This is a genomic window from Methylobacterium aquaticum, assembly GCF_016804325.1.
In the GTDB taxonomy this organism is placed as follows: Bacteria; Pseudomonadota; Alphaproteobacteria; order Rhizobiales; family Beijerinckiaceae; genus Methylobacterium; species Methylobacterium aquaticum_C.
In genome coordinates this window covers 2363767-2586982 of sequence record NZ_CP043627.1, presented here as the reverse complement: position 1 = coordinate 2586982, position 223216 = coordinate 2363767, and the positions used below count along the sequence as shown (strand labels likewise).

The following is a 223216-nucleotide window of genomic DNA, read 5'->3' as shown; positions in this document are numbered from 1 at the left end:
GATCGCCCGGCGATCGGGCGCTGCCATGGAAGGGATTCCTGCCGGCTGAAATGATGCCGGAGCTTGCCGAGAGCGGCCTTTGCTGCCGTTCTCGGGATTTCGCCAGGCGCAGGGTTTCGGATTGTTGGGCTTGGCATCGACAAGTCGAGATGGGGCAATCACGCGAGCGATCTCGTTCAAGCCCGAGATCGCATCGATGCATCGGCATCTCGGGTCGATGCCGCGACCCCGGCCGATGGGCCTGCCTCCGCCAGCCGGAAGGCTCGGGGCGCCGTTCACGCGGTCAGCGGCTGCGCTTCCTCTGTCGTCACATGAAAGTCCACTAGGGTGTTCGGCCCGAACGTGAGCGTCAGGGGGGCGTCGGCCGCATCCCGTCCGTAGGCGATCAGGATCCTGCCGATGCGCGGGCTGTTGTTGCGCGGATCGAACGTATGCCAGCGGCCGCCGAGGAAGACCTCCATCCACGCCGCGAAATCACCCGGGGCGTGCGGGAGATGCAGGCCGATATCGCTGATGTATCCGGTGCAGTAGCGGGCCGGGATGTTGAGGCAGCGGCACAGGGTGATCGCGAGATGCGCGTAATCGCGACACACGCCGCGACGCTCGTCGAACGCCTCCAGCGCCGTCCGCGTGGGTCGCGAATGCGCGTAGCCGAAGGTGATGCGATCGTGCACGTAATCGCAGACCGCCTGTACCCGCGCCCAACCCGGCGCCATGGTCCCGAACAGGTCCCAGGCGGTCTGAGAGAGGCGGTCGGTCTCGCAGTACCGGCTGCCGAGGAGGTAGAGCAGCGTCTCCACGGGCAGGGCATGCACCGCCTCCTGCTGTGCGCGCGGATCGGCCACGTCCCAGTTGCCGTGGTCGCGCACGATCGTATCGGTCCTGAGCGTGAAGCGCCCCGCTGGGGCGACGAAGCGGTTGCACCAGTTCCCGAACGTGTCGCGATACCCTTCCAGCGGGACGGCCGGCACCGTCTGCAGGTAGTCGGGCCTCTCGAGATCGGAGAACCGCGAGGCGTGGACGTTCAGCATCGCGACGACCGGTGTGTCGTGCGCGAAGTCGTAGGTCATTTCACAGCCGACCTGGATGCGCATGGATTGTCCCCGCGGAGCCGGTCGGGAGCACGCCCTCCCCGCGGATTCGGGCCGGGTCGCGCCGCCGGATCGCGAGGCCGCATCGAAACGATGTATGACAGAAGACGCGTGTCTTTGCAGCCTGACCGGTCCGTATCGTCGAGGGAGCGATTCTCGGGCCACACTCTGCGACGGTGCGGGAGCGAACGGTGCTGGCGCACCGGTATCCGAGCTGCCAAGTCGTGGCTACGACGTCGTCGCCGCCAAGTCGTCGCCGCCAAGTCGTCGCCGCCTACGCGCCGCGGAAGCGCGAGGCTTCCACGGCACCCCCCCATCAATACCCCAACGCACTCCCGGTATTCCGCCGCGGATCGTTCGCCCCATAGTACCGAAACGCCCCCACCGGCTTGCCGCCCAGGACCGGCGCGCCGATCAGGATCGCCGCCAGGTGGTTCGCCGGCTGGGCCGGGCCGAATTTATGCCCCATGCCCTCCAGGATCCGGCGGGTGTCCGGCGACAGGGCGAAGCGCTCGACATTGGTCACGTCGGGCATCCACTGGTTGTGGAGGCGCGGCGCATCCACGGCTTCCTGCACGTTCATCCCGTAATCGATCACGTTGAGGATGCTGTGCAGCACCACCGTGATGATCCGGCTGCCGCCGGGGGTCCCCGTCACGAAGACCGGCTTGCCGTCCTTGGCGACGATGGTCGGGCTCATCGAGCTCAACGGGGTCTTGCCGGGCGCGACGGCGTTGGCCTCGCCCTGGAGCAGGCCGTAGATGTTCGGCACGCCGACCTTGGCGGTGAAGTCGTCCATCTCGTTGTTGAGGAGGACGCCGGTCCCCGGCGCGGTGATCCGCACGCCGAACCAGTCGTTGAGGGTGTAGGTCACCGAGACCGCGTTGCCCTGCGAGTCGACGATCGAGTAATGGGTGGTGTTGCTGCCCTCGTGCGGGGCTACGCCGGGCTTCAGTTCGGCCGAGACCCCGGCCTTCTGCGGGTCGATGACGGCGCGGATCTTGCCCGCATAGGCCTTGTCGGTCAGCCGGGCGACCGGGTTCTTCACGAAATCCGGGTCGCCGAGATAGCTGTTGCGGTCGAGATAGGCGTGGCGCATCGCCTCGATCTCGTAATGGACCGCCTGCGCCGAGCCCCAGCCGAGCTTGGCGAGGTCGTAGCCTTCGAGGATGTTCAGCATCTCGCAGATCACCACCCCGCCGGAGCTGGGCGGCGGGGCCGAGATCACCCGGTAGCCGCGATAGTCGCACTCGATCGGCGGCAATTCGCGGGTGGCGTAGCGGTCGAGGTCGGCCTGGACGATGAGCCCGCCTTGCGCCTTGCTCGCCCCGGTCAGCGCCTCGGCGACCGCGCCCTTGTAGAACCCGTCCTTGCCGTGCGCGCCGATCGCCCGCAGCGTCCCGGCGAGGTCCGTCTGCACCAGCGTGTCGCCGACGCGATAGGGCCGCCCCTGGTTCAGGAAGATTTTCGCCGAGGCCGGATCCTTGCCGAGATCCTCGGTGGCGGTTCCCAGCATGTCGACGTCGCCCTGGTCGAGGGAAAAACCCTCTTCCGCCAGCTTGATCGCCGGCGCGATCAGCTCGGCGCGGGGCTTCGTGCCGTATTTCGCCAGCGCCTCCTCGAGGCCGGACACGGTGCCGGGCACGCCGACCGCCAGGAAGGTCTTGGTGCTCGCGCCCTTGACGACGTTCCCCTCCTTGTCGAGGAACATGTCGCGGGTGGCGGCGAGCGGCGCCTTCTCGCGGAAATCCAGGAAGGTCCGGCTGCCGTCGGCGCGCTGGATCGTCATGAAGCCGCCGCCGCCGAGATTGCCGGCGGCCGGATAGACCACCGCCAGCGCGTAGCCGACCGCGACCGCCGCATCGATCGCGTTGCCGCCCTGCTTCAGCACATCGACGCCGACCCGCGTCGCGAGATGCTGGGCCGTCACGACCATGCCGTGCTCGGCGGCGACCGGCGCCCGCGAGGCGGCGTACGCGGCCTCCCGCGGGACCGTCACGACGAGGAACGCCGAGAAAAGACCGATGCCGAATGCGGCGATCCTGGTGCCCATGAGCGTCCTGCCCTGCTGGTGATTCGCCGCCACGGTACACGACGGCGGCGCGCGGCTGTATCGCGCGCGTGACGGATCCGTGCGGCACCCATCCCCTTCCGCGGCCCGCGCTCTAGCTGCGGGAGGAACAGTCTGCCGGGAGGCCTCCATGTCGATGAACCGTCGCACCCTCATGGCGGGGGCATCATCGCCGGCCCGGTGCTTGCCAGCGCCCCCGGCCTCGCCGGCGGCGCCGCGGCGCCGGCCGCCGACCTGCCGGGGGTCTACCGCTATCGCCTCGGCGAGGCCTCGGTGACCGCCCTGCACGAGGGCGGGGTGAAGCGTCCCCTCGATGCGGGCTTCGTGCGCAACGCCCCCCTCCCCGAGGTCCAGTCGGCTCTGGCCCAGGCCTTCCTGCCGACCGACACCCTGCCGATCACCTTCACGCCGCTCCTCCTCACCCTCGGCGGCAAGCGGGTGCTGGTCGATGCGGGCTTCGCCGATAACGGTCCGCCCGGCACCGGCGGCGTGTTGCGCGGGCTGGCGCTCGCCGGGATCGAGCCGGGCACGATCGACGCGGTGGTGATCAGCCACTTCCACCCCGACCACATCCTCGGCCTCAAGCGCAAGGACGGCTCGCCGACCTTCCCGAACGCGCAAGTTCTGGTGCCGGAGGCCGAGTGGCGCTTCTGGATGGATGACGGCCGGATGGCGAACCCGCCCGAGGCGCTGAAGGCCAATCTCGGCGCCGTGCAGAAGATTTTCGGCAGCGGCCTCACTATCGAGCGCTATTCCTGGGACAAGGAGGTGCTGCCGGGCCTCACGGCCCTCGGCACCCCCGGCCACACCCCTGGCCACACCTCGTTCCGGCTCGAATCCGGCGGGCGGCGTTTGCTGATCGCCTCCGACATCACCAACCACCCGGCCCTGTTCGTGCGCCATCCCGATTGGTCGGCGCTGTTCGACATGGATGCCGATCAGGCCCGCGCCACCCGCCACCGGATGCTGGCGCTTGCCGCCGACGAGCGGCTGCCGGTCGCCTTCTACCACGCCCCCTTCCCGGCCGCCGGCCACATCGCGAAGGCCGGCGCGGCCTACGAGTTCGTGCCGCTGCAATGGGGGTGGGCCTCGGCTGAGCGCTGGACGACACGCCGCCCCCGCGTGCTATGCCTCGTGCCGCCGCGGCCGGCGACGGCCCGGCGGCCGTCGGCGTCGAGGGAGGCGCGGCGGGCCTGTACGATTTCGGCGGTCGGGACACCCCACATGGCGCGGCGCTTCAACCAGATCGCCTTCATCGCGAGCCCGACGCCCGACGCCCGCCAGGCGGCCGAGCTCCTGATGCAGCGCTACGACCACGTGCCGCCCGAGGAGGCGGACGTGGTGGTGGGCTTAGGCGGCGACGGGCTGATGCTCCAGGCGCTGCACCGCTTCATGGGCACGGGCAAGCCGATCTACGGCATGAACCGCGGCACCGTCGGCTTCCTGATGAACGAGTTCCACCTCGACGACCTGATCGAGCGGCTCGAGGTGGCGCAGCGCAGCGTGGTCCATCCGCTCCTGATGGTGGTCACCGACGTGCTCGGCCTCACCCACACGGCGCGGGCGGTCAACGAGGTCTACATGCTGCGCCAGACCCACCAAACCGCCAAGCTGAAGATCTCGATCGACGGCCAGGTCCGCCTGCCCGAGCTGATCGCCGACGGGGTGCTGGCGGCGACCCCCGTGGGCTCCACCGCCTACAACCATTCGGTCGGCGGGCCGATCCTGCCGATCTCGTCCCAGCTCATCGCGCTGACCCCGATCTCGGCCTTCCGGCCCCGGCGCCAGGGCAGCGTGCTGCTTCCCAACCACGCCCGCATCCGCATCGAGGTGAAGGACCCGGAATACCGCCCCGTCGCGGCGGTGGCCGACCATACCGAGTTCCGCCGCGTCGCCCGGGTCGAGACCCAGCTCGACCGCTCGACCGACCTCGTGATGCTGCACGATCCCGGCCAGGGCATGGACGAGCGCATCCTGCGCGAGCAATTCGGCTGATCGTCCCGGCCTCCGGTGCTCCTACGGCATCCGGGCGCACTGGAAGCCGGCGCGGCCCCGCATAGATCCGTGCCCGGGCCCGGTATCGGGGCCTCGCCACGGAGCCGCCCGGATGTCTGAGACCCTGCCCCCGTCCGCCCGCCGGGGATGCATCCGATGAGCGACGCACACCTGCGGGAGGACGATTACCGCAACCTCGCCGAGTCGCTGCCGCAGCTCGCCTGGATCGCCGAGGCCGACGGCAATATCGTCTGGTACAATCAGCGCTGGTACGACTACACCGGCACCACCCTCGAATCGATGCAGGGCTGGGGCTGGCGCAGCGTCCACCACCCGGACCACCTCGAGCGGGTCGAGGCGCGCTTCCGCCGCGCCTTCGAGACCGGCGAGCCGTGGGAGGACACGTTTCCGCTGAAAGGGGCCGACGGGGTCTACCGCTGGTTCCTGTCCCGGGCCCGGCCGTTCCGCGATGCCTCCGGGCAGATCGTGCGCTGGTACGGCACCAACACCGACATCACCCGCAGGCGTGCCGCCGAGGAGCGCCTGCGCCACGCCCAGGACCGCTTCCGCGCCCTCGTCGACAGCGCCGCGGCGATGATCTGGTCGGCGGATGCCTCTGGCGAGCTCTCGATCGGGCAGTGGCGCTGGACCGCCTATACCGGCCAGAGCGACGAGGAGGCGCAGGGCTGGGGCTGGGTCGATGCGGTGCATCCGGACGACCGGGCCCGGGCCGCCGATGCCTGGGCGCGGGCGGTCGAGACGCGCATGCCCTTCGAGATCGAGTACCGGATGCGCCGGCGCGACGGCGCCTGGCGCCACATGGAGGTGCGCGCCGCCCCCGTCACCGCCGAGGACGGGAGCTTGCGCGAGTGGGTCGGCATGCATGTCGACATCAGTGACCGCAAGGAGGCCGAGGCCGAGATCGAGCGCGCCCGCCACGCCGCCGAGGCCGCCAACCGCGCCAAGAGCCAGTTCATCGCCAACATGAGCCACGAGCTGCGCACCCCGCTCTCGGCGGTGATCGGCTATTCGGAGATGCTGGCCGAGGAGCTGGAGGATCTCGGCCAGGCCGAGCTGCTGCCGGATCTGCGCAAGATCGAATCGTCGGCGCGCCACCTGCTCGGCCTCATCAACGACGTCCTCGACATCTCGAAGATCGAGGCCGGCCGCATGACGGTGGCGGCCGAGGACTTCGCCGTCACGGCGATGATCGACGACGTGGTGGCGGCGACCGACTCGCTGATCGCCAAGAAGCGCAACCGCCTCGTCCTCGACATTGCCGACGAGGCCGGCACCATGCGCCAGGACCAGGGCAAGGTGCGCCAGTGCCTCGTCAATCTCCTCGGCAACGCGGCGAAGTTCACGGAAGGCGGCACCATCACCCTCTCGGCCCGGCGCGAGGCGGTCGACGGGGCCGACTGGCTGACCTTCGCGGTCACGGATACCGGCATCGGCCTCACGCCCGAGCAATGCGGGCGGCTGTTCGAGCGCTTCGCCCAGGCCGACGAATCGACCACCCGGCAATTCGGCGGCACCGGGCTGGGGCTCGCCATCACCCGCGCCTTCTGCCGGCGCATGGGCGGCGACATCGCCGTGACCTCGACCTACGGCGAGGGCGCGACCTTCACCATCCGGCTGCCGGCCCTGCTGACGGCGCAGGACGACGAGCACAGCCCGGAGGAGGTGCGGGCCATCGCCGAGGCCAAGGCGGAGGCCGCACGCCACGACACGGTGCTCCTCGTCGACGACGACCCGGCGGCGCGGGAGCTGCTGTCGCGTTTCCTCGAGCGCGAGGGGTTCCGGGTGCGCACCGCCAATGACGGCAAGGCCGGCCTGGCGCTGGCCCGGGCGCTGAAACCCCGGGCGATCCTCCTCGACGTCGAGATGCCCAGGATGGACGGCTGGTCGGTGCTGCACGCCATCCGCACCGACCCGGACCTCGCCGCGACCCCGGTGATCATGACCTCGGTGGTCAACGAGCAGGGCCTCGGCCGGGCGCTGGGGGCCACCGACTACCTCGTCAAGCCGATCGACTGGGACCATCTCAAGGGATTGATGGAGCGCTACCGCCCCAGTGATGCCCCCGGCACGGTGCTGCTCGTCGACGACGACGACGATGCCCGCGAGCGCCTGCGCCGCAGCCTGTCCCGGGACGGCTGGACCGTGCGCGAGGCGGAGAACGGCGCCGCCGGCCTCCAGCGCCTCGACGAGGGCCGGCCCTCCCTGATCCTCCTCGACCTGATGATGCCGGTGATGGACGGTTTCGCCTTCCTGACCCAGCTCCGCGCCCGGCCCGACGGCGCCGACGTGCCGGTGGTGGTGCTGACCGCCAAGGACATCACCCCCGCCGAGAAGGAGCGCCTCGGCCGCGACACCGAGCGGGTGATCGTCAAGGGCAGCGTGTCGCTCGGCGAGATCGGCAACCTGTTGCGGACCATGTATGCCGGGCAGGTGCCGGATGCGGTCCCGGCCTCGATGCAAGGGCTGATCGACGAGTTGGCGGCGAGGACGGGGCCGGAGGGGGATGAGGGCGCCTATCCCCGCGAGCGTCCCGGCCCGGTGCCCTCGTCCCACACGCTCCAGCGGAACACCTCGGTGCCGGCGCCATCCACGATGCGCACGGCCTCCGCCGCGGGGCCTGAGCGCTGCGGCACCCGGGCGCGGCGGAACAGGCGCAGGGCCCGCTCGCGGGCGGCGTCGAGGCCGGTACTGCGGATCGAGGCGCGCTGGACCGGCGCGTCCTCGGGGCCGATGATCTCGATGTGGTAGGTTTCGCGCAGCAAGGTTTTGGGGGCTCCCGGTCGGCCCCCTCAATAGGGGAGCCGGGCCGGCCGGCGCCAGGGGGAGTGCCGTCGCATTCCGGGGATCGTGCCCCGCGCGCGGCGCCCGCTGTCAGGTCTTCAGCACCGGCTCGTTGACGTCGCCGCCGCCGCGCCGGGACAGGTAGGCCGGCTGGAACATGCACATCCGCACCGCGTCGCGATACTTGCCGTTGACGAAGAACTCGTCGCGCAGGATGCCCTCGGTCTCGAAGCCGCAGGCCTCGTAGATGCCGATGGCGCGCCGGTTGTCCTTGTCCACGTGCAGGTAGAGCTTGTGGATGTTGAGCACCTTGAAGGCGTAGTCCATGGCGATCTGCGTCGCCCGCAGGGCGTAGCCGCGGCCCTGGAAGGACGGGTGGATCGCGATCTGGAACTCGCAGGAGCGGTGCAGGTGGTTGATCTCCACCAGCTCGACCAGGCCGGCGCGCTCGTTCTCCGGGGTGGCGATGATGAAGCGCCGCTCGGTCTGGTTGTGGATGTTGCGCTCGTAGAGCTGCGCCAGCTCGGCGAAGGATTCGTAGGCCTCCTCGAACCAGTAGCGCATGATGCTGTCGTTGTTGTTCAACTGGTGCACGAAGAGCAGGTCTTCGCGTTCCAGCGGTCGCAGCTTGGGATTCGGGGCCATGGTCGTTCGAACGGTGTCGGCGGAAGGCCCCGATCCTACTCCTCCGGCGGCGCCCCGTCACTCGCCGACAGGGCCGCGACCGCCGCCGCGAGGCGATCCCAGCCTTCCGCGAGCCGCGTGACCTCGACGACCAGCCGGTCGAGGGCGGCCGCGGCCTCGGCGTCCTCCGGGTTCGCCCGCGCCACGGCCGAGACCGGCGCATCCCGCAGGGCCGCGAGCTGGTTGCGCAACTGGCCCCGCAGGGCGGCGAGGCGCCGGATTCCGGCCTCTCCCGGCAGCGGTCCGTCCGCCTCCGGCGCGTCCCCCTCCACCAGCCGCAGCCAGCGTCGTCCGGTCTCGGGCATCGCAGCCTCCGTCATCCGGTGTCCCCGCGAGGGACGAGGCCGCCCATGCTGACGGCCAGGAACGAACAAGACGTTAACGAAACCTTGCGAATGTCAGCCGCGCTCCGTCTCGAACAGACTGTCCCTGCGCGCAGGACAAAGCTTTGCCGTTCAGCCTCTCGACAGTGTTCGATGGCAGGCTGCCGCGCGAAAACCGCCACATTGCCGTGCCATGCCCGGCGCGGGCGAGGAAGGGAGCGACGGGGAATGGCCTTGCGGGGACGGACGATCCTGTGCCTGACGGCCGTCTCGGCGGCCCTTATGGCGGTCCCCCTCCCCGTCCAGGCGGCGCCCAAGCATCTCGCCCCGGTGCCGCCGGCCACCCTCGCCCTGATGGCGGCGCGCACCATGGCGCCATCGGCGCCGGTGCTGCTGCGGGCCTACAAGCAGGAATCCGAGATCGAGGTGTGGAAGCGGGCGGCGGATGGCCGCTTCGTCCACCTCAAGACCTTCCCGATCTGCCGCTGGTCGGGCCAGCTCGGTCCCAAGACCCGGAACGGCGACCGCCAGGCGCCGGAGGGCTTCTATTCGGTGGCTTCTCGCCAGCTGAACCCGAACTCGGCCTATTACCTCTCCTTCGACGTCGGCTATCCCAACGCCTACGACCGGGCCCATGGCGGCACCGGCTCGGCGCTCATGGTGCATGGCACCTGCTCCTCGGCCGGCTGCTTTGCCATGACCGACCGGCAGGTCGGCGAGATCTACGCGCTCGTGCGCGACGCCCTCGCCGGCGGACAGGCGGCGTTCCAGTTCCAGGCCTTTCCGTTCCGGATGACCGCCCGCGCGATGGCGCGCCACCGCACCGACCGGCACATCGCCTTCTGGCGCCAACTCAAGGAGGGTTCGGACCGGTTCGAGGCGACGGGCCGCGAGCCGCTGGTCGGCGTCGAGGGCGGACGCTACACCTTTTCCCCCTATCCCGACCCGGCGGTCGAGGCCCTGGCGGTGGCGCGGCGCGGCGAGGAGGAGGCCCGCATCCAGGCCCTGGTCGAGGGCGGGGTGGAGGCGGTGCGCACCACCTACGCCGATGGCGGCCAGCATCCGAGCTTCACCGCGATCCTGAAACGCGCCCAAGTTCTTGGGGCTACGATGAGTGCTGCCGCCGTCGCCAGCACGGCGACGGTCACCGGCGCCACCGCCTACGCGCCCGTCGGCGCCGCGGCGGCGAGCCCGTTTGCATCCTTCATCGTGCCGGCGGGCTTCGGCGACGTCAGCCGGCCCGAGGCCCTGCCGCTGGCCGGCCGCGAGGTGGTGGTGATCCCGGCCCGCCGCCGCCCGCCCCCGCCGATCCACCCGATCCAGGTCGCGGCCGCCTTCGTGCCCCTGCCGATGATCGAGACCGAGCCGTCGCCGTTCTCGCGCCTGCGCCTGGCGGAGGAACCGTCCCGCCTCACGCTTGCGGCCTCGCCCGAGCCGGCCCGGCCGCGGTTTCTGACGGCGAAGTTCGCGGTGGTGCGTTAAAGCCCGGTTGAGGTGCAAAAGCGGCATCGCAAGGGGATTTTCTATTCCATCAGCGACCTCATCCTGAGGTGCGACTGAAAGGAGCCTCGAAGGAGGGCTCCAGAAGTCTTCGCGATCCCTGGAGTCCTCCTTCGAGGTCAGTCGATTGTCAATCGACTGACACCTCAGGATGAGGTCGTGTGTGGGAGTAAGTGCTTAAGTCGATCAAACAGGCTCTGATACCCTCCGCGTCATTCCGGGCTCCGCTGCGCGGCCCCGGCACGATGCAGAGGATGTGATGGTGGTCGATCGGCTTGCGAAGGAGGTCGTCGTTTCTACCAGAACAACTGCGCCCGCCCGATGAACGCATCCGCGTCGATCGTCCGGCGGTTGAAGTTCAGGCTCGCCGGCGAGGGCGAGGTGTGGGAGCGGACGTAGTCGAACACGAAGCGGATGTTGCGGTCCGGGTACCAGTTCACGCCGGCGGTGAAATCATGCTCGATGCCGCCGCGGATGGAGCGGTCCTCGAGGTCGATGGCGCTGTAGCGCAGCCCCAGCTCGAACACCCCGGTGCCGCCGCGGCTGACGCGCTGCGCCTCCTCGACCTGCACGCCCCCGAACACTCCATATTCCGTCGCGTAGTTCGGGGCGATCTGGTAGCGCCGGCCCTTGCCGTTGAGGATCAGGCCGGCCTGGACGTAGCCGCCCTGGAAGCTCAGGGACGGCGCACCACCGAAGCGGCCGATCTCGGTCAGGATGTACTCGGCCTGGAGCCGGAACGGCCCGGCCTGCCACGCCGCCTCGAGCCCGACGCGGCCGATATTCGCCGCGTCGCGGATGCCGCCGGTATTCACGAATTGCCGCGCGAACAGGAAGGCCTCGGAGCGGCTCGACAGGGTGAGCGCGCTGCCGTCGTTCGGCAGCGAGCGGAAGCTGCCCGCGGCACCGAAATGCAGGACGTCGATTCCGTTCTCGCCGAGATACGGGGCGTAGGTGACGCGGGTGGTCGAGGCGATGCCCTGGTCGCCGATGGCGGCGTTGTTGATGTTGCCGCCGAACACGCTCGTCACCGCGGTCCAGTTCCGGCCGTAGGTCCCGACGGCGAAGCCGACATTGCGCGCCGGCGCGAAGGCGTCGGCGAGCGAGCGCTCGGTGAACAGGGTGTTGTTGTCGGAGATCAGCTGGTCGAGGCTGAACGGCTCCTTCATGTTGCCGAGCGCGACGATGACGTTCTTGAAGCCCTTGTAGGCGACGACCGCGTCGTTGATCGGCCGGTTCGGCTCGGCGAAATCGTACTGGAAGGCGAGTTCCAGCTGCTTGCCGAGGGTGAGGTAGCTCTCGATCCAAGAGCGGCGCACGGCGATCGGCGTGTCGAACACCGTGCCGAAGCCGCGCTGCTGCACCCGCCCGGTGCCGAAATCCAGCTGCAGGCGCCCGCCGATGCGCAGGGTCGCGGCATCGTCGGGGAACTTCAGGGTGATGCCGCGCTCGTCGATGGTCAGCTTTTCGCCGAACGGACCCGGCGGTCCCTCGATGGCGGCGGCGGGCAGGCCGAGCGATGCGAGCAGGAGGGCGGCGAGAGGCCAGGAACGGGGATGCGACATGGGCCGGGTCCTCACGACGGATACCGGATACCTGCCCGTTCTCGCGTAACGGCGATGCGACCTTCTGCCGGTTCCTCGACGATCGCCGGGCGGTGTGGCGGGCGCGACACGCTCGTGCGCGGGGCGAACCGCCGCGTCACCTCCGGGTTGTGTCGGGGACGATCGAGGAACCCGCATGCCCCCCGCCATCGACCGCCGCACCTGCCTGACCGGCCTCGCCGCCCTCGCCCTGACGCAGGGCTCCGCCCGGGCCCAGGCCGGCCCGACCCGGACCGGCGAAGCCGGCCGCTCCGACACCCTCCTGGTGATGGAGAAGGGCGACCGCGCCCTGGGCTTCTACGAGCTCGCCACCGGCCGGCGCACGGGCCGGGTCGAGTTGCCGGGGGAATACCCGCACGAATTCGTCGTCGATCGGGCCGGGGCCCGCGCCTACGTCGCCCAATACGGCGCCAAGTCCTCGACCACGCCGGGCCCGGGGGGAGACGCCGTCTACGTCGTCGATCTCGCCGCGCGGAGCCTCGCCCGCACGATCGATTGCGCGCCGTTCCGGCGCCTGCACGGCATCCGGCTCGATGCCGGGGACCGCCTGTTCGTGCTGAGCGAGGATCGCGACGTGCTCCTCGGCTTCGACGCGCCGGCGCGGGCCGAGCGCCCGGACCGGGCGGTGGCGACCGGCGGCATCAAGGGCCACCTCTTCTCCCTGTCGCGGGACGGCGAGACGGCCTACGTCGTCAGCATCCTGTCGAACACCGTGAGCCGGGTCAGGCCCTTCGCGCCGGCGGAGGGCCCGCGCATCGTCGCGACCGGGCTGGGGCCGGAGGGCAGCGCGCTCTCCCCCGACGAGGCGACGCTCTACGTCGCCAACCGCCGCAGCGCGACCCTGACCGCGCTCGCCACCGAGGCGATGACCATCACCCGCACGGTGACGACGCGGGGGGACGTGGTGCGGGTCGATTGCGGGACGGAGGGCGACCTGATCCTGGCGAACTACGCCGAGAAGAGCCTGTCGCTCCTCGATCCTGCGCTGAAGGAGATGGCGGTGGTGCCGCTCGGGGCCGCGCCGGTGGCGCTCGCCCGCCATCCGTCGAGCCCGCTGGCCTTCGCGGCCCTGGAGGACGACCGGATCGCGGTCGTCGGTCTCGACGGGCGGCGCGTCCAGGGCACCCTGGCCACCGGGCGCGAGCCGGACGTGATGGTGGTGCTGCCGGGATGACGGATCCGGGCCCCGGTCGGGGCCCGGATCGACATCAGGCCGCCCGCATCGGCCGCTTCGGCGGCTCGAACACGGTGGCGTAGTGGGTGCGGCACCAGCGCTTGCCGGTGAGCACCCGGCAGCCGCAGACGCGCTTCGACTCGATCGCCGTGCCGTCGCCGTCGGCCCAGAGCGGGAAGGTGCAGTCGAGCAGGCCGGCCTTGAGGAACAGCACGCCGTCGCCGCCATCGGCCGCGGCCGCCGGCACTCGGCGGGACATCGGCAGCGCGACGAGGCTGCCGCCCTCGGTCGTCTCGGCCGGGACGGGAGCGGTCATCATGGGCGCGGGCGCCGCGACGGGGGCCGCCTGGACGACGGGGGCGACCGGACGGGCGGGAGCCTCGACAGGGCGCGGCGGGGCCTGGACCCGCGGGGCCTCGGCCCTGGCTGCGGGGGCCGGGGCGGCCTTCGGGGCGGGCGCCGCCTTGCGGGACGGCGCCATGTTGGCGGCCAGGAACGCCCGGGTGGCCTCCTCGAGGGCGCGCGCGCTCATCACCGGCGCCTCGACCCGGGGGGCCGGCGGGGCGACGACCGGCTTGGCGGCCGGCTTCTCGGCGACCGGTGCCGCGGGCTTCGCGACGGGCGCCGCCGCGGGCTTCGTGGTCGCCGCCGCGGGCTTGGCGACCGGAGGCTTGGCGACCGGAGGCTTGGCCGGAGCCGCCTTGGTCACGACCTTGGCGGGGGCGGCATCCGCGGTGAGGATCCGGGAAGGGAGGATCCGGGGGGCCGGCTTGGCGGGCTCGGCCTTGGCTTCGGCCTTGATGGGCTCCGCCTTGGCGGCCGGCGGCACCGGCTCGGCCCGCGCGGGCTCGACCCGGGCGACCGGCTCCACTCTGGGGACCGCAGGGAGTGCCGCGACCTTGGCCGCCGCAGCCTTCTCCGCCGCCTTGGCCTGCTGCCGCGCCAGTGCGGCCTGCGCCACGCGGCCGATCACATCGGCGACCGTCGTGCCGATCACGCCGGCGATCTCCGCCGGGTCATGTCCATCGATCCACAGCGCGACCGCCTTCTCGGTCGCCTCAGCCGTCCACACCGCGTCGTTCATTTCCAAGGGGGCTCTGTTCCAGTTCGAATCGGAAAGGCGGGATATACGGTGAGTCTGGTCACCAAGTCCCTTCTCTTGACGCAAGGGTGGGCTGCGACCGATCGCCTGCCCGCCCGGTTCCGCAGCCACGCTCTCGCCTCAAACCGGCCTCCGGGCCGATTCGGTGCCCGGATCCGCGCCAGCCGCGCGGGTTGCGGACCCTGGCTGCCCATCCGCGCGGCGCGCGGCCTCCTTCGCCTTCAGCGCCTGCGCCGCCCGCGCGTAGCCGCCATCCTCGCCGTCGACGAAGTGGACGTGGTCGCGCAACGCCGCGACCGGGGTGATGCAGGTGGTGAGCGCCGCGGCCTGGCGGTGCAGGCCGAACCGCACCAGCCCCGCCGCCTCGGCGGCCTCCAGCCGCGCCTCGATCCGCGCCGCGAGGTCGGGCCCGCAATCGAGGGTCATGCGCAGGCCGTCGTCGTATTTCCGGAAATCGGCGTTCGCCACCAGTTCGTCGAGGTAGCGCGGCGCGGAGAACCCGCCGACGCGCAGGCCGAAGCGGAAGATCAGGTGGGCGACGACCGTCGCGCCGAGAAGGTGGAGGCGCCGCAGCAGCAGGGAGCCCCACAGGGGGCCGCGGGCCCGCACCTCGTGGGAGAATCCCGGCGGCGGCCAGTGCAAGGCGGGCCCGCCCGGCGGCAGGGGATGGCCGCGGGACGGCGCCTCGGCGGCCAGCCGCACCACGTCGGCGATCGCCGCCCGGGCGGCGTCCCGGTCGGCACCCTCGGCGGCCACCACCAGGATCGACAGGATCAGGCCGTGGCGGGCCCGCGCCGGCTCGAACCGGCAGGTCAGCCCGGTGAGGTCCGGCTGCGTGCCCGCTTGCGCCGGCGCGACCGCGTAGAGACCCTGCTTGAGGGCACGCTCGGCGAAGGCGAGGCCTCCGCCCATGAACATGGCGTAGGCGACATCCGGCGACGGCGCGTAGCGCGCCACCTCGACCGCGTGGCCGGCCGCGCGGATCGCCGCCACCGGCACCAGGGCGGCGCGCAGGGACAGCCCCATCGCGTCGCGGGCCCAGGTCACGGTCGCGGCGAGCGCCTCTCGCGCCGCCGCGTCCTCGCCGGGCGCGACCAGCACGCTCGCCCCGTCGCCCCCGAACACGAAGGCAAGGTCCTGCTGCATCTCGCGCCGCCCGAGGGCGTTGCGCAGGGCCGCGATCACCGCCGCCCCGACGAAGTTCACCGCCCGGTAGCGCCCCGCCGCGATGGCGCCGCTCGAATCGACCACGTCGGTGACCGCCACCCACCAGCCCTCCGGGACGGCGCGGTAGAGCGCGTCGTCGAGGATGGTGAGGAAGTCGGTCGCCGGGGTGAGGTCGGCGTAGCGAAAGCCTCCGGGCTCCGCTTGCGTCGGTGTCTCCATCGGTCCCAAACGCTCGAAGAGGCGGCGCCGGTTCCGCCCGGGACGGCTACGCCATGCCCAGCGCCTGCATGTACAGCTCCAGGATCGCCTCTTCCTCCTGGCGCTCGGAATGGTCCTTCTTGCGCAGGCGCAGGATGGTACGGACCGCCTTCACGTCGAAGCCGCGGCCCTTGAGCTCGAGCATCACGTCCTTGATGTCGCCCTGGAGGCCGGCCTTCTCCTCCTCCAGGCGCTCGATGCGCTCGATGAACTGCTTGAGCTCCTCGGCGGCGACGCCCGACGAGGCGACGTCGGCGTCCGGCATGCTGTGCGCGTTCATTCACGGTCTCCTTGCCGATGGGTCTGTCGTGCCGCCGGGGCGGACGCGGCCATCAGGCACCCCAACCCACTGACGGATGGCGGCCTTCGGCTCGCCCTCCCGGATCTTGATAGATGCGCAACCTTACCGAGTTCTTGCGCTGCCGGATTCGGGGTGGTGTGATCCCGTGGGGATTCAGTCGCCTGCCGCCCTTGCTGCTGTGCGGTGAGAAGAGTGGCGTGGGAAATCCCCTCTCCCCGCGGGCGGGGAGAGGCTTTCGCCCCCCTTGCCGGGGGCGAAAGAAGCGCAGGCGAAAGCCGGAGCGAGGGTGAGGGGGAGGTGCCGGAGGAGCCTCATCCGGGAACACCCCCTCACCCTCGCCCTTCGGGCTACCTTCGCACCCGGCAAGGGGTGCGAAGGCCTCTCCCCGCCCGCGGGAGAGGGTGGAACCCGCGCCCTTCTCGTCTCGAAAGTGTTCTCGGACAGCCCCGCCCCGGCGCGGCCGCGCCCTCAATGCGTCTCCGCCCGCGCCGCGAAGGCCGCCGCCTGCTCGGGGGTCGCCTCGTTCTGGTGGCGCGCCTTCCACTCGTCGTAGGGCATGCCGTAGACGTGCTCGCGGCTCTGGTCCTTGGTGAGCGGGAGACCGCGGGTATCCGCCGCGTCCTTGAGCCAGTTCGACAGGCAGTTCCGGCAGAACCCGGCGAGGTTCATCAGGTCGATGTTCTGCACGTCGGTGCGCCCCTGGAGGTGCGACACCAGGCGGCGGAAGACCGCGGCCTCGAGCTCGGTGCGGGTTTTCTCGTCGATGCCGTCCATCGTGGGATTCCCTCGAAAAATCGTAGACGCGTGAGGTGGGGCGCGGTTGCCCGCCCGGTCAAGCGCGGGCGACCAACGGCCCCAGCAGGGCGGCAAACCGCGCGGCCCAGTCCTCGGCCCCGGCCTCGTCGCCGATCAGGTCCTGGCGGATCTCGATGAGCGCGTTGGGCAACCCCCGCGCCAGGGCGTGCCGGTCGATCGTGTCGCCCGGCAGGCCGCCGCCATAGGGCTGGTTGTCGCCCACCGTGAACCCGGCCGGATCCGCTCTCAGGCCCGCGATCAGCGGGCCGGCGAGGCGCTCGTCCCGGTCCCACAGGATGCCGACCTGCCAGGGCCGCGCCACCCCGCGCCAGGCCGGGGTGAAGCTGTGCACGGTGACGATGGCCGGCGGCGCGCCGGCGGCCAGGGCGGCGGCGACCGCGGCATCGATCGCCCGGTCGTAGGGATCGTAGAAGCGGGCGAGCCGCTCGGCCACGCCCTCGGGGCCGATCCTGGCATTGCCCGGCACGATCGCCCCGTCCGAGAGGCGCATCACCAGGGTCGGGTCGGTGCGGCCGCGATTGGGATCGATGATCAGCCGCGAGAAGGTGGTGAGGAGCGCCGGCGCCCCGAGCCGCCGGGCGAGCGAGCGCGTCACCGCCGCCGCCCCGATGTCGTAGGCGATGTGCCGCTCGAAATGCGGAGCGGCGACGCCGAGATGGTCGAGGTCCGGCGGCACCGCGTTCGAGGCGTGGTCGCACAGGAGCAGGAGGCCGCAGGCCGGATCGCCGGGGATCGTCTCGACGGGGTGGGGCTGGGGCGGGTGGCGGGAGGCGGGAGCGGCGTTCATCGGGCGATCGGTCTTTTGGGGGGAGTGGCGGCGGCGGCGCGGCGGAGTCCCAGGGCGACGGCGGGATCCGCCCGCCCTCCATACCCAAATGGCGGGGCGGTCTCCATCGGCGCGAACCGGTGACGCCGGGCGCGACATGCCATAGTGACGGACACGACCGACCGATTCCGCACCGGGAGCGCCCCGCGCAAGGCCCGCCGATGTCCCCCACCCTTAAGCCCGACCTCGCCGCCGGCCCGTCCGTCGGCGCCTCGGCCGACGACTCCGCGGGTCTCGGTCCGGCGCTCGCCGCCCTCGTCGTCGGCGCGCTGGCGATGGGCCTGTCGCCGGTCCTGGTGCGGTTCGTCAGCCCCGAGGTCGGGCCCTTCGCCAGCGCGTTCTGGCGCGTCGCCCTGGCGCTGCCGGCGCTCTACGGCTGGATGTGCTGGGAGGAGGCGCGGGCGCCGCGCCTGCGCCGCGCCGTCACGCCCTCGGTGCTGCTCGCCGGCCTCGCCTTCTCGGGCGACCTGCTGTTCTGGCACCTCGCGATCCTCGGCACGACGGTCGCCAACGCCACCTTCTTCGCAACGACCGCGCCGGTCTTCGTGGTGGTGCTCGCCTGGATCGGCCTCAGCCGCCGGCCCGCCGGGCGCACGCTCATCGGCCTCCTCGTCTGCCTTCTCGGCGGCGCCACCCTGGTCGGGCAATCGGTGCAGGTCGATCCGGCGCGCCTCGCCGGCGACCGGGACGGGGTGATCACCGCGTTCTTTTTCGCCCTCTACTTCCTCACCGTGGAGCGCGCCCGGGCCCGGGGCCTGGGCGCCGCCCGCGTCACCTTCGTGGCCTCCTGCGTCACCGCCCTGGTGCTGCTCGGCGCGGTGGCCGTGATCGAGACCCGCCCGGTGCTGCCGCAATCCTGGAGCGCCGCCGCCGGGCTCCTGGCACTCGCCCTCGTCAGCCATGCCGGCGGCCAGGGCCTGCTCGCGGTCGCGCTCGGGCGCCTGCCCGCGGCCTTCTCCTCCCTGGTGATCTTCCTGGAGGCGGTGGCCGCCGCGATCCTCGCCTGGATCCTCCTCGGCGAGGCCCTGGGTCCCCTCCAGGTGCTCGGCGGCGGCCTGATCCTGGCCGGCATCGCCGTCGCCCGCCCCCGGCGGGCCGCGCCTGCCATCTAAGCTCTAACAAACCGGAACGAGACCGGCACGAAGCCGGCCCGAAGCGTGACCGTAACCTTCAGAGGAGCCGCCTCGTGACCGATGCCCCCGCCCGGGAACCCTCTCCCTCGGAGACCCGCGCCCTGCTGCTGCGCCTGCTCGATGCCGGCGTCACGGCCGCCCATCCGCGCGGCTGCCTGGTGCCGCACCTGCCCCCGGTGCCGGCCGGGCGGCTGGTGATCCTCGGTGCCGGCAAGGCCGGGGCCAGCATGGCGGCTTTGGCCGAGCGGCATTACCGGGAACAAGGGGTCGATCCGTCCCGCATCGAAGGCCTGGCGGTGGCCCGCCACGGCTACGGCGAGCCGGCCGGGGTGATCGAGGTGGTGGAGGCCGGCCACCCGGTGCCGGACCAGGCCGGCATCGCGGCGACCCAGCGCGCCCTCGATCTCGCGGCCTCGGCCGGCCCCGACGACCTCGTGCTGGTGCTCCTCTCCGGCGGCGGCTCGGCCAACTGGATCGCCCCGGCCGGCGCCCTGACGCTGCCTGAGAAGCAGGGCATCACCCGGGCGCTCCTGCGCTCGGGCGCCGCGATCGACGAGATCAACTGCGTGCGCAAGCACCTCTCGCGCATCAAGGGCGGGCGGCTCGCGGGCGCCGCCCGCAACGCCGGCCGGATCCTGACGCTGGCGATCTCCGACGTGCCCCGGGACGATCCCGCGGTGATCGCCTCGGGCCCGACGGTGCCGGACCCGACCACGCTGGCCGACGCCCGGGCGATCTGCGCCCGCCGCTCCATCCCCCTGCCGGCTTCCGCCGAGGCGCTGCTGAACGATCCCGCCAACGAGAGCCCGAAGCCCGGCGACCCGGCCTTCGCCCGCAGCGAGTTCCGCATCATCGCCCGGCCGGTCGACGCCATCGAGGCCGCTGCGGCGGCGGCGCACGAAGCCGGCTACGAGCCGGTGCTGCTCGGGGCCGATCTCGAGGGCGAGGCCCGCGAGGTCGCGGCGGCCCATGCCGCGCTCGCCCGCGAGATGCAGGCCGCCGGACGCAAGGTGGCGCTGATCTCCGGCGGCGAGTTGACCGTGACGATCCGCGGCGAGGGCCAGGGCGGGCCGAACCAGGAATACGCGCTGGCGCTGGCGCTGGCGCTCGACGGCGCCCCCGGCATCGCGGCGCTCTCGGCCGATACCGACGGCACCGATGGCGGCCGCGGCGAGGCCACCGACCCGGCCGGCGCGATGATCGACCCCACGACGCTCACCCGTGCGGCGGCGGCGGGGCTCGACGCGGGGGCGAGCTTGGGAGAGAACGACTCGACTCCGTTCTTCGACCGGATCGGCGACCTCGTCCGGCCCGGGCCCACCCGCACCAACGTCAATGACCTCCGCATCATCCTGGTTGGCTGACTTCCTCGCCCCCCGCCGCGCCGCCCTGCTCTCGCTCCCGCTCCTCGCCCTGCTCGGGGCCGGGCCGGCGCGGGCGGACCTGCGGATGTGCAACATGACCGGCAGCCGCATCGGCATCGCGCTCGGCTACCGGGATTCCGGCGGCTGGGTGACGGAGGGCTGGTGGAACCTCTCGGCCAAGGGCTGCGAGACCCTCCTCAAGGGGGCGCTCGCCGCCCGGTTCTACTACGTCTTCGCGGTCGATTACGACCGCGGCGGCGAGTGGAGCGGCCGCTCCCTGATGTGTACCCGCGACCGCGAGTTCACCATCCGGGGCGTCGAGGATTGCCTGGCCCGCGGCTACGACCGCAACGGCTTCTTCGAGGTCGATACGGGGGAGCAAAAGAGCTGGACGATCCAGCTGACGGATCCGGGAAGGGCGGGGCCGTGAGGCTGAGGCGGTTCAAGGGCTTCGCGGCCTGAGGAGCAACTGAACCGCGAAGGCGATGCGATCCTTGTTCGATGTCGCCCGCAGGTTCGCGATCCCGTTCTCGGCCGCGGCGATGGCGGCGAGAGCATCGGCCCGCGTCACCCGATGGTCGGGGTCGTAATCGGCGAGATGGCGCTGCTCCTGCAGCGTACGGAAGGCATCTCCAGTCTGAACCAGGGTGGCCGGAAAGCCGAGCGCCCGCAATTGTGCACAGGCCCGCTTCCCGTCACCGTGATTGAGTGCGCGATAGGTCTGACGCCACGCCTTGTCCGGCCGGTTCGGCCCTTGGCCGACGAGACGGTCGGCGCAGTCCTGCGCCACGATGTGGAACAGCGCGTAATAGGCCGTGCTGATCGCACGCCGTAGATCGGATTGCCGCGGCTTGCTTCCGCCGGCTTTCGCCAGGCGGCGCGCCGTCGCGAGCAACGTCCGACTCACCGACGCGGCTGCGCACGACGCCGGGGCGCGGTTCCCCGGTGGGGGCCGGCAGCCGGTGGGAAATGTGAGCGAACCGGGGTTCGTTCAGCTCGAACAGCTTGTCGTTGACCTTGGTGATTGTGGCGGCCGCGGTCTTCGGATCCGGCGCCGCGCCGGCACGGTAATGGGCTAGAACCAGGATCGATGGCGTTCCGTCCGACTCCTCGCTCTCCACAACTTCCACCCGCTCTACGCCGAACCGGCCGAGCTCCGCCCGCACGACACCTTCGATCTCGGCTTCGACCGACTGTGACAGATGAGTATCGCCCATGGTGATGCCATTCTCACTGCCCTGCACCGCTCACGATGCGGTGTCGTCTAGCCCATGTGAACCGTCGTCGTGAATCGTCGTCGGGCGCGATATCGCTGCGCCGTGTTTCCGGCCTGCGCAGCGGCCGATGTCAGGCCACCCGCAACTTGCGCGCCGCCTCCGCCAGCACCTCGTTCATCCGGGTCTGCCAGCCCGGCCCCGTCGCCTTGAAGGTCTCGATCACGTCCGGGTCGAGGCGCAGGCTCACGAGCTGCTTGGGCCGCTCGGATCGCGGCCGGCCGCCGCGGCTCGGGAGGGCCGCGTAGACCTCCGGAGGAAGGACGTCGCGGGCGGGTCGCAGCTGGGCCAGTTCCTCGGCGGTCAGAGGCGGGATCTCGCCAGCGAGGTCCCAATCGTCCTCGGACGTCACGAGTGAAGGCCGCTCAGGTTTCGAGGTGCCGGTCATAGACTGCCCTTTCCTGTTCGTCCGCGCGGCGAAGACTGACGAGAGACAAAGCCTCACTGCCGAGAGGCGACACGACCGCGAGTACGACGATGTCCCCGTTTCAGCGACCGACGAAGAGATAACGAGCGCGGCCCGTGCGGCTGGGGCGGGTCGGTAGCGCCAAGGCCGTATCACGGTCGAAGCAGCGCTCGAAATCGGCGAAATCGTAGCCGTGCTTCGCTCGGTTTTGCTGCCGCTTCGACTCGTCGAACACGATCTCCATGGTTTCTGTATCTACGAAAACAGGGATGGGCAAGAGAGGGTTCGAGGTCGCCTGCCCGACCTTAGCCCATCGCCCGCGCTTCACCCCGGCCCCAAATCGCCAATTGACCCGGGCCCGCCGACCGGCTTTGCGTAGCGCGATCTCTCCCACCCGGACGACACCCCATGAAGCGCGCCCGCCGCACCAAGATCGTCGCGACCCTCGGCCCGGCCTCCGAGGATCCGGCGGTGATCGAGGCGCTGTTCTCGGCCGGCGCCGACGTGTTCCGCATCAACATGAGCCACCTGCCCCGCGAACGGCTGAGCGAGCGGGTGGCGACGATCCGGGGCATCGAGCAGAAGCTGAAGCGGCCGATCGCCGTGCTGGTCGATCTCCAGGGCCCCAAGCTCCGGGTCGGCCGCTTTTCCGGCGACGCGGCGATGATCGAGAACGGCCAAAGCTTCGTCCTCGACGACGATCCGACCCCGGGCGACGCGACCCGGGTCCACCTGCCCCACCCCGAAATCCTGTCGGCGCTGGAGCCCGGCCACGCGGTGATCGTCGACGACGGCAAGCTGCGCCTCGTCGTCACCGAGGTCGCGCCCGGCCGGGCGGTGACCCGGGTGGTGACCGGCGGCCGGATCTCGAACCGCAAGGGCGTGTCGCTGCCCGACACCACGATCCCGGTCGCGGCGATGACCGAGAAGGACCGTCTCGACCTGGAGGCCGGCCTCGCCGCGGGCGCCGACTGGATCGCGGTGTCGTTCGTGCAGCGCCCGGAGGACGTGGTCGAGGTCAAGGCGGTGGCGCAGGGGCGTGCCCTGGTGATGGCCAAGATCGAGAAGCCGCAGGCCGTGGCGGCGCTCGACGCGATCATGGAAGTGGCCGACGGGCTGATGGTCGCCCGCGGCGATCTCGGGGTCGAGATGCCGCTGGAGCAGGTGCCGGGCGTGCAGAAGCGCATCACCCGCGGGGCGCGCCGCCTCGGCAAGCCGGTGGTGGTGGCCACGCAAATGCTCGAATCGATGATTGCCGCTCCCGTCCCGACCCGGGCCGAGGTCTCGGACGTGGCGACCGCGGTCTATGAAGGGGCGGACGCCGTGATGCTCTCGGCCGAGAGCGCGTCCGGGGACTTCCCGGTCGAGGCGGTCTCTACCATGAACCGCATCGCCGAGCAGGTCGAGCAGGACGGAATCTACTGGTCGATCATCGCGGCCCAGCGCAACCAGCCGGAATCGACCGCCTCCGACGCCATTGCGGCGGCGGCCCACCAGATCGCCGACACGCTCGGGCTCAAGGCCGTGATGGCCTGGACCGCCTCCGGCTCGACGGCGCTCAGGCTCGCCCGCGCCCGGCCCGACGCCACGGTGATCGCGCTCACCCCGAAGCGCGAGACGGCGCGGCGCCTCGCGCTCGCCTGGGGCACCCACCCGATCGTCACCAACGACGCCAGCGACATCGACGACATGTCGTTCCGCGCCTGCAAGTTCGCGGTGCGGGAGAATTTCGCCGGGATCGGGGACCGGGTGATCGTGGTGGCGGGCCTGCCCTTCGGCACGCCAGGCGCGACCAACCTCGTGCGGATCGCCACCGTGACGCCGGAGCATGCGGCGAAGGCCTGAGCCAGCTGCAAGCGCGACCATGGATGTGCGGCAATGCGCCGCATGTCTTAACTCGATGTTCTGGTTAATGAAAATCCGTCATGGCTTGACTCGTGAATTATTAACTGGATGCGGGAGAATGAGGGCGCTAGCTTGAAGGCATGTTCATGAGCCGAATAGCGCCTAACGATCACAGCCGACGGTTCTTCAAGGTGGTCGTCTGCTTCGAGCGGCGACCGGATGGTGGATTGCGGGCCTGGAGCGAGGACGTTCCGGAGTTCATGTTATCTCACAAGAACGTCGATGCGTTGCTGGCCGACATCAAGCCTGCGCTCGAGGTCATCCTGTCGGCCAAATTCGGCGAAGACATTCTGACGGAACCGCTCGTCGATTTGCGGGAAGCGCTCGAGGATCGTGGAATCATCGAGAGGCGAGCGGGGTTTCCCTTGAGTTGGGAATATGTGGCGCATTATGCTCAGGCATGATCCGCTCGCCCTGGCTCGAACGCTCCGAATGGGAAGCCAAACTTCGGAGGAACGGCTGCGAGCCTCTTCCCGGTAAGGGGCGGCTCAACACTGCGGAATGGTGGCATCGACCCGGCAAGGGGCCGCCTTTCACGGTTCCGGTCGAGGAGGATGGGCACAGCGATTTCTGGGCGATCCAGCGGATCTGCGACGGGTTTCGCGACGTGCCGCGCCTGCCGCTGGATGATTGAGATCCATCGCATTCAACCCGAATCAGCGGGAAAGCTTCCAACCCTGTTGCAATCCCTCATGCCTCGCGCATGGTCCAGGCTGGTTTGCCGATGCTATGGGATGCGAATGCTCCGTATAACGGCCAGCCAGGACTCCTCCTGTCTTTCATCTGCGTCGCTGACGCTGAAGACGCCGTCGGCCCGATGGGTCAGGACGCGTTCGTCCGGGAGGTAAAGCGACCATTGCTCGTCGTCGTCCGCTTCGTAAGGCCACGTCGTCAAGGTTGCGCCGAGGTCGAACGAGAAGACGGCGTGCCGGGAGGCGGTATCAAGTGCGAATGCCGTCAGCCTCTGTCCATCCATCGCCTGCGCGGCGGCCTCGATCTGTGAGTGGGGTCGATCGTCGTCGGCCAGGACTTCTCCTCGGTTGACGATGCGCCAGTGGCAGCAGAACACGAAGAGATTCCATTCTCCGACCGGTTTGACGATCCGCCGCGCTGCTGCCTCTCGCAGCTTGGCGAAGGACGAGGTCGAGGCGTACGGTTCGCGAACGAAGAGACGTGGTGATCCGAACTCGAAGGACAGGATGCTGCCTTGTCCGCGCTCAACGCCCCAGCAGGGCAAGCCAATCAACGGCGCGAAGGCAGTGGTGATGGCGTCGGCCATGCGGCCGATCATGACGGACCGCTCGCGGTTCGCCAATCGCGCAGGTTCAAACTCCCTACTCCGCCCCCACCCGCTCCCGCGCCGCCAGTGCCTCGATCTCCGCCACGACCGTATCGGCGGCGACGTACTGAAGCATGTGGCCGACGCCCGGCAGGACCACGAGCCTGGCGCCAGGGACCTCACGGGCGAGCGCCCGCGCATGCACGTCGGTCTTCACCACCGGGTCGCTATCGCCGGCGATGATGACGGTCGGGGCGGTGATCTCCGGGTAGCGCGGGCTCTGCCGCTCCAGGAAGGCGTAGAGCCCGTCGAGGTCGCGCAGGTTCGCCCCGAAGGTCGCGGGGCGCAGGACCAGCGGCACCCGCGCGCCGTCGAGATAGCCCTTCGGCAGGCCTTGCGGGCGAAACACCACCTCGGCGAAGCGGTCGAGAGCGGTGTAACCGAGCGGCGCCGCGATCGTGTAGGTGGCGAGGTTCAGCAGCATCCGCCCGGGGAGCGAGCGGTACCAGCCGGCATAGCCGCCGACCGAGCCGCCCGGCCAGGGGTGGCTCACCGGCGCCAGCAGCGCCAGGCCGGCGACCTGCTCCGGGTGATCGAGGGCGAGTGCCGTGGCGAGCGCCCCGGACCAGGAATGGCCGACGATCAGGGCCGGGCCGACCTTCATCGCCGTCAGGGCCTCGCCGATCAGCCGCGCCTGCACCGCCGGCGAGGCGGCGTCCGGGGCGATGCGGTCGCTGTAGCCGAAGCCGGGCCGGTCGAAGGAGAGCACCCGGAAGCCGTCGCCGGCGAGCCGCTTTCCGATCGCCAGCATCGGGTCCATGGCGTTGGCCGAGGCTCCGTGCAGGAGCACTACCGTGCCGCGGCTGGGCGCGCCGTCGCCGGGGCCAGCCTCGATCACCGCGAGGTGCCCGCCCTCCACCGCCACGCGCCGGCCCGCCGGGGGATAGCGCGCCTCGACCACGAGCGTGATGATCCAGGTCGCCAGCAATCCTGCGGCGACGAGCGCCAGAACGAGACCGGCCGCGAGGCCGGCGATCAGGGTGAGCACGCGAAAGATCCGTTGTCGAAGCCGGCGCACAGGCCGGCCGGTCACAGGTCGCGGCCGTCGACGTCGGGGCTGAGGCGCTCGATCGCCTCGTGGACCTTGCCCATCCGGGGATAGATCGCCTCGGCGCGGCGGAAGGCGGCGAGCGCCCGGCTCTTGTCGTCGCTCGCCATGTAGATATGGGCGAGCGCCGCCCAGGCCTCGAAATGGCGCGGCTCGAGAGTCAGGGTCTTGTGCAGGTCGGCGAGCGCGCTCGCCTGGTCCTCGAGCAGGTAGAAGGCGGTGGCGCGCCGGCTCCAGCCCTCGGCCCAAGCAGGCTCCAGCACGGTCACCCGGTCGAGGAGTTCGACGGCGAGGGGATAGTCCTTGGCCTGCATCGCCTCCGCGGCGCGGCTCGCCAGCAGGTCGACGGTGTCGCTGCCGGAGCGGTCCAGGCGGCGCTCGATCAGCTGGGCGACGCCGCGGGCCTCGGCATCGTCCTTGGCCGCCTTCAGCCGCGCATAGAGGTCGTCGAGGGTGGCGGGTGCGCGTGGGGCTTCCTTGGAGGCTTCCCTGGGAGCGTCCTTCGGGGCCGCGGCCACCGGCACGGTCGCCAGAACGACGAAAGCCGGCGCTCCGAGGAGGCCGGCCATCATGCAGATCGGAAGGGAGAGACGGCGCATGCCGGCACTGTCCGGCGCCGGCGCGATCCCGTCAACGCGATGGCTTGCCGCGGTCGCGAGGACCGGCAAGCCCCGCGCCCCTCAGCCCTGGCGGGCCTTGTAGCGCTTCTGGGTCTTGTTGATGACGTAGACCCGGCCCTTGCGGCGCACGAGCTGGTTGTCACGATGCCGGCCGCGGAGCGACTTCAGCGAGTTACGGATCTTCATCGGTCTGGTCTCACGTCGGTGCGCCGGAACGCCCGGGCGCGGATGGGGAAACGGGCTCGCGGCGCACGTCCTTACGACAAACGATGTCCTGGGACGAACGCCGACGCCGGGCGATGCGGAGCACCGCCCGTGCGGAGGCGCGTGACTTACCCGGCGGGGGCCTGAAAAGTCAACCGGACCGGGGCGAAAACGTCGCGGCTTACGGCCGGGCGAAGGGCGCGTTCGGGGTCGCGGCCGGCGAGCCGGGAGCCAGCGGTTCGTCGTCGCCGATCACGCTGGTGGTGCCGCCGGGCGGTCCGTCCCAGCCGACCACGCCCATCGGATTGCTCGGGGTGACGTTCGGGTTCGGTCGTAGCGGCCGGACGCTGCCGGTCACCAGCGGGTCGACCTGTGTCGCGCGCGGGGTCACGGTGATGTCGAGCGCCTGCTGGGCGAAGGCCGGGCCGGCGAGGCCGAGGCTGAGGAGGCCGACGAGGGCGAGGGTCGTCTTCATGGGGCTGTCTCCCGGTTGAGTCTCCGAAGTGTCCGTGTTCCGGCTTGGCGGCATCTCGGCGGAATCTTGGCGGCGACGTCGTGTCCTGTAGAAATCCAAGCCCGGGAGACGGGACCGGGTTCCTGACCTGGAGGCATGCCTGCGGCGCGGCAACATGGACCGGGTCCGGCGCGTTGACCGATCCGACCTTGAGCCTAGCTTGTCCGGAACGGGCGCGTGAGCCCGCTCGGGAGAGGCGTGATGGCGGGGAACTCGGTCGCGGTGGTCGGCGGCGGGCTGGGCGGTCTGGCGGCAGCCTGCGTGGCCGCGTCGCGGGGGCACGACGTCACCCTCTACGACAAGAATGCGTGGATCGGCGGCAAGGCCGCGGTGCTGCACGAGGGCGGCTTCCGCTTCGACATGGGGCCGACCATCCTGACGGTGCCCCGCGTCCTCGAGCGGATCTTCGCCGAGTCCGGCCGCTCGGTGCACGATTACATGGACCTGCGCCGCCTCGATCCGCAGTGGCGCTGCTTCTTCGACGACGGCAGCCGCATCGACCTGATGGAGAACGTCTCGGCGATGGCCGCCGAGATGGACCGCTTCGCCCCCGGCCAGAAGGCCGGCGAGGGCTACAAGCGCTTCCTGGCACTCTCCGAGCACCTGCACGGCGTGTCCGAAAAATTCTTCTTCTGGAAGCCGGTGCAGGACCTGTTCGACACGATCGACATCCGCGCCAACCTCAATCCCGGTACCCTGCGCGACGTGCTCTCGCTGCGCATGCACGCCTCGGTCGCCGGGACCATCCGGGGCAAGGTGCGGGATGCCCGCCTCGCCCAGATGCTCGACCACTTCGTGCAATATGTCGGCTCCTCGCCCTACGGCGCGCCGGCGGTGCTCTGCGCCATCGCCCACATGCAGACCGCCGACGGGGTCTGGTACCCGATGGGTGGAACCCGGGCGGTGGCAGAGGGGCTGATGAAGCTCGCCGGCGATCTCGGCGCCAAACTCAAGGCCGGCAGCGAGGTCGAGGGCGTCGCGATCGAGAACGGCGCCGTGAAGGGGGTGCGGGTCGGGGGCGCGGTCGTGCCCTATGACAAGGTCATCTCCAACATGGACGCGGTGCGCACCTACCGCGAGCTGGTCGGCGGCGAGGTCGGGCGGAGTTACGAGAAGCGCAGCTTCGAGCCGGCCTGCTCCGGCGTCGTGCTCTATCTCGGCCTCAACAAGCGCTACGACCACCTCGCCCACCACGACTTCGTGTTCTCGCGCGACCCCGAGGAGGAGTTCGACGCGATCTACCGCAAGGGCGAGCCGGCGCCGGACCCGACCGCCTATCTCGCGGCACCCAGCGTCACCGACCCGTCGGTGGCGCCCGAGGGCGGCGAGGCACTCTACGTGCTGGTCCATACGCCGTATCTTCGCCCGCATCACGACTGGTCGCAGATGCTGCCGGCCTACCGGCAGAAGATCCTCGACAAGCTGAAGCGCACCGCCGGCATGCCGGACATCGAGGACCGCATCGTCGTCGAGCGCCACCTGACCCCGGCCGACATCCATGCGCGCTACAAGGTGCTCAACGGCGCGATCTATGGGCTGGCCTCCCACGGCCGGATCATGGGGGCGTTCAAGCCCGGCAACCGCTCGCGGGAAGTGCAGGGCCTGTACCTCGCCGGTGGCGCCGCCCATCCGGGACCCGGGATGCCGATGGTGATGATGTCGGGCTGGATCGCCGCCGATGCCCTCGACCAGGATGCCCGCGGCGGCACCGAGGCCCTGAAGGCCGCCTCGTGACCGGGCGGGCCTCACCCAGCGGACGGGCCTTGCCGTCCGATCCGGTCGCGGCCCGCTCCCCCGCCATCTGGCGCTTCATGGGCGTCTATTTCGCCCGCTACGTGAGGCGCCACCTCAACGCGCTCCGGCTGGCGCAGTGGGGCCAGCCCCCGGCCGCGCCGGAGGCCGGCCCGGTGGTGGTCTATTGCAACCATCCGGCCTGGTGGGATGCGGCCGTCATCATCCTGCTGGCGCAGCGCTTCTTCCCCGCGGCCGAGAGCTATGCGCCGTTCGACGCCGCGATGCTCGCCCGGTATCGCATCTTCTCCCGCATGGGCGCCTTCGGGGTCGATCTCGATTCGCCGCGCGGCGCCGCCTCCTTCATGGCCGCCTCGCGCAAGATCCTCGACCGGCCGGGCCGCGTCCTGTGGATCACCGCGCAGGGGCGCTTCAGCGACGTGCGCGAGCGGCCACTGGCTTTACGCCCCGGCGTCGCGCGGCTGGCCGAACTCGCCCCCGACGCCCTGTTCGTGCCGCTCGCCCTCGATTACGCCTTCTGGGAGGAGCGTGGCGCGGAGGCCTGCGCCGCCTTCGGGCGCGCGATTCAGGCCCGCGACCTCCTCGCCCTGCCCCGTCCGGACCGTCTCGCCCGCCTGGAGGCCGACCTGACCGCCACCCTCGACCGCCTGGCTGCCGACGTGCGCAGCCGCGATGCCACCCGCTTCGCCTCCCTGCTCGACGGGCAGCGCGGAATCGGCGGCGTCTACGATGCGTGGCACCGGCTGGTCGCGGCGCTGACCGGGCGCCGCTTCGTCGCCGGCCACCGCGAGGGCCGGGCGCCGTGACCGCGCTGGCCTTCCTCGCGCTCGCCCTGGCGCTGCTGCCGGCCGGGCTCGCCCTCGCCAACCTGCTCGCCCTGCGCAGGAAGCCCGGGGTTCCGGCCCCCGATGGTCTCGTGTCGATCCTGATCCCGGCCCGCAACGAGGCCGGCAATATCGGCCCGACCCTGGCGGCGGCGCTCGCCAGCACCGGCGTGCCGATCGAGGTGATCGTCGCCGACGACCACTCGACCGACGGGACGGCGGCGATCGTCGCCGGGATCGCCGCCCGCGATCCCCGCCTGCGCCTGATCCCGGTGCCGCCCCTGCCGCCGGGCTGGACCGGCAAGAACCACGCCTGCCACGTCCTCGGGCAGGCCGCGACCGGGCGCCATCTTTTGTTCATCGATGCCGACGTGCGGTTGCCCCCCACGGCGCCGCATCCCTGGCGGGCGCGGCCGAGGCGACCGGCGCGGCCCTCGTCAGCGGCGTGCCCCGGCAGGTCACGGACACGTGGGGCGAGCGCCTCACCGTGCCGATGATCAACTTCCTGCTGCTCGGCTACCTGCCGATCCCGCTGATGCGTCGCTTGCGCGATCCTGCCCTCGGCGCGGCCTGCGGCCAGCTGGTGCTGGTGGAGGTCGACGCCTATCGCCGGGTCGGTGGCCACGGGGCGATCCGCGCGAGCCTGCATGACGGCGTGCGCCTGCCCCGGATCGTCCGCCAGGCGGGCCTGACCACCGACCTCGTGGCGGCCGCCGACCTCGCCACCTGCCGGATGTACACGGATTTCCGCCAATGCTGGGCCGGCTTCTCGAAGAACGCCCATGAGGGCCTGGCGACGCCCCGAGCCCTGCCGGTCTGGACGCTGCTGCTCGGGGGCGGCCACGTCCTGCCCCTGCTCCTCGTTGTCGCCGCGCTCCTGGGCGCCGGCAGCCTGCCCGTCGCCGGGGCAGCCTTCGCCCTCTCCCTGATCACGCGCGCGGCGATCACGCTTTCCACCCGCGAAGACCCCTGGACGATCCCGCTTCATCCCCTCACCGTGGCGTTGGCGCTGGCCTTGCAATGGAACGCGCTGCTGCGCCCGCGTCGGGCGGGGGTCGCGACCTGGAAGGGGCGCACCTACCCGGCCGGGTGAGTTCGAGAGGGAGAGAGCATGACCGAGATCCGCGACCTCGACGGCGCCGCGACGCTGGCCGCCTACCGCGACCGCACCCTCTCGCCCCGCGAGGCGGTGTCGGACGCGCTGGCCCGCATCGACCGGTTCGGCCCGGATCTCGACGCCTTCGTGCTGGTCGACCGCGATCGCGCGATGGAAGCGGCCGCGGCTGCCGAGGCGCGCTGGGCGAAGGGCGAGCCCCGCGGGCCCCTCGACGGCCTCACCTTCACGGTCAAGGACAACATCGCCTGGGCCGGCTACCCGATGCGCCGCGGCTCGCTCACCACCGCCGACACGCCCGCCACCGAGAACGCCCCGATCGTCGACCGGCTGCTGGAAGCCGGCGCGATCCCGCTCGCCAAGACCACGATGCCGGAATTCGGCTGGAAGGGCCTCGGCGATTCGAGCCATACCGGCTCGACCCGCAATCCCTGGGACACGCGGACCACCACCGGCGGCTCCTCGGCCGGGGCCGCGGCGGCGGCGGCGCTCAATCTCGGGCTCCTCCATATCGGCACCGACGGGGCGGGCTCGATCCGCATCCCGGCCGCCTTCTGCGGGATCTACGGGCTCAAGCCCAGCTTCGGCCGGGTGCCGGCCTTCCCGCCCTCGCCCTTCGGGCCGGTGGCGCATCTCGGCCCGATGACCCGGGGCGTGCGCGATTCCGCCCTGATGATGCAGGCCATCGCCCGGCCCGATCCCCGCGACATGGCGGCCTCGCTTGCCGAGCCGCCGGATTATTGCGCCGGCCTGGAGGACGGGGTGCGTGGCCTGCGCGTCGCCTGGAGCCCGCGCCTGGGGTTTGCCACCACCGTCGATCCCGAGGTGGCCCGCCTGACCGAGGCGGCGGCGAGGCGCTTCGCCGAGCTCGGCGCGATCGTCGAGGAAGCCGATCCGGGTTTGTCCGATCCGGTCGAGACCCTGAACGGGATCTGGCTCGTCGGCGCCTGGTGCGTGCTGCGGGCGATCCCCGAGGAGAAGCGCGGCCTCGTCGAGCCGGCCCTGCGGGCGGCGGCCGAGCGCGGGCGGCAGATCGCGGCGCCCGACTTCGTCGCCGCCCTCAACGCCCGCGGCGCGCTGTTCACCGCCATGGCGCGGTTCCACCGGACCTACGACCTGCTCCTGACGCCCGCGCTCGCCACCCCCGCCTTCGCGGCCGGCAACCTCACCCCGCCCGACGGGCGCTTCGGCGACGACTGGCTGAACTGGACGCCATTCTCCTACCCCTTCAACCTCACCGGGCAGCCCGCCGCGACCGTGCCCTGCGGCCTGACGGAGGCCGGCCTGCCGGTCGGCCTGCAGATCGTCGGCCCGATGGGGGCCGATGCCCGGGTGCTCGCGGCCTCGCGCGCCTACGAGGCGGCCTATCCGTGGGCCGTGCTGGCGGAGCCGCGGGTGACGCATCGAGGGTGAGGCCGAGCGCGCTCGGCCGTTCGCGGGGTGTCGCGGTCAGTCGAGCGGTTCGCCCCAGCGGTTGAGCGCCGGATCGTCCGCGGATTGCAGCGGGCAGCTCTCGGTCGGGAGCATCGCCTTCTTCTCGATGGCGCAGCTGCACAGGCCGCAGACGCCGCTGCCGGCCGCGCCGGCGAGTCGATGGATCGGATGTCCGCTGGGAGCCCGCAGCTCCGGGCAGGACCGGCACGCCCGCCGCCGTGCCTCGGCGGTCGCCGGGCTCACTTCGCGGAAGCCCGCCGCCGCCCAGCGCGCCAGGGCTTGCGCGGCCTTGGCCACCAGCACCGGCGTGGGACGCGGCGCCCATTTCGGCAGGCTCGTCCCACGGGATTGCGCGATCAGCCCGGACATGGCGTCCGGGATGTCCCTCCCGGTGATCAGCCCGTGCAGGTAGAGCGGATCGACCGCCGCGCGCTCGACCGTCTCGCGGGGCAGTCCCGCGGGAAGCCCGAGCGCCTCGGCCAGCCGGTGGGAGAAGGCACCGAGCGCCTCCTCCCGAGCCGCCGCGCCGTCGTTCTGCCCTCCTTCGGACGCGACGTTCATCGCGGGGCCCCCGCCTTCAGATCATTGCCGCCAGAGCCACGTTGTTCTGGCTCAGGCATTTTTGCACCGTGCTGTCGATGAAGTTGTTGATGAGCGAGCAGGGCACGATGAAGGGGCTGTCGGTGCATTGCAGCGAGACGGTCTGCCCCGACGGATTATAGTTCCAGGCGATGGTGAAGCCCGACACCGTCGCGCTGCCCTGATTCGATGTGATCTGCACGCCATGGTCCGCTGCGAACTGGACACCGCATTGCCAGGCGGCCGGAGTAACGTTGTTGTAGGTAAGCATGGCACAGGCTGACATCGACGTCTCCACGATATTATTATCGATCGATAAGTATATTCAACCGCGAATCATCTGGCGCGGTCGGTAATTCACTACGACGTTGGATTTTGTTTTGAAATGCTATTTTTTGGAAAGGTATATTCTGCTGCGGGGTTGGGTCCTGAAGCGCCGCGTCCTGGGTTGCCGCCGCGCATGGCACGTCGCCCACTTGTGCATCCGAGCGCGGATGCCACGTCGGATGCGGAGCTCGAACTGCCCTTGTTTTCCGGTGGTGGCCGGCCCTGAGGAAGCCCTTCCCCGGCAGTCAGGAGAGGGTGCCGTGAGGCATCTCGTTCTCGCATCCGCGCTCGCCGCCGGGGCCCTCGCCCTGTCCACCGCCGGGGCCGATGCCTGCGGCTTCGGTTGGGGCGGCCTCCATGGCAGCGGCCTCGGCGCCAGCTGGCGCGGGGTCGGTCTCGGGGGATGCCGGGGCGGTGACGGCGGGTGCCATGGCGCCGCCTGCGGCGGCGTTCGGGCGCGGTACGGCTTGTCCAATGTCGGGTACGACGGCGGCTGCGGCCCCTACGCCGCTTGCGGCGAGGTCTACGGGGCCTGCGTCTCGTACGGCTGAGGCTGCTGACGCGAGGCGCAGTCTCTCCGCGACGTGAGGAGGCCGGGCAGACGCCCCCGGGCCCGCGCCGGATCAGCGGGAGAATGCCCTGGTCCGAGGGCGGTTCGGGCCGGGATCGGCCACGCCTCGCGGCATCGGCTTGTCCGTTCCGCGGCTGGTCAGGGCGCCAGGATGATCTCCGCGAGCGCGAGCGCCTTGGCCAGGGCAGCCTCGGTCTTCGGCGTCGGCGGGGCCGGGACCTGGGCTTCGCGCCGCAATGCTTCCAGCACCGCCTCCCGCGCGGACGGATCGCGATTCACCCGCTCGCGCAGGAGGGCGGTGACGATCAGTTCGAGGGCACCCAGGCGCGCCTCGATGTCGTCCTCGAAGGTCAGCGGTGCGCTCATCGGCGATTCTCCCGGCGATGTTCCCGCTCGCCCGCGGCGTCAGTCGTGCAACTCGTCGATCCGCGCCGCGAGGAGCCGGATCTTGCACGACGACGCGAGCTGCCCCGCCGCCGAGCCGCCATGGTAGTCGAAGTCGTAGAGACTGTCGCAGTGGCGCCGGAAATACTCCTCCCAGGCGCCTTGCGCGGCCAGGAAGGCCTTGCGCCAGTTCTCCGCATCCTCGCGGCCGGCGAGGCTGCCGGGGCTCGGCGCCCGCGTTGCGACCGCCGCGATCGTGGCGAGCTTGCGCTCGACCAGGGTGCCGAGCCGTTCGCGCAGCGTCTTGACGGCGTCGTCCAGGCACGCCCCCTTCCGGTATTCCGGCAGGTCCTTGCCGGTGCAGGCCCGGATGGCCGCCGCCGGGGAGGCCGGCCTGTCCGAAGAGGCGGCCTTCGGAGCGGCGGCGGCGGGGGCGGCCGCGAGGGCGAGCGCGAGGCCCGCCGCGCACAAACCGGGCCTCATCCGATCCACGGCCCCAGCCAGTCGCCGCCGGCCAGGGCGATGCCGATCGTTCCGATGGCGGCTCCGGTCAGGAGGAGCAGCGTCTGCTCGCGGGACGGCATGCGGCGCTCGCGCCCCTGACGCCAGGGATTGGCCAGCTCCATCCTACTCGGCCGCGGCTTTGCGCGAGCGACGGCGCGGGGCGGTCTTCTCCTCCGCGACCTCCGGGGCTGCCGGAGCCGGCTCCTCGACCGCGTCCCGCGCCGCCGCCGCCTCGCGCCGGCGCTGCCCGAGGCCGAGGCTCTTGGCCAGCGCCGAGCGCTGGGCGGCGTAGCTCGCCGCGACCATCGGGTAATCGGGCGGAAGGCCGAATTTCTGCCGGTACTCGGCGGGCGTCAGGCCCTGCGAGGTGAGGTGGCGCTTGAGCGAGCGGTAGGGCTTGCCGTCCAGGAAGCTGATCAGGTGGTCGGGCGTGACCGACTTGCGGATCTGCGCCGGGGTCGCCCGGGTTTCCTCGACCACCGCCGGCGCCGGCTGGCCGAGCGCGGCCAGCGAAGCATGCACCGACGCGATCAAGCCCGGCAATTCCGCTGCCTGAAGATTGTTGTTCGCGACATAGGACGAGACGATATCGGCCGCGAGGCCGACGAACTCAGACTGCTGCTCCAAGTTGACGTCCGACACGAGGTTCCATCCCGATCTGAGCAACCCGGTTCGTTCCGAGTCGTCCAGGCATATCGGGCACGGTGCGCCTTCATCAAGTGCAACCATGCGCTGTTCAAGGAAAACTTGTGTATCGTGGGTAGGGTGTGGTTGCGCCCGACCGGTCATTGCCCGGGCGTCGGCGGTTCCACCGGACGGCACGCGTCGCACGGTCGGTCCGTTGCACCGCCCTGCCCCGTCTCACCCTTCCTGTTCGGTCGAGGAGACCGGGACGGCCGGATGCCGGCCCGCCGAAACCTTTCGGGGACCGGACCCGGCCGGGTTCGACCCGGTCGGCTGCCGGCATCCGGACCTGCTCCCGCCCTTTCGCACCCGTCCCGCAAGAAGGCCTTGACCGGTTCGGCGAACGAGCCTATCAGCACCGCACCGAGGCGGTGACGCGCCACCCCGGACGGGCGGAAAATTCCTCCGGTCCACAGCGCGAAACACCTCGTTGGGGATAGTTTAACGGTAGAACAGCGGACTCTGACTCCGTTAGTCGTGGTTCGAATCCACGTCCCCCAGCCAAAAGTTTCGCCCGTCAAGTCTTCGACTTGGCGGGCTTTTTCTTGCCGCTTCGCTGTGCCCCGGCGGCCCTGCGATGATGGCGGCTGATTGGTGTCGTGCGGTCGCCGCCGCATGCTGGTCGGACGCGGCGGCTTGGCACCTGATCTGTTTTGCCATGCGGAACGGCACTGCGGCGGAGCTTGGCCCGGCGTCGCTGCGCGTGGGGTTCGTCCATGGACCCCCGTTGTCGTCCTGCGCCCATGCGGCGGACGAGACCGTCGCGCTGCCGTCAGGGGCGCTGATGCCAGATGGGGGCTTGCCGCCGAGGCGGACGGATGCGCGATGGCGCGGGGCTCTTCCCTGGCCGCCCGAAGGTCCCGCCCGGCGGAACCCGCGGGGTCAGCCCTCGGCCGCCCGCAGCGAGCGGGCGCAGGCCGAGAGGATCGCCCGGGCCGTGTCCGGATAATCGTCCTGCAGCACGGCCTCGAGGGTGCCGACGGTCTCGGCCAGCAGGGCCTCGCCATCGGCGACGCCCTGCTTGTGCAGCGCGACCGCGAGCGCGGTGGCCAGGGTGGCGAAGGCCACGCCCACATCCTGATCGGTCATGGGGACGTCCGAGGCTTGCGACGGAGAAAGAGGTGATGGTGGGCGCGACAGGGATCGAACCTGTGACCCCTACGATGTCAACGTAGTGCTCTCCCGCTGAGCTACGCGCCCATCAACCGGCTCGGCGACGCATGGTGCGATCGCCTCGGGATCCATTCCGGCACCCTCGATACCGAGGAGCCGTCTGACCTTATATCTGCTCCGGACCATTCGATCCGGCACCGCTCCGAGGGAAGACCCTGACATCCGGAGTGGCGATGGTGGGCGCGACAGGGATCGAACCTGTGACCCCTACGATGTCAACGTAGTGCTCTCCCGCTGAGCTACGCGCCCTCGGTGCCGTTTGTCGCGGCCCCGGTGTGAGAGGGCGTATAGAGGCAGTTGCGGCGGGTGACAAGCGGCTTCCTGCGGCGACGCGGATTTCCATTGCCGGCTCGCGACGGCGCGGCCCCGGGCCCTTAAGGGCCGCAGGTTCGGGAGTCCTGCTTCTCGGGACCGGGTGTCCGCTCCGCCCCTCGCCAAGACCGATGACCCGCTCGCGATCCCGCGCCGCCCTCGCGTTCATCCGCGTGCCGAGCAGGGGCCGCGTTTCCCGCAGGCGTCGCGATGGACCTTGCCAGCCTCGCCGCCTCCCTGCTACACGGGCGCCCGTGATGATCGATCTAACCAATTGATTTCATTGGTGATGCCGCCGTTCGGGTGGCCGCCGGAGCCGCGAGGACAGGTGACAGCCCCGACCCCTTCCGTGTCCCCTCACCCCTTGCGCGCCGCTCTCCGCCTCGGGCGCGGGCGCCGGGTCGTGCGGGACTTTTCCCGGCTGAAGCTCGATTTCGGCACCGAGGGCCTGCGCCTCGACGTGGCGGATCTCGGACTCGGCGGGCGCTGGGTGTCGATCGCCTTCAAGGACGAGAATCACGGCGCCTTCAGCCGGGTCGAGCTGAATGCCATCGTCGACGGGCCGGAGGGGCCGGAAGCCACCGGCCTGTCCGAGCGCGCCTTCGGCCATGGCCGCTTCACCTGGCTCGGGCGGCTGCCCGCCGGCACCACCGCCCTGACGCTGACGCCGATGCTCGGCGAGCAGGGTTTGAGCATCGCCGAATTCACCGTCACGGTGAGGAGCCGCCTCGCGCTCGTCGGCCGGGCGGCCCTGCGCCGGCCGGTCATCACCGGCCAGGCGCTGTTCTGGCGCGCGGTCGGCAAGAGGGTGCGCTCGCAGCACCGACTCGCCCGCGCCCTCGTGCCGTCGGGGCTTACCGCTTACGACACCTGGGTCCGCCATTTCGACACGTTGAGCGAGGCCGATCGCGCCCGCATCGCGGCCGAGGTGGCGCAGTGGCGCGACGCACCCCTGATCTCGGTGGTGATGCCGGTCTACAACCCGGGCCCCAAGGTGCTGGAAGAGGCCCTGCGCTCGGTCCGCGGGCAGCTCTACCCGCATTGGGAATTGTGCATCGCCGACGACGCCTCGACCGATCCGGCGGTGCCGCGCCTGCTCGCCCGGGCGGCGGCGGAGGATCCCCGCATCCGGGTCGAGCGACGGCCCGAGAACGGCCACATCGCGGCGGCCACCAACACGGCGCTCGGGCTGGCGCGGGGCGCCTACGTCGCCTTCATGGACCACGACGACGTCTTGCCGGCCCACGCGCTCTACGAGGTGGCCAAGGCGATCCGGCGCGAGCCGGAGCTCGACCTGATCTACAGCGACGAGGACAAGATCGATGCCGAGGGGCGGCGCTTCGAGCCGCACTTCAAGGGCGACTGGAACCCCGAGCTCCTCTACGGCCAGAACTACCTCAACCACCTGACGGTGGTGCGCCGCAGCCTGGTCGAGGCGGTGGGGCGCTTGCGCCCGGGCTTCGAGGGCAGCCAGGACCACGACCTGCTCCTGCGCCTGAGCGACCGGCTCGATCCCGGTCGGGTGCGCCACCTGCCGGTGATCCTCTACCATTGGCGCACCGCGATCGGCTCCGGCACCTTCTCGGACGCATTTCTCGCCCGGGCCGAGGCGGCGCGGCTCAAGGCGCTGGAGGAACTGGTGGCGCGGCGCGGCTGGCCGCACCGGGTCGAGCGCGGCCCGCTCGGCTTTAACCGGCTGGTGCGGGCGCTCCCCGATCCGGCCCCGCGCGTCTCGGTGATCATCCCGACGAAGGACCGGGCCGAGCTGCTGCGCGTCGTCCTCGACGGGCTGCTGACGAGGACCGACTATCCCGACATCGAGATCGTGGTGGTCGACAACGGCAGCACCGAGCCCTCGGCCAAGGCGCTGCTGGAGGAGTCGGCGACGGATCCGCGGGTGCGGGTGCTGGCGCGCCCCGGCCCGTTCAACTTCTCGGGCCTCTCGAACGACGGCGCGGCCGCCGCGAGCGGGCCGCTCCTCCTGTTCCTCAACAACGACATCGAGGTCGTGGAGCCGGGCTGGATGACCGAGATGGCCGCGATCGCGGTCGAGCCCGAGGTCGGCGCGGTCGGCGCCAAGCTGTCCTATCCGGACGGCACGCTCCAGCATGGCGGCGTGGTCCTGGGCGTCGGCGGGGTCGCCGGCCACAGCCATCCGGATATCGGGCCGGACGATCCGGGCTATTTCGGCCGCATGGTGATCTCGCAGGAGGTCTCGGCGGTGACCGGCGCCTGCCTGATGATGCGGCGGGAGGTGTTCGAGGCGGTCGGCCGCTTCGATGCCGAGCGCCTCGCGGTGGCCTTCAACGACATCGATCTCTGCCTGCGGGTGCGCAAGGCCGGCTACCGCGTGATCTGGACGCCGCACGCCGCCCTGACGCACCACGAATCGAAGAGCCGCGGCAAGGAGGACACGCCGGAGAAGCGCGCCCGCTTCGAGGCCGAGGTCGCCACCATGACCGAGCGCTGGGGGCCGGAACTGCGCAACGACCCCTATTATAACCCCAACCTCGCCCGGGCGAAGGCGCTGTTCCGGCTCTGGTGACCGCCCGGCCGTTGCTCGTTTTGCACTGCAACGCTACAGCGGTGCCCGCGGGCGCCGGGCCGCGCGGCTGCCGGGAGGACGTGAGATGCGCGTTGCGATGGTGGGAGCGGGCTATGTCGGCCTGGTCTCGGGGGCGTGCTTCGCGGATTTCGGCCATACGGTCGTGTGCGTCGACACCGCGCCGGAAAAGATCGCAGCCCTCAAGGACGGCCGCATCCCGATCTACGAGCCCGGCCTCGACGCGCTCGTCGCCGAGAACGTGCGCCAGGAGCGCCTGACCTTCACCACGAACCTCGCCCAGGCCGTGGCCGGCGCCGACGCGGTGTTCATCGCCGTCGGCACGCCGTCGCGCCGCGGCGACGGCTTCGCCGACCTGACTTACGTCTACCAGGCCGCCCGCGACATCGCGGCCGCCGTGACCGGGCCGACCGTCGTCGTCACCAAGTCCACCGTGCCGGTCGGCACCGGCGACGAGGTCGAGCGCATCGTCCGCGAGGCGCGGCCGGACGTCGCCATCGCGGTCGCCTCGAACCCGGAATTCCTGCGCGAGGGCGCGGCGATCTCCGATTTCAAGCGGCCCGACCGCGTCGTCATCGGCGCCGACGACCCGGACGCCGCGGCGATCGTGAGCGAGCTCTACCGCCCGCTCTACCTCAACCACGCCCCGATCCTGGTGACGAGCCGGCGCACCGCCGAGCTGACCAAGTACGCGGCCAACGCCTTCCTCGCCACCAAGATCACCTTCATCAACGAGATCGCGGATCTCTGCGAGCAGGTCGGCGCCGACGTGCAGGAGGTCGCCCGCGGCATCGGGCTCGACAACCGCATCGGCCGCAAGTTCCTGCATGCCGGCCCCGGCTATGGCGGCTCGTGCTTTCCCAAGGATACCCTGGCGCTGGTCAAGACCGCGCAGGATGCGGGGAGCCCGGTGCGCCTCGTCGAGACGGTGGTGGCGGTCAACGACAGCCGCAAGCGCGCCATGGCCCGCAAGGTCGCTGCGGCCTGCGGCGGATCGGTGCGGGGCAGGCGGATCGCGGTGCTCGGGCTGACCTTCAAACCGAACACCGACGACATGCGCGAGGCGCCCTCGCTCTCGATCATCACCGGGCTGCAGGATGCCGGCGCGCGGATCGTGGCCTACGATCCGGAGGGCGTCGAGCAGGCCCGCCCGCTCCTGGCCGAGGTCGAATACGCCGCCGATCCCTATTCCTGCGCCGCCGGCGCGCATGCTCTCGTGATCGTGACCGAATGGGACGCGTTCCGGGCCCTCGATCTCAAGCGCCTGCACGGCGCGATGGCCGAGCCGGTGCTGGTCGACCTGCGCAACGTCTACCGGCCCGAGGATGCCCGCCGGCACGGCTTCACCTATGCCAGCGTCGGGCGGCCCTGACCGGTATGAGAGCCCGGATTGACGCAGCGTTGCCGTTGCGGGGGCGAGACGGTGCGCAGCACACTCCAGAATGATTCCGATTCCAGTTCCACCGATTGCCGGGAGCCAGCCGATGCAGACCTTCTTCGTCGAAATCAAGTGCCGCCTGGGCAAAACCTACACCGTGGCGAGCGCCCTGGCAGATCGCGAGATCGCTTCCGAGATCTACTCCACGGCCGGTCATTACGACGTGCTCGCGAAGTTCCACGTCGATGACGGGGTGGATATCGGGCATTTCGTGGCCGAGCACGTGCAGACCATCGCGGATATCCAGGATACCCGCACCATCATCACCTTCAAGGCATTCTGACGCAACCGCGGGAGCATTTTCCGACGGAATGGATGCCGGTTCGTCGCGGAAAATGCGGCAAAGACAAAAACTTGGAGCACGTCACGGTTGCAGCGCGATCGTGGCCTGCTCCAGCACGGGTGATTCCCGCCCCGGCCTGCCCCATTGCGACCCGATTCGTCGGGTCTAACGGATCCGGCGCGCCCCGGTCCGGCCCGGGTCGCGTCAAGCTCGATCGGACGGTGTGCGAGGTCTGGCAAATCTTCTCGATGACAGTGTTGTGTCGCATGTCAGGGCTTTGTCCCTGGTCGAGCGGCAGGACTTTGACTGATGAAGGTATGCCACACTTGGACCAAGTCTTGCGTCTTCGGGATGGTTCGCGCCGTCCCGGGGTTGGCGCGGCGCGGGCGTCATACTATGGGTTGGGTTGAATGCCCGGATGCGGCGCCGTCGCGTCCGGTCCTCCGTAAATGAGCGTGTAGCGAATCGAACGTGATACAGCGTCCTGACATCGCGATCATCGGTCGGGCCTGCCGGCTTCCGGGCGCCTCCGGCGTCGACAGCCTCTGGCAGATGCTCATCGAGGGACGGTGCGCCGTCTCGCGCATCCCGGAGGACCGGTGGTCCCTGGAGCGCATGGGCCATCCCCGGGCGCAGGAGCGCGGCAAGAGCTACACCTGGGCCGCCGGCGTCATCGACGATCCGTGGTCGTTCGACCCGTCCGTGTTCGGCATCTCGCCCCGCGAGGCCGAGCAGATGGACCCGCAGCAGCGCCTGCTGCTGGAACTGACCTGGGAAGCGCTCGAGAGCGCGGGGATGCGGCCGTCGGCGGTGGCCGGCAGCCCGATCGGCGTGTTCGTGGGCGCCTCCTCGCTCGATTACGGCAACCTGCGGGTGCTCGACACCGCCTCCGGCGACGCCTACGCGGCGACCGGCAACACGCTGTCGATCCTGTCGAACCGCATCTCCTACATCTTCGACCTGAAGGGGCCGAGCTTCACCCTCGACACCGCCTGCTCGTCGTCCCTCGTCGCGCTGGACGCCGCGGTGGCGGCGATCGCCTCGGGGCGGATCGACACGGCGGTGGTGGCGGGCGTCAACCTGCTGGTCAGCCCGTTTAACTTCGTGTCGTTCTCCAACGCCTCGATGCTGTCGCGGACCGGCCTGTGCCAGGCCTTCTCGGCGACCGCCGACGGCTACGTGCGCGCCGAGGGCGGCGTCGTCCTGGTGCTGCAATCGGCGGCGGCCGCCGCCCGCAACGGGTCGACCGTGCGCGGCGTGATCGCCGCCTCGAAGGTCAATTCGGACGGCCGCACCACCGGCATCTCGCTGCCCTCCGGCTACGCCCAGGGCGCGCTGCTGGAGGAGATCTACCGCGAGGCCGGCGTCGCCCTCGATTCGATCGCCTTCATGGAGGCGCACGGCACCGGCACGCCCGTCGGCGACCCGATCGAGGCCGGCGCCATCGGCGGCAAGCTCGGCCGCGGCCGCGCGACGCCCCTGCCGATCGGCTCGATCAAGACCAATATCGGCCATACCGAGCCGGTCTCCGGCCTCGCCGGCCTGCTCAAGGCCAGCCTCGCGCTCGAGCACGACCTGCTGCCGCCCTCGCTGCACAGCGCCGAGCTCAACCCGGCGATCCCGTTCGACGAGCTGAACCTCGCGGTCAACCGCGAGCTGCGCCCCCTGCCCCGCACCGGTGCGGAGCGCTTCGCCGGCGTCAACTCGTTCGGCTTCGGCGGCACCAACGCCCACGTCATCCTGACCGATCCGGCGCCGGTCGCGGCTGCCGCGGCGTCGGCGCAGCCGGCCCCGGAAGTGCTGCTGGTCTCGGCCCAGACCAAGGCGGCCCTGGCCGACCTCGCCCAGGATTACTCCACCCGCCTCGACGGGGCCGACGCGGCCGAGATCGCCCGCGTCGCCGCGGCGGCGGCCCATCGCCGCGAGCGCCTGCCGGTCCGCGCCGCGATCCCGCTCTCCGACCTGAAGCCCGGGGACGTGGCCGAGGCCCTGCGGGCCATCGCCGAGGGCGAGGAGACCCCGGCGGCGGTCGTCGCCACCGCGGTCGAGCGCGCCGGCGGCGTCGCCTTCGTGTATTCGGGCAACGGCAGCCAATGGGCCGGGATGGGCCGGGACGCCTATGCCCTCAACCCGGTCTTCCGCGCCCGCTTCGACGAGGCCGACGCGCTGTTCAAGCCGCTCGCCGGCTGGTCGCTGAAGGACGCCCTCTTCGCCGACGACCTGGAGAAGCGCCTCGCGCTGACCAGCGTGTCGCAGCCGCTGATCTTCGCCATCGAGGCCGCCTCCACCGCGGCGCTCAAGGCCGTGGGTCTCACGCCGACCGCGATCGTCGGCCACTCGGTCGGCGAGATCGGCGCGGCGGAAGCCGCCGGCATCCTGACGCTCGAACAGGCGGTGAAGGTCATCTTCTACCGCTCGAAGCACCAGGAGGCGACCCGCGGGCTCGGCACCATGGCGGTGCTGCTCGCCCCGGTCGAGGAGGTCGAGGCCTTCCTCGTCGATTACCCCGAACTCGACATCGCCGCCTATAACAGCCCGAAGGCCGTGACGGTGGCGGGTCCCGTGGCGGCGATCGACGCCGCCATGAAGGCGCTCGCCCGCAAGCGCCGCCGCGGCCGCAAGCTCGACCTCGACTACGCCTTCCACGGCCGGCTGATGAACCCGATCGAGGCGCCCCTGCGGCGCGACCTCGCCGGGCTCGCGCCCTCCGCCGGCACCGTGCCGCTCGCCTCGACGGTGACCGGCGACGTGCTCGACGGCGCCGCCTTCGACGCCGGCTACTGGTGGCGCAACATCCGCGAGCCGGTGCGCTTCAGCGCGGCGGTCCAGGCCGCGGCGCAAGCCGGCGCCCGGATCTTCGTCGAGGTCGGCCCGCGCCCGACCCTGCTGCCGCATATCGGCGACTGCCTCGAGCCGCTCGGCTTTGATGGCGCCACCGTCGGCGTGCTGCCGAAGAAGACCCTGGAGGCCGACCCCTTCCGCCGCGCGCTGGCGGCGGCGCTCGCCGCCGGTGCGGCGATCGACGAGGTGGTCGCCTTCGGCGCCGATCCGGCGGGCAGCGTGGCGCTGCCGCACTACCCCTGGCAGCGCAAGGTCTTCCGTCTCCCTGAGACCACCGAGGCGGTGAACCCGGCGAGCGCCCGGCCCTACCACCCGCTGATCGGGGCCCGCCAGGGCTCGGACGGGCTGGAATGGCTGGCCCATCTCGACGTCGCGACGGTGCCGGAACTCGACGACCACCGCATCGACGGCCAGGCGATCCTACCCGGCGCGGGCTTTGCCGAGATGGCACTGGCGGTCGGCCGCGAGATCGTGCGCTCGGAGAGCGTGACGCTCGCCGATCTCGAGATCCAGCAGCCGATGGTCTTCGCCGAGGACGCGGTGCGCGAGGTATTGTGCCGGTTCTCGCCGGGCGCCAACCTGGTGCAGATCCTGTCCCGGCCGCGCCTGAGCCAGGCGCCCTGGCAGCTCCACGCCGTCGCCAAGCTGGTCGAGGGCGAGACGCCGCTGCCGCCGCGCCTGACCGGCCGCGACATGGCCGCCCTGCCCTCCGAGACCACGGTCGAGGGTGAGGCGCTCTACGCCCGCGCCAAGGCCTCCGGCCTCGGCTTCGGCCCGTCCTTCCGCCAGGTCGCCCGCTCGGCCCGGCTCGACGACGTCACCATCGTCTCCGATCTGGTGCCCGCCGAGGCCCATGCCCGCTACGGCGTGGCGCCGGCGCGCCTCGACTCGTGCTTCCACGGCCTGATCCTGCTCTTCGCCGATCTCCTCGGCGAGGCGGCGAGCCGGGCCTACGTGCCGATCCGCTTCGGCGAGATCCGGCTCGTGCGCCCCGGCGCGGCCATCGCCCGGGCGGTGATCCGCACCCGGCGCTGCAACGAGCGCAGCATCCTGGCCGACTTCACCCTGGTGGACGAGGCCGGCGAGGTGATCGCCACCTTGCGCGAGGGCCGGTTCCAGGCCCTGCGGATGAAGGGCGGCAACGACCTCGACGCCTTTGCGATCCGCCAGTTCACCGAGCTCGCCACCGAGCCGACGGCGATCGCGCTGGAGCCGCAGCCGGCCGTCGCGGCCTTGGTCCGCCGTCAGGCCGGTTCGGTCACCGCGACCGGCGAGGCGGCTCTGGGCGCCGGCCACATGCTGCTCGAAGGCTGGGCGACCTCGCTCGCCGATCGGCTCGCCCGCGGCCTCGCGGTCGGCGGCGTCGTCGACGTCGCGGCCTCGCGCCGGCTGCCGGCGGCCCTGCGGCCCTGGCTCGTCAACCAGCTCCTGGCATTGGAGGTCAGCGGTCTCGCCGATGCCGCGGGTGACGGACGCTGGCGCCTGCGCGCCGACGTGACGCTGCCTGAGCCCGACGAGATCATGCGCTGGATCGCGGCGGATCACCCGGAGCTGTCGGCGGAGCTGCTGCTCTGCGCCGATCTTGGCGCCGTGGTGTCGCGGGTGCTGGCCGGCTCGCTCGCCGACGCCCCGTCCCTGCCCCAGGCGGCGCTCGATGCGTTCTCCTTGCGCGGCGCCACCGTGCGGGCCTCGGCCGATGCGGTGATGCGGCTCCTCACCGAGAGCGCCGCGTCGCTGCCGCGCGACCGGGCGCTCCGCCTGCTCCAGGTCGGCTTCGGGCCGCTCTCGGCCCAGGTCGCGACCTTCGCCGGCCTGCACGAAGCGCGCCTGACGGTGTTCGAGGCCGACCGGCGCCTCGCCGAGCGCGCCCGCCTCGCCCTGCCTGCCGGCGTCACGATCGTCGAGGATCCGGCGGCTCTCGGCCACGCCGCCTTCGACGCGGTGCTGGCGAGCGACGTGCTCCACCGCGCCTCCCGCGACCTCTTCAGCCCGCTCGCCTCGAGCCTTGCGGCCGGCGGCCTGTTCGCCGCGGTCGAGCCCGGCGCCTCGCTGTTCCGCGACATGGTGTTCGGCCTCGATGCGGGCTGGTTCGACGCCGACGGCGACGTTCCGGTCGGCCGCCTCGACGACGTGGCGGGCTGGCAGCGCTCGTTGAGCGCGGTGGGCCTCGTCAAGGTCGCGGCAGACCGCGCCGTCACCCGCAACGGCAACGACCTGCTGCTGCTCGCGGAAGCCCCGCCGCGGCCGAAGGCGGCGGCCGGCCAGACATTCGCCTTCGTGATCGGCTCCGAGGACGAGTTCGCGGCCGAGACCGCCTCGTCTCTGGCCACGCTCCTGGTGGCGAGCGGGGTCCACGTCTCGATCATCCTCGATTCCGAGGCCTCCTTGCGCGAATTGGAGCGCGAGACGCCCGATACGGTCGTCTACCTCGCCGGCGCGTTCAACCGCGGCGGCGAGCCGGCCGAGCGGCTGCGCGAGCGCTGCCTCGGGCTCAAGCGCTGCGTTGAGCATCTCGGCACCCGCCCGACCCGGCTCTGGGTGGTCTGCCCCGGCGCCACCCGCGACCGCGGCGGGCTCGCCTGCGGCGTCGAGGCCGGCATCTGGGCCTTCACCCGGACCCTCGCCAACGAGGTCGCCTCCCTCGACGTGCGCCGCATCGACCTCTCGACGGCGATCTCCTCGAAGCGCGCCGCGGAGCGCCTGCGCGACCTGATCCTGTCCGGCACGGCCGAGACCGAGATCGTGGTCGACGACGACGCCACCCGCGTGGTGCGCTTCTCGCAGGGCGCCCGCTCCGCCCGGCGGTCCGGTCCGGCGGCGCCTGCCGCGCGGCTGGAGCGCAGCACCACCGGCGGCCTCAACGAGATGCATTGGGGCCCGGCCGAGCGCGTCGCGCCCGCCCCGGCCAGATCGAGATCGCGGTCGAGGCCACCGGCCTCAACTTCCGCGACGTGCTCTGGGCCCTGTCGATGCTGCCCGAGGAGATCCTCGAGGACGGCTTTGCCGGCCCGCGGCTCGGCCTCGAATGCGCCGGCCGCGTCGCCGCGGTGGGTGCAGGCGTGACCGCGTTCAAGCCCGGCGACCGGGTGGTGGCCTTCGCCCAGTCGGGCTTTGCCACCCACATCGTGGTGCCCGAGATGGTCGTGGCGGCGGCTCCCCAGGGGCTGTCCTCCGAGGCCGCCGCCACCACGCCGGTGGCCTTCCTCACCGCCTTCTACGGCCTCGTCACGCTCGCCCGCCTCAAGGCCGGCGAGTGGGTGCTGGTCCATGGCGGCGCCGGCGGCGTCGGCCTCGCGGCGCTCCAGATCGCCCGGATGCGCGGCGCCCGGGTCATCGCCACCGCGGGCTCGAACGAGAAGCGGGCGCTCGTCAAGGCGCTCGGCGCCGAGCACGTGCTCGATTCCCGCTCGCTCGCCTTCGTCGACGACATCCGCCGCATCACCGGCGACGGCGTCGACGTGGTGCTCAACAGCCTGTTCGGCGAGGCGATGGAGCGCAGCCTGAATTCGCTGAAGCCCTTCGGGCGCTTCGTCGAATTGGGCAAGCGCGACTACGTCGCCAACACCCATATCGGCCTGCGGCCGTTCCGCCGGAACCTGTCGTATTTCGGCGTCGACCTCGACCAGCTGCTCCAGTTCCAGCCCGACGAGGGCAAGCGGCTGTTCCGCGAGGTGATGGCTCTGTTCACCGACGGCAGCCTGAAGGCGCTGCCCTACCAGCCCTTCGCGGCGGAAGAAGTCTCGGACGCCTTCCGGCTGATGCAGCAATCGGGTCACGTCGGTAAGATCGTGATCGCGCCGCCGAAGGCCGGCACGATCCCGGCCGAGACGACGAAGCCCTTCGTGGTGGCGCCCGACCGCGTCCACCTCGTCACCGGGGCTTGGGCGGCTTCGGCATCGAGGCGGCGCGCTGGCTCGCCGACCGGGGCGCGCGCCACATCGCGCTCGTCGGCCGCAAGGCGCCGACCGGCGAACCGGCGCTCTCGACCATCGCCGAGCTCACGGCCCGCGGCGTCTCGGTGCAGGTGGAATCCTGCGACATCACCGACCGGACTTCGGTCCAGCGCCTGCTGGGGCGGGTGGAAGCCAAGGGTGTCAAGCTCGCCGGCATCATCCACGGCGCGATGGTGCTGCAGGACGGCCTGATCGCCAACCTCGATCCGGCGGCCCTGGAGGCGGTAATCGCCCCGAAGGTGACCGGTGCCGGGCATCTCGACGCGCTGACCCGCGATCGGGCGCTCGACTACTTCGTGCTGTTCTCCTCGGCCACGACCTTCATCGGCAATCCGGGCCAGGGCTCCTACGTCGCCGCCAACGGCTTCATGGAGGGCCTCGCCCGCCAGCGCCGCCGCCTCGGCCTGCCGGCCCTGGCGGTGGCCTGGGGCGCCATCGGCGATGTCGGCGTGCTCGCCCGCAACAAGGCGGTGATGGAGACGCTGGCCGGCCGCGTCGGCGTCACCCCGGTCGATGCCCGCAAGTCCCTCGACCTGATGGCCGAGGCACTGGGCGTGCAGGGCACGGCGCCCGACGATGCGGTGATCGCGATTGCGGCGATGCATTGGGGCAAGGCGCGCGAGCGCCTGGCTACCTTACGCTCGCCGAGCTACGCCAGCCTCGGCTCGGAGCAGCAGGCGGAGGCCGGCGGCCAGGTCGCGATCAGCATCCCGGGCCTGCTCCGCGCCCACGACCTCGACGACGTCCGCAAGACCGTGGCGGACGCCATCGTCGAGGACATCGCCCGCATCCTGCGCCTGCCGAAGGACGACATCAGCCGGGTGCGCCAGCTCTCGGAGATCGGCCTCGACTCGCTCATGGGCGTCGAGCTCGGCGCCAGCCTGCAGGAGCGCTTCGGCCTCGACGCGCCGCCGTCGGGCGTGTCGAGCGGCCAGACCGTGACCGAACTCGCCGACACCCTGATCCAGTCGGTGGCGGCCCCGGTCGACGAGAGCGCGGCGGCGGTGGTCAGCCTGTCGCAGCGCCATGGCGGGGTCGAATCGGCCGATGCCGAGGCGCTGCAATCCCTCCAGGCGCTGGTCGAGAAGAACAGCCAGGACATCAAGGTCATCACCCAATGAGCAGCGGATCCTCCCACGGCGCGGGCGGGCGCGAGGCCCTGGCGGGCTTCGTCGCCGCCCGCCTCGGCAAGGCTCCGGCCCGTCCCGCCCCGGCCCGGCCGTCGCCCAAGCCGGCCCTGGCCCAGGCGCAGAGCTTCGACAGCCTGCCGGCCTACAAGGAGCTGAAGCTCCAGCGCTCGGCGGCCGACCTGATCGGCCTCGGCAACCCGTTCTTCCGCGTCCACGACGCCAAGGCCGGCGCGACGACGCGGATCGACGGGCGGAGCTTCACCAACTTCTCGTCCTACGATTACCTCGGGCTCAACGGCCATCCGGAGGTGAACGCGGCGGCGCAAGAGGCGCTGGCGGAGTACGGCACCTCGGCCTCGGCGAGCCGGATCGTCGCCGGCGAGCGCCCGGGCCATCTCGTCCTCGAGAAGGCGATCGCCGCGCATTACGGTACCGAGGCCTGCGTGGTGATGGTGAGCGGCCACGCCACCAACGTGGCGACCATCGCGGCCCTGCTCGAGCCCGGCGACGTGATCTATCACGACGCCCTGATCCACAATTCGGTGGTCACCGGCGCGCAGCTGTCGGGCGCCCAGCGCCGCAGCTTCGCCCATAACGACCTCCAGGCCCTCGAATCGCTGCTGCACGCGACGCGCCACGAGCACCGCCGGGCGCTGATCGTGATCGAGGGCCTGTACAGCATGGACGGGGACGCCCCGACCTCGCCGGCGTGGTCGCCCTCAAGGAGCGCTACGGCGCCTGGCTGATGGTGGACGACGCCCACGGCCTCGGCGTGCTGGGCAAGGACGGCCACGGCCTGCACGAGCATTGCGACGTGCCCCCGGCAGCGTCGACATCTGGATGGGCACGCTGTCGAAGACGCTGTCCTCCTGCGGCGGGTACGTCGCGGGGGCCGGCGCGCTGATCGAGCTGCTGAAGTGCACCGCCGGCGGCTTCGTCTACTCGGTCGGCCTGTCGCCGCCGCTCGCCGCGGCCGCGACCGCATCCCTGGCGCTCATGCACCGCGAGCCGGAGCGGGTGGCGCGGCTGCGCCGCAACGGCGCCCTGTTCCTCGCCACCGCCCGCGAGCGCGGCCTCGATACCGGCACCAGCCTGGGTCTTGCCGTAGTGCCGGTGATCCTCGGCGATTCGCTGAAGGCCGTGACCCTGTCCGACCGGCTGTTCAAGCGCGGCATCAACGTGCAGCCGATCATCCACCCGGCGGTGCCGGAGCGCTCGTCGCGCCTGCGCTTCTTCATCACCTCGGAGCATAGCCCCGAGCAGATCCGCGAGACCGTAACGGCTCTGGCGGATGAACTCGACGAGCTGAACCAGGGCGGGTCGCTGGTCGAGCGGCTGATGTCGCGGCGGGCGTGAGACCCGGGGGAGGCTTTTTGGGCCCCTCCTGCGGATCTGAAACCCTCAATGTCATCCCGGGGCTCGGCGCAGCCGAGAACCCGGGATCCATAACCGCTGACGCCTCAGAAAAGATCGGAACGCGCTCCGCCTCGTCCTGCATCGTCGGCGGTTATGGATCCCGGGTTCCGCTGCGCGGCCCCGGGATGACGAGGAGGGTAAATTCCAGTTGGGAGTGTATCGGCATTCGCGATGCCGCCCGCTCATGGCTTGAGCGACAGGCTCAACGCCTCCCTCAGATCCCCCGCATCGACCAGCCGCCTCCCCCGCCGTTTCAAGTTACGCAGCTGCGCCGGGGTCGGGAAGCCGCAATAGGGCAGGACCGGGACGCTCCGCCCCTCCGGCAGCGCGCCCGCCCGCTCGGCCTCGGCCAGAACCCCCTCCAGCAGCGGCCGCCCGGCCTCGTGCAGCAGGATCGCCGCCCGCGAGGCGGTGACGCCCTCGGGCAGCGCCACCGGTGCCTGCGCCAGGATCCCGCCGGCATCGATCGCCGGGGCCAGCCGATGCACCGTGACGCCGAAATCCGGCTTGTCTTCCAGGAGCGCGTGCAGGGTCGGCACCGGCCCGCGGTGGCGCGGCAGCAGCGAGGGGTGGACGTTGAGCCCGCCCTTCGGGGCCGCCGCCAGGGTCGCGGCGTCGAAGATCTGGTCGAAATGGAATGACAGGATCAGCTCGGCGCCGTGCTCCCGCAAGAGCCCGGTCGTCTCCGGCCCGTTCACGTCGGTGATGGTGGCGTGCGGCAGGCCGAGGCGCCGGCACAAGGTGCGCAGGGGCGTCGCCTCCGGCACGTCGCGGCTGCCCGACAGCGCCTGCGTCGCGGGCGCGAGCCCCCGGACGAGGTCGGGCAGGCCGAAATTCACCGCCAGGTACGGCAGGAAGCCGGGGCCGGAGCGCCCGAGATGGCGCCGCACCTGGCCGGCGAGCCCGCCGGTGCTCGGCCGCTCCGGGTCGGACAGGCCGACGAAGGCGATCCGCGCGGCGTTGTCGGCGACGAAGCGGCGCACGGCCCGGGCGTTGGGCAGGGCTTCGAGGGTGAACAGGGCGATCCGCACCGGACTTTACGTCTCCATAACCGTCAGGGTCAGCGCTGCTGGCGCTCGCTCATCCGGAAGCTGAAGCCGCGCATGCCGAGGCGGCGCCAGGATTCCGGGATCAGCGCGGCGCCCCGCGCCGCGGCTGCCAGCGCCGCCGGGAAGGCGACCACCGCCTCGTCGCGGGCCAGCCCCTTGGCGATGCGCCTCGCCGCCGCCTCGGCGCTCATCTCGAGCGGGCGCCAGCCCTCGTAATCGGCGCCCATCGCGGTCTTCACGTAGCCCGGGCAGACCACGTTCATCCGTACGCCCTTCGGCGCCAGCTTCTCGCGCAGCGCCAGGCCGTGGGCGAGCAGCGCCGCCTTGGTGCCGCTATAGGCCGGCGCGTCGGGGAGCGGCGCATAGGCCGCGAGCGAGGAGATCAGCGCGACCTGGCCCTTGCCCCGTTCGGCCATGAGGGCGACCGCCGGCAGCGCCACGTTGAGGGCGCCCATCAGGTTGACGTCGAGGACCAGGAAGGCGGTCTCCTCGGTCTCCAGGCCGCCCTCGGGATGGCCGCCATTGACCCCCGCATTGGCGATGACGAGGTCGAGGCCGAGCCGCCGGGAGACGTCGCCGATCCAGGCCCGCACGCCGTCCCGGTCGCGCACGTCGAGGGGCCGGGTCTCGACCGCGGCGCCCTTGCGCCGGCAGAGGTCGGCCACCGCCTCCAGGCGCTCGGGCCCGCGGGCGTTCAGCACCAGGGTCGCGCCGGGGGCGGCGTAATGCTGCGCCAGGGCCGCGCCGATGCCGCTCGAGGCGCCGGTGATCAGGATGACGGGCAAGAGCGGTTCTCCGGCAAGGACGGTTCTCCGGTATCGATCGGGACGCGGCGGCACGGCCCGCGCGTGTAGCACGGCGGCCCTCGTCGAGCGCGGAAAATTCCGGTAACGGCGGGACCGGAAAAATCAGAACGACTTTAACGAAAACCGGTGCAGGACAGGATCGGACCCGTCGAGGTCCGGTCTCGTGCGCACAGGGCGCGTGCTTGACGGGGCCGGAGCGATATGGAACGGCCCCTGCTCCGGGTTGCATCGCCTGGGCGGGCAGGGCTGGGCGGGCACGGTCCGCAGTGAGTGAGAGGCGGATGGATCGCGGCAAGCTGAAGCGGTTGTGGCCCCGGATGCCCTCGGAGTCGGAGGGGCCCGGTCCGCGGCGCTCGCGCCGCCTGGGCAGCGAGCCGACCTCGCGGCGGGTGCGGCTGAGCGACCGGTGGGACGAGGGCTTCCTGCGCCTCGGCGATCCCCGGCCCGACCGGTCCATGAGCTACATCATCGACGGGCTCGGCATCCATTACGATGCCACGGCACCGAGCGAGCTCGAGGTGATGCTCGAGGAGGGCGGCTGGGAATCGGATGAGCTGATGGCCCGCGCCCGGGACGGCATCGCGCGCCTGCGCGAGGCGCGGCTGAGCCTCGACAACGACCCGCGCCGCCGCGACCTGCCGGCGCGGACGGATAGAGCCCGCCGGCGGGTTGTGATCGTCGACCAGGCGGCCGGCGATCCGACGGTCGGCTTCGGCCTCGCCGGCGCCAGCGCCTTTACGGCGATGCTGGCGGCCGCCGCCGCCGACGCGCCGGAGGCCGAGCGCCTGGTGGTGATGGATCCCGCCGCTCCCGTGGGCCGGCGCGGCCATATCGACGCGGCGGCGGCGGAGGCGGCCGGCGCACGCCTGGTGAGCGGTCCCGTCACCGCCTGGTCGGTGGCCGAGGATTGCGACCGCGTCTACGTCGTCTCGGCCCATGCCGGCTTCGAGGCGGCGCTCGCCGGTACGCCGGTGACCTGCTTCGGCCTGCCCTTCTATGCCGGCTGGGGCTTCACCGACGATCGGCTGCACCTGCCCCGGCGCACCCGCCATCGCCGGCCGGACGAGGTCTTCGCCGCCGCCTACCTCGTCTGCTCGCGCTATTTCGATCCCTATTCGGGGGCGCCGGCCCGGTTCGAGGACGCCGTCGCGACGCTTGCCCTCATCGCGTCGCGCTGGCGCGAGAATGCGGTGCCGACCCTCTGCGTCGGGTTCTCGGCCTGGAAGCGGGACTGGATCACCAGGACTCTCTCGGCGCCGGGCCACCGCCCGGTCGTGCGCCGGGGCGACGCGCCGGTGACGCCGGCGGAGCTGTCGCAGGTCCGGCGCGTCGTGGCCTGGGCCAGCCGGATGCCGGACGGCCTCGAGGCCGCCTGTCGTGCCGCCGACCTGCCGCTCCTGCGGATGGAGGACGGCTTCCTGCGCTCGATCGGCCTCGGGGTCGCCCTGCGGCCGGGCGCCTCGCACGTCCTCGACGCCACCGGCGTCTACTACGACGCCACGGGCCCGAGCGACCTCGAGCACCTGCTCGAGACCGGGACGTTCTCCGGCGATCTCCTCGCCCGGGCGGCCGCCTTGCGGGAGGCGGTCGTCGCCGCACGGGTGAGCAAGTACAATGTCGGCAGCGCCGCGATGCCGGCGATGCCGCGGCCGGGCCCGGTGGTGCTGGTCGCCGGCCAGGTCGAGAACGACGCCTCGATCCGCTTCGGCGGTGCGACCGTCTCGGGCAACGCCGCGCTCCTGCGGCTGGCCCGCGAGCGCAATCCCGGGGCCGTGATCGCCTTCAAGCCTCATCCGGACGTCGAGGCGGGCCTGCGTCCCGGCTGGGTGCCGCCGGACGAGCTCGCCGCCCATGCCGACGTGGTCCTGCGCGACGTCTCGGCGATCGACGCCATCGAGGCGGCGGACCGGGTCGAGGTGATGACCTCGCTGATCGGATTCGAGGCGCTCATGCGCGGCAAGGCCGTGACCACCCACGGCCTGCCCTTCTATGCCGGCTGGGGCCTCACCGACGATCCGGGCTGCCCGCGCCGCACCCGCCGCCTGACGCTCGACGAACTGGTGGCCGGCGCCCTGATCCTCTACCCGCGCTACGTCGACCCGCGCACCGGCCTGCCCTGCCCGCCCGAGGTTCTGGTGCAGCGCCTCGCCGAGGGCGACCCGGAGCTGGCGCGCCGTGCCCGCACGCCCGAGGCCGTGCTCAAGCAGGTCTGGTCGGTGATCTGGCGCCGCGTGCTGCGGCGGGGATGATGGCGGCGGCCCGAGCGCGTGGGCAGCCCTTCGCCATGAAAAAACGGGGCCGTTGCCGGCCCCGTCGGGTTCATTCTCGTTCGGTGACTTGTCGCGGTCAGGCGTTCTGCAGCGCCTCGATGCCCGGCAGGTCGTCGCCGGTCTCAGGCGTGGTGCGGGCGCGGGAGCGGACCTCGAGCCACGCGCCCTGCGTGAGGTCGAGGCGCGAGGCCGTCGCCTCCACCGCCGCCGCCATGCCCTCGCTCTTGTAGTAGACGCCGCGGATCTGGATGTTGGCGACGATCGCCTTGATGAAGGCGTCCCAGAGGTCGCGCCGCGGCGCCTCGGCCTTCGTCCAGAACGTCTCCAGCGCGCCCTGGTAGGTCAGGCCCTGGATGTCGTAGATCGCAGCACCGAGCGTCATGGTCGGCTTGTTGGCGCGCATCGACCACAGGCCGACGGTGCTGTTGACCGTGACGACGCCGCGGCAGCCGTCCAGCATCGCACCGAGGTCGCCGCCATCGGCGAAGTCGACCCGGTCGGACACGCCCCACTTCTCCGCCGAGCGGCGCACGATGCGCGCCCAGTTCCGGATGCCCGGATCCAGCGGGTGGATCTTGACGAGCAGGCGCGACTCCCCCGGCGCGTGCTCGGCGAAGGAGCGGATCACCGCGTGGATCGGCGTCTTCAGGTCGAAGAATGGCGAGTAGGCGCGCAGCTGGAAGTCGTTCTCCATCTGCAGCGGCAGCACGTAATAGGTCGTGCCGGCCTCGCGCAGGCGGCGCACCAGCGCGTCGACCCGCGGGCCGGTGCGCTTGGAGCGCAGCATGTGCAGGGCGGTGCCGAGATAGATCAGCGCGTTGTGATGCACTTGGTGCGACTTGTAGCCGGGATAGAGCCACCAGAGCCAGTTGCTCATCAGGTGGTAGGCCATGTCCCAGACCGCCTGGAGCCAGAAGCTGTCGCGGTAGCGCGGCACCAGGTCGGGCTCCGGCGCCTGGGCGGCCAGCGCCAGGACCGCCTCCGGGTCCTTCGGGAAGCAGCTGTCGCCCGACATGCCGTCGCGCTCCAGCGTGATCCAGTCCGGACGCAGGTAGCCGAAATCCGTCACCGTGACGTTCAGGCCGCGGGCCTTGGCGGCGGCGACCGCGACCTTGTGGTAGTAGCGCTGCTCGCCGAGCAGCATCAGGTCGGTCACGCCCTCGCGGTCGATCAGGTCGGCGATGAAGGCCGGCCAGGTCTCGCGGGTGCCGCGGAAATTCACCCCGCCGGCGCGGCGCCAGAACATCCAGTCGCCGAAGCAGAGATTCACCCGCAGGCAGCGGTGACCCCGCGCCTCCAGCGCGTCGGCGACCCGGGCGAAGAACGGCGTGATCGGGCCCTGCAGGAACAGGAACACCTGGCGCCGGCCCGGACGGACATCCTGATGGCGGGTATCCTGATGGCTCGGTTCGACGGTTCGCGCGGGATCAGCTCTCACGGGCACACCTCGGCTCTGGGCGGGATCCGGCGACCGGGCGCGGCCTGCCGGTGGAGCCCTTAAGACGGCGAAGGCCCGAGCACGCTGCTGCCAGCTTGCCCGGACGGACATTCGGGCGCGCATCCTCGCGCGCGAGCCGCTGACGACGCGGACAGTACCGCCCGGACCGGTGCGGACAATGGCAAGCCTGCAACACTCACGAAAAATCGCAGGGCCACCATCGTGCGACCGCGGCGGGGGCCGTCGCGATCGTCCGGTGGGCGGATGCCGCCATTAGGCCGATGATCTGGGCAGGAACGTGGACGGGGCGGGACTTATTCCCGCGATTCACACGCCATCCCCAGGCGACGTTGCCCTCGCGCCACAGCCGGTGCCCCTGCCGCCACGCTCGCGACGCATTTGCGGCCGAGGTGCCGGTGTCCGGTCCTTCAGACGTGGGCCCCGTGCAACACCGGTGCCGCTTATGGGCGCGGAGCGCCGCGTTGATCGCTCCCCGCATCCCGGAAGGGCCGGCGGGATGCTAGGGAAGAGCGGCGAAGCGTGGCCGCGTTCGGCCGCAGGTCGACCGGCTCCCCATCGCGCCGGACGATCGAACGGGACGGATGCCGGTGCGCCGGCATCGATGGAGCGGGAAGACCGGCAGGGCCGTCGCGGGCGGCCCGGGTGGTTTTTGGAGGGTGGTGCATGGTGCGCGTCGGTATGCCAGCGGTCCTGGCGGCTGCTTGCCTCATCGGAGGATGCAGCAGCTTCCTGCCCGCGGCCGGGCCGACGGCGAGCGCGGTCGTTGAGGGCGCCGACGTGGCGACCGACCAGGGCCTGCTCGCCCGCTACGAGATCGTCGACGTCGACGCCGCGGTGGTCGAGGCCCTGCGCGGCCGACCCCTCGACAGTCTGCTCGCCTCCTTCGGCGACCGCCGCCCCTCGGTGCTGCCGGTGATCGGCGTCGGCGACGGCGTCACGGTGACGATCTGGGAGGCCGGCAGCGGCGGCCTGTTCTCCGCCCCCATGGTCGGGGGCCTGTCCACCGGCTCGAAATCCTCCAGCATTCCCGAGCAGATCGTCGCCCGGGACGGCACGATCTCGGTGCCCTATGCCGGCCGCATCAAGGTCGCGGGCAAGCGCGCGGCCGACGTGCAGGCGCAGATCGAGCAGGATCTCGCCGGCAAGGCGATCCAGCCGCAGGTGCTCATCACGGTGAACTCGCCGCTCAGCACCAGCGTCACGGTGCTGGGCGAGGCGGCGGCGGCGGGCGGCGGTGCCCGCCTGGCCGCGGCCCGCGGCGGCCCGGCCTCCAGCCTCGGCGGCGGCCGCGTGCCGCTGACGGAGAAGGGCGACCGGCTGCTCGACGTCATCGCCACGGCGGGCGGGGTCGCGGCGCCTGTGAACGAGACCTTCGTGCGGCTCTCACGCGGCTCGGCCACCGCGACGGTGCCGCTCACGGCGGTCGTCTCCAACCCGCGCGAGAACATCTTCCTGCGCCCGGGCGACACGCTGACCCTGGTGCGCGACCCCCAGACCTTCCTGGCGGTCGGCGCCACGGGGGCGAATTACGAGATCCCGTTCTCGGCCGAGGGCATCACCCTCGCCCAGGCGCTCGCCAAGTCCGGCGGCCTGCGCGATTTCCAGGCCGATCCGGCCGGCGTGTTCGTGTTCCGGTTCGAGCCGGCCTCGGTGGTGCGCCGCCTGCGCCCCAGCAGCCCGCTCCTGTCCTCGAACTTCGTGCCGGTGGTCTACCGGATCAACATGCGCGATCCCAACAGCCTGTTCGTCTCCCAGGCGTTCCGGATGCGCAACCGCGACCTCGTCTACGTCTCGAACGCCCCCTTCACCGAGGTCCAGAAGGTGCTCAGCGTGTTCTCGACCGTCACCTCGCCGATCGCGTCCGGCGCCTCGCTCTACGCGGTGACCAAGTAGATTTCGGACATCCCCGAAACGGAAACGGGCCCCGCAGGGCCCGTTTTTTTATTGTCCGAAGGTTCGGGGGGAGAGGGGCGGCTGAGCGCCGCCCCATTCGCCGCTCAGCGGCTGAACTTCTTGTACTTGATCCGGTGCGGGATGGTGGAATCGACGCCCAGGCGCCGCTTCTTGTCCGCCTCGTAATCGGCGAAGTTGCCCTCGAACCACTCGACGTGGCTGTCGCCCTCGAAGGCGAGGATGTGGGTCGCGATCCGGTCGAGGAACCAGCGATCGTGGCTGATGATCACCGCGCAGCCGGCGTAATCCTCCAGCGCCTCTTCCAGCGCCCGCAGGGTGTCGACGTCGAGGTCGTTGGTCGGCTCGTCGAGGAGCAGCACGTTGGCCCCGCTCTTCAGGATCTTGGCGAGGTGGACGCGGTTGCGCTCGCCGCCCGAGAGCACGCCGACTTTCTTCTGCTGGTCGGAACCCTTGAAGTTGAAGGCGCCGCAATAGGCCCGTGAGTTGATCTCGCGCTTGCCGAGATACAGGATGTCGTTGCCGCCCGAGATCTCCTGCCAGACGGTCGCGTCGGGGTTCAGGGCGTCGCGGGACTGGTCGACATAGCCGAGCTTGACACTCTCGCCGACGCGGATGTCGCCCTTGTCGGGGGTCTCCAGGCCGTTGATCATCCGGAACAGGGTGGTCTTACCGGCGCCGTTCGGGCCGATCACCCCGACGATGCCGCCCGGCGGCAGCTTGAACGACAGGTCGTCGATCAGCAGCCGGTCGCCGAAGGCCTTCTCCAGGTGGTCGAACTCGATGACGTTGTTGCCGAGCCGCTCGGCGATCGGGATGACGATCTGGGCGGTCGAGGGCCCCTTCTCCTGCGACTTGGCGACGAGCTCCTCGTAACGGGAGATACGGGCCTTGGACTTGGCCTGGCGGGCCTTCGGCGAGGCCGAGACCCATTCCTGCTCGCGCTCGATGGTGCGCTGGCGCGATTCCTCCTCGCGGCCTTCCTGGGCGAGGCGCTTCTGCTTCTGGACCAGCCAGGACGAGTAGTTGCCCTCGTAGGGGATGCCCCGGCCGCGATCGAGCTCGAGGATCCAGCTCGTGACGTTGTCGAGGAAGTAGCGGTCGTGAGTGACGATCAGGATCGCACCCGGGTAGTTGCGCAGGTGGCCTTCGAGCCAGCCCACGGTTTCGGCGTCGAGGTGGTTGGTCGGCTCGTCGAGGAGCAGGAGTTCGGGCTGCCACAGCAGCAGCCGGCAGAGCGCGACGCGGCGCCGCTCGCCGCCCGACAGGGTCGCCACGGCGACGTCGTCGCCCGGGCAGCGCAGGGCGTCCATCGCCTGGTCGACCTTGGAATCGAGATCCCACAGGCCCTTGGCCTCGATCTCGTCCTGGAGGCGGGTCATCTCGTCCGCCGTCTCCTCGGAATAGTTCATCGCGAGCTCGTTGTAGCGATCGAGGATCGCCTGGGACTCGGCGACGCCCTCCATCACGTTCTCGCGGACCGTCTTGTCCGGATCGAGCTGCGGCTCCTGCGGCAGGTAGCCGACCCGGGCGCCCTCGGCCACGAAGCCGTCGCCGTTGAACTCGGTGTCGATGCCCGCCATGATCCGCAGGAGCGTCGACTTGCCGGCACCGTTGACGCCGAGCACGCCGATCTTGGCGTCCGGGTAGAAGGACAGGTGCACGTTGTCGAGCACCTTCTTGCCGCTGGAATAGGTCTTGGTCAGACCCCGCATGTGGTAGATGAATTCACGGGCCATGGCGGTGATCCTTCAGGGTTCTGGCACGCGGTCCCGACCGGATTCGGGGCGGGCCGGGCGGATGATCGTGACGATGATCCGGCCCGACGGGCGCCGGCGCGGGCGGCCGCGCGTGGGAATTGGGAGTGCTCCCGCGCTTACCAGGGCCGCCAGGGGGGTGCAAGGCGGGGTGCAGGGCGGCCCGTGGACGCCCTCACCCGAACGGGTTCCTGACCTCCGTCGTCGCGACCCGGACCTCGCCGGCCCGCTCGGGGAGATCGGCCTCGCGCTCCAGGGCCGCCACGATCGCCGCCAGGGTCTTGGCCAGCGCCTTCGCCCGTTCCAGGCTCTCCCGGTCGCGGGCGAAGTCGAGGGAGCCGTGCAGCGCGATCCGCGCCGTTCCGTTCTCGAGTGTCAGGCCGCCGAGGGTCTGGACGGCGGCATCGTCGGCGAAGGGGGTGAAGGCGGGCGTCGCGTGCGCGGGCATCTGGAGCGTCTCGTCAGAACAGCGAGCGGAGGAAGTCGCGCCAGGCGCGACGGGCGGCGCGGCGCAACTCGGCGGCGAGCCAGTCGAGGACGCCCGGCTCCCGGCGGCTGCGCGGGCCGCCGGCATATTCGTCGCGCCGCGGCTCGGGCAGCGTCATGATCCGGCGACGGACCGAATTCGGCAGGTCCGGGAAGGCGACGATGCCGCCGATCTCCGCGAGCCGGTCAAGGGAGATCGCCTCCCAGGCCTCGCCCGGGGCGGCGTTGCGGGCGAGATAGACCCCCGCCTCGCCGCGGTTGGCGTCGTAGACCGCCTTGAACAGCCGTGTCGGGATCAGCACCCGGCCGCGCAGCGACTGCACGCTCGCGCCCTCGAAGAGCGGCCCGGTGACGACGAACAGGTCGCCGCGCTCGATCGCCAGCGCCCGCACGCTGCTCTCGATCCCGGCCCAGAGCCTGCGATTGAGGTCCGGGGCCTGCGGCACGATGTTGGCCAGGCTGAAGGATTCGCTTTGCGCGCCCGGGCTCGGCATGTCGCCCGACGGTGCCATGTGACCCCGGTCCCATCCGCTGCCGGCGTAATCCGCGAGGTCCGAGCGCGCCGCCGCCGGAAGCCTGTCTTCCTCGTGGAAGGCATCGACCCGGTCGATCCGGCGGGCGGCCTCGACCCGCGCGGCGGTGAGGTGTTCGGCGGCGTAGAGCGGCGTGCGCGACAGGCCCGAATGGAGAACCGCGAAGGCCTGGTAGCACAGGAGCGTGGTGTCGGCGGAGAGCCGCGGATTGGTCAATGCCGGGGGCGTGCCACCCGCGAAATGCTCGGGACAGTTCCGCGCCAGCGCCGGAGCGGCCGGGACCACCAGGAGCAGCAGGAGGACGCGCCCGGCCGCCGGCATCCGGGGGCGGAGCGTGGCGATGCCGGTCACGCGCAGATCCGGACCCGTCGCGGGCCCTCGGGCGTGGGGCGCACCCGCCAGGTACAGGCGGGGATCCGCCGCCGCGAGACGGTGTCGCAGGTGCGGTCCGCGCGCGTGCAGCGGGGCAGGTGCGGCAGCCAGGCGGGATCGAGCGCGGGGTAGAGCGGCAACGCCCGCGCCTCTCCCGCCGGGAGGAGGCCCGCCGCTGCCAGCAGCAAGCCGAGGACGAGCCCGCGCGCCGGTATCGACCGTCCCATCTGACCTCCGTGCGGGATGCGTATAGGCGCAATCGCGCCGTCTCTCCCGCATTCTAGGGCATGCCTGAGCGGCTGTCGCGTCGCGGCTGGAATTCACCGTGAGTTCAGGATGTTCTTCGGAGTTGCTACGTCGCGCACAGCCGCAACCGGCACGTCAGCGCACCGCCGATGGCGCGATCCGCCGCTTGCGGTATAACGGCCGCCATCTGCGAGGATCCCCGGCGTGTCGCCGAGCGGGATCCGCCCCTGAAACGAGTGAGTGTCACGACGTGTCCGATCTGGTCCTTCCCCTCCTCGACCGCGTCCGCATCCCTGCGGACCTGCGCCAGCTGCCCGAGAGCGATCTCACGCAGCTCGCCGCCGAGCTGCGCGCCGAGACCATCGACGCCGTCTCGGTCACCGGCGGCCATCTCGGCGCGGGCCTCGGCGTCATCGAGCTCACCGTCGCCCTCCACTACGTCTTCAACACCCCCGACGACCGCATCATCTGGGATGTCGGCCACCAGGCCTATCCCCACAAGATCCTCACCGGCCGGCGCGACCGCATCCGCACGCTGCGCCAGGGCGGCGGCCTCTCGGGCTTCACCAAGCGCTCCGAGAGCCCCTACGATCCCTTCGGCGCGGCCCATTCCTCGACCTCGATCTCCGCGGGTCTCGGCATGGCGATCGGCCGCGACCTCTCGGACGCCGCCGCCAAGGCCCGCGGCGAGACGCCCCCGCGCCGCAACGTCGTGGCGGTGATCGGCGACGGCTCGATCTCGGCCGGCATGGCCTACGAGGCGATGAACAATGCCGGCGCGCTGAAGTCGCGCCTCATCGTCATCCTCAACGACAACGACATGTCGATCGCCCCGCCGGTCGGCGCGATGTCGTCCTACCTCGCCAAGCTCGTCTCGGGCGACACCTACCGGAGCTTGCGCGACACGGCCAAGCAGTTCGGCCGCCTCCTGCCGAAGGCGCTCTACGACACCGCGGCCCGCGCCGAGGAATATGCCCGCGGCATGCTCGCCGGCGGCGGCACGATGTTCGAGGAACTCGGCTTCCACTACGTGGGCCCGATCGACGGCCACAACCTCGACCACCTGCTGCCGGTGCTCAAGAACGTGCGCGACGCGCCCGACGGCCCGGTGCTGGTCCACGTCGTGACCCAGAAGGGCAAGGGCTACGCCCCGGCGGAAGCCGCGGCCGATCGCGGCCACGCGGTGGTGAAGTTCGACGTGGTGTCGGGCAAGCAGACCAAGGCCAAGCCCAATGCGCCGGCCTATACGCGGGTGTTCGGCGAGAGCCTGATCAAGGCGGCGGATGCCGACGACAAGGTGGTGGCGATCACCGCGGCGATGCCGTCGGGCACCGGCCTCGACCTGTTCGCCAAGGCGCATCCGGAGCGGACCTTCGACGTCGGCATCGCCGAGCAGCACGCGGTGACCTTCGCGGGCGGGCTGGCGACGGAAGGGTTCAAGCCGTTCTGCGCGATCTACTCGACCTTCCTGCAGCGCGGCTACGACCAGCTGGTGCATGACGTGGCGTTGCAGAACCTGCCCGTGCGCTTCGCCCTCGACCGGGCCGGTCTGGTGGGCGCCGACGGCGCGACCCATGCCGGCGCGTTCGACCTGGCGTATCTGTGCTGCCTGCCGAACATGACGGTGATGGCGGCCGCCGACGAGGCCGAGCTGGTCCACATGGTGGCCACCGCCCACGCGCATGACAGCGGCCCGATCGCGTTCCGCTATCCGCGCGGCGAGGGTGTCGGGGTCGAGCTGCCGGAAAAGGGCGAGGTCCTGGAGATCGGCAAGGGCCGGGTGATCCGCCGGCCGGAAGGCGCGCGGGTGGCGTTGCTCAGCCTCGGCACGCGTCTGGCGGAGGCGCTGAAGGCGGCCGAGCGCCTGGAGGCGGCCGGGATCGGCGTGACGGTGGCGGATGCGCGGTTTGCCAAGCCGCTCGACGAGGCGCTGATCCTGGATCTGGCGGCGAGCCACGAGGTTCTGGTGACCCTGGAAGAGGGGTCGGTCGGGGGTTTTGGCGCGATGGTGCTGCACCTGCTGTCGTCGCGCGGTGCGCTCGACGAGGGCAAGGTGCGGGTGCGGACGCTGACGCTGCCGGACAGCTACCAGGACCACGACTCGCCGGAGCGGATGTACGCGGAAGCGGGTCTCGACGCGCCCTCGATCGTCAAGGTCGTGGAAGCGCTGTTGCCGGTCCGCGAGACCGCGGCGGAGCGCGGCGCGCGTCTGCGTCTCGCCTGAGACGTCTCACCGGACGGGTTCGTTTCGGGGCTGAGACGCCGATGCGCGGGCGGCACGCTCGTCCGCGATCGGCCCCTCATGCCTTGCAGGCATGGCGCCGGGCTGGCAGAAGCGGCCCGGCTTCCCGAATTGATGTCACTGCCGGCACGAGCGGGCCTACCGCCCGAGCCGCCGAGAAGGAACGCATGCGAGAAGAACGCATGAACGAGGCCCAGCACAGCAGCCTGTCCCCGGCCGGCGTCGAGCCCGGCCCGGTGCTGATCACCGGTGCCAGCGGCTTCCTCGGACCGGCGCTGGTCGATGTGTTTCGTGCGGCCGGCTTCCCGGTGCGGGTGCTGGTGCGCGCCACGAGCCCGCGCACCAACCTGACCTGGCCCGACGTCGAGATCGTCGAGGGCGACATGCGCGACCCCGAGGCGGCGGCAGCCGGCATGCGCGGCATGCGCTACCTCGTCCATGCGGCGGCGGATTACCGGCTCTGGGCGCCGGACCCGGACGAGATCGTGCGCACCAACCGCGACGGCACCCGGGCCCTGATGCGGGCGGCGCTCGATGCCAGCGTCGAGCGGGTGGTCTATACGTCGAGCGTCGCCACCATCAAGCCGCACGACGACGGCACGCCCGCCGACGAGACCCGGCCGCTGACGCCCGAGACCGCCATCGGCGCCTACAAGCGCAGCAAGGTGGTCGCCGAGCGGGTGGTCGAGGAGATGGTGGCCCGCGACGGCCTGCCGGCGGTGATCGTCAACCCCTCGACTCCGATCGGCCCGCGCGACGTCAAGCCGACCCCGACCGGGCGGATCATCGTCGAGGCGGCGAACGGCAAGATGCCGGCCTTCGTCGATACCGGCCTTAACCTCGTCCATGTTGACGACGTGGCGAAGGGCCATCTCCTGGCCCTGCACAAGGGCCGCATCGGCGAGCGCTACATCCTAGGGGGCGAGGACGTTCTCCTGTCGCGCATGCTCGCCGACATCGCCGGCCTCGTCGGACGAAAGCCCCCGACCGTGAAACTGCCGCGGGCGGCGGTCTATCCGGTGGCCTTCGTGTCCGAGCTGGCTGCGCGCATCACCGGCAAGGCGCCGCTCGCCACGATCGACGGCATCCGGATGTCGCGCTACCGCATGTTCTTCTCCGACGCCAAGGCGCGGGCCGAGCTCGGCTACGCGGCCCGGCCCTACCGCGACGGCCTGTCCGACGCCGTCGCCTGGTTCCGTCAGGCGGGATACATCCGATGACCACCGTCACCGAGGCGCGCTCCGGCAAGGGGCACCGCGACGAGAACTTTCCGGTCGCCTCGCACCTGATCCATCCGCGCCACCGCGGCCCGATCCTGGACTTCTACTATTACGTCCGGGCCGGCGACGACGTCGCCGACAATGCCGCTCTGTCGCCCGAGCAGAAGATCGCGCTCCTCGATCGTCTCGCCGACGCGCTGACCGGCAAGGGACCCGACGACCCGGAAGCCGCCCCCTTGCGCCGTTCGCTCGCCGAGCTCGGATTGCCGCCGCGCCACGCGCTCGAGCTGCTCGACGCCTTCCGGATGGACGCGCACAAGTCGCGCTACGAGACCTGGGACGAGCTGGCGCATTACTGCCGCTACTCGGCGGTCCCGGTCGGCCGCTTCGTCCTCGACGTGCATGGCGAGGATCCGGGCCGGACCTGGCCGACCTCGGACGCGATCTGCACCGCGCTCCAGGTGATCAACCACCTCCAGGATTGCGGAAAAGACTATCGCAACGTCGACCGGGTCTACCTGCCGCGGGAGACGCTCGAGAAGCACGGCGCCCGGATCGAGGATCTGGGGGCCGAGCGCGCCACCCCGGCGCTCCGTGCCGTGATCAAGGACCTGGCGCAACGCTGCCTCGATCTCCTCGAGGAGGGCCGGCCCCTGCCGGATCTCATCGACGACACGCGCTTGGCCATGGAGATCGCCGCGATCCACCGCCTCGCGGTCCTGCTCGCCCGCGGCCTTCTCGTGCGCGATCCGCTGAGCGAGACGGTCCATCACGGCAAGGCCGCCTTCGCGATGACCGCCCTCGGCGCTGCCGCCACGACGCTCGCCCGGCGGCCGTTCCGCCGCCATCTCCATCCGGCCCTGCGGGGAGCCCGCCCGTGACCGCCCTCGCCTCCCAGACCCCGTCCCAAGCCGAGGCGCCCGCCGAGGCCCCGGCCCTGCCGGCCGCCGGCTCGTCGTTCTACACCGCCATGCGTCTGCTGCCGGCCGAGCAGCGCGACGCGATGTACGCGGTCTATGCCTTCTGCCGCGCCGTCGACGACGTGGCCGACGATGGCGGTGCCCGCGAGGTCCGCGCCGCCGAGCTCGACCGCTGGCGCGCCGACATCGACGCCCTCTATGCCGGCCGGCCGGTGCCGCGGACGCAGGCCCTCGTCGGCCCGGTGCGCCAGTTCGGCCTCAGGCGCGAGGATTTCCAGGCAGTGATCGACGGCATGGCGATGGATGCCGAGGCCGACATCGTCGCCCCCGATTCCGCGACTCTCGACCTCTATTGCGACCGGGTGGCGAGCGCCGTCGGCCGCCTGTCGGTGCGGATCTTCGGCCTGCCCGAGGAGCCTGGCATCAGGCTCGCCCACCATCTCGGCCGGGCGCTCCAGCTCACCAACATCCTGCGCGACATCGATGAGGATGCCGAGCGCGGCCGGCTTTATCTACCGGCCGAGCCGCTGGCGGCGATCGGCCTGTCGCACCCGACCCCGGAATCGGCGCTCGCTCATCCGCGTCTCGGAGAGGTCTGCGCCCGGCTCCTCGACGAGGCGCAAGGGCATTACGATGCGTCCTGGGCGATCATGAACGGGCAGTCGCGCCGGGCTACCAAGGCGCCCCGGATCATGGGCGCGGCCTATCACCTGATTCTCGTCGGCCTGCGCAAGCGCGGCTGGGCGGCGCCCCGCGCGCGGGTGAAGCCCGGCAAGCTCGCGCTCGTCGGTGTCCTCCTGCGTCACGCGGTGGTCTGATGGGCACGGTTCACGTTCTCGGCGCCGGCCTCGCCGGCCTCTCCGCCGCCCTGCGCCTCGCCAAGGCCGGCCGGCGCGTCGTCGTGCACGAGGCGGCCAAGCAGGCCGGCGGGCGCTGCCGCTCCTATTTCGATCCGGCCCTCGGGCTGACGATCGACAACGGCAACCACCTGCTGCTCTCCGGCAACCGCGACGCCCTCGACTTCCTGACGCTGGCCGGCGCCCCCGATGGCGTGCTCGCCGGGCCGGACGAGGCCGCCTTCGCCTTCGCCGACCTGGCGACGGGCGAGCGCTGGACCCTGCGGCCGAATGCCGGGCGCCTGCCCTGGTGGGTGCTCGATGCCCGCCGCCGGGTGCCGGGCAGCCGCGCCCGCGACTACCTCGCCCCCCTGGGCATCTTCCGCGGCGCGACGCGCTCGGCCACGATCGGCGAGAGCATGGCCTGCGAAGGGCTGCTGTGGGATCGGCTCTGGCATCCGGTGCTGCTCGCCGCGCTCAACACCGAGCCGCAGGAGAGCGATGCGGGCCTCGCCGCCACGATCCTGCGCGAGACGCTCGGCGCCGGCGGCCGGGCGTGCCGGCCGCTCATCGCCGTCGAGGGGCTGTCGGCGGCCTTCGTCGATCCGGCGCTGACGGCCCTCGCCGCGGCCGGCGCCGAGGTGCGCTTCGGCCGGCGCCTGCGGGCGCTCGGGATCGAGGGCGGGCGGCTGGCCCGGCTCGACTTCTCGGACGGCGCCGAGGAGCTCGGACCCGACGATGCGGCGGTGCTGGCCCTGCCGGCCTGGGTCGCCGCCGACCTGATGCCGGGCCTGAGCGTGCCGCAGAGCCACCGCTCTATCGTCAACGCGCATTTCGCGGTTGTGCCGAAGCCGGGGGCACCGCTGCTGCTCGGCGTCGTCGGCGGCGTGACCGAGTGGCTGTTCTCCTATCCCGACCGGCTCTCGGTGACGATCAGCGGCGCCGACCGCCTGCTCGACGTGCCGCGCGAGGATCTCGCCCGCACGATCTGGGACGAGGTCTCGCGGCTCTCTGGCTTCGCCGGCGAGCCGCTGCCGCGCTGGCAGATCGTCAAGGAGAAGCGCGCCACCTTCGCGGCGACCCCGGCGGAAGCGGCGCGCCGGCCGGGTGCGCGCACGCACATCGAAAACCTGGCGCTCGCCGGAGACTGGACCGCGACCGGCCTGCCGTCGACCATCGAGGGTGCGATCCGCTCCGGCGCGACGGCGGCGCAGGTCCTGACCGGTAACCCTGGCAACGCAGCGTTGCGCGGAGCCGCTTGACGCCGAGGCCCCGTTTCGGGAACAGCGTGGGCGTAAGCGGCGTTTTGTGCGCTGCGAAAAACGATTCGGGATGGCATCATGGGCGGCGGGGCGGAGCCGCCCTCACCAGAGGAAGGCAGAGACACCGTGGGCAAGGTCGAGACGCTGCAACGCAAGAGCACGCAGGACATCACCCTCGACGAGGTCGAGCGGCGGGTCTCGGCCGCGTCCCGGGCGCTGACCCAGCTGGCGCATGCCGACGGGCATTGGTGCTTCGAGCTCGAGGCGGATGCCACCATCCCGTCCGAATACATCCTCTACCACCACTTCCGCGCGTCGATCCCGCCGCGGGAGCTTGAGGAGAAGATCGCCGTCTACCTGCGCCGGACGCAGAGCCCGCTGCATCACGGCTGGGCCCTGGTCCACGAGGGGGCGTTCGACATGAGCGCGTCCGTCAAGGCCTATTTCGCGCTCAAGATGATCGGTGATCCGATCGATGCGCCGCATATGCGCCGCGCCCGCGAGGCGATCCTGCAGCGCGGCGGTGCGGCGCATGCCAACGTCTTCACCCGCACCCTGCTCGCCCTCTACGGCGAGGTGCCGTGGAGCGCCGTTCCGGTCATGCCGGTCGAGGTGATGCTGCTGCCGCGGTGGTTCCCGTTCCACCTCGACAAGGTGTCGTACTGGGCCCGCACCGTGATGGTGCCGCTCTTCGTGCTCCAGGTGAAGAAGCCGCGGGCCAAGAACCCGCGCGGCATCGGCGTGCGCGAGCTGTTCACCCAGGATCCGGAGCGGATCCGGCGCTGGCCCTCCGGCGCCCAGGAATCCTCGCCCTGGCGCCCGGTCTTCGCGGCCATCGACGACATCCTGCGGGTGGTCGAGCCGTTCTTCCCGAAGAAGCCCCGGGCCCGCGCCCTCGACAAGGCGGTGGCGTTCGTCAGCGAGCGGCTCAACGGCGAAGACGGCCTGGGCGCCATCTACCCGGCCATCGCCAATTCGGTGCTGATGTACGAGGCGCTCGGCTACCCCGAGGACCATCCCCTGGTGGCCACCGCCCGGTCGGCGGTGGAGAAGCTCGTCACCGTCAAGGAGCACGAGGCCTACGTCCAGCCCTGCCTGTCGCCGGTCTGGGACACCGCGCTCGCCGCCCACGCCCTGATGGAGGCCGGCGGCCAGGAGAACGAGCGCCAGGCCCGCGCCGCCCTCGAATGGCTGAAGCCCCTCCAGGTGCTCGACATCAAGGGCGACTGGGCGGCCCGCAAGCCGGACGTGCGTCCGGGCGGCTGGGCGTTCCAGTACAACAACGCGCATTATCCCGATCTCGACGACACCGCCGTGGTGGCGATGGCGATGGACCGGGCGCAGACCCGCCTCGGCCCCGGCGAGGGCGGCTCGGACTACACCCAGTCGATCGCCCGCGCCCGGGAGTGGATCGAGGGGCTGCAGAGCCGCGACGGGGGCTTCGCCGCCTTCGACGCCGACAACACCTACCACTACCTCAACTACATCCCGTTCTCCGACCACGGGGCGCTCCTCGACCCGCCGACCGCCGACGTCACCGCCCGCTGCATCTCGATGCTGGCTCAGCTCGGCGAGACGAAGGATACCAGCCCCGTCCTCGCCCGGGCCGTCGACTACCTGCTCGCCGACCAGGAGGAGGACGGCAGCTGGTACGGCCGCTGGGGCATGAACTACATCTACGGCACCTGGTCGGCGCTCTGCGCCCTGAACGCCGCCGGCCACGATCCGGCCTCCGCGCCGATCCGCAAGGCGGTGGAGTGGCTGGTCGGGATCCAGAACCCGGATGGCGGCTGGGGCGAGGACGCGGCGAGCTACAAGCTCGAATATCGCGGCTACGAGCGCGCCGGCAGCACCGCGTCGCAGACCGCCTGGGCGCTGATCGCCCTGATGGCGGCCGGCGAGGCCGACCACCCGGCGGTGGCCCGCGGCGTCAACTACCTCGCCCGGACGCAAGGGGCCGACGGGCTGTGGGGCGAGGAGTTCTACACCGGCACCGGCTTCCCGCGGGTGTTCTACCTGCGCTATCACGGCTACGCGAAGTTCTTCCCGCTCTGGGCGCTGGCGCGCTACCGCAACCTCCAGCGGGGCAACAGCCGCAAGGTCGCGGTCGGAATGTAAGCGAAGGGGCGGAGCCCGCGGCGCAACCGCACCCGCCCGGAACGACCGCCCGGGCTCGGGCATTCCCCGGGCCGGGAGCCCCGCGATGACCCTGTACAGCTACCACATCTCGCACGAGCAATGCCCGCCGCGGGCGCTGCTCGCGCTGGCGCAGCGGGCCGAGCAGGCCGGCTTCGACGGGGCCTTCTCCTCCGACCACCTTCAGCCCTGGTCGCCGAGCCAGGGTGAGTCCGGCTTCGCCTGGGCCTGGCTCGGCGCCGCCCTGCAGGCGACCGAGCGGCTGACCTTCGGGATCATCTCGGTGCCGGGGGGCTGGCGCTACCACCCGGTGGTACTGGCCCAGGCGGTCGCGACCCTCGGGCAGATGTTTCCGGGGCGGGTGCCGTGGGTGGCGCTCGGCAGCGGCCAGGCGATGAACGAGCGCGCCACCGGCGCGCCCTGGCCCGACAAGGCCGAGCGCAATGCCCGGCTGCGCGAGGGCGCCGAGATCATGCGGGCGCTGCTCGCCGGCGAGACCGTGACCCAGCGCGGGCGTCTCACGGCCGTCGACGCCAAGGTGTGGTCGCTGCCCGAGACTCCGACGCGCCTCGTGGGCGCGGCCACCAGCGTCGAGACGGCGGCCTGGCTCGGCACCTGGGCCGACGGGCTCCTCACCGTCGGGACGAGCCCCGAGACCCTGGGACCGATCGTCGACGCCTTCCGGGAGAATGGCGGCGCCGACAAGCCGGTCTTCCTCAAGATGGACCTGAGCTACGCCCCCGATCCGGCCGAGGCCCTGCATCAGGCCCATGCCGAGTGGCGCTTCAACGCCCTGCCCGCCTCGGTCGCCTGGGAGCTGCCGCGTCCGGCCGATTTCGAGGCCGCCGCCCGGTTCCTGCGGCCCGAGGACATGCACGAGGCGGTGCTGATCTCCCACGACCTGCCGGCCCTGACCGAGCGCATCGCGGCGTGCGCGGCGCTGGGCTTCGACAGCATCGACCTGCATCAGGTCGGCGGCAACCAGGCCGCCTTCATCGACGCGTTCGGCGAGCGGGTGTTGCCGGTGCTCCACGGCCGCAAGGCCCCGGTGATCGAGTTCGACCCGTTCGGGCGCAAGCCTGCGGCGCGGGCGGGGTAGAGCATTCTCCGACGAAGTGGATCCCGGTTTGTCGCAGACAATGCGGCAAATTCGAAGACTTAGAGAGCTTCGCGAGTGCAGCGCGATCGTGAAGTGCTCTCGCCTTCCGGATCGTGTCCGGACATCATTTTTTTCCTGGATCTCCCGGACCCAAATGCGAAAAAGGCGCCCGACCGTCGGGTCGGGCGCCTCATGCCGTCATGCGAACCGGATCAATAGCCGTAATAGAAGCGGCGCGGGCCGCCATACGGCCGCCGCCAGTAGGGCCGCGGGCCGTAATAACCGTAGCGCGGGCCGTAGACCGGCCGCGGCCCGTAGAAAGGCCTCGGTCCGTAGAACGGGCGGCAATAGCCGAAACGGTTCGGGACGAAGCCCGGGCCGCAGCCGCCGGCCACTCTCGTCACGTCCGTCTCCGGCGCGAGCGTGCCTGCCGCGCTAAGACCGATCGGGGCCGCCTGCGCGGTCGATGCAAGACCCAAGCTACCGAGCAGGCCGCCCGCGACGAGCGCGGCCATCCCGAGTCCCTTGCCGAGTCCCTTGACGTGCATCATCGTCGGATCTCTCCTTGCGGGTGAGGGGCGGCCGCGAGGACCGCCCTGCCCCCAGGAAAGGACTAACGACCTGAATGCACGATGAGCGTGCCTGTCGGCTCCCGCTCATCGCGGATTCCCGTCAACGCCCGGGCGTCCGCGGGGCCGGCCCGGAGACCGTCGGATCGGCCGCGGCCCGCATGGCCGCGCCGCGTCCGCGGCCCCGCCGGCTCTGGCCGAGACCGGACGTCTTGGCGAGTTCGGAGCGCTGGGCGGCGTAGTTGGCGGCGACCATCGGATAGTCCGGCGGCAGGCCCCATTTCTGGCGGTACTGCTCGGGCGAGAGCCCGCGCCCGGCGAGGTGGCGCTTGAGCGTCTTGTAGGGCTTGCCGTCCTCGAGGCTGATGATGTGGTCGGGAGTGACGGTCTTGCGGATCGGCACCGGCGGCGTCGCCCGCTCGGGCTCCGGCGCGGGCGCCGCGCCGAGCTGGCTCAGCGAGGTATGCACGGCCGCGATCAATCCCGGCACCTCCGCTGCCGGAACGGAGTTGTTCGCCACATAGGCCGATACGACATCGGCGGCGAGCTCGATCAGGTCGAGCGATCGGGGTGGGTCTTCGTTGGTCATGGCACACCAGATCGAAGTGACAGGCTCAAGAGGACACGTATTATCGCGAGCGTCAACCGCAGTAGGGATGCGTCATAACAGTTTTCGACAGTCGCGATACGAAATAGAAAAAGTATCGCACGCGATTGATCGGACAAGGCCGCGCCGCGCGGGCGGTGGCCGGCCCGGGCGGCGGCGGGGCCACACCTGTCGGGATATCGTGCTAGCCCGTTGGTCCTGACGGTTTTTTCATGGATGGCGGTTTCCCCTCGGGGGGAAATGCCCTAGCTGTTGCTGCACTGCGCCATCCGGCGTCCCGTTCCTGTCTGCACGATTCTCAAGACCTCCCATGACCGACAAGAACCGCCGCTTCCTGGTCGCCGGCACGGCCGCCGGCCTCGCCTCGACCCTGCTGGCGGGCGCCGGGTCCCGCCCCGCCCTCGCCTGGACGGACCAGGATTTCGCCCCCGTCCGGCGCCGGCGCTCCCGCGATCCCGTCCCGGCCGATGACGGCACGTTCTACGACACCCGCGGCCAGGTGCAGCAGGACCCGTATTACCGGGGCGAGCCCGCTCCCGCCGCGGCGCCGGAGGAGGATTCGTTCTGGGGCGGCGGCCGGCGCGAGGTGGCGCCGCAGCCGGGTACGGCCGATCCGAGCCCGACGGTCGTGGTCGATGACGGCCCGATCGACTATGCCCGCGCCTATGCGGCGCTCGACACCGAGCCGTTCCCGGTCCAGGCCTTCCGCTGGCGCAAGGCCAACCCGTCCTTCCTGCGCCAGGAGGTCGCCTATGGCGGCCGTTACGCCCCCGGCACGATCGTGGTCGATCCTAGGGCGCGCCACCTCTACCTGGTCCAGGAGGGCGGACGGGCGCGCCGCTACGGCGTCGGCGTCGGCCGCCAGGGCTTCGCCTGGAACGGCGTGGCGACCGTCAATTCCAAGCAGGCCTGGCCGGACTGGTATCCGCCCAAGGAGATGATCGCCCGCCAGCCGGCCCTGGCCCGCAGCGTGTCGAAGCTCCAGAGCGGCCTCGGCGTTCCGGGCGGCCCGCGCAACCCGCTCGGCGCCCGCGCCCTCTACCTGTGGCAGAACAACAAGGACACGCTCTACCGCATCCACGGCACCACCGAGCCGGAGAGCATCGGCCGCAGCGTCTCCTCGGGCTGCATCCGGATGATCAACCAGGATGCGATCGACCTCTACGTCCGGGTCCCGGTGGGGGCGCAGGTGGTGGTGCTGGGCTGAGTCCGGCCGATGGCCCGGGACGGCTCTCGCCGCCCCGGACCGAGGCGGGCTGCTCTTATACTAACGGTCGTTGGAAACGACCTTTGGTTCCGTTCTCGAATTTTTGTCAAGCCTCTGGCTTGGCATAGAAAATTCGAGATGGCTCAATGGCCCGATGCGTCAGCATCTTGGGCCATTGGTATTACTGCGGCGGCCGGACCTTCGGGCTCGGGATTGCCTGTGCCGTCGCCGGGTCGGCCAGGATCGCCTTGACGGTCGGCACGGCGGCGGCGGCGGCGACGAGGCCGGTGTTGCGCCGGGCGTAGAGGCCCCAGACGGTGACGATCAGCGTGACCAGCGCGCCGGTCAGCGTGGTGGCGGTGTCGGCATCGATCCAGCCGCGCCCGACGGCGATCCCGCCGCCGAACTGCAGCAGGGTGCGCAGCAGCGCGGTGAGCTGTTCCGGGTTCATGCGATCCTCTCGGGTAAAGGGCGGCTGGTGAAAGCCGGAATCTCCGCCTCAGGCCGCGACGGGCCCGCCGCAGGCGGGGCAGGCCTTCGGTGCCGCGGGCCGATCGGGAGCGGTGTGGAGCGCCAGGGCGGCCGCCCGCACGTCCTCGACCCGGCGGCCCCAACCGCGGCCGAAGCGCGGCCAGTTCGACAGCGCCCGCAGGAACGTCAGCCGTCCGTCACTCAGGGCGTTCACCAGCTCCGGCACGTTCCGGCCTTGGAGCGCGGCCAGCGTCACCGGGCCGAGCCGCCCGTCGTCGGCGATCCCAAGCGCCCGTTGCAGCCCGATCACCGCGCGGCGCGGGCCGCTGTTCACCGCGAAGTCGAACAGCGCGTAATCCAGACCCGCCGGCAGCGCGTCGCCCTGGATCGCGTCCCAGAACCGGCGCCGGTAGATCGGGGCGACGGTCGCGGGTGTCAGCGCCTGCACCTCGGCCCGTGTCGCCGGCCGGCCGAGCTCGAGGCTCAGCGTACCGATCGTGACGCCCAAATTCGTGGCGCCCCCGGGGTCCTGCGGATCGTCCGACCATCCGCCCTCATGTGTCAGGACGAGGATCAGCGCCCGCTCGAACGTCGTCGCGGTCATGCGTCTCTCCAGGGTGTGAAGGGTATGCGCGGCGCGCCGGCCGGGTGGCCCGGGCGCGTGTCAGGCCGCGATCAGAGCGTGGCCGCCTGGCGCCACAGCGCGTCCAGGGCCGCCGCGTCGTAGCCGAGGGCGGCGCCGAGCTGCGCCACCATCGGGTGTCCGCGCTCGAATGCCGTCGCGCCCGACAAGAGCATCCGGGCCGCGAACCGCTCGGCCTCCGGCAGCGCCTCCACCGCCGCGGCGATCGGCGCCGGAAGCTGGCCGGTCATCACCGCCGCCAAGGCCGCGTCGTGCGTGATCGCGCCGGCTTGCGCGAGCGCTTGGAAGAACTGCCGATCGGAGATCGCCGGCAGCGCCCCGGCCGTCACTGGCGCAGACTGGAGCGCGGCGAGCTGCGCCGCCAGGGCATCCCGCTCCGCCACCGCCGCGTCGCGCTCGGCCAGCGCCGCATCCCGTCCCGCCAGCGCCGCCGCGTCGATCCCCGCCAGCACCGTCGAGAGCGGGAACCCCGCGGCTTCCGCCTGCGCCGGGGTCAGCGCCCCGCTCGCCACGAACTGCGCCTCTCGCGCCCCCGGTGGCGTGACGTATTGACCGATGATGACATGCCAAGAGGGAGGCTGCTCATCCCCGACAGGACGGCCACGATACAAGAATTCGTAGAGATAGGGTTCGCTCATCATGTCCTCACGCCGCGACCGGGCTGTCATCCGACAGCCGCCGCCAGTTGCCGTTTGAATAGTATGCAATTACGCCCGTTCCTGCCCCCGCTGCTTCGGATGATTTGCGAGCGTTTGAAGCGTAAATAATCGATCCAACAACACCTGTCGGCATCGTCGCTACAGTATATGCAGCCAATCGCAACAATCCGTTCACATTTACCGATCTGGTGAATGTGGCTACACCCGCGCCATCGAGTTGCAGCGCCATAAGCGACGTGCTGTTTCCATTTAGCACTGATAGCCATAGGCCACCGCCGACGTTTTGTGTTAAGTAGCAGGATATTTCTCCGCCATAATTCGATGCCTTTTCTATTCTTATTGAAGTGGCGCTAGTTCCGTCGCTTCCTGGATTGCTCGCCATCCGCATCACCACGGCGTTCGCGGCGGTCGAGAACGAGGACACCGTCAGGGCGCCGAAGGTCGGGCCGTCGCTGGTGCCGAGCCCGAGCGCAGTGGCGCCCGAGGCTGCCGTGCCGGTGAGGACCGCGCGGCCGGAGGCGCTGGCATCCAGGATTTCGGCCGCCGCCGGTCCGGTGACCGGCTTGCCGGAGGCGCGGACATAATCGACCACGCGCCAGTTGCCCGACGCGTCCGAGACCGCGAGCGCCGTGTCGCCGGCGGCGATGACGAGGCTGGCGCCCCCCGGCAGGACCAGGCTGGCGGCGTTGTGCGTCAGGGTCGCCGCCCCGGTGAAGCGCAACAGGCGCACCCGGTTCGGGCCGGTGCCGAAGCTCGTGACCGTGCCGGACCCGGTCAGCGCGACCCGCAGGCAGCCCAGCCCGCCAAGGTCGACCGTGCTGGCAATCGGAACCGAGGCCTCCACCGCCGTGAGGTCGAGGCCGCCGGTCGCGCGGTCGACCCGCAGCGCCTCGCGCCAAGTGCCGCCGTCCGACGACACCTTGAGCCGAAGGTCGTCGTCGCCGGTGAGACCGAGTTCCGCCCGGCCGGAAAAGCCGGATTGGAACAGTAGCGACAGGGTGTTGCCGGAGGCCTGCTTGTTGAGGGTGTAGCGCAGGTCACCGGTCCCACCCTCGCCGGTGGTGAGGGCCGTCCAGAGCGCCTTGTTCAGCTTGGCGGCGAAGGGGTTCGCGGCATCGGCGGTGGTGCCGAGGCCGAGCCGCGTCAGGTTCTGCAACGCCGTCAGGGTCGAGCGGAACGAGGCCCAGGCCACACCTGTATAGGTGTAGAGGTCTGCCTCGTCCGCCACGAAGGCGAGCCAGCCGGGGCGCGGCACGAAGGAGCGCCACGCCCCGTCCTGGTAGCGCACCACCCGGCCGGCCCAGCCGGTCCACGCTCCGGTGGGGGAGGCAGCCGCGATCAGGTAGCGGTCGCCCTCGGCCGGGCTGGTGGGCGGCGCGGTCAAATCCTTGTCGAGAACCGCGAGCTGGACCAGCGTGTCGAGGGCGACGAGCGCCTCGTTGTGGGTGACGTGCTTTTGCGCCTGCGCCGCTTGCAGCAGCGGCAGGGCGAGGTTGGCGGTTGCTGCGTCAGGCATACAGGGTCGCCCTCAGGGCCGCGCCGCGGCCGTAGGTTGCCGAGACTTGGTGGATGGCGACGGACAGGCTGGTGACCGGCCCGCCGAAATCAGCCGCCTGGTGGGCGGTCGTGTAGGTGACGGCGGGCGCCGACAAGTCGAACGAGCGGAGGACGGTGGAGCCTGCCAGCACGTCGAGGGCGTAGGCCTCGGTTTCCTCGGCCAACGGCACCTCGACCTGTTCCCAGGGGTCGCCGTCGATCCGGGTACGCCGCACCCACGACAGGACCAGGTCGCCCGACGCCGCCCGCACCATCCGGGCCTGCGCCGGGGCGTAGGGGCGCAGGCCCACGCCCCGAAACGCCAGGGTGGCGCCGGTGAAACTCGGATCGTCGGACGGCCGGCCGAGCGGCCCCCAGCGCCAGGCGAGCGGCAGGGTGCGCAGGGACAGCGGCATCCCGGATTGCACCAGCGCATCGGTGAGCACCACGAACGGGCTGCCGGCCGGGGTCGGGGCTCCTAAGGCGAAGTCGGTCCCGAGCTGGCCGCGCAGGAGCGTGGACAGCCGATAGCGCCCGGGCGCGAGCAAGCTGGCTTGCGCCCATTGCAGCACCTCCCATTCCCCGGACGGGGTCAGCAGGGCCGCGACGTTGGCCCCGTTGAGCACGTCGAGTTCGGGGGCCGAGACCAGCTCCACCCCGCGCGGCACCTCCACGTAGACGCTGCTCACCCGGTCCCACCGCGCGCACGGGCCCGGGTAGAGCTCGGCCGTCAGCCGCCCGATGATCGACCGGGCGCCGACCGTCGCGTCGTCCGCGAAGGCCCCGCCGGCGGTCGAGCGCAGGACCGCCACCGGCGACCACGGCGCCGTGTAGGCGGCGAGGTAGGGCGCGTGCGGCACCGCATCCGAGCGCAGGAGCGGCAGGTCGAGGAAGTGGAACAGCGCAACCCCGACCGTCGCCGGCGGCTCGGCCGGCCGCGGCGTCGCGGTGCCGTCCCGGTAGGCGAACACCGCCAGGTCCGTGCGGATGCCGCTCGCCGGCCGGCCCCCTTCCAGGCCGAGGCGGGTCAGCCGGTAATCGGCCCCGCTCCCGGCGAGGGAGAGGGTGACGACATCGCCGGCATCGAGCGCCAGGCAGGACGGCGGCAGGGTGGCCCCGACCTGCTCGCGCTCCACCACGCCCTGATAGAGCAAGGCCTGTGCGATGCCCCGCGCCGCGCCCTCGTCCAGGCAGAGCGGCACCGCCACCCGCTGCACCGCGTTGGCCCGGCCGTTGGTGCGGCGCGCCTCCACGGAAGCCGATTGGTAGCCGCGCTGCGGATCGATGTAGGTGAGCGCCACCACCCCCGGCAGCGCCGTCTCCTCGCCCCGCGTGCGCCGGTAATCGCCGGCGCTGCCCTCCCGCGCCACCAGGTCGTCGGCGGTGAGCTGGAGCGCCGGCGCTCGCGCCAACGGCGCGAAGACCAGGCGCCCGGCCGACTCCGCCGCGTCGAAGAAGAAGCACGTCCGCAGTGGTTCGAGCGAAGCCCGCGGCGTCTGCACCTCCGTGACCGCGTAGCCCTCCACCAGGCCGTAGAGCTGGCCGACATCGATCGGCACGCCGAGCCCCCCGCACAGCTCGGCCACCACATCGGCGATCGGCGCCAGGCCGAGCCGCCCGTTGATCCAGTGGCCGAGGCGGTAGTTGGGTCCGTCGCTCCAGACGGCCGCCTGGCGCGGGAAGTCCGGATAGGGCCGGGCATCCCACGTCCAGACGAACAGCCGCTCGGGATCGACCATCCGGCCGCCATAGACGGCCGAGACCGGGTTGCCGGTGGTGCCCTGCCAGTACGCCAAGGTGGCTTCCAGGTAGGCCCGCTGCGCCGCCGGATCGCGCCGCCCGTTGGAAGAGTAGGGCAGGAAGCTTTCCGACGACTTCGGGTCCACGAAGACGTTCGGCTGGTTCATGCCCTTGTCGATCGCGGCGCAGCCGAGTTCGATGAAGCGGACGGGCTTGGCTTCCGGCACCCACCCCGTTGCGGCGGCCTGGCGCACCCCGCCCGGGCGGTGGCGATGCGGGTTTCCCCACCAGGCGCGCAAATCCTTGATGCGGAAAACCCAGTGCTCACCGTAAGCGGTGTCGGCGATCGGCACCCGGTTCTGTGCGTCGCGATCGGCAGAGGTCGGATAGTACCAGTCGAACAGCTCGCCGGCCGCGACGTTGCCGGCGAGATAACCCGGATCGTAGGGCGACGGCGCGCCGGACGTGAACGTGTTGCCCTTGGCGTCGAGATGGTCGAACCCGTCGCGCCAATCGGCGAGCGGCATGTAATTGTCGATCCCGATAAAGTCGATATTTTGGTTCGACCACAGCGGGTCCAGGTGGAAATAGACATCGTTCGAGCCGTCGGCCGGACGATGATTGGCGTATTCCGTCCAGTCGGCCGAGTAGCCGAGCTTCGTGGCGCTCCCCAGGATCGACCGCGCGTCGGCCGCGAGGCTGACGAGCTGCGCCACCGCCGGATACGTCGAGGCGCTAGAGCGCACGGTGGTGAGCCCAATCATCTCCGAGCCGATCAGGAAGGTATCGACCCCGCCGGCGGCCTCGGCCAGGCGCGCGCAATGCAGGATGAACCGGCGGAAGGAGAATTCCGCCTTGGCGCTGGTGACCGTCCTGCCGTTCCACGCGAGGTCCCCCGGCGCCACGGTGCCGAAGAACGCCGCGACCTGGTCGGCTGCCGCCGCGGTCTTGTCCGGGCTGCCAGGCCGGCCGGGGGCCGGGTGGCAGGTCACGCGCCCGCGCCAGGGGAAGGCGGCTTGCTCCGCCGCCCCATAGGGATCGGGCAGGCCGTTGCCGGCCGGGATATCCATCATCACGAACGGGTAGAGCGTGACGATGTAGCCGCGCTCCTTGAGCGCCCCGATGAGCTGCACCACCGACAGGTCGGACGGCGCGCCGCCAAGCAACGGCGTGCCGGAGGCGCCGCCGCTGACGATGGACGCCGCCGCCCGGTCGATCCCGCCGGCGAGCCATTCCGGCTTGGTGGTCTTACCCGCCGTCTCGGCCTTCGGGACGATGCGGCAGGCGCCAAGCCGCAGGTCGGTGCCGTGCCAGGCGACCACGAGCGAGACGTGGCGGCAGCGCGGCGCCTCGACGGCGAGCTGGTCGAGGGCTTTCAGCGCATCGACCCCGCCCGACACTGTGTTCTGCCCCGCGATCCCGCCGAAGGTCGAGGCGTTGACCGGCACGGTGGCATAGGTGAATTCGCCCATGCTCGGGATCATCGTGACCGCGGTCACCAGCTCCTCGAGGCGCGGCCGGCCGGAGGCGTTGGGCGGGCGCCGGATCACTTCCGCCGTGATGACCGGAACCCGGTTGCCAAAAGCCGCGAGCGGCAAATCCTCGAACACGATGTAGGCCAGGCCGCGATAGGCCGGGGCGCTGTCGGCGCCCTCGACCGCGGCAATCTTCGGGTCCGGCCCCTGCGCCTCGTCGCCGAGATAGACCCGGGCGCCGTAGGCCGAGAGGTTGATCGGCTTGCCGTCCGCGTAGACCTGCCCCACGGCGACGATCGGGCCTTCGCACAGGGCAATCGCCACGCTGACGCTGTAGGAATAGGTGACGTTGAAGGCCTTCTGTCCACCGCCGCCCTTGCCGCCGGAGGATTTGACTTTCTCGACCTTCTGCACCTCCTTGAGCTTGGTCGCCCAGATGATCTGGCCGCCGATGCGGACGCGGCCGAAGACGCGCGCGATGGCGGCGCCTTCGGTCGAGGCGGTGACGTGGAGGTCCGACAGGCGCGGGCCGAGATTGACCTGTGTTTTCGGCTTCGAGCCGAATAGGGCGCGGTCGAGGGCGCTGCCGCCGGCGGCGCCGACCATCTGGCCGATCGCGCCGCCGATCGGGCCGCCGAGGGCCGTGCCGACCGCCTGGCCGACAGTGGACAGGACGAGCGTGCTCACGTCGGGAACTCCGGCGAGGGTTCGGGCGAGGGTTCGGGGAAGCGGAAGGCGTAGGCGATGCGCCGGGACCAGGCCGGCGGGATCCAGGTCTCCACCACGGCGTGGCCGTCATAGGCATGGATCATGTGCGAGGTCCCCGAGAGGATCCCGCAATGCTTGGCCGGGAGGCGGTCGCGCCAGCGGAACAGCAGCACGTCGCCGGGCTCGGCCGCGCCCGGTTCGAGCGGCACCAGGTGGCGGGCTGCGGCGTCCCGCAACGTCTCCTGCCCCCGGTCCTCGGCCCAGCTCGGCGTGTAGGGCGGCGGCGCCTCCGGCTCGGTACCGTACAGCTCGGCATAGACGCCGCGCAGCAGGCCGAGGCAATCGGCGCCGGCGCCCCGGACGCTGGCCTGGTGGTGGTAGGGCGTGCCGAGCCAGGTCCGCGCCAGCACGACGATGCGCGCGCGGGTGTCAGCCGAGGCGGCCTCCGTCATTGTCTGCCCCCTGTACTGCATAGGCCACGGCGTAATCGTTGCCCGGCAAGTCCGGGAAGCCGCGGAAGTTGACGACGTTGGCGAACTTGTCCCGGCAACTCGCCAGGGACTTGTCGCAGCCGGCGACGACCTGGAAGGCGTCGCCGGCGACGATCGGCGCCGGCATCGGCTCCCACAGGTCGAGGGCGGCGAGCGGGCCGATCCGGGCATGCGCCCGCACCTCGACCGCGGCGCCGGCATTGGCCCCGGAGGTCCAGACCAGGCGGCCGGCCTCGAACCAGCCGCTCGCATGGGCGGAAAGCCCGGAGGCGATCAGGCTGCGGGCGCTCCGCACCGTCGCGACCGTGCCGCTGCCGCGCATCGCCGGGGCGGCGGCGTCGATCCGGCAGCGGGCATCGCCGAGGAGCGCGTCGCAGGTGCGCTGGTAGACCCGGCCGCGGGGCTGGTTCAGGCTCTCCGCGAGGCCGCGCACCTCCGCCGTGAAGGCGGTGGGCCCGCGCGAGACCTCGCCGATCGTGCCGGAGAGGACCAGCACCTGGTCGGCCGGGCTTGCCCAATCGACCCGCCAGACCGCGACCGTCGCGCCGTCGAACAGGCCGCGGGCGAGTTCGGATTCGGCGAGGCGCCCGCTGGTGAGGGCGCCGACGATCTCGAGGCTGTCGGGGCTGAGCCCCGTGCCCTGTTCGAGGGCGGTGCCGGTGGCGCCGCTCTCGGCCGAGCAGGTCACGCCGTCGACGGTCAGGTCCTCGTCGTGATCGGTGAAGCCGAGGCGCAGGCCGTCGGTGCGGGTGACGATCCAGCACTGGCACAGGGAGGTGATCCCGCTCGCGAGGCTGGCGGCGAGGCCGGGCGGCAGGGTCTTCATCTGCGGATCTCGATGATCGGGATGTCGGCGACCACGCCCGCGCGCAGGGCCTGATGGTCGATCTCGATGCGGTCGGTGGCGAAGCGCACCGGCACGTCGAAGGTGAAGCCCGCCGTCACCACGGCCCCGAGGCCGGGCGCGGCCGCGAGCGTGACGCGGCCGGTGGTGGCATCGAGCGTGAAGGCGGGGCCTGCGAGCGCCACCCCGCCGACCGCGACCGCGACCGAGCCGGCGACCGGCTTGGTGATCGGGCGGGCGTAAGGCGCGAAGGCGCCGCCATAGGTCTTGGCGAGCTGGAACACCCGCGTGGTCCCGTCGCCGGTACCGAGAACCTGATCGGTGGCCCCGGCTCCCGGCGGGGGGCGCGGAGGCGTGATCGAAGGTGTCGCGCCAGCGAAAGCCGTAGAGGGGCCCGCGTCGTTCCTCGAAGAAGGCGATCAGCAGCGCCACGTCCTCGGCCCGGCGCAGGGCCGGACCGGCATCGTAGCGGCGGCGGGAATGGCGCCAGAGGCTGTTCCTCTCCTCGTCGCCGGAGCCCAGCGTGACGATCTCGGTGCGCCGCTCCGGTCCGCCGCGGGAACCGTAGGACAGGGCGAGGGGGAAGCGCACCTCGTGGAAGGGGCTCGGCATGGTTCTCTCCGGCTCCTGAAGCTCACAGACCCCGCAGGCCGCGCTGCACCGCCCGGGCCAGGGCGGCGCTGACCTGTGCCTCCGAGCGATGGAAGCTCGGGGCATCCGCAGTGGCGATCGAGACCGAGACCTGGACGGTCGGTGCGGGCGCCGGCGCCGCGACGCTGTGCGTGGCCGGCAGGATGCGCCCGGGCTGGAGCGGCACGAAGGTCTCGCGGCCGCTCTCGCCCACCGTGTAGGCGACGCCCGGGGTGACGGGGCCGCCGGCGGCGCGGCCGGTCGGGTTCTGGGTCAGGCCGAGCGAGCCGAGGGCGTCGCCGATCAGGTCGGCGCCGGGGCTGCCGCGGCCGAACAGCCCGTCGAAGGCCCGGTCGAGGCCCCGGCTCGCCAGCGTGGTGGCGAGCCGGGCCACCACCGTGGTCAGGCGCTCGCCGTGCAGGATCGCGCCCTTGAAGCTGTCGGCCAAAGCCGAGCCGAGTTCCCGCGAGGCGGATTGGGCGGCGCGCTGCGCGGCTTCGGCCCGCTCGACCTGGGCGGTGGCGGCGCCGTAGGCCTCCGCCACCCGGTCGACCTCCTCACGGAGTGCCGGCGTCACCGCGAGATCGGCTTTCTTCGCCGCCTCCAGCAGGCGGAACGCCGCCTCGGCCTTCGCGGCGGCGCCCTCCTCCCGGCCGACCGCATCGGCTTCGATCTTGAGGAGCCCGGTGCGCCGGGTGAGGCGCGCGACCTCGTCGCGGAACGCGTCGTCCTCCGGCTGTGCCGCCTTCGTCGCCGCCCGCGACCGGGCGGGCGCCCGCGCGGGTTCGGGAGTGGGTGGGCCCGGGGCGGCCGTCACGGTCCCGGCGAGGCTGCCGCGGGGCGCCGCGTCGCTGATCGCGAAGGCATCACTGATGCGGGCGCGGATCGCCGCGCCCTCGCTCGAGGCGGCCTTCACCCGTTTTCCGAGATCGGCGACGAGGGCGGCGGCGGCCGGGATCTTGTCCGCGATGCTCCCGACCGCCCCCGCCACCGCCTCGAACCCCGCCACCGCCTCGCGGGAGGCCGAAGCGGCCTCAGCCAGGCGGGAGGTCAGGCTGCCGACGGCGTCGTCGACCCGACGCAGCGAGGCGCCTTCGCCGGTGGGCACGGCACTCGCCTGCTCCAGCGCGCGCTGGAGTTTCCCCAAGGCCTCCGGCGCGGCCATGCGGGCCAACTCGTCGCGGACATCGGTCCCGGCCCGCGCCATCGCGGCCGAGATGCGCCCGGCCCCGGCCTCGACGGCGCGCTCGGCCTGACCCATCGCCCCTTCGGCGAGCGGCCCGGCCCGGGCGAGCTCGCGCTCATAGGCCTCGACATTGGCCTCCAGGGAGACCACCAGGCGCTCGATCTCGGTCGTCATGCGGGCGATCCGTCGTCGGGGAGATCGTCATGGAGGCCGGCCTGGAGCCAGGCCCAGAGCGCGTCCTCCTCCTGCGGCGTCGGGGCGCTGGCTGCGTCCGGGTCGCGGGCGCGGTTGAAGCCGTCGATGTAGGCGGCGAGCTGCCACAGGCTCATCGCCCGCAGGTCGGCAGCCGGCAGGCCCATGGCGGCGGCGGCCCCGTAGAACGCCGCGAAGGCGATCCGTCCCTCGGGTCCTGCGGCACCGGCCGGGCGTCCGACCCGCTCGTCTTCGGTGCCCTCGAGCGCCGCCGCCAGCACCAGGGCGGCCTTGGCGATCAGCGGGATGCAGGGCAGCCCGTCGAGGCGTTCGGCGACGGCGTGGGCCTGCGGCACCGGGGTGCCGCCGCCGATCAGGCCGAGGCGCAGCACGTCGCGCACGTCCCGGAACCGGTAGAGCCGTCCGGCATGGAAGCGGTGCAGCAGGGCGGCGGGCCCCGCCCCCGTCGCCTCCTGCAGAGCCTCCAGGTCGCCGATGGCGAGGCGGAAGCGGTGGGTCGTTTCCTCGAGGGCGAGGTCGATATGGCCGTCGCGGCTCATGGCACCCTCACGCGGCGGCCGTGAAGGCCACGGCCCCGGTCGATTGCAGCGCCACCGACACGGTGCAGCGCTCGCCGCGCACGGCGCCGACCTCGAAGCTGGTGAGGTGAAACAGCCCCTCCCAGGCGCCGCCGCCCTCCGCTCCGGTGCCGCTCACCTCGACCCGGGCGCGCACCGGCGCATCGGATTCGAAGGCGGCGCGCCAGCGGGCGATGCTCTGGCGCGCCATCACGCCCTTGCCCGAGACCGCGGCCGACTTCGACACCGCGAAGCGGTCGACGAAGGGCGCGGCGTCCTCGTTGGCGCAGTCGGGCACGACCGAACTGTTGGTCTCCTTGGTGAACTGCGCCGCGCGCTCGGTGAGGCCGCAGGGCGCCTCGAAGGTGCCGGCCTTGGTCAGGCTCTCGAGCTTCACGGCGATGGCCGAGAACGGCAGGGTGGTGGGCTGGGCCATGAGGTTTGCTCCGTGGGAAGTCAGAAAGCTTCGGCGGCGACGGCCCCGAAGCGGGCGACGCCGTGCCAGGAGCCGGGCCCGAGGGGTTCCGGCAGCACCAGGCTGCGCTCGTGCGACAGCCACAGGAGTTCGCCGCGGGCGAGCGTCAGGTCGGCCTCGTCGAGGGCGGCGCTGACGGCGGCAAGCAGCTCCTGCACCGGCCCCAGGCCCCGGGCGCCGCGCAGGAAGGCGTGGACGGTCAGGCGGCAGGCGCAGCCGCGCCAACCCTGCGCCTCGTAGGGTCCGACCTCCGGCGGATCGACGCGCAGGAACGGCCATTCCTCCCGGGCGCTCACCGCCTCGCGCACCCGGTCGCCGACGAGGGGGCGCAGGGCCGGATCGGCGAGGAGGCGGGTGCGGACAGCCCGCAGGAGCTGGGGCGAGAGGTCGAGGCCGGCCATCACCCCTTCCCCATCAGGCGTGCGATCGCCGGGCCGATCACCGGCCGGGCATGGCGCGTCGCGGTGCCGAATTCCCGGGCGACCAGGCCCGGCGCCTCGACCGTGACGGCGGTGCCCGCTCGCGTTTCCGTCGCCTCGGCGCGTCCGTAGGGCAGCTCTCGCTGAATATCGGCCGCGAGCGTGGTCGCGGTCTCCCGCGCGCGGGCCCGCGCCGTCGCGCTGCCGGCGCGGGCGAGGCGCGCGAGCCGCGCCCGCAGCGGGCCGGTCTCGACTCTCTGGGTCACACGGGTCTCCCCTGGATGAGGGCGTGGCTGCCGGCGGGGTCGGTCTCCACCGTGACGATGCGGTGGCGGGTCCCCGCCAGGGTGATCTCGTCGTCGATGTCCGGGGCTGGGCCCGGCGTCAGCACGACCGCCCGCATCAGGCGCCCCGGCAGGCCGGGTTCCTCGGCGGACTCCCGGATGCCGTCGCACCTAGCCCGGACGGGCTCGTCCGCGGTGCCGTCCGGGCCGACCCGGTGCAGGACGGCCTCGTCGAAGAGGGGGGCGAGGACCCCCCCGAGATGGCGGCCGATGCCGTCGAGGAGGCCCATCACACCACCGCCACGCCGAGGCTGTTGCGGCGCATCACCTCGTGGAAGCGCCGCCCGTAGGAGGTCAGCCCGAGCGTGCCCGGGGCCGCGTCCGGAGGTGGGTCGCGGCGCTCCAGGTGGAGCGTGCCGCTGCGCAGGGCCTTGAGGTCGAGGGCGCCGGCCCGGGCGAGCTCGGCTTCCGCGCCGCCCTGCCCGTCGAGGGTGAGGGTGTGGGCGGCATGCAGCATCCGCCCGAGGGCGGCATCCGCCGCCGGCCAGGCCGCCCCGACCCTGGGGGCCGCCTCCGCCAGCGCCCCGGCGATCGCCGCGTCGGCGACGCCCGCGAAGGCCGGGAAGCGGGCCCGGAAGGCCTGCGGCGTGATCGCGTCCGCCATCTCACGCCTCCCCGCCGGAGGGCGGCCGATCGCGGCCGCGGCGGCGTTCGGGGCGCGGATCCTGAGGCAGGTCCGGCGGCCCCGGATCGGGCTCCGCCTCGACCCGCACCTCGCCCGCCGCCTCCCAGGCGGCAAGGCACGGGTCCGGCCGCTCGGGCAGCGTCAGCACGGCGCTCTCGCCGGGCACCAGGAGCCGGGGCGCGCGAGCGCCCTTGGGCCAGATCAGCCGGGGGCCGGCGGCGTGGTTCGTCACCCGCATCATGCTCAAAGCCCTCCTAGATGCCGTCGAGGTAGCGGCAGGCGGCGGGGCGGCGGATGTCGAGGCCGCCGAGCCGGAAGGCGCCCGGCACCTCGAAGCGCCACGGGCCGGTCTGCCAGGCCGGGAAGAACCGGAACGGCATCGGCAGCCACAGCTTCAGCACGGAAGGATCGCGGCGATAGGCGACCATGCGGGCGCTGCCGCCGGTGCCGGCGGTCTCGAGCGCCCGCACGCCGTAGACCGTCAGGTCCTGCCCGGTCTCCAGGGTGTAGACGTTGTGGCGCCGGATCCAGTCGAGCAGGGTGAGCGGGCTGATCCCGTCGAGGCGGCGAAGCCCGATGCCGAGCATCTGCTCGTAGGGGAGCAGCAGGGTGTCGGCCATCTCGACGGTGTTCGAGCCGGTGAAGATGCCGATCAACTGGCCGTTGACGTCGGCGAGGATCTGCTCCGGGCTTTTCTGGGCCCAGGCGGTGCTGCCGTTGGTGCCGGTGGCCGCGGCGCTGCCGACGGTCACGCCCGGGTGGTTGAGGAGGCCCGAAAATCCCTTTGCGGGATCGCCGAACAGCGCGACCTGGTCGATGAACTCCTCCGAGGCGAGCCGGGCCGCGTCGGCCTTGTCGGCGTCGAGACTCATGCCCAGCAGCTGGGCCTTGCCGAGCTCCTCGAGGTCGTAGCCGTAGCCGATGCCCGCCATGGCGACGGTGGTCTCGTGCTGGCGGCGCGTGATCTCGACCTTCGGCACGTCGGTGGCCGCACCATGGACCCAGGTCGCCTGGCCGACCCGGTCGACCGAGAAGTAGGTCACGGTCGGCACCCATTCGGGTGCGGCGGTGTCGACCGGGACGAGGCGCGGATAGCGGATCGCCGGGTACTGGGCGCGATAGACGGTGGGCTCGATGAAGGCCTGCTGGCTGACCAGGAAGGCGAGCGCCCGGGGGGCATCGGTGACGAGGGTGCGGGTCATGCGCGTGCCTCTCTTCAGTTCAGGCGCAGGCGGACGAGGCCGCCGGCGGGGGCGGAGGTGTCGAACAGGGCGTTGGCGATGGCGGTGTTGCCGGAGGCGGCGGCGGTGATCGCGCCGGCAGGCGTGACGTAGGCCGGGCTGCCGGCGCTCGCGGCCGAGGCCGTGACCACCCAGACGGCGCCCGAATTCATCACCGGGGCGGTTTCGCCTTTCGCGAAGAGGTCGGTGCCGGTCGGGTTCGGCCTGGCGTTGCGGTCGGCGAGCACGATGCCGCGGAAGACCGCGCCCGACGCCGCGATGCCGTCGTCGCGGCTGCCCTGGAAGGCGGCGCGGCCGAAGCCGATCCCCTCCGGGGTCTCGACGGTGCGGCTGAGGATGGTCGCGGAATTCTGGTCGGCGGCCATGCCCTCGTAGGCGGCGGCCGGGCGGCCGGGATAGCTGGTCTGGACGGGGGGCATCAGCGGGCTCCTGCGGGTTTCCAGGCGTTGCGGAGGGTCTCGACCATGGCGGCGTGGGCCGCCTCGGGGGTGAGGGCGTCGGCGGACCGGTGGCGCAGGGCGTCGCGCAGCGGGTCCGGGGCGTGGGATTGGACGGCCTGGTGCGGGCCGGCGGCGACGACCCGGAAGGCACCCTCGATCGCCGCAGGGCTCATGTCGGCGGCCTCCGCCTCGCCGAGCGCGCGTGCCACCGCCGCGCGCCGGATCGCCTCGGGCGTCAGGCCGGCGGGATCGAAGGCGTCGCCGAGGATCCGGCGGGCCTGCTCCACCAGGGCGCCCCGCTCGGCGGCGAGCGCGTCGAGGGCGGCCTCGTCCGGCACCCGGGCGCGGAGCGCCGCGACCTCGCCGTCGCGCTGGGCGAGAGCAGTCTCGGCGGCCTGTGCCCGCGCCTCGGCCTCGGCGAGGCGCCGGTCGGCATCGCCGATGCGGCAATCCGGGCCGGCGCGCCCCTGCGCCACGATGGCGACGTGGTCGACGATCACCTGGGTCTGGCGGGCGTCGTAGGGGCTGCCGTCGGGGGCGGTGCCGGGGGTCCAGTCGAGGTCGCAGGTATAGCCGACCGAGATCTCGCGCCGCCCGCCCTGCACCGCCGCGATCGCCGCGGAATCGGCCAGCAGCATCGGGATGCGCACGAACTCGCCGTCGCGCACCACCTCGTCGCCGACATGGCCCCGCGCGACCCCGCGCCAGGTCCGGGGCGTCACCGCCTCGGGTGGGTGGTCGAGGGTGACGGGCTTGTGGCCGAAGCTGCGCAAGGATTCGGGCCGGAAGATCTCGTCCGGGTCGCGGTAGATCCGGACCTGCGCGAGGTCCGGCCGGGCGACCTCGTCGCCGCGATAGACCTGGACGTTGCCGGCCCGCGCCGCGCGGGCCTGCACCACCAGGGCGCCGTTGCCGAGCGGGCGCGCGCCCGCGATCCCGGCCGCGGGGCCGAGGCTCAGTCGGTCGAAGATGTGCATGGGTGGGGTCTCGTGGTGGGAGAAGAGGGAAGCCTCACTCCCGATTGGGCTTGGCCAGGTCACAGGCCGGGATGCGCCGCCTCCACCGGTCGCATCGGTGGCTGCGGATAGCACAGTCGAAGTGCTGTAAAGATCCGGCGCGGGATCCCCTCTCCCGTGTGGGAGAGGGGTAGGGGCGATCGAAGATCGCGCAGGGTGGAGACGGTTCAGAACAAAGCACTGAACGTTGAGCTCCGCAGCTCCGCCGCTCAGGTCTATTGCGGAGCCCGAGCCACCCTCACCCCCAGCCCCTCTCCCACACGGGAGAGGGGGGACCCGCGCCATTTCCGGCGATGTGGCTGTGTCGGCCCGTACGGAAGAATGGCGATGAAGTCGAAAGTTCAGCCCGCCGGCCGCGCGAAGGCCGCGGCGATGCCGGGGAAGAGGTCGGCGGCGGAGAGCCAGCCTTCGACGCCGTGAGCCAGGACGCCTTGAGGCACCACGCCCTCGCGGGCGAGCATCGCGGCGGTCTCGGCCTTGAGGCGGCCGATCTCCGCCTTCTCGCGCTCGCTCGCCTGGGCGAGCGGCCGCCAGGCGTAGCGCAGGGGCTCGTCGCGGCCGAGGGCGTCGCGGATCAGGAGACGGTCGAGGCGGGCGATGGCCGGTGTCAGTTCGACGGTCTGCCGCGCCGCGACGTGGTCGTGGTAGTTGCGGATGTCGGATTCGCCGGTGGCGTTGAGGCCGGCGGGCGACTGGCCGAGCAGCCGCGTCACCGGGATGTCGGCGGCGCCTGCCGCGACCTGCAGGAAGAGGCGGGCCACCTCCGGCAGGCCGGAGAAGTCGAGCTGCTTCTGCTGGTAGCGCTCGCCCTCCGGCGAGCGGCCGTCGCCCTCGAGCAGCAGCATCCCGAACAGGCCCTTCATCCGTGCCGCGTAGGCGAAGCGCTCGGTGAGCAGGCGGGTGCCGTCCTCGGTCGAGAGGGCTTGCGACAGGCCCGGCACCGAGATCACGTCTTGCTTGGCCTCGGGCAGCATCGCGGCGATGTGGGCAGCGGCCGCCGTCGCCTGGTCGATCGCCTCCAGGAGCGCCTGGAGCACGCTGTCGCCCCAGCCATCACCCACCGCATCGTCCGGCAGGGCCGCGCCGAGGAGGCGCACCACCCGGGAGGGATGCACCGCCTGCCCGCCCGCGATCGTGTAGGCGATGGGCTCGCCGAACCAGGGCGAGAGCGGGTCGCGCTCGATGGCGCCGGCCTGGATCCGGCCGCGGGGCAGGACGTGGAGGTAGCGCAGGCCCCCCTGCCCGACCGTCTCGGGCTCGAGCGGCAGGCTCGGATCGGGCGCGCCGTCGCCGATCAGCAGCGCGGCGCCGCCATGCAGGCGGGCGAGGCGCAAGGCCCGCAGCAGGCGGTCCTGAAGCCCCAAGCGCTCCTCGCTCGCGGCCAAGGCCGCCGCGACCTCCGGCGGGGCCTGCCAGGCGCGCCACTCGCGCAGCATGTCGAAGGGCACGATGTCGACGACCTTGCGGGCGAGCCAGTTGTCCCGGTAGGCCGCGTCGAGCTCGGCGCGGGCGCGCGGCACGTGGACGTGCAGGTTGCCGGTGCTCTTGTCCCGCGGCCCGCCGAGGCCGGAGACGAGGTTGGCGAGGCGGTCGGCGAGCCACATCACAGGACTCCGAGCAGGCCGTATCCCGGCCGGGCCAGCGCCGAGAAGGCGCGCGAGAGGGCGTCGACCTGGTCGAGGAAGGCGCCGTTGGGGAACGCGCAGAGCTCGTCGACGAAGGCCTCGTTCCAGGGGCCGGCGACGAGGTGCAGGTTGCCGGCCTCGGCCTGGGCCGAGACCGGGGCGGCGCGGGTCGCCTTGTCGCCGCTCTCCGGGGAGGCGCGGGCGTCGTAGCCGGCAAGCCGCCCGACGAGGTACTGCGCCTGCGCCTTGCCGGCCTGGCCGGGATCCTGCGGCAGCGAGATCCGGCAGGACGGGCCGTCCTCGGCGGCGGTGGCCAGGATCAGCCGCTCGACCCCGCCGGCCGAGAGCCGGTCGCGGCGCACGTCGACGACGTAGAGTTGCCCGGTGGGCGCGCGCGCGAGCTTGACGCCGGCGGTGTAGTCCGGCTGGCGTCCGGCCCGCGGCACGCTTGCCGCGAGGTCCCAGGCCCGCACGGTGGTGCAGCCGGCGGGCAGGGCCCGCACGAGGGTGAACCAGCCGCGCTTGAACAGCCCGCCGTCCCGCGGGGCGGGCCGCTGCTGGTACTGGCCCGCCGCCGCGTACTCGCCCATCGTGGCCGTGTCGCGCTCCACGACCGAGCGGGGGAAGCGCTCCGGGAAGAGCAGCTCGCCCGCCTCCCGGCGCGGATCGGAAAATCCGATGCGGGTGGCGCAGGCGCGCTCCGGCTCGAACTCCATCGGCAGCATCAGGTGGTCGTAGCCGAGGTTTTTGGCCAGGATCACCCCCGACAGGTCGCGCTCGTGCAGCCGCTGCATGATGACCACGATGGCCGAGCGGACGGGGTCGTTGAGGCGGGTCGGCACCGCTTCCAGGAACCACTGCGCCACCGCCTCGCGCACCCGCTCGGAATTGGCGCCCTCGACCGAGATCGGGTCGTCGAGGATCACCCGGTCGCCGCGCGAGCCGGTGATCGAGCCGGCCGAGACCGCCTCGCGTAAGCCCGACGCCGTGGTCTCGAAGCGCCCCTTGCGGTTCTGGTCGCGGGTGAGGCGCACCCGCTCGCCCCATAAGCTCCGGTACCAGGGCGAGGTGATCAGGCGCCTCGTGCGTAGGTTGTCGCGGAGCGCCAGCCGCTCGGTATGCGAGACTGCGACGGTGCGTAAGCTGGGCCGGTTCTTCGGCCCCCATTCCCAGGCCGGCCAGAACACGCCGGCGAGCAGGCTCTTCATCGTGCCGGGCGGCACGTTGATAAGGAGCCGGGTGATCTGCCCGGCGGTGACGGCCTCGAGATGGGCGCCGACCGCGTCGATGTGCCAGCCGTGGACGTAAGGGGCGCCCGGCTCGATCACCGGCCAGGCCCGGCGCACGAAGCCCGCCAGGCTCTCTTCGCTATCGAGCCGGTCGAGGGCCCGCAGTAGGGCCGGCGGGTCCTTCAGCCAGGCGCTCGGCGATGGCGCGGAGCTGGGCCCGCTGCTCGCCGTCGAGGAGGCGGAAAGCGGCCTGGGGATCGGGAATCGCGGTGTCGTCACGGAGTTTTCCGTCCCCCTTGCCGTCGAGGTCCCAGGCCTGCCGCTCGAGCGCGATCCACAGCCGCGCCGCGGCGGCGAGGTCGCGCAATGCCGCGACGCGCTTCTGCAGGGCCGCCGCACGGGCGAGCCCGCTCTCCTCCGGGCCGTCCTCGGGCTCGGATTCCTCCGCGATGGCGGCCTGGAGGTCGTCGAGGAGCCGCAGGGTGAGGGCGGCGCCCTGAGCCACCACGATGCGGTGGCTGCCCAGGACGCCGCCCGGAAGGGGCTCGCCCCTGAGGGCCTCGTCGATGGCGATGTCGCCCGCGGGCGCGATCTCCGGCGGGGCGTCGCGCCCCCACCCTTCCGCCCGCGCCCGGCGCCGGAGCGTCGCCGGGCTGACGCCGAAGCGCCGCGCGATCACGGGACCGGATCCCGGCTCCGCCCGATAGGCCGCCGCGATGCCGGCCCAGTCGATGACTCGTCGTGCCATATCGCCTCTTCGGGAAATGAGGAGCGCGGCACGGTCCGGGGCGGCCAACCGGCGGCTGGAGGCCCGCGGACACGCGCCGCCCTTCGCCTCGGTGATGCCGTGGGCCGGGTCCGGGGACACATCCCCGCGTGGCGGGGCAGTCGAGCAGCCACCTCCCCCGAGGGGCAGGCCGCAGACCCGGATAACCTGAAACCCTTGTACCCGCCCCGCCGATGTTCGTCAAATGTTCTCTTCGGCGGGGCGCAACTTTTTCGTGTCGGTCACTCGCGCTCGATCTGCGCCTCGTCGAGCACCACCGGGGTCTCGCGCCCGAACAGCGACAGGGCCACCCGGTAGCGCCGGCGTTCCCCATCGACCTCCTCGACCGTGCCGCGCAGGGCCGCGAGCGGTCCGGCCGTCACCCGCACGCCGTCGCCCAGCGCGAACAGGACCGCCCTCACCGCCTCCTTGTCGCCGTCGTCCCGTTCGTCGCCATGGCCGGTGATCGCGTCGGCGAAGCCCTGGAGCACGGACGGCGCGATGACGACGGCCCGGCCGTCGCGAAACAGCACCCGGGCGATCCCCGGATGGCCCTCGACCCGCGCGAGGTCGCCGTCGTCGTGCAGGCCGACGAAGAGCGTGCGGTGGAGGAGCGGCACCCGGGCGGTGCGGCGGTGGCCCGAGGGAGAGGTCAGCTCGATCTCCTCCCGCGGCTCGAAGGTGGGGATGCCGGCGGCCTCCAGGTCGCCGGCCACCCGGGCGGCCCAGCGCGGCCTGGTCTCGGCGACCATCCAGACCCGGTCGGCCGCCAGCACGATCCGGGCCGGACGGATCCGCCGGCGCCGGCGGCGCCGGATCTCGGCGGCTCGGTCGGCCGGCGGGCGGCCATGGGCGACGGCCTCGCGGCGGCGGCGGGCGATGCGGCGCTTCTTCCCGCTCACGCCGCCCTCCCCGGTTGCCGGTGCGCCGGTCCGGTCAGATCTTGCCGGGGCGATCCGGCGGCGCGTCGGGCGAGGCGATCCGCCCGCTTTCGGCCTCCCGCGTCAGCGCCTCGGTCGTGCGGATGATCCGGGAGCGCACCATCAGGAACAGGCCGACCCCCGCAGCGAGGGTCCAGAGGACGATCAGGGCTACCTTCATGCGCCCCTCCTGCACTGCCGCGGCGCGCAGCGCGAGCCTCTTCGGCGCCGATGGGCCGGCTCTGCCGCGTGCCGGGCGCCGATTGCGGCGATTCGCCACCGAGCCGGCCGAGGGGCGGGAGACCCGGATCGTCCGCTCCGGTCCCGGCGTTGCGCCACCGGGTGGCCGCGCCGTCGGGCGGGCCGCGACGAGGGGCGAAGAATCGGTGGACCATCGGAGGACTCCCGCAACGAAGGATACGGCGCAAGGCTGCCCCCGGGTTAGAGTGGCAGACGGGGTAGGCGCGAACAACGCCGCTTGCCATGGTCCTTGCGGCCAAAGTAGCTACATGATGTAATGACTTTTCTCAATACCTCAAGTGCCAGGGAATTTCGCTGAGGTGATCCAGTCGGGAGAGAACCGGGTCCGCGCCGCGCAGGGCGAGCGGCTGCGGCAGGCGCGCATCGCCGCCGGCTACCGCTCGGCGCGGGATGCCGCTTTGCAGAATGCCTGGCCGGAGAGCACCTACCGGGCGCACGAGGCCGGCACCCGGACCATCGGCCAGGACGATGCCGAGCGCTACGCCGCGCGCTTCCGCCGCGACGGCGTCGAGGTCTCCGCCAAAGGGCTGCTGTTCGGCGACGACGACGCGCCGGAGCCGCTCGCCGAGGGGGCCAGGACGGCGGCCAAGTCGTGGGCCAGGTCGTCGGGGTGAAGGGTTTGATCAGCGCCGGCGGCTTGATCGAGACCGGGGACGAGCAGCCCGGGCCGGAGGGCGACCTGTTCCGGATCACGGTGCCGTTCCCGGTGCCGCACGGCACCATCGCGTTCCGGGTCGCCGGCCTGTCGATGTATCCGAAATACGAGCCGGACGACGTGGTGCTCTGCGCCGAGGCGGGCGAGAGCCCGGATCGCCTGCTCGACCGCTACGCCGCCGTGACGACCGCGGAGGGGCACCGCTTCCTGAAGAAGATCCTGCGCGGCTCGCAGCGCGGCACCTACCACCTGGAGAGCCACAACGCCCCGCTGATGCCCGATTGCCGCCTGGCCTGGGCGTCGGGCATCATCAGCACCGTCCACGCCCAGGCCTGGAGCCGGTTCTGCGCCCGTTCCAAGTCTGGTGGGTGAAGACGGGCGGATAAGGAATCGCTGCGTCGTGCAGCGATTCCGTCAGTCGGCCTGCGCGACCCGGGCGGTGCGGCGCTGCGCGGTCCAGCGGCCGGTGCAGAGGGCGGAGACGTTCCAGGTGCCGGAACCGGAATTGGCCTGGAGCCGGCCCGAGGCGGCACCGCTGGCCGAGCCGTGGCGGACGGTGAGGCCGACCTGGCCGTCGGATCCGATGCGGCCGCTCACGCTCGCGCCGCCCTCCCCCGTCGAGGCCACCCGCACGTCGCCGTCGGCGATGGCGAGCGAGACGGTGTAGCGGCTGTCGCACAGACCCGAATCGGTGACGAGCTGCACCGACCAGGTGCCGTTGAAGCTCCGCCCCTCCGCCGCTTGCAGGCCGGCCGGCAGGGCGGCGCACAGGACGAGAGCGGCGACGGACGACTTGAGCATGGAACCCCCTGTGGTCGAGCCCGGCCGCGTGGACGCGCCGGCCCGTTTTTGGACAGCGTGGCAGAGCGTTGCGATGGGACCGCAACATCCCGCTGCGCGAACACGGGCGGTCGCGCGCTGGACGAGAAACGATGTGGATGGCGGATCATTAACACAGGCAGAACGGCAGCAATATGGCGAGCAGGGGCGCGCCTGTCCGCGGATCGACTGGGCTATGGCCGCGCTTGTTCGCCGTCTTGCCGGCTGGAGACTTGACTATTCCTTGCGGCCCACCCGGGTTCAGAGCGGCAGGGTCGCGGCCATGCGGCGGCGCAAGGGTTCGTCCGGCAGCGGACCGGTACCGGCGCGCAGGTTCGCCGCCATGTGGCCGGGATCGGCGGTGCCGGGAATGGCGCAGGTCACGGCCGGATGGGAGACGACGTATTTCAGCAGGATCTCGGCCCAGGAGCTGCAGCCGATCTCCGGCGCGTAATCCGGCAGCGGCGCGGATCCGAGGCGGCGCAGGAGCCCGCCGCCGCCGAAGGGCCGGTTGACCAGAACCGCGACCCCCTTGTCCGCCGCGAGCGGCAGCAGGCGCTCCTCCACCGCCCGGTCGTCGAGGGCGTAGTTGATCTGGAGGAAGTCCAGCCGCTCGGCCTTCAGGACCGCCTCGACGGCGTCGTAGGCGCTCTCGGTATAGTGCGAGATGCCGAGATAGCGGATCCGTCCTCGCGCCTTCCATTCCCGCAGGGTCGGCAGGTGGACGCGCCAGTCGAGCAGGTTGTGGATCTGCATCAGGTCGAGGCGGTCGGTGCGCAGGAGCTGGAGCGAGCGCGTCATCTGGGCGATGCCCGCCTCGTGGCCGCTGGTCCAGACCTTGGTGGCGAGGAACGGGCGCTCGCGAGCGTTGAGCCCTGCCAGCAGCTCGCCGGTGACGCCTTCGGCCCGGCCGTACATCGGCGAGGAATCGATCACCTTTCCGCCCTTGGCGAGCAAGGTCGCCACCACCTCGCGCAACGGCGTCCGTTCGGCGGGCTTTGCCCCGACATCGAAGCCGCGCCAGGTGCCGAGCCCGATCACCGGCAGGGTCTCGCCGCTCGCCGGGATCGGCCGCCGGTGCAGCTCCGTCGCCTGTGCGGCGGCTCCGCCCCCGACGGAGGCCGCCAGCGCGGCACCCAGGAAACCTTGGCGGGTCAGTCCTCGCCGGCTCGATCCGTCCTCGCTCGTCATCGCGTCTCTCCCCTGTCCGCGCCGCGCCTGTCACGGAACGCCCGCGGGCACTCGCCGGTGCCCTTGGCGAAGAAGCGCGAGAAATAGGCCGGGTCGGTGAAGCCGAGGCCGTAGGCGATCTCGGCGATGCCGAGGTCGGAATAGAGCAGGCTGCGCTTGGCCTCCAAGAGGCGGCGCTCGCGGATGATCCGGCCGGGGCTCGAGCCCGTCACCGCCCGGCAGGCGGCGCGCAGCCGCGCCTCGGTCACCCCGAGTTCCTCGGCATAGGCGATCAGCGGCCGCTCACGGCGGTGATGCGCCTCGACTGCCTCGCGGAAGCGTGCGGTCAGAAGCGCCTGCGGCCCCGGCGAGGCCGGCGGCTCGCGCGTCGCGGCGAGCCGGCGCAGGCCGGCGACCAGGATCAGCATCAGATGGGCCTCGATGGCGCCGCGCCGGCCCGGCGCCGCCCAGGCCAGTTCCCGGGCAAGCTCCGCCACCGCCTCCTCGACCGGGCCCGGCTCCGGCAGGACGAGGGAAGCAGGGCCGGCGAAGAGCGCCGCCAGGTCCGGCTCGCGCCCGCACAGGTCGCGCAGGTAGCGCGCCGAGAGGGTCAGCACCGTCCCCACCGTGCCGTCGGCGAAGCGGAAGCCGTGGGCGGTGCCGGCCGGCACCACCAGCAGGCAGGGCGGCGCGACGGCGAACAGCTCCGCCTCGGCCCGCATCTCGCCGCCGCCATCGGCGATCAGCAGCAACTGGTGCAGGCTCGAATGGACGTGCGGGCGGATGGTCCAGCGGTTCGGGCGGCTGCGATCGTCCAAGGCTTCCAGATGCAGGAAACGGTCGTCGGCGTCCCTCGGCGCCTCGCCGTAGAGAAAGAAATGCGGCACCGCAGGGGGTTGGACGGGATCGGGGCGCATTCCGGGCGGTGTCTCGCGGGACGGGCGGGATCGACGGAAAATCCAACTTTTTCCTCGCCCCGTCCATCGTCAACCGGGCCGGCGCGGTTCACGTTCCGGGGCATGAAGCAGCCGCCGGGCAACGGTGGCGCCATGATCGTAAGGAAACGTCCCCATGCGCACGCAGGTCGCCATCATCGGCGCCGGCCCGGCCGGTCTCTTCCTCGCCCACCTGCTGGCGCGCGCCGGGATCGACGCGGTGGTGCTGGAGCGGCGCACCCGCGACTACGTCGAGGGCCGGGTGCGGGCCGGCGTGCTGGAGCAGGGCACCGTCGCCCTGATGGACCAGCTCGGCCTCGATGCCCGGCTCAAGGCCGAGGGGCTCGTCCATACCGGCACCAACCTCGCCTATGACGGCGAGATCTTCCGCATCGACATGGCGGCGCTGACCGGCGGCTCGGCGGTGACGGTCTACGGCCAGCAGGAGGTGATGCGCGACCTGTTCGACGCCGCCGAGCCCCGCGGCGTGCACATCGTGTTCGAGGCCGAGGACCTGCGGCTCGACGGCCTGACCGGCGATAAGCCCGTCGTCACCTTCACCAAGGACGGCGAGACGCGGACCCTCGCCTGCGATTACGTCGCGGCCTGCGACGGCTTCCACGGCGTCGGCCGCGCGGCAATCCCGGCCGACGTGCTCAAGGTCTACGAGCGGGTCTATCCGTTCGGCTGGCTCGGCATCCTGGCCGAGGTGCCGCCGGTCAACCACGAGCTGATCTACGCCAACCACGCCCACGGTTTCGCGCTCGCCAGCATGCGCTCGCCGACCCGCAGCCGCTACTACGTCCAGGTCGGGCTCGACGAGCGGATCGAGGATTGGTCGGACGAGCGGTTCTGGGACGAGATCGAAACCCGCCTCGGGCCCACGGCGTCGGCGGGGCTGGTGCGCGGCCCCTCCTTCGAGAAGAGCATCGCGCCTTTGCGCAGCTTCGTCGCCGAGCCGATGCGCTACGGCCGCCTGTTCCTGGCGGGCGATGCCGCCCACATCGTGCCGCCGACGGGGGCCAAGGGCATGAACCTCGCCGTCTCCGACGTCGCGATGCTCGCCGAGGCGCTGACCCTCCACTATGCTGACCGCGATGCGTCCGGCCTCGACGGCTACTCGGCCCGGGCGCTCGCCCGGGTGTGGAAGGCCGAGCGCTTCAGCTGGTGGTTCACCGGACTCACCCACCGCTTCCCCGACATGGACGATTTCGCCCGCCGGATGCAGGTGGCGGAACTCGCCTATATCCGCGGCTCGCAGGCCGCCCAGACGGTGATCGCGGAGAATTACGTCGGGTTGCCGATTGGGTTCGGGGGCGAACCGCTGAGCCTGTGACGATCGCAAACGGGCTTCGGTGCTTCGCGGGGTGGTGAGACGGCTTCCAACTCTCCATCGTCATCCTGGGGCCGCGCAGCGGAACCCGGGATCCATAACCGCTGACGGTGCTGGACGACGCGGGACGCTGATCGCCCGATCCTGAAGCGTCAGCGGTTATGGATCCCGGGTTCCCGGCTGCGCCGGGCCCCAGGATGACGTTCCGAGGTGTTGGCGTCCGTGTCGGATCACCAACCCGACCCAGGAGACAAAGCACTCAACGGGACGGCTCCGCCGCAACCTCGCCCCAGCTCTTCAGCGGGAAGGCCCGATCATAGGCCAGGTTGAAGACGAAGGCGTAAGCCACGTAGAACAGCGCGATCGCGATATCCATCACGAAGGCCTCGACGAGGCCGATGCCGAGATACCAGGCGATCGGCGGCAGCAGGATCACCAGCAAGCCTGCCTCGAACAGCACGGCATGGGCGACCCGAAGGGCTAAGCTCTTGCGCGTGTGCCCGGCAAATCGCTGCATCGCGTGGTCGAAGCCGAGATTGTAGACGTAGTTCCACCCCGTCGCCGCCATGGCGCTACTGACGCCGATCACGCCCATCTGCGAAGCGTGCAGCCCGAACAGCACGGTCCCGAGCGGGATGATCAGCGCGAGGCCGATGGCCTCGAACAGGAGCGCGTGACGAATCCGGTCGCGTGTGCTGCGCATGGTCTGGCTCTGAACGCTGCGATTGGTCCGCCGCGTTCTATCTGCGATACTCCGTCTCGCAAGTTGGGACGTATCGCGGAATCGGATGGATGGCCGTCTCCTTCGACCAGCTCCAGGCCTTCGTGGCGGCGGCCGAGGCGGGCTCGTTCTCCGGCGCGGCGCGCCTGCTGCGCAAGGCGCAATCGGCCGTCAGCACCCAGGTGGCGAATCTCGAGGCGGATCTGGGGCTGGAGCTGTTCAGCCGGGCCGGCCGCAACCCGGTCCTGACGCCGGCGGGGGAGCGGCTGCTCTCGGAGGCCCGGGTGGTGCTCGACCGGCGCGAGCACCTGATCGGCGTGGCGACCAGCCTGGAGCAGCGGGTGGAGAGCCGGCTGGTCGTCGCCATCGACGAGCTCTACCCCGAGCACGCGCTCGGCGCCCTCTTCGCCGAGTTCGCCCGTGCCTTTCCTTACGTGGAACTCGAACTGCTCTTCCCGCTGATGGAGGATGTCAGCCGCATGGTGCAGTCGGGCGCCGCCGATCTCGGCGTGATGTGGCGCCAGGAGGTCCTGCCGACGGAACTCGGCTTCCAGACCATCGGCTGGGTGCCGCTCAAGCTCGTCTGCGGCCGCGACCACCCGCTGGCCAAGGCCCGGGTGGAGTGGGAGGAACTGAAGCGCCACCGCCAGATTCTGGTCGCCGCCCGTAGCGACGGCCCCGAGAAGCGCCGCCTGCGGGTCGCCGCCGAGGTGTGGTGGGTCGAGAGCCACTGGGTGATCCTCGAGATGGTCAAGCACGGGATCGGCTGGGCCTTCGTCACCGACCACGTCATCGCGGCCTCGCTAACCGCGCCGTACCTCGTCACGCCGGATCTGCAGTTCGACCAGGGGGATTGGCCGATCGCGCTGGAACTGGTGTGGCACAAGCAGCGGCCGTGCGGGCCGGCGGCGGCTTGGTTGCGGGAGAGGTTCGCGGCGGAGCGGATCGGCGGCGATGGGAGCAGTGCCCTACCGTGAGGCCTCCCGCTCCTCGCCACCCCGCACCAACTCCCCCGCCACATCCCCCAACCGCGGCGCCGGCTCCCGGGTGAACGGCAGCGGCCGGCACACCGCCAGAGCCGCCAGCCCGAACCGCGCCGTCATCAACCCGTTCAGCACCCCCTCCCCGAGCTTCGCCGAGATCCGCGCGGCGACGCCGAGGCCCAGCACCGATTGCACCAGGCTGTCGCCGACCGCGACGCTGCCGGTGACGGCGAGATGGGCGAGCGCCGCCCGGGCGAGGCGCAGGAAGCCGAACAGGCCGGGCCGGCCGCCATAGATGGTGGCGATGCGGCGCAAGAGCCGCACGGCCGCGAAGATCACGAAGCCGACATCGACGATCGCCCGCGGGCTCAACGCCGTCACCGCCGAGACCTGTTTGGCGGCCTCCGCCACCGCGGCCTTGGCGGAGCGGTCGAGGGTGCTGAGCAACTCGGCCTCGGCGATGCCGATCCGGTCCTCGACGTCGAGGATCTGGTCGTCGAGGGCGGCGAGCCGCGCGCGGGCCGCGCTCATCGCCGGGCGCTCGGCATAGAGGCCGGAGAGCTGGCGCACCACGGCCTTGGCGGCGCTGTGGTCGCGGGAGCGGAGCGCGTCGAGGGCCTCCTCGCGCAACGCCTCGATGCGGCGCTCGCGCAGCACGCCCGCCACCTCGCGCCAGACGATGGCCGCGAGCGCCACCACCGCGACCGCCAGCAGCACGAGCGCCAGGATGCCGAGCCAGGGCGCGGCGGAGAAGAGATCGGCGATCAGCCGCTCGATGGCGAGCCCGATGCCGAGCGAGGCCAGCCCCCCCAGCGCCGAGAGCAGCAGGGTCGCCCAAGGCGCGCGCGCGCGCGGCGCCACCGGCACGGCGACGCCGTCGGCGGCCTCGACGATCTCGAACGGCTCCTCCACCATCCGCACGCCGTCGGCGAGCGCCGTCTCGGTGCCGGGCGGCGGCGGGGCGGCCGGGGCCTCGGGGGTGCCAGCCGGCGGCAGGCGGAAGGCGCGGGGCTTGTGGGTCGGGGGATTGGTCATCAGGACCCTCAGGCGAGGCGGTCGCCGATCAGGAAGTTCAGGGCGCGGTCGAGGCGGATCTGCGGCAGGCGGCCCGGGCGGCCGAGCGCATCGCGGGACACCTGCGGCGGCCGGAAGCGCGGGAAGCGCAGCGAGCCCGGCGTCACCGCGCCTTCGAGCACGGCTTCGGGCCGCTCCGGCAACTCGCCGGGGAAGATCGCCGCTTCCGTCTCGCCGTCGAAGGTCTCGCCGTCGATGGTCTCGCCCGCCTCCGGCGTGCCGGCCACCGCCCGGAAGGCGTGCGGCCCGTCATGCACCACCGTCTCGCGGGTCGAGCGTACGGAGGCCAGCGCCTGGGTGCTGACATGGGCGCCCGCGGCCTCCGTGCGCCTTAGCGAGCGGGCGACGAGGAGGCGCAGCAGCGCGTCGAGCCGGTCGTGGCTGGTATGGTGGAGGTGGTCGGCCTTGGTGGCGGCGAACAGGATCTTGTCCGCCCGCGGCGCGAAGAACCGCGACAGCAGGGTGTTGCGCCCGACCCGCAGGCTCATCAGCACCCGGTCCAGGGCCTCCTCCAGCTCGGCGAGGGCCGCCGCCCCGGCATCGACCGCGGCCAGCACGTCGACCAGCACGATCTGGCGGTCGATGCGCTGGAAATGGTCGCGGAAGAACGGCGTCACCACCCGGGTTTTGTAGGCCTCGAAGCGGCGCTGCATCAGGCCGCCCAAGCTGTCGGGGTTGACCGGGCCGTTCAGGATCAGGGGCGCGAAGGTCAGGGCCGGCGAGCCGGCGAGGTCGCCCGGCATCAGGAAGCGGCCCGGCGGCGTCGTCGCCACCGCCTCGGGCCCGGCGCGCACGGCGGCGAGGTAGAGCGTGAACGCCTCGCTCGCCCGCTCGGCCACGATCTCGTCGAGGGGCTGGTTCGGATCGAGAGCCCTTAAGGAGGCGAGCCAGGGCGCCGCCATCGCGGTCCGGCCGGGGCGCTCGGCGGCGGCGATCGTCTCGCGCGACCAGCCCTCGAAGGTCTGCTCGATCAACGCGAGGTCGAGCAGCCACTCGCCCGGGTAATCGACGATGTCGACCATCAGGCTCGCCGGTCCGGTGCGCCAGCCGCTCTTGCGCTCGTAATCGATCTCGAGGCGCAGCTGGCTGATCCGGTCGGTCGAGCGCGGCCAGTGCCGCGTCTCGGTCAGGGCCGCGAAATGGTCCTCGTAGGGAAAGCGCGTCACCGCGTCGTCGGGCTGCGGCACCAGGCGGGCCCGGCGCAGGCGGCCCTCCTGCGAGGCGCGGAGCGCCGGCAGCGGGTGCAGGCCGGTGAGCTGATGCACCAGGGCGGTAGTGAACACCGTCTTGCCGGAGCGGGCGAGCCCGGTGACGCCGAGCCGCACGGTCGGCTGGACCAAGAGGTCGTTCGAGGCCTCGGCGAGGGAGCGCGTCGCCTCGGTGACGGACTTGGCGAGGGAGCCGGCACGCGCGGCGAGGTCGGTCAGGGGCGGCACGCTCTACGCTCTCGCTTCATCGTGACCGGGGAGGTGGCGCGGACACGAGGGTTCCGCAAGGGCTCCGAGCGCACCGGCCTCACGGTGCGGCTTGCGCCTGCCGGCTTCCCGCGCGCTCGGCCTCGGCCCGGGCGATGGCCGCGGCGACGAGGGCCGGGCTCGCCCGCAAGGCCCCGAGCTCGACCGAGGACATCGCCAGCAGCACCGGGGCGAGGCGCTCGGTGGCGTGGCCGTCGGGGTGAACAGGCCGAGATCGTCCCCGGGCTTCACGCCGACGCTGCCGGCGATGCGGGCGGCGTAGTTCTGGATGCGGATCTCGTCCGAGCCGCAGAGCGGCGCGGGCGGGCGCAGGGCCGCCGGCAGGGCCGAGACCAGGGCGGCGGCGAGCGTCGGCAGGGCGGCGGCTTCCGCCGCGAGGCGGGTGCCGTCGAGGACCCGTCCCGGCTCGATCGCCGCGATCGGGCGCGTCGTCTCGCCGATGCCGGCGGCGATGGTGGGGAGCGGCGCCGCTCTGACGGCGCGGACCGGCTGGCGCGGCCGCCCCTGCATCCGGGCGAGCGCCGACCAGGGCTGGACCCGCAGCGCGTTGCCGGCGACGGGGCGGGCTGCGGCGGCAGGGCGGCTCGGCGCCCGCGCGATCCGCCGCGGGGCACCGCCGCGGCCGTGGCCGGCGAGGAAGCGTGCCCGCAGGGTGCGGCCGATCCCCTGGGGTGCCAGGGCGGCGAGCGCCGGCGAGGCCGCCCGGGCTGGCGAGGCCCGGCCCGCCGGGGCGAGCGCCCGCGCGGCGACCGGGGCACCACATTCGGCCGGCGCCCAGCGGCGGACGATCGCTAGGGCCGAGCGGCGCCCGTACTCGCCGTAATAGCGCCGCAGCAGCGACACCGCCGCATCGGCCCCCTGCCCGGCGGTGGCAAAGCCGGTATGGCCCTCCTGGTCGCCGCCGATCTCGCCGTCCCAGTGCGCCCGCTTGATGCACCAGTAATTGTTGAGCTTGACGCAGCGGGCCACGAAGGCCGGATCGCTCGATGCCGCCCAGGCGGTCCAGGCGAGGGAGAGCGGCAGGAGACCATCCCTCGTTTCGCTGCGCCAGTTCGACACCGCCCGCGCCTCGGGCCGGTAGACCGGCATCTCGCGTGCCGGCGTTGCCAGGACGGACGCAGCGGCGAGCCCGTCACGCAGATGCGTGGCGCCATCCCGGATCAGGGCGGCGGCCTCGTCGGTCGCAGGGCCGGCCGCGAGGGTCAGGGCGAGAAAGGCGGTGAGGATCACGGGGTTCTGTTTGCGTTGATGAAGCTAAGCCTGTCTCAAGCGATGGATTGGCCGATGCGTTCCGACGAGGGTGGTGCAGGTTTCTCCTCTTCCCAGTGGACTGCAGGGCTGTTCGGGAAAGGAAATGGCTCATCTCCCCTCTCCCGTGTGGGAGAGGGGCCGGGGGTGAGGGTGGCTCGGGCTCCGGAAAAATCACTGGGCGTCGAGCTGCGCAGCTCAACTGTTCAGGGTTATTGCGGCACCGTCTCCACCCTCACCCCTACCCCTCTCCCACACGGGAGAGGGGATCCCGCGCAAGATTCTAGAAGGTGTTTTCCCCGGACAGACCTGCTTCGATCACACCGACGACGGCACCGCCCCTTCGCCTATTCGTCCTCGCCGTGCCCGAGGCTCTTCGGCGTCACGAACCGCTCGACATCCCCCGCCCCGGCCTCGACCTTGGCCCACGCGTCCACCGCCAGGTCGATCACCGTGATCGCCGCCGTCGGGTACTTCTTGGTCAGCGCCCGCCGGGCCTCGCCCGGCTTCGAGAGCAGCCGGGCGAGGTCCTGGAAGCCCGGATTGTGGCCGATCATCAGGGCGGTCGCGGCCTCGTCCGGGATGGAGCGCACCACGTCGAGGAGGCGCGAGACCGGGGCCTCGTAGATCTGCGGCACGGTCTCGTCCGGCACCGCACCGAGGGCCGGCTTGACGAGGTCCCAGGTTTCCTGCGTGCGCCGGGCCGGCGAGACCAGCACCCGGTCGGGGATCAGGCCCTCCGCCGCCAGGTAGGCGGCCATCTTGGGCGCGGCCTCCCGCCCGCGGGGAGCGAGCGGCCGGTCGACGTCCGAGGTGCCGTCCGGCCAGTCGGACTTGGCGTGGCGAAGCAGGATCAGGCGGCGCATGGCTCTAGCGTCCCTCGCGGCGGCTCAGGAAAGCGAGCTTTTCGAAGAGCCCGACATCCTGCTCGTTCTTCAGGAGCGCCCCGTGCAGCGGCGGGATCAGCTTGCGCGGATCGCGCTCGCGTAAGCTCTCCGGGCCGATATCCTCGGCCATCAAAAGCTTGAGCCAGTCGAGGAGTTCGGAGGTCGAAGGCTTCTTCTTCAGGCCCGGCGCCTCGCGCACCTCGAAGAACACCCGCAGGGCCTCCTCGACGAGACGCTGCTTGATGCCCGGGTAATGCACGTCGACGATCGCCTTCAGCGTGTCGGCGTCCGGAAACTTGATGTAGTGGAAGAAGCACCGGCGCAGGAAGGCATCCGGCAATTCCTTCTCGTTGTTCGACGTGATGATGACGATTGGCCGGCGCGCTGCCCGCACGGTCTCGCCGGTCTCGTAGACGTGGAACTCCATCCGGTCGAGTTCGAGCAGCAGGTCGTTCGGGAACTCGATGTCGGCCTTGTCGATCTCGTCGATCAGCAGCACCGGCCGCTCGGGCGCGGTGAAGGCCTCCCACAGCTTGCCGCGGCGGATGTAGTTGGCGATGTCCGAGACCCGCGGGTCGCCGAGTTGCGAGTCGCGCAGGCGCGAGACCGCGTCGTACTCGTAGAGGCCCTGCTGCGCCTTGGTGGTCGACTTGATGTGCCAGGTCAGCAGCGGCGCGTTCAGGCCCCGGGCGATCTCCTCCGCCAGCACGGTCTTGCCGGTACCCGGCTCGCCCTTGACGAGAAGCGGCCGCTCCAGGGTGATGGCGGCGTTGACCGCGACGGTGAGGTCGCCGGTGGCGACGTAGTTCTCGGTTCCGGTGAATCGCATCGGGCTCGCGTCACGTCCTCTGGAGGATTTGCCTCAAACCTATGCGGCGCAAGCCGCGCTGGCGAGACCCCCGGGCAGCTCCGCCGACGGAGTATCCGATGCATCGCGCTCATCACGCGATTCCGGTTCACCGCATCATGGTGGGCACATGAAGCATCGACACGCGAGCGGGCCCCGCTTCAGCGGGACTCACACGAACCGGCCCGTCTCTGGCTCGAGTGGCCTGCGGTGCCGATCCTCGCCGTGCTTTTCTTCGCCGGCATAGGCCTTGAGCTTGACCATCTGCTCGGCCGAAAGGCTCCCGAGAAAGCTGGTCATGGGGCGCGGTTCATAGGGGGCGGCGGCATCAGGCTGGCGCATATCGGTGGATCGCACCCGGCCCAGCAATCCAGCAAAATGGCGTGCCAGCATTCCCATCACGGTATCTCCCTCTGATAATATGCCCGACCGCCCTTGTTCGTTGCAAGCGTGAACCCGAAGATGTCGCAGTACAACGTTTCCAGCCGTGGGTGGATCGGTTGGACACGTAGGAATCTCCGTCCGCTCAATTGCCCGTAGTTCTGGGCTGCTTCGACCGCAATGGCTGCGCGCTTTCCTTGCAGAGGGCAGTCTGTGCGTGGGTCGCCTTCCAAAAAATTGATGGTGATGATGCTTCGGCTCATCGTCGCGAGAGCAAGGCCGCAAAGCCTTTCTCCGGACCACATTGCTAGATCGAACCGATCCAGCTCGCGTGAATACGCATGATGGATTGCATCCCAGTCCCAGCTTGACGCGGAGCGCCGGTCGGCGTCGATCCATTGGGAGGCCCAGGCGGACGATGCCTTGCTCGTCCATCCGGATAACTGGATTTCTATGCCGAACGTCTGGGAGGCAGCTGTCGCAGCAGCCAACCTGGCGGCCTCGCGGTTGGCCGCATACCGCTGTTTGGCTGCGGCGAGCACTGCAATCTAACTCTGCGGAAGGCTCAATCCATTACAACGGTCGAAGCGCTTCGCCAAGGGGCTTGCGAGCCCCCGCGTCGTGGCTCAAGGCTCCCCGGGGATATCGGTCGCACGAATGTGGCGAGCATATCTCATCAAGGACTTCCGGCCGCTCCCAGTTCCGACCCGGCGCGTAGACCCTCACAGCTTCGACGGATCGAACCACACGCAGCTGCGGGCGATCACCGAAAAGTTCACCTCCGAGCGCGCCGGCTGCGGCAGCAACTCGCCGTCGATCGCCACGGTGGTCTGGTTCGAGGTGGCGCCGTCGCCGAAGGTCTGGGGCCGCGTCACGTAGCAATACTGCTTCTCGGGCTTCTGCTCGTCGCCCTTGAAGTTCCAGCCGGTGACGATCGTGCCGTCGAGATAGGGCACGGTCTTGAACACCGTGAAGCTCGTGCGCACCGCGGCGTTGGCGGGCGCCTCGGACTTGCCCTGGTTGCCGGTGAGCGAGGCCACGTCCGGCCGCCCCTTCGCCGCCGGCAATCCGCCCTCGATCTTGAGGGTGGTGTCGGTGAGCTTCACCTCTCCGCTCGTCTTGAGCGTCGTGGTCTCGAGGGCCTGGGTCAGGGCCTTGGCGAGCTTGTCGGAGGCGTTGCCGACCTCGTTCATCGTCGCGTAGCCGTAGAAGGCGGCCCCCAGCCCGGCGCCGGCGAGCCCCATGAAGGCCCCGAGCCCGATCGCCCGGAACAGGAAGGCGCGGGCGTTGGAGATCCGGGCCTCGGCCCGCAGGCGCCCGTTGACGTGCTGGGCGAGCGCCACATTCTCCGGCGTGCCCGGTGCGAGGTAGCTCACGGTCTCGGCCTCTCGATGCGGTCGTCGTCGCGGGCGGGCGGTGCCGGGGGCGTGCCGGCCTGCGGCACGGTCGGCGAGCGGCGCTGGTCGAGGGGGATCGCGGCGCCCGAGGCCACCGCGGCCTCGCGCATCGCCCGCTGCGCGTCCTGGATCTGGGTCGCGCTCTCGGCCATCTGGTCGAGGAGCAGCGGCACGCCCTCCGCGTGCATCATCGTGTCGAGGTCGTCCTCGTCGCGATAGGTCTTGCGCACCTGCACGGCGCAGAGCGCGAGCAGCGTCGAGGCGAAGGCGGCGCAGAGCGCCGGCGCGAAGACGAAGATGCGCAGGAAGGCGTGGACCTGCTGGTCTGTCACGTCGATCGGGTCGGCGCCGTAGACCATGGCGGTGAAGGAGTGGAGCTGCGAGCGGCGGACCGCGTCGCGGTAGGCGCCCTCGGCCTCCGTCACCCGGCGATCGGCGGCGGCGCGGTCGAGCTGGGCTCGCGCCGCGCGGGCCTCGGCCAGGTTCCTGGCCACCACCGCCCGCTCGTCGCCGGCCGATTTCAGGCTGCCCGCGATGGTGGCGGTGCGCGGATCGGTGACGCAGCGCATATAGCTGTAGCGCTTGCCGCGGCTGTTGGTGCCCGACAGGCGCTCGCAGCGCTGGCCCGGCAGGCCGGCGAGCTGGGCCGAGGCCTCGGTGGTGCGTTTCTCCAGAGACGCGGCTTCCGCCGCGTACTGCGCCACCCTTGCATCGGCCTGGGCGATGCGGTTGTCGATCGTGCCGCGGTCGGCCTCGGCTTCCTTCAGGGTCGTGCGGGCCTTCGAGGCCTCGGCGAGGCGGGGATGGAACATCATCTCGCCGAGCTGCGACACCGACTTGGTGGTCACGCCCGCCGCCATCACGATGCCGACGATCGCGAGCGACTTGATCAGCCAGTCGCGCTGGACCCGGATCAGGATGCCGAGCGGCACCCGGCACAGCTCGATCGCCGCATAGACGATCGGCGCCAGCAGCATGAACCAGAAGCTCTGGTCGTTGGGGTTGGCGTAGGTCTCGGCGAAGAACCACGCTCCGGCGAGCGAGGTGCAGATCACCAGCGCCTCGACGAGATACGCGATGGCCACGTAACCCCAGCGGATGCGGTAACCCTTGCGGATCGCCCGGTCCTGCTTCCAGGCGTCGGTCTCGTCGGTCCAGGCGCGCTTCTCGCGCACCACCACCCGATCGGGAGGCTGTCGGCTCATCACCACTCCTCGCACCACTCCTCGCCTGGTCGCCCGGGGTCGCGGCCGCGTACACGGAATCTCAATCGTTCGTCCTAGCCGGGTTTTGCGCCGAAAATGCGCCTTGGGCGAGCCGGGCTTGCCGCGGCGCAGCGTCCGGGCCGCGGTTTACGCACCGCAAAACGCGGTGAGTGGCGTTAGAACTCGCTTGCGGCGCGGTCGGCGCGCCGAAATCCGACGCCGCGACGGCGTCGCCAGACCGGAGCGAGGCCCCGCATGTCGGACGACCGCTACCACAAGGACCGTTTGGGCAACCGCCGCCTGGCGCCTGAGACCCTGATGCTCGGCTACGGCTACGATCCCGCCCTGTCGGAGGGGGCGGTGAAGCCGCCGGTCTTCCTGACCTCGACCTTCGTGTTCACCTCCGCCGAGCACGGCAAGGCGTTCTTCGATTACGTCTCGGGGCGGCGCGAGCCGCCGGCCGGCGAGGCGGCGGGCCTGGTCTATTCGCGGTTCAACCACCCCAACAGCGAGATCGTCGAGGACCGGCTGGCGGTGTTCGAGGAGGCGGAGGCCGCGCTCCTGTTCTCGTCGGGCATGTCGGCGATCGCCACGGTGATCCTGGCCCATGCCCGGCCCGGCGACGTGGTGCTGCATTCCCAGCCGCTCTACGGCGGCACCGAGACGCTGATCGCCAAGACGCTCGCCGGTTTCACCATCGGCGCCGTCGGCTTCCAGGACGGCACCGACGAGGGCAGCGTCATGGCCGCCGCCGAGGCCGCGGAGGCGATGGCGCGCGAGAGCGGCGGGCGGGTCAGCGTCGTGATGGTCGAGACGCCGTCGAACCCCTTGAACACCCTGGTCGATCTGGCGCTGGTACGTCGGGCGGCCGACCGGATCGGCGCCAATCAGGGCGGGTCGGCGCCGGTGGTGGTCTGCGACAACACCCTGCTCGGCCCCTCTTCCAGCACCCGCTGCGCCTTGGCGCCGACATCTCGGTCTACTCGCTGACGAAGTATGTCGGCGGCCATTCCGACCTCATCGCCGGGGCGGCGCTCGGCGCGGCGGCCCGGATGAAGCCGGTGCGGCTGCTCCGCTCGGCGATCGGCACCCAGCTCGATCCGCATTCCTGCTGGATGCTCGGGCGCTCGCTCGAGACCCTGACGCTCCGGATGGAGAAGGCCAACCGCAACGGCGAGCTCATCGCCGAGCGCTTGCGCGCCCATCCGAAGGTGACGACGCTGCACCATCTCGGCCACCTTGAACCCGGCTCCGGCGCGGCCCGGGTCTATGCCGCGCAATGCGCCGCGCCGGGGTCGACCTTCTCGTTCGACGTGGCCGGCGGTGAGCCGGAGGCGTTCCGGGTGCTTAACGCGCTCCAGCTGTTCAAGCTCGCGGTGAGCTTAGGGGGCACCGAATCGCTGGCGAGTCACCCGGCCTCGACCACCCATTCGGGGGTGCCGAAGGCGGTGCGCGACCGCCTCGGCATCACCGATGCGACGATCCGGGTCTCGATCGGCATCGAGCATCCGGAGGATCTGGCGGCGGACCTGGAGGCGGCGCTCGCGACCTTGGGGTGAAAAGCGGCGTTTGGGGCCTGTTTCGGCTTGCCCCGACGGGCCCCCTCCGCATGATGGCCGCCTCGAGCGCCGCCCGCCTCCCGCGGCGGGGCTTATCCAATCCGCGAAACGATGAGGTCCCGTCGCTCCCGATGACCGAGCATGCCGTCACCGGCTCCTACAAGGAGGTCATCCTGTTCCTGGTCACCGCCGGGATCGTGGTGCCGTTGTTCCATCGCCTGCGCGTCAGCCCGGTCCTCGGCTTCATCGGGGCGGGCGCGCTTCTCGGGCCGTCGGGCCTCGGGCGGCTGACCGAGACGGTGCCGTGGCTCGGCGCCGTGACGATCTCGAACCGCACCGAGATCGCGCATCTCGCCGAGCTCGGCGTGGTGTTCCTGATGTTCATGATCGGGGTCGAGCTGTCCTGGGAGCGGTTGCGCATCCTGCGCCGCCTCGTCTTCGGTCTCGGCTCGTTGCAGGTGGTGGTGTCGAGCCTCCTCGTCGGCGTGGTGCTGATGATGCTCGAGGTCCCGCCGATCGCCGCGATCCTGGTCGGGCTGGCGCTGGCCCTCTCCTCCACCGCCATCGTGCTGCCGGTGCTCGCCGAGCAGAAGCGGCTCAACACGCCCGCCGGCCGGGCGAGCTTCGCGGTGCTGCTGTTCCAGGACCTCGCCGTCGCGCCCGTCCTGTTCGCCATCGCGGTGCTCGGCCGCAAGGACGGCGATGCGGTCAGCGGCCTCGCCCTGGCGCTCGGCCAGGCGGCGGTGGCGCTCGGGCTGCTGGTGGTCGCCGGACGCCTGGGGTTGCGGCCGCTGTTCCAGCTCGTCGCCCGCACCCGCAGCCCCGAATTGTTCATGGCGGCCTGCCTCCTCGTCATCGCGGCCACCGCGCTCGTGGCGGCGGCGAGCGGGCTGTCGATGACGCTCGGCGCCTTCGTGGCCGGGCTGCTCTTGGCCGAGACCGAGTATCGCCGGGCGATCGAGGCGACGATCGACCCGTTCAAGGGCCTGCTGCTCGGGGTGTTCTTCGTCTCGGTCGGCATGGGGATCGACCCGGCGGTCCTGATGAAGACGCCGCTCACCATCCTCGGCCTCGCCCTCGGGCTCCTCGTCCTGAAAGGCGGAGTGATCGTCGCGATCGGCACCGCGCTGCGCCTGCCTCGCGCCGTGGCGCTCGAATCCGCCCTGCTGCTCGGGCCGGGCGGCGAGTTCGCCTTCGTGCTCGTCGGCAGCGCGCTCGCCGCCGGGCTGGTGCCCGAGGATCTCGGCCAGGCGGCGCTCGTCGTCACCACCGCCACGATGGTGATGATTCCGGGCCTCGCGGCCCTCGCCCGCCGCCTCGGCCGGCGGATCGACCGGACCGCGCTCGGCCGGGCCCGGGCCGAGCCGCCCCCGGCGGAGCGCCAGCCCGGCCGGGTGATCGTCGCGGGCTACGGCCGGGTCGGCCGGCTCGTCGCCGAGATGCTGGCCCGCCACAAGGTACCCTACATCGCCCTCGACATGGATGCCGCCCGGGTCTCCGACCAGCGCCGCCTCGGCAACCCGGTCTATTTCGGCGATTCGGCCAATGCCGACCTCCTGCGCCGCTGCGGCATCGACACCGCCCGTGCGCTCGTCGTCACCCTCGACCAGCCCCGCGCCGTCGAGGCGGTGGTGGCCGCCGCCCGCGCCGAGCGGCCGGACCTGACCATCGTGGCGCGAGCCCGCGACGCCCGCCACGCCACCGCCCTCTACGAGATGGGCGTGGACGATGCCGTCCCGGAAACGATCGAGGCCTCGCTCCAGCTCTCGGAGGCCGTTCTCGTCGATGTCGGGGTGCCGATGGGCCTCGTCATCGCCTCGATCCACGAGCGCCGCGACGAGTTCCGGGCGATCCTGCGCCGCAAGGAGGCGCCGCCCCCCGCTCCCTTCCAGGCCCGCCGCACCGTGGGGAAGACGCCGTGACGGGAACACGTCAATGAGTGGTCTTGGCTCCCAGCAGGAAGCGGCGCTCAAGGCGGTGTCGGACTGGCTCAAGCGCGGCAGCCCGCAGGTCTTCCGCCTGTTCGGCTTCGCCGGCACCGGCAAGACGACGCTCGCCAAGCGCCTCGCCGAGGACGTCGAGGGCGGGGTGCTGTTCTGCGCCTATACCGGCAAGGCGGCCTCGGTCATGCGCGCCCGCGGCTGCCCCGACGCCTCGACCATCCACAGCCTGATCTACCGCACCCGCGAGGATACCGAGGGCGGGCCCGCCTTCACCCTCAACCGCACCGGGCCGGTGAGCAAGGCGGCCCTCGTCGTCATCGACGAATGCTCGATGGTCGACGGCGACCTCGGCAACGACCTCCTCTCCTTCGGCACGCCGGTCCTGGTGCTGGGCGACCCGGCGCAGCTGCCGCCGGTGAAGGGCGGCGGCTTCTTCACCGAGGCCGAACCCGACGTGATGCTGACGGAAGTCCACCGCCAGGCCGCCGACAACCCGATCGTGCGCCTCGCCATGACGGTGCGGGAGGGTGGGCGGCTCGATTTCGGCGCCTATGGCGAGAGCCGGGTGATCCCGCGCCGCGAGATCGACCCCCAGACCGTGCTCGCCGCCGACCAGGTTTTGGTCGGGATGAACCGCACCCGGCGGCTCTACAACGGCCGCATCCGCGAGCTGATCGGCCACGTCGATCCGATGCCGGCAGTGGGCGAGAAGCTGGTCTGCCTGCGCAACGACCGCACCAAGGGCCTGCTCAACGGCTCGACCTGGACGGTCCAGGCCCTGCGCGCCGCCCCCCGCCCCGACCTCGTGCGCCTCGACGTGGTGCCGGAGGACGATCCCGCCTTGCGCCGCAAGCCCCAGGACATCCGGGTGCTGCGCTCGATCATCGCCGGCAGCGAGGAGGAGGTGCCGGCGATCCTGCGCCGCGAGACGGAAGAGTTCACCTACGGCTACGCCTTGACCGTCCACAAGGCGCAGGGATCGCAGTGGGATCGTGTGGTGCTGTTCGACGAATCCTACGCGTTTCGCGAGCACCGGGCGCGCTGGCTCTACACGGCGCTGACCCGGGCGGCGGAGGCGATCACCGTGGTGGTGTAGGGAGCTGGCGTCGTTCCGTCCTCTCGCTGGGATCGCTGAACGGTGCTTATAATAATCGTGATGTGACGTATCGTGCGGGTTCCGTTGCGGACGCGCTGTCTCTCCCAGCGAGGTTTCTGGTGGCTGCTATCGAGACCATCACCGTCGATCTCCCGGCCGAGATCGCCGAGTCCTTGCATCAGGCCGTCGAGGCGGGCGAGTACACCTCGACGAGCGAGGCGATCGGGGATGCGGTACGCTTGTGGAAGCTGCATCGAGACTTCGACGATGATACGCACGGCTACTCGACCGAGGAGTTGCGCGAGCTGGTCCGCGAAGGTCTGGAGAGCGGACCGAGCCCGTGGGACAGCATGGCAGAGATCAAGGCCGAGGCACGCCGGCGCTGGGAGGCGGCTGCTGCGAAGGTCGATCGGTGAGGACGGTCCGGCGCACCCGCCGGGCCGCCGAGGACTTGGTCGACATCTGGTCGACCATTGCTCAATATGATCCGAGCGCGGCGGATCGGGTGCTCGACGCGATCGAGCACCGTTGGCAGCAACTCGCGCGGCATCCTTATTCGGGTGTCTCGCGCGAGGACATCGCTCCTGACCTCCGACATCTCGTTATTAGACAGTATCTGATCCTGTACCGTGTCGGGGCGGAAACGATCGAGATCGTCCGTGTGCTCCACGGCCGACGCAAACTCGATCGGTCGATGATCGAAGGATGATCGAAATCTCGCGCCCCCCCCCGGCGCTTAGACGCATCTGCCACGGGGGCTGGTCCGGTCTCATGCCAACCCGTCTTGCGCCATGATCCCCAGCACAGCGGCGACGGCCTGTGAGGGTGACAAGGCCGCGCTGTCGATGACCAGACGCGGCCGGTCCCACGGCTCGTAGTCGAGGCGCTGGATCGCTTCCCACGAGGGCGGGACGAGGCCGGGAATGTCGGAGACTCGACCCTCGACGCGGCGGCGATGCTCTCGCTCGTCCGAGCACACGACCTCGACCTCGACCAGCCGTACCCCGGCGCGGGCGGCCACCGCGCGCCATCCCTCGCGGCTGGCGGCGACCGGGTTGACGCAATCGGCCACCACGACCCGCCCGTCGCCGAGGTTCGCGCCCGCGAGCGCCTGCGCCACCGCGTAGCCCGATGCGCCCACGATGCCCGCCGGCACGCCTGCATCCCGGATCGCCTGCTCGATGATGTCGATGCGCAGATGGGGCGCCGCGAGGGCTTACGCGACAGCCCGGGAGATCGTCGTCTTCCCGGCCCCGGGCAGGCCGGCGAACACGATCAGCATCGCGAGGCTCCTCGACATCGGTTCTCGCGCCGACCTTATTCGCCGGCGGCCTGCCGCTGCTCGATCTCCCGCGTCTTGCGGTCGTCGCGATCCGACGCGACCTTGAGAGCGAGCAGACCGCCGGCGATCAGCGCGGCGCTCACGCCGAGGATCTGCGATGCGTAAGGGGTGGTCATCGTTTGTCAGTCCTCTGCCCTGAGAAATCGACGCGCAGCCTGACCGGCGAGGTGGAAGCATACGCCCGCGACTGGGAGAAGTCCTCCGCCATGGGCGAAGACATCGTATCGGCCCTGCGCGATCGGAATCACGACGGTCGCGCCGAAGACGGCGACGGCTAGCGAGTTGAACAGGGAAGCGAGCAGCCTGGCTCCCTCGTTCAAACGTTTCGCGCGGTGCTTCGGGTCGCCGTGAGGCACCGGATGTCCGGCGGGAGCGATCGAGTGTCGTTTCGTGCCATCGTAACACATCACCTCGCGTCAGGCAGGCGCCCGATACCGGGATCTCCGCTCCGCTCCCTACCCCCGCTGGACGAACGCCCCGCGAGCCCCCACCTACGCCGCAGCACGACGAAGACAGCCTGCCCCGGAGAGACATCCTTGGCCAACGACGACGCGGGGGGCGCCCCCCGCATGCATGCGACGACGATCCTGATGGTGCGCAAGGGCGGCCGGGTGGTGATCGGGGGCGACGGGCAGGTCAGCCTCGGCCAGACCATCGTCAAGGGCAATGCCCGCAAGGTGCGCCGCCTCGCCAAGGGCACGGTGATCGGGGGCTTCGCCGGCGCCACCGCCGACGCCTTCACGCTGTTCGAGCGGCTGGAAGCCAAGCTCGAACAGTATCCGGGCCAGCTCACCCGGGCCTGCGTGGAACTCACCAAGGACTGGCGCACCGACCGCTACCTGCGCCGCCTCGAGGCGATGATGCTGGTCGCCGACAAGGACGTGAGCCTGCTCCTGTCGGGCGCCGGCGACGTGCTGGAGCCCGAGGGCGGCGTGATGGCGATCGGCTCGGGCGGCAACTACGCGCTCGCCGCCGCCCGGGCGCTGGAGGAGCAGGACCTCGACGCCGAGGCGATCGTGCGCCGCGCCATGCGGATCGCCGCCGAGATCTGCGTCTACACCAACGGCAGCCTGGTGATCGAGAGCCTGGACGCCGCCTGAGCGCGGCCCGCCTCGTCTCTCACCCGGCTGCGAGCCCCCGCGAAGAACCCCGCGAAGTACCCCATGACCACCTTCTCCCCCCGCGAAATCGTCTCCGAGCTCGACCGCTACATCGTCGGCCAGGGCGATGCGAAGCGCGCGGTCGCGATCGCGCTGCGCAACCGCTGGCGGCGCCAGCAGCTCCAGGGCCCGCTCCGCGAGGAGGTGGCGCCCAAGAACATCCTGATGATCGGCCCGACCGGCTGCGGCAAGACCGAGATCTCGCGCCGCCTGGCGCGGCTCGCCGGGGCGCCGTTCCTGAAGGTCGAGGCGACGAAGTTCACGGAAGTCGGCTATGTCGGCCGCGACGTCGAGCAGATCGTGCGCGACCTCGTCGAGATCGGCATCGGCCTGAAGCGCGACGAGAAGCGCCGCGGCGTCCAGGCCAAGGCGGAGGCCGCGGCCGAGAACCGGGTGCTCGACGCGTTGGTCGGCCCGACCGCCAGCCAGGCGACCCGCGACGCCTTCCGCAAGCGCCTGCGCGCCGGCGAGCTCGACGACAAGGAGGTCGAGCTGGAACTGGCGGCCGGTGCGCCGCAGGGCATGCCGATGTTCGAGATCCCGGGCATGCCGGGTGCGGCGATGGGGGCGATCAACCTCGGCGACATGCTCGGCAAGGCGCTCGGCAACCAGAAGGGCAAGCCGCGGCGGATGACCGTGCGCGACGCCTACGCGCCGCTGATCAGCGAGGAATCCGACAAGCTCCTCGACCAGGACAGCGTCGTGCAGGAGGCGCTTCGCGACGTGCAGGACAACGGCATCGTCTTCCTCGACGAGATCGACAAGATCTGCGCCCGCGAAGGCCGCTCCGGCGCCGACGTGTCGCGCGAGGGCGTGCAGCGCGACCTGCTGCCGCTCATCGAGGGCACCACGGTGGCGACCAAGCACGGGCCGGTGAAGACCGACCACATCCTGTTCATCGCCAGCGGCGCCTTCCACGTCTCGAAGCCTTCCGACCTCCTGCCGGAATTGCAGGGGCGCCTGCCGATCCGCGTCGAGCTGAGCCCGCTCTCCGTCGACGACTTCCGCCGCATCCTCACCGAAACCGAGGCGAGCCTGACCAAGCAGGCGGTGGCGCTGATGGCGACGGAAGGGGTGACGATCGACTTCACCGACGACGCCATCGATGCGCTCGCCAAGGTCGCCGTCGACGTGAATTCCTCGGTCGAGAATATCGGCGCGCGCCGGCTCCAGACGGTGCTGGAGCGGGTCCTCGACGACGTGTCGTTCACCGCCCCCGACCGCTCCGGCGAGACGGTGACGATCGATGCGGGTTACGTCCGCGACCGGGTCGAGAGCCTGGCGCAGAACGCGGATCTGAGCCGGTTCATCCTGTAATCGTCGGCCCGGGAGAGTGCACACGACACCTCCAACGCACAGGGTCATCCCGGGGCTCGGCGAAGCCGAGAACCCGGGATGACGAGGAGGGTGTCAGGTCCGCCTGGGACACCCCAACAGAAGAAGGCTGTCTCACCCGCCCCACACCTGCCCCGGCCTGAGCGCCAGGAACCGCTCCGCCGGCACCTCGGCCGCGGCCAGCGCCCGCCCCAAAGCCTCCGCCGGCTCGCCCGGCCCCTCGTTGGTGAGCCGGAACGTGCCCCAGTGGTGGCCGAGCGCCTGCTCGGCCCCGACATCGCGGAACACCCGCACCGCCTCCTCGGGGTTCATGTGCTGCGGCTGCATGAACCAGCGCGGCTCGTAGGCGCCGATCGGCAGGGTGGCCAGCCGCGGCGCGCCGAAGCGCGCGCGCACGTCCCGGAAGATCGCCCCGTCGCCGTAGCCGGTATCGCCGACATGGTAGAGCACCCCCTGCGGCGTGGTGAGCACGAAGGCGCACCAGAGCGCCATGCGCCGGTCGTTCACGCCCCGGGCCGACCAGTGCATCGCCGGCACCAGATGCACGGTGATCCCCCCGCCGAGATCGACCGAGCCGCCCCAGTCCCGGGTCTCGACCGGGAGGGTGGCGTCGTAGGTGCGCAGGATCGCGTCGTTGCCGAGGGGCGCCACGAAGGTCGGCGCGTGCTCGGCCCAGAGCCGGGCGAGGATCGGCCCGTCGAGATGGTCGTAGTGGTTGTGGGTGATCAGCACCGCATCGATCGGGGGCAACGCCCCGAACGCGACGCCCGGCGGGTTGACCCGCTTCGGCCCGGTGAAGCCGACCGGGCTCGCGCGCTTGGCATAGACCGGATCGATCAGGATGTTGCGGCCCGCGACCTGGATCAGCAGGCTGGCATGCCCGATATGGACGACCCGCAGGCCCTCGACCCGCTCAGGCGGCGTGTCCTGCGGGAACGGGCTCGGCACGCTCGCCGGCCAGGCCTCGCGACCGCCGCCGAGCTGCCAGCGCGCGACCTCGCCGAGACCCTTGTCCTGCGGCTGCCCCGGCGAGAAGAACCGCACGCCGTCGAAATGGTCGCTGACCGGGCCCCGGTAATACGGATTGCGGCTGCGCTTGTGCGCCGCGTAGCCGACGCCGCCGAGCGTCATCACGGTCATGGCGCTGGCGAGCTTGAGGAAGCCACGATTCTTCATACCGGGGAGATGAGCGAGCGAAGGCCGAGGTCAAGGTGGGGAGGTGCGGACCCTTCGCCGCGCCCCGAACGCATTGCACAATCCGCGGGGATGGTTATGTTCGGTTCATCGGAAACAACAGGAAGGAGGTGATCCAGTGTCTCATTGTCATCAGCCGCGGTCGTCTGCGAGCCGGACCTGGATCGTCGCCTCCGGCTTCACGGCCTGAGCGTACGACGACCAGTCCAGGATCGGTGAGATCCTGGCAGATCGATCAGTCGGACCGCGGTTCGGCAATGGAAGGGCTGCCCTGGCGACGGGGCGGCCCTTCGTCCGTTACGGAATAAGCGTCCGTTCCGGTATGACGCTGGGGCGTCAATTGCGCTCCAGTGCCATCACCTCCGCCTCCTTCAGCAGGCGGCGCAGGGTGGCGTTCTCGGCCTCCAGTTCCTGGATGCGGGCGAGCAGGGCCGCCGGGGTGGCATCGGCCATGCTCGGGGCCGGGCGGGCTCCTTCCTCCGCAAAGGTCACGCCGATGCTGTCGTCCTTGCGCCAGCGCAAAGTCGCCTTGTGGGTGCGGTCCTTGGCCGGGATGACGAGATCGAAGCCGGCCGGCAGCGTCGCGGTCTGGCTCAGCATCAGCCGCGCGCCCGAGGCGGAGAGGTCCCGGACCAGGCAATCCATGCTCGAATTGCCGTTGTTGAAGATGATGCGTCCCTTCAGGAACGTCCGCAGGCGGGTTTCCCTGCGCAGCTCGGACATGTCGGACATGGCGGCAAGCCCCGTTCGGCCTCGCGGGTTTCGGATGCCCGCAAGAGTGCCCCAGGGACGTTTAAGGAATGCTCGCCACGATCGCGGACCCGTGCGGGTCTCCCCGGCGCAGGCCGGCTTTCGCAGAGCCCTCTCGCGTCAGCCCTGGGCCGGGGACATGCTCTGGAAGAGGTAGAAGCCGTTGAAGCGCACCGCGGTCGCGGCGGCCGCGCCGTCGAAGCCGGTGGGCTCGGGCACGCTGCCGTCGAGCTTGCCGCCGAAGGCCCAGCGCGCCTCGGTGACGAAGGCCGGCACGGCGTAATCCTCCGGCACCGCGCAGACCAGGCCGTCGAGGCCCTTCAGGCAGAACAGGTTGTAGCTTCGCATCGGATCGCCTCCGCCCGCAGGTGCTGCCATGGCGTCCATTCGCTAACGGCTGATTGGGTCGAGACTATGTCAGCCCCCGGCGCGGCGCGCCACCGCAATCTCGGCCATGACGTTAGGTCCCGATCGTCGGAAACGCTCTCCATCACGAGATCGTGCGCGCAGGGAACCGCGGAAAGACATGCGAATGAATGCCGACACACCCGGGACACCCGGAGGCCGCGCTGCATCGTCATGCCGGCAACTGCGAACGGTTCCAGTTGTGCAGGATCTGATCGATCGTCGCCACTTCGAGTTGCTGGCCGAAGCGTTGCCGGTAGAGCGTCATCATCGCGTCGTGGGTCTCGTCCGACGAGGAGCAGACCGCATCAAGGGCAAGCACGATGCGATAGCCGCGATCGACCGCGCCGAGCACCGTGGCGAGCACGCAGACATCGGTCTCTCCGCCGGTGATCACGAGGGTCTCGGCCCGGCGCGCCTGGAGCGCGCGCTCCAGGTCGGGCTCCATCCAGGGCGAGTAGACGGTCTTGTCGACCGTCTCGGCCGGCGGCGTCAGGGCCGCGAGTTCCGGCACCAGTTCGACCATCTCCGCGCCGAGGCGGTCCACCGTCATCTCGGCCCAGCGCTCCCAGTAGCGCTTCCAGCAGCCCCGCCCCTCGCCCGGATGGCGGGCCGGGACGAAGCGGGTGAACAACGTGTGCTCCGGCACGGCGCTGGCAAGCTGCAGCACCCGCGGCAGCACCCGGCCCATCCACGGCGTGTGCCAGGCGGTCTCCCGGGCAAAGAGGTTCTGCATGTCGACGCAGACATGCACCGCGCGGCCGTCGAGCGGGCCGTTCGGCAGGGCGTCGGTGTCGGAGGGCGTGGCGGCCATGAAGGGTCGGGCTCCCGGTCAGGGGGCTCTTCGCGGCCCCGGGCCCGACCAACGCTCATACCCCTATGGGGTTTCTGGCCTCATCCCTTCGGGACGTTGCGCTCCAGTTCGTCGAGCCAGATCCGGGCATTGCCGTCGGAGGGCGCACGCCAGTCGCCGCGCGGCGAGAGGGCGCCGCCCGCCGCCACCTTCGGGCCGTTCGGCAGGGCCGAGCGCTTGAACTGGCTGAAGCCGAAGAACCGGCGCAGGAACACCGCGAGCCAGGCCCGGATCTCCGGCAGGGCGTAACTCCCCCGCTTCGCCTCCGGGAAGCCGGGCGGCCACGGCCCGCGGGCGGCGTCCTCCCAGGCCATCAGCGATAGGAAGGCGATCTTCGAAGGCCGGTAGCCGTAGCGCAACGTGTAGAACAGGGTGAAGTCCTGGAGCGCGTAGGGGCCGATCTTCGATTCGGTGCTCTGGATCGTCTCCCCCTCCCGCGCCGGCACCAGTTCGGGCGAGATTTCCGTCTCCAGGATCGCCGCCAGGGTGCGGCCGACCTCCGCGGAGAACTGATCCGAGGCGATCACCCAGCGGATCAGGTGCTGGATCAGGGTCTTGGGCACCCCGGCATTGACGGCGTAGTGGGACATCTGGTCCCCGACGCCGTAGGTGCACCAGCCGAGCGCCAGCTCCGACAGGTCGCCGGTGCCGATCACGATCGCGTCGTGCTGGTTGGCCAGCCGGAACAGGTAATCGGTGCGCAGGCCCGCCTGCACGTTCTCGAAGGTGACGTCGTAGACCTCCTCGCCGCGTCCGAACGGGTGGCCCATGTCGGCGAGCATCTGCCGGGCGGCGGGCCGGATGTCGAGCTCGGCGGCCCGGGTGCCGAGCGAGGCCATCAGCCGGTGGGCGTTGGTCTTGGTCTCGTCCGAGGTGGCGAAGCCCGGCATCGTGTAGGTGAGGATGTCCGAGCGGGGCAGGCCGAGCTGGTCGAAGGCGCGGGCCGCCACGATCAGCGCATGGGTCGAATCGAGCCCCCCGAGATGCCGATCACCACGCGCTTCGTGCCGATCGCCTGCAGGCGCTGCGCGAGGCCGGCGACCTGGATGTTGTAGCCCTCGTAGCAATCCTGCGCGAGGCGGGCGGGATCGGCCGGCACGAAGGGGAAGCGCTCGACGATCCGGTGGAAGCCCAGATCCGCGTCGGGCGGCGCCACCCGGAACGGCACCCGGCGATAGGCCGGGACATGCGTCAGGGCCTCCCTGGCATTGTCCTCGAAGCTGCCCATCTGGGCCCGCTCCTGGCGCAGGCGGTCGAGGTCGATGTCGGCGAGCGTCACCTGCGGCTCGGCGGGGAAGCGCGCGCCCTCGGCCAGCACCTCGCCATCCTCGTAGATCGCGGTCTGGCCGTCCCAGGACAGATCGGTGGTCGATTCGCCCGGGCCCGCCGCGGCGTAGATGTAGGCCGCAAGGCAGCGCGCGGAGGCCGACCGGCACAGGAGCGTGCGGCTCTCGGCCCGCCCGATGGTGATCGGGCTGCCCGAGAGGTTGGCGAGCACGGTCGCGCCGGCGAGCGCGGCGAGCGAAGAGGGCGGGACCGGGATCCACATGTCCTCGCAGATCTCGACCCCGAGGACGAGACCCGGCAGGTCCTCGGCCGGGAACAAGAGGTCGGTGCCGAAGGGCGTGTCCGTCCCGCCGAGGCGGATCGTCTCGCCGGTGACGCCGGCGCCGGAGGCGAAGTGGCGCTTCTCGTAGAACTCGCGGTAGTTCGGCAGGTAGCTCTTCGGCACCACCCCGAGCAGCCTTCCGCGATGGATGACGGCGGCGGTGTTGTAGATCCGGTTGCGGTGGCGCAACGGCGCGCCGATCACCAGGACCGGCATCAGCCCGCGGCTGGCCTCGACGAGGGCGAGGAGCGCCGCCTCGACCCGCTCCAGCAGCGTCTCCTGCAGCAGCAGGTCCTCGAGGGCGTAGGCCGACAGGCAGAGTTCCGGGAACACCGCCACCGCGACGCCGTCCGCGTCGCACCGCTCGGCCAGGCGCCGGATCTCGGCGGCGTTGGCGTCCGGATCGGCGATGTGGCTGCGGCCGACGCAGGCCGCGACCCGGGCGAAACCGTGCCGGTAGAGGGATCGAAACATCGCGCGGGCAGCCCCTTCTCGCCGGAATTGCCTCTGCTCCTTAACGCGCCCGCGCGCCGCCCGGTACCGGTGCCCGTGCCTAATCGGGCGTTAACGATGACATGCCTAACTGGTGCGACGTACGCGGCCGCGGGCCGCCCACACAGTCATTCGGCATCATGAGACAATCGGGACGGCCACCCTTCTCCGACTCCTCGCCGCGTGCGCCCCAGCGGGTGCGCGACCATCTCCGCACGCCGGAGCGCCGTGAGCGCCCCCTCGGCGTCCTCGCCCAGACGGTGATGAGCCTGCGGGCCCTCCTGGCCCGCCGGTTCGCCCCTCCCGCCCCCCGCCCTCGCAGCGGGACTACACCCTGAGCCGGCGCGCCACGCCGAGCTGGATGGCCGATGCCCTGGTGCGCCCCGACGCGCCGGAGCCCGCCGCCATGCCTCCCGAGCCGTGGAACCAGAGCCCGTTCGCGGCGCCTCCCGCCCCGCGTCCGGCGCGGATGGCGGCTCCGGCGGAGAGCTGGCCGCCCGATCCGGCCTCGATGCCGGATGCGGCCCCGCAATCCTGGCAAGTGCCCGCCGCACCGGCAGCGTCGCCGGCCCATGCCGCTGCGCAGGCCCGCCAAGCGGGAGACTTCGCCGGTGCGGCTGAGGTGCGGCACCAGGAGGCTTGGCTGCAAGATTCCAGGCTCCAGGATCCCCAGCGGCACGTTCCTCCGCCGCAGGACTTCGCGTCCCTCCGGCCCGAGGCCGTCGCGGTCCCGGTCGAGCCGGCCCGGGCGCGGGTGTCCGAGCCCGTCTTCGCCGAGCCGGTCGCGGCCGAGCCCCTCCTGCCGGCCGAGCCCGATCCTTACGCGTCCCCCGCCTTCGTGGTCGCCCCGGAGGCCGCGGCGCCGCGGCGCGCCTCGACCTGGGCGCCGGACCCGGCCCTCACCCCCGAAGGCGGCTGGACCATGCCGATTCCCGCGGCCGGCCCGGCCCGGGCGGTGCTGACCCGTGCCCGCCGCCGGGATGGGGAGCCGTCCGCCGCGGTCCCGGAGATGCGGTCCCGCCCGGCACTGCCGGAGCGTTCGCCGGATTCGTCGCCCCCGCGTCCCGCCGAGACCGGCGTGCGCTTCACCCGCACGCCCGACCACGTGCTGCAGGCGCGCCATCGCCGGCGCGAGCAGGCCCTGCGGGAGAAGGAGGAGGCCCTGCGCGCCGCCGAGGCCGAGGCCATTGCCCGCGCCGAAGCCGAGCGCGTCGCCGCCGAGGCGGCCCGGGCGGAGGCCGAGGCGGCCCGCGCCGAAGCCGAGGCCGCCGCGGCGGCCGCGGCCGTCCCCCTGTGGCGCCAGCCCTACGTGCTGCCGCCGGGCGTGCGTTTCACCCGCACGCCGGACCATCTGCTGCGCCATTCGCAGGAGGAGATCGCCCGGTCCGAGGTCGTGCCGGACCCGGTCGAGGCTGGGGCCGCGGAGGCCGTGGCCGGCGATGCTGCGCTCGAATCTGATTCGTCCGTCGAGCCGGCGGCGTCCTCGGCCGAGCCGGTTGCGATCGCGGAGCCGGCCCCGACGGCCGCCATGACGGCGGAGGCCGTCGTTTCGGACATCGCTCAGGAGACCGTTCCGGCGGACGTCCAAGGGAACAGCGAGGGGAACAGCGAAGGGAACATCCAGGAGGTCGTTCAAGAGATCGTCCCGGACGTCGCCGAGCCTGCCGGTCTCTCGGCCGACGACGCTCCGGTCGCGCTCGCCCGCTCGACGGAATCGGTCGTCGGGTCCGGGATCGTCGCCCCGGACGCTGCCGCGCCCGAGGCCGTCGCCGAGATCGCATCGGCCGCGCCGGTGCCGCCCACGCCGGACGTGACGGCTCCCGAGGCGGTCGCCGTCGCCGCGGGGCCGGTCCCGCCGGCCCAGATCCTCGACGTGCAGCAAGTCTTCGACGTGCCACAGGTGTTCGACGTGCCGAACAGCGCGATCCTGGTGCCGGTCGACGTCTCGCACCTGCGCTCCCTGCCGCCACGCCCGGTCTACACCCTCGACCGGCTGCTCCAGCACGACTGGACGCACCCGCTCTCGACCGTCGCCGAGCAGGACAACCGGCCGGTCCTGGAGGTGATCACGGAAGAGGCGATCGCGGAGGAACCGACCGCCGGAATCCTATCCGCCGAGGAGATCGCCTCGCCGGACGCACCCGGCATCCGCGAATCGGCCGCCGCGCCGTCGCTGCTGGCCGGGGCACCCGCGGCGGACCGGCCCTCCGCCGATCCGTCGGCGATCGAGCTGACGCAGGACGTGCCGCCGGTGGGCCTGACCCTCATGGACATGCCTCTGTCGGACATGCCTCACTTCGGCGTGCTCCCGGCGGACTTCTATTCCCTCGACTTCCATTTCTCGCTGGACTTCCAGTCCCTGGGCCAGGCCCCTGCGGACGTGTCGACCGTGGACCTCTCCCCCGCGCCCGGCGACGCGACGGCCGTCGAGCCGGCGATGGAGGTCGTCCCGGCGACGACGGACGAGGGGACCGAGGCCGGCGTCGCCGGGGAGCGGGACGACGCCCGCGCCCTGCCGCCCGCCACGATCCTGCTGCCGGCGCCGGCCCCGATGCTGGCGCTCACCTACGCGCCCTTCACGGAGACGGCGTTCCTGCCGGTGCCGGTGGCCCCCGAGCCTCAGGCTGTGCCGACGCCGCCCTCCGTCACCGTCGAGGTCGAGGCGGAGGTCGAGGCCGCGATGGAGGTGGCGCCGGCCGTGACGCCGGAGCCTGCTCTTCCGGCCGTGCCCCTCCCCCCCGAACCCATTGCCGCCGCGCCTGCTCCCACCGCGCCGGCTCCCACCGTGCCCCTGGCTTTCACGCCGGTGCCGTGGTCGTTCATCGCCGCGGACGCGCAGCCCGTCGCGCAGCCCGCGCCTGTCCAGGCATCTGCCCAAGATCGGCCCACCGGGGATCGACCGGCAATGGAGCCGGCCGCTGAGCCCGCCTCCTCCGCCGCGCCGCGGGGGGCGCAGCCCTTCGTCTACGTGCCGACCGGCCGTCTCAACGCGCTGCCGCCCGCCCCGACCCTGCCCTCCCCGCCGCGCCCGCCGCGCATCATCCTGCCGATTGCCTCGCAATCGGTGCCGATCGCCGCGCAACCGGTGCCGGTCGCCGCGCAGCCGGTGCCGTCCTCCGAGGAGACCTCCATCCCGGTCCCCGGGCCGGAGCCGGTCGCGTCATCCTGGGCGCCTGCCCTATCGGAGATGCCGCCGGCGGAGCCGCACGGGCTCGTCATCGGCACGGCCGGGCTCGATTGCGACCTCGGCCTCGATGGCGACGATGACGGCGACGACGAGGACGACATCCTGGCGCCGGTCGCCACCATCCCGCTGCGCCAGGTCTCGCGGTTGGTCGAGGCGCCCTACGAGCTGCCCTCGGTCGACCTCCTGGCCGAGCCGCGGGAATCGGACGGCAGCAACCTCGATCCCGAGATGCTGGAGGACAACGCCATCCAGCTGCAGCAGGTGATCCAGGATTTCGGCGTGCGCGGCGAGATCCTGGCCGTGCGCCCGGGCCCGGTGGTGACGCTCTACGAGATGGAGCCGGCACCCGGCACCAAGTCGAGCCGCGTCATCTCGCTCGCCGACGACATCGCCCGCTCGATGTCGGCCATCTCCGCCCGCGTCGCCGTGGTGCAGGGCCGCAACGCCATCGGCATCGAACTGCCGAACCTCAAGCGCGAGACGGTGTATCTTCGCGAACTCCTGACCTCGCCGGCCTTCGTCGAGACCAAGCAGAAGCTCGCGCTGTGCCTCGGCAAGAACATCGGCGGCGAGGCGATCATCGCCGATCTCGCCCGCATGCCGCACCTGCTGGTCGCCGGCACCACCGGCTCGGGCAAGTCGGTTGCCATCAACACCATGATCCTGTCGCTGCTCTACCGGCTGAAGCCGGAGGAGTGCCGCCTGATCATGGTCGATCCCAAGATGCTGGAACTCTCCGTCTACGACGGCATCCCGCACCTGCTCTCCCCCGTCGTCACCGACCCGAAGAAGGCGGTCGTCGCCCTCAAATGGGCGGTGCGCGAGATGGAGGAGCGCTACAAGAAGATGGCGCGCCTCGGTGTCCGCAACATCGACGGCTTCAACGCCCGGGTGGCGGAGGCGCGTGCCCGCGGCGAGGTGATCACCCGCACGGTCCAGACCGGGTTCGACCGCGAGACCGGCGAGGCCGTCTACGAGGACGAGGTGATGGACCTCTCCGCCCTGCCCTACATCGTGATCGTGGTCGACGAGATGGCCGACCTGATGATGGTGGCGGGCAAGGACATCGAAGGCGCGATCCAGCGCCTGGCCCAGATGGCGCGGGCCGCCGGCCTGCACCTCATCATGGCGACGCAGCGCCCGTCGGTGGACGTGATCACCGGTACGATCAAGGCGAATTTCCCGACCCGGATCTCGTTCCAGGTGACCTCGAAGATCGATTCGCGGACGATCCTCGGCGAGATGGGCGCCGAGCAGCTCTTGGGCCAGGGCGACATGCTGTTCATGGCCGGCGGCGGCCGGACGACCCGGGTGCACGGCCCGTTCTGCTCGGACGACGAGGTCGAGCAGGTGGTGGCCCACCTCAAGCGCCAGGGCCGTCCGTCCTACCTCGACGCCGTCACGGCGGACGAGGAGGCCGAGGAGGCGGCGGCCGCCGCGCAGGACGCCCCGGTCATGGACCAGGGCAGCTTCGGCGACCCGACCGCCGACCTCTACGACCAGGCGGTGGCGGTGGTCCTGCGCGACAAGAAGGCCTCGACCAGCTACATCCAGCGTCGGCTGCAGATCGGCTACAACCGGGCCGCCTCGCTGATGGAGCGGATGGAGCGCGAGGGCATCGTCGGCCCCGCCAACCATGCCGGCAAGCGCGAGATCCTGATCGAGCCCGCGCCGCAGCCGGGGTCCCAGCCCGGGGCCGACGAGGCGTGATCCGCGTCGCCGTCGCATATTCGCCACAGGGGGCGGCTCTATGGCCGGACCGGCCCCTGCGGCACGCCAGCCTTCCGGGCCGGCGTGCCGGCCTGCCCCGCTTTCGCCCACACGGAGAACCCTGCCGATGACCGGCCGTCCCCGCTCCGGCCCGCTCCGCGCGGTGTCCCTCGGCGCCGCTCTCTCGGTCGCCGCCCTCGTGAGCGCGGTGCCTGCCCAGGCGCAGGTGTCGTCGTTCCTCGACGGCCTGTTCGGCCGCAAGGATCCCGTGCCCGAGGCGCAGCCCGACATGGCGCCCGCCCCTAGCCAGGCAGCCCCTACCCAAACTGCGCCGGCCGGCTCCTCCGCCCGGGCGCCCCTGCCGCCGCGCCGGCCGACCTCCCTCGGCGGGGGGAAGGGCGTCGCGCCCGAGCCGGTCGAGACCGCTGCCGTCCCGGCTGCTCCCGAGGCCGGGCGCCCGGCCCAGCAGGTCGCCGCGGTCACCACCGCGGCGGCGGTCGATCCCGCCAACCCGGCCGCGGTGATCGAGCGTGCCAACGCCTATTTCAACAACGTCACGACGCTGACCGGCAACTTCGTCCAGATCGGCGCCGACGGGCGCAAGATCGGCGGCAAGCTCACCCTCGCCAAGCCCGGCCGCCTGCGCTTCGACTACGACCAGCCCTCGTCGCTGGAGGTGATCGCCGACGGCACCTCGGTGGCGGTGCGCGACCGCAAGCTGGCGACCCAGGACCTCTACTTCATCTCGCAGACGCCGCTGAAATTCCTGCTGCGCGACAAGATCGACCTCGCCCGCGACCTCACCGTCACCGACGTGGCGGCCGAGCCCGGCGGCATCCGCATCGTGCTGGACGACCGCTCGACGCTGGGTGGCACCTCGCGCATCGCGCTCTACTTCGACGACGCGATGAAGACCTTGAGCCAGTGGCGGATCACCGACCCGCAGGGCTACCAGACCACCGTGCTGCTCTCCAACCTCCAGCGCGGCCGCGCCGTCGACGGCATGCTGTTCGTCATCAATTACGGACGGGCGGTCGACAAGGAGCTCGAGGCCAAGATGCAGCAGGCCCGCCCCAACTGATCCATCCCAGTGCGCTCCGCCATCAACCTATCGATGGCGGAGCATCCGGCGCATGAGCGCCGACGCCCAGTCGGGCTCAGCCGGCGCGTTCGAACGCGCTGCGGTTTCACTCCTGCTTTCGAGATCCCGACCGTTGCGCCTCACCGTCAGCACCTGGAACATCAACTCGGTCCGCCTGCGCATCGACCTCGTGCGCCGCTTCCTCGACGAGGCGAAGCCCGACGTGCTCTGCCTCCAGGAGACCAAGTGCCCGGACGACCGCTTCCCGTTGAAGGAGTTGCAGGGCTTCGGCTACCCGCACGTCGTCTTCGCCGGGCAGAAGGGCTATAACGGCGTCGCCATCCTCTCGCGATTGCCGCTCATTACCCGCGAGGTGATGAGCTTCTGCGAGCGCCAGGACGCGCGCCACATCTCGGCGGTGCTCGGCCCGGAGGCGGGCCTTGCTGCCGGCATCGCGATCCATGATTTCTACGTGCCGGCCGGCGGCGACGTGCCGGACGTGAAGCTCAACGACAAGTTCGCCCACAAGCTCTCCTTCCTGGACGAGCTGCGCGCCTGGGGCGGCCGGCGCCCCGCCGGCCCGGCGATCCTCGTCGGCGACCTCAACGTGGCGCCGCTCGAGCACGACGTCTGGTCGCACAAGCAGTTGCTGGATGTGGTCAGCCACACCCCGATCGAGACCGAGCGGCTGGAGAGCTTGCGCGGCGAGGCCGGCTGGATCGACACGATGCGCCACCTGCGCCCGCCGCCGGAGAAGATCTATACCTGGTGGAGCTACCGCTCCCCCGACTGGGCCGCCGCCGACAAGGGTCGGCGCCTCGACCACATCTGGGTCACGCCGGACCTCGCCGATACGGTGAAGTCGGTGACGGTGGCGCGGCATACCCGGGCCTGGGAGAAGCCGTCGGACCACGTGCCGGTGACGGTGGAGTTGGAGCTTTAGTGCACCTCACAAAACTCCCGTTGCGCCGACGCTGCCACAGCGAGCGACGACGGCGATCGGGAGCTTTGTGAGAGACACTAAGACGGCCAATTCCTGTGGCACCGGGCGAGGGCAGCATGATCGTTGTGGATGCCAGCGTGCTGGTGCGCGGGTTCCGCTCGCGCAACGGAGCCTCCCATCTGGTCGTTCGGGCGATGCTCACGGGTGCGGTCGTCTTTGCAGCCTCGCCCGCCGTCGTTTTCGAGTACGAGGACGTCTTGAAACGCCCGGGACAGCTCGGTCCCGAACCCTGGATCACGCCGGCAGAGCTCGACGTTATTCTCGACGCTCTGTGTGCGAGAGCCATTCCCGCCCTGCCCCGCTTTCGGTTCCGGCCCTTTCTGGCGGACCCGAAGGACGACCTTTATATCGATTGTGCGATGGCCGCCGGTGCGGACACGATCGTGACGGAAGACCGTCATTTCGGCCATCCTGCCGTGGCCGCCTTCGGACTGTCGGCGATCGGTGCTGCCACCTTCGTGGTGGCCAATCCGAGATTGAGGATCCAGCAGGAGAGGAACTGAACATGGCATCGGTCGCCCTTCAGATCCCGGATACCGTCATGCAGCAGGCTCAGGATGCGGCGGCGGAAGAGGGCATTTCCCTGGATCAGATGCTCCTCGGCCTCATCACCGACGGCGTCGATCAGCAGCGCAGGTTCCGAGTCATGCGCGAGCGCGCGGCGCGAGCCGATGTCGCTGCCGCTCTGGCGATTCTCGATCGGGCGCCGGACGTGCGGCCCGATCCCGGTGACGACATCCTGTGAGCCTCCGCGCCGACGCGCTGGCGCCGATCCCCTTCCAGAGCATTCGTGAGTGCTGGCACGCGGACCTTGATTACCGAGCCGCCTACGAGGAGGTCTCGCCGGCCATGGATCTGGCCTTCGCCGTGGCGGAGGCACGGCAGGCCGCAAAGCTGTCCCAGGCGGAGCTTGTCCGTCGCATCGGCACCTCACCGGCAATGGTAGCGCGTTGGGAGACGGGCAAGGCCGCACCGACCACAATCTCCCTGCGCCGCGTCGCGGAGGCGACGGGAGACCGCCTCCGCATTGAGTTCGCCTTCGAGCGAGACTGACGGGTGAAGGGGCGGAGCGCCACGCGCCACCCCTCCCCGTCCGCCCTACCGGTCCGCCTTCTCGCCCGCGACTTCCCTGGCGACGAACCCCTTGGTCACCGGCACGATCTGTTCGAACACCGCCCCGGCCATCCGCTCCTCCTCCTTCAACGACAGGCGCAGAATCTCGATGTCCCGCTCGTGCCCGGCCTCCGCGGCCAGCGCGATCAGCGAGGTATAGGCGGCGATCTCGTAGGTCTCGACCGAGTAGTCGGTGTAGAGGTTCTTCAACACCTCGTCGCCGGTCACGCTGTGGACAAGCGCCGCGACGTTGCCGACCGTCTGGGTCACCACGTCCTTGAGCAGCGAACGGTCCTCGCCGTGGCCGTGCAGGAGATCGGCGAGGCGGGCGACCTGCTGGTCGGTCTCGCTCTTGTGCAGCCGCAGGGCCTGGGTCAGCTCAGGATAGCTCTCGTAGCGCTCGATCTGGCGCTGGATCATCTGCGCCGCCTGCTTCTCCAGGGCGTGGGTGTTGCGCAGGGCCGTGACGTAGATCGCCTGCACGGTCTCGGTGGTGGCCGCCGTCCGGCCCGCCGTCGCGGTGGTCATCGTGAACCTCTCGTGGCGTGGGGAATGGCGGGCAAACTGCTTGGGGGTATTCCGGGTTCGACCTCGGCCGTCCCGGACGCGACCGGCGTGGGCGTGACGAAACCGCGCGCGGCCAAAGTAGCACGCAGGCCACGGGGGAGTGGCAAGGGGCGACGGATCGTGTATAGGCTGCGCCACCCTCGCCCGCACACGGCGAGGTTTTTCGCCTTGGCAGACCGCGCTGGACGACATCCCGGCCCGGCCGAGCCCCGTGCGAAACGGCGGCCTCCCCTCGGAAGCCGCGCACCTCGTGAACCCGTAACACCGAAAGGACACGCGATGTCGATCACGGCGGAGCGCAAGACCGCGCTCATCAAGGAACATGCCCGCGGCGGAACCGACACCGGCTCGCCGGAAGTGCAGGTCGCGATCCTCACCGAGCGGATCCAGAACCTCACCGGGCACTTCAAGACCCACTCCAAGGACAACCACTCGCGCCGCGGCCTGCTCAAGCTGGTCTCGCAGCGCCGGTCGCTCCTCGACTACCTGAAGCGCAAGGACGAGGCCCGCTACCGCGCCCTCATCGAGCGCCTCGGCATCCGCCGCTAAGGTGGACCTCACGCGGTTCGGGCACCGGTCCGGGCCGCGTTTTCGCGGGTGAGCCTCGAGGCTCACCCGTCCCGGGTGGGCTGGAATGGGTCCGGCCGCCCCTCTTCCGGGACCCGCACTGAAGAAGGCGGGCCGCGACCGCCAGGGCAGGATCGCCGGTGGCTCTCATGAGCCCCTCGCCGTCTTGCGCTGGCGCCGCCCTCCCGGACCGCAGGAAGGCATGACAAGATGTTCGACGTTCAACGCGAAGAGCTGCTGTGGGGCGGGCGCAAGCTCGTGCTCGAGACCGGCAAGGTCGCCCGCCAGGCCGACGGCGCCGTGGTCGCCACCTACGGCGAGACCTCGGTGCTCGCCACCGTGGTGTCGATGAAGGAGCCGAAGCCCGGCATCGACTTCCTCCCGCTCACGGTGAACTACCAGGAGCGCACCTACGCCGCCGGCCGCATCCCGGGCGGCTACTTCAAGCGCGAGGGCCGTCCCTCCGAGAAGGAGACCCTGGTCTCCCGCCTGATCGACCGGCCGATCCGCCCCCTCTTCGTCGAGGGCTGGCGCAACGACACCCAGGTCGTGGTCACGGTGCTCTCGCATGACCTCGAGACCGATCCCGACATCCTCGCCATGGTGGCGGCCTCCGCGGCGCTGACCCTCTCGGGCGTGCCGTTCATGGGCCCGATCGCCGCCGCCCGCGTCGGCTATGTCGGCGGCCAGTACAAGCTCAACCCGCCCATCCAGGAGATGGAGGGCTCGACCCTCGACCTCGTCGTCGCCGGCACCCAGGACGCCGTGCTGATGGTCGAGTCCGAGGCGAAGGAACTGCCCGAGGACGTGATGCTCGGGCCGTGATGTTCGGCCACAAGCACTTCCAGCCGGTCATCGAGGCGATCATCCGGCTCGCCGAGAAGGCCGCCAAGGAGCCGCGCAACTTCCAGCCCGCGGATAATTCCGAGGTCGAGAAGGCCGTGCTCGAGGTCGGCGAGGCCGACCTGCGCGAGGCCTACAAGAACACCGTCAAGCAGGAGCGCTACGCCGCCGTCGACGCCGTGAAGGCGAAGGTGATGGCTGCCCTGGCTCCCGCCGAGGGCGAGGCCCGCTTCGAGGCCGAGAAGATCAAGGCGGCCTTCAAGGAGGCCCAGTCGAAGGTGGTCCGCTGGAACATCCTCGACACCGGCTCCCGCATCGACGGCCGCGACGTGAGGACCGTGCGTCCGATCGTCTCCGAGGTCGGCGTGCTGCCCCGCACCCACGGCTCGGCGCTGTTCACCCGCGGCGAGACCCAGGCGCTGGTGGTGGCGACGCTCGGCACCGGCGACGACGAGCAGTTCATCGACGCGCTCTCGGGCACCTACAAGGAGACGTTCCTCCTTCACTACAACTTCCCGCCCTATTCGGTGGGCGAGACCGGCCGCATGGGCTCGCCCGGCCGCCGCGAGATCGGCCACGGCAAGCTCGCCTGGCGCGCCGTGCACCCGGTCCTGCCGGCCGCCCACGAGTTCCCCTACACGATCCGCGTCGTGTCGGAGATCACCGAGTCGAACGGCTCGTCCTCGATGGCCTCGGTCTGCGGCGCCTCGCTGTCGCTGATGGATGCGGGCGTGCCCCTGCGCCGTCCGGTGGCCGGCATCGCCATGGGCCTCATCCTCGAGGGTGAGCGCTACGCGGTCCTGTCCGACATCCTCGGCGACGAGGATCACCTCGGCGACATGGACTTCAAGGTGGCCGGCACGGAGGAGGGCATCACCTCGCTCCAGATGGACATCAAGATCGCCGGCATCACCGAGGAGATCATGCGGGTCGCCCTCGACCAGGCGAAGGACGGCCGCGCGACCATCCTCGCCGAGATGGCGAAGGCGCTCACCGCCGCCCGTCCCGAGCTCGGCGAGCATGCGCCGCGCATCGAGACGATGCAGATCCCGACCGACAAGATCCGCGAAGTGATCGGCACCGGCGGCAAGGTGATCCGCGAGATCGTCGAGAAGACCGGCGCCAAGATCGACATCCAGGATACCGGCATCATCAAGATCGCCTCGGCCGACGGCAAGGCGATCAAGGCGGCCTATAACTGGATCCGCTCGATCGTGGCCGAGGCCGAGGTCGGCATGATCTACGAGGGCACCGTCGTGAAGACGATGGAGTTCGGCGCCTTCGTCAACTTCTTCGGCGCCAAGGACGGCCTCGTCCACATCTCCGAGCTCGCCGCCCAGCGCGTCGCCAAGGTCACCGACGTGGTGAAGGAAGGCGACAAGGTGAAGGTGAAGTTCTTGGGGCAAGACGATCGCGGCAAGATCCGCCTGTCGATGAAGGTCGTCGACCAGGAGACCGGCGAGGACCTGACCGAGAAGCTGAAGGCCCAGCGCGACGCCGACCGCTCGCGCGAGCGCCAGCCCCGCGGCGAGTGATCGTCTGAGGCGATCGGCGGAGATCGGACGGTCTCCGCCATCACGGTCCGAAAGCGCGGTCCCCCCGGGGCCGCGCTTTTTTCGTGCGCTCCGCAGGATGTCCTGACGATCCGGGTGCGGAGGACAGGATCCGGCAAGGCTGCCCTGCGGCAGGTCTTCGCGAGGCCCCCTCGACGCACACCGCGGATTTTGACGTAAGGTAAGAGACATTCTTCACGAATGCTCCTTACCAAGGGTGACCCGCGCAGGACCGTCTCACCGATGCTTCCAGACACCGACGATCGATCGATGGTCCGGAAGCGCCCGGCGGATGGCGGTCCCGCATCGAAGAGCTCCGACGTGTCCCTGGCGGTCGACGACGCGCTTCGGACGATCGAGGCGAAGGCGCTCTGGGGAGAGGTCGAGGCGGCGAGCCGCACGACCGGTCGTCTCCTGATGCTGTCGCCGGCGCTGGCCCTCGTCCTGCGAGCGGTCATGTGGGACGAGAACAGGCGCACCGCGACCGACTGGTTCTGGGCCGTCGCGGCCATCATGTGGCTGGCGGTCCCGTTCGATCACAGCGTCGCCCCGGACGCGCTCGCGGCCATCGTCACGGGCCATGTCGGCGTGACGACCATCGCCCTCGTCCTCGCCTTGCAGGCCTGGAGGCATCTCGGCTCAGACACCTGGCAGGGCATGGCCGCCTGCCTGTTCATGTCCGCCGTCATGCTCGCGGCCTTCCTGACCGGCCGGCAGGTCGGCGGCGTCAACTTCGAGCGCTTCGTCGTGGTCGGCTATTTCGGCATGGCGACCGGCATCGTCCTGCTGCCGCTGAGCATGCGCTGGACCGTCGTGGCCGCGCTCGCCCTCATTGCAACCTTCGTGGCCTGCCAATACGCCAACCCGGCCGTCGGCGACGCATCGGGGGCGCTATTCACCTTCTATTGCAGCAGCATCGGGGTGCCCTGGTCTGGATGCGGGCGCAGCTGAACGGCCGGCAGATGCGCGCCGCTCTGTTCCGGGTGACCGAGGCACGCAGCCGCCACCTGCTGAAGGAGAGCCACGACCGCCTGCACGTCATGGCCTTCACGGACGCCCTGACGGGCCTGCGCAACCGGAAGGCGATCGGCGAGGATCTGGCCGGGCTGCTCCGGGACTCGCCGGTCGGCGAGGCCCTGTCCGTTGCCATGATCGACATCGACGACTTCAAGCACCTGAACGACAGCCAGGGCCACCAAGCGGGCGATCGGGCCTTGCGCGCGGTCGGCTCTCTGCTCCTGGACTTCTCGCGGGCTCACGGGGCCGCCTGCGGCCGAATCGGCGGCGAGGAGTTCCTGGTCCTCATGCCCCGCACGACGGCCGACGATGCCCGAAGCCGGATCGAGGTCATTGTGCAGGACCTGGACCGGATGGACATTCCGAATCCGGGATCCCGGGTGGCCGACCGTGTCACCCTGAGCGCCGGCCTCGTGACGGCGGCCACGGGCACGGCCGAAGGCGGCCAGCCGGAACTCCTGATGCGCCGCGCCGACATCGCCCTGTACGACGCCAAGAAACGCGGCCGCAACCGCATCGTCACGGCGACGGCCTCGTCCGAGCCGACCGCCGCGCCGGGCCTCAGGGAACTGACCACGCTCGTCGAGCACGCACGTTATCGCCCGGTACCGGAGCGGAGCGCGGGCCGGCGGGCGTGAGGAGCTACCATCCGGCGACACGCGCCCTCCTCGATGCCACCGGCTCGCGAACGACCGCGCCCTGAACGGTCGGGGGTGAAGGGCGTCGGGACGCTCCGATTCGTCGTCAGGGCTGCCATCGCCCGCGGTCCGGCATCGCCGTCTTCCCGCCCGCTCCCACCTCTGCTTCAAGGTCACTCGCGGGCGCCGCTGATTCGCCCGCCGGGGAGGCAGCGCATGAGCGACGATCTCGTCTTCTACACCCACCCGATGTCCCGCGGCCGCATCGTCCGCTGGATGCTGGAGGAGGTCGGGGCGCCCTACCGCACCGAGATCATGGGCTACGGTTCGGGAATGAAGGACCCGGCCTACCGGGCGATCAACCCGCTGGCCAAGGTGCCGGCCCTGGTGCATCGCGGCGTCACCGTGACCGAGACGGCGGCGATCTGCGCCTACCTGGCCGATGCCTTTCCGCAGGCCGGCCTCGCCCCGGCCCTCGATGACCCCGAGCGCGGCGCCTATTACCGCTGGCTGTTCTTCGCCGCCGGGCCCGTCGAGGCGGCGGTGACCGACAAGGCGCTCGGCATCGAGGTGCCGGAGGAGAAGCGCCGGATGGTCGGGTACGGCAGCATGGCGGAGGTGCTCGATGCCCTCGAAGGCGCGGTCTCGGGCCGGGACTACCTCGCCGGCGGGCGGTTCTCGGCCGCCGACCTCTATGTCGGCTCGCACCTGATGTGGGGCATGCAGTTCGGCGGCATCGAGCGGCGCCCGGCTTACGAGACCTACGTCGCCCGCCTCGCCGACCGCCCGGCGGCGATCCGGGCGCGGGAGATCGACGACCGGCTCATCGCCGAGGCTCCGCAGGGGTGAGCGGGCCCGCCGGCGGCAGGAAGTCGGGCGGAGAGCCTGCCCGGAGGGAACGTCCGTGCTCCGTCCGCGTTCGCACCGCGACACGAGCGGATACCCGTCCGCACCCGGAGCATGACGGAGAACCCCATGGCCAACGACCTGATGCACGACGTGTTCGGCGGCGAGCGCAACCTGACCACCAAGGAGCGCGCCATCTCGGTCGCGCTCGGCCTCGGACTCGCGGCGGCGGCGGCGCAGCCCCGGCCGAACAAGTTCCTGAGCCTCGCGGCCCTGGTCGCCGGCTCGCTCCTGGCGATCCGCGGCGCCACCGGCCATTGCGCCGCCAAGTCGCTGATGAACGGCGACTCCCACGCGCCGGCGCGAATCTGACGAAGCGGCGGGGCGCCCGGACGGCGCCCCGTTTCCTGACGCGGTGACCGAACGATACGGACACGTGAAAAGGCCCGCGCCGGGATACCGGCGCGGGCCTTTTCACGATCGGAAAGAGCCGGCGGCGTCCCGCCGGCTCGCGTGACTCAGAGGACGGTGCTGCGGCGGCGGCCCTGGATGAAGCCGAAGATCGCCAGCACGACCACGGCGCCGACGACCGAGGCGATCAGGCCCGCGCCCTCGTTCGGCGGGTACCATCCGGTGACCTGGCCCAGGAACGTCGCCACGAAGGCGCCGACGATGCCGAGCAGGGTGGTCATGATGAAGCCGCTCGGCTCGTTGGCCGAACCGGGCATGATGAACTTGGCGATGACACCGGCGACGAAGCCGATGATGATGGTCCACAGGATCGCAAGCATGGAGGTCTGCCCTTCGGCTCCGCTTCTATGCAGGGCAAACGCACGAGGTCCGGCCATGGTTGCGCCGAACTTCGCGCTTCCCAGCCCTGTGGACGGCGGGAGGCCTTTACGCGCCCCGGGTTCGGCGGCACAAGGCGCCCGAGCGCCATTCCAGCGCCTCGAGGAGTTTTTCGATGACCATCACCCGTTTCGACACCGGCCCCCGGATGAGCCAGGCGGTGGTCCATAACGGCACCGCCTACCTCGCCGGCCAGGTCGCGGACAACGTCGCGAACGATGAGGGCGTCGAGGCGCAGACCAAGGACATCCTGGCCCAGATCGACGAGTTGCTGGCGACCGTCGGCAGCGACAAGACCCGGCTCCTGTCGGCCACGATCTACCTCGCCGACATGTCGACCTTCGCCGAGATGAACCGGGCCTGGGACGGCTGGGTCGCGCAAGGCCACACCCCGGCCCGCGCCACCGTCGAGGCGAAGCTCGCCGGCCCGCAATACAAGGTCGAGATCTCGATCATCGCCGCGATCGGAGCCTGATCGATGAACCTGCTCCGGCGCAGCCTCCTGCGCGGCTCCTTGTGGGCAGCGTCCTGCCTCCTCGCCCTCGCGGCGGGGCCCGCGGCGGCCGCGCCGGAGCGGGTGGTCAACATCTACAACTGGTCGGATTACATCGACCCCAAGATGCTCGACGCCTTCACGCGCGAGACCGGCATCAAGGTCGTCTACGACACCTACGACACCAACGAGATCCTCGAGACCAAGCTGCTCGCCGGGCGCTCGGGCTACGACATCGTGGTGCCGACGGGACCGTTCCTGCAGCGCCTGATCAAGGCCGGCGCCTTCCAGCCCCTCGACAAGGCCAAGCTGCCGAACCTCACCCATGCCTGGCCCGAGGTGACGGCGCGGCTCGCCGCCTACGATCCGGGCAACGCCTACGCCGTCGACTACATGTGGGGCACTACCGGCATCGGGGTGAACACCGCGCTCGTGCGCGAGCGCCTCGGCCCCGGCCAGCCGCTCAACACCTGGGACATCGTCCTGCGACCGGAGCTGATCGGCAAGCTCAAGGATTGCGGCGTCACGATGCTGGACTCGCCCGACGACCTCATCCCGAGCACGCTCCAGGCCCTCGGCCTGAAGCCCGATTCGCGCCGGACCGACGATCTCGACAAGGCGGGCGACGCCCTGTTCCGCATCCGCGGCGCGGTGCAGAAGTTCCATTCCTCCGAGTACATCAACCAGCTCGCCAACGGCGACGTCTGCCTCTCGGTCGGCTATTCCGGCGACATCCTCCAGGCGCGCAAGCGCGCCCGCGAGGCCAAGAACGACGTCGACATCGCCTATTTCATTCCGCAGCAGGGCGCCCTGATGTGGCTCGACGCCTTCGCGATCCCCAAGGATGCGCCGCATGCGGCGGAGGCCCACGCCTTCATCGACTTCATGATGCGGCCCGAGGTAGCGGCGGCCAACACCAACTTCGTCTCCTATGCCAGCGGCAACCTGGCGGCGAAGGCCCTGGTCCGTCCCGAGATCCTGTCCGATCCCGGCATCTACCCGGACGAGGCCACCTTCCGCCGGCTGTTCACCAACACCGCCTACGACGACCGCACCCAGCGGGTGGTGACCCGCCTCTGGACCCGCATCCGCACCGGGCGCTGAGGCCGGGCTCCGGTACCAAGGTCGAGTCTAGGCCAAACGACCGGTACGGCCGAGGCGGTTCGCATGCTAACCTTACGGAATGGGTGATCCGTGCGAACCCGTCCTGATGATGCTCCGGGAGGCCGGCGAGGCGGTGCCGCCCCTCGCCGGGCAGCTCGCCGCCAAGGGCTACGGCATCGTCGATGCCGTGGTCACGGAACTGGATCCGGTGCCGGCCGCCATCGACGGAGGCTGGGTGGTCGACCTGGCGCTGGTGAGCGCGGGCCTGTCGGTCTCGCGGGACCTGCCGGACATCGCCGCGCGGCTGCGGGTGGCCTGGCCTCGCCTGCCCCTGGTCTGCGTGCCGGAGGCCGTCTCCGTTCCCGGCCTGCCCGCCCTGTCCGGGGACATGAGCCTGTCGGAGATCTGCGAGCGCCTGGACGAACTCGTACTGGCCACGGTCGAGATGCGGGAAGACGCCAGGCGGCTGCGCTGGAGGGCTACCGGTCTTACTGCCCAGGTGCGGCAGGCACGCATCGGCCTCGGGATGCCGTCGCCGAGGCGCGCCGCCTCCTCGCCGAGGCGGGGCGCCTCTCCGGAAGGCGCGGCCCGGACGGCGGTCGATCGTGAGGACGGCCCGCCCTCCGTCGCAGGGCGGGCCGGGGAGCATCAATCCTTCAGGTCGTCCGGCACCTTGCCGCCGTTCTCCTCGAGTTTCTTGATCACCTGCTTGTGCAGCCACACGTTCATCGTCGCCGAATCGTCGGTGTCGCCGGTGTAGTTCAGCTCCTTGGCGAGCTCCTTGCGGGCCGACAGGCTGCTGTCGAGGTGGAGCAGCTTCATCAGGTCGACGATCGAGGTGCGCCAGTTGAGGGGCTGGCCGGCCTTCGCGGCGAGGTCGTTGAGCACCGCCTCGACATCGACCTTGCCGTCGACCTTCGGCACGCTGCCGCCCGAAGTGGCGTCCGAGCCGCCGCCCAGGGCGCCGCCGGTGGTGGTATCGGTCTTCGGCGCGTCCGAGGTCTGGGCCTGGGCGTCGCCGCCGCCGAAGGGGTGCAGGATCTTGCTGACGATCGTCCCGAGCAGGCTCATCGTGTCATCCTCCGTCAAGGGCTCATGGTGCCGCCCGCGACCATGCGGCCGTGGGCGAATGGTGGGTGCGCTCGCCCTGCGGCACCGTCGTCACGGTAACGAACCGCCCCGCTTCCCGTTCCTCGCCGCAGGGGAGATGCGCGCATCCGGCCGCTTCACGGGCGTGCCGGATGGGGTAAGGACGTGGCGCCGGCCCCGCACGGGGCCGATGGACCTGGGAACCGTGGACGAGGCATGACAGGGGATCCGATCCGCCGGGCGCTCGACGACGTCTGGTACTGCGTCGGCGAGAGCCGCAGCCTGCGGCCCGGGGGAATGCGGTCGGTCAGCCTCGGCGAGGAGGCCGTGGTGGTCGGGCGCGAGGAATCGGGGGCGCTGTTCGCCTTGCGCGACCGCTGCCCCCATCGCGGCATGGCGCTCTCGGCCGGCCGCATCGTCGACGGCAACCTCGTCTGCCCGTTCCATGGCTGGCAGTTCCGGCCCGACGGCGCCTGCGCGGCGATTCCGGCGCTCGCCCGCCGGGACGACGCCAACTTCGCCTCGGTCCGCCTCGCCCGCTTCGCGGTGGCCGAGAAATCCGGACTGATCTGGGTCCATGCCAGCGCGAATCCCGCGGGCGCGAACCCGGATGCGGCACCGCCGATCCCCGAGGTCGATTTCGCGTATTGCGGCCAGCTGGTCGAGATCCTGGAGGTCGAGGCCTCGTTCGACCTCGTGGCCCTGAGCTTCGTCGATCCGGCCCACGTCGCCTACGTGCACGATTCCTGGTGGTGGCGCCCCTCGAAGACCATGAAGGAGAAGGTGAAGCACTTCGCGCCCTCGCCCTTCGGCTTCACCATGACGAGCCACACCGCGAAGACCGCCTCCCTCGCCTACCGCCTGCTCGGCTCGATCCCGGAGGTCGAGATCGAGTTCCGGCTGCCGGGGGTGCGCCTGGAGCGGATCACCGCCGGCGAGAAGCGCCTGGCCAACTACACCTTCGCCTCGCCGCTGGCGAACGGGCGCACCGCGCTCATCAACGCGATGTACTGGAACATCCCGGGCCTCAACCTGCTGAAGCCCGTGGCCCGGCCGCTGATGCGCCAGTTCCTCGGCCAGGACCGGGACGTGCTCCAGATCGCCCAGCGCGGCCTCGACCGGAAGCCCGCCATGGTCCTGATGGGCGAGAGCGACGTGCAGTCGCAATGGTATTTCAGTCTCAAGCGCGAGTTCCTGCGCTCCCGCGAGACCGGTGCCGCCTTCGTCAATCCGCTCGAGCCGCGGGAGCTGCGCTGGCGCAGTTGACCCGGGCTTAGGAATTCGATCCCGGGTAGCGGTTTCGGCGCAACGTGCCTAGAGTTGCGCGTCGCCGCGCCAGCGCCACCCGCGCCGATTCGATTGTTCAGGCCGGATGGCTGCCCCGGAGATTCGGATGTCCGAGGACATCTTCCGCATCATCTACAAGAGCAAGGCCGCGCACGCGGCGGAGGTGATGCTGGGTCACGGCCACATCGCGAACTTGCTCGCCACGGCCCGGCAGCGCAACCAGGCCGCCGACATCTCGGGCGTGCTGGTCTATACCGGCCTCGGCTTCTTCCAGGTACTGGAGGGTCCGCGACCCGGCGTCCAGTCCGTCTTCGAATCGATCCTGGCCGACCGGCGCCATCACACCCTGGCGGTGATCGAGATGGATTTCGCGGCCGAGCGCCGCTTCGCCGGTTGGTCCATGGGCTTCCTCGGCACCACCCGGGACCTCGACGACCGGCTCAACGGCGTCGGGCTCGGCCCGGTCGGGGGGCCCGAGAGCCTGGACCAGCTCCTGCGCCGGACCCTCCTCGTCCTCGTCGACAGCCCGATCAGCATGCCGTGGCTCGGCGGGCGCGAGGATGGGCTCGGACCCGCCCTCGCGCGGCGCGTCTGATCGAGCGATCACCCCGCCGCCAGCACCGCCACCGCCACCGCCGGCCCGCAGGTCGATGCGAAGGCCGTGGCCGCGGGGGCGAGGCGCGGGGCGATCAGGTCGGCCAGGTCCTCGGCCGGGCGCCCGAGGCGCGCGGCGAGCCGCGTCGCCACGAAGCGGCCGGCGCCGCAGACCACGATCGGCGCCGTATCGGGCAACTCGCCGCGGGACAGGATCAGCCCGGCGGCATCGTGCAGCAGACGCAGCTGCGCCTCGGCGAAGAAGCCGGCGAGCCGGGCCCAGTCGTCCCCCGAGCCCTCGTGGCGGTCGCGGCCGATCATCCGGGCGAGGCGGGTCTCGGTCTCGGGAATCGATTTGCCCTTGAGGTCGGCGGTATCCTGCTGGTCCTCCGCCTCCGGCAGCAGCCCGAGCAGGCGGTAGGCGTCGGCCGTGGTGGCGAAGCACTCGGCCATCAGGGCGGTGCGCCGGCCGCGGAACGGCGCGGTCTGCGACAGGGCCAGAACCGGCGTGCGGACCACCCCGGTATAGACGAGCTCGCCCGTCTCCAGCCGCTCGGCATCGCTGTAGCCGAGGGCCTGAGGCTGGCCGCCCAGGATCGGGATCAGGTCGGCGGTGGTCGAGCCGAGATCGACGAGGAGCGCGTCGGGCCGCAAGGTGCCGATCAGGGCGGCTGTGGCGTGCCAGTTGGCGCTGGCGATGTCGGCGGCATGGGCCGAGGCCGCGTCGGGCGCGACGAGGCCCGCCCGCCCGGCATAGATCGCCACCTCGCCGTGCAGGGTCTTGTCGGCCCAAGCGGCGAGCTGCGCCACGCCGTCGGTGCGGTCGGCGAAGCAGTCGGTCAGCTCGCCGGTCATCGTCACCGCGTGACGGGCGGGTTCCCGGGTCCAGTCCGGCAAGGCGGCGAAGGTGGCGTCCAGCGCCGGCAGGCCGTTCCAGAGCGGGCAGGCCGCCTGCACCACCGCCTGCACGCGGCCCGCCTCGACCAGCGCCGCCTTGACATGGACCCCGCCGAGGTCCCAGCCGATGACGCGACGGAGCGAGGCGGAGGATTGCAGATGGGTCACGGTCGGGTCTCGCACGAAATCGATCGGGGCGGGGTGGCATGAGCGGGTCCGCTTCCGCAAGCCGGACCGAGGTGGTGCCGGTCCTCGACCTGCGCGGCGGCGTGGTGGTGCGGGCGCGTGCCGGCGATCGCGACCACTACGCGCCGATCGTCACGCCGCTCTCGCGCACCCCCGCCCCGGCCGAGGTGGCGCGCGGCCTCCTCTCCGCCTGGCCGGCGCGCCGGCTCTACGTCGCCGATCTCGACGCGATCATGGACGGGACGCCGCCCGATCTCGGCGCCCTGCGGGCGATCACGGCCGCCTGCCCCGGGGTCGAGCTGTGGGTCGATGCGGGCTTTGCCACCGAGGATGGCCTGGCGGCCTTCCTGGCGGCGGGTCTGGGGCGGCCGGTGCTCGGCAGCGAGAGCCAGACCGACGCGGCCCTGGTGCGCCGGATCGGCGCGCGCGCGGTGCTCTCCCTCGACAGCCGCGACGGCGTGAGGATGGGGGCGGCTGAACTGCACGAGGATCCGTCGGCCTGGCCGCCGGAGGTGATCGTGATGACCCTGTCGCGGGTCGGCAGCGGCGCGGGGCCGGATCTCGCGGGTTTGAGCGCCCTCAAGGCGCGGTCGCCGCACACGGCGTTCTACGCCGCCGGGGGCCTGCGCGGGCCGGAGGACCTGCCGGCGCTCGAGGCGGCGGGCGCCGCCGGGGTGCTGGTTGCGAGCGCGATCCACGACGGGCGGCTGCGGGCCTGACCGCGAGACGAAAAAGGGAGGGCCCCATGAGGGCCCTCCCGGTCTTGCATTCAGCGTCCGAGAAAGATGGAGGCCAGTCGCTGGAACAGTCCCTGCGGCGGAGGCGGCGGGGGCGGCGGGGGAGGTGCCGCTGGCTGTTCCGGACGGTTTCCTGTCTAGGCGACGTTCGCCGCGAAGGGGTGCTGGGCGCTCTTGTACTGCTTCGTGACCTCGGCGGCGGTCGGCGTGCCCTTGATGGCGCGCTCGATCGACAGCTTCGTGGCCTCGTAGTTGTACTTCTCGATCTTGGCGTCGTCCGCGGCTTCCCAGTGGATGAACACGCCGACCAGGATGTACAGGTCGTCGGCCTCGTCGGCCGGGATGATGCCCTCGGCCACGCAATCCTGCACCGCCTTGGCGACGGCGTGCTGGGCGGGGCCGAACATCTGGACGGCCTGACGGGCGTCGTTGATGGTCACCTTGTTGAACAGCAGGGTGTTCGGCTTGCACGGCAGGTTCGGCGCCACCACCGCGAGCAGGCTGGTGAAGCCGTGCTTGTTGTTGGTGAGGCTGTTGCAGAACGCCGTCTCGGCGGCGCTGCCGCGCGGGCCGATGAGGAGGTCGATATGCGCTACCTCGTTGCCGTCACCGACGAGGGCCTCGCCCACCATCACCTTATTGATCGTCGCCATGTGGGGGTTCTCCCAGATATCGATAAGGTTAGCCGGCCGCTCTGACAGTGCGGCGCAGCACCGCCATCCTTGCTGTCGGCGTTCAGCGGGAGCCGAACCGGTTGTCTGGATGGCGGGCGGACCCTACAGCGCCGCCGGACCCCGAACAAGCCGGCTCGACCGGTACATTGGGCCATTTCGGGCCCGGCGACGGAAGGAAAGCCGTGCCGGGGTTAAGACTTATTGGCAGGTTGCCCGTCCGGGGCCGTCACCCTGCGCCTTCAGGCGCGCCAGCGCGTCGAGGAACAGGGTCGCCACGGTGAGATCCGCGCTGGTGCCGGGATTGAGGCCGGCGTCCTTCAGGACCGCGTCGTGGGCGAGCAGGGCCGCCCGCGCGCCCTCCCCCAGGGTCAGTCCGCGCAGGGCGGCCTCGGCCTCCGCCCGCACCCGCTCGGCGGTCGCCGCGCCGAACTTGCGGGCGATGTGGCTGTCGGGAAATCCGGTCAGGAAGGCGAGGTGGACCGCCGTGGTAGTCCAGGGTTCGTGCAAGCCCCGGGCGCGGGCCGCCGCCAGGGCCGGCAGGCCTGTCGCGAACAGGTCCTCGAACCCGGTGACGTAGGCGCGCGCGATCCGGTCGCGCGCCTGCGCCTCCGCCATGGCGGCGAGGACGGGCGGCGGCGGGGCTTTCCCCGTCACGTCGTGGCGCTCGGCCGTCCCGAGCCCGCCGGGATTGGCGAGCCGGATTGCCGCGTAGAGGCCGGCGGCATCCGCCGCGTCGAGCCCGGCCAGCACGGAGGCGAGGGTGTCGCGGAGCGGCCCGGCCGCTCGGCCGCGGCGGCGAGCGGTGCGCAGAGCAGCACGATGCCGAGATTGGTGTTCTGGCCGACGCCGTCGCGGGTGGCGGCCACCGCCGCCTCGATCCGCGCCCCGACCGGCGTGCCGGCTGCGGCGAGGTGGGGCGCGGAGAGGACCGCGCTCGCCTCGAAATCCGCCACGCTCATCCGGTGCCCGGCGGCGTGGACGTGGACGTTGCCGGGCTTGATCGCCGCGAGTTCCGCCCGGCAAGCCGCGAGATAGGCGTCCATGATCGCCGTCGGCGTCAGCGCCGGCATCAGGCCCCCTCGGCGACGAGGCGCGGCGCCTGCCCCGCCCGGACCGCCGCCAGGAAGCCGGCCGCGACCTCGCGGGCGATGTCGACCGGCGTGACCTGCTGCAGGCCCGACCAGGCCGGCATGCTGTTGACCTCGAGCACCTGGAAGCCGCCCTCCCCGTCCTCGACGAGGTCGATCCCGGTATAGCCGCAGCCCACTGCCGCGGCGGCCGCTTCGGCCAGGTCGACGGCCCGGGCCGGCGGGCGCCAGGGCAGCGGCCGGCCGCCGCGATGGACGTTGGTGATCCAGCCGTCGCCCTGGCGGATCATCCCGGCGATGGCCCGGCCGGCGCAGACGAAGATCCGGTAATCCTGCCAGGCCCCGTCCTGCCGGGCGACGTAGCGTTGCAGGTAGTAGACCCGGCCGACCAGTTCCTCGGGCGGCAGCTCGTCGGGCCGGGAGATGAGCTGGAGCCCCTCGCCCTGCGAGCCGAACAGGGGCTTCAGCACCAGGGGTTTTCCGGGGCCGGCCTCCCGCGCCACCACCTCGGCGGCGGCCTCGCGGCGCGAGAGCACGAAGGTCTCCGGCGTCGGGATGTGGTGGCGGGCGAGCAGCAGGCTCGTCATCGCCTTGTCGACCGAGCGCTCGATCGCGGCAGGCCCGTTCCACACCGCGGTGCCGGCGGCGACGAGGGCGTGCAGGACGCCGAGGCGCATCGTCGTCGCCTCGAAGGTGCCGCCCGCGATGGTGCGCAGCAAGACCCCATCCGGCAGGTCGCCGCCGAAGCCCGGCACGCGCAGGGGTTCCGGGTGCCCGGTCTCGATCGTCACGTCGGCGAGCGAGAACAGGACCGGCGCCGCGCCGAGATCCGTCAGAGCGGCAAGCAGCCTGGCCTTGTGCCAGGCGCCGTTATCGGCCGCGAGCCCGATCCGCATCGACCGGCTCTCTCAGGCGAAGGAGCGCGCGACCAGCTCCGGCACCAGCCGGCCGGCGCGGTGGCTGGCGCCGGAGCGCAGCGAGGTCACCACCACCTCGGCCGGGCTGAACAGGTGCTTGTCGATGGCGTAGAAATCGCCGTTGAAGCGGGCGAAGATCTCCGCGAAGGGCGCGCCGTGGTCGCGCGAGGTGGTGCTCGGCAGGGCCTCGGCCAGCGCCTTGGCGTCGGCATCGTCGGCCTCGACGAAGAGCTGCACCCGCCCGCCATAGATGATCGCGTCGTTGGTCCGGCCCATCGCTTGGATGAAGTCCGGGTGCGGCGGGCTCAAGGGGGCCGCGCCGATCCCGTCGACGATGGCGTTCAGGTCGAACCCGACCGAATGCGCCTTGTGCAGGGCGACCTCCAGCACCCGGGCGACCACCTGGGTCGCGCCGGCGAGGCTCTGGGTCGGGGCGTAGACGAAGGTCACGTCGGCGGGCTGGATCCCGGCCGCCGCCGCCACCTTGGCGATGACCGAAGCCGGCGGAGGGCTGCCCGATTCGAGCACCAGGGCGATGCGCGAGGCCGTGTCGCGGTAGGCCAGCTCCTCGAACAGGTGCTCGACCGCCGCCGCCGCGCGGCCGGGGCCGGAGCCGAGGGCGAAGAAGCCCGAATCGCCCTCCTCGTCGGCGAGGCTCCAGCCGGCATACTGGCTGCCGAGGCAGGCGAGCACCGGGTCGGCGCTGTGCACCGTCAGGGTGAAGGGCCAGGCTTCCAGCGGACCGGCCGGGCTTACCGTCACGGTGCCGAGGCCGCCCAGGCAGATCTCGGCGATGCGCCGCCCGGCCTCGATCGAGCCGCGCACCCCCGCCCCGGCATCGATCAGCCGCGCGCCGTCCGGCGCCTGGGTCACGGCGAGCCGGAGCTTCGTGGCATCAGAGGCCAGGGCCTCGACCAGGGGGGCGGCGAGCGCGTTCACGCTCGGGCGGGACGGGGTGGCGGATGCACTCATGGATGACTCCCTCGGGTCCGGGGTCGGAGGATGCCCCGGTATGATCGGTCGAATCGGCCGGGGTCCTGGCAGGCCCCATCGGGTGACGAACGAAGCGCGGCGTCCTATCCTCGCTCCAACGCCCCGCGTGCAAAAGCTGTTTTGGGAAAGCAGCGGCGCTGGTTTCCCCCTCCCCCTCTGCGGGGGAGGGTGCCGGGCGGGAGAGGGGCGGCGCGACGCCGGTCCAGACGGCGCCTCTCACGATGGTTCGGTCATTTCCGGAAGCGGCGTCCCCTCTCCCGGCTCGCTGACGCTCGCCACCCTGCCCCGCAGAGGGGGAGGGGGAAACCCGCGCTATTCCTTTGCCCGAACAGGCGCGCTGCCTGCAGGGAAAGGAGAACACCGCGTCTTTTCTTGCCTGGGCACTCCCCCATCCCGCCCCGGAGCGCCTACGCCGCCTCGGGACACGGCACGACCGCCGCGAGGCGCCGCACCGCCTCCGCGATCCGTGCCGGATCGAGGCGGCCTGTCCGGTCCCCCTGCCCGCACAGGCCGCCACGGAATCCGAGATAGCCCGGCCCGAGCGCCGCGAGCGCCGGGATGTCGTCGAGGGCCAGCGATCCGGCGAGGCCGGAGAGCAGGCCGTGCGTCTGGCACGCGCCCGCGAAGCCCGCGAGACGCGGGAGGGGCAGGTGATCGGTGAGGCGCCGGCCGTCCTTGCCCCTGGTGTCGATCATCGCGCCGGAGAAGCCGGCGGCGGCGAGCGCCGGCACGTCGGCGCCCGAAGGCCCGTCCTCGGCGAACAGGACCGCGATCACCGGACGACCGGCGGGCAGGACCAGCCCCGTCGCGTCGCGTCGCGGCGCCCAGGCGATCTTGAGGTAGCGCACGCCGGTGCCGGCCAGGGCCGCCAGGCAGGCGGAGGCCGCGCGGCCGTCCTGCGGCTCCCCCGCCACCGCGCTCGTCAGCCGGTCGCCGGAGGCCGCCGCGATGGCCCGGACGGTGTCGGGCGGAAGGTCTCCCAGGGCGCCGCGGTCGGGGTCCTTGGCGTCGATCAGGTCGGCGCCGGCATCGCGGGCCAGTGCCGCCTCGGCGGCATCGCGCACGCTGACGAGGAGGCGGACGCGGGAAGAAGAGATGTCGGGCACGGGGATCAGGACCGGTTCGGCAGCGGCTCGGCGAAGAGACGGTTCTTCACCAGCGAGCGCACGCCGTGGAGCCAGGTGTCGTCGGTGTCGCCCTGGATCACCACCTGGCCGCCGCGCAGCACCTTGCCGCTCCCGGCCTCGGTGACGGTGATGGTCAGGTTGAGCACCTGCGGCGCGCTGCGCTGGACGTAGCCGTACACGACGAGGGCCGCCCCCGCCGCCTGGGCGATCTTTTCCGCGCAGCCTTCGCATTTGTAGAACGGTGCGTCGCGCCGGATCGCCGCGGCCTGGGGGCCGAGATCCACGAGGTCCAGCCCGCGGCCCGCCACCTCCCGGCGCAGGGCGTCGGTCGCCAGGCCCAGCCGCCGCGCATCCTGCGGCTTCAGCGGACGCGGCCCGATCGTACCGGGCTCCGCCAGCTCGATCCCGAACACCGCCACGTCGTTCGGCGCGGCGGCGGCCGGCAGGCCGGCGAGCAGGACCGCGAGGGCGGGAAGGGTGCGAAGCGACAACATTCCCGAACCCTCGCATGCCGGCGCGGGGCTGCGCAACGCGCCCGCCCGCGAGCCGTGTTCGGACTTTGGGGCAAGACCGGCCGGCGGGACGGCAGGGGTGGGACGGCTCTCTTACGAAATCCTCATCGAACAGGCGTTGAGGCCGCGGGAGGAACCCTGGTAGCGTACCCTCCGCATGGCACAGTTCCGCAAGGCCACCCTCGCCTCCCTCGGGCTCCTCGCCGGTCTGGCGGCGGCGCCGGCCGCTCTCGCGCAGGCTGCGGGCCCGCCGCAGGCGGTCGCCCCGCAGGCATCCGAGATCCGCATCGGCCTGATCTACCGGCCGGTCCCGGCCCCCTCCTCCTACGACGCCCAGGCGGCGCCCGAGGACGAGGGGCTGGCCGGCGCCAAGCTCGCGATCCAGGACAACACCACGACCGGCCGCTTCGTGCGCCAGAGCTACGCCCTCGACGCGGTGGCGCTGGGCACCGCCGCCCCCGGCGAGCCCCCGCCCCAGAGCCCGGTCGACGCCGCCCGCGGGCTCGTGGACAAGGGCCTGCGCTTCATCGTGCTGGCGCTCCCCGCCGACGAGGTGCTGGCGGTGGCCGACGCGCTGAAAGGCTCGGGCGTCACCCTGTTCAACGCCGCCGCGTCCGACGACCGCTTGCGCGGGACCGACTGCCGGGCGGATGTGTTCCACGTCGCCCCGAGCCGGGCGATGCAGACCGATGCGCTGGCGCAGTTCCTCGCCTTCATGCGCTGGCGCAAGCTCTTCCTGATCACCGGCCCGCAGGACGGCGACAAGCTGTGGGCCGAGGCGATGAAGCGCTCGGCGAAGAAGTTCGGGTTGCAGATCAGCGCCGAGCGGCCCTGGACCTTCGGGCCCCTGGCGCGGGCCCGCGGCGACACCCCGACCCGGGCCGAGGCCCTCGTCTTCACCCGCGGCCTCGATTACGACGTCGCCGTGGTGGCGGACGAGGCCGGGGATTTCGGCGATTACGTCCCGTTCCACACGGTCGATCCGCGCCCCGTCGTCGGCACCCAGGGGCTCGTTCCCACCACCTGGCATCCGACGCTCGAGGTCTGGGGTGCCGCCCAGGCCCAGAACCGCTTCCGCCGCCTCGCCGGCCGGCTGATGCGCCCCCTCGACTACCAGGTCTGGGCGGCGGTGCGGGCGGTCGGCGAGGCCGCGTTCCAGAAGAAGACCACCGACCCGGCGGCGCTCGCCTCGGCAATCGCCGATCCGGGTTTCACCCTGCCGGGCTACAAGGGCGTGGCGCTCAGCTTCCGCCCCTGGGACCACCAGCTGCGCCAGCCGATGCTGCTGGTCCAGCCCCAGGCCCTGGTGGCGGTGGCGCCGGAGCAGGGCTACTTGCACCAGCGCACGCCGCTCGACACGCTCGGGGTGGACCTGCCGGAGACGCAGTGCAAGCTGACGAAGTCGTGACCCGGCCATAAGTCGGTCTCGCCCGCAAGCCGGCGGCGGGCCAGGTAGAAGCCAAGGCATCGAGGCCAGTGGCGGACCGCGGACGAAGAGCGCGGCCGGAAGGGAGGATGAATGAGCCGTCATCGGATGAGACCGGCGCACGCTGCGCCCAGCGCGGCCGCGTTCCTGGCCGCCCTCCTGGCCCCTCTCCCGGCCGCCACACACGCCCACGCCACCACGGTCTATGTCAGCAACGAGAAGGGCAACTCGGTCAGCGTCATCGACGTCGAGACGCTGAAGGTCACGGCGACCTGGCCGGTCGGGCGCCGTCCCCGGGGGATCACCGTGGGCAAGGACGGGAGCCTGCTCTACGTCTGCGCCAGCGACGACGACCGCATCGACGTGCTCGACACCAAGACCGGCAAGATCGTGCGCTCGCTCCGCTCCGGGCCGGATCCGGAGCAGTTCATCGCGCATCCCTCGGGCAACCCGCTCTACGTCGCCAACGAGGATGACAGCCAGGTCACGGTGCTCGACATCGAGAAGAACAAGGTGGTGGCCGAGGTGCCGGTCGGCGTCGAGCCGGAGGGGATGGGGTTGAGCCCGGACGGGTCGATCCTGGTCAACACCTCCGAGACCACCAACATGGCCCACTTCATCGACACCAAGACCTTCCAGGTGATCGACAACGTGCTGGTCGATGCCCGCCCGCGCTTCGCCGAGTTCAGCCCCGACGGCAAGTGGCTCTGGGTCTCGGCCGAGGTCGGCGGCACCGTGTCCGTCATCGACGTCGAGACCCGTAAGGTGGTCAAGAAGATCACCTTCAAGATTCCAGGCGTCACCGACGAGCAGATCCAGCCGGTCGGCGTCCGCCTGACCAAGGACGGGACCAAGGCCTTCGTGGCTTTGGGCCCCGCCAACCGGGTCGCGGTGATCGATGCCAAGACCTACGAGGTGCAGAAATACCTGCCGGTCGGCCAGCGGGTCTGGCAGCTCGCCTTCACGCCGGACCAGAAGCTGTTGTTTTCTACCAACGGCACCTCGAACGACGTCTCGGTGATCGACGTCGAGGCGTCGAAGGTGACGAAGAGCATCCCGGTCGGCCTGCTCCCGTGGGGCGTCGCGGTCTCGCCGCAGTAAAGCACCTTCCCCTCCCCCTTGTGGGGAGGGGTCAGGGGTGGGGGTGGTGCCGGATAAGCCGCTGAGCTTTACGCGGCACCACCCCCACCCCCTTACCCCTCCCCACAAGGGGGAGGGGAGGCGATCGACCTCCCACCCGGATCATCCATGCGCGCCCTGCTCACCGCCGCCGCCCTCGCGGCCAGCCTTCTCGCCACCCCCTCCTCCGCCGGCGACCTCACCAAGGGCCGCACCGACCTGCCCGAATTGTTCCTCGGCGCCGAGGACAACGACTACGCGGTGCCGGTGAAGGACATCGAGATGGAGGCCGGCAAGTCCTACCGCCTGCGCATCACCGCCAAGGGGCAGAAGGAGTACAAGTTCTTCGCCAGCGAGTTCTTCCGCGGCGTGTGGATGAACCAGATCGTCATCAACCATCTCGAGGTGCACATGGCCGGGCCGCCGCACCACCTGGAATTCGACGACCAGGGCACGATCGCGGTGGAGTTCGTGACAGTGCGGGCCGGCGAGTTCCCGTGGTCGGTCCAGGGACTGGAGAGCCGGGGCATGACCGGGCGCTTCATCGTGAAGTGACAGGGGTTTGCGGGCGGGTCGGCCCGGCCTACATCGACCGCAAGGAAGACCGGAGGAACACCACGGATGCGTCTCGCCCTCGCCGCCCTGCTCCTGCTGACGGCGCTGCCCGCCCGCGCCGACGACGCGGCCGCGTGCCGGGACGGCATCGCGACGATCAAGGCGGAACTCGCGAAGTCGCCGCCCGAGCCGGTCGCCAAGACCCTCAGGAAGGAATTGCGCATCGCCGAGCGGGAACTCGGCGAGAAGGAATACGACGAGTGCCTGGACGCGGTGCGCGACGCCCGCAAGGCGCTGGCGCGATGAGCGCGGCCCTCGCGGTCGAGGGTGTGAGCCATCGCTTCGGCGCCCGCACGGCGCTCGACGCCGTGTCGTTCGAGGTGCCGCACGGCACCTTCGTGGCGTTGCTCGGGCCGAACGGGGCCGGCAAGACCACCCTGTTCTCGGTGGTGACGCGGCTCTACGCGAGCCAGGCCGGCCGGGTCGCGCTGCTCGGGCACGATCTTATACAAGAGCCGTCGCAGGCGCTCGCCCGCCTCGGCGTGGTGTTCCAGGCCCGCACCCTCGACACCGACCTGACGGTGCGCCAGAACCTGCTCTACCACGCCGCCCTCCACGGCATCCCCCGCAAGGCGGCGCTGGCGCGGATCGACTCGCTACTGACCCGCATCGGTCTCCTGGAACGGCGCGACGACAAGATCCGCACCCTGTCGGGCGGCCAGTCGCGGCGGATCGAGATCGCCCGGGCGCTGATCCACGCCCCCGACCTGCTGCTCCTCGACGAGCCGACCGTCGGGCTCGATCTCGAATCCCGCGCCGACATCGTCGCCATCGTGCGGGCACTGGTGCGGGAGGAGAGTCTCTCCGTGCTCTGGGCCACCCACATCTTCGACGAGATCGACGCGGACGACCGCGTCGTGGTGCTGCATCGCGGCCGCATCGTCGCCCGCGGCCTCGCCGGGGCCTTGAGCGAGCCCTCGGGCTCCCTCGAGACCGCCTTCCGCCAGATGACCGCCGAGCGCGGCGACGATCCCAGGAAGGTCGCATGAGCGCCGGGACGAGCCTCACCCCCGTGCGCGGCCGGCTCGATGCCGGCGGCTATCTCATCGCGCTCGCCGGCATCGTCCGCCGGGAGCTGCTGCGCTTCTTCAACCAGAAGGAGCGGTTCTTCTCGGCGCTGGTGCGGCCACTGGTCTGGCTGTTCATCTTCGCCGCCGGATTCCGCAACACGCTGGGCCTGTCGATCACGCCGCCCTACGAGACGTATGTCCTCTACGAGGTCTACGTCGTGCCGGGGCTGGCGGTGATGATCCAGCTGTTCAACGGCATGCAATCCTCGCTGTCGATGGTCTACGACCGCGAGGTCGGCTCGATGCGGGTGCTGCTCACCAGCCCCTATCCGCGCTGGAGCCTTCTCCTGGCCAAGCTCATCGCCGGGGTGATCGTCTCGCTGATCCAGGCCTACGTGTTCCTGGCGGTGGCGAGCTTCTTCGAGACCGACATCCCGTGGATCGGCTACCTCTGCGCCCTGCCGGCCTTCCTCGCCGCAGGGCTGATGCTCGGCGCCATCGGGCTGTTCCTGTCGTCGCTGGTGCGCCAGCTCGAGAACTTCGCGAGCGTGATGAACTTCGTGATCTTCCCGATGTTCTTCGCCTCCTCGGCGCTCTACCCGCTGTGGCGGATCAACGAATCGAGCGCGACGCTGTACTGGATCTGCCAGATCAATCCGTTCACTCATGCCGTCGAGCTGGTGCGCTTCGCGCTCTACGGCGCCTTCAACCCGGTCTCCTGCGCGGTCGTGGTTGGAACCGGGATCGCCTTCTTCGTCATGGCGGTCGCCGCCTACGATCCCGGCCGCGGGCTCCTCGCCCGGCGCGGCGGCCCGGCCGGGGATGCGGGCTGACCGCCCCTCACTCGAGAGATGTCCACGATGCTCCGTCCCCTCCTCGCGACGCTCCTGATCCTTGGGGCCGCCCCGGCCCTCGCGCAGCCCAAGGCCGATCCCGACTGGCCCTGCGCCCAGCGCAAGGTCTCGACACTGGGCCCGGCGCGGTCTGGACCGGGCCCGACCCGACCCAGGCTTTGGCCGAGTGGGGCAACGACACCGATGCCGCCCTGCTCGCGCAGAAGATCGCATCGCGCCGGCTGCCGCTGGAGGAGGTCGACGGCCTTCTCGACGGTTTCGCGGCCAAGCTCGACAAGGCCGACAAGGAGGCTCGCCTGACGCGCGTCTTCGCCGGGGTGTTCGAGGTGCTGAACGGCGAGCGCGACAAGGTGGTGGCCGGGATCGGCCGCTACGCCCGCGGCCAGCGGGTGATGGCCGAGCGCATCCGCGACGAGGCCGGGAAGATCAGCGAGGTCAAGACCGCGCCGGACGTGCCCGACACCAAGGAGCTGACCGAGCTGGAGACCCGCTTCGCCTGGGACAAGCGCATCTTCCAGGAGCGCAGCCAGTCGCTGACCTATGTCTGCGAGGTGCCGACCCTGCTGGAGCAGAGGCTGGGGGCGATCGCGAAGAAGATTCAGGCGCGGTTGTGAGCGTCCGTTCGCTGCGGGGAAAGTTTTTCACAGCGCTCAATCAAACCCTCGATGTCATCCCGGGGCTCGCCGAAGGCGAGAACCCGGGATCCATAACCGCTGACGGTGAAGGATGAAGCGGATCGCGCACCGCTTCATCCTGAAACGTCAGCGGTTATGGATCCCGGGTTCCGCTTCGCGGCCCCAGGATGACATTGAGGGTGGCAGGACCGTAGACGGGAGCACCAGTCGCCTCCCGCGTCTGCTCACCCCACCGGCGTGAACAGCTCGCCCTTGCCCAGGGTCGCGAGGTCGCCGCCATAGCGGCGCATCGGCGCCCGCAGGAGCGACGCCGCCTCCGGGGCCAGGCTCTTGAGCGAGGTCGCCAGCAGCTTCAGCACCACGAGGTCCTGCCGCCCGGTCTCGACGAAGGTCGGCAGCAGGGCGCCGTGACGGGCGGCGACCAGGGTGCCGCGGCGCATGCCGTAGCCGGGATGGTCGCCGATCGCCTCGGCCACGATCGTGCCGGCGATCATCCGGGAGCCGGCATGGGCGCCGGCCGTCTTCGCCAGGATCAGCCCGGCCCGCATCCGGTCGCCGAGGCGGTCGCCGGCGGTGCCGCCGATGATCAGCGTCGCGCCGTCGAGGCCGGCCTCCGCGCCGTGGAGCGCGCCGCCGGCGCTCTCGCCGGCATTGCCGGCAATGCGGATCGTGCCGCCCTTGGCCGCCGTCCCGGCGAACGGGCCGGCCGAGCCGCTGACGGTGAGGGTGCCGCCGGTCATGCCGGCACCGAGGCGCTGGCCGACATCGCCCTCGACCACGATCCGCCCGGCGGCGAGGCCCGCGCCGACCCGGTCGAGCCGGTCGGTGGCGCCGACGATCCGCAACTCGTCCGCGCCGTCGAGGTGAATCGTGAAGCAATCGCCGAGGGTGAGACCGCGGCGGCTGGTGCCGACCGGCAGGCGGGCGGCGTCCACCTCCGACAGGCCCGCGAGGGCGGCGGGGGTGAGGCCGGCGAGGTCGAGGCGCTCCGGCGGCGCCTCGCGGAGGGTCAGGGTGGTCATGCGGCCTCTCCGAGCAGGTCCCGGAGGTGGAAATGGTGGCGCCCGAGATTGCCGCCGTAATTGCCCGCCGTCACGGCGACGAGGCCGAGATCGGCCCCCGCCCTGGTCGAGGCGTGGAGGGCGGCCCGCATCGCGTCCGAGACGCTGGCCGAGGACAGCCCGTCGATGACGATCTCCAGCACCACGTCGACCTCCGGCGGCAGGGCCGAGCCGGCCCGGCCCTTGAGGGTCGGGCAATAGGCGTCGTTGGTCGAGGCCATCATGCCCTTGGTGCGCGCGCCGACCTTGGAGCCGGAGCGCACCACGCCGCCCGGGAAGGGCAGGATCACGTCGGGGACCGTGCGCGCCGCCGCGACCGCGATCTCGGCCACCCGCAGGGTGTCGGCGAAGCGCCGGCCGAGGAACAGCAGGTTGCCGCCGCCGACCGCCCCGTTGATCGTCGGCACCGAGTGCTCGCACAGGAACTCGCCGTCCATCACCGGCGTGCGCCAGTAGCGCCGGCCGTCGACGCGCTTGGCGGTGGAAAAGCCGTCGCCGAAATAGCGGATTGCGCCGCCGAGCTTGAGCGCCTTGCCGACATTGGGGTCGTCCCAGGCGATCCCGGCGAAGACCGCGCTGCCCGGCGAGGTCAGCACGCATTGCCCGACCCGGCGCAGGAGCTGGTCCTTGAGGCCGCCGGCATCGAAGCCGAGCAGCAGCACCCGCACGCCGGGGCGCCCGTCCGGGGTCTCGTCGGGCGAGAGCACGGCGTCGATGCCGGCCTCGGCGCCGCAGCCGATCACCGAGGTGGCAAAGCCCGTCATGGTGGTGGCGGCGATCATCGCCCATTCGGGCGTCTCTGCGGTCAACACCAGGGCGGTGGCCGCCATGTCGAAGGCCTCCGCGAAGGTGTCCTCGACCCGGATGCCGTTCAGAATCAGGTCCGGCATGACACCGCCTCGAACACCTCGTGATCGGGGAAGGCCGCGTCCGGTACCGTGAAGGTGGACAGACCGGCGCCGAAGCGGCCCTGGAGATACGAATCGGTCCGCCGCGCCATGCCGGAATCGGCCTCGATGGACAGGCTGAGCGTGTGGCCGCGCGTCCAGGACACGACCTCGCCGTCCTCGACGATCACCGCGCCGTCCTTCAGCACCCGGTGGGCGCGGGCGAACATCGCGGTCCGGTCGGGCTGGTCGCGGTAGACCGCGATGTCGGCCCGCGCCCCGGGGCGCAGGTGGCCGCGATCGGTGAGGCCCAAGAGCTTCGCCGGCCCGGAGCGGGTGAGCTGCGCCACGTCCGAGAGGGTGTATTCGCGCTCGATCGCCGCGAGGCCCGAGCGCTCGGCCGCGACCTTCGGATGGACGGCGACCTCGCGGTCCCGCGCCTCCTTGTCCATCAGGAGGTGGAGGATGCGCGGATAGGCGGTGAAGGGCCCGCCATTCGGGTGGTCGGTGGTCAGGATGGTGCGCTCCGGGTCGGGCGAGAGCAGCATCATCTCGAGCCCGATGGCGAATTGCAGCGACGAGGTCGGGCCGCGGTCGCGGTAGCGGAACGGCACGATGCCGCCGCCCTCGGCGTCGCCGGCATTGACGATCCACTTCTTCGGGCTCGCCGCCTTGCGGCCGGAGAACTGGCGCAGGATGTCCAGCGAGATCGTCGCGGTCTGGCCGAACACCACTTGGCCGATATCGAGGGTGGCGTTGGGATGGCGGGCCAGCGCTTCGGCGATCCGCGGCGCGGCCGACTGGAACCCGCCGGTCAGCGGGTTGTCCTTGTCGATCGCCGCGTAGGCGTAGAACTGCGCGTGGGCGAAGTGGATGCGCCGGCCTTCCGCCGCCTCCAGCGTCTCGATCAGGCTGTCATCGGCCCCCGGCAGGCCGAGATTGCTGCAATGGACGTGGAGCGGGTGCGGCACCTTCAGGGCTTCGACCGCGTCGAGGAGCCCGTTGAGGATGGTGCGCGAGGTGAGCCCGTAGGCCGGCACCTCGTCGTCGAGGGAGAAGCGGACCGCTCCATCCTTGAATGCGTCGGCGCCGCCGGCATTGATCACCTTGACGCCGAGCGCCCGCGAGGTCGCGACGTTCAAGGCCACGAGATCGCGCACCGCATCCGCGCTCTCGCGGTCGCGCAGCAGCTGCAGCAGCTGGTCGTCGTTGCCCATCACGCACAGCCCGCCCCTGTCGAGGAGCGGGATCTCGGCGAGTTCGAGCTGGGTCGCCAGCGCGTTGACCGGCGGCATCGCCGGCTCGACCGCGGTGGTGTAGCCCATCCGGGCATAGAGCAGGCCGACGTCGCGGCCCGACCCGTGCGGGTTCGGCGCGTCGGGCTCCGACAGCCCAAGTTCCGGCAGCAGCAGGCGCGCCAGCACCACGTTGCCGCCGGCGATGTGCGAATGGACCTCGACGCCGCCCGCCATGACGATGCAGCCGGCGGCGTCGATGGTGCGGTCGGGCGCGCGATCCGAGGGGGCGACGACGCGGCCGTCCTCGATCCAGACGTCACCGATGGCGTCGCGCCCGGCGGTCGGATCGACCACCCGGCCGCCGGCGATGCGGGTCAGCATGAGGCGGAGCGCTCCGAATTCGTGGTCGTGGAAGAGAGCCGGGCCTGGAGGTCGGCGAGGATCGCCGCGGCGGCAACGGGTTCGGGCTGCGGCGCGCCGGCCTCGTGCCAGGCGATCGCCGCCCGGCGCGGATGCCAGAGAGCGGCGCCGAAGGCCTCCCCCGGCACGCCGACGCCGATCACCACCTGCGCCTCGTCGCCCTTCGGCGCGCCGAGGAGCGCCACGGTCGGCACGATGCGGGTCCAGGAGGGGAGCGGAGCCGGCAGCGCGGCGAGCCACAGCGCGGCATCGGCCTCCCCCGCCTCCGCCTGGCGGCCCGCGTCGAAGCGCCAGGGATCGTGTTCCGGGTATCCGCGGCCGAAGCCGACCCGCGGTCCCTGGCCGGTGCTCCAGGCGGCGATCTGCGCCACGGCCCGGCCCTGGTGGGGATCGCCGAGGGGCAGCGCGAAGCAGCGGGTGGTTTCGTTGAGGTCCTTGACGAGGCCGTTCAGCATCTCGGCCCCCAGCGCCCCGATCTCGGCCGGGTCGTAGAGGATGACGCCGTAGAGCGCCTCGCGCAGGCGCGTCGCGAGGTCGGCGAGCGGATGGGGACCGGCGATCCGGCCGGCGACGAGGCCGCGCAGCAGGCCGATCGCCGCCGCGAGCCCCGCCTCTCCCGCCGGATAGGCGACGTGCTGCACCGCGCCGTCCCCCGGCGCCCCGAGGGCGAGGAGCGCGCGGGGCTTCCCCGATGCCCGTCCGCGGACGGGCCTGTCTGCCGTGACCTCGCCCAACAGGTCGGTGGCCCAGGGCGCGGCGCCAAGTGCCAGCACCATGTCGGCACGCCCCCGCGTCTCGGCAGGCGTGGTGGTCATGGCGCCGCCGGAGGCCAGCGCCCCAAGATCGGCGTAGAGGGAGGGGCCCGAGGCGGGATCGAGCGAGGCGCCGATCGCGCGTGCGAGGTCGAAGGCCGCCTGCACCGAGGCCGCCTCGGCGCAGAGGCCGGCGAAGACCGGGCTTCGCGCCCCCGCCAGCAGCGTGGCGGCGGCGGCGACCGCCTCGTCCCGCGCCACTGCCCGTCCGTCGATCCAGGCCGTCATCCGCCCTCGCCCGCCCCTGCCCTGCGCAGTTCGCCGCAGACGGTTGCACCCCGGCGCCCGGGCAGGCAAGTCCCCCGAAAGTCCGGCTTCGCGCCCGCTCGGCGGGCACCTATGCGCCGATCGCGAGTTGCCCAGCCGGCGGGCGGTGTGGGACAGTCCGCCCCCGAGGATTCGGACGGCCCCGCGGGTGCCGCCCGGTCGGGTCAGGAAGCGAGGCCGGTTTGGCGCACGAGATGGCGACGGCGCGGGCAACGGTGCGGGTGCGCGCGCCGGCCCGGCTGCATTTCGGCTTCCTCGACCTCCATGGCGGGCTCGGCCGACGCTTCGGCAGCGTCGGGCTCAGCCTGGATGCGCCCGGCATCGACCTCACCGCGACCCGGGCCGATAACCTCCAGGTTACCGGCGCGGACGCGCCCGGCATCGCCGCCGAGTGCGAGCGGGTGCGCGCCTACGCGGCGCTCGCCGCCCGTCACCTCGGCGTGCCGGAGACGGGAGCGTTCCACCTCGCCGACGCGATCCCGGCCCATGCGGGCTTCGGCTCGGGCACGCAGCTCGCCCTCTCGGTGGCGGCGGCGCTCGCGGCGCTCCACGGCGCGCCGTTCTCCCCGGCCGCCTTCGCCGATGCCCTCGACCGCGGCAACCGCTCCGGCGTCGGGCTTGCCGCCTTCGTCACCGGCGGGCTCATCGTCGATGGCGGCCGCGACGACGGCGACGCGCCGCCGCCGGTGATCGCGCGGCTGCCCTTCCCGAAGCGTGGCGGGTGGTGCTGATCCTGGATTCCGGCCGCACCGGCGTGCATGGGGCCGAGGAGCGCCGGGCCTTCCGGGAACTCCCCCGGTTTCCCGCGCCGGAGGCGGCCGAGATCTGCCGCACGGTGCTGATGCAGGTGCTGCCCGCGGTCGTCACGGAGGACGTCGCGCGGTTCGGCGCCGGGATCACCGACATCCAGCGCCGGATCGGCGATTATTTCGCCCCCCACCAGGGCGGGCGCTACGCCAGCGCCGCGGTGGCGGCGGCGCTGGCCGATGTCGAGGCCGCGGGCATCCCGGGCTTCGGGCAGAGTTCCTGGGGGCCGACCGGCTTCGCGCTCGTCGGAGACGAGGCGGCGGCCGAGGCGCTCGCCGCGGCCTTGCGCGCCCGCCATCCGGGTCTGACCCTCCGCATCGCCCGCGGCCGCAACCGCGGCGCGGAGATCGACTGAGCGAGGCGGCGACCCCGTACCAATTGCCACCATCGTCCAGGCCACAGGCGGGGCTCGCAGGCGTAAAGGTGGCACCGAACCTTAAAGCCTCATGCGCGAATCGAGTCGCCGGCGAGCGGCTGTCGCGCTTCGCCGCTCGGAGGAGATGTCGGATGGCCCGCTCGATCCTGCATATGCTGACCCCGCTCAAGCACATGAGCCCGTTCGACGTGAACATGGCGGTGGATGCGGGGTTCGAGGTCGTCTCGACCTATACGAGCGTGGAGCCCGGCGAGGTGGTGCCGCTGGTCCAGGACTCGATCTTCTCCCGCGCGCCGCAGGACGGCACCCGCACGGCCCTCTTCATCGCCGGCAAGAACGCGGAGGCCGCCCTCGACATGGTCGATGCCGCGACCGGCGCCTTCGTGCCGCCCTTCGCCAACCACGTCTTCGCCGATCCGGCGGGCTCGTTCACCACCGGCGCCGCCATGGTGGCCTGCGTGCGCAAGGCGCTGCGGGAGAAGTTCGGCGAGGAGCTGAAGGGGAAGCGCGTCGCGATCTTCGGCGGCACCGGCGTCGTCGCCTATTGCGCCGCGGTCATCGCCGCGCAGGAGGGCGCGCAGCCGGTCATCGTCGGCTATAACGGCCGCGAGCGGGTGGCGACGATCGCCGAGGGCATGCGGGCGCGCTTCGGCGTCGCCGTCGAGGCCGCCGACGGCTCCACGCCCGAAGGCCGCATCGCGGCGGCGCGGGACGCCGAGGTGATCCTGTCGGCCGCGGCCGCGGGCGTGCAGGTCCTGAGCGCCGAGGACCTGACCCAGGCCACCCGCCTCCTCGTCGCCGCGGACGTCAACGCCGTCCCGCCGGCCGGCATCGCCGGGATCGACGTCAACGCCGATGCCGTCCCGCTGCCGAGCGGGCGGGGCGTCGGCATCGGCGCGCTCGCCATCGGCAACGTCAAGTACGGCACCCAGGCCGGCCTGTTCCGCCGCCTGCTTCAGGCCGACCAGCCGCTCGTGCTCGATTTCCGCGAGGCCTACCGCCTCGCCGTCGAGATCACCGACCAGGCGGCGGCGTGACGAGTGAGGCGGTCCTGATCGCGGCGCAATCGGGCCGGGCGCTCGCCGCCGCGGCGCGGCGGGCCGGCTACCGCCCCTTCGTCGCCGACCTGTTCGGCGACGAGGATACGCGGGCGTTGGCCGCCGGCTACCGCCGCGTATCGGGCCGCCTCGGCGACGGGCCGGGGGCCGGGAGCGTGGACGCGGCCTTGTCGCGCCTCGCCGAGGAGGCTGGCGCTCCCATCGGCCTCGTCCTCGGCTCCGGCTTCGAGGGCGCGCCGGAACTGATGCGGCGCCTCGCCGGGCGCCATTCCCTGCTCGGGGCCTCGCCGGATGCCGTCGCGGCGCTCAAGGACCCGGCCGGCTTCGCCGCCCTGTGCGGGCGCCTCGGCATCCCGCATCCGGAGATCGCCCTCGCGCCGGTGCCCGACCCCGAATCCTGGCTCATGAAGCGGCGCGGCGCCTCCGGCGGCGGCCATATCCGGCCGGCCGGCCCCGCGCTCCCCGTGGGCGCCTATCTGCAGCGCCGCGTCCCGGGCCTGCCGCGCTCGCTTGCTGCGCTGACGGATGGACGCGGCATCGCCGTGCTGGCGGTGACGGAGCAATGGACGGCGCCCGGGCCCGGCCGGCCCTTCCGCTATGCCGGCGCCGCCGGGCCGGCCACCCTGCCCGCGACGGTGCGGGAGGCGGCCGAAGCAGCGCTCGCCGCCCTCGTCGCCGCCACGGGGTTGCGCGGCCTCGTCAGCGCCGACCTGCTGGTCGATGGCGAGGCCTGGTGGCTGCTCGAGGTCAATCCCCGGCCCGGCGCCACCCTGGACGTGCTCGATCGCGGGCCGGTGCCGCTGTTTGCCGCCCATCTGGCGGCGGCTGGCGGCCGGCTGCCGGAACACCGCTCGACCTTTCCGGGCGCCGCCGCGACCGAGATTCTGTATGCCGAGGCGGAGATCCCGTCGGTGCCGGCCCTCGACTGGCCCGACTGGGCGATGGACCGGCCGCCTTCCGGCAGCCGCATCGAGGCGGGAGCGCCGATCTGCACGGTGCTGGCCGAGGGGCCGGATGCGGGCACGGCCCGGCTCGCGGTCGCGCGGCGGGCGGCCGACCTGCGGGCGCGGCTCGGGGAGGCTGCCGGCACATTGGCTTTCGCCGATCACCGCCCCATCTTCGACGCGGCATCGCGAGGCTTCCTCTCCCCCGCGGGTGAGCCGGTCCCGCATCCCGTCAGCGTCTTGGACAATGTCTTGGACAATCCCGCATGAACCGGGCACGAAGCATGAGTGACGGTCTCGGCGTCGTGAAGGTCGGCGGCAGCCTCGTGGCCGACCGGGTCCGGCTGTGCCGGCTGCTCGCCGGGCTCGCCGACGGGGCCGACGGCCCGGTGGTGATCGTGCCGGGCGGCGGCGCGCTCGCCGAGGCGGTGCGGACGACCCAAGGCGCCCTCGCCTTTCCCGATCCCCTCGCCCACCGGCTCGCGCTCGGCGCCATGGCGGGCATGGCGCGCATCGTCGCCGCCCTGGAGCCGCGCCTGCACGTGACGCAGGACCCGGCCGAAGCCCTCGCCGCCGCCGCGTGCCGGTCTGGGACCCCTGTGCGCTCGAAGCCGGCCATCCGGAGATTCCCGAGAGCTGGGACGTGACCTCGGACAGCCTGGCGCTCTGGCTCGCGACCCGCCTCCTCGCGACAACCTGCCTGTTGGTGAAATCCGCCGATCCGGCGCCCGGAGCGGGACCGTCGGAACTGGCCCGGGCCGGCCTGGTCGATGCCGCGTTTCCGGGTTTCGCCGCCCGCTTTCCCGGCCGGATCGTGCTCCGCGGCCCCGGCGGCGACCGGCTCTGCCGCGAAACCCTGACGGAGCGCGCCGCGTGAGGGAGCACCTCGTCTTCGTCACCGGGCGCCTCGCCAAGGCGCGGCTGGAAAAAATCGCCGCCGGCCTGCCGCCGGAGCGTTTCGCCTGGACCATCGCGGATGCCGGCGTGAAGGTCGCCGCGCTGATGACCGAGGAAATCATCCGTCGCCGGGTGACGATGCCGGAGGGCGCGACGCGGGTGATCCTGCCCGGGCGCTGCCGGGCCGATCCGGCGGCGCTCGCCGCGCATTTCGGCCTGCCGGTGGAGCGCGGGCCGGACGAGATCGTCGACCTGCCGGTCTTCCTCGGGCTTGCCGGGCGAAAGGTCGACCTGTCGCGCCACGACGTGCGGATCTTCTCCGAGATCGTCGACGCGTCGCGGCTGACGCCCGACGAGATCCTGGTCCGGGCGCTCGATCTCGCCCGGCGCGGGGCCGACGTGATCGATCTCGGCGGGCTGCCGGACACCCCTTCCCGCATCTCGGCGACACCGTGCGGCTGCTCAAGTCCGAGGGTTTGCGGGTCAGCGTCGATTCGTTCTCGGCCGACGAGCTGCGCCAGGGCGCGGCGGCCGGCGCCGATTTCCTCCTCAGCCTCAACGAGGAGACGCTCGACCTCGCCTTCGAGACCGAGGCGGTGCCGGTGCTGGTGCCGCTGCGGCCCGAGGACCTGCCCTCGCTCGACCGGGCGATCGACCGGATGCAGCGGGCCGGCAAGCCCTTCATCGCCGACCCGATCCTCGAGCCGATCCATTTCGGCTTCGCCGCGTCGCTCGTGCGCTACCACGAGACGCGGCGCCGCCACCCGACATCGCCATGATGATGGGCACCGGCAACCTGACCGAGCTCACCGAGGCCGACAGCCTCGGGGTGACGGCCCTGCTGATGGGGGTATGCTCGGAACTGTCGATCGGCAACGTGCTGATCGTGCAGGTCTCGAACCATACGCGCCGCACGGTGGAGGAGCACGACGCCGCCCGCCGGGTGATGTACGCGGCGAGGGCCGATGCCGCCCTGCCTAAAGGTTATGGCCGCGCCCTCCTCGCCCTCCACGACAAGCGGCCCTATACCCAGACTCCTGACGAGATCGCGGCCCTGGCCGCCGAGGTGCGCGACCCCAATTACCGGGTCGCGGTCGCGGAGGACGGGGTGCACATCTACAACCGCGACATCCACAAGGTGGCGCGCGATGCGATGGCGTTCTTCCCCGATCTCGGCGTCGAGGCCGACGGCGCCCACGCCTTCTACCTCGGCGGCGAGCTGACCAAGGCCGAGCTGGCCTGGCGGCTCGGCAAGCGCTACGTGCAGGACGAGGCCCTGGACTGGGGCTGCGCCATGGATGCCGAGGTGGAGGACACCACGCGCTTCAAGGCCCCCGGCCATACGCGCCACAGCGGAAAGCCTTGAAGCCGTGCCGCTGATCCTCGAGACCATCGTGACGACCGCCGCCGCCGACGGGTCCCTGCACCTGGTGCCGTTCGGGCTGATCCGGGAGGGCGAGGATTTCTGGGTGGCGCCGTTCCGGCCCTCGCCGACCATTGCCAACCTGGAGGTGCAGCCGGTCTTCGCCGCCGCCGCGCCGGCGGATGTGCGGGTGATCGCCGGCTGCGTCACCGGCCGGCGCGACTGGCCGACCGTGCCCTGCCGCACGATTCCCGTGCCGCGGCTGGCCGAGGCCTACGGCCATATGGAATTAGAGGTCGTGGAGGTGCGCGACGATCCCGTCCGCCCGCGCTTCCGCGGCCGTGTGGTGCATGCCGAATCGCATCGGCCGTTCCTCGGCCACAACCGGGCGGTCAACGCGGTGCTGGAGGCGGCGATCCTGTCGACGCGCCTGCACATGCTGGCGCCTGAGACGGTGCTGGCCGAGCTGCACCACCACCGAATCGCCGTCGAGAAGACGGCCGGGCCCGCCGAGCGCGAGGCCTGGAACTGGATCGCCGCGAAGGTCGCGGCCGCCTTGCCGCAGGCGGTTGCCGCGTCCCTCGCGGTCGATGACGCGTAAGAACGCGTGAACAGGAGAGATCCGATGAAGCGCATCATCGCGGCGGCCCTGGTCGCCGCCTTCGCGGCGGCCCCCGCTGCCCAGGCCCACGGCCCGACCCGCAAGAAGGTCGAGGAGAAGGTCACGATCAACGCCAGCCCGGACAAGGTCTGGGCCGTGGTCGGCAACTTCCAGGACATGAGCTGGCTGCCGCCGGTCGAGAAGACCGAGGGCAAGGGCGGCAACGAGGTCAAGGCCACCCGCACCCTCACGCTGAAGGGCGGGCCCACCGTCGAGGAAGAGCTCTACAAGTACTCGGCCGATCAGAAGAGCCTGTCGTACCGGATCAACAAGGTCGACGTGAAGGTGCTTCCGGTCAACAACTACTCCTCGACGATCAAGGTCGAGCCGGCCGACGGCGGCAAGGCGTCGGAAGTGGTGTGGGACGGCGCGTTCTACCGCGGCTACATGAACAACGATCCGCCGCCCGAGCTGAGCGACGAGGCGGCGATCAAGGCGGTCAAGGACCTGTACCGCAGCGGCCTCGACAACCTGAAGGCCAAGATCGAGAAGGGCAACTCGTGAGGCGAGCCCGGCGCCTCGCCGGGCTCTGCTTGCTCGTCGGGGCCGGCCTCGCGCCGGTCCCCTCGCGGGCGGCGGAGGCCTTCGTCACCGCGCAGAATTCCGACACGGTCGACGTGGTCGACCTCGACGCCCGCAAGGTGGTGGCGTCGATCCCCGTGAAGGGTGCGCCGGCCGGCATCGCCCTGTCGCCGGACCGGCGCTCCGTCTACGTCACCGCGCCGGAGGGCAAGGCGCTGGTGGTGATCGATGCCGCCTCGCGGCGGATCGAGCGTACGGTGCCGCTCGGCGGCGGTCCCCTCGGGGTCGGGGTGAACCCGGTGAGCGGCGCGGTCTACGTCGCCGACTGGTATGCCAAGCGCCTGTGGGAGGTCGACCCGAAGAGCCTCGCGGTCGTGGCCGAGATCCCGGTCGGCACCTCGCCCTCGGGCATCGCGGTGACGCCGGACGGGAAGTTCCTGCTGGCGGCGGACCGGGACGACGACGCCCTCTCGCTGGTCGACACCGCGACGCGCCAGCGTGTGGCGGTGATCCCGGTCGGCACGCGGCCGTTCGGGGTCACGATCGACCCAGAGGGCAAGCGGGCCTATGCCGCCAATGTCGGCTCGAACGACGTCTCGGTGGTCGACATCGCGGCCCACCGGGAGGTGGGCCGGGTCAAGGTCGGCGAGCGGCCCTACGCGGTGGCGCTGGCCCAGGGCCGGGCCTTCGTGACCGACCAGTATGGCGGCACGGTCAGCACCTTCGACACCGCCACCCTGGAACCGGGGGCCCGCCTCGAGGTCGGCGAGTACCCGGAGGGCATCCAGGCCAGCCCGGACGGCAAGGCGATCTACGTGGCGAACTGGGAATCGAACACCCTCACGGTGATCGATGCCACGGCGCTGACGGTGACCGGACAGGTGAAGACCTCGGACGGACCGCGGGCCTTCGGGCAGTTCCTGCGCTGAGCCGCGGCGGGGCGACCCGTTCGCGGATCGGCACCGAGGGATAGTTCGACGCGAACGGGTTGGTCACCAGCCCGCCTTGCGCCTGCGCCGGTGCGGCGAGCAGCAGCACGAATGCCGCAAGGCCAAGCCGCATCGAAGCCGCGTGGGGCGGATTCACGTGGTTCAGAGTCCCGCGGCCTTGCGCAGGGCTGCGTTGATGCGCTCCTGCCAGCCCGGCCCCTCCTCCTGGAAATGCTCGAGCACGTCGCGGTCGAGGCGCAGGGAGACGGTCTCGCGCACGCCCGGGACGGCCGCCTTCGCGGCGAGCTTCGGCTTGCCCTCGGTCGTCTTGCCGTCGGGGCCTGAGCCCTCCGGCACCTTGCGGGTCACGGCCCGGAACGCGGCCTCCGCGGCTTGCCGGGGGTCGCTGCCGCGGCGGGAACGGTCGAATGCCATCAAGGGTCCTCCTCGGACAGCCCTACCACGGCAGCGGCAAACCCGAAAACGACGAAGGCCCGCCGGCGCACCGACGAGCCTTGAAGAAGGCAGGGTCCACGTTTCAGGGTTTGCGGGTGGTCTCGCGCGATACGCTGGTGACGGCCGTCTCGGCCTCGTATCGACTGTCAGCCCGCCCTGAAGCCACTATCCCTGTCGACAGACATTGGGTGGATTGTCCTGGTCATCGGCATCGGTATGCGTCGCGAGAGGGCTGCAACCTTGAGAATTCATGGCCACCTCCTCGAGTTCGTCTCGATGAAGACTATGCTGCGCCTCTCGGGCAGGGTGGTCAAGAGGGATTCGTAAGCCGGCTGCACGCGATTTCGACGATGGGACGGAACCTGACGAAGGATTAATATTCCGTGCATTCCTGACCGGTTCGACCTTCCTCTGAGGCAGGCATCAGGCCGGCCATGGCAGGCCAAAAACGACGAAGGCCCGCCGGCGCACCGACGAGCCTTAAGGGGCAGGGTCCACGTTTCAGGGTTCTCGGGTGTCGTCGCACGGTACGATGATGACGGCCGTCTCGGCCCAGTACCGTATTTCAGCCCGCCCTGAAGCCACTATCCCTGTCGATCGTAGTCCGGCGGAGTTTCCTGGTCGCCGGCATCGGTCTGTGTCGCGTGAGGGCTGCAACCTTGAGAATTCATGGCTACCTCCTCGAGTTGGTCTCGACGGGGGTTATGCTGCCCGTCCTCGCGGGGATGGTCAAGGGGGATTTGGAGCCGGCTTTTTTTCACTGCCGCGCTGGAACGAATACCCAAGGAAAGGTTTCGGGCGCGCATGAAGGCTGCAGCCATCCCGCTCGCCCCTCCAGGGCTCACGCGACGTGCAGGATGGCATCCTTCATCACCCGGGCGACGATGTCGCAGTTGAGGGCGCTCGCGGCGCAGTGGGTCACCTGCCGGTCGTTATGGTCGTGGTCGAGGCGCGGGTCGCAGGCACTCGCCAGGAAGTAGCCCGCATCCGTGATGCTCATCACGTAGACGTCCGAGGCCTGGCCGGTCCTGCGGTTGATCAGCATGAACTGGGTATAGGCCTGCTCGAAATCGGGCCGGCCGCGCAAGGACGGCCCGCGCTCGACGAGCACGCCGTGGGGCGCGAGCTGGCCGGCCGCCGCCTCCAGGACCTCGGCGGCGATGTCGTGCAGGAGGGCGACGCGCCGGGCATCCTCGGCGGAGAGCGGCGCTTCGGCCTGCGGGTCCGGTGCCGTCGCGGCCTCGCGGCGCCGGCGCTGCTCCTCGAAGAAGCTCCCGAAATCCGACAGCACCACGTCCGGGCACCGGGGAACCGCCACGGTCTCCGTCATCGCACCCTGCTCCTCATCCTCTCCGGGGCGGCGTTTTCCCACCCGGCCCAAGCTCAACTCCCGCCGCGGCCAATCCGATCCTGGCCGATCCTTGGATGCCGGCGGGTCTCTTCCGGACAGAGAGCCGGCGTCGGCGGCAAGCGGCGGTCAGGGGCCCGATCCGAGGGCCGCCGCCACCATCGCGCAGGCGGGATGGCCGGTGCCGGCGACGAGGTCCGCCGCGACGGTCTGCTGCCAGACCAGGAAGCCGCTGCCGCCGAGGGTGAGGATGCCCGAGCGCCCGGCCCGGGCGCCGCCCTCCTCGACGACGACCGACAGGCGAAAGACCTGCCGGGGCGACGGGACCGGGCCGGCGGCGCTCGGCAGCGAGCGGATCGCCGACGGGTTCGCCCGCCGCACCAGGGCGGCGAGGTCGAAGCGCCCGCCCTCGTTGTAGACCGTCAGCACCGGGCGCAGGCGCGCGGCGATGGCGGGGGTCATCGAGGGCAGGCGGTCGATCTCGTCGATGCTGGCGAAGGGCGCGTTGCGCGGCCCCCAGGTCAGGCTTCTCGCGCGGTATTGCGGCAGCTCCGCGCCGCCATTCGGCTCCGGGGTGTCGTCCGGGTCGCGGTAATCGAGGATCTCGGCGCCGAGCGCCAGCGCCTCCCGGTCCGGCACGCCGAGGAGCCGGAACGCCTCCTCCATCGCCGGGCGCGGGCTGGCGTTGAGGTCGATGAGCGTGCCCTGGTCCTGGAGCGACAGGAAGGCCGTGCGCCCCGGCGCCAGCGGGCAGGCGGTCACGGTACCGTCCTCCGGCAGGCCGGCGCCGGAGCGGCGATAGGTCCGGTTCACGTCGAGCTGATAGCCGATCAGCCGGGCGATGCCGTCCGCCGCGCCCTGGAGCCGCACCGCCCCGGCCCGGGCCTGGGCGAGGCCGGTGGCGGAGCGCACCTGGAGGATCGCCGCCGCCAGCACCGCGCCGACGACGATGAAGATCGCCAGCACCGAGAGCAGCACGAAGCCGGCTTCGCCCGCGTCGGCGGGGGCCTCGCTCGGAGCGGTCACGGGCCGGAATCGAGGGCGATCAGGAGCGGGGGCCATCGGCGGTGATCCGCGGGAGGAAAGGCGACCTGGATCTCGACCAAGAGCGGCGGCCGGTCCGGCCGCGACCAGGCCGGCAGCCAGAGCGGCCGGGCGCCGCGTGACGGCGCGCCGTAATAGCGAAATCCGAGGCCGGCGATCCGCCCGAGGATCGCCTCGCTGCGGGGCGTCATCGATTGCCCCGGCAGCGCCTCGGCCTCGCTGCGGCTTTCCAGGAGGTCGAAGGCTCCCGGCCCGCCGGGCACGCGCGCGAGGGTCATGGCGATCTCGGTCGGGCGTTCCAGGGTCTGGTCGGGGGCGAGCACCGCGACGAGCCCGTCCGAGGCCCCGCGCAGGGTGGGCCGGCGCCCGTCGGGGCGGTTCTGGGCCAGGCTGCCCAGGGTGCGCCGGAGGTGGTCGCGGACCGACTGTACCTCCTCCGCCCCCGCCGCGCGGGCTGCGGCGGCCGAGGCCCCGCCGGCGATCCGCACGGCGTTGAGCAGCAGCACCCGATCAACCCCGCCAGCGCGAGGCAGACCAGGGTCTCGACCAGGGTGAACCCGGCCTGCCCCGCGTCGGGCGGCTCCCGGCTCATTCGGGCTTCTCCGGGATCAGCGTGGCGTAGAGCGGCACGGCCGCGGGGCCCGTCACGCGGACCTGCCAGAGCGGCGGCACCCGGCCGAGGCCGAGGACCGGGCGAAGGTCGGCGATGGCGAGCGTCCAGGGCGTCCCGTCGGAGAAGACGCCCTGCACCAGGCCCGGCCGCAGCGGGCCCTCGGCGAGGCGGCGCAGGACCACGCCCTCCGCCTCGTCGGCGGCGACGCGGCTCGCCTCGATCCGCCGGACGGCCGCGGCCGCGGTGCCGGCGATCTGGAACGCCATGAGGGTGGCGGCGGCGGCGATGCCGAACGCCACCAGCACCTCGACGGTGGTGAAGCCCTCCTCGTCCCGCTCCCCGGCCCGCCGGACGACCCGCCGGAGCCAGGCTCCCATGGCGCCCGTCACGGTCCGTCCTCCCGCCGCACCCGGCCGGTCAGCGCGCTGAGCGAGAGGGTCCGGCGCGCGCTTCCTGCGGCGAGCAGGATCCGTCCGCCGGTCGAGCTGCCGTCGGGCAGGAGGTGCAGCTCCCCCGGCACCGGACGGCCGACCGGGCCGGGCTCGACCGCGACCGCGAGGCTGCCGACCGGGATCGGGACCGCGCCCGGGCGGGAACTGAGGAAGAGCCGCCCTTGCGGCTCGAAGGCGAGGCGCCCGGCCCGGCCGGTGCGGATCGCCTCGGCCCGCAGGCGGCCGATCTCGGCGGCGATGGTCTCGGAGACCAGCAGGGTGCGCCGGTCGAGGGCGCCGGGGCCGAGGGACTGGAACGCGACCCCGGCGGCGAGGCCCAGGATCGCCATCGTCACCAGCATCTCGACGAGGGTGAACCCCGCTTCCGCCCCGTTCCCGCGCATCAGCCGGCGGGCCCGAGCAGGAGGGCGGCGTGGAGGCCGAGCGCCAGGAACGGGCCGAACGGCAGGGCCGTCTCGCGCCCGAACCTCCGTCCGGCGAGCGCCATGAGCCCGATCGCCGCCAGCGCCGACAGGCTCGCGGCCAGGATCAGCACCGGCAGGCCCGACAACCCGGTCCAGGCGGCCGCCGCGGCGATGAACTTCACGTCGCCGAGGCCGAGCCCGATCCGGCCGCTCGCCCGGGCGTGCAGGGCGCGCAATCCCCGGAACAGCCCGTAGGCGAGGCCGGCCTCCAGGAGACCGATCCCGATCCCCGCGATCCCGTCCCGCCACCCTGCGAGGCCGAGGCCGAGGCCGAGGAGCGCCAGGGTGAGGGCGTCCGGGATGATCCGGTGGCGCAGGTCGATCACGCTCGCCGGCAGGGTCAGCGGCAGCGGCAGCAGGGCGGGCAGCACCGTGCCGGCGAGGAGGGCGGCGGACATCAGGCGGGCCGGGGCGAGCGGGCCCGGGGCGCCGCCGGGGCGAGGGCGAGGATCCGGTCCGCGGGGATCCGCGCCGGACCGGCCGGCCGCATCGGCTCGGCGACGGCGGGCGGGGGCGTCACGGGCGACGGCACGGCCGGAGGCAGCGCGGCGTCGCCCGCGGGCTCGACCACGCGCGCCGCGGGCTCGGTCAGGACCTCGACCGGCGCGAGGGCTGGGGCCGGCACGGCCTCGGGCTCCGGCACCGGGGAGGAGTTTCGTGCCGCCGCGGCCCGTGTGGCCTGGCGCATGGTCCATTCGCGCAGGTGCAGCCAGTAGAAATAGGCGGCCAGCGAGGCGGCCATGACGGCGCACAGCCACAGGGACAGCAGCAGGCCGGCGGGCACGACGCCGTTCAGCTCGCGCATCAGCCCGAGGGCGAAGGCGGTGTACCAGGACACGCCGGAGATCGCGCCGGAGACCAGGAAGATGCCGGTGCGCACGCCCGACACACCGTCGAGCATCGGCTGGCGGATGTCGCGCAAGACCCCCGGCAGCACGACGGCGTGGATCAGCAGGCCGTTGACGGTGAGAACCACGACCACGGTGATCTTCGCCAGCAGCTTCGGGTTGCCGAACTTCTCCGGCGATTCCGCCGCGTAGACCGCGAGGAAGCCGAGCCCCGAGAGCCAGAGCAGGCCGAGGCCGACCGTGACGACCTTGCTGATGAACAGGAAGATGCGGGAGATCTCCGCCGGCAGGCTGCCCCAGCGCATCCAGCGCAGGATCCAGAAATCGAGCATCGTCGCGCCGCCGAGACCGAAGCACAGCCCGAGGAGGTGGAGGGCAACGAGCAGCGTCAGGACGCGGATCGGCGGGAACGGCGCCGGCAGCGCGACGCTCAGCGGCTCGGCGGCGAGCGCGCCGCCGCCCAGCGCGAGGAGGCTCGCGAGCGAGAGCGCCGCCACCGTCGGCCCCGCGAGTCCGCGCCCGCGCCGTCCATCCGCGCGGGCCGGGCCGCCTGTGGACGAGCGGCCTGCTGAGCGGTCCATGCGTCTCCCCTGCCCCAAAGCCTCGCCTTACGGGGTTCGATCCTGGCCTGAATTGGATAACAAAGTCCGACTCGCGCGGCTCTCCATCCCGGTCACGACCGGCAGTGAGGGCTTCTTTACGAAGAGACGGCACCTTCGCGCGGCGAATGTCCGTCTGCCCCGAGGCCGCACGATGCTCACCACAACTCTCCCGGATCGCCGCGTGCCGCAGGAGACCCCGTCCGAGGACCGGCGCGGCGGCGAGGCCGGCTTCTCCCTGGTCGAGCTGCTGGTCGTCCTGGCGATCATCGGCATGATCGCCACCATGGTGACGCCGCAGGTGCTCGGCTATCTCGGCCGCGCCAAGGGCGAGACGGCCCGCATCCAGGTCAAGAACATCGCCCAGGCGGTCGAGCTCTACTACCTCGATCTCGGTGCCTACCCGACCTCCCAGCAGGGGCTGCAGGCCCTGGTGCAGCCGAGCGGCCCGGGCTGGCGCGGCCCCTACGTGCGCGACGCCCGCGGCCTCACCGATCCCTGGGGCCACGCCTATCTCTACCGCTCGCCCGGCGCCGCCGGGACGCCGTTCGAGGTCTACAGCCTGGGGGCCGACGGCAAGGCCGGCGGGACCGGCGACCAGGCCGACGTGGCCAGCAACTGATCCCGGGCCGGCGCCGCGACGGCGGCTTCCGGCCCCGCGACCGGGAGCCCGCGGCGACGGGCGAGGCATCGGGGTGGCGGCCTCGGCTCGCTCGTGCCCGTGCGGCCCTCGGACGACGCGGCCTTTGCCGATCCTCCGACGGCCCCGTCGCGTCTATCCGTACGATTGTCGGGATCGTTCGCTAATCGAACCTGCCGGTTCGGCAGTCCTGATGCTCGTTCTCCACAATCGATCCAAGTCGCCTCGATGAGCGAGGACCCCGTCGGCGCCGGTCTCTCCTGGTCCTCGGCGCGCCGGGGCGCCCGTCGGAGGCCGGATTGCTCCGGCATGCGGCTCGCCGAGGCTGCAATCGGGCGGCCGGCGCAGGACGGCAGCGGGTCGTACGGGTCTTCCTCAACCCGCTATTAACCATACCTCTCCTAAGGTTCGCCCCATCGACGGGCGGGTGATGGGGACGGCGGCGTGATGATGAGAGGTGCGCCTGTCCTCGCCCTGGCGCTCGCCTGCGGCTGGCCGCTGACCGCCCACGGCGCCGAGCCCCTCGGGCCGTTCGGCCCACGGGAGACCGGAGCCCTGGTGATGCGCGGCGACGACCGCCTGATCGGCGGCGAGGCTCCGGCCCGGGAGCCGATCGCGGGCGGACCGGTGAGCCTCAACCTCGTCGAGGTGCCGCTGCCGGTGGCCGCCAAGGCGGTCTTCGCCGATACGCTCGGCTGGGGCTACAGCCTGGACGAGCGCGCTTCCGGCACCATCACACTCCAGACCGGCGGGCCGGTGAGCCGCGAGGCCCTGCTCCGGATGTTCGAGACCGCGCTGGCGAGCCGCGGCCTGTCCCTGCGCCGCCAGGGCCGCAGCGTCCAGATCGTGCCCGCGGGCGGGGCGGCGTCCGAGGTCCGGCCGGTCCAGGGCGTCGGGGCCGAATCGGGCGCGGTCGCCGTGCCCCTGCGCTGGATCTCGGCCGCCGAGATGCAGGCGATCCTGGGCGCGGTGGCCCCGCGCGAGGTGGTGCTGCGGGCCGACCGGGCGCGCAACCTGCTGATCCTCTCCGGCGACGCCAACCAGATCCGGGTCCTGCGCCAGACCATCGCGGTGTTCGACGTCGACTGGATGCGCGGCATGTCGACCGCGATGGTGCCGGTGCGCAGCGCCAACCCGGTGGCGATCGCCCGCGACCTGACCCAGATCTTCGGCGGCGAGACCGCCGGCACCGGCGACGTGATCCGCTTCATCCCCAACGAGGCGCTGAACGCGGTCCTGGTGGTGAGTTCCCGCGCCGCCTATCTCGATCGCGCCCGGGCGCTGCTCGCCGAGCTCGAGACCCTCGCGGCCGACCGCGAGCGCCAGCTCTTCGTCTACCGGATCCAGAACCGCTCCGCCAAGGAACTCGCCGCCGTGCTCCAGGGCGTGGTGATGTCGGAGATGGGCGGGGCCTACGGCATGGCGGGCGGAATGGCCGGGATGTCCGGCATGGGCGGCTATGGCGGCGGCATGGGTGGGGGCTACGGCGGCGCGTCCGGCGGCTACGCCGCCATGGGCGGCGGCCTCGGCGGACCGGGCAGCGGCTTGGGCGCCGGCGGCCCGGGTGCGGGAGCCTCGGCCGGCGGGGCCATGGGAAGCGGGGGACTGGCCGGCGGGGGATCGGCCGGCTCGCCCTCGACCTCGGGCTGGGCCTCGGGCGGATCCGGCGGCGAGTCCGGTTCCGGCGGGACGGGCCTCGGCGGCATGTCCGGCGGGCTCGGGGCCGGCGGGCTCGGAAGCGGCGCAGTCGGGGCCGGCGGGGGCGGCCTGTTCGGCGGCGGCGCCTATGGCGGAGCCGGCTACGGCGGCGGCTACGGCGGCGGCTTCGAGGGCGGCGGCGCCGGGATGCGGCGCGACGCCATCGGCATCGTGGCGGACGACGCCAACAACAGCCTAGTGATCTCGGCGACCCGCACCCAGTACGACAAGATCCTGCGCATCCTCGGCCGCCTCGACGCGATGCCGACCCAGGTGCTGCTCGAGACGGTCATCGCCGAGGTGACCCTCAACGACAGCCTGGCTTTCGGCGTGCAGTGGTTCCTCAAGAACCGCGGCGACCGCTTCAACCTCGCCAGCGCCGACACCGACAAGGCGGCGGTGACGAACGGCACCGCGGGCCTGATCACCGCGGCGATGCGCGGGGTGCCGGGCTTCAACTACCTGCTCGCCGGGACCGACTTCAACGTGGTGCTCAACGCGCTCCAGGGCGTGACCCGGGTCAACGTGATCTCGTCGCCCAACATCACGGTGCTCGACAACCGCACCGCCAAGCTCCAGGTCGGCGACCAGGTGCCGATCATCAAGCAGACCGGCCAGAGCGCGCTCGTCGCCGGGGCGCCGATCCTCAACCAGATCGAGATGAAGGATACCGGCGTGATCCTTTCGGTCACGCCGCGGGTCAACAAGAACGGCCTCGTCGTGCTCGACATCAACCAGGAGGTCAGCGACGTCGTCCCGACGACGACCTCGGCGATCGACTCGCCGACGATCCGCCAGCGCCGGGTCGCGACCAGCGTCGCGGTGCGGGACGGGCACAGCCTGGCGATCGGCGGCATGGTGCAGGAGAAGGCGCAGATCACCAACGAGAGCCTGCCGGTGCTGGGCGACCTGCCGGTGATCGGTCCGGCCTTCCGCAACCGGGTCGACCAGCGGGTGCGGACCGAACTGCTGGTGTTCATCCGGCCGCGGGTGATCCGCAGCACGGTCGAGGCCGACCGCATCGCCGAGGATTTCCGCCAGCAGTTCCGCACGATGATGCCGGTGCGCCCGGTCCTGCCGCCCCCGCCCCTGCCGACCGCGCATCAGGGCTCGGAGGGGATCTTGCGGCGGATGCTGGATTGATACCAGCGGCCCAAGATGCTGACGCATCAGGCCGTTGACCCTTCTCGAATTTTCGACGCCAAGCTCGGAAGTCCGGAACCTTGGGATTGACGAGGACTCGAGAACGGAATCGACGGTCGCTTTCGACGACCGTCAGTATGACACCGGTTCCACAAGAGTCCTTCCGGAACAGGTATCGAAAGCCCCCCGCGGTGGTGCCTCCGACTCCACCGCGGGGGCGAAGCCGAACTCCGCGTTGCCCATGCGATCCGACAGGATCGCCCGAAGCAATCCGTCGGATTTCGCATGATCCCGGGGGCGGCTGGCAGCCTCTGCCGCGCGGGCGATGGGACCGACGCCGTCGACGCGCCGGTCACGTGGTCTCGAAGGCGAGGGCGGCATCCCAGGCGCATTGGGCGGCCAGCTCGGCCGCGAACAACCATGACAGCCGAGCCCGCTCGGCCTCGACCACCGGCCCGTCCACCGCCACCGGGCGGCAGCGGGCGGCGAGCCCCGGCACGATGAAATCGGGATTGTGCAGGGCGTGGTCGGAGGCTTGCGTGAAGAATGGCCGGTCACCCCAGTCGAGATAGCTCTCGGCGGGCAGACCCTCGGCCAGCAGGATGTCATGGGCGTCGAGTTCGACGTGCCAGTACGTGACGGCTGCGGCGGGCTCGCGGGCGATGCTGGTGCCGTTGATCAGGCACATCACCGGCACGAGGTGGCCGCCCGCGCCGTCCTGGTCGGCGCCGACGAGGACCGGGTGGCCGGGAGACAGGCGCAGGTCGCGGGCGGGCAGCCCCGCCCCGAAGGCGCCGGCGCGGATGTGGATCGGCTGCTGGTCGTGGTGCAGGGCCTTGCCGGCACCGTCGATGTGGCGGTGGCCGATCCAGACGACTGGCCGCAGGGCGCCGGAGGCGGTCACCGCATGGTCGCCGACCCGCAACTCTTCCACGGCCACCTCGCCCCGGGCGGTGCGGATCAGGGTGCCGGTGGTGAAGCACACGACGGGGCCGGCATGGGCATTGAGGGAGGAGAAGGAATAGTCGGCCGGGGCGATCCGCTCCAGGTCGTTGGTGCGCAGCCCGACCCCGCCCGTGACCTGGACGATGCCCGGGGTCGGCGCGCCGCCCACGGAGGGTGTCGCAGCCCACGAAACCTTGGTGTTGAAGTTGAAATCGAGGGAGGAAATTTCCCGGTACTCGGACGCGCCGTCGGCCCTGAAGTAATGCAGGTTCTGCCAGTCCGACGCGATCTGGCTCAGCCGGGTCGCGTCCGCCTTCAGGGCCGGAGACCGGGCACTGGCATTGAGGCCCTGTGATGCGTTTCTGATGTCGAGCGCGACCTGTTGTGATTGTGCCTTGTCGACGTTCGTTCCATTGCTTTCATAAAGAGTGCTGAACTGACGAATGATGTTCGCGGTCGCGGTGATCTGGGAATTGAGTGCGGCGTCGTCCACCCCGGCGCGGGCCTTGGCCGTATAGTCGGCGACATCCTGCTGTTGGAGGCGGTTGATGTCGCCGAGCAGGTCGGCTGCTTCGCTGCCATACATCTCGGAGCCGGCGCGGACCTGGACCGAGACGCTGCTGCCGGAGAAGGCCCCTCCGGGCGCGAACGTGTACTGGCTTCGTACGCCGAACACGCCCCCCTGGTTGAGCAACTCGTCTTCCTTGCTGTTGGCCTGGACGGTCAGGTCGACCGAGCCGACATTGGGATTCAAGGAAAATGCGATGTAGTCGACAGGATCAGTCGCGGCCGCTCTGAAGGTGCTGCCTGAGATGCCGCCTTCACCGGATTGCACGGTGTGAAAGGCGAAGTTCAGCCGGGCGGCGCCGTCAGCATTACTGGCGGAGAGGCGTCCCCCATCGTCGGGGGTTGCCGACTGATTATTGTTCGGTTCGTTGTCCCCAGCCATTGTGCAACCTGTAATTGTATCGATGGATGCGTCTAGAAACTAACAAAAGATATTCTGGGCGCTATTGCTTCAGAGCAACACTCAGAAAAGATTTATCACAGTATTAATGGTAGGCATCTTTCGTCGCATCGAGCGCATTACAGATAAAAACAAATAGGAATATTTCCATTATTTAACAAAATTGCAGATCAAAATCCATATATGAGCAAGTAAAATATATTTATCTGTTTGACTTTCAGCGATAAAGGACGGTCTTATAAAAACTATTTTTTTAAATTTTTTTGGTGCGTGACCGTCGTGGCTGCCCTTGATACGATCTTGTCTTATGTGCCTGGCTGGCTCGTGAACCACGCCGAGGCCGACCTGTCGCCGCCCCGTTCGATGAAACGTGCGGCGCGCGTGCCCGTCCCCCATGCGGTCACCCACGACGCAAGCGATGATCGTCGTCGAGCGTGAGCACCATGTCCCACCGGTCCAGCCCCGGCCCGTAGCCGTCCGGCGTCACCCTCACGGGCCGGAAGCCGAAGCGGGCATAGAAGCCCTGCGTCAACTGGCTGGTATCGAGCCTGACCCGGGTCACGCCGGGGATCGCGGCGGCGGCGCGCAGGCGCATCTCCGTGAGTTGCGTCCCGAGGCCCGTTCCCTGGAGCGACCGATCGACTATGCCCCAGCAGAAGCCGGCGGTGGTCCCGCCCGCCTCGACGGTGCAGCCGCCGCAGGCCACGAGGCGCCCGTCCCGCTCCAGCACCCGATAGCCCCAGGCCACGGCGAGATCGGCCAGGAAGGCCTCGAACATCGTGTGGTCCGAGGTTGTGAAGAAGGTGGGGCTGTTGCCGTCGAGCAGGGCGAGGCAGGCATCCCGGTCCGACGGGGCGTAGGCGCGGTCGGTCACGGTCCGGTTCGTCGAGGGGGCGCGCATGGCGCCACCGATATCGCCTTCGCGCGCGGCCGCAACCTCCGAACCGTTGGGGCTTCACCGCCGCAATGACGGCTCCGTCACCGGCTTCGCGCCCACCGGCCGCAGGGTCGTCGGGGTGCCGAGGAAGGGCGCGACGTAGCGGCGCTCGCCCTGGACCAGGGTGACCGCGTCGCGGCCGATCGCGGCGACCCGCCAGTCGCCCCGCCCCTCGCCGCGGGCGAGCCAGTCCCGGCTGCCGCTGCCGTCGTCGATCAGCACCCGGGCGGCCGCGCCGTCGAGGAGGATGCCGCGCACGGTCAGCACCGGCCGCGGCGGGTCGCCGAGGAGGCTGTCGCGCGGGCCCCGGGCGGTCCAGGGGCGCCGGCCGGGATCGAAGAGCGGGCGCTGCAACGCGGCCTCGTCCGGCGGCGGCATCGGGGCCACCGTGCGGCGCGGCAGGGGCGCGGGCCCGCCGTCGATGGGCCAGGCGAAGGCCGCGAGCATCGCGATCGCGGCCAGCCCGCAGGCGATGCGGGATCCGCGCCCGGTCGCCGCCAGGGTGGCCCGTAGATGGGGGGCGATCCGTCTCACGGGACGCTCCGTCACGGCGTGGCCTTGGGGGCGGGCGCCAGCACGCCGCGGGTGGTGAGGGTCAGGCGCAGCACGGTCGCTCGTCCGATCTCGGGATCGGCCGGCCGCTCGACGCTGATCGCGGCTTCCTCCAGCACCACCAGCGGCGCACCGGTCTCGAGGGCGTCGAGCAGGCCGTGCAGGCCCTCCGCGGTGCCGCGCAAGGAAGCCGACAGGCGCGGCAACGTCGGCCGGCTCGGGTCGGGCTGGATCCCGGCCCCGTCGACCGCGACGGTTCGCTCCGCCGCGAGCGCGCTGAGGCGGGACTGGAAGGCGGCGACGAGGCCGGCCTCGTCCGCGGCGCTCAAGGGAGCCGGCGACGGCGGCGCGAGAGCGGCGGCCTGCGCCCGGGCCAGGCGGTCGCGGGCCATGGCGATGTCGTCCTGCGCCGACAGCGCGTCGAGCACCGGTCCGGTGCCGATGGCGGCGACCACGGCGAGCCCGGCGAGGCCGAGGAGCAGCGGCCGCCCGGCGACGGGGACGACCGGCGTCACGGCCGGGCTCCCGTCGCGCGGCGCGGCAGCGCGACGACGAGGCGCTGGCCGCCCTCCATGGGTGAGGATTGGCGCAGTTCCGGCGCACCGAACCCCGGAAGGCGCCCCAAAGCCGAGAGCACCGCCGGAGCGTCGGGGGCGAGCAAGGTCAGTTCGAGTCCCTCGCGGGTGAGGCGCAGGGACTGCGCCGAGGCCGCGTCCGGCACCGCGGCGGCGACCGCGTCCCAGATCCGCGCGAGCGGGAGGCCGCGCTCGGCCAGCATCGCGGCGGCGCCGGCCTGGACCGCCGGGGGCAGCCCGGAGGAGGCCGACCGCCGGGCGGTGGCGAAGGCGTCGTCGAGGGCATCGAGCGTCGCCGCCTGGTGCTGGCGCAGGCCGAGGAAGGCGCCGACGAGGAACAGCCCGGTCGCGGCCACGAGGACGAGGTTGCCGGAGCTGCGCAGGAGGCCCGGCAGGGCGTGGTGCCCGCTCGACAGGAGATCGACCGGCATCGTCCGGTCCTCCGCCGGGCCGACCGCGACGACGCTCGCCGTCAGCCCCGCCCCCGCCAAGGCCGCCAGCACCGGGCCGAGGCGGGCGCGCTTGAGCACGACGTGGCGCACCCGCAGGGTGCGGGTCTCCGGGTCCTCGCCTTCGACGTACCAGTCGCTGAACACCTGGTCGGCCCGGAACGGGGTCGCGGCCTCCAGTTCCTGCGCCAGCACCGCCCGCATCCGCGGCAGCGCCGCGCTCGGCAGGTCGAGGGTGCGGATGAAGCAGGCGGCGGGATCGACGATCACCTTCGCCCGACCCTCCGGCCGGCCGCCCCGGATGGCGGCGATCTGCTCGGGCAGGTCGTCCGCCCGGAGGTCGAGGCGGTAGGTCCGGTCCGTCCCGTCGCGCCGGTCGATCACCGTCAGCCCGGCCTCGTGCGGCGCCCCGAGCCGCAGCGTCAGCACGGCCGGCTCGCGGTCGGCGCGGGCCTCGGTCAGGCCGAGGAGATGCGACGCGGCGTCGACGCCCTGGCGCAGCGAGGCCTCGAGCGACGTCAGAAGGCCCTGGGAAAAGGCGGATGGCGCGCGCAAGACGGGTCGGCTCCGGCGCCCGCTCAGTCGTCAGGGGGCGTCGCGGACCGGTCTAACGCAGCGATATTTCCGTCCGCTTAAGGACGCCGCGCGAGAATGGACCCTGCGGCGCGGCGCCGGATCCGCTTCTCTCTCGTGTTATCTCTGGGGCAGGACGATGCTGAGCATCTGGGCGGGCAAGACCCGGCCGCGGCGGGCGCGGGCCGACCGGCGCGACGCCGCCCGCAGCCGCACCGAGGACCTGCGCGCCTTCGTCGACCGCCTCGCCGAGAGCGAGGTGCTGGACGAATCCGGCCACGAACGGGCGCTCGCCGCCCTCGACGGCCCCGGTCGCCGACCCCTGCCGCTGCTCCTCACCGAGCTCGGCCTCGTCCACGAGGCGACGCTCGTCACCGCCCTCTCGGAGGCGACCGGCCTGCCGATCCTGCGCCAGGAAGACCTGCCGGGCGAGCCGGTCCTGGCCGACCTGCTCTCGCCCGATTACTGCGCCCGCGCCCGGGTGCTGCCGCTCGCCGCCGAGCCCGACCGCCTCGTCGTCGCGCTGGTCGATCCGTTCGACACCGAGACCGGCCAGGCGATCGAGCACCTCGTCGACAGGCGGGTAGCCTTCCGCCTCGTCGGCCCGGGCAGCTTCGAGCGGGCCCACCGCGCCGTCTACGGCGACGTCGCCGAGGAGGGCGAGGCGGGGAGCGACGACGACCTCGCCCGGCTCGCCGACGTGGCGAGCCAGGCGCCGATCGTGCGGCTCGCCGCGCGGCTGGTGCGCAAGGCCTTCGAGCTCTCGGCCTCCGACATCCACCTGGAGGCGGAGGAAGCCGACATGCGGGTGCGCTACCGGGTCGACGGGGTGCTGGTCGAAGCCGAGCGGCTGCCGAAATCGGTGCAGCTCGCGCTCACCACCCGCATCAAGATCCAGGCCGGCCTCAACATCGCCGAGCGGCGCCTGCCGCAGGACGGGCGCATGCAGGCCCCCGATCGCGGCCAGGACGTCGACATCCGCGTCTCGACCCTGCCGACGGCGCATGGCGAGAGCGTCGTCTTGCGCGTCCTCGACGGCTCGCGCCGGGTCGAGGACTTCTCCGCGCTCGGTTTCGACGCGGCGGCGATCAGTGCGATCGCCGCGATGACGAGCCGGCCGAACGGCCTCGTCCTCGTCACCGGCCCGACCGGGTCGGGCAAGACCACGACGCTCTACGCGGCACTCCGCCGGATCAACGGCCCTCACCTCAAGGTCGTCACCGTCGAGGACCCGGTCGAGTACCGGATGGCCGGGGTGAACCAGGTCCAGGCCCATCCGGGCATCGGCCTCGACTTCGCGGCGGCCCTCCGCTCGATCCTGCGCCAGGACCCCGACGTGGTGATGGTGGGCGAGATCCGCGACGGCGAGACCGCCCGCATCGCCGTGCAGGCGGCGCTGACCGGCCACCTCGTCATCTCGACGCTCCACACCAACTCCGCCCCCGCCACCGTGACCCGGCTGATGGACATGGGCATCGAGCCCTACCTCATCGCCGCGACCCTCAACGGCGTGGTGGCCCAGCGCCTGGTGCGCCGGCTCTGCGCCGCTTGCGCCGAGCCCACCCCGGCGAGCCCGCAGGAGCGGCTGCGCCTCGGCATCCCGGCCGACGCCCCCTTGAGCCTCAAGCGGGCCCGCGGCTGCCCGGCCTGCAACGGCACCGGCTATCGCGGCCGGATGGTCGCCTCCGAGATCATGACCCTCGACGGCGAGTTGCGCGGGCTGATCGCCACTCGCGCCGACGAGCAGACCCTGGCCGCCCGGGCTGGGTCCGCCGGCATGACGACGCTCGCCGACAGCGCCCGGGCTCGGGTGCTCGACGGCGACACCACCCTCGACGAGGTCGGGCGGGTGCTGGAAGGGACGCTGTAGATGCCGCGCTTCGCCTACAAGGCCTATGCGGCGGACGGGCGGTCCCGGGCCGGCCGGATCGAGGCCGAGACCCGCCAGCGCGCCGTGGCGCGCTTACGCGCCGACGGGCTCCAGGTCTACGAGATCGCGCAGGCGGCCTCCGGCCCGGCGCCGTTCTGGCGCCGCGACCTGTTCGGGCGCGACCGGGTCAACGATGCCGCCCGCGTGGCCTTCCTGCGCGAGTTCGGCACCCTGGTCGGCGCCGGGCTCACCGTCGACAAGGCGCTCCGCCTCGTCGAGCGCCAGGCCGGGCCGGCGCTCAAGCCCGTCCTCGCCGACCTGCTGGAGCGGGTCGTCGCCGGCGCCTCCCTGTCGCGGGCGATGGCGGCCCATCCGCAGGCCTTCCCGCGCGACATGGTCGACATCGTGCGCGCCGGAGAGGCCACCGGCACCCTCGTCGACGTGGTCGGCTCGCTCACCGCCTCGATCGAGCGCCGCGACGCGGTCAAGCGCCACCTGGTCTCGGCGATGATCTACCCGGCTTTGCTCATCGCGATGGCGGTCGGCACCGTGGCGATGATCGTCGGCGTGCTGGTGCCGGCGCTTGCACCCCTCTTCGAGGGCAGCGGCCAGGCGCCGCCCTTCGCGATCCGTGCCGCGGCCTGGCTCGGCGAGACGCTCTCGGCGACCTGGCCGTTCCTGACCGGCGGCCTCGCGCTCCTGGTCCTCGGTCTCGCCCGGGCCTGGCGGAGGCCCGGCTTCGCGGCGTCCCGCGCGCAGCTGGCGCTCCGCCTGCCGCTGGTGCGCGAGATCGTGGTCGGCATCGAGTGCGGGCGGTTCTGCCGGGTGCTCGGCACGCTTCTGACCGCCGAGGTGCCGATTCCCGACGCTGTGGCGGCGACGCGTCCCTTGGCCGGCAACCGGGTGTTTCGCCATGCCCTCGACGAGGCCGGGCGGCGGCTGGCGGAAGGCGGCAGCCTCGCCTCGGGGCTGGCCTCGCTCAAGCCCTACGCCGCCTCGACGCTGAACCTCATCGCCAGCGGCGAGCAGGTGAACCGCCTCGGCAGCGTGCTGATCCACGCCGCCGAGATGCACGAGACCGAGACCCGCCAGCGCATCGACCGCCTGCTCGCCCTGCTCACCCCCCTGGTGACGGTGGCGATCGGCGGGCTGATCGGCGGGCTGATCATCTCGGTGATGGGAGCGATCCTGAGCGTGGGGCAATTGACGCAGTAGCGGCGGGGGAACCCGGCCGGAGGCCGTGGGCGTTAGCCGTGTCCTCGAATGACGGAACCGTCCGAGACGAGACGGGCGCAAGTCTCCCCTCTCCCACACCTGGCCGCGATACCGGGTGAGTCCGGTATCGCCGGGAGAGGGGATCCCGCGCCTCATGCGGTCGAAGACGGTTCCGCCGAAATCGTGAGCGCCGTCGTGTCCGTCAGATATTGGAAGTCCGGGCTTCTGGCCCTGCTCGCCGCTCTGGCGGCGATCCCCACGGCCGCGCTCGCCCAGGGGCGCCCCTCGACCCTCGCCATGACCTGCGGCCAGGCGCGGAGCTTCCTCGCCGCGCGAGGCGCCGCGGTGCTCGGCACCGGCGGCTACACCTATGACCGCTTCGTGCGCGACCGCAGCTTCTGCGAGCCGACGCAGGTCACGAAGAACGCCTTCGTGCCGACCCGCGACACGCCGGAATGCCTCGTCGGCTATCGCTGCATCGAGCCGAGCCGCAACTGGTTCGACGACGAATAGGGCGGCCGGCGTCGAGGCGCGCAGCCTCGACGCCGGATCCGCGTCAGCCCTTCGCCAGCAGCGCCTCGATCTCCTGCTTCAAGGCGTCGCGCAGCTCCGGCCGCTCCAGGCCGTAGGCGAGGTTGGCGACCAGGAAGCCGAGCTTCGAGCCGGTGTCGTAGGTCTTGCCGCGATAGTGCATGCCGTAGAACTTCTGCGTCTCCGACAGGCGCTTCATGCCGTCGGTGAGCTGGATCTCGCCGCCCGCCCCGCGCTCGCCGCGCTCGAGGATGGAAAAGATCTCCGGCTGGAGGATGTAGCGGCCCGAGATGATGTAGTTCGACGGCGCCGTGCCCTTCGGCGGCTTCTCCACCATGCCGGTGATCTCGAAGGTGTCGCCGTATTCCTGGCCGACGCTGACGATGCCGTACTGGTGGGTCTGGTCGGGGGCGACCTCCTCGACGGCGATGATGTTGCCGCCGTGCTGCTCGTAGGCCTTGAGCATCTGCACCATGCTGCCGCGGCTGAGCATGTCGGGCAGGATCACCGCGAAGGGCTCGTCGCCGACGATCTCGCGGGCGCACCACACCGCGTGGCCGAGGCCGAGCGGCTCCTGCTGGCGGGTGAAGCTGGTCTGGCCGGCGGCGGGCAGGTCCTTCTTCAGGGCCTCGTAGGCCTCCGTCTTGCCGCGCTCCTGAAGCGTGCGGTCGAGCTCGTAGGAGATGTCGAAATGGTCCTCGATCACCGCCTTGCCGCGGCCGGTGACGAAGATGAAATGCTCGATGCCCGCTTCCCGGGCCTCGTCGACCACGTGCTGGACCACGGGACGATCGACGACCGTCAGCATCTCCTTGGGCACCGCCTTGGTCGCCGGCAGGAAACGGGTGCCGAGACCGGCAACCGGGAGGACGGCCTTGCGAATGCGTTTCATCGTGCGTGATCCCGTGAACACCGAGGAGAGGCCGGACCGCCCGGCGGGGGCGGCCATCCCCGGGCATCTCACGCCCGGCGGACATCCTCCCCCGGGCACCCTTGCCACCGGACAGCTTAATTGACGCTGAAGCATTGCGGGGTATGGATCAAGCCGTCTCACGCCGGGGAGCAGACGGAATGGCGGTACTTGTCACGGGCGGCGCCGGCTACATCGGCAGCCACATGGTGCTCGCCCTGATCGACGCCGGACACGAGGAAGTCGTTGTCCTCGACGATCTCTCCACCGGCTTCGATTGGGCGCTGCCGCCGGAAGTCACGCTGGTGCGCGGCGACGTCGCCGACCAGACCCTGGTGGCCGAGACCATCCGCCGGCACAATATCGACGCGCTGGCGCATTTCGCCGCCAAGATCGTGGTACCGGATTCGGTCTCCGATCCCCTCGGTTACTACCTCGCCAACACGGTCAAGTCGCGCGCCCTGATCGAGGCGGCGATCGGCGCGGGCGTGCGCCATGTGATCTTCTCCTCGACGGCGGCCGTCTACGGCGAGCCGTCGGTGGTGCCGGTGCCCGAGGACCTGGCGCCGAACCCGATCAACCCCTATGGCCGCTCGAAGCTGATGACCGAGTGGATGCTGGAGGACGCCGCCCGCGCCCACGGCATCACCTACGTGGTCCTGCGCTACTTCAACGTGGCCGGCGCCGACCCGCGCGGGCGCTCGGGCCAGTCGACCCCCAACGCCACCCATCTCATCAAGGTCGCGACGCAGGCCGCGCTGGGCCGGCGCGAGCGGCTGGAGGTGTTCGGCACCGACTATCCGACCCCGGACGGGTCGTGCCTGCGCGACTACATCCAGGTCTCCGACCTGGCGCAAGCCCACCTCGTCGCGCTCAACCACCTGCGCCGGGGCGGCGAGAGCCTGACCCTCAATTGCGGCTACGGCCGCGGCTACTCGGTGCTCGAGGTGATCGACGTGGTGAAGTCGGTCTCCGGCGTCGATTTCCCGGTCAAGCTGTCGCCGCGCCGTCCGGGCGACCCGTCGCGGATCATCGCCGGGGCCGACCGGATCCGGGCCGAGCTCGGCTGGGTGCCGCAGCACGACGACCTGCGCGAGATTGTCACCCAGGCGCTCGCCTGGGAAGACGCGCTCGGCCGGCGCAACCGGATCTGATCGATGCCCCAGACCCGGTTCGTCCTGCGCAGCGTCCTGGCGCTCGGCGCCGTCCTCGTCCTCGCCGCCCCCAGCGGTGCCGGCGATTTCCGGGCCTTCGTCGAGGAGTTGTGGCCGGCCGCCCAAGCGCGAAAGGTGTCGCGGGCGACCTTCGACGCGGCGTTCCGGGGCGTCACCCCGGACCCGGCGGTGCTGGCGCGCCTGCGCCGCCAGGGCGAGTTCGGCCGGGCGGTCTGGGAATACCTGACCGGTGCCGTCTCGCCCGGCCGCATCGCCCGCGGGCGGGCGGAAGGAGCGCGCCGCGCCGAGACCCTGGCGGCGATCGAGGCGGCTTACGGCGTGCCCGGACCGGTTCTGCTTGCCTTCTGGGGCATCGAATCGGATTTCGGCGCCAGCGCCGGCACGATGCCGGTGATCCGGGCGCTCGCCACCCTGGCCGAGGCGCGCCATCGCGGCGAGCTGTTTCGCGACGAGCTGCTCGCCGCCCTCGAGATCCTCGAGCACCACGACGTGACGCCGGAGCGGATGCGCGGCTCCTGGGCCGGGGCCATGGGGCAGACGCAGTTCCTGCCCTCGGCCTACCTGCGGGCGGCGGTCGATTTCGACGGCGACGGCCGCCGCGACATCTGGGCTTCGGCACCCGACGCGCTGGCCTCGATCGCGCATTTCCTGCAACAGGCCGGCTGGCGCCGCGACCTGCCCTGGGGCGTCGCCGTGACCCTCCCGGCGGGGTTCGACCTCGCGCGCTACCGCGGCCCGTTCGCCGATTTCGCCCGGCGCGGGGTGCGGACCCTCGACGGCGCGCCCCTGCCCGACCAGGGCGAGGCGAGCCTGTTCCTGCCCGGCGGCGCCGGCGGCCCGGCCTTCCTGCTCACCGCCAATTTCGAGGTCATCCGCGCCTACAACACCTCGGATTCCTACGCGCTCGCCGTCGGCCACTTCTCCGACCGGATCGCCGGCGGGCCGCCGCTCGCCGCGTCCTGGCCGACCGGGCCGCGCCTCGACCAGGCCGGGCTCGCGGCACTCCAGCGCGGGCTCTCCGCCCGCTCGCTCTACGAGGGCCCGTTCGACGGGCGCGCGGGCCCCAAGCTCCGCGAGGCGGTGCGCCGCTACCAGATCGCCGAGGGGCTGCCGGCGGACGGCTACGCCACCCCTGCCCTGCTGGAGCACGTGAGGGCGCACTGATCCTCTCGCGACCATGGACAAGCGGGTCCGGCTTCCGCCAGGATCCGGCGTGAGAGTTCAGGAGACACGGACACCATGGCTCACGCATTCGGCGCGCCGGCCGGCGAGCGGATTCCGGACGGTCTCAACCAGCCCGATCTCGCCGGGCCCGAGGTGCGCCGGGCCAAGGAGGATCTGGCGGCCTGCTTCCGCATGGCGGCGCGCCACGGCCTGGAAGAGGGCATCTGCAACCACTTCTCGGCGATGGTGCCGGGCTACGACGACCTCTTCCTCGTCAACCCCTACGGTTACGCCTTCGCGGAACTGACCGCCTCGAAGCTCCTGGTCTGCGACTTCCACGGCAACGTCGTGTCGGGCGAGGGGCAGCCGGAGGCGACCGCCTTCTACATCCATGCCCGCCTGCACAAGCGCATCCCGCGGGCACGGGTCGCGTTCCACACCCACATGCCCTACGCCACCGCCCTCTCGATGACCGAGGGCGATCCGCTGATCTTCGCCGGGCAGACCTCGCTCAAGTTCTACGGCCGCACCGCCTTCGACCGGAACTACAACGGCCTCGCCCTCGACGAGCGGGAGGGCGACCGCATCGCCGACAGCGTCGGCGAGGCCGACATCGTGTTCATGAAGAACCATGGCGTGATGGTGCTCGGACCGACCATCGCGGAGGCCTGGGACGACCTCTACTACCTGGAGCGCGCGGCGGAAGTGCAGGTGCTCGCCCTCTCGACCGGCCGCGCCGTCCTGCCGGTCGATCCCGCCATCGCCGAGGCCGCCTACCGCCAGATGCGCGAGGGCGATCCGGAATCGGCCCGCCTCCACCTCGCCTCGATCCGCCGCCGGCTCGACCGGGAGGAGCCGGATTACGCGGCGTGATGCAGCGTCCGTTCGATCTGGCCGATCGTATCGACATCCTCGATGTCATCCCGGGGCCGCGCAGCGGAGCCCGGGATCCATAACCGCCGACGGTTCGGGATGAAGCGGGACGCCGGTCGCCTTATCCGGCACCGTCAGCAGTTATGGATCCCGGGTTCTCGACTTCGTCGAGCCCCAGGATGACGTCGAGAGATGTCGGCCTCTAGAGCACTTCACGATCGCGTTGCAATCGCGAAGCTCTCTAGGTCGTTGATTTTGCCGCATTTTCTGCGACGAACCGGTATCCACTTCGTCGGAAAATGCTCTAGGTCGGATCGACCGACGCAGCCGCTCAAACAGGCTCTCTCGCCGGGGCCAGCATCCACAGGGCGATGACTGCCAGCACCCCGGCGCTCATCCCGTGCAACGCCACCTGCCACCAGGCCGCCGTGCCGGCGGACAGGATGAGGGCGAGGTCGCAGGCCGGGATGACGAGGCTGCCCGCCAGCACGATCGCCACGGCGCGCCGGGTCGAGAACAGGCCGAGGCCGGCGAGATGAATCGCGAGGGCGGCGTCCCGCGCGCCGATCGCCCTGAGATAAGTGCGGCCGGCCCCTTCGGGCTCCGGCACGCCGTAGATCAGCGCGCCGAGCGCGGGCGCCGCCAGGAACAGGCCGCCCAGCGTCAGGAAGACCAGCGCCATGGCCAGCACCACCCAGAGGCGCAGGTCGGAGGGGGAGAGGCGGCCGTCTCCGGTGGTGAGGTGTCGTCGGTCCATGCCACCGGCATGCCCGACGGCGCGGGCTGGTGCCTTCACCTGGGTTGATGGCTTGCTTGACCGTTCGACATTCTCCATCCCACCCGCGACCTCATCCTGAGGTGTCAGTCGATCAAGGATCGACTGACCTCGAAGGAGGGTCCAGGGATCGCAGCGGCATCTGGAGCCCTCCTTCGAGGCCCACTTCGTGGGCACCTCAGGATGAGGTCGCGGGTGGGATGGAAAAGTCCCCTGCGGTGTAATGCAGTCAGAGTTCCAGAATCGCCTTGATCACCCCCGCCTCCGGCCGCAGCCAGTCGCGGAACAGCTCCGGTCCATCCGTCAGCGCGCCGCGATGGGTGCGCAGGGCCTGGGTCGGCACCCGGCCCGCCTGCATCTGGCGCACCACCTCGGCGAAGTCGTCGGGTTGGGCGTTGCGGCTGGCGAACAGGGTGGTCTCGCGCTTGTGGAATTCGGGGTCGGAGAACACGATGTCGTCGCGCACCACGCTCACCAGCACATAGCGCCCGCCATGGCCGACGAAGCCGAAGCCGCGCTGCATCGCGGCGCGGTTGCCGGTGCAGTCGATGACGCAATCGTAGAAGTCGCCCGACGTGGCGGCGCTCGCCTTCGCCTCGGCCTCGTCATTGGCGAGAAGCAGCGCGTCGGCGCCGAGCGAGGTCTGCGTGAAGGCCAGCCGGTCCTCGCGCAGGTCCATGACCGTGACGTGGGCGCCGCGCGCCTTGGCGAAGATCACCGCCGACATGCCGATCGGCCCCGAGCCGACCACCAGCACCCGGTCCCCGGCGGTGATGCCGCCGCGCTTCACGCCGTGGGCGCCGATCGCCAGGAACTCGATCATCGCGGCGTCGTCGAGCGGGGTGTCGCCCACCGGCACCACGTTCCGGGCCGGCACGCTGATCAGCTCGGCCATGCCGCCGTCGCAATGGACGCCGAGCACGCTGATGTTCTGGCAGGCATTGGTCACGCCCTTGCGGCAGGCGACGCAATGTCCGCAGGACAGGTAGGGCACGACGTAGCAGTTCTGGCCCGCCTCCAGCCCGCTCCCGGCCGGCGCCCGCTCGATCGTGCCGGAGAGCTCGTGGCCCATCACCCGCGGATATTGCAGGAACGGGTGTTTGCCCTGGTAGATGTGGAAATCCGTGCCGCAGATGCCGACCCGGCGGATGCGCACCAGCGCCTCGCCCTCGGCCGGAACCGGCTCCGGCCGCTCGGTCAGCCGCAGCCGGCCCGGCTCGTCGCAGAGGAGCACCTTCATGGGATGGGTCTTTCGGGAGGATGGAGTGGGATAGGGGCTGGTTGGGGAGAACATGAGGCGCGGGCCTGCCCCTCTCCCCGCGGGCGGGGAGAGGGCCGTGTCGACGTTCAGGAGACGCGGCAAGCGGAGGCGAAAGCCGGAGCGAGGGTGAGGGGGTATCTCAGGATGAGACTCCTCCGGCAAAACCCCCTCACCCTCGCCCTGCGGGCTCGCCGCACCCTCTGAACGAGGGCTCGGCCCTCTCCCCGCCCGCGGGGAGAGGAGAGGCCCGCGCCTGACCCTGATTACGCCAGCATCTCGGGCGGCAGGTCGCTGCCGTGATAGGTCTTGTAGATCGTGTTGAGCTTGCCGTTGCGCAGGTTCTTGTGCACCCACTCGTTGAGCGCGGTCTGGAGCTTGCCCTCGCCCTTGCGGATGCCGATCGCATAGGGGAACGTCCGCATCACGATCTTGGTCTCGAACGGCGCCGGGGGCTTGCGGGCATTGGCGGTGTTCATCACCTGCGGCGAGGTCGCCACCATGTCGACCTGGCCCGAGACCATCGCGGTGATCAGCGTAGCGTCGTCGTCGTAGCGCACCATCTGGGCGCCCTGGGCGCGGGTGGTCGCCTCCTTGTCGTTTGTGCTGCCGCGGGTGGTGCCGAGGCGCTTGCCGACGATTGCGGCATAATCCTTGACCTCGCGGTCCTTCGGCCCGGCGATCACCGCCTGGATCACCCCGTAGGGGTCCGAGAAGTCGATCACCTTCTGGCGCTCCTCGTTCACGCTGAACGAGGCGATGACCATGTCGGCCTTGCCGGTGAGCAGGAACGGCACCCGGTTCGGGCTCGTCACCTGCACGACCTCGAGCGGCAGCTCCCAGTCGGCGGCAAGTAGCCGCGCGGTCTCGACGTCCGAGCCGGTCGGCTGCATCGCGGCATCGGTCATGCCGAAGGGCGGCGAGCCGAGATCGAGGGCGACGAGCAGCTTCTTGCGGCTCCTGATCGTGTCCAGCGTGTCGGCGAGCGCCGGCATCGCCAGGGTCGAGGCGGCCGCGAGGCCGCCGGCCAGGAAGGTCCTGCGCTTCATCCCCAAATCTCCTTCTTGATCACAGCCCGCTGCCGACGAAGTCGCGCAGTTCTGGCGTGCGTGGGTTGTCGAGGTCGCGCCCGGCCAGGGTCTCCCAGACCCGGCCCTGGCGCATGTAGATGACGGTGCCGGCAACGCGGCGGGCAAAGCCCATCTCGTGGGTGACCAGGATCATGGTCATGCCGCCGCGGGCGAGATCCTCCATGACCTTCAGCACTTCCGAGGTCAGCTGCGGGTCGAGCGCCGAGGTGACCTCGTCGAACAGCATCACCTGCGGCTGCATGGCGAGCGACCGGGCGATGGCGACCCGCTGCTGCTGCCCGCCGGACAATTGCTCGGGATAGTGCTCGGCCTTTTCGGCGAGCCCGACCCGGGTCAGGCACTCCATCGCCAGGTCGCGGGCCGCACCCCGCTTGAGGCCCTTCACGCAGGTCGGCGCCAGCATGATGTTCTGGAGCGCGGTGAGATGCGGGAAGAGGTTGTAGCTCTGGAAGACGATGCCGACGGAGAGGCGCAGGGCCCGCTTGTCGAGGCTGGGCGAATGGATCGCGTGGCCGCAGACCTCGATCGCGCCTTCCTCGATCGTCTCGAGCGCGTTGATGCAGCGGAGCGCCGTCGACTTGCCGGAGCCGGACTGGCCGATCAGCGCCACCACCTCGCCGCGGCCGACCTCGAACGAGACGCCGTCCAAGACCTTCAGCGGGCCGAAGCTCTTGTGGACGTTGGCAAGCTTAACGACGGCCGACATTGAGCCTCCTCTCCAGCCCGCGGCTCCAGGCCGACAGCGGATAGCAGATGGCGAAGTAGAACAGCGCCACGATCACGAAGATGATGAAGGGCTGGAAGATCGAGTTGTTGATGAGCTTGCCGGCCTGCGACAATTCCACGAAGCCGACGACCGAGGCGAGCGAGGTGTTCTTGACGATCTGGACCAGGAACCCCACCGTCGGAGCGGTGGCGAGCCGCATCGCCTGCGGCAGCACCACCCGGGTCAGGCGCTGCCAGGGCGACAGGGCCAGGCACTCCGCCGCCTCCCACTGGGTCTTCGGCACCGCCTCGATGCAGCCGCGCCAGATCTCGCCGAGGAAGCCCGAGGCGTAGATGGTGAGCCCGGCACCCGCGGCGATCAGCGCCGGCAACTGGTCGAAGCCCGCGATGGCGAGGCCGAAATAGATCATGAACAGCAGGATCAGGAGCGGCGTGCCCTGCACCACCTGCACGTAGGCCGAGGCCAGGCCCCGCAGGACGCGGTTGCGCGAGATGCGCGCGAGCGCCACGCCGAAGCCGAGGAGGCCGCCGCCGATGAAGGCGATGGCCGAGAGCGCCAGCGTCCAGCCGGCGGCCTGGAGCAGGAACCAGAGGTGCTGGGGTCCGAAGGTCGGCATCACACCCCTCCCCTTACAGAGCCGTGCCGAGCTTGCGCCGGCGGGTGAAGACGAGTTGGCCGAAGCCCCAGAAGGCCCACCGCACGACGAAGGACAGGGCGAGGTAGACGAGGCCGACGACGATGTAGGTCTCGAAGCTGCGGAAGGTGTCGGACTGGATGCGGTTGGCCACCGCCGTCAGCTCCTCGGCCGAGATCTGTGAGCAGATCGAGGAAGCGAGCATCAGCAGCACGTACTGGCTGACGAGAGCCGGGTAGACCCGCTCGATCGCCGGGCGGAGCACCACGTGCCAGTAGATCTGGCGGCGGTTCAGCCCCAGGCACTCGCCGGCCTCGACCTGCGCCCGATGGATGCTCTCGATCCCGGCGCGCATGATCTCGCAGGTATAGGCCACGACGTTGACGACGAGTGCCAGCACCGCCGCCACGTTGGCATCGACCCGCAGGCCCAGCACCGCGATGCCGAAATAGACCAGGAAGATCTGGACCAGCAGCGGCGTGTTGCGGATCACCTCGACATAGGCGCCGACGATCCGCTGGAGCCAGGGCGGCCCGTCGGCCCGGGCGATGGCACAGAGCGCGCCGCCGATGAAACCCAGAACCGTCGCCACCGCCGACAGCTGGAGCGTCAGCCAGACGCCGGCCGCGAAGTCGCGCCAGTACGGCAGCAGGGACGCGAAATCGAACTGGTAGGTCATGCCGCGCCCGATTTCGGATGGGCGGCGGCGAGCGCCCGCAGCACCGGCGCCGGCAAGCTCACGCCCGCCTCCTCGACCCAGGCCAGGAAGGCGTCGACCCGGCGCTCGACCTTCTGGACGTGGTTCTGGGCGATGTCGGCGATGCGGTGGTTCAGGTAGGGGTTGAGGAACCGGTCGAGGGTGGCGGCGACATAGGCCGTGGCCTCCGCCTCCATCCCGCGGGCGGCGAATCCCGGCACCACCTCGTCGCGGTAGAGCGCGTCGAGCCGGGCCCGGATCGCCGGATCGGCCAGGATCTCGCGCACGGTCTCAGCCTCAGGCCGGCCCTCGCGCTGCCAGATCTCGGCCAGGAACGTGTGGCCGAGATTGAGGATGTGCAGCTTCAGCCGCTCGTAGGGTTCGAGATCGTCGGCGAGCACGATGCAGGGATGCTCGCACGGGAGCACGAGGCCGGGCCGGCGCTCGATCGCCCACAGGGCGTAGGGCTCGGCCACCGCGCCGACGGGCTCGATCGGTTCGGAGACGATGCGGTCGACCAGCGTGTCGGTGACGATCACGCTCTCGCGCAGCCAGGCCGAGAACGCCTCCGGCAATCCGGCTTCCGCGGCGAGGTCGAGGACGAGGCCCTGGAGCACCCGGCCGTTGCGGTTGACGAGTTCGCAGGGCAGCAGAGTGAGCGGGCGCCCGCCCGCCTGCCAGCGGCGATACAGGAGCTGGGTCAGCTTGCCCGGAAACGAGACCGGGGGATGCGCCGCGACGAGGCCCGGACCGCGATCGGCCGGGTCGATCGCGTAGCCGGTATCGCCGGTATTCGAGAGGACGATCTCGGCCTCCTCGACGAACAGGGCCGTCACCGCGTCCCAGTCGGTGGTGGCCGAGAGGCCGCGGTCGATGCTGGTGACGGTGACCTGCCGCTCGACCGGAGCCCCGTCGGCGATGCCGCGGATGACGACTGGATAGCCGCTCGCCGCCCCGAAGGCGGCGACGCGCCCGGCGCGGGCAGCGCTGCCTGACGTCTGCACCACCGCGACCGGGCCGACCGCCTGGCCGGCCTCGCGCGCCTCGTGGATGAACAGGTCGGCATGGGCTTGCAGGAAGCGGCTGGTGCCGAACTGGACGACCCGCCGGTTTGTCCGGGCGGCGCTCATGCGCGATGCGCCGCGCAGGCGGAAATGCTGCCGATCGGGGCCAAGGGCGTGTCCTCGCAGGGTGGGTCTTATGTATTATCATGCATAAAGAACCGCCTCGCTGCGGCTGTCAAACGGTTTTTTATGTGCGAAAAACCGATCCGAGGCGGATGGACGGTTTCCGGCCGGCATACTGGAATCGCCGTCCTGGGAGGGTGGAATGCGGGCGAACACGGTCCACAAGCGGGCCTACAACCAATGCTTGTCCACGCTCGCCGCACGGCCGCTCGGGCCGTGGTGCGCCTCGGAGGCCGAATTGTCCGAGGCGCTGGAGGTCAGCCGCACCACCGTGCGGGGCGTGCTGGCCGGCCTCGCCGCGGCCGGCATCGTCGCGACCGACGGGGGGCGGCGATGCCTGATCCGTCACCCGGTGCCGGAGGATCATTTCCCGGGCGTCGAGACCGAGACGGTGGCGGAGGCCGTCGAGCGCAAGTTCATGCAATGGGTGCTCCAGGGCGATTGCCGCCCGGGCCAGGTGGTCAACACCTCGGAACTGGCGCGGCTGTTCGGCGTCTCGACCACGGCGGTGCGGGAATACCTGACCCGGTTCAGCCAGTTCGGGCTCTTGAAGCGGCGCGAGAACAGCGGCTGGATCTTCGCCGGGGTGACGCCGGACTTCGCCGCCGAGATCTACGAGATCCGCGAGATGTTCGAGCTGCGCTCGGCCCGCCGCTTCGTCGAGCTGGCGCCGGATTCACCGGCCTGGGCCGAACTCGCTTCGATCGAGCGCGAGCATCACGCCCTGCTCGCCGAGATCGACGCGCGCCATCGCGACTTCTCGCGCCTCGACGAGCGGTTGCACCGGCTGATCCTCGATGCCTCGCGCAACCGCTTCATCCGCGATTTCTACGACGTGATCTCGATCATCTTCCACTATCATTACCAGTGGGACAAATCGGACGAGAAGGAGCGCCACCGCGTCGCCCTGGGCGAGCATCTGGACTACATCGCCGCCCTGCGCTCGCGCGACCTGCGCCAGATCGACCAGACCTGCCGGGCGCATCTGCGCACCGCGCGGGCGACCCTGCTGCGCTCGATCGCCGTCGGCCCGCTCGGCGGTGTGCCGGCGCGGGGGCAGGAGGCGGAGGGTGCCGTGGTGTTCCCGACTGCCGGGTGATGGTTCGGCGTCGCGGGGTGGGCCGGACCACTCGCCTCTCGATCGGTCTCGGATGTCAGAGCCTGTTCGGCCCTCTCGACCGTTTTCACACCCTCCTCGTCATTCCGGGCCGCGAAAGCGGAGCCCGGAATGACGGGATGGTTTTGAGATCCGTATCAATCAATCAGATGTGGTATGAGATAATATCAAATGTCGTTGGCGGATCGACGTGGCGGCCGTGGAAAACGACATTGCGATATCGCAATCAAAAGTCAGTCGTCCCAACAAATCCGGTATCGTCGTCCTGCGCAGCCGATCCCCGTGAGTCGCTGCGTCCGTAGGTAAGGCTTCGTTCACCCTGTTGCGCGAAGAAGAGAGCGGCCGTTCGCAGGTCCTCGCCAGGAAGGCGCCCCCTACCCTTCGGAGATCAGATGCCGGTGCGGCGCGCGAGGTTGGAGAGGCTGGGCTGCGGCATCATGGCGAGCCTGGCGATCCTGGCGGGCTCGGCCGGCGCGGCCCGGGCGCAGAGCCTCGAGGAGGCCTCGGCCGCGGCGCTCGACGCGAGCTTCGTGCTGCGGGCCGAGCGGGCGCGCCAGGATGGGGCCGAGGAGCGCCTGCGCGGCGCCATCGATGCCTTCATGCCCACCGTCGCCTTCACGGCCGACCGGCCGCTGCGGAGCCGCATCACCTATTCGCCGGAAGCCGCGCCGCCTACGGTCGGGCTCGACGCGACGCCGCGGCGGTCGCCGACGGTGGTCGGTCTCACCGCGAACCTGCCGCTCTTCGACGGGTTCCAGCGCTGGAACGGCTACCAGACGGCGCGGACGCTGGCCGAATCGGGCCGTCTGCTGCTGATCGGCCGGCGCCAGCAGGTGCTGCTCGACACTGCCATCGCCTACATCGCGGTGCTGCGCGACACTCGGATCCTGGCGGCCCGCGACGCGCAGCTCGTGGCGATCCAGCGCATCGCCGCCTTCACCGACAAGCAGTTCGAGCTCAACGACGCCACCCGCACCGACGTGGCGCTCGCCCGCTCGCGGGTGCAGGAGGCCGAGGCCCTGCGGATTCGCGCCCAGGCCGACCTCACCGCGTCCCGGCTCGAGTTCACCCGGCTGACCCGGATGGCGCCGGAGCGGATGCTGCCGCCGCGCCTGCCCGACCGGCTGCCGCGCAGCGCCGACGCCTATGCCGAACTGGTGCGGACGGCCAATCCGGACATCGCCGCATCCCAGCTCGAGGCGGAGGCCGCGGGATATCAGGCCAAGGCCGCGGTCGCCGACCTCCTGCCGAGGGTCAACCTGCAATTCTCGAAGATCGCCCAGGTCGGCTACAGCCCGGTCCTCGACCGGATCACCGACACCACCACCCGGGTGGTCGCGACCGTGCCGATCTACACGCCGGGCAGCCTGCCGCGAATCGGCGAGGCCTCGGCGGTGGCGCGCCAGCGCGGCTACGAGGCGCAGGACAAGGAACTCGCGACGCTCACCTCGGCCCGCATCGCCTTCGCGCGCCGGCAGGCTACCGCCGAGCAATACACCCAGCTTGTTGCCCGCATCCGCGAGCTGCGCGAGACGATGCGGGGCTTCGGGATCGAGCGGGCGGCGGGGTTTCGCACCGTCCTCGATGAATTGAACATCCGCGGCGAACTCGCCAATGCCGAGGTGGCGGCGGAGATCGTCTTGAACGAGCGCGATGGGCAGGCGCTGCAACTGGCGGCGGCCGCGGCTCTGCTGGATACTGCGCCTGGCGGGCCGGCTGCCCGGCGATTCGAGTCGGTCGCGCCCCCGTCGTCGCCGCCCCTGCGCCGCTCGCTCGCGGCGGTGCCGGTCGAGAAGGCTCCGGCCCTGCGCGGCAGCGCGACGCCTGCCGCGAGGCGATTCCCGGCACCGATCCTGCGGGTGTCGCGGTCTGAAGAGCCTCGATAGGAATTGACGCTGCTGTCTCATCCCAACGGGTTCGACCGTGCGAAGGGCTGCCGAGGATGGCCGGCATCGCCATCATCGTGGTCGCATCGCCGTTCCTCAGCGACCGCTCCGGCCGAGCATCGCGCCGATCTTCGGCGCGATGCGCTGCGCGACCATGCCGTAGCCCTCGGCCGTGAGATGCTGACCGTCCGGTTGCCGCGCGCTGGCGGGAATGCCGGCGGAGAACTGACCGAGGAAAATGGCGTGATGCCGCATGGCCGCCTCGCGCGCGGCGCCTCCGAGCCCGTTGAAAACGGCGACCGCGATGCCGCGTGCCTGCAATTGCGTGATCACGGCGTCGAGATTGGCCGCCGATTGCCCTGGATCGACGATACGACCGCCTTGCCGCCGCCCACCCCGACCGTCGTTGCTACCCGGCTGTAGGATGACCAGCCGCGTCCCGTCCGGCACGCTCGAGCCAAGACGGTTTAGCATGCCTTCGGAGGTATCTCCGCTCACACCCGCATTGATGACCGATACATCGAGACCCTTCGCGCGCAGGATCTGTTCCAGCTGGGCGGGATAGGCTTCTGCCGTGGAGAGCTTCATCCCCTCCGTGTTGCTGGCGCCGAGCGCCACGATGGTTGCCGAGGCGGCACGCGCACTTTCCGATGCGATCGGCAGTGTCGCCAACCAAGCTAGTACTGGCAAAATCAAGATGCGGCCAGTTCTGGGCTCGGGCATGGGGCGCTCCTGTCGAACGGAAAGTCGGTCGGTTGTTCGGCCGCCACCCTATGGTGATTTTCGAAGGAAGTGTAGCCTGTGGCTGCGGCCGATCGAAACTCAGCCTTCCCCAGTCCCGAACTCCGGTCTCTGCGGTCTCCAACGACGATGGGGGGCGAGGCACCGTCGAGCGGGCAAGACAGGCATCCGCCTGCCTCCTCACGCCGCCTCCGTCTCCGGCGCCCCCGGCTGTGCCGGCGGGCGCGGATCCTCGGTGAGACGCCCGTTCTCGATCCGAAAAACCCGATCGACCTGGTCGAGCAGGCGCTCGCTGTGGGTGATGAACACCTTGGCGGCCTTCACGCCCTTCAGGCTCTCGACGAGGGCGACTTCCGTCGCCGGGTCGAGATTCGCCGTCACCTCGTCGAGGAGCATCAGCCGCGGCCGGCGGCAGATGGCCCGCGCCAGCAGCAGGCGGCGGCGCTGGCCGGTGGAGAGCACGCTGCCCTCCTCCGAGACGTGGGTGGCGTAGCCCTGCGGCAGCCGCTCGATCTCCTCGCGCAGAGCGACCCGGGTCAGGGCCGCCTCCATCTCGGCATGGGATACGGCGGGATCGAACAGCGACAGGTTGTCGGCCACCGTGCCGGCGAAGAGGCCATCGTCGGCGAAGACGACGCCGAGATTGGCGCGGTACTCGCGCTTGCCGAACTGGCCGATCGGCGCCCCGTCGATGGTGACCGTGCCGGCGGCGGGCTCGGTGAGGCTCGCCAGGATGCGCATCAAGGACGACTTGCCGGATCCGGAGGCGCCGACGATCGCGATCGTCTCGCAGCGGCCGACATCGATGGTCAGCGAGGCGCCGGTCAGGATCGGTTCGTCGCCGCGGCCGAAGCGGATGGTGACGTTCTCGACCTTCACCTCCTTGCGGATCGCCCGATGGAAGGTCGCCTCGTGCAGGCCCTCCTCGGGTGCCTGGCCGATTACGTCGTCGAGGCGGGCGACATGGACCTTGAGGGCGGCGAGCTGGAGCAGGCTGGTCGTCAGGTGGTTGACGCGGTCGAAGAAGTCGGTGCGCAACGCGATGAAGGCGTAGAGCGTGCCGATCGTCAGCGTATTCTTGATGACGCCGGTGATGCCGAGATAGAGCGTTGCCACGGTGCTGATCGCGATGACGACGTGCATCAGGAACTCGGCGTCGAGCCCGGCCTTCTTGGCCCGGAAATCGAGATTGGCGAAGCGCGCGAAGCTCTCGAACCAGTTCATGGCGAAGAGCTCGGTGCTGTTATGCGCCTTCAGGCTGCCGATGCGCTGGAGCCCGTCGATCAGGCTCGCCTGCTCCTGCGAGCGCGCCTCGAGCGAGCCCGCGGTGGCGCGGTTCAGCGTCGGGAAGGTGACGAAGCGCATCGCCAGCACGGCGGCCAGCGTCGCGAGCACGATCGACGCCATGGCGGGCGAGTAATAATACATCAGCCCGACGAGCAGGAACGACGTGCCGATATCGGCAAACGACGTGACCAGGCCCCCGACCATGAAGTTGCGGATCGTGTCGATCGACTGGATGCGGGTGACGAAATCGCCCGGATGGCGCAGCTCGAAATAGCTCAGCGGCAGGCGCAGCGCGTGGCCGACGACGTTGCGGGTGAACTGGAGCTGGAGCAGCGTCGAGGCGCGGAGCGCGATGTAGCCGCGCAGCCACTGCCCGAACGCCTCGAACAGCATCATCAGCACGAGGCCGACGGCCAGCATCTGCATCAGGTCGAGATCGACCTGCGGGATCACCACGTCCAGCGCGATCTGCAGCAGCACCGGTGTGGTGAGGCCGAGAAGCGAGATCGCCACCGAGACCAGCGTGATCTGCCACACCGTGCCGCCCAAGCCCCGGGCGCTGCGCAGGATGTCGAACAGCTTGAGCCGGTCGCCGACCTTGATCGCCCGGAAGTCGAGCCGGGGCGCGAATTCGAGGACGATGCCGCCGAACAGGCGCTCCATGTCGGCCCGCTCGTAGATGCGCAGGCCGAATTCCGGGTCCTGGATGTGGTATTTTCCGCGGGAGATCTTCTCCAGCACCACGAAGTGGTTGCCGCGCCAGTGCAGGATCGCCGGCAGCGCCACCTGCTCCAGCTCGGTCACGCCGTCGAGGGCGTAGCCGCTGGCGTCGAGGTCGAGGCTGTCGGCGAGCTGCACGATGCTGGCGAGCGTCATGCCGTTGCGCGAGAGCGGGAACAGCGCGCGTAAGTAGGCGAGGTCGATGTCGTGGCGGTGGTAGTTCGCCACCATCGCGAGCGCGGCGAGCCCGCACTCGTTGGCCTCGTTCTGGAGGATCGAGCGCACCCGGCGCTTGGGCGCGAGCGCGCGCTTGAGCCAGTCGGTCATCGGATCATCCTCTCCCGCGCATCGCCCGGATCGGATCGAGCATCCAGTCGATCAGGCGGCGGCGCTCGACCACGATGTCGGCCGAGAGCGTCGAGCCGATGCGGATCGGCTCGTCGATCCCGTAGGCGCGCATGGTGCGCGAATCGGGCCGCACCTCGACCCGGTAGACGGATTGGCGCGCGGCCGCCGCCCCCGCCGCGTCGCTCGTGCCGTCGTCGGCCGAGGCCAGCATCGGGTTGCGGAGCGGCGTGCCGGAGATCACCGTGATCGTCCCCTTGGCGATGCCGAAGGTCTTGAACGGGAAGGCGTCGTATTTCAGCACGACCTCCTGGCCGACCTTGGCGAGCCCGATGGCGCGGGCCGGCACCTCCAGCACCACCAGTGGATCGGCCCGGGTGTCGCCGAGGATCGCCACGACCTGGTCGGCGGTGACCGAATCACCCGGCTGGACGTAGAGGCCGGCGACCTGGCCGTCGGTCGGCGCCACCACGTCGATGCGCGACTGGGCGCCGAGCGCGGTGATCTGCGCCTCGATCGCGCTCAGCTCGTTGCGGGTGGTGGCGAGCTGGGCCGCCTTCTCGGTGTCGCCGGTGCGCTGCGCCCGCAGGCGCTCGGAGGTGCTCTGCCGCAGCTCGGCCCGGCGGGCGCGCAGCTCGGCGATCTGGCGGGCATAGTCGAGGGCGGCGCGTCGCTGGCCGTTGAGGGTCTCGCGGGTGGCGTAGCCCTGTTTCATGTAGGCCTCGACGCGGGAGACCATCTCCTCCTGCTGCGCCAGTCCCTCCTTGAGGGTGCGCTCCTGCTCGTCGAGGGCGCGCAGGACCGCCGTGACGTTGCGCTCCGTCTCGGCGCGGTCGCCGCGGGTGGAATCGAGATAGACCGAGAGGCGCGCCTCCTCGGCGACGAGCCCGGTGCGCCGTTCCTGGAGGCTGCGCAAAGTCGCCCCGACGGTCGAGACGCCGCCGGTCGTCTGCTCGCGCAGCTGCACCTGCATCAGGCGCTCGCCGCGCTTGACCGTGTCACCCTGCTTGACGGCGATGTCCCGGACGATGCCGGCGGCCTGGGCGTCGAGGCGGGTGAGGCCCGAGGCCGCCGAGACGTAGCCGCGGACCGATTCGGAGCGGGCGAGCCGGCCGAGGAACAGGCTGGCGACGATCACCACGATGATCGCGCCGAAGAACCACGCCATCCAGACGCTGCCGCGGTCGTGCTGCAGGTGGACGGTGCCGGTGAGCCGCCGACGCTGGAAACTGGCCTCCGCGGGGGAGGCGCCGCGGGTTCGCTCATCGACCATCCGCTCGCGAGACCTCACGCCGCGAGGGTCTGCGGCGCCTCCCCGCCTGCCGGAGAGTTGTCCTGCACGTTGGCGGAGGATGGTAAATAATCGGCGAGCATCGGCCACAGGTGCCACTGCTCGGGCCTGCCCGCGATGGCGGCCTGGATGTGCCGGCGCATGATGCCGGCCACCTGCGCCCGCTCCTCGGGCGCGTTCCCGCGCACCTCGAAGGGCTGGCCGAGGCCGACCGTGTCGCCGTGGTCGTCCATGGTGGTGGCGACCGGCACCACGGTCGCGCCGGTGAGCCGGGCCAGGGTGTCGGTGCCGAAGGCGAAGCGGAACGGCAGGCCGAACATCGGCATCTCGGCCGGCGCGCCGTAGGATGGGTCGAGGTCGCAGAACACCACGACCACCGCGCCCTTCTGGGCGAAGCGCACCGCGGACAGGAAGTCGGACCGCTCGCCGACGGTGAGGAAGCGCACGTCGACGTCGACCTCGCGCAGGCGCTCGATGACCTCGGTCTCCATCGCCATGTCGTCGCGCTGGCGCAGGATCAGCATCGGCCGACCGGGGAAGTAGCGCAGCATCAGGGCGGCGAGGCCGAGCACGTAGGCGCCCATGTGGAGCGGCGCCAGGATCACCGGCCGGCCGGCGGCGGCGACCCGCTCCATTACCGCCGGGTCGGAGACCGTCACCCGGTCGATGTCGCGCTGGATGGCGGCGATCGGGCGCTTGTGCAGGGCGCACCACTCGATCTCGGCGGCGACGTCGTGGTGGACGGCCTCGCGCGACAGGCGCAACGCCTCCCGGCGCGGCAGGCGCAGCACGCTCTCGAAGGTCGCGGCGAAGCCGTCGCCCTTGTCCCGGCCGAGCAGGCGGCGGCTCGCCACCAGGGCGCGCAGGGCGCGCCGGCGCCAGGCCAGCGGCAGGCTGGCCAGGCGGGCATAGGTCCAGGGAATGTGCGGGGCGTTGCTCATCGGAACTTTCGTCCTTGGAACTCTGTCCTTTTGGGGAAACGACCCCGCACGGGTCCGGTGTCAGTGGCTCAGCACTTCTTGGACTTGGTGCTGCCGCAGGACGGGGCCGGGGGGCACGGGGGCGGCGGGCAGGCCGGGGGGCAGCAGACCGGGGCGCAGAGGGTGCCGCCGGCGACGGTGCCAAGGGTGGCGAGGTTCAGCTTCTTCATGGTGTCTCTCCTGTCGGTTCGGCGTCGTTGGTCGAGGTCAGGCTGCCGCTTGCGCGATCAGCACTTCTTGGACTTAGCACTGCCGCAGGTCGGGGCCGGCGGGCAGGCCGGGACGCAAACCGAGACGGAGATGCCGGCGCAGAGGGTGCCGCCAGCGACGGTGCCGAGGGTCTTGGTGTCGAGCTTCTTCATGGTGTCTCTCCTGTCGGTTCGTTGTGTCGTCGAGATCAGGCTGTCGCTTGCGCGATCAGCACTTCTTGGACTTGCTGCTGCCGCAGGACGGGGCCGGGGGGCACGGGGGCGGCGGGCAGGCCGGGGGCAGCAGACCGGGGCGCAGATCGTGCCGCCGGCGACGGTGCCGAGGGTGGCGAGGTTCAGCTTCTTCATGATGTCTCTCCTGTCGGGTCGGCGTCGTTGGTCGAGGTCAGGCTGTCGCTTGCGCGATCAGCACTTCTTGGACTTAGCACTGCCGCAGGTCGGGGCCGGCGGGCAGGCCGGGACGCAAACCGAGACGGAGATGCCGGCGCAGAGGGTGCCGCCAGCGACGGTGCCAAGGGTCTTGGTGTCGAGCTTCTTCATGATGTCTCTCCTGTTCGGTTCGTGGTGTCGTCGAGATCAGGCTGTCGCTTGCGCGATCAGCACTTCTTGGACTTGGCGCTGCCGCAGGACGGGGCCGGGGGGCACGGGGGCGGGGGGCAGGCCGGGGGGCAGCAGACGGGCGCGCAGATGGTGCCGCCGGCGATGCTGCCGAGGGTCTTCAGGTCGAGGGTCTTCATCGGGGCTGTCCTCAAGTTCGGGGCTGGTCTCTCGCCCCGTCCGCAGTCTTGGGATGCCAGATGTTTCAAAACGTGTCGAGATAGGCGGATGAACACTTAGCGCAGTGTTAACCAAAGCGATTCCCGAAAACGGATCAGCGACAAGATCTTACGCAGCGGCCCGCGAAACTGCGTAAGTAATTTCGCTGGGGAAGGCCTGTGCATAGCGGGCCCGCTCACGCAATCGCACCGGGTCGATGGAACGATCCGATCGCCGGTCGATGCTCCCCGAGAGTGTTCGCCTGAGAAAAGCCGCCCCGAAAGATAATTGTGCCCCGCCCCATCACTCCCCGTGTGCCGGGGGAACCGGAGATCATCACGGCGGCGATTGTCGAACCCGGACGGCGTGCGCGAGCGGCACTGCGTGGTGTGCTCCGCGGGCAATAGAGGGCAAGTCCAGGGGGACGCGGCCGTAGACCAGCGGACTCCTCCGATTTGCACCGCAGCCCGGCCTTCTGCTCAGGCGGCGCGGCGCGGCGGGGCCGCCCGCATCAGCATGCCGAACAGGTCGCGCGGGTCGTCCGGATCGGCGAGGAGGTCGAGGTCGTCGTAATGAGGGTGCTCGGCCAGGAGATCGCGGACGGTGCGCAGGGCCGAAAAATCCTCGATTGCGAAGCCGACCGAGTCGAACACCGTGACCTGGCGCGCATCCGTCCGCCCGGGCGCCAGCCCGGCGAAGACCCGCCACACTTCGGTGACCGGATGGTCCGGCGCCAGTTGCTGGATCTCGCCCTCGATGCGGGTCTGCGGCTCGTATTCGACGAACAGGGCGGCGCGGGCCAGCACCTCCGGCGCCAGCTCGGTCTTGCCCGGGCAGTCGCCGCCGACGGCGTTGACGTGCATCCCCTCCCCGACCAGGTTGTCGCCGAGGATCACGGCGTTGCGCTTGTCCGCCGTCGCCGTGGTGACGATGTCGGCGCCGCGGACCGCCTCCTCGGCGCTGGTGCAGGCCGTGAGGTCGAAGCCGAATGCCGAGAGGTTGCGCAGGCATTTGGCGGTCGCCGCCGCGTCGATGTCGTGGAGGCGCAGGCGATCGACCCCGAGGAGCGCCCGGAAGGCCAGGGCCTGGAACTCGGCCTGGGCGCCGTTGCCGATCAGCGCCATGGTGCGTGACCCGGGGCGTGCGAGGACGCGCGCGGCGAGCGCCGAGGTGGCGGCGGTGCGCAGGGCCGTCAGCAGGGTCATCTCGGTGACGAGCACCGGATAGCCGTTGCCGACATCGGCCAGAACGCCGAAGGCGGTGACGGTCTGGCGCCCGCCGGCGGCGTTCTTCGGATGGCCGTTGACGTACTTGAAGCCGTAGGTCTGGCCGTCGCTGGTCGGCATCAGCTCGATGACGCCATCGGAACTGTGGGCGGCGATCCGGGGCGTCTTCTGGAAGGCGTCCCACCGCGAAAAATCCTCCGCGATGGCGTCGGCGAGGCGGACCAGCATCGCCTCGATCCCGACCGCGTGGACGAGGCGCATCATGTTGTCGACGCTGACGAAGGGGACGATGTTGAGGGCTGGCATCGCAGTAAATCCCGCAAAGGTGGTGGCCGGTCTTGCGACAGGGTTTTGCAGCAAAACCAAAGACCTGGAGAGCTTCGCAATTGCAACGCGATCGTGAAGCTCTCTAGAAGCTCCGCGTCGGCCGGTCGAGGATGCGGCGGCCGAACAGGCTGGCGGCGAGGTCCGTCATCAGCAGGGCGGTGCGGCCGCGATCGTCGAGGAAGGGGTTCAGCTCGACGAGGTCGAGGCTGCGCACCAGCCCGGAATCGTGCAGCAGCTCCATGATCAGGTGGGCCTCCCGGAAGGTGGCCCCGCCCGGCACCGTGGTGCCGACGCCCGGCGCGATCCCAGGATCGAGGAAATCGACGTCGAGGCTGACATGGAGCAGGCCGTCGGCGCCCGCCACGGCGCGCAGGAAGTCGCGCAACGGCGCGACGATGCCGGTCTCGTCGATGTCGCGCATGTCGTGCACCCGCGTGCCGCTGTCGCGCAGGATCGCGCGCTCCGCCGGATCGACGCTGCGCAGGCCGATCATGCAGATGCGCGACGGATCGAGGGCGGCATGGAGGGGCGGGAAATACCCCTCGAAGCCCGGCCGTCCGGTGAGGTAGGCCAGCGGCACGCCGTGCAGGTTGCCGCTCACCGTGCTGTCGAGGGTGTGGAGGTCGGCATGGGCGTCGAGCCAGAGCACGAAGAGCGGCCGCCCCTCGTCCCTGGCGCGCAATCCCATGCCCGCCACGGTGCCGGCCGAGAGGCTGTGGTCGCCGCCGAGGAAGATCGGCCGCGCCTCGGCGCTGTGCGCGTAGGCGGCCGCGGTGAGCGCCCGCGTCCAGCCCGCCGTCTCGGCGAGGTGGTGGATCGCCCGGTTGGGATGGGCGGAGCTCGCGAAGGGCACGGGCACGACGGTGCCCGCATCCTCGACCGGGATGCCGAGGTCGCGGATCGCGCCGGCCAGGCCCGCCGCCCGGTAGGCGCTCGGCCCCATGTCGCAGCCGAGGCGGTCGGTGCCCGATTGCACCGGCGCGCCGACCAGGACGCATCGTTCAGGATGTCCGTCGACCACGCACACGCTCCCCTCGATCGCTTTCGATCGCGTCGATCGGCACCGATCGCGTCGATCGGCACCAGGGTAGCGAGCGGGCGTGTCACTCCGAATACGGGAACCTGGTCGATTTCTCAGGCCGAATGCGCAATCTGGCAGGCGGCGATGCGCAGAGTGTCGAAATGGATGACCTCGACCGGAACCTGATCACCCTGCTGCGGCACGATTGCCGGCGCCCGGTCTCGGACCTCGCCGCGCTCCTGAAGGTGTCGCGCGCCACCGTGCGGGCGCGGCTCGACCGGCTCGAGCGCGACGGCGAGATCATCGGCTATACGGTGGTCTTGCGGGCCGACAGCCAGCCGGCGGCGGTGCGGGCGATCACCCTGATCGCGGTCGAGGGGCGCAGGGCCGGCGACGTGATCGACGCCCTCAAGGGCTTTGCCGAGATCACCTCGGTCCACACGACGGTCGGTGCCTGGGACATCGTCGCGGAACTGTCCGCCGGCAGCCTGCCGGAACTGGACGACTTGCTGCGGCGGGTGCGCCTGGTGCCCGGCGTGACCACCTCGGAGACGCATCTGCTGCTGTCGACGCCGCGGAGCGCGCGGGCGCGGTTGTAGGACGATCCCGGATGGTCGAGAGCAGATGTCCGAAGTTCATCGGCTCCCACCCGCGACATCATCCTGAAAGCCTGTTTAAGCAGGATTTCTACCCAACATTTGAGGCAGACAGAATCATCCTACCCTCTAACCTCATCCTGAGGTGCGAACGAAGTGAGCCTCGAAGGAGGGCTCCAGGGATCGCGGAGGCTTCTGGAGCCCTCCTTCGAGGTCAGTCGATCTGCGATCGCGTGCGATCTCTGATCGCCAACACCTCAGGATGAGGTGGAAGGGTAGGATATATCCTGATCTTTCTCAGTTTTCGCCAAATCACGCTGCTCAAACAGGCTCTGAGGTGTCAGTCCATCAACGATGGACTGACCTCGAAGGAGGGCTCCAGAAGTCCCGGTGGTCCCTGGAGCCCTCCTTCGAGGCCAGTCGATTGTCAATCGACTGACACCTCATGATGAGGTCGCGGGTGGGAGCGAGACGAGCGTCAGGCCTGCTGTGTCACAACGCTCAGATCGGCCGCGGCAGCTTGCAGCTGTCGATGGCATTCAGCGCCTTGGCGCGGGCCGAATCGTTGAAGTAGCCGGTGGTGCGGTAGGCCGCGATCTCGGAGGCGTCGAGGGCGCGCAGGGTGGTCTTCGCGTAGCAGCCGCAGGGGCGCTCGAAGCTGGTCTCGGCGGCGTTCTGCATCCGGGCCTGGACCACCGCGCAGGAGCGGCGCACCCGCGCCTCGAGTTCCGAGGTCGGCGCGGTGCGCAGGGCCGGATCGGGCTGGTAGGCCTCGAACTGCGACGAGGACGCGCCGGCGAAGGCCGCGGTGGCACCGAACGTGAGGAGGCCGGCGGCGAGGAGGGTGCGGAGACGCATGGCAAAGAGGTCCGTTGGGCTGCTTGTCGTCAAGCTCGACCGTTGGACGCCGAAACTCCCCGCCCGCACAAGGGCGGGCGGGCCACACCGCGGCGATTAAAGGCCGCATTCGTGCGGCAGGGCCGCGATGGCGACCCGGTTGTCGTGGAAGGCCGCACCCCCGAACGGGGCGGCCGCGTCGGCGCCCGTCAGGGTGTTGATGCCGCGCCCGTCGGGATAGGCATCGTTGGGCCAGATCGATTCGGCGATCAGCACCCCGCGGCGCAGGCCCGGGAACAAAGTCGCCCGCAAGGTGACGGCACCGAGGGCGTTCGACAAGCGCACCCACGCCCCCTCGCCGATCCCGAGCGGGGCGGCATCCTCCGGGTGGATCATCACCGTCGGATGGCGTTCCTTGGCGAGCGAGGTCGGGGTCTCGGTGAAGCTCGAATTGAGGAAGTTGCGCGCCGGGCTGGTGGCGAGGCGGAAGGGATGCGCCTCCGTCGCGTTCATCAGCGGCGCTTCCCAATGATCGGGCAGCGGCGGCATCGCCGGTCCGCGCGGCCCGTCCTGCGCCACCGCCACCTTGCTCCAGTCGGGCCGGAAGCGGAAGCGCCGGTCGGGATAGGCGAAGCCGTCGAGGAAGTGGGCGCGCTCGAAGGCGGGCTGGATGTCGAGGAAGCCGTCGCCCTCCATCTCCGCCAGGCTGCCGCGGCGCGAGGCCTTGAGCGTCGCGTCGATCAGCTCGCGCGGGGTCATCGAGAACCCCGGATGCTCGGCGCCCAGCCGCTCGGCCAGAGCGACGATCACCTCGTGATTCGAGCGGCACAGCTCGGGCGGCTCGATGCGCTTGAGGCCGAGCTGGATGTGCTGCTGGCCGCCGCCGGTATAGAGGTCGTCGTGCTCCAGGAACATCGTGGCGGGCAGGACGAGGTCGGCCATGCGGGCGGTCTCGGTCATGAACTGCTCGTGGACGCAGACGAACAGGTCCTCGCGGGCAAAGCCCTGCTTCACCAGGTCCTGCTCGGGGGCGACCGACACCGGGTTGGTGTTCTGGATCAGCATCGCGGTCACCGGCGGGCCGTGGCGCAACGCCTCCGGATCGCCGGTGAGGACCCGGCCGATCTGCGACTGGTCGAGCATCCGGGTGCCGGGCCGGGCCGCGTCCAGCCCCTCGATCAGCCGCTTGTCGAGGCCGAACACCCCGCTGTTCGAGTGGAAGGCGCCGCCGCCGCGATGCTGCCAGGCCCCGGTCACCGCCGGGATGCAGAGCGCCGCGTGCATGTTGGCGGCACCGTTGCGGCTGCGGGCGAAGCCGTAGCCGAGGCGGAAGAAGGTGTTCTTCGTCCTCCCCACGAGATGGGCGAAACGCTCGATCTCCTCGACCGAGAGGCCGGTGATCGCGGCGGCCCAGGTGGGGTCGCGGGCCTCGAGATGCGCTTCCAGCTCCTCCGGGCAATCGGTGTAGCGTGCCATGTAGTCGCGATCGGCCAGCCCATCGCGAAACAGCACGTGCATCACCGCGCAGGCGAGCGCCCCGTCGGTCCCCGGCCGCAGCAGCAGGGCGAGGTCGGCCTGCTTCATGGTCGGGTTGTCGTAGATGTCGACGACGACGACCTTGGCACCGCGATTCTTGCGGGCGGCCTGGACGTGGGTCATCAGGTTGACCTGGGTATGCACCGGGTTGGTGCCCCAGATCACCACGCAGTCGCTCTCGGCGATCTCGCGCGGATCGACCCCGGCGAGGCGGCCGGTGCCGGCGATGTAGCCCGACCAGGCGAGCGTGGTGCAGATGGTCGAGAACTGGCCGGAATAGCCCTTGGCGTGGCGCAGGCGGTTGATGCCGTCGCGCATCACCAGCCCCATCGTGCCGGCGTAATAATACGGCCAGACGGCTTGCGGCCCGTGCGCGGCCTCGGCCTTGCGGAATTCCTCCGCGACCCGGTTGAGGGCCTCGTCCCAGCCGATGGCGGCGAACTCGCCCGAACCTTTGGGCCCGGTGCGGATGAGCGGCCGGGTCAGCCGGTCGGGATGGTGGATGCGCTCGGCGTAGCGGGCGACCTTGGCGCAGACGACGCCCGCCGTGTAGCTGTGGCGCGGGTTGCCGCGCACCCGGCCGATCGTGGCGCCGTCGATCACCTCGACCTCGAGGGCGCAGACCGACGGGCAGTCGTGCGGGCAGGTGGAGGTCGTCCGCTCGATCCGTGGCTGCGCCGTCACCGCTCGCTCTCCCTCGAACAAAAAAGGCCCCCGCCTCGCGGCGGGGGCCCTCACCCTATCGGCGATTTCCCATCGGGGAAACCGTCAGCCGACGATGTCCTTGTCGTCGAAGAACTGCTTGATCTCGATGCCGGCGTTCTCGAGGCTGTCGGAGCCGTGGACGGTGTTCTCGCCGACCGACTTCGCGAACTTCTGGCGGATGGTGCCCTCGGCGGCCTGGGCCGGGTTGGTGGCACCCATCACCTCACGGTACTTCGCGACGGCGTTTTCGCCCTCGAGCACCTGGACCACGACCGGGCCCGAGGTCATGAACTCGACGAGCTCGCCGTAGAACGGACGCTCGGCATGGACCTCGTAGAACTTCTTGGCCTGGGCGTCCGACATGCGGATGCGGCGCTGGGCGACGATGCGCAGGCCGGCCTCCTCGATCACGGCGTTGACCGCGCCGGTGAGGTTGCGGGCGGTGGCGTCGGGCTTCAGGATGGAGAAGGTGCGCTCGGTGGCCATGGGGACGTCCGTTCGAAGAAAAGCGGTGGCGTGGGCGGTGGGGTGCCGCGCGGGACCGGACCCGTCAGGATGAAGCCTTGCAGGTCCGGCAGCACCGGGCGCGAGCGCCCGCGCGCCGGGTCCATGAGCGGACGTCCGGCGCCGGGCTTATAGCCGTGGGCTTGGCGCCCCTCAAGCACGCAAAGGACGGGCGGCCCCCCCGCCGGCGCGATCATGGCTGCGGCTTTGCCGCAACGCGGTCGAAAAATCGCCCCAAAGATTGGGCTTTCTGTCTTCAACGTGACCTTTCGGCCACGCTGCCCGGTCCGGCCGCGGCGGCGTCCCTCGCCTCTTCCGCCGCCCGCTTCCCTGCATGGGCTTTGCGTGACGCGGACAGCCAGGAGCTTCCTGCATGCGTTCGATCCTGATCCCGACCTTCGCCGCCGCCTCCCTGCTCTCGGCCGGCGTCACCGCCGCTTCGGCGGCCGGCGATCCCTCCGGGACCTGGCTCACCGAGGACGGCCGGGCCAAGATCAAGATCGAGAAATGCGGCCCCGGCGCCGCCCATGCCTGCGGCAAGGTGGTGTGGCTGAAGACGCCGCTGAACGACCAGGGCCAGCCGCGCACCGACATCAAGAATCCCGACCCGAAGAAGCGCAGCCGCCCGGTGATCGGCCTCACCCTGATGGACGGGCTGAAGCCCGAGGAGGGTGCTTTCAAGGGGCAGATCTACAATGCCGAGGAGGGCAAGGTCTACGACGTCTCGATCAGCCGCGAGAGCGCCAGCGAACTCGCGATCTCGGGCTGCATGCTGAAGATCCTGTGCGGCTCGCAGACCTGGACCAAGGCCCCGGACGAGTTCGCGCAGGTCACGCCGGTCTCGGCCCATGCCGCACCGGCGCCCGCGAAGGCGAAGCCTGCCGCGGCCAAGCCCGCTGCGAACTGAGCCTCACCCGCGCGAGCCCGGAGCCTCCTCCGGGTCCGGCTTGAGCCGGAAGCCGCGCTGCACGCCCGGGCGGGCCTTCATCCGTTCGAGCCAGGCGGCGACGTTCGGGAACGCGGCGATGTCCTGGCCCTGGCGCTCCCACATCTTGGCCCAGGGCAGGATCGCGATGTCGGCGATGGTGTAGTCGTCGCCGGCGACGTGGGCGTGGCGCCCGAGCTGGGCGTCGAGCGTGGCGTAGAGTTTCGTCGTCGCGGCTGTGAACCGCTCGACCGCGTACGGAATCTTCTCCGAGGCGTAGATGCGGAAATGGTGGGTCTGGCCCAGGGTCGGCCCGAAATTCGCCGCCTGCCAGAACAGCCAGATGTCGACCGCGATCCGGGCCCGCTCCTCGCCGGGGTAGAACAGCCCGGTCTTGCGGCCGAGATATTGCAGGATGGCGTTCGATTCGAACACCGTGATCGGTTCGCCCCCGGGCCCATCCGGATCGACGATGACCGGGATCTTGCCGTGCGGCGACACGGCCAGGAAATCGGGAGCGGTTTGCGCGCCCTTGCCGATGTTGATCGGCACCATGCGGTACGCCAGCCCGCATTCCTCGAGCATGATCGAGGCTTTCCAGCCGTTCGGCGTCGTCCAGTAATAGAGGTCGATCGGCGTCGTCGTCACGGCCGACATGCGGCTGGTCCTTCTCGCACGGCGGGGACGGGTCGCGTCCGTCGCGCATCGGGCTTCCCCGGCAGGTAAACAGGGCCGGGCCTGCCCTGTACAGGGTGAAGGTTGTCTCAACCGACGATCTCGTGCCGGTCGTGCACCGGTGTCGCGGGGGCGAGCCTGCCCGGAGGCCTCGTCCGGCCGGATCTCCGTTCCCGGCACCCGGCTCGTGCCCCTTGCCCCTACGTCAGCCTGTGGCAGTCTCGCGGCCGAGCCGGCCGATCCCGGCGGCTTTCTTCCCGCGAGCCCGCCTCATGTCGTCTCCCCTCCTCCGCGCCGTCCTGGTGGCCCTGCTGGTCGCCGCGCCCGCTGCCTCGTTCGGCCAGGGCGCCGCACCGGCCCCCGAACTCGCGCCGCGCCGGGACCCCGGCCCGCGCGGCCTCGCCGCGCGCGAGCGCCAGCGCAAATGCGGCGCCGAGTGGCGCGCCCTGACCCCGGCCGACAAGGCGGCGCAGGGGCCGCGCTGGCCGCAATATTACAGCCGATGCGTCCGCCGCCTGAAGGAGCAGCGCGCCTGACGGCAGCCGGCGCGGTCCCGGATCGGCGGCGATGCCCCCGTCGCCCGGAGGCCGGCGTGCCGTGATGCCGCTGCGCCGCGTCTGCTTTTGCCGAACCTGCACGCCGCAAATTTTTATTTCGACGATGGTACCGATTCGAGGTCTGACAGTTGAAATCGACTTCGGATGCTGGTACGACAAGACATCCTGAGTTTCGAGACCCAGGGCACCTGCAAGGCGCACTCCCCGAGTGCGCCTTTTTTCTTGTTTTTGTGCTGCAGGCACGAAAAAGGGGCCCCGGCTTGCGCCGGGACCCCCGATCGTTCGACTTTGATGGTCTTAGAAGTCGCGCTGGACGCGCATGCGGATCTGGAACGTGTCCGTGGCGTTGGTGGTCGGCAGGACGCCGCCGCCGGCGACGACCGGCTGGCCGTTCACGACACCCACGACGTTCTGGCCGCCGAAGCCCGGAGCCTTGTTCTGGTCGATGACCCGGCCGCTCTGCAGGGCGAGGCGGGCGTAGTTGCCCTCGATACCGATGTCGAGGTCACGCACCGGCGACCAGATCAGGCTGGCGCCCGCAACGATCTGGTTGGTGTCGCGCAGCTGGTTCGTGAAGCCGAAGCCGGCCGCGAACGGGCTCGGCAGCGGGCCGGTGGAGAAGCCGGCGAGCGTGTTCACGATGCCGAGATCGGCGCGGCTGGTCTTGCCGTAGGACATCTCGCCGTAGCTGCCGAACACGGCCGAACGCCACTCGGGGGTCCAGTAGTGCAGGTAGGCCGCGGTGACGGTCCAGGACTTGGACAGGTCCATCTTGCCGCTGATCGGGTCGACCACCGCGTCGACGAGCGAGGTGCCGAACGTCGTGCCGCTGGCGAGCGTCGCGAAGTTGGTGTAGCCGCCGAGCCAGGAGTTGTAGCCGGTGTAGCGGATGGCGCCCTCGCCGTAGGAGCCCTGCAGGTACAGCAGGTCGCCCGGGGAGACGAACGGCATGTTGACCTTCACGCCGCCCTGAACCGCCCAGCCGTACTCGGTGGTCGGACGGGGAGCGACGGCGCCGACGGTCGAGACGCCGGCGATGCTGCGAATGGTGCCCGACGCATTGCCGGCGTTGATCTCATGCACGGCGGCCGAGATCTGAGCCGAACCCCAGGCGGCGTCGTAGCGCAGCGCGCCGACGAAGTCGGGCAGGCGGTTGCGCTGGATGACGTCGTAGTCGGCGATGATCGGTTGGCCGAAGGCGTTGGTGCCGATGACCGGCGTGAAGTTGCCGGCGCCCGGCTGGAACACCTGGAAGCCCGTGAAGGTCGAGCCGCCGCTGGCGCTGCCGTAGATCGGGGTCTTGCGCAGCAGCGGGTCTTCCATCGACAGGGTCGCCGAGAAGCCCTGACCGAAGGTCGCCGTGTAGGCGAGCAGGTTGGTCGAGGAGATGTCGGAGCCGAGCGACGAGGCGACGAACTCGAGGTCGTGGGCGTAGAAGTCGAAGAACGAGGCCGCGCGACCGGCGGTGAAGCCGGCGAACTGGATGAACGCCTTGTCCAGGTTCACGCCGTTGGTGACGCGACCGAAGGTGTCGACGCCGAGGGCCGGGAAGCCGGTGCCGGCCAGACGCGCGGTACCGGAGGCGAGGAACGGACCGGTGCCGTAGGACAGGTCCATACGCACGAAGGCGCGCAGGGTGCCGTAGGCGGTCGACGTGCGGGCGTCGAGGTTCAGGCGGCCGAGGCCCTGGTAGCCGGTCAGGTCGCCGGCGCGGCTGTAAGCCTGCAGGTAGGTGGCCTGGAACCGGGCGCGGCCGGAGACGCGCAGGCAGGTATCGGTGCCCGGGATGTAGAAGAAGCCGGCGCCGTGCGTCGAGCAGACGCGGACGTACTCGACCGGAGCAGCCTTCTTGATCGGCAGATCGGCGGCCTGAGCGCCGGAAACGATGGTCAGGCCAGCGGCCGAACCGAGCAGAAGGCTCTTAACGAGCTTCATGGAGACCTCCAAGATTTCGGACCCGAAAGGGGTGAACGACTCTGTTCCGAAGACCTCTTCGGCCTCGAGACCATGTCCCTCTTATTCCCCCGAAGATTCGGCCGCCGCACCGGCTTGGCCGAACCGCACCCGACTTCATTCGGTGCGAGGGAACAATCTTTCATGACGTCGAGTTGATCAATCTCATCCAAGATCTAACAGGCGCCTTCGATCTCCTTGACGGGGGATTGTGGCAGAATCACCACATTGTGACTGCGTCACCTCTCAGTTTAATCTTTTGATCTAACAAAATACTCAAGCACTTACAGGCGGACAACAAACGGAAGCCTGAGTCAGCGGCATGCGCTAACAAAACAGAAACTCAGATCAGAATGCGATCTTGAACGAATATAATATTTTGTTAGAGCAAGACATTTTTCTCAATAAAAATCGCGATCATCAATAGAAAACGTTTCTAACGAGTTTCTGTTGGCATAAAGATCGGTGGCAGACGATGCTATGCTGATGCGATCCGGGCTTGCCCGTTCGGCGCCGCTGGGGCGGTCGGATGCATCGCATCCCGCCCTTGCCCGGCACGGCGGGCTCTTCGCGTCGGTCGGGATTCCCCGAAACGGGTGCGGGCGCTCTTCCACAGAGGATGGGCCGCGGCCGGCGGCCCGGGCGTACGGGCGACTGCCACGTCATGCCGACCGGACGCCGCGTCGGTCCGGATCGCGACGTCGTGCGCCGGGCCGGTCGCGGCCCGAGATCAGGTCCGCCGGTCCCGGTCCCCGTCGGGCGGCCCGGACCTCCCTGGCCCTCGGGCCCCGCCCGGGAGAGAGGCCCCGGCATCATGGCGTCCAGGTTCATCGTTCGGCGGCCTGTCTCGTCCGGAGCGGGCGCCGCCGAAGCCTGCCCCGGTGCCGTGATGCCCGCCCACCGCGGTCCCGTCGCGCTTGCCCGGCGACGCCCTCTTGCCGCCAGTTTCGAGTTGTTCTAATTAAAGGGAGATGGGGCCGGGCGACGGCCCGCAGACGGGAGAGACCACGATGGCGACCATCCAGGGCGCGGCCTGCAACAGCTGCCGCTATTTCGACGACCACAAGCTCAACGGTGCCGCCGCCACGGGCGACCAGGGCCTGTGCCGCTACAACCCCCCGGTGAGCCAGCCGGAGCCGCAGGGTCACGGCCTGTGGCCGGTCGTCGCCGGCCAGGATTGGTGCGGCCACTTCACCGCCGAGCAGACTGCCGCCGAGTGATCCGGGCGGGCGAGCCCAGGTCTCGCACGGGATCGCCCCGCCTTCTGAAGGTTTCGTCCCCCCTCTCCTGTCGGAGTGGGGGGGTTTCGTGTGCGCGCCGCATCGCCGAATGTTTCGTCCACCGGGACGGACGAAACACGATGCGTCTCGACTGCCGCGAATCGGCGCTCCGACGCAAAATCGCGGACATGCGCCGCGCCTATACCGCCCCCCGCAAGATCCCGGAGACAACGGGCGGCGCGGAGGCGAAGATGATCGTGGCGCGAGTGGTTCTGATGAGTGCGATGCTGACGGCCGGCCTCGTCGAGGCGACGAGGACGACGGCCCCCCTCCCGGCCGGGGAGGCGCGTCGGGAGATTCCGGCCGAGGCGCCCGTCCTCGCTCCCTCGGAAAGCCCCTTGGTCGTCTCCCCGGCGACCCCGGCCTCGGCGGCGCCCGCCGATCCCGCCTGCACCCAGGCGGCCTGGCCCTACCGTCCCGGTTCCTGCCTGCAGCCGGAGGGGGCCGAGCCGCGCCGGCCGGTGCGGATGATCGAGGAGCGGCGCCCCGCCGCGCCGGTCCGGATGCCGGGCCGGGTCTCGGTCGGCTGACGCGCGGACGATGCGACGAGGCCGCGGACCGCGAGACGATCATGCCGCATTTCAGCGCCGATCTCCTGGATGCCCTCCTGGAGGGCGACCCCGCGGAGCGGGAGGCCCTGCGCGCCCTGCTCGGTGGCGGGCCCGCAGGCGGCACCGGCGGCCCGCCGGCGCCCCTCCCCCGAGTGGTCCTCCCCGAGTGGCCCTCGCGGCTCCGCCGGATCAGGTCTCGCCGACGCGGCCGGCCGTCGCGGCGCGGGCGACGAAACGCCGTCCGGGCCCGGTCCCGTCCGCGCAGGGCCGGACGGTCCCGCGGCTGCCGATACCGGGCCGAGGCGCCGGTTCTCCCCCCGCGCTGGCAGACCTTGAGAAATAATGCATAGTCGGCACCCGCGGCGATACGGGACCACGATGCGGGTCGGCCACAAGATCTTCCTGGTCGGCGGTCTGCCGATCGCCATCGCGGCGCTGATCGCGCTCGCGGGCTGGCTCCTGCTCGCCCAGGCCGAGAAGGCTCGCGACGGTGCGGTGCTGGCCGGCGCGATCTACCGGACCCTGACCCTGTCGACGACGGTGCGCGACGAGTTCCTGGCCGCCCGGCCAGCCGAGCGCACCGACCATGCCGAGCGCTTCGCCCGCCTGACGGCGGAATCCGCCGGCTCCCTCGACGAGCTGCGCCGCTTCGCCCGCACCCCGGACCAGGCGGCCCGCATCGAGGCCGCCCGCGCGGCGCTCAAGGATTCGATCGAGCAGATGCAGGCCCTGGTGCGGATCACCCGGGAGAATGACGGGCTGATCGCCGAGATGGCCGCCCGGGCCGACGCCCTGGTGAGCCTCGCCGACCAGGCCCGCGACCGCCAGCGCGCCGCCAACACCGACCTCGTCGTCTCCCTCACCGGCAAGGCCCGGACCCTGCGCCAGGTCCGCGACGTGGTCGGCGCCGTCAACGAGCTGCGCGCCCTGGTGGCGGAATCGGAGATCGAGGCCCTGAAGGTGCGGGGCCCCGGCGCCGTGCCGGGCCCCTCTCCGTCCGTCGGCCCGCCTTCGTCGATGGTCCAGGTCCGCAACGCCGCCCGCGACCTCGCCGCGGCGCTGAAGGGCGACGGGCGCGAGCGCGAGGCCGAGGAACTCCTGATTCTCGCCGCCGCCTACGAGGCCTGGCGCGGATCCGAGGAGCCCCATCCCTTCGCGGCGGGCGGCACGGTCGCGGACCGCGCACCGCTGCCGTCCCCGGTCAACGTCCTCGACGAGTGGTGCGAGCGGGTCCTCAAGATCGATGGCTCGGCCCAGCGCGCCCTGCACGAGGAGGTCACGCAGCTCCTCTCCTACGCGGTCCAGGCCAACGAGACCGAGCAGGCGACCCAGAACATCGCGCTCGAGACCCTCAAGCTCGGCCAGCGCACCGCCGAGGCCCTGCGCCGGCGCGACGTCCCGGCGGCGGCCGCGATGCTGGAGGACGGCAGGACCCTGTCCGAGACCGCCGCGGCTCTGCCGATCTCGCCGCTGATCCAGGGCGAGATGATCGAGGCCATCGACGGCTGGCGCGAGCGCCTGGGCACCACGGTCGAGGGCCTGCGCCGGCAGAACGAGGGCATCGCCGCGATGGACGGCCTCGCCGCGGTGATCGGCGAGACCGCCCGCAGCCTTAACGAGGTCTTCATCGACGATGCCGACCGCCTCGGCACCTTCCTGCTGCGCCTGCTGCTGGTCGGCGCCGGGGCCGGCCTGGTGATCGGCTCGACGGTGGGCCTCGCGGCGGCGGCCTCGATCACCGCACCCCTGCGCCATCTCCAGCGCAGCATGCTGGCGCTCGCCGCCGATCCGACCCGGCGCGACGTCGGGGCCGCGGTCGGGCGCCGCCGCGACGAGCTCGGCGACATGGCCCGGGCCACCGCGATGTTCGTCGACGAGATCGGCCGGCGCGAGCGGGCGCTCCGGCGGGCCAAGGAAGAGGCGGACCGGACGCTGGCCGAACTGCGCCAGACCCAGTCCGACCTGATCCAGGCGGAGAAGCTCGCCTCGCTGGGCCAGCTCGTCGCCGGGGTGGCACACGAGATCAACACGCCGCTGGGCATCGCGCTCACCACCGCGACCCTGTTGCGCGACGAGGCGCGCGATTTCGGCGAGGTCGCGAAGACCGGCCAGCTCTCGCGCTCGCGCCTCTCCCACTTCGTCGGCCGGATGCAGGAGGGCTCGCACCTGCTCACCGCCAATCTCGGCCGGGCGGCGGATCTCGTCCACAGCTTCAAGCAGGTCGCGGTCGACCGGGTCAGCGACGAGCACCGCCGCTTCGCCCTGCGCGACTGGCTGGGCGAGCTGCTGCGCAGCCTCGGGCCGCTGCTGCGCCGGGGCGGGCACCGCCTCGACCTCGAGGCCGGCGACGAGATCGAGGTCGACACCCATCCCGGCGCGCTCGCCCAGGTCATCACCAACCTGGTCAAGAACGCGGTGGTGCATGCCTTCGCCGACGGGGTGCCGGGGCGCATCGTGGTCGCGGTCTTCCACGAGGCCGGATGGGTGCGCCTCGAGGTGCGCGACGACGGGCGCGGCATCGCGGCCGCCGACCGGGAGCGCATCTTCGACCCGTTCTTCACCACCGCCCGCCATCGCGGCAGCTCGGGCCTAGGCATGCACATCGTCTACAACCTGGTCACCGGGCAGCTCCAGGGCCGCATCGCGGTGGAGAGCCGCGAGGGCGGCGGCACCCTGGTGCGGGTCGAGTTCCCGGCCCGGCTCGCGCCGGCCGCACCCGTGCGGGCGGTGGCCGAGAGCCGCGTGGCGGCGCAATGAACGACGGTTCCGCCTACCCCTTGTCTGGACCGACGCCCGGCACGGCCGGGCGCCGCCGATGGAAGCGAGGATCGATGCCCGCTCGGAACCGACCGGTCGGAACACGGCGCCGGGCCGCAGGCGCGTGGCTCTCCACCGTCTCGGCCCTCGTCGCCGCCCTGTGGCTCGCCGCGTCGCCGGCCGCCGCCCGGACCCTGGTCTTCTGCTCCGAGGGCAATCCCGAATCGCTCAACCCGCAACTCGTCACCACGACGACCGGGATGGATGCGGCCTGGCCGGTCTTCGACACCCTGGTGGCGTTCGAGCCCGGCACCACCACGATCCGCCCGAGCCTCGCCGAATCCTGGACGATCTCGCCGGACGGGCGCGACTACACCTTCACGCTCCGCGCGAACGTCGCCTTCCACCGCAATGCCCGGTTCACCCCGACCCGGCCGCTCGCCGCCGAGGACGTGGTGTTCTCGATCACTCGGCAGTGGAAGCCGGACCATCCGTATCACCGGGTCTCGGGCGGCCAGTACGCATACTTCCGCGACCTCGGCCTGCCCGACCTGATCGAGGCGGTCGCGGCCCTGGATGCCCGCACGGTGCGCGTGCGGCTGCGGGAGGCCGACGCCACCTTCCTGCCCAACATCGCCATGGCGCTCGGGGCGATCCAGTCGGCGGAATACGCCGGAAGGCTCATGGTGGCCGGCGAGCCGGAGCGCCTCGACCGCGAGCCGATCGGCACCGGGCCGTTCAGCTTCGTGGCGTTCCAGCCCGACGTCGCCCTGCGCTACCGCGCCTTTCCGGATCACTGGGGCGGGCGCCCGCCGATCGACAGCCTGGTCTTCTCGATCACCCCCAACGCGGCGGTGCGGCTCGCCAAGGTCCGGGCCGGCGAGTGCCACCTGATGCCGTTCCCGAATCCGGCCGACCTCGACGCGATCCGGGCCGATCCGGCGCTGACCCTGATGCGCGAGGAGGAGCTGAATATCGGCTACCTCGCCCTCAACGTGACGAAGCCTCCCTTCGACGACCTGCGGGTGCGCCGCGCCGTCGCGATGGCGATCGACAAGGCGGCGATCGTCGAGGGGATCTACGGCCCCGGCGGCACGGCGGCCCGCTCGCCCCTGCCGCCGAACCTCTGGGGCCACGATCCGACGCTCCGGGACCCGCCCCTCGACCGGGTGGCAGCGCAGAAGCTGCTCGCCGAGGCGGGGTTTCCCGCGGGCTTCGAGGCGGAGCTCTGGTACCCGCCGGTGAGCCGGGCCTACAATCCCAACGGCCGGCGCGTGGCCGACCTGATCCAGGCCGACCTCGCCCGCATCGGCATCCGGCTGCGGCTCCTCACCGACGAATGGAGCGCCTACCGGGCCAAGATGCTGGCCGGCGTGCCGGCGATGGCCCTGTTCGGCTGGACCGCCGACAACGGCGACCCGGACAACTTCCTCGGCGTGCTGCTCGGCTGCGTGCCGGCCCGGCCCGGCGGCAGCAACGTCGCCCGCTGGTGCGACCCCGCCTTCGACACCCTGGTGACCCGGGCCCGGCGCCTGCCCGACCAGGAGGCCCGGGCCGCGCTCTACCGTCAGGCGCAAGGCATCTTCGCCCGCGAGGTGCCCTGGGTGCCGATCGCCCATTCGGCGGTGTTCGTGGTCGCCCGGCGCGAGGTGACCGGCTACCGCATGGACCCCCTCGGCCGGCACCTGTTCCGCGGCGTCGGCTTGAGCGGTCCGGATGCGCGCGGCGCCCCGGCGCCCCGGCCTCACGGGCCGGCCGGGACGGTGCCGTAGGCCTCGGCCATCTCACCGATCGCCGCGAGCTTGGCGTGATAGGCCGACCAGTCGTCACCGGCGGCGATCGGCGCCCACAGGGCCTCGACCTCGTCGATCAGCATCGTGCAGGGGGTGGCCCTGGCGAAATACGGGTGGTCGAGGCGCGCCGCCGGATCGGGCGACAGGGCGCCGAGGGCCTGGCGCACCCGCGCGAAGCTCTCGCCATTATAATGTGCGGCGGCCGGGCTGCGGGCGGCCCGGTCCTCGCTGGCGATGCCCCCGTACCAGTCGAAGAAGGCCTGCTCGAACGGGGCCCGGCTGGTCTGGAGGAAGGCCCAGAACGCGCCGACGAGCCCGTGCATCGCCGGTTCGTCGGCCGGGACCGCGAGGCCGAGGCGGCGCAGGATCGCCTGCGCGAAGGCCTCCTGGAGGCCGGGCCCGTAGACGTCCATGGCCGCGCCGAGCCGCGCCTCGTCGGAGAGCGGCAGCAGGCATTCGGCCAGACGCGCGAGGTTCCAGCCCAAG

The 223216-nt window shown here is 71.3% G+C and carries 207 protein-coding genes, 3 tRNA genes and 16 pseudogenes (1 of these 226 cut by a window edge); 93 read left to right on the top strand and 133 right to left on the bottom strand.

Going from position 1 to position 223216, the window contains the following annotated elements:
- Nucleotides 1–275: 275 nt before the first annotated feature.
- Nucleotides 276–1094, bottom strand: coding sequence for a transglutaminase-like domain-containing protein (locus F1D61_RS11685; protein WP_203158017.1), 819 nt, complete (start codon nucleotides 1092–1094; stop codon nucleotides 276–278).
- Between the two features lie 313 nt (nucleotides 1095–1407).
- Nucleotides 1408–3144 (bottom strand): gamma-glutamyltransferase, encoded by a 1737-nt coding sequence (ggt, locus tag F1D61_RS11680; RefSeq protein ID WP_203158016.1) that lies wholly within the window; start codon nucleotides 3142–3144, stop codon nucleotides 1408–1410.
- A gap of 198 nt (nucleotides 3145–3342) precedes the next feature.
- Here ggt and F1D61_RS34115 point away from each other — a divergent pair.
- From F1D61_RS34115 to F1D61_RS11665, 3 genes and pseudogenes are all read left to right on the top strand, one after another.
- Nucleotides 3343–4098 (top strand): annotated as a pseudogene (locus tag F1D61_RS34115) (MBL fold metallo-hydrolase); the annotation flags it as partial.
- 288 nt (nucleotides 4099–4386) lie between these two features.
- Nucleotides 4387–5157, top strand: a complete 771-nt coding sequence (locus tag F1D61_RS11670; protein ID WP_203159025.1) for an NAD kinase — start codon at nucleotides 4387–4389, stop codon at nucleotides 5155–5157.
- A 156-nt stretch (nucleotides 5158–5313) separates the two neighbouring features.
- Nucleotides 5314–7677: pseudogene (locus tag F1D61_RS11665) on the top strand (response regulator); the annotation flags it as partial.
- Nucleotides 7678–7691: 14 nt separating this feature from the next.
- On the opposite strand, the gene F1D61_RS34110 reads toward F1D61_RS11665, so the two are convergent.
- The 3 genes from F1D61_RS34110 to F1D61_RS11655 all read right to left on the bottom strand — a co-directional run bounded on the left by F1D61_RS34110 (nucleotide 7692) and on the right by F1D61_RS11655 (nucleotide 8963).
- Nucleotides 7692–7937, bottom strand: a complete 246-nt coding sequence (locus F1D61_RS34110; protein WP_246775959.1) for a hypothetical protein — start codon at nucleotides 7935–7937, stop codon at nucleotides 7692–7694.
- 112 nt (nucleotides 7938–8049) lie between these two features.
- The gene (gene speG, locus F1D61_RS11660; RefSeq protein WP_203158015.1) at nucleotides 8050–8604 is read right to left on the bottom strand and encodes a spermidine N1-acetyltransferase; all 555 of its coding nucleotides are present in this window, start codon (nucleotides 8602–8604) and stop codon (nucleotides 8050–8052) included.
- Between the two features lie 35 nt (nucleotides 8605–8639).
- Nucleotides 8640–8963: a hypothetical protein gene (locus F1D61_RS11655; RefSeq protein ID WP_203158014.1), complete on the bottom strand. Its 324-nt coding sequence runs from the start codon at nucleotides 8961–8963 to the stop codon at nucleotides 8640–8642.
- Nucleotides 8964–9194: 231 nt separating this feature from the next.
- On the opposite strand from F1D61_RS11655, the gene F1D61_RS11650 reads away from it, so the two are divergent.
- Nucleotides 9195–10448, top strand: a complete 1254-nt coding sequence (locus F1D61_RS11650) for a L,D-transpeptidase family protein (protein WP_432443254.1) — start codon at nucleotides 9195–9197, stop codon at nucleotides 10446–10448.
- Nucleotides 10449–10762: 314 nt separating this feature from the next.
- Here F1D61_RS11650 and F1D61_RS11645 read toward each other — a convergent pair whose 3' ends face one another.
- Nucleotides 10763–12031, bottom strand: a complete 1269-nt coding sequence (locus F1D61_RS11645; protein ID WP_203158013.1) for an OprO/OprP family phosphate-selective porin — start codon at nucleotides 12029–12031, stop codon at nucleotides 10763–10765.
- 175 nt (nucleotides 12032–12206) lie between these two features.
- Between F1D61_RS11645 and F1D61_RS11640 the strand changes: the two genes are divergently transcribed.
- On the top strand, nucleotides 12207–13244 hold the full coding sequence (locus F1D61_RS11640; RefSeq protein ID WP_203158012.1) for a YncE family protein: 1038 nt from the start codon (nucleotides 12207–12209) through the stop codon (nucleotides 13242–13244).
- 34 nt (nucleotides 13245–13278) lie between these two features.
- Here F1D61_RS11640 and F1D61_RS11635 read toward each other — a convergent pair whose 3' ends face one another.
- From F1D61_RS11635 to F1D61_RS11615, 5 genes are all read right to left on the bottom strand, one after another.
- Nucleotides 13279–14328 (bottom strand): hypothetical protein, encoded by a 1050-nt coding sequence (locus F1D61_RS11635; RefSeq protein WP_203158011.1) that lies wholly within the window; start codon nucleotides 14326–14328, stop codon nucleotides 13279–13281.
- A gap of 138 nt (nucleotides 14329–14466) precedes the next feature.
- Nucleotides 14467–15732: a DUF3095 domain-containing protein gene (locus F1D61_RS11630; RefSeq protein WP_203158010.1), complete on the bottom strand. Its 1266-nt coding sequence runs from the start codon at nucleotides 15730–15732 to the stop codon at nucleotides 14467–14469.
- 46 nt (nucleotides 15733–15778) lie between these two features.
- A complete protein-coding gene (locus F1D61_RS11625; RefSeq protein WP_236012505.1) occupies nucleotides 15779–16036 on the bottom strand; it encodes a DUF2312 domain-containing protein in 258 nt (85 codons plus the stop codon).
- Between the two features lie 504 nt (nucleotides 16037–16540).
- Nucleotides 16541–16846, bottom strand: coding sequence for a DUF1244 domain-containing protein (locus F1D61_RS11620; protein ID WP_203158009.1), 306 nt, complete (start codon nucleotides 16844–16846; stop codon nucleotides 16541–16543).
- Nucleotides 16847–16904: 58 nt separating this feature from the next.
- Nucleotides 16905–17675, bottom strand: a complete 771-nt coding sequence (locus F1D61_RS11615; protein ID WP_203158008.1) for an N-formylglutamate amidohydrolase — start codon at nucleotides 17673–17675, stop codon at nucleotides 16905–16907.
- 200 nt (nucleotides 17676–17875) lie between these two features.
- Between F1D61_RS11615 and F1D61_RS11610 the strand changes: the two genes are divergently transcribed.
- From F1D61_RS11610 to F1D61_RS11600, 3 genes are all read left to right on the top strand, one after another.
- On the top strand, nucleotides 17876–18826 hold the full coding sequence (locus F1D61_RS11610) for a DMT family transporter (protein WP_203158007.1): 951 nt from the start codon (nucleotides 17876–17878) through the stop codon (nucleotides 18824–18826).
- A 74-nt stretch (nucleotides 18827–18900) separates the two neighbouring features.
- Complete coding sequence (locus F1D61_RS11605; protein WP_203158006.1) at nucleotides 18901–20211, top strand: glycerate kinase type-2 family protein; 1311 nt, start codon at nucleotides 18901–18903, stop codon at nucleotides 20209–20211.
- The gene (locus F1D61_RS11600; protein WP_246775834.1) at nucleotides 20183–20641 is read left to right on the top strand and encodes a DUF1036 domain-containing protein; all 459 of its coding nucleotides are present in this window, start codon (nucleotides 20183–20185) and stop codon (nucleotides 20639–20641) included. The genes F1D61_RS11605 and F1D61_RS11600 overlap by 29 nt, the downstream gene beginning before the upstream one ends.
- A gap of 12 nt (nucleotides 20642–20653) precedes the next feature.
- Here F1D61_RS11600 and F1D61_RS11595 read toward each other — a convergent pair whose 3' ends face one another.
- The 3 genes from F1D61_RS11595 to F1D61_RS34105 form a co-directional block, all read right to left on the bottom strand.
- Nucleotides 20654–21106, bottom strand: a complete 453-nt coding sequence (locus tag F1D61_RS11595) for a hypothetical protein (protein ID WP_246775833.1) — start codon at nucleotides 21104–21106, stop codon at nucleotides 20654–20656.
- Between the two features lie 452 nt (nucleotides 21107–21558).
- Nucleotides 21559–21837, bottom strand: a complete 279-nt coding sequence (locus F1D61_RS11590) for a BrnA antitoxin family protein (protein WP_432443253.1) — start codon at nucleotides 21835–21837, stop codon at nucleotides 21559–21561.
- Nucleotides 21838–21973: 136 nt separating this feature from the next.
- Nucleotides 21974–22135 (bottom strand): BrnT family toxin, encoded by a 162-nt coding sequence (locus tag F1D61_RS34105; RefSeq protein ID WP_246775832.1) that lies wholly within the window; start codon nucleotides 22133–22135, stop codon nucleotides 21974–21976.
- A 164-nt stretch (nucleotides 22136–22299) separates the two neighbouring features.
- On the opposite strand from F1D61_RS34105, the gene pyk reads away from it, so the two are divergent.
- From pyk to F1D61_RS11570, 3 genes are all read left to right on the top strand, one after another.
- A complete protein-coding gene (gene pyk / locus F1D61_RS11580; RefSeq protein WP_203158000.1) occupies nucleotides 22300–23736 on the top strand; it encodes a pyruvate kinase in 1437 nt (478 codons plus the stop codon).
- Nucleotides 23737–23882: 146 nt separating this feature from the next.
- Nucleotides 23883–24200, top strand: coding sequence for a hypothetical protein (locus F1D61_RS11575; RefSeq protein WP_203157998.1), 318 nt, complete (start codon nucleotides 23883–23885; stop codon nucleotides 24198–24200).
- Nucleotides 24197–24430 (top strand): hypothetical protein, encoded by a 234-nt coding sequence (locus tag F1D61_RS11570; protein WP_203157997.1) that lies wholly within the window; start codon nucleotides 24197–24199, stop codon nucleotides 24428–24430. The genes F1D61_RS11575 and F1D61_RS11570 overlap by 4 nt, the downstream gene beginning before the upstream one ends.
- Nucleotides 24431–24523: 93 nt before the next feature.
- On the opposite strand, the gene F1D61_RS11565 is transcribed toward F1D61_RS11570, so the two are convergent.
- The 5 genes from F1D61_RS11565 to F1D61_RS11545 all read right to left on the bottom strand — a co-directional run bounded on the left by F1D61_RS11565 (nucleotide 24524) and on the right by F1D61_RS11545 (nucleotide 27482).
- Nucleotides 24524–25087: a hypothetical protein gene (locus F1D61_RS11565; RefSeq protein ID WP_203157995.1), complete on the bottom strand. Its 564-nt coding sequence runs from the start codon at nucleotides 25085–25087 to the stop codon at nucleotides 24524–24526.
- 43 nt (nucleotides 25088–25130) lie between these two features.
- The gene (locus tag F1D61_RS11560) at nucleotides 25131–26123 is read right to left on the bottom strand and encodes an alpha/beta fold hydrolase (protein WP_432443252.1); all 993 of its coding nucleotides are present in this window, start codon (nucleotides 26121–26123) and stop codon (nucleotides 25131–25133) included.
- A gap of 41 nt (nucleotides 26124–26164) precedes the next feature.
- Entirely contained in the window at nucleotides 26165–26782 is a 618-nt protein-coding gene (locus tag F1D61_RS11555; RefSeq protein ID WP_203157993.1) for a hypothetical protein, read from the bottom strand.
- Nucleotides 26783–26863: 81 nt separating this feature from the next.
- Nucleotides 26864–26989 carry a type B 50S ribosomal protein L36 gene (gene ykgO, locus F1D61_RS11550; RefSeq protein ID WP_012334921.1) on the bottom strand — a complete coding sequence of 42 codons (126 nt, stop codon included), beginning with the start codon at nucleotides 26987–26989 and terminating at the stop codon, nucleotides 26864–26866.
- Nucleotides 26990–27188: 199 nt separating this feature from the next.
- The gene (locus F1D61_RS11545; protein ID WP_203157992.1) at nucleotides 27189–27482 is read right to left on the bottom strand and encodes a hypothetical protein; all 294 of its coding nucleotides are present in this window, start codon (nucleotides 27480–27482) and stop codon (nucleotides 27189–27191) included.
- A 240-nt stretch (nucleotides 27483–27722) separates the two neighbouring features.
- Here F1D61_RS11545 and F1D61_RS11540 point away from each other — a divergent pair, with 240 nt between their 5' ends.
- The 4 genes and pseudogenes from F1D61_RS11540 (at nucleotide 27723) to F1D61_RS11525 (ending at nucleotide 32624) form a co-directional block, all read left to right on the top strand.
- Nucleotides 27723–29255 (top strand): phytoene desaturase family protein, encoded by a 1533-nt coding sequence (locus F1D61_RS11540; protein WP_432443251.1) that lies wholly within the window; start codon nucleotides 27723–27725, stop codon nucleotides 29253–29255.
- Nucleotides 29256–29332: 77 nt separating this feature from the next.
- Entirely contained in the window at nucleotides 29333–30079 is a 747-nt protein-coding gene (locus tag F1D61_RS11535; RefSeq protein WP_203159022.1) for a lysophospholipid acyltransferase family protein, read from the top strand.
- A pseudogene (locus tag F1D61_RS11530) lies at nucleotides 30076–31190 on the top strand (glycosyltransferase). Before F1D61_RS11535 ends, F1D61_RS11530 begins: the two are co-directional and overlap by 4 nt.
- A gap of 18 nt (nucleotides 31191–31208) precedes the next feature.
- Nucleotides 31209–32624 carry an amidase gene (locus tag F1D61_RS11525; protein WP_203157989.1) on the top strand — a complete coding sequence of 472 codons (1416 nt, stop codon included), beginning with the start codon at nucleotides 31209–31211 and terminating at the stop codon, nucleotides 32622–32624.
- Nucleotides 32625–32660: 36 nt separating this feature from the next.
- Here F1D61_RS11525 and F1D61_RS11520 read toward each other — a convergent pair whose 3' ends face one another.
- Nucleotides 32661–33206, bottom strand: coding sequence for a hypothetical protein (locus F1D61_RS11520; protein WP_203157988.1), 546 nt, complete (start codon nucleotides 33204–33206; stop codon nucleotides 32661–32663).
- 16 nt (nucleotides 33207–33222) lie between these two features.
- Nucleotides 33223–33522 carry a hypothetical protein gene (locus F1D61_RS11515; protein WP_203157986.1) on the bottom strand — a complete coding sequence of 100 codons (300 nt, stop codon included), beginning with the start codon at nucleotides 33520–33522 and terminating at the stop codon, nucleotides 33223–33225.
- Between the two features lie 289 nt (nucleotides 33523–33811).
- Between F1D61_RS11515 and F1D61_RS11510 the strand changes: the two genes are divergently transcribed.
- Entirely contained in the window at nucleotides 33812–34102 is a 291-nt protein-coding gene (locus F1D61_RS11510; protein ID WP_203157984.1) for a hypothetical protein, read from the top strand.
- Between the two features lie 158 nt (nucleotides 34103–34260).
- Here the strand turns inward: F1D61_RS11510 and F1D61_RS11505 are convergent, their stop codons facing one another.
- From F1D61_RS11505 to F1D61_RS11490, 4 genes are read right to left on the bottom strand one after another with little or no spacing between them, the layout of a single operon-like run.
- Nucleotides 34261–34488, bottom strand: a complete 228-nt coding sequence (locus F1D61_RS11505; RefSeq protein WP_203157982.1) for a hypothetical protein — start codon at nucleotides 34486–34488, stop codon at nucleotides 34261–34263.
- 39 nt (nucleotides 34489–34527) lie between these two features.
- Nucleotides 34528–34989 carry a lysozyme inhibitor LprI family protein gene (locus F1D61_RS11500; RefSeq protein WP_203157980.1) on the bottom strand — a complete coding sequence of 154 codons (462 nt, stop codon included), beginning with the start codon at nucleotides 34987–34989 and terminating at the stop codon, nucleotides 34528–34530.
- Nucleotides 34986–35132 carry a hypothetical protein gene (locus F1D61_RS11495; RefSeq protein WP_203157978.1) on the bottom strand — a complete coding sequence of 49 codons (147 nt, stop codon included), beginning with the start codon at nucleotides 35130–35132 and terminating at the stop codon, nucleotides 34986–34988. The genes F1D61_RS11500 and F1D61_RS11495 overlap by 4 nt, the downstream gene beginning before the upstream one ends.
- A gap of 1 nt (nucleotide 35133) precedes the next feature.
- Nucleotides 35134–35652 (bottom strand): MucR family transcriptional regulator, encoded by a 519-nt coding sequence (locus F1D61_RS11490; RefSeq protein ID WP_246775831.1) that lies wholly within the window; start codon nucleotides 35650–35652, stop codon nucleotides 35134–35136.
- A gap of 472 nt (nucleotides 35653–36124) precedes the next feature.
- Here F1D61_RS11490 and F1D61_RS11485 point away from each other — a divergent pair.
- A tRNA-Gln gene (locus F1D61_RS11485) sits at nucleotides 36125–36198 on the top strand.
- A 378-nt stretch (nucleotides 36199–36576) separates the two neighbouring features.
- Here the strand turns inward: F1D61_RS11485 and F1D61_RS11480 are convergent.
- The 3 genes from F1D61_RS11480 to F1D61_RS11470 form a co-directional block, all read right to left on the bottom strand.
- Entirely contained in the window at nucleotides 36577–36783 is a 207-nt protein-coding gene (locus tag F1D61_RS11480; protein WP_203157977.1) for a hypothetical protein, read from the bottom strand.
- Nucleotides 36784–36819: 36 nt separating this feature from the next.
- Nucleotides 36820–36894 (bottom strand) — tRNA-Val (locus F1D61_RS11475).
- Between the two features lie 147 nt (nucleotides 36895–37041).
- Nucleotides 37042–37116 (bottom strand) — tRNA-Val (locus F1D61_RS11470).
- Nucleotides 37117–37468: 352 nt separating this feature from the next.
- Between F1D61_RS11470 and F1D61_RS11465 the strand changes: the two genes are divergently transcribed.
- The 5 genes and pseudogenes from F1D61_RS11465 to F1D61_RS11445 all read left to right on the top strand — a co-directional run bounded on the left by F1D61_RS11465 (nucleotide 37469) and on the right by F1D61_RS11445 (nucleotide 50743).
- A complete protein-coding gene (locus F1D61_RS11465) occupies nucleotides 37469–39724 on the top strand; it encodes a glycosyltransferase family 2 protein (RefSeq protein ID WP_203157975.1) in 2256 nt (751 codons plus the stop codon).
- Nucleotides 39725–39809: 85 nt separating this feature from the next.
- Nucleotides 39810–41114 (top strand): UDP-glucose dehydrogenase family protein, encoded by a 1305-nt coding sequence (locus tag F1D61_RS11460; RefSeq protein ID WP_203157973.1) that lies wholly within the window; start codon nucleotides 39810–39812, stop codon nucleotides 41112–41114.
- A gap of 112 nt (nucleotides 41115–41226) precedes the next feature.
- Nucleotides 41227–41463, top strand: coding sequence for an Lrp/AsnC ligand binding domain-containing protein (locus tag F1D61_RS11455; protein ID WP_048426071.1), 237 nt, complete (start codon nucleotides 41227–41229; stop codon nucleotides 41461–41463).
- 471 nt (nucleotides 41464–41934) lie between these two features.
- A pseudogene (locus F1D61_RS11450) lies at nucleotides 41935–49378 on the top strand (SDR family NAD(P)-dependent oxidoreductase).
- Nucleotides 49375–50743, top strand: a pseudogene (locus F1D61_RS11445) (aminotransferase class I/II-fold pyridoxal phosphate-dependent enzyme). Before F1D61_RS11450 ends, F1D61_RS11445 begins: the two co-directional pseudogenes overlap by 4 nt.
- A 242-nt stretch (nucleotides 50744–50985) precedes the next feature.
- Here the strand turns inward: F1D61_RS11445 and F1D61_RS11440 are convergent.
- Nucleotides 50986–51834 (bottom strand): formyltransferase family protein, encoded by an 849-nt coding sequence (locus F1D61_RS11440; RefSeq protein WP_203157971.1) that lies wholly within the window; start codon nucleotides 51832–51834, stop codon nucleotides 50986–50988.
- Nucleotides 51835–51863: 29 nt separating this feature from the next.
- A complete protein-coding gene (locus F1D61_RS11435; protein ID WP_203157969.1) occupies nucleotides 51864–52637 on the bottom strand; it encodes an SDR family NAD(P)-dependent oxidoreductase in 774 nt (257 codons plus the stop codon).
- A gap of 302 nt (nucleotides 52638–52939) precedes the next feature.
- Between F1D61_RS11435 and F1D61_RS11430 the strand changes: the two genes are divergently transcribed.
- Entirely contained in the window at nucleotides 52940–54907 is a 1968-nt protein-coding gene (locus F1D61_RS11430; RefSeq protein WP_203157967.1) for a capsular polysaccharide biosynthesis protein, read from the top strand.
- A gap of 97 nt (nucleotides 54908–55004) precedes the next feature.
- Here the strand turns inward: F1D61_RS11430 and F1D61_RS11425 are convergent, their stop codons facing one another.
- Nucleotides 55005–56366 carry a capsule biosynthesis protein gene (locus F1D61_RS11425; protein WP_203157965.1) on the bottom strand — a complete coding sequence of 454 codons (1362 nt, stop codon included), beginning with the start codon at nucleotides 56364–56366 and terminating at the stop codon, nucleotides 55005–55007.
- A gap of 684 nt (nucleotides 56367–57050) precedes the next feature.
- Between F1D61_RS11425 and F1D61_RS11420 the strand changes: the two genes are divergently transcribed.
- A complete protein-coding gene (locus tag F1D61_RS11420; RefSeq protein WP_203157963.1) occupies nucleotides 57051–58280 on the top strand; it encodes a polysaccharide biosynthesis/export family protein in 1230 nt (409 codons plus the stop codon).
- A gap of 104 nt (nucleotides 58281–58384) precedes the next feature.
- On the opposite strand, the gene ettA is transcribed toward F1D61_RS11420, so the two are convergent.
- The 4 genes from ettA to F1D61_RS11400 form a co-directional block, all read right to left on the bottom strand.
- Nucleotides 58385–60037, bottom strand: a complete 1653-nt coding sequence (gene ettA, locus F1D61_RS11415) for an energy-dependent translational throttle protein EttA (RefSeq protein ID WP_203157961.1) — start codon at nucleotides 60035–60037, stop codon at nucleotides 58385–58387.
- 193 nt (nucleotides 60038–60230) lie between these two features.
- Nucleotides 60231–60503: a hypothetical protein gene (locus tag F1D61_RS11410; RefSeq protein ID WP_203157952.1), complete on the bottom strand. Its 273-nt coding sequence runs from the start codon at nucleotides 60501–60503 to the stop codon at nucleotides 60231–60233.
- Between the two features lie 13 nt (nucleotides 60504–60516).
- Nucleotides 60517–61395 carry a DNA/RNA non-specific endonuclease gene (locus tag F1D61_RS11405; protein WP_203159019.1) on the bottom strand — a complete coding sequence of 293 codons (879 nt, stop codon included), beginning with the start codon at nucleotides 61393–61395 and terminating at the stop codon, nucleotides 60517–60519.
- A gap of 26 nt (nucleotides 61396–61421) precedes the next feature.
- Entirely contained in the window at nucleotides 61422–61673 is a 252-nt protein-coding gene (locus tag F1D61_RS11400; protein ID WP_203157949.1) for a hypothetical protein, read from the bottom strand.
- A gap of 269 nt (nucleotides 61674–61942) precedes the next feature.
- On the opposite strand from F1D61_RS11400, the gene dxs reads away from it, so the two are divergent.
- From dxs to F1D61_RS11365, 7 genes are all read left to right on the top strand, one after another.
- The gene (gene dxs, locus F1D61_RS11395; protein ID WP_203157946.1) at nucleotides 61943–63916 is read left to right on the top strand and encodes a 1-deoxy-D-xylulose-5-phosphate synthase; all 1974 of its coding nucleotides are present in this window, start codon (nucleotides 61943–61945) and stop codon (nucleotides 63914–63916) included.
- Between the two features lie 200 nt (nucleotides 63917–64116).
- Nucleotides 64117–65154 (top strand): hopanoid-associated sugar epimerase, encoded by a 1038-nt coding sequence (gene hpnA, locus F1D61_RS11390; RefSeq protein ID WP_203157943.1) that lies wholly within the window; start codon nucleotides 64117–64119, stop codon nucleotides 65152–65154.
- Nucleotides 65151–66035: a squalene synthase HpnC gene (hpnC, locus tag F1D61_RS11385; RefSeq protein WP_203157940.1), complete on the top strand. Its 885-nt coding sequence runs from the start codon at nucleotides 65151–65153 to the stop codon at nucleotides 66033–66035. Before hpnA ends, hpnC begins: the two co-directional genes overlap by 4 nt.
- Nucleotides 66032–66892, top strand: a complete 861-nt coding sequence (hpnD, locus tag F1D61_RS11380) for a presqualene diphosphate synthase HpnD (protein ID WP_203157938.1) — start codon at nucleotides 66032–66034, stop codon at nucleotides 66890–66892. The genes hpnC and hpnD overlap by 4 nt, the downstream gene beginning before the upstream one ends.
- Nucleotides 66889–68172, top strand: a complete 1284-nt coding sequence (gene hpnE / locus F1D61_RS11375; RefSeq protein WP_203159018.1) for a hydroxysqualene dehydroxylase HpnE — start codon at nucleotides 66889–66891, stop codon at nucleotides 68170–68172. The genes hpnD and hpnE overlap by 4 nt, the downstream gene beginning before the upstream one ends.
- A 78-nt stretch (nucleotides 68173–68250) precedes the next feature.
- On the top strand, nucleotides 68251–70290 hold the full coding sequence (shc, locus tag F1D61_RS11370; protein ID WP_203157936.1) for a squalene--hopene cyclase: 2040 nt from the start codon (nucleotides 68251–68253) through the stop codon (nucleotides 70288–70290).
- A gap of 85 nt (nucleotides 70291–70375) precedes the next feature.
- On the top strand, nucleotides 70376–71407 hold the full coding sequence (locus tag F1D61_RS11365; RefSeq protein WP_203157934.1) for a TIGR03885 family FMN-dependent LLM class oxidoreductase: 1032 nt from the start codon (nucleotides 70376–70378) through the stop codon (nucleotides 71405–71407).
- A gap of 212 nt (nucleotides 71408–71619) precedes the next feature.
- Here F1D61_RS11365 and F1D61_RS11360 read toward each other — a convergent pair whose 3' ends face one another.
- Together F1D61_RS11360 and F1D61_RS11355 are read right to left on the bottom strand one after the other, a co-directional pair.
- Complete coding sequence (locus F1D61_RS11360; RefSeq protein ID WP_203157932.1) at nucleotides 71620–71958, bottom strand: GCG_CRPN prefix-to-repeats domain-containing protein; 339 nt, start codon at nucleotides 71956–71958, stop codon at nucleotides 71620–71622.
- Between the two features lie 121 nt (nucleotides 71959–72079).
- Entirely contained in the window at nucleotides 72080–72565 is a 486-nt protein-coding gene (locus F1D61_RS11355) for a MucR family transcriptional regulator (protein ID WP_203157931.1), read from the bottom strand.
- A gap of 328 nt (nucleotides 72566–72893) precedes the next feature.
- Here F1D61_RS11355 and F1D61_RS11350 point away from each other — a divergent pair, with 328 nt between their 5' ends.
- Nucleotides 72894–73790 carry a L,D-transpeptidase gene (locus F1D61_RS11350; RefSeq protein WP_203157929.1) on the top strand — a complete coding sequence of 299 codons (897 nt, stop codon included), beginning with the start codon at nucleotides 72894–72896 and terminating at the stop codon, nucleotides 73788–73790.
- Nucleotides 73791–73971: 181 nt separating this feature from the next.
- Here F1D61_RS11350 and F1D61_RS11345 read toward each other — a convergent pair whose 3' ends face one another.
- The 24 genes and pseudogenes from F1D61_RS11345 to F1D61_RS11230 form a co-directional block, all read right to left on the bottom strand.
- A complete protein-coding gene (locus F1D61_RS11345; RefSeq protein WP_203157928.1) occupies nucleotides 73972–74241 on the bottom strand; it encodes a hypothetical protein in 270 nt (89 codons plus the stop codon).
- Nucleotides 74242–74289: 48 nt separating this feature from the next.
- The gene (locus F1D61_RS11340) at nucleotides 74290–74865 is read right to left on the bottom strand and encodes a glycoside hydrolase family 108 protein (protein ID WP_203157927.1); all 576 of its coding nucleotides are present in this window, start codon (nucleotides 74863–74865) and stop codon (nucleotides 74290–74292) included.
- A 71-nt stretch (nucleotides 74866–74936) separates the two neighbouring features.
- Nucleotides 74937–75416, bottom strand: a complete 480-nt coding sequence (locus F1D61_RS11335; protein WP_203157926.1) for a hypothetical protein — start codon at nucleotides 75414–75416, stop codon at nucleotides 74937–74939.
- A 133-nt stretch (nucleotides 75417–75549) separates the two neighbouring features.
- On the bottom strand, nucleotides 75550–77079 hold the full coding sequence (locus F1D61_RS34100) for a DUF2793 domain-containing protein (RefSeq protein ID WP_246775830.1): 1530 nt from the start codon (nucleotides 77077–77079) through the stop codon (nucleotides 75550–75552).
- Nucleotides 77072–81001 carry a baseplate multidomain protein megatron gene (locus tag F1D61_RS11325; RefSeq protein WP_203157925.1) on the bottom strand — a complete coding sequence of 1310 codons (3930 nt, stop codon included), beginning with the start codon at nucleotides 80999–81001 and terminating at the stop codon, nucleotides 77072–77074. The genes F1D61_RS34100 and F1D61_RS11325 overlap by 8 nt, the downstream gene beginning before the upstream one ends.
- Nucleotides 80998–81474: a DUF6950 family protein gene (locus F1D61_RS11320; protein ID WP_203157924.1), complete on the bottom strand. Its 477-nt coding sequence runs from the start codon at nucleotides 81472–81474 to the stop codon at nucleotides 80998–81000. The genes F1D61_RS11325 and F1D61_RS11320 overlap by 4 nt, the downstream gene beginning before the upstream one ends.
- A complete protein-coding gene (locus F1D61_RS11315; protein ID WP_203157922.1) occupies nucleotides 81452–82339 on the bottom strand; it encodes a DUF2163 domain-containing protein in 888 nt (295 codons plus the stop codon). The genes F1D61_RS11320 and F1D61_RS11315 overlap by 23 nt, the downstream gene beginning before the upstream one ends.
- Nucleotides 82336–82969, bottom strand: a pseudogene (locus tag F1D61_RS11310) (phage distal tail protein, Rcc01695 family). The gene F1D61_RS11315 and the pseudogene F1D61_RS11310 overlap by 4 nt, the downstream one beginning before the upstream one ends.
- Nucleotides 82970–82991: 22 nt before the next feature.
- Nucleotides 82992–84347 (bottom strand): hypothetical protein, encoded by a 1356-nt coding sequence (locus tag F1D61_RS11305; protein WP_246775829.1) that lies wholly within the window; start codon nucleotides 84345–84347, stop codon nucleotides 82992–82994.
- Complete coding sequence (locus tag F1D61_RS11300; protein WP_203157921.1) at nucleotides 84344–84925, bottom strand: gene transfer agent family protein; 582 nt, start codon at nucleotides 84923–84925, stop codon at nucleotides 84344–84346. The genes F1D61_RS11305 and F1D61_RS11300 overlap by 4 nt, the downstream gene beginning before the upstream one ends.
- Nucleotides 84926–84932: 7 nt before the next feature.
- On the bottom strand, nucleotides 84933–85379 hold the full coding sequence (locus F1D61_RS11295) for a phage tail tube protein (RefSeq protein WP_203157920.1): 447 nt from the start codon (nucleotides 85377–85379) through the stop codon (nucleotides 84933–84935).
- A 20-nt stretch (nucleotides 85380–85399) separates the two neighbouring features.
- Complete coding sequence (locus F1D61_RS11290; protein ID WP_203157919.1) at nucleotides 85400–85819, bottom strand: DUF3168 domain-containing protein; 420 nt, start codon at nucleotides 85817–85819, stop codon at nucleotides 85400–85402.
- Nucleotides 85819–86103 carry a hypothetical protein gene (locus F1D61_RS11285; RefSeq protein ID WP_203159405.1) on the bottom strand — a complete coding sequence of 95 codons (285 nt, stop codon included), beginning with the start codon at nucleotides 86101–86103 and terminating at the stop codon, nucleotides 85819–85821. Before F1D61_RS11285 ends, F1D61_RS11290 begins: the two co-directional genes overlap by 1 nt.
- Nucleotides 86100–86411, bottom strand: a complete 312-nt coding sequence (locus F1D61_RS11280; RefSeq protein ID WP_203157918.1) for a hypothetical protein — start codon at nucleotides 86409–86411, stop codon at nucleotides 86100–86102. The genes F1D61_RS11285 and F1D61_RS11280 overlap by 4 nt, the downstream gene beginning before the upstream one ends.
- Nucleotides 86411–86785 carry a DUF4054 domain-containing protein gene (locus F1D61_RS11275; RefSeq protein WP_203157917.1) on the bottom strand — a complete coding sequence of 125 codons (375 nt, stop codon included), beginning with the start codon at nucleotides 86783–86785 and terminating at the stop codon, nucleotides 86411–86413. The genes F1D61_RS11280 and F1D61_RS11275 overlap by 1 nt, the downstream gene beginning before the upstream one ends.
- 1 nt (nucleotide 86786) lies before the next feature.
- Nucleotides 86787–87047: a hypothetical protein gene (locus F1D61_RS11270; protein WP_203157916.1), complete on the bottom strand. Its 261-nt coding sequence runs from the start codon at nucleotides 87045–87047 to the stop codon at nucleotides 86787–86789.
- Between the two features lie 13 nt (nucleotides 87048–87060).
- Nucleotides 87061–88008: a DUF2184 domain-containing protein gene (locus tag F1D61_RS11265; protein WP_203157915.1), complete on the bottom strand. Its 948-nt coding sequence runs from the start codon at nucleotides 88006–88008 to the stop codon at nucleotides 87061–87063.
- Nucleotides 88009–88022: 14 nt separating this feature from the next.
- Complete coding sequence (locus tag F1D61_RS11260) at nucleotides 88023–88466, bottom strand: structural cement protein Gp24 (RefSeq protein WP_203157914.1); 444 nt, start codon at nucleotides 88464–88466, stop codon at nucleotides 88023–88025.
- The gene (locus tag F1D61_RS11255; protein WP_203157913.1) at nucleotides 88466–89464 is read right to left on the bottom strand and encodes a DUF2213 domain-containing protein; all 999 of its coding nucleotides are present in this window, start codon (nucleotides 89462–89464) and stop codon (nucleotides 88466–88468) included. The genes F1D61_RS11260 and F1D61_RS11255 overlap by 1 nt, the downstream gene beginning before the upstream one ends.
- Nucleotides 89465–89844: 380 nt before the next feature.
- On the bottom strand, nucleotides 89845–91107 hold the full coding sequence (locus tag F1D61_RS11250) for a DUF1073 domain-containing protein (protein ID WP_203157912.1): 1263 nt from the start codon (nucleotides 91105–91107) through the stop codon (nucleotides 89845–89847).
- A complete protein-coding gene (gene terL, locus F1D61_RS11245; RefSeq protein ID WP_203157911.1) occupies nucleotides 91107–92474 on the bottom strand; it encodes a phage terminase large subunit in 1368 nt (455 codons plus the stop codon). The genes F1D61_RS11250 and terL overlap by 1 nt, the downstream gene beginning before the upstream one ends.
- 22 nt (nucleotides 92475–92496) lie before the next feature.
- Nucleotides 92497–93105: a hypothetical protein gene (locus F1D61_RS11240; protein WP_203157910.1), complete on the bottom strand. Its 609-nt coding sequence runs from the start codon at nucleotides 93103–93105 to the stop codon at nucleotides 92497–92499.
- Between the two features lie 260 nt (nucleotides 93106–93365).
- Nucleotides 93366–94025: a transcription termination/antitermination protein NusG gene (gene nusG, locus F1D61_RS11235; protein WP_203157909.1), complete on the bottom strand. Its 660-nt coding sequence runs from the start codon at nucleotides 94023–94025 to the stop codon at nucleotides 93366–93368.
- Between the two features lie 34 nt (nucleotides 94026–94059).
- The gene (locus F1D61_RS11230) at nucleotides 94060–94224 is read right to left on the bottom strand and encodes a hypothetical protein (protein ID WP_203159404.1); all 165 of its coding nucleotides are present in this window, start codon (nucleotides 94222–94224) and stop codon (nucleotides 94060–94062) included.
- Nucleotides 94225–94603: 379 nt separating this feature from the next.
- Between F1D61_RS11230 and F1D61_RS34095 the strand changes: the two genes are divergently transcribed.
- A complete protein-coding gene (locus F1D61_RS34095; protein ID WP_246775828.1) occupies nucleotides 94604–94918 on the top strand; it encodes a helix-turn-helix transcriptional regulator in 315 nt (104 codons plus the stop codon).
- Nucleotides 94897–95331, top strand: a complete 435-nt coding sequence (locus F1D61_RS34090; protein ID WP_246775827.1) for a S24 family peptidase — start codon at nucleotides 94897–94899, stop codon at nucleotides 95329–95331. Before F1D61_RS34095 ends, F1D61_RS34090 begins: the two co-directional genes overlap by 22 nt.
- A gap of 42 nt (nucleotides 95332–95373) precedes the next feature.
- Here F1D61_RS34090 and F1D61_RS11220 read toward each other — a convergent pair whose 3' ends face one another.
- The 3 genes from F1D61_RS11220 to F1D61_RS11210 form a co-directional block, all read right to left on the bottom strand.
- On the bottom strand, nucleotides 95374–95760 hold the full coding sequence (locus tag F1D61_RS11220; protein ID WP_203157908.1) for a hypothetical protein: 387 nt from the start codon (nucleotides 95758–95760) through the stop codon (nucleotides 95374–95376).
- A 279-nt stretch (nucleotides 95761–96039) separates the two neighbouring features.
- Entirely contained in the window at nucleotides 96040–96969 is a 930-nt protein-coding gene (locus tag F1D61_RS11215; protein WP_203157907.1) for an aldo/keto reductase, read from the bottom strand.
- On the bottom strand, nucleotides 96966–97865 hold the full coding sequence (locus tag F1D61_RS11210) for a helix-turn-helix domain-containing protein (protein WP_203157906.1): 900 nt from the start codon (nucleotides 97863–97865) through the stop codon (nucleotides 96966–96968). The genes F1D61_RS11215 and F1D61_RS11210 overlap by 4 nt, the downstream gene beginning before the upstream one ends.
- 154 nt (nucleotides 97866–98019) lie before the next feature.
- Between F1D61_RS11210 and pobA the strand changes: the two genes are divergently transcribed.
- Nucleotides 98020–99219: a 4-hydroxybenzoate 3-monooxygenase gene (gene pobA / locus F1D61_RS11205; RefSeq protein ID WP_203157905.1), complete on the top strand. Its 1200-nt coding sequence runs from the start codon at nucleotides 98020–98022 to the stop codon at nucleotides 99217–99219.
- Between the two features lie 256 nt (nucleotides 99220–99475).
- Here the strand turns inward: pobA and F1D61_RS11200 are convergent, their stop codons facing one another.
- Nucleotides 99476–99919, bottom strand: coding sequence for a PACE efflux transporter (locus F1D61_RS11200; protein WP_203157904.1), 444 nt, complete (start codon nucleotides 99917–99919; stop codon nucleotides 99476–99478).
- Between the two features lie 89 nt (nucleotides 99920–100008).
- On the opposite strand from F1D61_RS11200, the gene F1D61_RS11195 reads away from it, so the two are divergent.
- Nucleotides 100009–100914, top strand: a complete 906-nt coding sequence (locus F1D61_RS11195; RefSeq protein ID WP_203157903.1) for a LysR family transcriptional regulator — start codon at nucleotides 100009–100011, stop codon at nucleotides 100912–100914.
- Here the strand turns inward: F1D61_RS11195 and F1D61_RS11190 are convergent.
- From F1D61_RS11190 to F1D61_RS11150, 9 genes are all read right to left on the bottom strand, one after another.
- Nucleotides 100906–101955 (bottom strand): TIGR01620 family protein, encoded by a 1050-nt coding sequence (locus F1D61_RS11190; protein ID WP_203157902.1) that lies wholly within the window; start codon nucleotides 101953–101955, stop codon nucleotides 100906–100908. The two genes, F1D61_RS11195 and F1D61_RS11190, sit on opposite strands and share 9 nt — an antisense overlap.
- 8 nt (nucleotides 101956–101963) lie before the next feature.
- Entirely contained in the window at nucleotides 101964–103430 is a 1467-nt protein-coding gene (locus tag F1D61_RS11185; RefSeq protein ID WP_203157901.1) for a YcjX family protein, read from the bottom strand.
- A gap of 3 nt (nucleotides 103431–103433) precedes the next feature.
- Nucleotides 103434–104699: a hypothetical protein gene (locus F1D61_RS11180; RefSeq protein WP_203157900.1), complete on the bottom strand. Its 1266-nt coding sequence runs from the start codon at nucleotides 104697–104699 to the stop codon at nucleotides 103434–103436.
- A gap of 365 nt (nucleotides 104700–105064) precedes the next feature.
- Nucleotides 105065–105583: a SixA phosphatase family protein gene (locus tag F1D61_RS11175; protein ID WP_203157899.1), complete on the bottom strand. Its 519-nt coding sequence runs from the start codon at nucleotides 105581–105583 to the stop codon at nucleotides 105065–105067.
- Nucleotides 105584–105587: 4 nt separating this feature from the next.
- A complete protein-coding gene (locus F1D61_RS11170; protein WP_203157898.1) occupies nucleotides 105588–106433 on the bottom strand; it encodes an AAA family ATPase in 846 nt (281 codons plus the stop codon).
- A gap of 189 nt (nucleotides 106434–106622) precedes the next feature.
- On the bottom strand, nucleotides 106623–106850 hold the full coding sequence (locus F1D61_RS11165; RefSeq protein ID WP_203157897.1) for a hypothetical protein: 228 nt from the start codon (nucleotides 106848–106850) through the stop codon (nucleotides 106623–106625).
- The gene (locus F1D61_RS11160) at nucleotides 106850–107374 is read right to left on the bottom strand and encodes a hypothetical protein (protein WP_203157896.1); all 525 of its coding nucleotides are present in this window, start codon (nucleotides 107372–107374) and stop codon (nucleotides 106850–106852) included. The genes F1D61_RS11165 and F1D61_RS11160 overlap by 1 nt, the downstream gene beginning before the upstream one ends.
- Before the next feature lie 180 nt (nucleotides 107375–107554).
- Complete coding sequence (locus F1D61_RS11155; protein WP_203157895.1) at nucleotides 107555–108208, bottom strand: hypothetical protein; 654 nt, start codon at nucleotides 108206–108208, stop codon at nucleotides 107555–107557.
- Nucleotides 108205–109434, bottom strand: a complete 1230-nt coding sequence (locus F1D61_RS11150; RefSeq protein WP_432443250.1) for an ATPase — start codon at nucleotides 109432–109434, stop codon at nucleotides 108205–108207. The genes F1D61_RS11155 and F1D61_RS11150 overlap by 4 nt, the downstream gene beginning before the upstream one ends.
- A 255-nt stretch (nucleotides 109435–109689) precedes the next feature.
- Between F1D61_RS11150 and F1D61_RS11145 the strand changes: the two are divergent.
- The 5 genes and pseudogenes from F1D61_RS11145 to F1D61_RS11125 all read left to right on the top strand — a co-directional run bounded on the left by F1D61_RS11145 (nucleotide 109690) and on the right by F1D61_RS11125 (nucleotide 114741).
- Nucleotides 109690–110993 (top strand): annotated as a pseudogene (locus tag F1D61_RS11145) (cystathionine gamma-synthase family protein).
- A 131-nt stretch (nucleotides 110994–111124) separates the two neighbouring features.
- The gene (locus tag F1D61_RS11140) at nucleotides 111125–112915 is read left to right on the top strand and encodes a cation:proton antiporter (protein ID WP_203157893.1); all 1791 of its coding nucleotides are present in this window, start codon (nucleotides 111125–111127) and stop codon (nucleotides 112913–112915) included.
- Nucleotides 112916–112928: 13 nt separating this feature from the next.
- Complete coding sequence (locus tag F1D61_RS11135) at nucleotides 112929–114032, top strand: ATP-dependent DNA helicase (protein ID WP_203157892.1); 1104 nt, start codon at nucleotides 112929–112931, stop codon at nucleotides 114030–114032.
- 119 nt (nucleotides 114033–114151) lie between these two features.
- Nucleotides 114152–114448 (top strand): ribbon-helix-helix domain-containing protein, encoded by a 297-nt coding sequence (locus F1D61_RS11130; RefSeq protein ID WP_203157891.1) that lies wholly within the window; start codon nucleotides 114152–114154, stop codon nucleotides 114446–114448.
- Nucleotides 114445–114741, top strand: a complete 297-nt coding sequence (locus F1D61_RS11125) for a type II toxin-antitoxin system RelE/ParE family toxin (RefSeq protein WP_203157890.1) — start codon at nucleotides 114445–114447, stop codon at nucleotides 114739–114741. Before F1D61_RS11130 ends, F1D61_RS11125 begins: the two co-directional genes overlap by 4 nt.
- Before the next feature lie 60 nt (nucleotides 114742–114801).
- On the opposite strand, the pseudogene F1D61_RS11120 reads toward F1D61_RS11125, so the two are convergent.
- Together F1D61_RS11120 and F1D61_RS11115 are read right to left on the bottom strand one after the other, a co-directional pair.
- Nucleotides 114802–115314 (bottom strand): annotated as a pseudogene (locus F1D61_RS11120) (AAA family ATPase).
- A gap of 35 nt (nucleotides 115315–115349) precedes the next feature.
- The gene (locus F1D61_RS11115; RefSeq protein ID WP_203157889.1) at nucleotides 115350–115490 is read right to left on the bottom strand and encodes a hypothetical protein; all 141 of its coding nucleotides are present in this window, start codon (nucleotides 115488–115490) and stop codon (nucleotides 115350–115352) included.
- A 453-nt stretch (nucleotides 115491–115943) separates the two neighbouring features.
- On the opposite strand from F1D61_RS11115, the gene hslV reads away from it, so the two are divergent.
- Together hslV and hslU are read left to right on the top strand one after the other, a co-directional pair.
- Entirely contained in the window at nucleotides 115944–116474 is a 531-nt protein-coding gene (gene hslV / locus F1D61_RS11110) for an ATP-dependent protease subunit HslV (RefSeq protein ID WP_203159017.1), read from the top strand.
- Between the two features lie 63 nt (nucleotides 116475–116537).
- A complete protein-coding gene (gene hslU / locus F1D61_RS11105) occupies nucleotides 116538–117851 on the top strand; it encodes an ATP-dependent protease ATPase subunit HslU (RefSeq protein WP_203157888.1) in 1314 nt (437 codons plus the stop codon).
- 132 nt (nucleotides 117852–117983) lie between these two features.
- Here hslU and F1D61_RS11100 read toward each other — a convergent pair whose 3' ends face one another.
- The 5 genes and pseudogenes from F1D61_RS11100 to F1D61_RS11080 form a co-directional block, all read right to left on the bottom strand.
- Nucleotides 117984–119045 carry an MBL fold metallo-hydrolase gene (locus F1D61_RS11100; RefSeq protein WP_203157887.1) on the bottom strand — a complete coding sequence of 354 codons (1062 nt, stop codon included), beginning with the start codon at nucleotides 119043–119045 and terminating at the stop codon, nucleotides 117984–117986.
- 354 nt (nucleotides 119046–119399) lie between these two features.
- A complete protein-coding gene (locus F1D61_RS11095; protein ID WP_203159016.1) occupies nucleotides 119400–119786 on the bottom strand; it encodes a PilZ domain-containing protein in 387 nt (128 codons plus the stop codon).
- A gap of 147 nt (nucleotides 119787–119933) precedes the next feature.
- On the bottom strand, nucleotides 119934–120161 hold the full coding sequence (locus tag F1D61_RS11090; RefSeq protein WP_203157886.1) for a hypothetical protein: 228 nt from the start codon (nucleotides 120159–120161) through the stop codon (nucleotides 119934–119936).
- Between the two features lie 229 nt (nucleotides 120162–120390).
- Entirely contained in the window at nucleotides 120391–121032 is a 642-nt protein-coding gene (locus tag F1D61_RS11085; protein ID WP_203157885.1) for a cysteine hydrolase family protein, read from the bottom strand.
- Between the two features lie 80 nt (nucleotides 121033–121112).
- A pseudogene (locus F1D61_RS11080) lies at nucleotides 121113–123154 on the bottom strand (NAD(+) synthase).
- A 2284-nt stretch (nucleotides 123155–125438) separates the two neighbouring features.
- On the opposite strand from F1D61_RS11080, the gene F1D61_RS35355 reads away from it, so the two are divergent.
- From F1D61_RS35355 to F1D61_RS11050, 6 genes are all read left to right on the top strand, one after another.
- Nucleotides 125439–128069: a DNA translocase FtsK gene (locus tag F1D61_RS35355; RefSeq protein ID WP_432443298.1), complete on the top strand. Its 2631-nt coding sequence runs from the start codon at nucleotides 125439–125441 to the stop codon at nucleotides 128067–128069.
- Nucleotides 128070–128196: 127 nt separating this feature from the next.
- Nucleotides 128197–129150 carry an outer-membrane lipoprotein carrier protein LolA gene (locus F1D61_RS11070; protein ID WP_203157884.1) on the top strand — a complete coding sequence of 318 codons (954 nt, stop codon included), beginning with the start codon at nucleotides 128197–128199 and terminating at the stop codon, nucleotides 129148–129150.
- A 133-nt stretch (nucleotides 129151–129283) separates the two neighbouring features.
- A complete protein-coding gene (gene xth, locus F1D61_RS11065; protein ID WP_203157883.1) occupies nucleotides 129284–130093 on the top strand; it encodes an exodeoxyribonuclease III in 810 nt (269 codons plus the stop codon).
- Between the two features lie 116 nt (nucleotides 130094–130209).
- Nucleotides 130210–130656, top strand: coding sequence for a PIN domain-containing protein (locus F1D61_RS11060; RefSeq protein WP_203157882.1), 447 nt, complete (start codon nucleotides 130210–130212; stop codon nucleotides 130654–130656).
- Between the two features lie 2 nt (nucleotides 130657–130658).
- On the top strand, nucleotides 130659–130898 hold the full coding sequence (locus F1D61_RS11055) for a hypothetical protein (RefSeq protein WP_203157881.1): 240 nt from the start codon (nucleotides 130659–130661) through the stop codon (nucleotides 130896–130898).
- Entirely contained in the window at nucleotides 130895–131206 is a 312-nt protein-coding gene (locus tag F1D61_RS11050) for a helix-turn-helix domain-containing protein (protein ID WP_203157880.1), read from the top strand. The genes F1D61_RS11055 and F1D61_RS11050 overlap by 4 nt, the downstream gene beginning before the upstream one ends.
- 45 nt (nucleotides 131207–131251) lie before the next feature.
- Here the strand turns inward: F1D61_RS11050 and F1D61_RS11045 are convergent, their stop codons facing one another.
- The gene (locus F1D61_RS11045) at nucleotides 131252–131794 is read right to left on the bottom strand and encodes a DUF892 family protein (RefSeq protein WP_203157879.1); all 543 of its coding nucleotides are present in this window, start codon (nucleotides 131792–131794) and stop codon (nucleotides 131252–131254) included.
- Nucleotides 131795–132112: 318 nt separating this feature from the next.
- Here F1D61_RS11045 and rpsO point away from each other — a divergent pair, with 318 nt between their 5' ends.
- The 6 genes and pseudogenes from rpsO to F1D61_RS11015 all read left to right on the top strand — a co-directional run bounded on the left by rpsO (nucleotide 132113) and on the right by F1D61_RS11015 (nucleotide 137669).
- Entirely contained in the window at nucleotides 132113–132382 is a 270-nt protein-coding gene (rpsO, locus tag F1D61_RS11040) for a 30S ribosomal protein S15 (RefSeq protein ID WP_203157878.1), read from the top strand.
- A 228-nt stretch (nucleotides 132383–132610) separates the two neighbouring features.
- Nucleotides 132611–134778 (top strand): annotated as a pseudogene (gene pnp, locus F1D61_RS11035) (polyribonucleotide nucleotidyltransferase).
- A gap of 288 nt (nucleotides 134779–135066) precedes the next feature.
- Nucleotides 135067–135747 (top strand): hypothetical protein, encoded by a 681-nt coding sequence (locus tag F1D61_RS11030; protein WP_203157877.1) that lies wholly within the window; start codon nucleotides 135067–135069, stop codon nucleotides 135745–135747.
- A gap of 89 nt (nucleotides 135748–135836) precedes the next feature.
- Nucleotides 135837–136451, top strand: a complete 615-nt coding sequence (locus tag F1D61_RS11025; protein ID WP_203157876.1) for a GGDEF domain-containing protein — start codon at nucleotides 135837–135839, stop codon at nucleotides 136449–136451.
- A gap of 216 nt (nucleotides 136452–136667) precedes the next feature.
- A complete protein-coding gene (locus tag F1D61_RS11020; protein WP_203157875.1) occupies nucleotides 136668–137300 on the top strand; it encodes a glutathione S-transferase family protein in 633 nt (210 codons plus the stop codon).
- 126 nt (nucleotides 137301–137426) lie between these two features.
- Complete coding sequence (locus F1D61_RS11015) at nucleotides 137427–137669, top strand: YgaP-like transmembrane domain (protein WP_203157874.1); 243 nt, start codon at nucleotides 137427–137429, stop codon at nucleotides 137667–137669.
- A 146-nt stretch (nucleotides 137670–137815) separates the two neighbouring features.
- Here F1D61_RS11015 and F1D61_RS11010 read toward each other — a convergent pair whose 3' ends face one another.
- Nucleotides 137816–138088, bottom strand: coding sequence for a GlsB/YeaQ/YmgE family stress response membrane protein (locus tag F1D61_RS11010; RefSeq protein ID WP_203157873.1), 273 nt, complete (start codon nucleotides 138086–138088; stop codon nucleotides 137816–137818).
- Between the two features lie 173 nt (nucleotides 138089–138261).
- Between F1D61_RS11010 and F1D61_RS11005 the strand changes: the two genes are divergently transcribed.
- From F1D61_RS11005 to F1D61_RS10995, 3 genes are all read left to right on the top strand, one after another.
- On the top strand, nucleotides 138262–138621 hold the full coding sequence (locus F1D61_RS11005) for a RidA family protein (RefSeq protein WP_203157872.1): 360 nt from the start codon (nucleotides 138262–138264) through the stop codon (nucleotides 138619–138621).
- Between the two features lie 3 nt (nucleotides 138622–138624).
- On the top strand, nucleotides 138625–139743 hold the full coding sequence (locus tag F1D61_RS11000) for a polyamine ABC transporter substrate-binding protein (RefSeq protein ID WP_203157871.1): 1119 nt from the start codon (nucleotides 138625–138627) through the stop codon (nucleotides 139741–139743).
- Between the two features lie 106 nt (nucleotides 139744–139849).
- On the top strand, nucleotides 139850–140503 hold the full coding sequence (locus tag F1D61_RS10995) for a hypothetical protein (protein ID WP_203157870.1): 654 nt from the start codon (nucleotides 139850–139852) through the stop codon (nucleotides 140501–140503).
- Here F1D61_RS10995 and F1D61_RS10990 read toward each other — a convergent pair.
- Nucleotides 140392–140814, bottom strand: coding sequence for a DUF3597 domain-containing protein (locus F1D61_RS10990; RefSeq protein ID WP_203157869.1), 423 nt, complete (start codon nucleotides 140812–140814; stop codon nucleotides 140392–140394). The two genes, F1D61_RS10995 and F1D61_RS10990, sit on opposite strands and share 112 nt — an antisense overlap.
- Nucleotides 140815–141048: 234 nt before the next feature.
- Here F1D61_RS10990 and F1D61_RS10985 point away from each other — a divergent pair, with 234 nt between their 5' ends.
- Together F1D61_RS10985 and F1D61_RS10980 are read left to right on the top strand one after the other, a co-directional pair.
- On the top strand, nucleotides 141049–142098 hold the full coding sequence (locus F1D61_RS10985; protein ID WP_203157868.1) for an aromatic ring-hydroxylating oxygenase subunit alpha: 1050 nt from the start codon (nucleotides 141049–141051) through the stop codon (nucleotides 142096–142098).
- Between the two features lie 127 nt (nucleotides 142099–142225).
- A complete protein-coding gene (locus tag F1D61_RS10980) occupies nucleotides 142226–142714 on the top strand; it encodes a BLUF domain-containing protein (protein ID WP_203157867.1) in 489 nt (162 codons plus the stop codon).
- An 8-nt stretch (nucleotides 142715–142722) separates the two neighbouring features.
- Here F1D61_RS10980 and F1D61_RS10975 read toward each other — a convergent pair whose 3' ends face one another.
- On the bottom strand, nucleotides 142723–143793 hold the full coding sequence (locus F1D61_RS10975; protein WP_246775826.1) for a hydantoinase/oxoprolinase family protein: 1071 nt from the start codon (nucleotides 143791–143793) through the stop codon (nucleotides 142723–142725).
- Between the two features lie 23 nt (nucleotides 143794–143816).
- Between F1D61_RS10975 and F1D61_RS10970 the strand changes: the two genes are divergently transcribed.
- A complete protein-coding gene (locus F1D61_RS10970; RefSeq protein WP_203157866.1) occupies nucleotides 143817–144515 on the top strand; it encodes a HisA/HisF-related TIM barrel protein in 699 nt (232 codons plus the stop codon).
- A gap of 155 nt (nucleotides 144516–144670) precedes the next feature.
- Here the strand turns inward: F1D61_RS10970 and fae are convergent, their stop codons facing one another.
- The 6 genes and pseudogenes from fae to F1D61_RS10940 all read right to left on the bottom strand — a co-directional run bounded on the left by fae (nucleotide 144671) and on the right by F1D61_RS10940 (nucleotide 149826).
- Nucleotides 144671–145186, bottom strand: a complete 516-nt coding sequence (fae, locus tag F1D61_RS10965) for a formaldehyde-activating enzyme (protein ID WP_203157865.1) — start codon at nucleotides 145184–145186, stop codon at nucleotides 144671–144673.
- Between the two features lie 219 nt (nucleotides 145187–145405).
- Nucleotides 145406–146277: pseudogene (locus F1D61_RS10960) on the bottom strand (triphosphoribosyl-dephospho-CoA synthase).
- The gene (locus F1D61_RS10955; protein WP_203157864.1) at nucleotides 146277–147191 is read right to left on the bottom strand and encodes an ATP-grasp domain-containing protein; all 915 of its coding nucleotides are present in this window, start codon (nucleotides 147189–147191) and stop codon (nucleotides 146277–146279) included. Before F1D61_RS10955 ends, F1D61_RS10960 begins: the two are co-directional and overlap by 1 nt.
- Before the next feature lie 12 nt (nucleotides 147192–147203).
- Nucleotides 147204–148184, bottom strand: a complete 981-nt coding sequence (gene mch, locus F1D61_RS10950) for a methenyltetrahydromethanopterin cyclohydrolase (protein WP_203157863.1) — start codon at nucleotides 148182–148184, stop codon at nucleotides 147204–147206.
- Nucleotides 148185–148612: 428 nt separating this feature from the next.
- A complete protein-coding gene (locus F1D61_RS10945) occupies nucleotides 148613–149317 on the bottom strand; it encodes a (5-formylfuran-3-yl)methyl phosphate synthase (protein ID WP_432443297.1) in 705 nt (234 codons plus the stop codon).
- The gene (locus tag F1D61_RS10940) at nucleotides 149317–149826 is read right to left on the bottom strand and encodes a DUF3280 domain-containing protein (RefSeq protein ID WP_203157861.1); all 510 of its coding nucleotides are present in this window, start codon (nucleotides 149824–149826) and stop codon (nucleotides 149317–149319) included. Before F1D61_RS10940 ends, F1D61_RS10945 begins: the two co-directional genes overlap by 1 nt.
- A 175-nt stretch (nucleotides 149827–150001) precedes the next feature.
- On the opposite strand from F1D61_RS10940, the gene F1D61_RS10935 reads away from it, so the two are divergent.
- The 7 genes and pseudogenes from F1D61_RS10935 to F1D61_RS10905 all read left to right on the top strand — a co-directional run bounded on the left by F1D61_RS10935 (nucleotide 150002) and on the right by F1D61_RS10905 (nucleotide 155482).
- On the top strand, nucleotides 150002–151252 hold the full coding sequence (locus tag F1D61_RS10935) for an ABC transporter substrate-binding protein (RefSeq protein ID WP_203157860.1): 1251 nt from the start codon (nucleotides 150002–150004) through the stop codon (nucleotides 151250–151252).
- Nucleotides 151253–151363: 111 nt separating this feature from the next.
- Nucleotides 151364–152371 (top strand): YVTN family beta-propeller repeat protein, encoded by a 1008-nt coding sequence (locus tag F1D61_RS10930; protein WP_203157859.1) that lies wholly within the window; start codon nucleotides 151364–151366, stop codon nucleotides 152369–152371.
- Between the two features lie 147 nt (nucleotides 152372–152518).
- Nucleotides 152519–152944, top strand: coding sequence for a hypothetical protein (locus tag F1D61_RS10925; RefSeq protein WP_048462757.1), 426 nt, complete (start codon nucleotides 152519–152521; stop codon nucleotides 152942–152944).
- A 66-nt stretch (nucleotides 152945–153010) separates the two neighbouring features.
- Nucleotides 153011–153250, top strand: a complete 240-nt coding sequence (locus F1D61_RS10920) for a hypothetical protein (RefSeq protein WP_203157858.1) — start codon at nucleotides 153011–153013, stop codon at nucleotides 153248–153250.
- Complete coding sequence (locus F1D61_RS10915) at nucleotides 153247–153993, top strand: ABC transporter ATP-binding protein (protein ID WP_203157857.1); 747 nt, start codon at nucleotides 153247–153249, stop codon at nucleotides 153991–153993. The genes F1D61_RS10920 and F1D61_RS10915 overlap by 4 nt, the downstream gene beginning before the upstream one ends.
- The gene (locus tag F1D61_RS10910; protein ID WP_203157856.1) at nucleotides 153990–154847 is read left to right on the top strand and encodes an ABC transporter permease; all 858 of its coding nucleotides are present in this window, start codon (nucleotides 153990–153992) and stop codon (nucleotides 154845–154847) included. The genes F1D61_RS10915 and F1D61_RS10910 overlap by 4 nt, the downstream gene beginning before the upstream one ends.
- A gap of 27 nt (nucleotides 154848–154874) precedes the next feature.
- Nucleotides 154875–155482, top strand: a pseudogene (locus F1D61_RS10905) (hypothetical protein).
- A 245-nt stretch (nucleotides 155483–155727) separates the two neighbouring features.
- Here F1D61_RS10905 and F1D61_RS10900 read toward each other — a convergent pair.
- From F1D61_RS10900 to F1D61_RS10885, 4 genes are read right to left on the bottom strand one after another with little or no spacing between them, the layout of a single operon-like run.
- Nucleotides 155728–156525: a formylmethanofuran dehydrogenase subunit C gene (locus F1D61_RS10900; RefSeq protein ID WP_203157855.1), complete on the bottom strand. Its 798-nt coding sequence runs from the start codon at nucleotides 156523–156525 to the stop codon at nucleotides 155728–155730.
- Entirely contained in the window at nucleotides 156522–157454 is a 933-nt protein-coding gene (gene fhcD / locus F1D61_RS10895; RefSeq protein WP_203157854.1) for a formylmethanofuran--tetrahydromethanopterin N-formyltransferase, read from the bottom strand. The genes F1D61_RS10900 and fhcD overlap by 4 nt, the downstream gene beginning before the upstream one ends.
- Nucleotides 157442–159070: a formylmethanofuran dehydrogenase subunit A gene (locus tag F1D61_RS10890; protein ID WP_203157853.1), complete on the bottom strand. Its 1629-nt coding sequence runs from the start codon at nucleotides 159068–159070 to the stop codon at nucleotides 157442–157444. Before F1D61_RS10890 ends, fhcD begins: the two co-directional genes overlap by 13 nt.
- Nucleotides 159064–160149 (bottom strand): formyltransferase, encoded by a 1086-nt coding sequence (locus F1D61_RS10885; RefSeq protein WP_203157852.1) that lies wholly within the window; start codon nucleotides 160147–160149, stop codon nucleotides 159064–159066. The genes F1D61_RS10890 and F1D61_RS10885 overlap by 7 nt, the downstream gene beginning before the upstream one ends.
- Before the next feature lie 233 nt (nucleotides 160150–160382).
- Here F1D61_RS10885 and F1D61_RS10880 point away from each other — a divergent pair.
- The 8 genes and pseudogenes from F1D61_RS10880 to F1D61_RS10845 all read left to right on the top strand — a co-directional run bounded on the left by F1D61_RS10880 (nucleotide 160383) and on the right by F1D61_RS10845 (nucleotide 167745).
- Nucleotides 160383–161350 (top strand): annotated as a pseudogene (locus tag F1D61_RS10880) (beta-ribofuranosylaminobenzene 5'-phosphate synthase family protein).
- Between the two features lie 152 nt (nucleotides 161351–161502).
- The gene (locus F1D61_RS10875; RefSeq protein ID WP_203157851.1) at nucleotides 161503–162408 is read left to right on the top strand and encodes an NAD(P)-dependent methylenetetrahydromethanopterin dehydrogenase; all 906 of its coding nucleotides are present in this window, start codon (nucleotides 161503–161505) and stop codon (nucleotides 162406–162408) included.
- A complete protein-coding gene (locus F1D61_RS10870) occupies nucleotides 162405–163643 on the top strand; it encodes an ATP-grasp domain-containing protein (RefSeq protein WP_203157850.1) in 1239 nt (412 codons plus the stop codon). Before F1D61_RS10875 ends, F1D61_RS10870 begins: the two co-directional genes overlap by 4 nt.
- Before the next feature lie 14 nt (nucleotides 163644–163657).
- Nucleotides 163658–164250, top strand: a pseudogene (locus F1D61_RS10865) (uridylate kinase).
- Nucleotides 164247–165636 (top strand): annotated as a pseudogene (locus tag F1D61_RS10860) (DUF6513 domain-containing protein). Before F1D61_RS10865 ends, F1D61_RS10860 begins: the two co-directional pseudogenes overlap by 4 nt.
- A 4-nt stretch (nucleotides 165637–165640) precedes the next feature.
- The gene (locus F1D61_RS10855) at nucleotides 165641–166234 is read left to right on the top strand and encodes a DUF447 domain-containing protein (RefSeq protein ID WP_203157849.1); all 594 of its coding nucleotides are present in this window, start codon (nucleotides 165641–165643) and stop codon (nucleotides 166232–166234) included.
- A 24-nt stretch (nucleotides 166235–166258) separates the two neighbouring features.
- Entirely contained in the window at nucleotides 166259–166798 is a 540-nt protein-coding gene (locus F1D61_RS10850) for an SRPBCC family protein (RefSeq protein ID WP_203157848.1), read from the top strand.
- A complete protein-coding gene (locus tag F1D61_RS10845; RefSeq protein WP_432443247.1) occupies nucleotides 166795–167745 on the top strand; it encodes a beta-propeller fold lactonase family protein in 951 nt (316 codons plus the stop codon). The genes F1D61_RS10850 and F1D61_RS10845 overlap by 4 nt, the downstream gene beginning before the upstream one ends.
- Nucleotides 167746–167907: 162 nt before the next feature.
- Here F1D61_RS10845 and F1D61_RS10840 read toward each other — a convergent pair whose 3' ends face one another.
- The 9 genes and pseudogenes from F1D61_RS10840 to F1D61_RS34080 form a co-directional block, all read right to left on the bottom strand.
- Nucleotides 167908–168180, bottom strand: a complete 273-nt coding sequence (locus F1D61_RS10840) for a BrnA antitoxin family protein (RefSeq protein ID WP_203157847.1) — start codon at nucleotides 168178–168180, stop codon at nucleotides 167908–167910.
- Nucleotides 168181–169042: 862 nt separating this feature from the next.
- Complete coding sequence (locus F1D61_RS10835; RefSeq protein ID WP_203157846.1) at nucleotides 169043–169531, bottom strand: hypothetical protein; 489 nt, start codon at nucleotides 169529–169531, stop codon at nucleotides 169043–169045.
- Nucleotides 169532–169678: 147 nt separating this feature from the next.
- On the bottom strand, nucleotides 169679–170575 hold the full coding sequence (locus F1D61_RS10830) for a general secretion pathway protein GspK (RefSeq protein ID WP_246775825.1): 897 nt from the start codon (nucleotides 170573–170575) through the stop codon (nucleotides 169679–169681).
- On the bottom strand, nucleotides 170572–171099 hold the full coding sequence (locus F1D61_RS34085) for a general secretion pathway protein GspJ (RefSeq protein ID WP_246775824.1): 528 nt from the start codon (nucleotides 171097–171099) through the stop codon (nucleotides 170572–170574). The genes F1D61_RS10830 and F1D61_RS34085 overlap by 4 nt, the downstream gene beginning before the upstream one ends.
- Nucleotides 171100–171101: 2 nt before the next feature.
- A pseudogene (locus tag F1D61_RS35350) lies at nucleotides 171102–171185 on the bottom strand (type II secretion system protein); the annotation flags it as partial.
- Nucleotides 171182–171595 (bottom strand): type IV pilus modification PilV family protein, encoded by a 414-nt coding sequence (locus F1D61_RS10815; RefSeq protein ID WP_203157842.1) that lies wholly within the window; start codon nucleotides 171593–171595, stop codon nucleotides 171182–171184. The pseudogene F1D61_RS35350 and the gene F1D61_RS10815, both read right to left, overlap by 4 nt.
- Nucleotides 171592–172041, bottom strand: a complete 450-nt coding sequence (locus F1D61_RS10810; RefSeq protein ID WP_203157841.1) for a prepilin-type N-terminal cleavage/methylation domain-containing protein — start codon at nucleotides 172039–172041, stop codon at nucleotides 171592–171594. Before F1D61_RS10810 ends, F1D61_RS10815 begins: the two co-directional genes overlap by 4 nt.
- Complete coding sequence (locus F1D61_RS10805) at nucleotides 172041–172520, bottom strand: prepilin peptidase (protein ID WP_203157840.1); 480 nt, start codon at nucleotides 172518–172520, stop codon at nucleotides 172041–172043. The genes F1D61_RS10810 and F1D61_RS10805 overlap by 1 nt, the downstream gene beginning before the upstream one ends.
- On the bottom strand, nucleotides 172520–173551 hold the full coding sequence (locus F1D61_RS34080) for a hypothetical protein (RefSeq protein WP_246775823.1): 1032 nt from the start codon (nucleotides 173549–173551) through the stop codon (nucleotides 172520–172522). Before F1D61_RS34080 ends, F1D61_RS10805 begins: the two co-directional genes overlap by 1 nt.
- Before the next feature lie 172 nt (nucleotides 173552–173723).
- Between F1D61_RS34080 and gspG the strand changes: the two genes are divergently transcribed.
- Both gspG and gspD read left to right on the top strand, forming a co-directional pair.
- The gene (gene gspG / locus F1D61_RS10795; protein ID WP_203157839.1) at nucleotides 173724–174191 is read left to right on the top strand and encodes a type II secretion system major pseudopilin GspG; all 468 of its coding nucleotides are present in this window, start codon (nucleotides 173724–173726) and stop codon (nucleotides 174189–174191) included.
- 465 nt (nucleotides 174192–174656) lie between these two features.
- Nucleotides 174657–177050 carry a type II secretion system secretin GspD gene (gene gspD, locus F1D61_RS10790; protein WP_203157838.1) on the top strand — a complete coding sequence of 798 codons (2394 nt, stop codon included), beginning with the start codon at nucleotides 174657–174659 and terminating at the stop codon, nucleotides 177048–177050.
- 352 nt (nucleotides 177051–177402) lie between these two features.
- On the opposite strand, the gene F1D61_RS35345 is transcribed toward gspD, so the two are convergent.
- From F1D61_RS35345 to F1D61_RS10765, 5 genes are all read right to left on the bottom strand, one after another.
- On the bottom strand, nucleotides 177403–178944 hold the full coding sequence (locus tag F1D61_RS35345; RefSeq protein WP_246775821.1) for a Hint domain-containing protein: 1542 nt from the start codon (nucleotides 178942–178944) through the stop codon (nucleotides 177403–177405).
- A gap of 418 nt (nucleotides 178945–179362) precedes the next feature.
- Nucleotides 179363–179863, bottom strand: a complete 501-nt coding sequence (locus F1D61_RS10780) for a GNAT family N-acetyltransferase (RefSeq protein ID WP_203157837.1) — start codon at nucleotides 179861–179863, stop codon at nucleotides 179363–179365.
- A 54-nt stretch (nucleotides 179864–179917) separates the two neighbouring features.
- Nucleotides 179918–180433, bottom strand: a complete 516-nt coding sequence (locus F1D61_RS10775; RefSeq protein ID WP_203157836.1) for a hypothetical protein — start codon at nucleotides 180431–180433, stop codon at nucleotides 179918–179920.
- An 11-nt stretch (nucleotides 180434–180444) separates the two neighbouring features.
- Complete coding sequence (locus tag F1D61_RS10770) at nucleotides 180445–180966, bottom strand: GspMb/PilO family protein (RefSeq protein ID WP_203157835.1); 522 nt, start codon at nucleotides 180964–180966, stop codon at nucleotides 180445–180447.
- Nucleotides 180963–182030 (bottom strand): hypothetical protein, encoded by a 1068-nt coding sequence (locus F1D61_RS10765; protein ID WP_203157834.1) that lies wholly within the window; start codon nucleotides 182028–182030, stop codon nucleotides 180963–180965. The genes F1D61_RS10770 and F1D61_RS10765 overlap by 4 nt, the downstream gene beginning before the upstream one ends.
- 157 nt (nucleotides 182031–182187) lie before the next feature.
- Between F1D61_RS10765 and F1D61_RS10760 the strand changes: the two genes are divergently transcribed.
- The 3 genes from F1D61_RS10760 (at nucleotide 182188) to F1D61_RS10750 (ending at nucleotide 185646) form a co-directional block, all read left to right on the top strand.
- The gene (locus F1D61_RS10760) at nucleotides 182188–183918 is read left to right on the top strand and encodes a GspE/PulE family protein (protein ID WP_203157833.1); all 1731 of its coding nucleotides are present in this window, start codon (nucleotides 182188–182190) and stop codon (nucleotides 183916–183918) included.
- Complete coding sequence (locus F1D61_RS10755; RefSeq protein ID WP_203157832.1) at nucleotides 183919–185133, top strand: type II secretion system F family protein; 1215 nt, start codon at nucleotides 183919–183921, stop codon at nucleotides 185131–185133. It abuts the gene before it with no gap.
- A gap of 195 nt (nucleotides 185134–185328) precedes the next feature.
- On the top strand, nucleotides 185329–185646 hold the full coding sequence (locus F1D61_RS10750; RefSeq protein WP_246775820.1) for a hypothetical protein: 318 nt from the start codon (nucleotides 185329–185331) through the stop codon (nucleotides 185644–185646).
- A gap of 43 nt (nucleotides 185647–185689) precedes the next feature.
- On the opposite strand, the gene galU is transcribed toward F1D61_RS10750, so the two are convergent.
- Nucleotides 185690–186556, bottom strand: coding sequence for a UTP--glucose-1-phosphate uridylyltransferase GalU (gene galU / locus F1D61_RS10745; protein WP_203157831.1), 867 nt, complete (start codon nucleotides 186554–186556; stop codon nucleotides 185690–185692).
- Nucleotides 186557–186735: 179 nt separating this feature from the next.
- Between galU and galE the strand changes: the two genes are divergently transcribed.
- The 3 genes from galE (at nucleotide 186736) to F1D61_RS10730 (ending at nucleotide 189786) form a co-directional block, all read left to right on the top strand.
- The gene (gene galE, locus F1D61_RS10740; protein ID WP_203157830.1) at nucleotides 186736–187728 is read left to right on the top strand and encodes a UDP-glucose 4-epimerase GalE; all 993 of its coding nucleotides are present in this window, start codon (nucleotides 186736–186738) and stop codon (nucleotides 187726–187728) included.
- Nucleotides 187729–187731: 3 nt separating this feature from the next.
- Nucleotides 187732–188913 (top strand): lytic murein transglycosylase, encoded by a 1182-nt coding sequence (locus F1D61_RS10735; protein WP_203157829.1) that lies wholly within the window; start codon nucleotides 187732–187734, stop codon nucleotides 188911–188913.
- Between the two features lie 75 nt (nucleotides 188914–188988).
- Nucleotides 188989–189786, top strand: a complete 798-nt coding sequence (locus F1D61_RS10730; protein WP_203157828.1) for an aldolase — start codon at nucleotides 188989–188991, stop codon at nucleotides 189784–189786.
- A 331-nt stretch (nucleotides 189787–190117) separates the two neighbouring features.
- Here the strand turns inward: F1D61_RS10730 and F1D61_RS10725 are convergent, their stop codons facing one another.
- The 7 genes from F1D61_RS10725 to F1D61_RS10695 form a co-directional block, all read right to left on the bottom strand.
- Nucleotides 190118–190543 (bottom strand): DUF4267 domain-containing protein, encoded by a 426-nt coding sequence (locus tag F1D61_RS10725; RefSeq protein WP_203157827.1) that lies wholly within the window; start codon nucleotides 190541–190543, stop codon nucleotides 190118–190120.
- A 247-nt stretch (nucleotides 190544–190790) separates the two neighbouring features.
- Nucleotides 190791–191801, bottom strand: coding sequence for a zinc-binding alcohol dehydrogenase family protein (locus F1D61_RS10720; RefSeq protein WP_203157826.1), 1011 nt, complete (start codon nucleotides 191799–191801; stop codon nucleotides 190791–190793).
- Nucleotides 191802–192085: 284 nt separating this feature from the next.
- Entirely contained in the window at nucleotides 192086–192868 is a 783-nt protein-coding gene (locus F1D61_RS10715; protein WP_203157825.1) for a transporter substrate-binding domain-containing protein, read from the bottom strand.
- Nucleotides 192869–192887: 19 nt separating this feature from the next.
- Nucleotides 192888–193616 carry an amino acid ABC transporter ATP-binding protein gene (locus F1D61_RS10710; RefSeq protein WP_203157824.1) on the bottom strand — a complete coding sequence of 243 codons (729 nt, stop codon included), beginning with the start codon at nucleotides 193614–193616 and terminating at the stop codon, nucleotides 192888–192890.
- Nucleotides 193600–194253 carry an amino acid ABC transporter permease gene (locus F1D61_RS10705; RefSeq protein ID WP_203157823.1) on the bottom strand — a complete coding sequence of 218 codons (654 nt, stop codon included), beginning with the start codon at nucleotides 194251–194253 and terminating at the stop codon, nucleotides 193600–193602. The genes F1D61_RS10710 and F1D61_RS10705 overlap by 17 nt, the downstream gene beginning before the upstream one ends.
- A gap of 13 nt (nucleotides 194254–194266) precedes the next feature.
- Nucleotides 194267–194950, bottom strand: a complete 684-nt coding sequence (locus F1D61_RS10700) for an amino acid ABC transporter permease (protein ID WP_203157822.1) — start codon at nucleotides 194948–194950, stop codon at nucleotides 194267–194269.
- Nucleotides 194947–196098, bottom strand: coding sequence for a mannitol dehydrogenase family protein (locus tag F1D61_RS10695; RefSeq protein ID WP_203157821.1), 1152 nt, complete (start codon nucleotides 196096–196098; stop codon nucleotides 194947–194949). Before F1D61_RS10695 ends, F1D61_RS10700 begins: the two co-directional genes overlap by 4 nt.
- A gap of 199 nt (nucleotides 196099–196297) precedes the next feature.
- Here F1D61_RS10695 and F1D61_RS10690 point away from each other — a divergent pair, with 199 nt between their 5' ends.
- Together F1D61_RS10690 and F1D61_RS10685 are read left to right on the top strand one after the other, a co-directional pair.
- Nucleotides 196298–197254 carry a GntR family transcriptional regulator gene (locus F1D61_RS10690; protein ID WP_203157820.1) on the top strand — a complete coding sequence of 319 codons (957 nt, stop codon included), beginning with the start codon at nucleotides 196298–196300 and terminating at the stop codon, nucleotides 197252–197254.
- 410 nt (nucleotides 197255–197664) lie between these two features.
- The gene (locus F1D61_RS10685) at nucleotides 197665–199158 is read left to right on the top strand and encodes a TolC family protein (RefSeq protein WP_203157819.1); all 1494 of its coding nucleotides are present in this window, start codon (nucleotides 197665–197667) and stop codon (nucleotides 199156–199158) included.
- A 96-nt stretch (nucleotides 199159–199254) separates the two neighbouring features.
- Here the strand turns inward: F1D61_RS10685 and F1D61_RS10680 are convergent, their stop codons facing one another.
- The 10 genes from F1D61_RS10680 to rocF all read right to left on the bottom strand — a co-directional run bounded on the left by F1D61_RS10680 (nucleotide 199255) and on the right by rocF (nucleotide 208061).
- Nucleotides 199255–199881 carry a GDSL-type esterase/lipase family protein gene (locus F1D61_RS10680; RefSeq protein ID WP_203157818.1) on the bottom strand — a complete coding sequence of 209 codons (627 nt, stop codon included), beginning with the start codon at nucleotides 199879–199881 and terminating at the stop codon, nucleotides 199255–199257.
- A 198-nt stretch (nucleotides 199882–200079) separates the two neighbouring features.
- Complete coding sequence (locus F1D61_RS10675; protein ID WP_203157817.1) at nucleotides 200080–202233, bottom strand: peptidase domain-containing ABC transporter; 2154 nt, start codon at nucleotides 202231–202233, stop codon at nucleotides 200080–200082.
- Between the two features lie 4 nt (nucleotides 202234–202237).
- The gene (locus F1D61_RS10670) at nucleotides 202238–203524 is read right to left on the bottom strand and encodes an HlyD family secretion protein (RefSeq protein WP_203157816.1); all 1287 of its coding nucleotides are present in this window, start codon (nucleotides 203522–203524) and stop codon (nucleotides 202238–202240) included.
- A 14-nt stretch (nucleotides 203525–203538) separates the two neighbouring features.
- A complete protein-coding gene (locus F1D61_RS10665) occupies nucleotides 203539–204483 on the bottom strand; it encodes a hypothetical protein (protein WP_203157815.1) in 945 nt (314 codons plus the stop codon).
- A 68-nt stretch (nucleotides 204484–204551) separates the two neighbouring features.
- Nucleotides 204552–204692: a hypothetical protein gene (locus tag F1D61_RS10660; RefSeq protein WP_203157814.1), complete on the bottom strand. Its 141-nt coding sequence runs from the start codon at nucleotides 204690–204692 to the stop codon at nucleotides 204552–204554.
- A 57-nt stretch (nucleotides 204693–204749) separates the two neighbouring features.
- On the bottom strand, nucleotides 204750–204884 hold the full coding sequence (locus F1D61_RS34810) for a hypothetical protein (protein WP_281437041.1): 135 nt from the start codon (nucleotides 204882–204884) through the stop codon (nucleotides 204750–204752).
- Between the two features lie 252 nt (nucleotides 204885–205136).
- Nucleotides 205137–205271: a hypothetical protein gene (locus tag F1D61_RS34805; RefSeq protein ID WP_281437041.1), complete on the bottom strand. Its 135-nt coding sequence runs from the start codon at nucleotides 205269–205271 to the stop codon at nucleotides 205137–205139.
- A 56-nt stretch (nucleotides 205272–205327) separates the two neighbouring features.
- The gene (locus tag F1D61_RS10655; protein WP_203157813.1) at nucleotides 205328–205468 is read right to left on the bottom strand and encodes a hypothetical protein; all 141 of its coding nucleotides are present in this window, start codon (nucleotides 205466–205468) and stop codon (nucleotides 205328–205330) included.
- Nucleotides 205469–205966: 498 nt separating this feature from the next.
- Complete coding sequence (locus F1D61_RS10650) at nucleotides 205967–207019, bottom strand: ornithine cyclodeaminase (protein ID WP_203157812.1); 1053 nt, start codon at nucleotides 207017–207019, stop codon at nucleotides 205967–205969.
- A gap of 103 nt (nucleotides 207020–207122) precedes the next feature.
- Entirely contained in the window at nucleotides 207123–208061 is a 939-nt protein-coding gene (rocF, locus tag F1D61_RS10645) for an arginase (protein ID WP_203157811.1), read from the bottom strand.
- A gap of 161 nt (nucleotides 208062–208222) precedes the next feature.
- Here rocF and F1D61_RS10640 point away from each other — a divergent pair, with 161 nt between their 5' ends.
- Nucleotides 208223–208660, top strand: a complete 438-nt coding sequence (locus F1D61_RS10640; RefSeq protein ID WP_203157810.1) for an Lrp/AsnC family transcriptional regulator — start codon at nucleotides 208223–208225, stop codon at nucleotides 208658–208660.
- 498 nt (nucleotides 208661–209158) lie between these two features.
- Here F1D61_RS10640 and F1D61_RS10635 read toward each other — a convergent pair whose 3' ends face one another.
- From F1D61_RS10635 to ndk, 3 genes are all read right to left on the bottom strand, one after another.
- Nucleotides 209159–209515, bottom strand: a complete 357-nt coding sequence (locus F1D61_RS10635; protein WP_203157809.1) for a hypothetical protein — start codon at nucleotides 209513–209515, stop codon at nucleotides 209159–209161.
- Nucleotides 209516–209611: 96 nt separating this feature from the next.
- Nucleotides 209612–211714, bottom strand: a complete 2103-nt coding sequence (locus F1D61_RS10630) for a molybdopterin-dependent oxidoreductase (protein ID WP_203157808.1) — start codon at nucleotides 211712–211714, stop codon at nucleotides 209612–209614.
- A gap of 84 nt (nucleotides 211715–211798) precedes the next feature.
- Nucleotides 211799–212221, bottom strand: a complete 423-nt coding sequence (gene ndk, locus F1D61_RS10625; RefSeq protein ID WP_048429253.1) for a nucleoside-diphosphate kinase — start codon at nucleotides 212219–212221, stop codon at nucleotides 211799–211801.
- A gap of 391 nt (nucleotides 212222–212612) precedes the next feature.
- Here ndk and F1D61_RS10620 point away from each other — a divergent pair, with 391 nt between their 5' ends.
- Nucleotides 212613–213146 (top strand): DUF2147 domain-containing protein, encoded by a 534-nt coding sequence (locus tag F1D61_RS10620; RefSeq protein WP_203157807.1) that lies wholly within the window; start codon nucleotides 212613–212615, stop codon nucleotides 213144–213146.
- Nucleotides 213147–213149: 3 nt separating this feature from the next.
- On the opposite strand, the gene F1D61_RS10615 is transcribed toward F1D61_RS10620, so the two are convergent.
- On the bottom strand, nucleotides 213150–213821 hold the full coding sequence (locus F1D61_RS10615) for a glutathione S-transferase N-terminal domain-containing protein (protein WP_203157806.1): 672 nt from the start codon (nucleotides 213819–213821) through the stop codon (nucleotides 213150–213152).
- Nucleotides 213822–214111: 290 nt separating this feature from the next.
- Between F1D61_RS10615 and F1D61_RS10610 the strand changes: the two genes are divergently transcribed.
- Nucleotides 214112–214375 (top strand): hypothetical protein, encoded by a 264-nt coding sequence (locus tag F1D61_RS10610; protein WP_203157805.1) that lies wholly within the window; start codon nucleotides 214112–214114, stop codon nucleotides 214373–214375.
- Between the two features lie 318 nt (nucleotides 214376–214693).
- Here F1D61_RS10610 and F1D61_RS10605 read toward each other — a convergent pair whose 3' ends face one another.
- Nucleotides 214694–216331: a porin gene (locus tag F1D61_RS10605; protein ID WP_203157804.1), complete on the bottom strand. Its 1638-nt coding sequence runs from the start codon at nucleotides 216329–216331 to the stop codon at nucleotides 214694–214696.
- 1028 nt (nucleotides 216332–217359) lie between these two features.
- Between F1D61_RS10605 and F1D61_RS10600 the strand changes: the two genes are divergently transcribed.
- From F1D61_RS10600 to F1D61_RS10585, 4 genes are all read left to right on the top strand, one after another.
- Complete coding sequence (locus tag F1D61_RS10600; RefSeq protein ID WP_203157803.1) at nucleotides 217360–217569, top strand: hypothetical protein; 210 nt, start codon at nucleotides 217360–217362, stop codon at nucleotides 217567–217569.
- Nucleotides 217570–217757: 188 nt separating this feature from the next.
- On the top strand, nucleotides 217758–218159 hold the full coding sequence (locus tag F1D61_RS10595; protein ID WP_246775819.1) for a hypothetical protein: 402 nt from the start codon (nucleotides 217758–217760) through the stop codon (nucleotides 218157–218159).
- A 399-nt stretch (nucleotides 218160–218558) separates the two neighbouring features.
- Entirely contained in the window at nucleotides 218559–220937 is a 2379-nt protein-coding gene (locus F1D61_RS10590) for a sensor histidine kinase (protein WP_203157802.1), read from the top strand.
- A gap of 74 nt (nucleotides 220938–221011) precedes the next feature.
- Nucleotides 221012–222709, top strand: coding sequence for an ABC transporter substrate-binding protein (locus F1D61_RS10585; RefSeq protein ID WP_203157801.1), 1698 nt, complete (start codon nucleotides 221012–221014; stop codon nucleotides 222707–222709).
- Here F1D61_RS10585 and F1D61_RS10580 read toward each other — a convergent pair.
- On the bottom strand, nucleotides 222682–223216 hold the 3' end of the coding sequence (locus F1D61_RS10580; RefSeq protein ID WP_203157800.1) for a protein adenylyltransferase SelO. It continues 899 nt past the right edge of the window; 535 of the gene's 1434 nt are visible here — the last part of the coding sequence; the start codon falls outside the window, past its right edge; it ends in the stop codon at nucleotides 222682–222684. The two genes, F1D61_RS10585 and F1D61_RS10580, sit on opposite strands and share 28 nt — an antisense overlap.

Coding starts and splice junctions, on each gene's coding strand:
- F1D61_RS11685 (WP_203158017.1), bottom strand. CDS start 1,094: ATGCGCATCCAGGTCGGCTGTGAAATGACCTACGACTTCGCGCACGAC.
- ggt (WP_203158016.1), bottom strand. CDS start 3,144: ATGGGCACCAGGATCGCCGCATTCGGCATCGGTCTTTTCTCGGCGTTC.
- F1D61_RS11670 (WP_203159025.1), top strand. CDS start 4,387: ATGGCGCGGCGCTTCAACCAGATCGCCTTCATCGCGAGCCCGACGCCC.
- speG (WP_203158015.1), bottom strand. CDS start 8,604: ATGGCCCCGAATCCCAAGCTGCGACCGCTGGAACGCGAAGACCTGCTC.
- F1D61_RS11655 (WP_203158014.1), bottom strand. CDS start 8,963: ATGACGGAGGCTGCGATGCCCGAGACCGGACGACGCTGGCTGCGGCTG.
- F1D61_RS11650 (WP_432443254.1), top strand. CDS start 9,195: ATGGCCTTGCGGGGACGGACGATCCTGTGCCTGACGGCCGTCTCGGCG.
- F1D61_RS11645 (WP_203158013.1), bottom strand. CDS start 12,031: ATGTCGCATCCCCGTTCCTGGCCTCTCGCCGCCCTCCTGCTCGCATCG.
- F1D61_RS11640 (WP_203158012.1), top strand. CDS start 12,207: ATGCCCCCCGCCATCGACCGCCGCACCTGCCTGACCGGCCTCGCCGCC.
- F1D61_RS11635 (WP_203158011.1), bottom strand. CDS start 14,328: ATGAACGACGCGGTGTGGACGGCTGAGGCGACCGAGAAGGCGGTCGCG.
- F1D61_RS11630 (WP_203158010.1), bottom strand. CDS start 15,732: ATGGAGACACCGACGCAAGCGGAGCCCGGAGGCTTTCGCTACGCCGAC.
- F1D61_RS11625 (WP_236012505.1), bottom strand. CDS start 16,036: ATGCCGGACGCCGACGTCGCCTCGTCGGGCGTCGCCGCCGAGGAGCTC.
- F1D61_RS11620 (WP_203158009.1), bottom strand. CDS start 16,846: ATGGACGGCATCGACGAGAAAACCCGCACCGAGCTCGAGGCCGCGGTC.
- F1D61_RS11615 (WP_203158008.1), bottom strand. CDS start 17,675: ATGAACGCCGCTCCCGCCTCCCGCCACCCGCCCCAGCCCCACCCCGTC.
- F1D61_RS11610 (WP_203158007.1), top strand. CDS start 17,876: ATGTCCCCCACCCTTAAGCCCGACCTCGCCGCCGGCCCGTCCGTCGGC.
- F1D61_RS11600 (WP_246775834.1), top strand. CDS start 20,183: ATGACCTCCGCATCATCCTGGTTGGCTGACTTCCTCGCCCCCCGCCGC.
- F1D61_RS34105 (WP_246775832.1), bottom strand. CDS start 22,135: ATGGAGATCGTGTTCGACGAGTCGAAGCGGCAGCAAAACCGAGCGAAG.
- pyk (WP_203158000.1), top strand. CDS start 22,300: ATGAAGCGCGCCCGCCGCACCAAGATCGTCGCGACCCTCGGCCCGGCC.
- F1D61_RS11575 (WP_203157998.1), top strand. CDS start 23,883: ATGAGCCGAATAGCGCCTAACGATCACAGCCGACGGTTCTTCAAGGTG.
- F1D61_RS11570 (WP_203157997.1), top strand. CDS start 24,197: ATGATCCGCTCGCCCTGGCTCGAACGCTCCGAATGGGAAGCCAAACTT.
- F1D61_RS11565 (WP_203157995.1), bottom strand. CDS start 25,087: ATGATCGGCCGCATGGCCGACGCCATCACCACTGCCTTCGCGCCGTTG.
- F1D61_RS11555 (WP_203157993.1), bottom strand. CDS start 26,782: ATGCGCCGTCTCTCCCTTCCGATCTGCATGATGGCCGGCCTCCTCGGA.
- ykgO (WP_012334921.1), bottom strand. CDS start 26,989: ATGAAGATCCGTAACTCGCTGAAGTCGCTCCGCGGCCGGCATCGTGAC.
- F1D61_RS11545 (WP_203157992.1), bottom strand. CDS start 27,482: ATGAAGACGACCCTCGCCCTCGTCGGCCTCCTCAGCCTCGGCCTCGCC.
- F1D61_RS11540 (WP_432443251.1), top strand. CDS start 27,723: ATGGCGGGGAACTCGGTCGCGGTGGTCGGCGGCGGGCTGGGCGGTCTG.
- F1D61_RS11535 (WP_203159022.1), top strand. CDS start 29,333: ATGGGCGTCTATTTCGCCCGCTACGTGAGGCGCCACCTCAACGCGCTC.
- F1D61_RS11525 (WP_203157989.1), top strand. CDS start 31,209: ATGACCGAGATCCGCGACCTCGACGGCGCCGCGACGCTGGCCGCCTAC.
- F1D61_RS11520 (WP_203157988.1), bottom strand. CDS start 33,206: ATGAACGTCGCGTCCGAAGGAGGGCAGAACGACGGCGCGGCGGCTCGG.
- F1D61_RS11505 (WP_203157982.1), bottom strand. CDS start 34,488: ATGAGCGCACCGCTGACCTTCGAGGACGACATCGAGGCGCGCCTGGGT.
- F1D61_RS11500 (WP_203157980.1), bottom strand. CDS start 34,989: ATGAGGCCCGGTTTGTGCGCGGCGGGCCTCGCGCTCGCCCTCGCGGCC.
- F1D61_RS11495 (WP_203157978.1), bottom strand. CDS start 35,132: ATGGAGCTGGCCAATCCCTGGCGTCAGGGGCGCGAGCGCCGCATGCCG.
- F1D61_RS11480 (WP_203157977.1), bottom strand. CDS start 36,783: ATGACCGATCAGGATGTGGGCGTGGCCTTCGCCACCCTGGCCACCGCG.
- F1D61_RS11465 (WP_203157975.1), top strand. CDS start 37,469: ATGCCGCCGTTCGGGTGGCCGCCGGAGCCGCGAGGACAGGTGACAGCC.
- F1D61_RS11460 (WP_203157973.1), top strand. CDS start 39,810: ATGCGCGTTGCGATGGTGGGAGCGGGCTATGTCGGCCTGGTCTCGGGG.
- F1D61_RS11455 (WP_048426071.1), top strand. CDS start 41,227: ATGCAGACCTTCTTCGTCGAAATCAAGTGCCGCCTGGGCAAAACCTAC.
- F1D61_RS11430 (WP_203157967.1), top strand. CDS start 52,940: ATGGATCGCGGCAAGCTGAAGCGGTTGTGGCCCCGGATGCCCTCGGAG.
- F1D61_RS11420 (WP_203157963.1), top strand. CDS start 57,051: ATGGTGCGCGTCGGTATGCCAGCGGTCCTGGCGGCTGCTTGCCTCATC.
- ettA (WP_203157961.1), bottom strand. CDS start 60,037: ATGGCCCGTGAATTCATCTACCACATGCGGGGTCTGACCAAGACCTAT.
- F1D61_RS11410 (WP_203157952.1), bottom strand. CDS start 60,503: ATGCCCGCGCACGCGACGCCCGCCTTCACCCCCTTCGCCGACGATGCC.
- F1D61_RS11405 (WP_203159019.1), bottom strand. CDS start 61,395: ATGCCGGCGGCCGGGCGCGTCCTCCTGCTGCTCCTGGTGGTCCCGGCC.
- F1D61_RS11400 (WP_203157949.1), bottom strand. CDS start 61,673: ATGGGACGGTCGATACCGGCGCGCGGGCTCGTCCTCGGCTTGCTGCTG.
- hpnA (WP_203157943.1), top strand. CDS start 64,117: ATGAACGAGGCCCAGCACAGCAGCCTGTCCCCGGCCGGCGTCGAGCCC.
- hpnC (WP_203157940.1), top strand. CDS start 65,151: ATGACCACCGTCACCGAGGCGCGCTCCGGCAAGGGGCACCGCGACGAG.
- shc (WP_203157936.1), top strand. CDS start 68,251: ATGGGCGGCGGGGCGGAGCCGCCCTCACCAGAGGAAGGCAGAGACACC.
- F1D61_RS11365 (WP_203157934.1), top strand. CDS start 70,376: ATGACCCTGTACAGCTACCACATCTCGCACGAGCAATGCCCGCCGCGG.
- F1D61_RS11360 (WP_203157932.1), bottom strand. CDS start 71,958: ATGATGCACGTCAAGGGACTCGGCAAGGGACTCGGGATGGCCGCGCTC.
- F1D61_RS11355 (WP_203157931.1), bottom strand. CDS start 72,565: ATGACCAACGAAGACCCACCCCGATCGCTCGACCTGATCGAGCTCGCC.
- F1D61_RS11350 (WP_203157929.1), top strand. CDS start 72,894: ATGACCGACAAGAACCGCCGCTTCCTGGTCGCCGGCACGGCCGCCGGC.
- F1D61_RS11345 (WP_203157928.1), bottom strand. CDS start 74,241: ATGAACCCGGAACAGCTCACCGCGCTGCTGCGCACCCTGCTGCAGTTC.
- F1D61_RS11340 (WP_203157927.1), bottom strand. CDS start 74,865: ATGACCGCGACGACGTTCGAGCGGGCGCTGATCCTCGTCCTGACACAT.
- F1D61_RS34100 (WP_246775830.1), bottom strand. CDS start 77,079: ATGCCTGACGCAGCAACCGCCAACCTCGCCCTGCCGCTGCTGCAAGCG.
- F1D61_RS11320 (WP_203157924.1), bottom strand. CDS start 81,474: ATGACGGAGGCCGCCTCGGCTGACACCCGCGCGCGCATCGTCGTGCTG.
- F1D61_RS11315 (WP_203157922.1), bottom strand. CDS start 82,339: ATGAAGACCCTGCCGCCCGGCCTCGCCGCCAGCCTCGCGAGCGGGATC.
- F1D61_RS11305 (WP_246775829.1), bottom strand. CDS start 84,347: ATGACGACCGAGATCGAGCGCCTGGTGGTCTCCCTGGAGGCCAATGTC.
- F1D61_RS11300 (WP_203157921.1), bottom strand. CDS start 84,925: ATGAGCCGCGACGGCCATATCGACCTCGCCCTCGAGGAAACGACCCAC.
- F1D61_RS11295 (WP_203157920.1), bottom strand. CDS start 85,379: ATGGCCCAGCCCACCACCCTGCCGTTCTCGGCCATCGCCGTGAAGCTC.
- F1D61_RS11290 (WP_203157919.1), bottom strand. CDS start 85,819: ATGGCCGGCCTCGACCTCTCGCCCCAGCTCCTGCGGGCTGTCCGCACC.
- F1D61_RS11280 (WP_203157918.1), bottom strand. CDS start 86,411: ATGGGCCTCCTCGACGGCATCGGCCGCCATCTCGGGGGGGTCCTCGCC.
- F1D61_RS11275 (WP_203157917.1), bottom strand. CDS start 86,785: ATGGCGGACGCGATCACGCCGCAGGCCTTCCGGGCCCGCTTCCCGGCC.
- F1D61_RS11270 (WP_203157916.1), bottom strand. CDS start 87,047: ATGATGCGGGTGACGAACCACGCCGCCGGCCCCCGGCTGATCTGGCCC.
- F1D61_RS11265 (WP_203157915.1), bottom strand. CDS start 88,008: ATGACCCGCACCCTCGTCACCGATGCCCCCCGGGCGCTCGCCTTCCTG.
- F1D61_RS11260 (WP_203157914.1), bottom strand. CDS start 88,466: ATGCCCCCCGTCCAGACCAGCTATCCCGGCCGCCCGGCCGCCGCCTAC.
- F1D61_RS11255 (WP_203157913.1), bottom strand. CDS start 89,464: ATGCACATCTTCGACCGACTGAGCCTCGGCCCCGCGGCCGGGATCGCG.
- F1D61_RS11250 (WP_203157912.1), bottom strand. CDS start 91,107: ATGTGGCTCGCCGACCGCCTCGCCAACCTCGTCTCCGGCCTCGGCGGG.
- F1D61_RS11240 (WP_203157910.1), bottom strand. CDS start 93,105: ATGGCACGACGAGTCATCGACTGGGCCGGCATCGCGGCGGCCTATCGG.
- F1D61_RS11230 (WP_203159404.1), bottom strand. CDS start 94,224: ATGAAGGTAGCCCTGATCGTCCTCTGGACCCTCGCTGCGGGGGTCGGC.
- F1D61_RS11220 (WP_203157908.1), bottom strand. CDS start 95,760: ATGCTCAAGTCGTCCGTCGCCGCTCTCGTCCTGTGCGCCGCCCTGCCG.
- F1D61_RS11215 (WP_203157907.1), bottom strand. CDS start 96,969: ATGACGAGCGAGGACGGATCGAGCCGGCGAGGACTGACCCGCCAAGGT.
- F1D61_RS11210 (WP_203157906.1), bottom strand. CDS start 97,865: ATGCGCCCCGATCCCGTCCAACCCCCTGCGGTGCCGCATTTCTTTCTC.
- pobA (WP_203157905.1), top strand. CDS start 98,020: ATGCGCACGCAGGTCGCCATCATCGGCGCCGGCCCGGCCGGTCTCTTC.
- F1D61_RS11200 (WP_203157904.1), bottom strand. CDS start 99,919: ATGCGCAGCACACGCGACCGGATTCGTCACGCGCTCCTGTTCGAGGCC.
- F1D61_RS11195 (WP_203157903.1), top strand. CDS start 100,009: ATGGCCGTCTCCTTCGACCAGCTCCAGGCCTTCGTGGCGGCGGCCGAG.
- F1D61_RS11190 (WP_203157902.1), bottom strand. CDS start 101,955: ATGACCAATCCCCCGACCCACAAGCCCCGCGCCTTCCGCCTGCCGCCG.
- F1D61_RS11175 (WP_203157899.1), bottom strand. CDS start 105,583: ATGCGCCGCCTGATCCTGCTTCGCCACGCCAAGTCCGACTGGCCGGAC.
- F1D61_RS11170 (WP_203157898.1), bottom strand. CDS start 106,433: ATGCGATTCACCGGAACCGAGAACTACGTCGCCACCGGCGACCTCACC.
- F1D61_RS11165 (WP_203157897.1), bottom strand. CDS start 106,850: ATGGGAATGCTGGCACGCCATTTTGCTGGATTGCTGGGCCGGGTGCGA.
- F1D61_RS11150 (WP_432443250.1), bottom strand. CDS start 109,434: ATGAGCCGACAGCCTCCCGATCGGGTGGTGGTGCGCGAGAAGCGCGCC.
- F1D61_RS11140 (WP_203157893.1), top strand. CDS start 111,125: ATGACCGAGCATGCCGTCACCGGCTCCTACAAGGAGGTCATCCTGTTC.
- F1D61_RS11135 (WP_203157892.1), top strand. CDS start 112,929: ATGAGTGGTCTTGGCTCCCAGCAGGAAGCGGCGCTCAAGGCGGTGTCG.
- F1D61_RS11115 (WP_203157889.1), bottom strand. CDS start 115,490: ATGACCACCCCTTACGCATCGCAGATCCTCGGCGTGAGCGCCGCGCTG.
- hslV (WP_203159017.1), top strand. CDS start 115,944: ATGCATGCGACGACGATCCTGATGGTGCGCAAGGGCGGCCGGGTGGTG.
- hslU (WP_203157888.1), top strand. CDS start 116,538: ATGACCACCTTCTCCCCCCGCGAAATCGTCTCCGAGCTCGACCGCTAC.
- F1D61_RS11100 (WP_203157887.1), bottom strand. CDS start 119,045: ATGAAGAATCGTGGCTTCCTCAAGCTCGCCAGCGCCATGACCGTGATG.
- F1D61_RS11095 (WP_203159016.1), bottom strand. CDS start 119,786: ATGTCCGAGCTGCGCAGGGAAACCCGCCTGCGGACGTTCCTGAAGGGA.
- F1D61_RS11090 (WP_203157886.1), bottom strand. CDS start 120,161: ATGCGAAGCTACAACCTGTTCTGCCTGAAGGGCCTCGACGGCCTGGTC.
- F1D61_RS11085 (WP_203157885.1), bottom strand. CDS start 121,032: ATGGCCGCCACGCCCTCCGACACCGACGCCCTGCCGAACGGCCCGCTC.
- F1D61_RS35355 (WP_432443298.1), top strand. CDS start 125,439: ATGGACATGCCTCTGTCGGACATGCCTCACTTCGGCGTGCTCCCGGCG.
- F1D61_RS11070 (WP_203157884.1), top strand. CDS start 128,197: ATGACCGGCCGTCCCCGCTCCGGCCCGCTCCGCGCGGTGTCCCTCGGC.
- F1D61_RS11060 (WP_203157882.1), top strand. CDS start 130,210: ATGATCGTTGTGGATGCCAGCGTGCTGGTGCGCGGGTTCCGCTCGCGC.
- F1D61_RS11055 (WP_203157881.1), top strand. CDS start 130,659: ATGGCATCGGTCGCCCTTCAGATCCCGGATACCGTCATGCAGCAGGCT.
- F1D61_RS11045 (WP_203157879.1), bottom strand. CDS start 131,794: ATGACCACCGCGACGGCGGGCCGGACGGCGGCCACCACCGAGACCGTG.
- rpsO (WP_203157878.1), top strand. CDS start 132,113: ATGTCGATCACGGCGGAGCGCAAGACCGCGCTCATCAAGGAACATGCC.
- F1D61_RS11030 (WP_203157877.1), top strand. CDS start 135,067: ATGGTCCGGAAGCGCCCGGCGGATGGCGGTCCCGCATCGAAGAGCTCC.
- F1D61_RS11025 (WP_203157876.1), top strand. CDS start 135,837: ATGGCCTTCACGGACGCCCTGACGGGCCTGCGCAACCGGAAGGCGATC.
- F1D61_RS11020 (WP_203157875.1), top strand. CDS start 136,668: ATGAGCGACGATCTCGTCTTCTACACCCACCCGATGTCCCGCGGCCGC.
- F1D61_RS11015 (WP_203157874.1), top strand. CDS start 137,427: ATGGCCAACGACCTGATGCACGACGTGTTCGGCGGCGAGCGCAACCTG.
- F1D61_RS11010 (WP_203157873.1), bottom strand. CDS start 138,088: ATGCTTGCGATCCTGTGGACCATCATCATCGGCTTCGTCGCCGGTGTC.
- F1D61_RS11005 (WP_203157872.1), top strand. CDS start 138,262: ATGACCATCACCCGTTTCGACACCGGCCCCCGGATGAGCCAGGCGGTG.
- F1D61_RS11000 (WP_203157871.1), top strand. CDS start 138,625: ATGAACCTGCTCCGGCGCAGCCTCCTGCGCGGCTCCTTGTGGGCAGCG.
- F1D61_RS10995 (WP_203157870.1), top strand. CDS start 139,850: ATGATGCTCCGGGAGGCCGGCGAGGCGGTGCCGCCCCTCGCCGGGCAG.
- F1D61_RS10990 (WP_203157869.1), bottom strand. CDS start 140,814: ATGAGCCTGCTCGGGACGATCGTCAGCAAGATCCTGCACCCCTTCGGC.
- F1D61_RS10985 (WP_203157868.1), top strand. CDS start 141,049: ATGACAGGGGATCCGATCCGCCGGGCGCTCGACGACGTCTGGTACTGC.
- F1D61_RS10980 (WP_203157867.1), top strand. CDS start 142,226: ATGTCCGAGGACATCTTCCGCATCATCTACAAGAGCAAGGCCGCGCAC.
- F1D61_RS10970 (WP_203157866.1), top strand. CDS start 143,817: ATGAGCGGGTCCGCTTCCGCAAGCCGGACCGAGGTGGTGCCGGTCCTC.
- fae (WP_203157865.1), bottom strand. CDS start 145,186: ATGGCGACGATCAATAAGGTGATGGTGGGCGAGGCCCTCGTCGGTGAC.
- F1D61_RS10955 (WP_203157864.1), bottom strand. CDS start 147,191: ATGCGGATCGGGCTCGCGGCCGATAACGGCGCCTGGCACAAGGCCAGG.
- mch (WP_203157863.1), bottom strand. CDS start 148,184: ATGAGTGCATCCGCCACCCCGTCCCGCCCGAGCGTGAACGCGCTCGCC.
- F1D61_RS10940 (WP_203157861.1), bottom strand. CDS start 149,826: ATGTTGTCGCTTCGCACCCTTCCCGCCCTCGCGGTCCTGCTCGCCGGC.
- F1D61_RS10935 (WP_203157860.1), top strand. CDS start 150,002: ATGGCACAGTTCCGCAAGGCCACCCTCGCCTCCCTCGGGCTCCTCGCC.
- F1D61_RS10930 (WP_203157859.1), top strand. CDS start 151,364: ATGAGCCGTCATCGGATGAGACCGGCGCACGCTGCGCCCAGCGCGGCC.
- F1D61_RS10925 (WP_048462757.1), top strand. CDS start 152,519: ATGCGCGCCCTGCTCACCGCCGCCGCCCTCGCGGCCAGCCTTCTCGCC.
- F1D61_RS10920 (WP_203157858.1), top strand. CDS start 153,011: ATGCGTCTCGCCCTCGCCGCCCTGCTCCTGCTGACGGCGCTGCCCGCC.
- F1D61_RS10915 (WP_203157857.1), top strand. CDS start 153,247: ATGAGCGCGGCCCTCGCGGTCGAGGGTGTGAGCCATCGCTTCGGCGCC.
- F1D61_RS10910 (WP_203157856.1), top strand. CDS start 153,990: ATGAGCGCCGGGACGAGCCTCACCCCCGTGCGCGGCCGGCTCGATGCC.
- F1D61_RS10900 (WP_203157855.1), bottom strand. CDS start 156,525: ATGACCACCCTGACCCTCCGCGAGGCGCCGCCGGAGCGCCTCGACCTC.
- fhcD (WP_203157854.1), bottom strand. CDS start 157,454: ATGCCGGACCTGATTCTGAACGGCATCCGGGTCGAGGACACCTTCGCG.
- F1D61_RS10890 (WP_203157853.1), bottom strand. CDS start 159,070: ATGCTGACCCGCATCGCCGGCGGCCGGGTGGTCGATCCGACCGCCGGG.
- F1D61_RS10885 (WP_203157852.1), bottom strand. CDS start 160,149: ATGACGGCCTGGATCGACGGACGGGCAGTGGCGCGGGACGAGGCGGTC.
- F1D61_RS10875 (WP_203157851.1), top strand. CDS start 161,503: ATGGCCCGCTCGATCCTGCATATGCTGACCCCGCTCAAGCACATGAGC.
- F1D61_RS10850 (WP_203157848.1), top strand. CDS start 166,259: ATGAAGCGCATCATCGCGGCGGCCCTGGTCGCCGCCTTCGCGGCGGCC.
- F1D61_RS10840 (WP_203157847.1), bottom strand. CDS start 168,180: ATGGCATTCGACCGTTCCCGCCGCGGCAGCGACCCCCGGCAAGCCGCG.
- F1D61_RS10835 (WP_203157846.1), bottom strand. CDS start 169,531: ATGACGGAGACCGTGGCGGTTCCCCGGTGCCCGGACGTGGTGCTGTCG.
- F1D61_RS10810 (WP_203157841.1), bottom strand. CDS start 172,041: ATGCGCGGGAACGGGGCGGAAGCGGGGTTCACCCTCGTCGAGATGCTG.
- F1D61_RS10805 (WP_203157840.1), bottom strand. CDS start 172,520: ATGTCCGCCGCCCTCCTCGCCGGCACGGTGCTGCCCGCCCTGCTGCCG.
- F1D61_RS34080 (WP_246775823.1), bottom strand. CDS start 173,551: ATGGACCGCTCAGCAGGCCGCTCGTCCACAGGCGGCCCGGCCCGCGCG.
- gspG (WP_203157839.1), top strand. CDS start 173,724: ATGCTCACCACAACTCTCCCGGATCGCCGCGTGCCGCAGGAGACCCCG.
- gspD (WP_203157838.1), top strand. CDS start 174,657: ATGATGAGAGGTGCGCCTGTCCTCGCCCTGGCGCTCGCCTGCGGCTGG.
- F1D61_RS35345 (WP_246775821.1), bottom strand. CDS start 178,944: ATGGCTGGGGACAACGAACCGAACAATAATCAGTCGGCAACCCCCGAC.
- F1D61_RS10780 (WP_203157837.1), bottom strand. CDS start 179,863: ATGCGCGCCCCCTCGACGAACCGGACCGTGACCGACCGCGCCTACGCC.
- F1D61_RS10760 (WP_203157833.1), top strand. CDS start 182,188: ATGCTGAGCATCTGGGCGGGCAAGACCCGGCCGCGGCGGGCGCGGGCC.
- F1D61_RS10755 (WP_203157832.1), top strand. CDS start 183,919: ATGCCGCGCTTCGCCTACAAGGCCTATGCGGCGGACGGGCGGTCCCGG.
- galU (WP_203157831.1), bottom strand. CDS start 186,556: ATGAAACGCATTCGCAAGGCCGTCCTCCCGGTTGCCGGTCTCGGCACC.
- galE (WP_203157830.1), top strand. CDS start 186,736: ATGGCGGTACTTGTCACGGGCGGCGCCGGCTACATCGGCAGCCACATG.
- F1D61_RS10735 (WP_203157829.1), top strand. CDS start 187,732: ATGCCCCAGACCCGGTTCGTCCTGCGCAGCGTCCTGGCGCTCGGCGCC.
- F1D61_RS10730 (WP_203157828.1), top strand. CDS start 188,989: ATGGCTCACGCATTCGGCGCGCCGGCCGGCGAGCGGATTCCGGACGGT.
- F1D61_RS10725 (WP_203157827.1), bottom strand. CDS start 190,543: ATGGACCGACGACACCTCACCACCGGAGACGGCCGCCTCTCCCCCTCC.
- F1D61_RS10720 (WP_203157826.1), bottom strand. CDS start 191,801: ATGAAGGTGCTCCTCTGCGACGAGCCGGGCCGGCTGCGGCTGACCGAG.
- F1D61_RS10715 (WP_203157825.1), bottom strand. CDS start 192,868: ATGAAGCGCAGGACCTTCCTGGCCGGCGGCCTCGCGGCCGCCTCGACC.
- F1D61_RS10710 (WP_203157824.1), bottom strand. CDS start 193,616: ATGTCGGCCGTCGTTAAGCTTGCCAACGTCCACAAGAGCTTCGGCCCG.
- F1D61_RS10705 (WP_203157823.1), bottom strand. CDS start 194,253: ATGCCGACCTTCGGACCCCAGCACCTCTGGTTCCTGCTCCAGGCCGCC.
- F1D61_RS10700 (WP_203157822.1), bottom strand. CDS start 194,950: ATGACCTACCAGTTCGATTTCGCGTCCCTGCTGCCGTACTGGCGCGAC.
- F1D61_RS10695 (WP_203157821.1), bottom strand. CDS start 196,098: ATGAGCGCCGCCCGGACAAACCGGCGGGTCGTCCAGTTCGGCACCAGC.
- F1D61_RS10690 (WP_203157820.1), top strand. CDS start 196,298: ATGCGGGCGAACACGGTCCACAAGCGGGCCTACAACCAATGCTTGTCC.
- F1D61_RS10685 (WP_203157819.1), top strand. CDS start 197,665: ATGCCGGTGCGGCGCGCGAGGTTGGAGAGGCTGGGCTGCGGCATCATG.
- F1D61_RS10680 (WP_203157818.1), bottom strand. CDS start 199,881: ATGCCCGAGCCCAGAACTGGCCGCATCTTGATTTTGCCAGTACTAGCT.
- F1D61_RS10675 (WP_203157817.1), bottom strand. CDS start 202,233: ATGACCGACTGGCTCAAGCGCGCGCTCGCGCCCAAGCGCCGGGTGCGC.
- F1D61_RS10670 (WP_203157816.1), bottom strand. CDS start 203,524: ATGGTCGATGAGCGAACCCGCGGCGCCTCCCCCGCGGAGGCCAGTTTC.
- F1D61_RS10665 (WP_203157815.1), bottom strand. CDS start 204,483: ATGAGCAACGCCCCGCACATTCCCTGGACCTATGCCCGCCTGGCCAGC.
- F1D61_RS10660 (WP_203157814.1), bottom strand. CDS start 204,692: ATGAAGAAGCTGAACCTCGCCACCCTTGGCACCGTCGCCGGCGGCACC.
- F1D61_RS34810 (WP_281437041.1), bottom strand. CDS start 204,884: ATGAAGAAGCTCGACACCAAGACCCTCGGCACCGTCGCTGGCGGCACC.
- F1D61_RS34805 (WP_281437041.1), bottom strand. CDS start 205,271: ATGAAGAAGCTCGACACCAAGACCCTTGGCACCGTCGCTGGCGGCACC.
- F1D61_RS10655 (WP_203157813.1), bottom strand. CDS start 205,468: ATGAAGACCCTCGACCTGAAGACCCTCGGCAGCATCGCCGGCGGCACC.
- F1D61_RS10650 (WP_203157812.1), bottom strand. CDS start 207,019: ATGCCAGCCCTCAACATCGTCCCCTTCGTCAGCGTCGACAACATGATG.
- F1D61_RS10640 (WP_203157810.1), top strand. CDS start 208,223: ATGGATGACCTCGACCGGAACCTGATCACCCTGCTGCGGCACGATTGC.
- F1D61_RS10635 (WP_203157809.1), bottom strand. CDS start 209,515: ATGCGTCTCCGCACCCTCCTCGCCGCCGGCCTCCTCACGTTCGGTGCC.
- ndk (WP_048429253.1), bottom strand. CDS start 212,221: ATGGCCACCGAGCGCACCTTCTCCATCCTGAAGCCCGACGCCACCGCC.
- F1D61_RS10620 (WP_203157807.1), top strand. CDS start 212,613: ATGCGTTCGATCCTGATCCCGACCTTCGCCGCCGCCTCCCTGCTCTCG.
- F1D61_RS10615 (WP_203157806.1), bottom strand. CDS start 213,821: ATGTCGGCCGTGACGACGACGCCGATCGACCTCTATTACTGGACGACG.
- F1D61_RS10610 (WP_203157805.1), top strand. CDS start 214,112: ATGTCGTCTCCCCTCCTCCGCGCCGTCCTGGTGGCCCTGCTGGTCGCC.
- F1D61_RS10605 (WP_203157804.1), bottom strand. CDS start 216,331: ATGAAGCTCGTTAAGAGCCTTCTGCTCGGTTCGGCCGCTGGCCTGACC.
- F1D61_RS10600 (WP_203157803.1), top strand. CDS start 217,360: ATGGCGACCATCCAGGGCGCGGCCTGCAACAGCTGCCGCTATTTCGAC.
- F1D61_RS10595 (WP_246775819.1), top strand. CDS start 217,758: ATGCGCCGCGCCTATACCGCCCCCCGCAAGATCCCGGAGACAACGGGC.
- F1D61_RS10590 (WP_203157802.1), top strand. CDS start 218,559: ATGCGGGTCGGCCACAAGATCTTCCTGGTCGGCGGTCTGCCGATCGCC.
- F1D61_RS10585 (WP_203157801.1), top strand. CDS start 221,012: ATGCCCGCTCGGAACCGACCGGTCGGAACACGGCGCCGGGCCGCAGGC.